This window comes from Nocardia sp. A7, from assembly GCF_046549215.1.
Lineage (GTDB): Bacteria > Actinomycetota > Actinomycetes > Mycobacteriales > Mycobacteriaceae > Nocardia.
This window is the reverse complement of sequence record NZ_JAJPWE010000001.1, coordinates 1,997,193-2,227,878: the sequence shown is the minus strand read 5'-3', so window position 1 is coordinate 2,227,878 and position 230,686 is coordinate 1,997,193. Positions and strand designations below refer to the sequence as shown.

202 protein-coding genes, 3 tRNA genes and 1 pseudogene (2 of these 206 only partly in view) are annotated in these 230,686 nt (G+C 66.8%); 106 read left to right on the top strand and 100 right to left on the bottom strand.

What is annotated here, in order from left to right:
• The 7 genes from ACLJPD_RS10115 to rraA form a co-directional block, all read left to right on the top strand.
• Positions 1-298, top strand: partial view of a hypothetical protein gene (locus ACLJPD_RS10115; RefSeq protein WP_410871630.1) — the 3' portion only. The gene continues 245 nt to the left of window position 1, outside the view; the window shows 298 of its 543 coding nt (coding positions 246-543); the start codon falls outside the window, past its left edge; its stop codon occupies positions 296-298.
• Positions 299-339: 41 nt separating this feature from the next.
• Positions 340-993 (top strand): YcnI family protein, encoded by a 654-nt coding sequence (locus ACLJPD_RS10110; protein ID WP_410871991.1) that lies wholly within the window; start codon positions 340-342, stop codon positions 991-993.
• Positions 990-1,556 carry a copper resistance protein CopC gene (locus tag ACLJPD_RS10105; protein ID WP_410871629.1) on the top strand — a complete coding sequence of 189 codons (567 nt, stop codon included), beginning with the start codon at positions 990-992 and terminating at the stop codon, positions 1,554-1,556. The genes ACLJPD_RS10110 and ACLJPD_RS10105 overlap by 4 nt, the downstream gene beginning before the upstream one ends.
• A gap of 6 nt (positions 1,557-1,562) precedes the next feature.
• Positions 1,563-2,507 carry a copper resistance D family protein gene (locus tag ACLJPD_RS10100; RefSeq protein WP_410871628.1) on the top strand — a complete coding sequence of 315 codons (945 nt, stop codon included), beginning with the start codon at positions 1,563-1,565 and terminating at the stop codon, positions 2,505-2,507.
• 65 nt (positions 2,508-2,572) lie between these two features.
• On the top strand, positions 2,573-3,028 hold the full coding sequence (locus tag ACLJPD_RS10095) for an SRPBCC family protein (RefSeq protein ID WP_410871627.1): 456 nt from the start codon (positions 2,573-2,575) through the stop codon (positions 3,026-3,028).
• A 1-nt stretch (position 3,029) separates the two neighbouring features.
• Positions 3,030-3,410, top strand: coding sequence for a DUF5313 family protein (locus tag ACLJPD_RS10090; protein ID WP_410871626.1), 381 nt, complete (start codon positions 3,030-3,032; stop codon positions 3,408-3,410).
• Positions 3,411-3,423: 13 nt separating this feature from the next.
• Positions 3,424-3,912 (top strand): ribonuclease E activity regulator RraA, encoded by a 489-nt coding sequence (rraA, locus tag ACLJPD_RS10085; RefSeq protein WP_410871625.1) that lies wholly within the window; start codon positions 3,424-3,426, stop codon positions 3,910-3,912.
• 22 nt (positions 3,913-3,934) lie between these two features.
• On the opposite strand, the gene ACLJPD_RS10080 is transcribed toward rraA, so the two are convergent.
• Positions 3,935-4,156 carry an RNA-binding S4 domain-containing protein gene (locus ACLJPD_RS10080; protein ID WP_410871624.1) on the bottom strand — a complete coding sequence of 74 codons (222 nt, stop codon included), beginning with the start codon at positions 4,154-4,156 and terminating at the stop codon, positions 3,935-3,937.
• Positions 4,157-4,320: 164 nt separating this feature from the next.
• Here ACLJPD_RS10080 and lysX point away from each other — a divergent pair, with 164 nt between their 5' ends.
• The 3 genes from lysX to ACLJPD_RS10065 all read left to right on the top strand — a co-directional run bounded on the left by lysX (position 4,321) and on the right by ACLJPD_RS10065 (position 8,793).
• Positions 4,321-7,575 (top strand): bifunctional lysylphosphatidylglycerol synthetase/lysine--tRNA ligase LysX, encoded by a 3,255-nt coding sequence (gene lysX, locus ACLJPD_RS10075; RefSeq protein WP_410871990.1) that lies wholly within the window; start codon positions 4,321-4,323, stop codon positions 7,573-7,575.
• Between the two features lie 163 nt (positions 7,576-7,738).
• Complete coding sequence (locus tag ACLJPD_RS10070) at positions 7,739-8,059, top strand: hypothetical protein (protein WP_410871623.1); 321 nt, start codon at positions 7,739-7,741, stop codon at positions 8,057-8,059.
• Positions 8,060-8,172: 113 nt separating this feature from the next.
• Positions 8,173-8,793, top strand: a complete 621-nt coding sequence (locus ACLJPD_RS10065; RefSeq protein ID WP_410871622.1) for a histidine phosphatase family protein — start codon at positions 8,173-8,175, stop codon at positions 8,791-8,793.
• A gap of 57 nt (positions 8,794-8,850) precedes the next feature.
• On the opposite strand, the gene ACLJPD_RS10060 is transcribed toward ACLJPD_RS10065, so the two are convergent.
• The 8 genes from ACLJPD_RS10060 to gltB all read right to left on the bottom strand — a co-directional run bounded on the left by ACLJPD_RS10060 (position 8,851) and on the right by gltB (position 19,401).
• Positions 8,851-9,750: a cutinase family protein gene (locus ACLJPD_RS10060; protein ID WP_410871989.1), complete on the bottom strand. Its 900-nt coding sequence runs from the start codon at positions 9,748-9,750 to the stop codon at positions 8,851-8,853.
• Between the two features lie 190 nt (positions 9,751-9,940).
• Positions 9,941-10,312: a hypothetical protein gene (locus ACLJPD_RS10055; protein ID WP_410871621.1), complete on the bottom strand. Its 372-nt coding sequence runs from the start codon at positions 10,310-10,312 to the stop codon at positions 9,941-9,943.
• Between the two features lie 10 nt (positions 10,313-10,322).
• Positions 10,323-10,781, bottom strand: coding sequence for a roadblock/LC7 domain-containing protein (locus ACLJPD_RS10050; RefSeq protein WP_410871620.1), 459 nt, complete (start codon positions 10,779-10,781; stop codon positions 10,323-10,325).
• Positions 10,778-11,710, bottom strand: coding sequence for a hypothetical protein (locus ACLJPD_RS10045; protein WP_410871619.1), 933 nt, complete (start codon positions 11,708-11,710; stop codon positions 10,778-10,780). Before ACLJPD_RS10045 ends, ACLJPD_RS10050 begins: the two co-directional genes overlap by 4 nt.
• Complete coding sequence (locus tag ACLJPD_RS10040) at positions 11,707-12,087, bottom strand: hypothetical protein (RefSeq protein ID WP_410871618.1); 381 nt, start codon at positions 12,085-12,087, stop codon at positions 11,707-11,709. Before ACLJPD_RS10040 ends, ACLJPD_RS10045 begins: the two co-directional genes overlap by 4 nt.
• A 299-nt stretch (positions 12,088-12,386) precedes the next feature.
• Complete coding sequence (locus ACLJPD_RS10035; RefSeq protein ID WP_410871617.1) at positions 12,387-13,013, bottom strand: tetratricopeptide repeat protein; 627 nt, start codon at positions 13,011-13,013, stop codon at positions 12,387-12,389.
• A 255-nt stretch (positions 13,014-13,268) separates the two neighbouring features.
• On the bottom strand, positions 13,269-14,741 hold the full coding sequence (locus tag ACLJPD_RS10030) for a glutamate synthase subunit beta (RefSeq protein WP_410871616.1): 1,473 nt from the start codon (positions 14,739-14,741) through the stop codon (positions 13,269-13,271).
• A complete protein-coding gene (gene gltB, locus ACLJPD_RS10025; protein ID WP_410871615.1) occupies positions 14,734-19,401 on the bottom strand; it encodes a glutamate synthase large subunit in 4,668 nt (1,555 codons plus the stop codon). Before gltB ends, ACLJPD_RS10030 begins: the two co-directional genes overlap by 8 nt.
• A 922-nt stretch (positions 19,402-20,323) precedes the next feature.
• Here gltB and ACLJPD_RS10020 point away from each other — a divergent pair.
• Entirely contained in the window at positions 20,324-22,117 is a 1,794-nt protein-coding gene (locus tag ACLJPD_RS10020; protein WP_410871614.1) for a DUF4407 domain-containing protein, read from the top strand.
• 38 nt (positions 22,118-22,155) lie between these two features.
• Here ACLJPD_RS10020 and ACLJPD_RS10015 read toward each other — a convergent pair whose 3' ends face one another.
• Positions 22,156-23,661: an MFS transporter gene (locus ACLJPD_RS10015; protein WP_410871612.1), complete on the bottom strand. Its 1,506-nt coding sequence runs from the start codon at positions 23,659-23,661 to the stop codon at positions 22,156-22,158.
• Positions 23,662-23,743: 82 nt separating this feature from the next.
• On the opposite strand from ACLJPD_RS10015, the gene ACLJPD_RS10010 reads away from it, so the two are divergent.
• The 6 genes from ACLJPD_RS10010 to ACLJPD_RS09985 all read left to right on the top strand — a co-directional run bounded on the left by ACLJPD_RS10010 (position 23,744) and on the right by ACLJPD_RS09985 (position 30,319).
• Positions 23,744-24,289: a TetR/AcrR family transcriptional regulator gene (locus ACLJPD_RS10010; RefSeq protein WP_410871611.1), complete on the top strand. Its 546-nt coding sequence runs from the start codon at positions 23,744-23,746 to the stop codon at positions 24,287-24,289.
• Between the two features lie 189 nt (positions 24,290-24,478).
• Complete coding sequence (locus tag ACLJPD_RS10005) at positions 24,479-26,095, top strand: adenylate/guanylate cyclase domain-containing protein (protein WP_410871610.1); 1,617 nt, start codon at positions 24,479-24,481, stop codon at positions 26,093-26,095.
• A 127-nt stretch (positions 26,096-26,222) separates the two neighbouring features.
• Positions 26,223-27,017, top strand: a complete 795-nt coding sequence (locus ACLJPD_RS10000) for a hypothetical protein (protein ID WP_410871609.1) — start codon at positions 26,223-26,225, stop codon at positions 27,015-27,017.
• On the top strand, positions 27,014-28,036 hold the full coding sequence (locus ACLJPD_RS09995; protein WP_410871608.1) for a DUF4129 domain-containing protein: 1,023 nt from the start codon (positions 27,014-27,016) through the stop codon (positions 28,034-28,036). Before ACLJPD_RS10000 ends, ACLJPD_RS09995 begins: the two co-directional genes overlap by 4 nt.
• The gene (locus tag ACLJPD_RS09990) at positions 28,033-29,028 is read left to right on the top strand and encodes an AAA family ATPase (RefSeq protein ID WP_410871607.1); all 996 of its coding nucleotides are present in this window, start codon (positions 28,033-28,035) and stop codon (positions 29,026-29,028) included. Before ACLJPD_RS09995 ends, ACLJPD_RS09990 begins: the two co-directional genes overlap by 4 nt.
• A 4-nt stretch (positions 29,029-29,032) precedes the next feature.
• Positions 29,033-30,319, top strand: coding sequence for a DUF58 domain-containing protein (locus ACLJPD_RS09985; protein ID WP_410871606.1), 1,287 nt, complete (start codon positions 29,033-29,035; stop codon positions 30,317-30,319).
• Positions 30,320-30,498: 179 nt separating this feature from the next.
• On the opposite strand, the gene ACLJPD_RS09980 is transcribed toward ACLJPD_RS09985, so the two are convergent.
• Positions 30,499-31,245, bottom strand: coding sequence for an RDD family protein (locus ACLJPD_RS09980; protein ID WP_410871605.1), 747 nt, complete (start codon positions 31,243-31,245; stop codon positions 30,499-30,501).
• 18 nt (positions 31,246-31,263) lie between these two features.
• Here ACLJPD_RS09980 and ACLJPD_RS09975 point away from each other — a divergent pair, with 18 nt between their 5' ends.
• Positions 31,264-32,298 (top strand): stage II sporulation protein M, encoded by a 1,035-nt coding sequence (locus ACLJPD_RS09975; RefSeq protein WP_410871604.1) that lies wholly within the window; start codon positions 31,264-31,266, stop codon positions 32,296-32,298.
• Between the two features lie 885 nt (positions 32,299-33,183).
• Here ACLJPD_RS09975 and ACLJPD_RS09970 read toward each other — a convergent pair.
• Positions 33,184-33,266: transfer RNA gene (locus ACLJPD_RS09970), tRNA-Leu, on the bottom strand.
• 219 nt (positions 33,267-33,485) lie between these two features.
• Here ACLJPD_RS09970 and ACLJPD_RS09965 point away from each other — a divergent pair.
• The 8 genes from ACLJPD_RS09965 (at position 33,486) to ACLJPD_RS09930 (ending at position 43,912) form a co-directional block, all read left to right on the top strand.
• Positions 33,486-34,904 carry an FhaA domain-containing protein gene (locus ACLJPD_RS09965; RefSeq protein ID WP_410871603.1) on the top strand — a complete coding sequence of 473 codons (1,419 nt, stop codon included), beginning with the start codon at positions 33,486-33,488 and terminating at the stop codon, positions 34,902-34,904.
• 168 nt (positions 34,905-35,072) lie between these two features.
• Positions 35,073-35,549, top strand: a complete 477-nt coding sequence (locus ACLJPD_RS09960) for an FHA domain-containing protein FhaB (protein ID WP_266294852.1) — start codon at positions 35,073-35,075, stop codon at positions 35,547-35,549.
• Positions 35,546-36,991, top strand: coding sequence for a PP2C family protein-serine/threonine phosphatase (locus ACLJPD_RS09955; protein WP_410871602.1), 1,446 nt, complete (start codon positions 35,546-35,548; stop codon positions 36,989-36,991). The genes ACLJPD_RS09960 and ACLJPD_RS09955 overlap by 4 nt, the downstream gene beginning before the upstream one ends.
• Positions 36,991-38,463, top strand: coding sequence for an FtsW/RodA/SpoVE family cell cycle protein (locus ACLJPD_RS09950; protein ID WP_410871601.1), 1,473 nt, complete (start codon positions 36,991-36,993; stop codon positions 38,461-38,463). Before ACLJPD_RS09955 ends, ACLJPD_RS09950 begins: the two co-directional genes overlap by 1 nt.
• Complete coding sequence (locus ACLJPD_RS09945) at positions 38,460-39,932, top strand: peptidoglycan D,D-transpeptidase FtsI family protein (protein WP_410871600.1); 1,473 nt, start codon at positions 38,460-38,462, stop codon at positions 39,930-39,932. Before ACLJPD_RS09950 ends, ACLJPD_RS09945 begins: the two co-directional genes overlap by 4 nt.
• A 37-nt stretch (positions 39,933-39,969) precedes the next feature.
• Positions 39,970-41,499 (top strand): protein kinase domain-containing protein, encoded by a 1,530-nt coding sequence (locus tag ACLJPD_RS09940; RefSeq protein WP_410871599.1) that lies wholly within the window; start codon positions 39,970-39,972, stop codon positions 41,497-41,499.
• Positions 41,496-43,391, top strand: a complete 1,896-nt coding sequence (gene pknB, locus ACLJPD_RS09935) for a Stk1 family PASTA domain-containing Ser/Thr kinase (RefSeq protein WP_410871598.1) — start codon at positions 41,496-41,498, stop codon at positions 43,389-43,391. The genes ACLJPD_RS09940 and pknB overlap by 4 nt, the downstream gene beginning before the upstream one ends.
• A gap of 101 nt (positions 43,392-43,492) precedes the next feature.
• A complete protein-coding gene (locus tag ACLJPD_RS09930) occupies positions 43,493-43,912 on the top strand; it encodes a CBS domain-containing protein (RefSeq protein ID WP_056822566.1) in 420 nt (139 codons plus the stop codon).
• A gap of 9 nt (positions 43,913-43,921) precedes the next feature.
• Here ACLJPD_RS09930 and ACLJPD_RS09925 read toward each other — a convergent pair whose 3' ends face one another.
• The 3 genes from ACLJPD_RS09925 to ACLJPD_RS09915 all read right to left on the bottom strand — a co-directional run bounded on the left by ACLJPD_RS09925 (position 43,922) and on the right by ACLJPD_RS09915 (position 45,864).
• On the bottom strand, positions 43,922-44,380 hold the full coding sequence (locus ACLJPD_RS09925) for a deaminase (protein ID WP_410871597.1): 459 nt from the start codon (positions 44,378-44,380) through the stop codon (positions 43,922-43,924).
• Between the two features lie 144 nt (positions 44,381-44,524).
• Positions 44,525-45,205: a RibD family protein gene (locus ACLJPD_RS09920; protein WP_410871596.1), complete on the bottom strand. Its 681-nt coding sequence runs from the start codon at positions 45,203-45,205 to the stop codon at positions 44,525-44,527.
• The gene (locus ACLJPD_RS09915; RefSeq protein ID WP_410871594.1) at positions 45,202-45,864 is read right to left on the bottom strand and encodes an aminodeoxychorismate/anthranilate synthase component II; all 663 of its coding nucleotides are present in this window, start codon (positions 45,862-45,864) and stop codon (positions 45,202-45,204) included. The genes ACLJPD_RS09920 and ACLJPD_RS09915 overlap by 4 nt, the downstream gene beginning before the upstream one ends.
• A gap of 94 nt (positions 45,865-45,958) precedes the next feature.
• Between ACLJPD_RS09915 and crgA the strand changes: the two genes are divergently transcribed.
• The gene (crgA, locus tag ACLJPD_RS09910; protein ID WP_410871592.1) at positions 45,959-46,222 is read left to right on the top strand and encodes a cell division protein CrgA; all 264 of its coding nucleotides are present in this window, start codon (positions 45,959-45,961) and stop codon (positions 46,220-46,222) included.
• A gap of 83 nt (positions 46,223-46,305) precedes the next feature.
• Entirely contained in the window at positions 46,306-46,755 is a 450-nt protein-coding gene (locus tag ACLJPD_RS09905; RefSeq protein ID WP_410871591.1) for a PH domain-containing protein, read from the top strand.
• Positions 46,756-46,828: 73 nt separating this feature from the next.
• Here the strand turns inward: ACLJPD_RS09905 and ACLJPD_RS09900 are convergent, their stop codons facing one another.
• Complete coding sequence (locus tag ACLJPD_RS09900) at positions 46,829-47,362, bottom strand: peptidylprolyl isomerase (RefSeq protein WP_410871590.1); 534 nt, start codon at positions 47,360-47,362, stop codon at positions 46,829-46,831.
• Positions 47,363-47,431: 69 nt separating this feature from the next.
• On the opposite strand from ACLJPD_RS09900, the gene ACLJPD_RS09895 reads away from it, so the two are divergent.
• Positions 47,432-47,581 carry a hypothetical protein gene (locus ACLJPD_RS09895; protein ID WP_410871589.1) on the top strand — a complete coding sequence of 50 codons (150 nt, stop codon included), beginning with the start codon at positions 47,432-47,434 and terminating at the stop codon, positions 47,579-47,581.
• On the opposite strand, the gene ACLJPD_RS09890 is transcribed toward ACLJPD_RS09895, so the two are convergent.
• Both ACLJPD_RS09890 and ACLJPD_RS09885 read right to left on the bottom strand, forming a co-directional pair.
• Complete coding sequence (locus ACLJPD_RS09890) at positions 47,582-48,436, bottom strand: ABC transporter permease (RefSeq protein ID WP_410871588.1); 855 nt, start codon at positions 48,434-48,436, stop codon at positions 47,582-47,584.
• Positions 48,433-49,434: an ATP-binding cassette domain-containing protein gene (locus ACLJPD_RS09885; RefSeq protein WP_410871587.1), complete on the bottom strand. Its 1,002-nt coding sequence runs from the start codon at positions 49,432-49,434 to the stop codon at positions 48,433-48,435. Before ACLJPD_RS09885 ends, ACLJPD_RS09890 begins: the two co-directional genes overlap by 4 nt.
• A gap of 606 nt (positions 49,435-50,040) precedes the next feature.
• Here ACLJPD_RS09885 and ACLJPD_RS09880 point away from each other — a divergent pair.
• Entirely contained in the window at positions 50,041-51,624 is a 1,584-nt protein-coding gene (locus tag ACLJPD_RS09880) for a serine hydrolase (protein ID WP_410871586.1), read from the top strand.
• Positions 51,625-51,649: 25 nt separating this feature from the next.
• Here ACLJPD_RS09880 and ACLJPD_RS09875 read toward each other — a convergent pair whose 3' ends face one another.
• The 11 genes from ACLJPD_RS09875 to dnaA form a co-directional block, all read right to left on the bottom strand.
• Positions 51,650-52,549: an acyl-CoA dehydrogenase gene (locus tag ACLJPD_RS09875; protein ID WP_410871584.1), complete on the bottom strand. Its 900-nt coding sequence runs from the start codon at positions 52,547-52,549 to the stop codon at positions 51,650-51,652.
• Positions 52,550-52,554: 5 nt separating this feature from the next.
• A tRNA-Ala gene (locus tag ACLJPD_RS09870) sits at positions 52,555-52,627 on the bottom strand.
• Positions 52,628-52,659: 32 nt separating this feature from the next.
• The gene (locus ACLJPD_RS09865) at positions 52,660-52,767 is read right to left on the bottom strand and encodes a DLW-39 family protein (protein ID WP_379245272.1); all 108 of its coding nucleotides are present in this window, start codon (positions 52,765-52,767) and stop codon (positions 52,660-52,662) included.
• A 29-nt stretch (positions 52,768-52,796) separates the two neighbouring features.
• Positions 52,797-52,870 (bottom strand) — tRNA-Ile (locus tag ACLJPD_RS09860).
• 134 nt (positions 52,871-53,004) lie between these two features.
• Positions 53,005-53,976 (bottom strand): DUF3566 domain-containing protein, encoded by a 972-nt coding sequence (locus ACLJPD_RS09855; protein WP_410871582.1) that lies wholly within the window; start codon positions 53,974-53,976, stop codon positions 53,005-53,007.
• 42 nt (positions 53,977-54,018) lie between these two features.
• Positions 54,019-56,526 (bottom strand): DNA gyrase subunit A, encoded by a 2,508-nt coding sequence (gene gyrA / locus ACLJPD_RS09850; RefSeq protein WP_410871580.1) that lies wholly within the window; start codon positions 56,524-56,526, stop codon positions 54,019-54,021.
• A 57-nt stretch (positions 56,527-56,583) separates the two neighbouring features.
• Entirely contained in the window at positions 56,584-58,614 is a 2,031-nt protein-coding gene (gyrB, locus tag ACLJPD_RS09845) for a DNA topoisomerase (ATP-hydrolyzing) subunit B (protein WP_410871578.1), read from the bottom strand.
• Between the two features lie 492 nt (positions 58,615-59,106).
• On the bottom strand, positions 59,107-59,643 hold the full coding sequence (locus ACLJPD_RS09840; protein ID WP_410871576.1) for a DUF721 family protein: 537 nt from the start codon (positions 59,641-59,643) through the stop codon (positions 59,107-59,109).
• A 132-nt stretch (positions 59,644-59,775) separates the two neighbouring features.
• Positions 59,776-60,978 (bottom strand): DNA replication/repair protein RecF, encoded by a 1,203-nt coding sequence (gene recF / locus ACLJPD_RS09835; RefSeq protein WP_410871574.1) that lies wholly within the window; start codon positions 60,976-60,978, stop codon positions 59,776-59,778.
• A gap of 15 nt (positions 60,979-60,993) precedes the next feature.
• Positions 60,994-62,169, bottom strand: a complete 1,176-nt coding sequence (gene dnaN / locus ACLJPD_RS09830; RefSeq protein ID WP_410871573.1) for a DNA polymerase III subunit beta — start codon at positions 62,167-62,169, stop codon at positions 60,994-60,996.
• A gap of 772 nt (positions 62,170-62,941) precedes the next feature.
• Entirely contained in the window at positions 62,942-65,197 is a 2,256-nt protein-coding gene (dnaA, locus tag ACLJPD_RS09825) for a chromosomal replication initiator protein DnaA (protein ID WP_410871572.1), read from the bottom strand.
• Between the two features lie 671 nt (positions 65,198-65,868).
• On the opposite strand from dnaA, the gene rpmH reads away from it, so the two are divergent.
• The 9 genes from rpmH (at position 65,869) to ACLJPD_RS09780 (ending at position 72,878) form a co-directional block, all read left to right on the top strand.
• Positions 65,869-66,012, top strand: a complete 144-nt coding sequence (rpmH, locus tag ACLJPD_RS09820) for a 50S ribosomal protein L34 (protein ID WP_194826147.1) — start codon at positions 65,869-65,871, stop codon at positions 66,010-66,012.
• Positions 66,013-66,034: 22 nt separating this feature from the next.
• Complete coding sequence (gene rnpA, locus ACLJPD_RS09815) at positions 66,035-66,454, top strand: ribonuclease P protein component (RefSeq protein ID WP_410871570.1); 420 nt, start codon at positions 66,035-66,037, stop codon at positions 66,452-66,454.
• Complete coding sequence (gene yidD, locus ACLJPD_RS09810; protein ID WP_410871569.1) at positions 66,451-66,750, top strand: membrane protein insertion efficiency factor YidD; 300 nt, start codon at positions 66,451-66,453, stop codon at positions 66,748-66,750. The genes rnpA and yidD overlap by 4 nt, the downstream gene beginning before the upstream one ends.
• Positions 66,751-66,754: 4 nt before the next feature.
• Positions 66,755-67,834 carry a membrane protein insertase YidC gene (gene yidC, locus ACLJPD_RS09805; RefSeq protein ID WP_410871568.1) on the top strand — a complete coding sequence of 360 codons (1,080 nt, stop codon included), beginning with the start codon at positions 66,755-66,757 and terminating at the stop codon, positions 67,832-67,834.
• Positions 67,835-67,859: 25 nt separating this feature from the next.
• Positions 67,860-68,396, top strand: coding sequence for a protein jag (locus ACLJPD_RS09800; protein WP_056822606.1), 537 nt, complete (start codon positions 67,860-67,862; stop codon positions 68,394-68,396).
• Positions 68,397-68,482: 86 nt separating this feature from the next.
• Complete coding sequence (gene rsmG / locus ACLJPD_RS09795; protein WP_410871567.1) at positions 68,483-69,229, top strand: 16S rRNA (guanine(527)-N(7))-methyltransferase RsmG; 747 nt, start codon at positions 68,483-68,485, stop codon at positions 69,227-69,229.
• Positions 69,230-70,059: 830 nt separating this feature from the next.
• A complete protein-coding gene (locus ACLJPD_RS09790; protein WP_410871564.1) occupies positions 70,060-71,001 on the top strand; it encodes a ParA family protein in 942 nt (313 codons plus the stop codon).
• Between the two features lie 33 nt (positions 71,002-71,034).
• Positions 71,035-72,072 carry a ParB/RepB/Spo0J family partition protein gene (locus ACLJPD_RS09785; RefSeq protein ID WP_410871562.1) on the top strand — a complete coding sequence of 346 codons (1,038 nt, stop codon included), beginning with the start codon at positions 71,035-71,037 and terminating at the stop codon, positions 72,070-72,072.
• A gap of 80 nt (positions 72,073-72,152) precedes the next feature.
• The gene (locus ACLJPD_RS09780) at positions 72,153-72,878 is read left to right on the top strand and encodes a GNAT family N-acetyltransferase (RefSeq protein WP_410871988.1); all 726 of its coding nucleotides are present in this window, start codon (positions 72,153-72,155) and stop codon (positions 72,876-72,878) included.
• Between the two features lie 73 nt (positions 72,879-72,951).
• Here the strand turns inward: ACLJPD_RS09780 and ACLJPD_RS09775 are convergent, their stop codons facing one another.
• The 8 genes from ACLJPD_RS09775 to ACLJPD_RS09740 all read right to left on the bottom strand — a co-directional run bounded on the left by ACLJPD_RS09775 (position 72,952) and on the right by ACLJPD_RS09740 (position 85,510).
• Positions 72,952-74,148 (bottom strand): peptidoglycan-binding protein, encoded by a 1,197-nt coding sequence (locus ACLJPD_RS09775; RefSeq protein ID WP_410871561.1) that lies wholly within the window; start codon positions 74,146-74,148, stop codon positions 72,952-72,954.
• A 132-nt stretch (positions 74,149-74,280) separates the two neighbouring features.
• Positions 74,281-74,613 carry a thioredoxin gene (trxA, locus tag ACLJPD_RS09770; RefSeq protein WP_410871560.1) on the bottom strand — a complete coding sequence of 111 codons (333 nt, stop codon included), beginning with the start codon at positions 74,611-74,613 and terminating at the stop codon, positions 74,281-74,283.
• 32 nt (positions 74,614-74,645) lie between these two features.
• A complete protein-coding gene (gene trxB, locus ACLJPD_RS09765; protein WP_410871559.1) occupies positions 74,646-75,632 on the bottom strand; it encodes a thioredoxin-disulfide reductase in 987 nt (328 codons plus the stop codon).
• 104 nt (positions 75,633-75,736) lie between these two features.
• Positions 75,737-76,522 (bottom strand): hypothetical protein, encoded by a 786-nt coding sequence (locus tag ACLJPD_RS09760; RefSeq protein ID WP_410871558.1) that lies wholly within the window; start codon positions 76,520-76,522, stop codon positions 75,737-75,739.
• Between the two features lie 95 nt (positions 76,523-76,617).
• Entirely contained in the window at positions 76,618-77,247 is a 630-nt protein-coding gene (gene sigM / locus ACLJPD_RS09755; protein ID WP_410871557.1) for an RNA polymerase sigma factor SigM, read from the bottom strand.
• Between the two features lie 263 nt (positions 77,248-77,510).
• Positions 77,511-81,128: a murein biosynthesis integral membrane protein MurJ gene (locus tag ACLJPD_RS09750; protein WP_410871987.1), complete on the bottom strand. Its 3,618-nt coding sequence runs from the start codon at positions 81,126-81,128 to the stop codon at positions 77,511-77,513.
• Between the two features lie 1,461 nt (positions 81,129-82,589).
• Positions 82,590-85,058, bottom strand: a complete 2,469-nt coding sequence (locus ACLJPD_RS09745) for a DUF6049 family protein (protein ID WP_410871555.1) — start codon at positions 85,056-85,058, stop codon at positions 82,590-82,592.
• The gene (locus ACLJPD_RS09740) at positions 85,055-85,510 is read right to left on the bottom strand and encodes an NUDIX hydrolase (RefSeq protein WP_228536794.1); all 456 of its coding nucleotides are present in this window, start codon (positions 85,508-85,510) and stop codon (positions 85,055-85,057) included. Before ACLJPD_RS09740 ends, ACLJPD_RS09745 begins: the two co-directional genes overlap by 4 nt.
• A 192-nt stretch (positions 85,511-85,702) precedes the next feature.
• On the opposite strand from ACLJPD_RS09740, the gene ACLJPD_RS09735 reads away from it, so the two are divergent.
• Complete coding sequence (locus tag ACLJPD_RS09735; protein WP_410871986.1) at positions 85,703-87,139, top strand: CCA tRNA nucleotidyltransferase; 1,437 nt, start codon at positions 85,703-85,705, stop codon at positions 87,137-87,139.
• Here ACLJPD_RS09735 and ACLJPD_RS09730 read toward each other — a convergent pair whose 3' ends face one another.
• Positions 87,140-87,955, bottom strand: a complete 816-nt coding sequence (locus ACLJPD_RS09730; RefSeq protein WP_410871554.1) for a hypothetical protein — start codon at positions 87,953-87,955, stop codon at positions 87,140-87,142. It lies immediately after the preceding gene.
• Positions 87,956-88,093: 138 nt separating this feature from the next.
• On the opposite strand from ACLJPD_RS09730, the gene ACLJPD_RS09725 reads away from it, so the two are divergent.
• The 7 genes from ACLJPD_RS09725 to ACLJPD_RS09695 all read left to right on the top strand — a co-directional run bounded on the left by ACLJPD_RS09725 (position 88,094) and on the right by ACLJPD_RS09695 (position 93,824).
• Positions 88,094-88,492 carry a TOBE domain-containing protein gene (locus tag ACLJPD_RS09725; protein WP_410871553.1) on the top strand — a complete coding sequence of 133 codons (399 nt, stop codon included), beginning with the start codon at positions 88,094-88,096 and terminating at the stop codon, positions 88,490-88,492.
• Positions 88,489-89,232: a molybdate ABC transporter substrate-binding protein gene (gene modA / locus ACLJPD_RS09720; protein WP_410871552.1), complete on the top strand. Its 744-nt coding sequence runs from the start codon at positions 88,489-88,491 to the stop codon at positions 89,230-89,232. Before ACLJPD_RS09725 ends, modA begins: the two co-directional genes overlap by 4 nt.
• Positions 89,233-89,289: 57 nt before the next feature.
• Positions 89,290-90,123 carry an ABC transporter permease gene (locus ACLJPD_RS09715; protein WP_410871550.1) on the top strand — a complete coding sequence of 278 codons (834 nt, stop codon included), beginning with the start codon at positions 89,290-89,292 and terminating at the stop codon, positions 90,121-90,123.
• Positions 90,120-91,325: a sulfate/molybdate ABC transporter ATP-binding protein gene (locus tag ACLJPD_RS09710; protein ID WP_410871549.1), complete on the top strand. Its 1,206-nt coding sequence runs from the start codon at positions 90,120-90,122 to the stop codon at positions 91,323-91,325. Before ACLJPD_RS09715 ends, ACLJPD_RS09710 begins: the two co-directional genes overlap by 4 nt.
• 98 nt (positions 91,326-91,423) lie before the next feature.
• Complete coding sequence (locus ACLJPD_RS09705; protein WP_410871548.1) at positions 91,424-92,173, top strand: LamB/YcsF family protein; 750 nt, start codon at positions 91,424-91,426, stop codon at positions 92,171-92,173.
• Positions 92,174-92,188: 15 nt separating this feature from the next.
• Positions 92,189-92,863, top strand: coding sequence for a 5-oxoprolinase subunit B family protein (locus ACLJPD_RS09700; protein ID WP_410871546.1), 675 nt, complete (start codon positions 92,189-92,191; stop codon positions 92,861-92,863).
• Positions 92,864-92,933: 70 nt separating this feature from the next.
• Complete coding sequence (locus tag ACLJPD_RS09695; protein WP_410871545.1) at positions 92,934-93,824, top strand: biotin-dependent carboxyltransferase family protein; 891 nt, start codon at positions 92,934-92,936, stop codon at positions 93,822-93,824.
• Here the strand turns inward: ACLJPD_RS09695 and ACLJPD_RS09690 are convergent.
• Entirely contained in the window at positions 93,793-95,316 is a 1,524-nt protein-coding gene (locus ACLJPD_RS09690; RefSeq protein ID WP_410871544.1) for a DUF4185 domain-containing protein, read from the bottom strand. The two genes, ACLJPD_RS09695 and ACLJPD_RS09690, sit on opposite strands and share 32 nt — an antisense overlap.
• Before the next feature lie 91 nt (positions 95,317-95,407).
• On the opposite strand from ACLJPD_RS09690, the gene ACLJPD_RS09685 reads away from it, so the two are divergent.
• On the top strand, positions 95,408-95,644 hold the full coding sequence (locus ACLJPD_RS09685; protein WP_410871543.1) for a hypothetical protein: 237 nt from the start codon (positions 95,408-95,410) through the stop codon (positions 95,642-95,644).
• Here ACLJPD_RS09685 and ACLJPD_RS09680 read toward each other — a convergent pair.
• Positions 95,613-96,926: an MFS transporter gene (locus ACLJPD_RS09680; RefSeq protein ID WP_410871542.1), complete on the bottom strand. Its 1,314-nt coding sequence runs from the start codon at positions 96,924-96,926 to the stop codon at positions 95,613-95,615. The genes ACLJPD_RS09685 and ACLJPD_RS09680 overlap by 32 nt on opposite strands.
• Positions 96,927-97,125: 199 nt before the next feature.
• Here ACLJPD_RS09680 and ACLJPD_RS09675 point away from each other — a divergent pair, with 199 nt between their 5' ends.
• Entirely contained in the window at positions 97,126-97,845 is a 720-nt protein-coding gene (locus ACLJPD_RS09675; RefSeq protein WP_410871985.1) for a pirin family protein, read from the top strand.
• A gap of 2 nt (positions 97,846-97,847) precedes the next feature.
• Here ACLJPD_RS09675 and ACLJPD_RS09670 read toward each other — a convergent pair whose 3' ends face one another.
• Positions 97,848-98,378 carry a hypothetical protein gene (locus ACLJPD_RS09670; protein WP_410871541.1) on the bottom strand — a complete coding sequence of 177 codons (531 nt, stop codon included), beginning with the start codon at positions 98,376-98,378 and terminating at the stop codon, positions 97,848-97,850.
• A gap of 220 nt (positions 98,379-98,598) precedes the next feature.
• Between ACLJPD_RS09670 and ACLJPD_RS09665 the strand changes: the two genes are divergently transcribed.
• The 5 genes from ACLJPD_RS09665 to ACLJPD_RS09645 all read left to right on the top strand — a co-directional run bounded on the left by ACLJPD_RS09665 (position 98,599) and on the right by ACLJPD_RS09645 (position 103,993).
• Positions 98,599-99,453 (top strand): helix-turn-helix domain-containing protein, encoded by an 855-nt coding sequence (locus tag ACLJPD_RS09665; RefSeq protein WP_410871540.1) that lies wholly within the window; start codon positions 98,599-98,601, stop codon positions 99,451-99,453.
• A 10-nt stretch (positions 99,454-99,463) separates the two neighbouring features.
• Positions 99,464-99,829, top strand: a complete 366-nt coding sequence (locus ACLJPD_RS09660) for a DUF397 domain-containing protein (RefSeq protein ID WP_410871539.1) — start codon at positions 99,464-99,466, stop codon at positions 99,827-99,829.
• Between the two features lie 42 nt (positions 99,830-99,871).
• Complete coding sequence (locus ACLJPD_RS09655) at positions 99,872-101,887, top strand: M13 family metallopeptidase (protein WP_410871538.1); 2,016 nt, start codon at positions 99,872-99,874, stop codon at positions 101,885-101,887.
• 71 nt (positions 101,888-101,958) lie between these two features.
• Positions 101,959-102,711 (top strand): MBL fold metallo-hydrolase, encoded by a 753-nt coding sequence (locus tag ACLJPD_RS09650; protein ID WP_410871536.1) that lies wholly within the window; start codon positions 101,959-101,961, stop codon positions 102,709-102,711.
• Positions 102,712-102,814: 103 nt separating this feature from the next.
• Entirely contained in the window at positions 102,815-103,993 is a 1,179-nt protein-coding gene (locus ACLJPD_RS09645) for a Fic family protein (protein WP_410871534.1), read from the top strand.
• Here ACLJPD_RS09645 and ACLJPD_RS09640 read toward each other — a convergent pair.
• The 7 genes from ACLJPD_RS09640 to ACLJPD_RS09610 form a co-directional block, all read right to left on the bottom strand.
• Positions 103,990-105,066 (bottom strand): ABC transporter ATP-binding protein, encoded by a 1,077-nt coding sequence (locus ACLJPD_RS09640; protein ID WP_410871533.1) that lies wholly within the window; start codon positions 105,064-105,066, stop codon positions 103,990-103,992. The two genes, ACLJPD_RS09645 and ACLJPD_RS09640, sit on opposite strands and share 4 nt — an antisense overlap.
• A gap of 71 nt (positions 105,067-105,137) precedes the next feature.
• Complete coding sequence (locus ACLJPD_RS09635; RefSeq protein ID WP_410871532.1) at positions 105,138-106,466, bottom strand: ABC transporter substrate-binding protein; 1,329 nt, start codon at positions 106,464-106,466, stop codon at positions 105,138-105,140.
• 21 nt (positions 106,467-106,487) lie between these two features.
• On the bottom strand, positions 106,488-107,354 hold the full coding sequence (locus tag ACLJPD_RS09630) for a carbohydrate ABC transporter permease (protein WP_410871531.1): 867 nt from the start codon (positions 107,352-107,354) through the stop codon (positions 106,488-106,490).
• Positions 107,351-108,262, bottom strand: a complete 912-nt coding sequence (locus ACLJPD_RS09625) for a carbohydrate ABC transporter permease (protein WP_410871529.1) — start codon at positions 108,260-108,262, stop codon at positions 107,351-107,353. Before ACLJPD_RS09625 ends, ACLJPD_RS09630 begins: the two co-directional genes overlap by 4 nt.
• A gap of 144 nt (positions 108,263-108,406) precedes the next feature.
• The gene (locus ACLJPD_RS09620; RefSeq protein ID WP_410871528.1) at positions 108,407-109,297 is read right to left on the bottom strand and encodes a L,D-transpeptidase; all 891 of its coding nucleotides are present in this window, start codon (positions 109,295-109,297) and stop codon (positions 108,407-108,409) included.
• A 319-nt stretch (positions 109,298-109,616) separates the two neighbouring features.
• The gene (locus tag ACLJPD_RS09615; protein ID WP_410871527.1) at positions 109,617-110,948 is read right to left on the bottom strand and encodes a cytochrome P450; all 1,332 of its coding nucleotides are present in this window, start codon (positions 110,946-110,948) and stop codon (positions 109,617-109,619) included.
• A 19-nt stretch (positions 110,949-110,967) separates the two neighbouring features.
• Positions 110,968-112,155 carry a serine hydrolase domain-containing protein gene (locus ACLJPD_RS09610; RefSeq protein WP_410871984.1) on the bottom strand — a complete coding sequence of 396 codons (1,188 nt, stop codon included), beginning with the start codon at positions 112,153-112,155 and terminating at the stop codon, positions 110,968-110,970.
• 184 nt (positions 112,156-112,339) lie between these two features.
• Between ACLJPD_RS09610 and ACLJPD_RS09605 the strand changes: the two genes are divergently transcribed.
• Complete coding sequence (locus ACLJPD_RS09605; RefSeq protein ID WP_410871526.1) at positions 112,340-112,972, top strand: hypothetical protein; 633 nt, start codon at positions 112,340-112,342, stop codon at positions 112,970-112,972.
• Between the two features lie 37 nt (positions 112,973-113,009).
• A complete protein-coding gene (locus tag ACLJPD_RS09600; protein ID WP_410871524.1) occupies positions 113,010-114,467 on the top strand; it encodes an MFS transporter in 1,458 nt (485 codons plus the stop codon).
• Positions 114,468-114,519: 52 nt separating this feature from the next.
• On the opposite strand, the gene ACLJPD_RS09595 is transcribed toward ACLJPD_RS09600, so the two are convergent.
• A complete protein-coding gene (locus tag ACLJPD_RS09595; protein WP_410871523.1) occupies positions 114,520-115,188 on the bottom strand; it encodes a S1 family peptidase in 669 nt (222 codons plus the stop codon).
• A 483-nt stretch (positions 115,189-115,671) separates the two neighbouring features.
• Here ACLJPD_RS09595 and ACLJPD_RS09590 point away from each other — a divergent pair, with 483 nt between their 5' ends.
• From ACLJPD_RS09590 to ACLJPD_RS09550, 9 genes are all read left to right on the top strand, one after another.
• Positions 115,672-116,532, top strand: a complete 861-nt coding sequence (locus ACLJPD_RS09590; RefSeq protein WP_410871522.1) for an MlaE family ABC transporter permease — start codon at positions 115,672-115,674, stop codon at positions 116,530-116,532.
• A 3-nt stretch (positions 116,533-116,535) separates the two neighbouring features.
• Positions 116,536-117,399, top strand: coding sequence for an MlaE family ABC transporter permease (locus ACLJPD_RS09585; protein WP_410871521.1), 864 nt, complete (start codon positions 116,536-116,538; stop codon positions 117,397-117,399).
• A 7-nt stretch (positions 117,400-117,406) separates the two neighbouring features.
• The gene (locus tag ACLJPD_RS09580; protein ID WP_410871520.1) at positions 117,407-118,906 is read left to right on the top strand and encodes an MlaD family protein; all 1,500 of its coding nucleotides are present in this window, start codon (positions 117,407-117,409) and stop codon (positions 118,904-118,906) included.
• A complete protein-coding gene (locus ACLJPD_RS09575; RefSeq protein WP_410871519.1) occupies positions 118,903-119,928 on the top strand; it encodes an MCE family protein in 1,026 nt (341 codons plus the stop codon). Before ACLJPD_RS09580 ends, ACLJPD_RS09575 begins: the two co-directional genes overlap by 4 nt.
• Positions 119,925-120,920 carry an MCE family protein gene (locus ACLJPD_RS09570; RefSeq protein ID WP_410871518.1) on the top strand — a complete coding sequence of 332 codons (996 nt, stop codon included), beginning with the start codon at positions 119,925-119,927 and terminating at the stop codon, positions 120,918-120,920. Before ACLJPD_RS09575 ends, ACLJPD_RS09570 begins: the two co-directional genes overlap by 4 nt.
• The gene (locus ACLJPD_RS09565; RefSeq protein ID WP_410871517.1) at positions 120,917-122,017 is read left to right on the top strand and encodes an MlaD family protein; all 1,101 of its coding nucleotides are present in this window, start codon (positions 120,917-120,919) and stop codon (positions 122,015-122,017) included. The genes ACLJPD_RS09570 and ACLJPD_RS09565 overlap by 4 nt, the downstream gene beginning before the upstream one ends.
• Before the next feature lie 8 nt (positions 122,018-122,025).
• Entirely contained in the window at positions 122,026-123,114 is a 1,089-nt protein-coding gene (locus tag ACLJPD_RS09560) for an MCE family protein (RefSeq protein WP_410871516.1), read from the top strand.
• Positions 123,111-124,289, top strand: coding sequence for an MlaD family protein (locus ACLJPD_RS09555; protein WP_410871514.1), 1,179 nt, complete (start codon positions 123,111-123,113; stop codon positions 124,287-124,289). The genes ACLJPD_RS09560 and ACLJPD_RS09555 overlap by 4 nt, the downstream gene beginning before the upstream one ends.
• A 126-nt stretch (positions 124,290-124,415) precedes the next feature.
• Positions 124,416-125,177 (top strand): hypothetical protein, encoded by a 762-nt coding sequence (locus ACLJPD_RS09550; RefSeq protein ID WP_410871513.1) that lies wholly within the window; start codon positions 124,416-124,418, stop codon positions 125,175-125,177.
• Between the two features lie 87 nt (positions 125,178-125,264).
• Here the strand turns inward: ACLJPD_RS09550 and ACLJPD_RS09545 are convergent, their stop codons facing one another.
• The 7 genes from ACLJPD_RS09545 to ACLJPD_RS09515 form a co-directional block, all read right to left on the bottom strand.
• Entirely contained in the window at positions 125,265-125,852 is a 588-nt protein-coding gene (locus ACLJPD_RS09545; RefSeq protein WP_410871512.1) for a ribonuclease H, read from the bottom strand.
• A gap of 10 nt (positions 125,853-125,862) precedes the next feature.
• On the bottom strand, positions 125,863-126,336 hold the full coding sequence (locus ACLJPD_RS09540) for an SRPBCC family protein (protein WP_410871510.1): 474 nt from the start codon (positions 126,334-126,336) through the stop codon (positions 125,863-125,865).
• Positions 126,337-126,385: 49 nt separating this feature from the next.
• On the bottom strand, positions 126,386-127,603 hold the full coding sequence (gene lhgO / locus ACLJPD_RS09535; RefSeq protein WP_410871508.1) for an L-2-hydroxyglutarate oxidase: 1,218 nt from the start codon (positions 127,601-127,603) through the stop codon (positions 126,386-126,388).
• Entirely contained in the window at positions 127,600-128,304 is a 705-nt protein-coding gene (locus ACLJPD_RS09530) for a hypothetical protein (protein WP_410871506.1), read from the bottom strand. The genes lhgO and ACLJPD_RS09530 overlap by 4 nt, the downstream gene beginning before the upstream one ends.
• 355 nt (positions 128,305-128,659) lie before the next feature.
• Complete coding sequence (locus tag ACLJPD_RS09525) at positions 128,660-129,451, bottom strand: TIGR03084 family metal-binding protein (RefSeq protein WP_410871504.1); 792 nt, start codon at positions 129,449-129,451, stop codon at positions 128,660-128,662.
• 108 nt (positions 129,452-129,559) lie between these two features.
• Positions 129,560-130,915 carry a hypothetical protein gene (locus ACLJPD_RS09520; protein WP_410871502.1) on the bottom strand — a complete coding sequence of 452 codons (1,356 nt, stop codon included), beginning with the start codon at positions 130,913-130,915 and terminating at the stop codon, positions 129,560-129,562.
• Positions 130,916-131,323: 408 nt separating this feature from the next.
• Entirely contained in the window at positions 131,324-131,659 is a 336-nt protein-coding gene (locus ACLJPD_RS09515) for a hypothetical protein (RefSeq protein WP_410871501.1), read from the bottom strand.
• A gap of 123 nt (positions 131,660-131,782) precedes the next feature.
• Between ACLJPD_RS09515 and ACLJPD_RS09510 the strand changes: the two genes are divergently transcribed.
• On the top strand, positions 131,783-134,572 hold the full coding sequence (locus ACLJPD_RS09510; protein WP_410871499.1) for an ATP-binding protein: 2,790 nt from the start codon (positions 131,783-131,785) through the stop codon (positions 134,570-134,572).
• A 93-nt stretch (positions 134,573-134,665) separates the two neighbouring features.
• Complete coding sequence (locus tag ACLJPD_RS09505; RefSeq protein ID WP_410871498.1) at positions 134,666-136,315, top strand: protein kinase domain-containing protein; 1,650 nt, start codon at positions 134,666-134,668, stop codon at positions 136,313-136,315.
• 315 nt (positions 136,316-136,630) lie between these two features.
• Here ACLJPD_RS09505 and ACLJPD_RS09500 read toward each other — a convergent pair whose 3' ends face one another.
• Complete coding sequence (locus ACLJPD_RS09500; protein ID WP_410871497.1) at positions 136,631-137,248, bottom strand: TetR/AcrR family transcriptional regulator; 618 nt, start codon at positions 137,246-137,248, stop codon at positions 136,631-136,633.
• Positions 137,249-137,415: 167 nt separating this feature from the next.
• On the opposite strand from ACLJPD_RS09500, the gene ACLJPD_RS09495 reads away from it, so the two are divergent.
• The 3 genes from ACLJPD_RS09495 to ACLJPD_RS09485 are packed head-to-tail and all read left to right on the top strand — an operon-like array spanning position 137,416 to position 139,379.
• Positions 137,416-138,111: a hypothetical protein gene (locus ACLJPD_RS09495; RefSeq protein WP_410871496.1), complete on the top strand. Its 696-nt coding sequence runs from the start codon at positions 137,416-137,418 to the stop codon at positions 138,109-138,111.
• Positions 138,112-138,141: 30 nt separating this feature from the next.
• Complete coding sequence (locus ACLJPD_RS09490) at positions 138,142-138,312, top strand: DUF2613 domain-containing protein (RefSeq protein WP_082844323.1); 171 nt, start codon at positions 138,142-138,144, stop codon at positions 138,310-138,312.
• On the top strand, positions 138,309-139,379 hold the full coding sequence (locus tag ACLJPD_RS09485; protein ID WP_410871495.1) for a DUF3068 domain-containing protein: 1,071 nt from the start codon (positions 138,309-138,311) through the stop codon (positions 139,377-139,379). Before ACLJPD_RS09490 ends, ACLJPD_RS09485 begins: the two co-directional genes overlap by 4 nt.
• Before the next feature lie 98 nt (positions 139,380-139,477).
• Here ACLJPD_RS09485 and ACLJPD_RS09480 read toward each other — a convergent pair whose 3' ends face one another.
• Together ACLJPD_RS09480 and ACLJPD_RS09475 are read right to left on the bottom strand one after the other, a co-directional pair.
• Positions 139,478-140,617 carry an RNA polymerase sigma factor gene (locus ACLJPD_RS09480; RefSeq protein WP_410871494.1) on the bottom strand — a complete coding sequence of 380 codons (1,140 nt, stop codon included), beginning with the start codon at positions 140,615-140,617 and terminating at the stop codon, positions 139,478-139,480.
• Positions 140,614-141,021, bottom strand: a complete 408-nt coding sequence (locus tag ACLJPD_RS09475) for a YciI family protein (RefSeq protein ID WP_410871493.1) — start codon at positions 141,019-141,021, stop codon at positions 140,614-140,616. Before ACLJPD_RS09475 ends, ACLJPD_RS09480 begins: the two co-directional genes overlap by 4 nt.
• A gap of 230 nt (positions 141,022-141,251) precedes the next feature.
• Here ACLJPD_RS09475 and lon point away from each other — a divergent pair, with 230 nt between their 5' ends.
• Positions 141,252-143,708: an endopeptidase La gene (gene lon / locus ACLJPD_RS09470; protein WP_410871492.1), complete on the top strand. Its 2,457-nt coding sequence runs from the start codon at positions 141,252-141,254 to the stop codon at positions 143,706-143,708.
• 272 nt (positions 143,709-143,980) lie between these two features.
• Here lon and ACLJPD_RS09465 read toward each other — a convergent pair.
• Positions 143,981-144,388: pseudogene (locus tag ACLJPD_RS09465) on the bottom strand (PaaI family thioesterase); the annotation flags it as partial.
• Positions 144,389-144,492: 104 nt separating this feature from the next.
• Here ACLJPD_RS09465 and ACLJPD_RS09460 point away from each other — a divergent pair.
• Both ACLJPD_RS09460 and ACLJPD_RS09455 read left to right on the top strand, forming a co-directional pair.
• Positions 144,493-145,560, top strand: coding sequence for a DNA polymerase IV (locus ACLJPD_RS09460; RefSeq protein ID WP_410871983.1), 1,068 nt, complete (start codon positions 144,493-144,495; stop codon positions 145,558-145,560).
• A gap of 143 nt (positions 145,561-145,703) precedes the next feature.
• Positions 145,704-146,699 (top strand): acryloyl-CoA reductase, encoded by a 996-nt coding sequence (locus ACLJPD_RS09455; protein ID WP_410871491.1) that lies wholly within the window; start codon positions 145,704-145,706, stop codon positions 146,697-146,699.
• An 18-nt stretch (positions 146,700-146,717) separates the two neighbouring features.
• On the opposite strand, the gene ACLJPD_RS09450 is transcribed toward ACLJPD_RS09455, so the two are convergent.
• Positions 146,718-148,601 carry an ABC transporter ATP-binding protein gene (locus tag ACLJPD_RS09450; RefSeq protein ID WP_410871490.1) on the bottom strand — a complete coding sequence of 628 codons (1,884 nt, stop codon included), beginning with the start codon at positions 148,599-148,601 and terminating at the stop codon, positions 146,718-146,720.
• Between the two features lie 127 nt (positions 148,602-148,728).
• Here ACLJPD_RS09450 and ACLJPD_RS09445 point away from each other — a divergent pair, with 127 nt between their 5' ends.
• The gene (locus ACLJPD_RS09445; protein WP_410871489.1) at positions 148,729-151,617 is read left to right on the top strand and encodes an FAD-binding and (Fe-S)-binding domain-containing protein; all 2,889 of its coding nucleotides are present in this window, start codon (positions 148,729-148,731) and stop codon (positions 151,615-151,617) included.
• Positions 151,618-151,680: 63 nt separating this feature from the next.
• Positions 151,681-152,628 carry a DNA-3-methyladenine glycosylase family protein gene (locus ACLJPD_RS09440; protein ID WP_410871488.1) on the top strand — a complete coding sequence of 316 codons (948 nt, stop codon included), beginning with the start codon at positions 151,681-151,683 and terminating at the stop codon, positions 152,626-152,628.
• Here the strand turns inward: ACLJPD_RS09440 and ACLJPD_RS09435 are convergent.
• The gene (locus ACLJPD_RS09435) at positions 152,625-152,831 is read right to left on the bottom strand and encodes a hypothetical protein (protein ID WP_410871487.1); all 207 of its coding nucleotides are present in this window, start codon (positions 152,829-152,831) and stop codon (positions 152,625-152,627) included. The two genes, ACLJPD_RS09440 and ACLJPD_RS09435, sit on opposite strands and share 4 nt — an antisense overlap.
• Before the next feature lie 159 nt (positions 152,832-152,990).
• On the opposite strand from ACLJPD_RS09435, the gene ACLJPD_RS09430 reads away from it, so the two are divergent.
• Genes ACLJPD_RS09430 through ACLJPD_RS09420 form a run of 3 tightly spaced genes read left to right on the top strand, consistent with a single transcriptional unit; the run spans position 152,991 to position 154,332 of the window.
• Positions 152,991-153,929, top strand: a complete 939-nt coding sequence (locus ACLJPD_RS09430; protein WP_410871982.1) for a helix-turn-helix domain-containing protein — start codon at positions 152,991-152,993, stop codon at positions 153,927-153,929.
• A complete protein-coding gene (locus ACLJPD_RS09425; RefSeq protein WP_410871486.1) occupies positions 153,926-154,126 on the top strand; it encodes a DUF397 domain-containing protein in 201 nt (66 codons plus the stop codon). The genes ACLJPD_RS09430 and ACLJPD_RS09425 overlap by 4 nt, the downstream gene beginning before the upstream one ends.
• Entirely contained in the window at positions 154,123-154,332 is a 210-nt protein-coding gene (locus ACLJPD_RS09420) for a DUF397 domain-containing protein (protein ID WP_410871484.1), read from the top strand. Before ACLJPD_RS09425 ends, ACLJPD_RS09420 begins: the two co-directional genes overlap by 4 nt.
• Before the next feature lie 322 nt (positions 154,333-154,654).
• Here ACLJPD_RS09420 and ACLJPD_RS09415 read toward each other — a convergent pair whose 3' ends face one another.
• The 3 genes from ACLJPD_RS09415 to ACLJPD_RS09405 are packed head-to-tail and all read right to left on the bottom strand — an operon-like array spanning position 154,655 to position 158,196.
• Positions 154,655-155,401 carry a succinate dehydrogenase/fumarate reductase iron-sulfur subunit gene (locus ACLJPD_RS09415; RefSeq protein ID WP_410871482.1) on the bottom strand — a complete coding sequence of 249 codons (747 nt, stop codon included), beginning with the start codon at positions 155,399-155,401 and terminating at the stop codon, positions 154,655-154,657.
• A 2-nt stretch (positions 155,402-155,403) separates the two neighbouring features.
• Entirely contained in the window at positions 155,404-157,326 is a 1,923-nt protein-coding gene (locus ACLJPD_RS09410) for a fumarate reductase/succinate dehydrogenase flavoprotein subunit (RefSeq protein WP_410871480.1), read from the bottom strand.
• Between the two features lie 30 nt (positions 157,327-157,356).
• A complete protein-coding gene (locus ACLJPD_RS09405; RefSeq protein ID WP_410871981.1) occupies positions 157,357-158,196 on the bottom strand; it encodes a hypothetical protein in 840 nt (279 codons plus the stop codon).
• 244 nt (positions 158,197-158,440) lie between these two features.
• Between ACLJPD_RS09405 and ACLJPD_RS09400 the strand changes: the two genes are divergently transcribed.
• Complete coding sequence (locus ACLJPD_RS09400; RefSeq protein WP_410871478.1) at positions 158,441-159,616, top strand: acetyl-CoA acetyltransferase; 1,176 nt, start codon at positions 158,441-158,443, stop codon at positions 159,614-159,616.
• Positions 159,617-159,722: 106 nt separating this feature from the next.
• Here ACLJPD_RS09400 and ACLJPD_RS09395 read toward each other — a convergent pair whose 3' ends face one another.
• From ACLJPD_RS09395 to ACLJPD_RS09385, 3 genes are all read right to left on the bottom strand, one after another.
• On the bottom strand, positions 159,723-160,013 hold the full coding sequence (locus ACLJPD_RS09395) for a hypothetical protein (RefSeq protein ID WP_410871476.1): 291 nt from the start codon (positions 160,011-160,013) through the stop codon (positions 159,723-159,725).
• Between the two features lie 192 nt (positions 160,014-160,205).
• Positions 160,206-161,156 (bottom strand): alpha/beta fold hydrolase, encoded by a 951-nt coding sequence (locus ACLJPD_RS09390; protein ID WP_410871474.1) that lies wholly within the window; start codon positions 161,154-161,156, stop codon positions 160,206-160,208.
• Between the two features lie 262 nt (positions 161,157-161,418).
• Complete coding sequence (locus ACLJPD_RS09385; protein WP_410871473.1) at positions 161,419-162,600, bottom strand: AAA family ATPase; 1,182 nt, start codon at positions 162,598-162,600, stop codon at positions 161,419-161,421.
• Between the two features lie 108 nt (positions 162,601-162,708).
• Here ACLJPD_RS09385 and ACLJPD_RS09380 point away from each other — a divergent pair, with 108 nt between their 5' ends.
• From ACLJPD_RS09380 to ACLJPD_RS09365, 4 genes are all read left to right on the top strand, one after another.
• A complete protein-coding gene (locus ACLJPD_RS09380; protein ID WP_410871471.1) occupies positions 162,709-162,981 on the top strand; it encodes a hypothetical protein in 273 nt (90 codons plus the stop codon).
• Between the two features lie 330 nt (positions 162,982-163,311).
• The gene (locus ACLJPD_RS09375) at positions 163,312-163,881 is read left to right on the top strand and encodes a C40 family peptidase (RefSeq protein ID WP_410871980.1); all 570 of its coding nucleotides are present in this window, start codon (positions 163,312-163,314) and stop codon (positions 163,879-163,881) included.
• A 3-nt stretch (positions 163,882-163,884) separates the two neighbouring features.
• Positions 163,885-164,271, top strand: coding sequence for an RNA-binding S4 domain-containing protein (locus tag ACLJPD_RS09370; protein WP_410871470.1), 387 nt, complete (start codon positions 163,885-163,887; stop codon positions 164,269-164,271).
• A gap of 109 nt (positions 164,272-164,380) precedes the next feature.
• Positions 164,381-165,304 (top strand): MBL fold metallo-hydrolase, encoded by a 924-nt coding sequence (locus ACLJPD_RS09365; RefSeq protein WP_410871469.1) that lies wholly within the window; start codon positions 164,381-164,383, stop codon positions 165,302-165,304.
• A gap of 36 nt (positions 165,305-165,340) precedes the next feature.
• Here the strand turns inward: ACLJPD_RS09365 and ACLJPD_RS09360 are convergent, their stop codons facing one another.
• Entirely contained in the window at positions 165,341-166,267 is a 927-nt protein-coding gene (locus ACLJPD_RS09360) for an NAD-dependent epimerase/dehydratase family protein (RefSeq protein WP_410871468.1), read from the bottom strand.
• Between the two features lie 162 nt (positions 166,268-166,429).
• On the opposite strand from ACLJPD_RS09360, the gene ACLJPD_RS09355 reads away from it, so the two are divergent.
• Both ACLJPD_RS09355 and ACLJPD_RS09350 read left to right on the top strand, forming a co-directional pair.
• Positions 166,430-168,802 carry a flippase-like domain-containing protein gene (locus ACLJPD_RS09355; RefSeq protein WP_410871467.1) on the top strand — a complete coding sequence of 791 codons (2,373 nt, stop codon included), beginning with the start codon at positions 166,430-166,432 and terminating at the stop codon, positions 168,800-168,802.
• A 293-nt stretch (positions 168,803-169,095) separates the two neighbouring features.
• On the top strand, positions 169,096-169,869 hold the full coding sequence (locus tag ACLJPD_RS09350) for a GntR family transcriptional regulator (RefSeq protein ID WP_410871466.1): 774 nt from the start codon (positions 169,096-169,098) through the stop codon (positions 169,867-169,869).
• Positions 169,870-169,891: 22 nt separating this feature from the next.
• On the opposite strand, the gene ACLJPD_RS09345 is transcribed toward ACLJPD_RS09350, so the two are convergent.
• The 13 genes from ACLJPD_RS09345 to rpsF all read right to left on the bottom strand — a co-directional run bounded on the left by ACLJPD_RS09345 (position 169,892) and on the right by rpsF (position 184,818).
• Positions 169,892-171,328: a threonine/serine exporter ThrE family protein gene (locus ACLJPD_RS09345; RefSeq protein ID WP_410871465.1), complete on the bottom strand. Its 1,437-nt coding sequence runs from the start codon at positions 171,326-171,328 to the stop codon at positions 169,892-169,894.
• A gap of 150 nt (positions 171,329-171,478) precedes the next feature.
• A complete protein-coding gene (locus ACLJPD_RS09340; protein ID WP_410871464.1) occupies positions 171,479-172,597 on the bottom strand; it encodes an NAD(P)H-dependent flavin oxidoreductase in 1,119 nt (372 codons plus the stop codon).
• 44 nt (positions 172,598-172,641) lie between these two features.
• The gene (locus ACLJPD_RS09335) at positions 172,642-173,994 is read right to left on the bottom strand and encodes a WS/DGAT/MGAT family O-acyltransferase (protein ID WP_410871462.1); all 1,353 of its coding nucleotides are present in this window, start codon (positions 173,992-173,994) and stop codon (positions 172,642-172,644) included.
• 237 nt (positions 173,995-174,231) lie between these two features.
• Positions 174,232-175,134 (bottom strand): hypothetical protein, encoded by a 903-nt coding sequence (locus ACLJPD_RS09330; protein ID WP_410871461.1) that lies wholly within the window; start codon positions 175,132-175,134, stop codon positions 174,232-174,234.
• A gap of 237 nt (positions 175,135-175,371) precedes the next feature.
• Positions 175,372-177,066 carry a cutinase family protein gene (locus ACLJPD_RS09325; RefSeq protein WP_410871459.1) on the bottom strand — a complete coding sequence of 565 codons (1,695 nt, stop codon included), beginning with the start codon at positions 177,064-177,066 and terminating at the stop codon, positions 175,372-175,374.
• Positions 177,067-177,208: 142 nt separating this feature from the next.
• Positions 177,209-178,369 (bottom strand): cation:proton antiporter, encoded by a 1,161-nt coding sequence (locus ACLJPD_RS09320; RefSeq protein ID WP_410871458.1) that lies wholly within the window; start codon positions 178,367-178,369, stop codon positions 177,209-177,211.
• A complete protein-coding gene (locus ACLJPD_RS09315) occupies positions 178,366-178,743 on the bottom strand; it encodes a hypothetical protein (protein WP_410871979.1) in 378 nt (125 codons plus the stop codon). The genes ACLJPD_RS09320 and ACLJPD_RS09315 overlap by 4 nt, the downstream gene beginning before the upstream one ends.
• Before the next feature lie 84 nt (positions 178,744-178,827).
• Positions 178,828-179,361 (bottom strand): hypothetical protein, encoded by a 534-nt coding sequence (locus ACLJPD_RS09310; protein WP_410871457.1) that lies wholly within the window; start codon positions 179,359-179,361, stop codon positions 178,828-178,830.
• Positions 179,362-179,436: 75 nt separating this feature from the next.
• Complete coding sequence (locus tag ACLJPD_RS09305; RefSeq protein WP_410871456.1) at positions 179,437-182,532, bottom strand: replicative DNA helicase; 3,096 nt, start codon at positions 182,530-182,532, stop codon at positions 179,437-179,439.
• 583 nt (positions 182,533-183,115) lie between these two features.
• Positions 183,116-183,568: a 50S ribosomal protein L9 gene (gene rplI, locus ACLJPD_RS09300; protein ID WP_410871455.1), complete on the bottom strand. Its 453-nt coding sequence runs from the start codon at positions 183,566-183,568 to the stop codon at positions 183,116-183,118.
• Positions 183,569-183,585: 17 nt separating this feature from the next.
• Entirely contained in the window at positions 183,586-183,837 is a 252-nt protein-coding gene (gene rpsR, locus ACLJPD_RS09295; RefSeq protein WP_056823934.1) for a 30S ribosomal protein S18, read from the bottom strand.
• 33 nt (positions 183,838-183,870) lie between these two features.
• Positions 183,871-184,443, bottom strand: coding sequence for a single-stranded DNA-binding protein (locus ACLJPD_RS09290; RefSeq protein WP_410871453.1), 573 nt, complete (start codon positions 184,441-184,443; stop codon positions 183,871-183,873).
• A gap of 87 nt (positions 184,444-184,530) precedes the next feature.
• Positions 184,531-184,818, bottom strand: coding sequence for a 30S ribosomal protein S6 (gene rpsF / locus ACLJPD_RS09285; RefSeq protein WP_056823926.1), 288 nt, complete (start codon positions 184,816-184,818; stop codon positions 184,531-184,533).
• Positions 184,819-184,988: 170 nt separating this feature from the next.
• Between rpsF and ACLJPD_RS09280 the strand changes: the two genes are divergently transcribed.
• The gene (locus ACLJPD_RS09280; RefSeq protein WP_410871452.1) at positions 184,989-186,365 is read left to right on the top strand and encodes a glycosyltransferase family 87 protein; all 1,377 of its coding nucleotides are present in this window, start codon (positions 184,989-184,991) and stop codon (positions 186,363-186,365) included.
• A 61-nt stretch (positions 186,366-186,426) separates the two neighbouring features.
• Here ACLJPD_RS09280 and ACLJPD_RS09275 read toward each other — a convergent pair whose 3' ends face one another.
• Both ACLJPD_RS09275 and ACLJPD_RS09270 read right to left on the bottom strand, forming a co-directional pair.
• Positions 186,427-187,536, bottom strand: a complete 1,110-nt coding sequence (locus ACLJPD_RS09275) for a DUF475 domain-containing protein (protein WP_410871451.1) — start codon at positions 187,534-187,536, stop codon at positions 186,427-186,429.
• Between the two features lie 69 nt (positions 187,537-187,605).
• Positions 187,606-188,181: a TerD family protein gene (locus ACLJPD_RS09270; protein ID WP_062990541.1), complete on the bottom strand. Its 576-nt coding sequence runs from the start codon at positions 188,179-188,181 to the stop codon at positions 187,606-187,608.
• 319 nt (positions 188,182-188,500) lie between these two features.
• Between ACLJPD_RS09270 and ACLJPD_RS09265 the strand changes: the two genes are divergently transcribed.
• From ACLJPD_RS09265 to ACLJPD_RS09250, 4 genes are read left to right on the top strand one after another with little or no spacing between them, the layout of a single operon-like run.
• Positions 188,501-189,586: a hypothetical protein gene (locus ACLJPD_RS09265; RefSeq protein ID WP_410871450.1), complete on the top strand. Its 1,086-nt coding sequence runs from the start codon at positions 188,501-188,503 to the stop codon at positions 189,584-189,586.
• 33 nt (positions 189,587-189,619) lie between these two features.
• On the top strand, positions 189,620-190,831 hold the full coding sequence (locus tag ACLJPD_RS09260; RefSeq protein WP_410871449.1) for an HpcH/HpaI aldolase/citrate lyase family protein: 1,212 nt from the start codon (positions 189,620-189,622) through the stop codon (positions 190,829-190,831).
• Entirely contained in the window at positions 190,828-193,314 is a 2,487-nt protein-coding gene (locus tag ACLJPD_RS09255) for a phosphoribosyltransferase (RefSeq protein WP_410871448.1), read from the top strand. Before ACLJPD_RS09260 ends, ACLJPD_RS09255 begins: the two co-directional genes overlap by 4 nt.
• A 38-nt stretch (positions 193,315-193,352) precedes the next feature.
• Positions 193,353-194,147 carry an HAD family hydrolase gene (locus ACLJPD_RS09250; protein WP_410871978.1) on the top strand — a complete coding sequence of 265 codons (795 nt, stop codon included), beginning with the start codon at positions 193,353-193,355 and terminating at the stop codon, positions 194,145-194,147.
• A 4-nt stretch (positions 194,148-194,151) separates the two neighbouring features.
• Here the strand turns inward: ACLJPD_RS09250 and ACLJPD_RS09245 are convergent, their stop codons facing one another.
• The 3 genes from ACLJPD_RS09245 to ACLJPD_RS09235 are packed head-to-tail and all read right to left on the bottom strand — an operon-like array spanning position 194,152 to position 196,251.
• On the bottom strand, positions 194,152-194,916 hold the full coding sequence (locus ACLJPD_RS09245) for an AIM24 family protein (RefSeq protein ID WP_410871447.1): 765 nt from the start codon (positions 194,914-194,916) through the stop codon (positions 194,152-194,154).
• Between the two features lie 4 nt (positions 194,917-194,920).
• On the bottom strand, positions 194,921-195,622 hold the full coding sequence (locus tag ACLJPD_RS09240) for an AIM24 family protein (protein ID WP_410871445.1): 702 nt from the start codon (positions 195,620-195,622) through the stop codon (positions 194,921-194,923).
• 5 nt (positions 195,623-195,627) lie between these two features.
• On the bottom strand, positions 195,628-196,251 hold the full coding sequence (locus ACLJPD_RS09235; protein ID WP_410871444.1) for an AIM24 family protein: 624 nt from the start codon (positions 196,249-196,251) through the stop codon (positions 195,628-195,630).
• 184 nt (positions 196,252-196,435) lie between these two features.
• On the opposite strand from ACLJPD_RS09235, the gene ACLJPD_RS09230 reads away from it, so the two are divergent.
• The 5 genes from ACLJPD_RS09230 to ACLJPD_RS09210 all read left to right on the top strand — a co-directional run bounded on the left by ACLJPD_RS09230 (position 196,436) and on the right by ACLJPD_RS09210 (position 205,535).
• A complete protein-coding gene (locus ACLJPD_RS09230) occupies positions 196,436-197,800 on the top strand; it encodes a TerD family protein (RefSeq protein ID WP_410871443.1) in 1,365 nt (454 codons plus the stop codon).
• 24 nt (positions 197,801-197,824) lie between these two features.
• Positions 197,825-199,378, top strand: coding sequence for a TerD family protein (locus ACLJPD_RS09225; RefSeq protein ID WP_410871442.1), 1,554 nt, complete (start codon positions 197,825-197,827; stop codon positions 199,376-199,378).
• 556 nt (positions 199,379-199,934) lie between these two features.
• Complete coding sequence (locus ACLJPD_RS09220; protein WP_410871441.1) at positions 199,935-202,412, top strand: hypothetical protein; 2,478 nt, start codon at positions 199,935-199,937, stop codon at positions 202,410-202,412.
• A gap of 1,176 nt (positions 202,413-203,588) precedes the next feature.
• Positions 203,589-204,242, top strand: coding sequence for a GAD-like domain-containing protein (locus tag ACLJPD_RS09215; protein ID WP_410871440.1), 654 nt, complete (start codon positions 203,589-203,591; stop codon positions 204,240-204,242).
• A 639-nt stretch (positions 204,243-204,881) separates the two neighbouring features.
• Positions 204,882-205,535, top strand: coding sequence for a GAD-like domain-containing protein (locus tag ACLJPD_RS09210; protein WP_410871439.1), 654 nt, complete (start codon positions 204,882-204,884; stop codon positions 205,533-205,535).
• A 14-nt stretch (positions 205,536-205,549) separates the two neighbouring features.
• Here ACLJPD_RS09210 and ACLJPD_RS09205 read toward each other — a convergent pair whose 3' ends face one another.
• Positions 205,550-205,834: a hypothetical protein gene (locus ACLJPD_RS09205; protein ID WP_410871437.1), complete on the bottom strand. Its 285-nt coding sequence runs from the start codon at positions 205,832-205,834 to the stop codon at positions 205,550-205,552.
• A 651-nt stretch (positions 205,835-206,485) separates the two neighbouring features.
• Here ACLJPD_RS09205 and ACLJPD_RS09200 point away from each other — a divergent pair.
• Positions 206,486-206,611 carry a hypothetical protein gene (locus ACLJPD_RS09200; protein ID WP_410871436.1) on the top strand — a complete coding sequence of 42 codons (126 nt, stop codon included), beginning with the start codon at positions 206,486-206,488 and terminating at the stop codon, positions 206,609-206,611.
• Between the two features lie 53 nt (positions 206,612-206,664).
• On the opposite strand, the gene ACLJPD_RS09195 is transcribed toward ACLJPD_RS09200, so the two are convergent.
• The 3 genes from ACLJPD_RS09195 to ACLJPD_RS09185 all read right to left on the bottom strand — a co-directional run bounded on the left by ACLJPD_RS09195 (position 206,665) and on the right by ACLJPD_RS09185 (position 211,929).
• On the bottom strand, positions 206,665-208,404 hold the full coding sequence (locus ACLJPD_RS09195; protein ID WP_410871435.1) for a glycosyltransferase family 87 protein: 1,740 nt from the start codon (positions 208,402-208,404) through the stop codon (positions 206,665-206,667).
• A 21-nt stretch (positions 208,405-208,425) separates the two neighbouring features.
• Positions 208,426-210,591 carry a transglycosylase domain-containing protein gene (locus ACLJPD_RS09190; RefSeq protein ID WP_410871977.1) on the bottom strand — a complete coding sequence of 722 codons (2,166 nt, stop codon included), beginning with the start codon at positions 210,589-210,591 and terminating at the stop codon, positions 208,426-208,428.
• A 921-nt stretch (positions 210,592-211,512) separates the two neighbouring features.
• The gene (locus ACLJPD_RS09185) at positions 211,513-211,929 is read right to left on the bottom strand and encodes a DUF5318 domain-containing protein (protein ID WP_170112103.1); all 417 of its coding nucleotides are present in this window, start codon (positions 211,927-211,929) and stop codon (positions 211,513-211,515) included.
• Positions 211,930-212,102: 173 nt separating this feature from the next.
• Between ACLJPD_RS09185 and ACLJPD_RS09180 the strand changes: the two genes are divergently transcribed.
• Both ACLJPD_RS09180 and ACLJPD_RS09175 read left to right on the top strand, forming a co-directional pair.
• Complete coding sequence (locus tag ACLJPD_RS09180; RefSeq protein WP_266295864.1) at positions 212,103-212,660, top strand: PadR family transcriptional regulator; 558 nt, start codon at positions 212,103-212,105, stop codon at positions 212,658-212,660.
• On the top strand, positions 212,653-213,762 hold the full coding sequence (locus ACLJPD_RS09175) for an inositol-3-phosphate synthase (protein WP_410871433.1): 1,110 nt from the start codon (positions 212,653-212,655) through the stop codon (positions 213,760-213,762). The genes ACLJPD_RS09180 and ACLJPD_RS09175 overlap by 8 nt, the downstream gene beginning before the upstream one ends.
• Before the next feature lie 54 nt (positions 213,763-213,816).
• Here the strand turns inward: ACLJPD_RS09175 and ACLJPD_RS09170 are convergent, their stop codons facing one another.
• The 6 genes from ACLJPD_RS09170 to ACLJPD_RS09145 form a co-directional block, all read right to left on the bottom strand.
• The gene (locus ACLJPD_RS09170; RefSeq protein ID WP_410871432.1) at positions 213,817-214,248 is read right to left on the bottom strand and encodes a GyrI-like domain-containing protein; all 432 of its coding nucleotides are present in this window, start codon (positions 214,246-214,248) and stop codon (positions 213,817-213,819) included.
• Positions 214,248-214,703, bottom strand: a complete 456-nt coding sequence (locus ACLJPD_RS09165) for a GyrI-like domain-containing protein (protein ID WP_410871431.1) — start codon at positions 214,701-214,703, stop codon at positions 214,248-214,250. Before ACLJPD_RS09165 ends, ACLJPD_RS09170 begins: the two co-directional genes overlap by 1 nt.
• A gap of 177 nt (positions 214,704-214,880) precedes the next feature.
• On the bottom strand, positions 214,881-217,199 hold the full coding sequence (locus ACLJPD_RS09160; protein WP_410871430.1) for a transglycosylase domain-containing protein: 2,319 nt from the start codon (positions 217,197-217,199) through the stop codon (positions 214,881-214,883).
• A gap of 96 nt (positions 217,200-217,295) precedes the next feature.
• Entirely contained in the window at positions 217,296-218,183 is an 888-nt protein-coding gene (locus ACLJPD_RS09155; RefSeq protein ID WP_410871429.1) for a carbohydrate ABC transporter permease, read from the bottom strand.
• Between the two features lie 11 nt (positions 218,184-218,194).
• Positions 218,195-219,172, bottom strand: a complete 978-nt coding sequence (locus ACLJPD_RS09150) for a carbohydrate ABC transporter permease (RefSeq protein WP_410871428.1) — start codon at positions 219,170-219,172, stop codon at positions 218,195-218,197.
• Between the two features lie 45 nt (positions 219,173-219,217).
• Entirely contained in the window at positions 219,218-220,495 is a 1,278-nt protein-coding gene (locus ACLJPD_RS09145) for an ABC transporter substrate-binding protein (RefSeq protein ID WP_410871426.1), read from the bottom strand.
• 271 nt (positions 220,496-220,766) lie between these two features.
• On the opposite strand from ACLJPD_RS09145, the gene ACLJPD_RS09140 reads away from it, so the two are divergent.
• Positions 220,767-221,567, top strand: coding sequence for a DUF2786 domain-containing protein (locus tag ACLJPD_RS09140; protein ID WP_410871425.1), 801 nt, complete (start codon positions 220,767-220,769; stop codon positions 221,565-221,567).
• A complete protein-coding gene (locus tag ACLJPD_RS09135; protein ID WP_410871424.1) occupies positions 221,564-222,109 on the top strand; it encodes a TIGR04338 family metallohydrolase in 546 nt (181 codons plus the stop codon). The genes ACLJPD_RS09140 and ACLJPD_RS09135 overlap by 4 nt, the downstream gene beginning before the upstream one ends.
• Here ACLJPD_RS09135 and ACLJPD_RS09130 read toward each other — a convergent pair.
• On the bottom strand, positions 222,106-223,086 hold the full coding sequence (locus ACLJPD_RS09130; RefSeq protein ID WP_410871423.1) for an o-succinylbenzoate synthase: 981 nt from the start codon (positions 223,084-223,086) through the stop codon (positions 222,106-222,108). The two genes, ACLJPD_RS09135 and ACLJPD_RS09130, sit on opposite strands and share 4 nt — an antisense overlap.
• A gap of 57 nt (positions 223,087-223,143) precedes the next feature.
• Positions 223,144-224,313, bottom strand: a complete 1,170-nt coding sequence (locus ACLJPD_RS09125) for a thiolase family protein (RefSeq protein WP_410871422.1) — start codon at positions 224,311-224,313, stop codon at positions 223,144-223,146.
• A gap of 96 nt (positions 224,314-224,409) precedes the next feature.
• On the opposite strand from ACLJPD_RS09125, the gene ACLJPD_RS09120 reads away from it, so the two are divergent.
• A complete protein-coding gene (locus ACLJPD_RS09120) occupies positions 224,410-224,925 on the top strand; it encodes a winged helix-turn-helix transcriptional regulator (protein WP_410871421.1) in 516 nt (171 codons plus the stop codon).
• An 80-nt stretch (positions 224,926-225,005) separates the two neighbouring features.
• On the opposite strand, the gene ACLJPD_RS09115 is transcribed toward ACLJPD_RS09120, so the two are convergent.
• Positions 225,006-226,085: an ABC transporter ATP-binding protein gene (locus tag ACLJPD_RS09115; protein ID WP_410871419.1), complete on the bottom strand. Its 1,080-nt coding sequence runs from the start codon at positions 226,083-226,085 to the stop codon at positions 225,006-225,008.
• Positions 226,086-226,223: 138 nt separating this feature from the next.
• On the opposite strand from ACLJPD_RS09115, the gene ACLJPD_RS09110 reads away from it, so the two are divergent.
• From ACLJPD_RS09110 to ACLJPD_RS09090, 5 genes are all read left to right on the top strand, one after another.
• Positions 226,224-227,018 (top strand): LLM class F420-dependent oxidoreductase, encoded by a 795-nt coding sequence (locus ACLJPD_RS09110; RefSeq protein WP_410871418.1) that lies wholly within the window; start codon positions 226,224-226,226, stop codon positions 227,016-227,018.
• Between the two features lie 83 nt (positions 227,019-227,101).
• Entirely contained in the window at positions 227,102-228,883 is a 1,782-nt protein-coding gene (locus tag ACLJPD_RS09105; RefSeq protein ID WP_410871416.1) for an ABC transporter substrate-binding protein/permease, read from the top strand.
• Positions 228,880-229,605 (top strand): amino acid ABC transporter ATP-binding protein, encoded by a 726-nt coding sequence (locus ACLJPD_RS09100; protein WP_410871415.1) that lies wholly within the window; start codon positions 228,880-228,882, stop codon positions 229,603-229,605. Before ACLJPD_RS09105 ends, ACLJPD_RS09100 begins: the two co-directional genes overlap by 4 nt.
• A gap of 112 nt (positions 229,606-229,717) precedes the next feature.
• Entirely contained in the window at positions 229,718-230,014 is a 297-nt protein-coding gene (locus ACLJPD_RS09095; protein ID WP_410871414.1) for a hypothetical protein, read from the top strand.
• A 117-nt stretch (positions 230,015-230,131) separates the two neighbouring features.
• Positions 230,132-230,686, top strand: the 5' portion of a protein-coding gene (locus ACLJPD_RS09090; RefSeq protein ID WP_410871413.1) for an alpha/beta hydrolase. 513 nt of this gene lie beyond the right edge of the window; only the first 555 of its 1,068 coding nucleotides appear in the window; the start codon lies at positions 230,132-230,134; the stop codon falls past the right edge of the window.

Below are 230,686 nucleotides of genomic sequence, written 5' to 3'. Positions count from 1 at the left end.
CGGTGGACAGTGGGCCGGGCACTTCGCGCTGTCGGCGACGCTCGATCATCACGGGCTGCTGCATCTGCCGAGCTGGCCGATGATCGCCGCGCACCTGATCGCGGCGTTCGCTTGTGCCGCATTGATTCTCGTTGCCGAGCGGCTGTATCTCGTCGCGTCGAGCATGGTTCGGGCTGTGCTCAGCAGTCCCGCCGCTGTGGTCCGCCGCACGGTCCGCTGGTTCGCCGCTGTCGCCGTCGCGCGCGGTGCCCGTCCGAAGGGTGCGCGATGTCCGCGCGCACCGCCGTTGTTCGCCTGATTCACGACGACATCAGAATTCTTCGGACGACAAGGCATCCCATGCACAACTTCATCACCCGCTCCACCGGAACCGCCGCTCTCGCAGCGGGTTTGGTGCTCGCCGCCTGCGGCTCCGCGGCCGCGCACGTCAGTGTCGAGGCGCCGGGCGCCGCCAAGGGCAAGTACACCGTCGCCACCTTCAAGGTGCCGACCGAATCCGACACCGCGTCCACCACCGCATTGCGCGTCACCGTGCCGAACCTGAAAAGTGTTCGGACCGAGCCGATGCCGGGCTGGACGTCGAAGGTCGAGCGCAACGACAAGGGCGAGACGGTCGCCGTGGTGTGGTCGGCTGATCCGGGTAACCCCGGCGTCGGGCCCGGCCAGTTCCAGCGGTTCGTGCTCTCGCTCGGGCCGCTGCCGACGCAGGACACCGTGAACTTCCCCGCGCAGCAGACCTACAGCGACGGCAAGGTCGTGGCCTGGGATCAGCCGAGCACCGGTGGCGCCGAGCCGGAACACCCCGCACCGGCGCTCACCCTGGCCGCCGGCGGCGGGGCCGAGGGCGGCGATCACCACGTCGCCTCGGCCGACTCCCCGGAGGCGCAGACCGATAATGTCGCCCGCTGGATGGGTGGGATCGGTCTGGCTCTCGGCCTGTTCGCCGCCGCGCTGGGGCTCGGTCTGGTCTTCCGGTCGCGGCGGTCGTCATGACACATGGCGGCGTTGGCGACCCGTCGCGTCGGCGCACGCCGCGAAGGACGCTCATCGCCCTGCTCGCTGTCCTGTTCGCCTGCGCTTTCGCGGCGGCGGGCACAGCGAGCGCGCATTCGGGTGCGGTGAGCAGCGTGCCCGAGAACGGCTCGACCGTCGAGGTCGGGCCCGCACGGGCCAGTGTCACCTTCAATGAGGAACTGCAGCAGACCTTTCCGTCACTGACCGTGGTCGGGCCGGATGGCAGGCTGTGGTCCAAAGGCAAGGCGCTGGTCGAAGGACGCAGTGTCAGTGTGGAAGTGGGTGAGCTGGGGCCGGTCGGTGAGTACACGATCGCGTTCCGGGTCACCTCGGCCGACGGTCATCCCGTCAGCGGGACAAGGACTTTCACGCTGAGCAAGGCAGGCACCGGTACCCCCGGCGCACGTCCGGGCGCGGACCAGGCCGATGACAGCGGCGACGGCGGTGTGCCCGTGTGGGTGTTCATCGCGGGCGGCGTTGTGCTGTTCGGTGCGGGTCTCGCGGTGGCGTTGCTCGGTGGCCGGTCCGGTCGCAAGAAGTAATCGACGATGACGACCGGTCGCCGGGCACCCGGTGCCGCACTGAAGCAGTGGCGTGTGCTGGTGCCGGTCGTCGTCGCCGCGCTGGCCGGGGTGGTGCTGGCCTGGATATTGCGCCACACCGGCGGGTTCGCGTGGGTGGCGTTCGCGCGGGTACTGGCCGACGGTGCGGGCGCGGTCGTGTTCGGCCTCGCCGCGCTCCCCCGGCTCAACGACCGCCTGACGACGGCCTGGCGGCCACTGGCCGCCCTCGCGGGCATGTGGTTCGCCGCCGAGTTCACCGTGCTCGTGTGCGAGGCCGCCGACATCGTCGGTGTGGCAGTGACCCAGCTCGACGTGCGCGACTTCCTCACCTTCCTCGGCCGCCTCAGCGGCGGTCAGATCGGCATCGCGATCCTGTTCTGCACCGGCGCGATCGCCTGCTACGCGGCCCTCGCGTTCCGCCGTCCCGACGCCGCGTCGGCCGATCTGGTCCTCGTCTTCGCCGCGGTCGCGCTCTCGCTGCGCCCGATCACCGGCCACATGTCCCAGCAGATGCTCGGTTCGGTCCTGGCCGCGATCCACGCACTGGCCGCCGCCTGCTGGCTAGGCCTGCTGCTCGCCATGGTCGTGACCTTGCGCACCCGCGGCGAATGGGCCGCCACTCTGCCGCGCTACTCCGCGATCGCCGCCCCCACGGTCGGCGTCGTCGCTCTCACCGGCCTGATCAACGGCTTGGTCCGCCTCGACGGCATCGCCCCGCTACTGACCACCGGCTACGGACGAATCCTGCTGGCCAAGTTCACCATCCTGTGCGCCCTTGTCACGCTGGGCTGGTGGTGGCGCCGGACCTGGGTCCGCAAGGCCGCCGATCACCGCGTCACCGCCGAGATCTCCCTGCGCAACGCCACCATCGAGGTGCTGGTGATGGCGGTGGCGTTCGGGCTGGCGGCGACGCTGGCGGTCACCGCTTAGTCACCTCGGTCACGTTCGGCGTCGAGGGCCATTTCCCGGGTTGAGCAACTATTACAGTGAGCAGCATGACCGAAGTGAGGATCGCCGAAGATTGCGCCGCGACCGCCGAAGCGGCGTTCGCGTTCATCAACGACTACCGCAATCTGCCGAAGTTCTGGTACGGCATCGAATCCTTCACCCCTGTCACCGCGCAGACCGACGGTCTCGGCGCGAAGTTCGACGGGAAGATGAAGCTCGGCCCCGCCTCGCTGACCTCCCGCATCGAGGTCGTCGGCTGGGAAGAGGGCCGGTTGATCGCCACCAAGTCGATCAAGGGCATCGAGATCGTCGCGACCTTCAAGTTCATCCCCAAGGGTGACATCGCGTGCACGGTGGACGCCGATATCAATTTCTCCGTCGGCGGTGGCATCACGGGCAAGGTGCTGAGCAAGACGATCGAGCCGTTCGTGAAGATCGCCGTCAAGCACACCACCGACTCGCTCATTCGCGAGATCGAGAAGTCACACACCGAGCAGGCCTGACATGAGCGAGCGCGGCACCCCGTCGTTCCCCCAGCGGATCGGCTACATCTGCGGCCGCACGCTGCCGCCGTCGATGCGCGACTGGGTGCTGCGCGACCTCACCGGCCCCGGCGCGACACGGCGCTATCTGCTGCGCATCCTGGTGCCGATCCTGCCGCTGCTGGCGGTGTTCCTGCTGGTACCCGGCCCGCTGTGGATAGGGCTGTCGATGATGGCCCTGCTGTATCTGCCGCTGATCTACTTCACCGTCGCGCTCACCTATGTGTTCCGCCGCAACCGGCTGCTCCGCCACGATCTCGACCCCGCCCTGGCCGACGCGGGCGCGCGGGCGAAGGAACAGGGGCAGCGCACCGCCTACGAGCAGCGCCACGGCCGGGCCTGACACAATCAGTTTCATGACCGAATCAGCGAATGTTGTGGCCACCGCCGATCTGGCCGACGAGATCGGCCCCGAGATCCGTAGCTGCGATACGCAGTTCATCCAGTTCGGCGGCCGCGCCGAATTCGCGGGCCGAATCACCACGATCCGCTGCTTCCAGGACAACCTGCTGGTCAAGCAGACCCTGAGTAGCCCCGGCGACGGCAAGGTCCTCGTCGTCGACGGTGGCGCGAGCGTGCACACCGCCCTGGTTGGCGACATCATCGCTGGCCGCGGCGTCGACAACGGCTGGGCGGGCGTGATCGTCAACGGCGCCGTCCGCGACTCCGCGATCCTGCGCACCCTCGACATCGGCGTGAAGGCCCTCGGCACCAACCCCCGCAAGAGCACCCAGACCGGCACCGGCGAACAAGACGTCCCCGTCGAATTCGGCGGCATCACCTTCGTCCCCGGCGAAATGCTCTACAGCGACTCCGACGGCGTGGTCGTGCGCGCCGAAGACTGAGGGTTACCCGGGTGTTCGAGGCTCAGCCCTCGGACACCCGTACCTTGTTGCCGGCGAGAACGACCACATCGCCGATCTCGAGCTGCCGCCCCCGCCGCAACTCCACTTCGTCGTTGACCCGCACCAAACCCTGCGCGATCACCATCTTGGCCTCGGAACCCGAATCGATCAGGTTGGCCAGTTTCAGGAATTGCCCGAGCCGGATGACAACGTCATCGATCGGCACATCAACTGGTTCCGACATGCGCTAATACTTACTCCCCCGCGAGACACCGGGCGCAACCGGCCCCGACCCGTGACGAACACGCCGCAGCCGCCCCCACCCCGATCCGGCCCGAATGGACGCACACTGGATCGGTGACTTCCACGCAGGCCGAGCAGCACCCCACCGTCGAGGACCGCACAGCGGTGCCTCATCGCGCGCACGGCAAGTTGTCCGAGGTACCGCACATCGCCGGATTGATCCTCGGTGTGTTCGCGGTGCTGTTGTTCCTGTGGAGCCTCTCGCCCAGCTTGCGGATCCTCACACACGTGCCGCGCCACTACGTCGACACGTACTACTTCGACGCACCGGACACCAGCCTCGTGTGGGCGCTGGTCGTCGGCCTGCTCGCCGGGGCGACCGCGGCACGCAAGCGGATCGCCTGGTGGCTGCTGGTCGTCTATCTGCTGCTCTACGCGGTGGCCAACGTCCTGGACTTCTTCGCCGACGACGATGTGGACGCGCTGGTCGCCTTCATCGTGCATGTCGTGGTGATCGGGATTCTGCTGGCCGCCCGCAAGGAGTTCTACACCCGGGTTCGGCCCGGCGCGGCGTGGAAAGCGCTTGGCGTGCTGGTGTCCGGGCTCGCGCTCGGCTGCCTGCTCGGCTGGGGACTGGTTGAGCTGTCCCCCGGTTCGCTGCCCGCGGGCCCACAGCGTCCGCTGTGGGCGGTGTACCGGGTCACCGCGGCTGTGCTGGTGAACAACGAGCACTTCGACGGGCATCCGCGAGCCTGGGTGAACTTCCTGCTCGGTCTGTTCGGCGCGATCGCGCTGCTGGCGGCGGTGGTCGTGTTGTTGCGCTCGCAACGCGCCGACAACGCGATGACCGGCCTGGACGAGTCGGCCATCCGCGGCCTGCTGGCGAGCAGCGATGTCGAGGACTCGCTCGGCTACTTCGCGACCCGCCGGGACAAGGCCGTGGTGTTCGCGCCGAACGGCAAGGCGGCGATCACCTATCGCGTCGAGCTGGGTGTGTGCCTGGCCAGTGGCGATCCGATCGGGCCGAAACAGGGCTGGCCGCAGGCAATCGCGGCGTGGTTGGAGCAAGCCGACCGGTTCGGCTGGCAGCCCGCGGTGATGGGCGCGAGCGAACTCGGCGCCACCGCGTATCGCAAGGCGGGACTGTCGGCGCTGCGCCTGGGCGACGAGGCGATCCTCGACACCCGCACGTTCTCGCTGGCGGGCCCGGAGATGAAACAGGTACGCCAGGCGGCAAACCGGTTGCGCAAGAACGGCTTCGGCGTGCGAGTGCGCAGGCACCACGACATCCCCGCCGCCGAGTTCACCGAGATCGTGGCCCGCGCCGACGCCTGGCGCGATACCGAGACCGAGCGCGGCTTCTCGATGGCGCTCGGCCGCCTCGGCGACCCACTCGACGGTGACTGCCTGCTGGTCGAGGCCGTCGACCACGACGACCGCGTGCACGGCATGCTCTCGCTCGTCCCGTGGGGCCGCACCGGTGTCTCCCTCGAACTGATGCGCCGCGACCCGCAGAGCCCCAACGGCGTGATGGAGCTGATGATCTCGCAGCTCGCGCTGACCTCCGACCAACACGGCATCACGAAGGTCTCGCTGAACTTCGCGGTGTTCCGTTCGGTGTTCGAGGAGGGTGGCCGGATCGGCGCCGGACCCGTCCTGCGGGCCTGGCGCGGTGTGCTGCTGTTCTTCTCACGCTGGTGGCAGCTGGAGGCGCTCTACCGATCGAATGTGAAGTACCACCCGCGCTGGGTGCCGCGGTTCTTCCTGTTCGAGGAACGCAGGCAGCTGCCGCGAGTGGCCACCGCGAGCGGTTTGGCCGAAGGGTTCCTGCCACGCCTGGGCAAGACCCCCGACGCGGGCGTGCGCACCGGCACGAATCCTGCCGTCCCCGCCACGCTCACCGGCCTGCACGCCGACGGCAGCGCGCCCGAAGTCGCCGACGGCACCGACACCGAGCAGGGTCCACGCAGGCCCGAACAGGTGCGGGTACGCCTGGACAAACTCGACCGGCTCACCGCGGCGGGCATCGACGCCTACCCCGTGGCATACCCGCCGACCCACGACATCGCCGAGGCCAGACGCTGCCCCAAGGGCACCACAGTGCGAATCGCAGGCAGGCTCTTGCGGATTCGCGACTACGGCGGCGTGATCTTCGCGCTGGTCCGCGATTGGACCGGCGAGATCCAGCTGGTGATCGACCGCGAACGGGTCGGCGCCGACCGCAGCAACGAGTTCACCGAATTCTTCGACCTCGGCGACCTCATCGAGGTGAGCGGGCAGCTCGGCACCAGCCGCAACGGCGAACTGTCGCTGCTCGCACAGGACTGGCGGATGAACGGCAAGTGCCTGCATCCTCTGCCCGACAAGTGGCGTGGGCTGGCAGACCAAGAGGCCAAGGTCCGGCAACGCTATGTGGACATGGCGATCAATCCCGAGACCCGCGAGGTGATGGCCAAGCGCAGCGCGGTGCTGCATTCGCTGCGCGACTCGCTGCACGCCTGGGGCTTCCTCGAGGTGGAGACGCCGATCCTGCAGCAGGTACACGGCGGCGCCAACGCGACCCCGTTTCGCACCCACATCAACGCCTACGACCTCGACCTGTACCTGCGCATCGCTCCCGAGCTGTATCTGAAACGGCTGTGCGTCGGCGGCATGGAGAAGGTGTTCGAGATCGGCCGGACCTTCCGCAACGAAGGCGTCGACTTCAGCCACAATCCCGAGTTCACGATCCTGGAAGCCTATGAGGCGCACAGCGATTACCTGCAGATGATGCACCTGTGCCGTCGGCTGATCCAGCACGCGGCGATGGAGGCCAACGGCGCCGAGGTGGCGTTGCGGCCCACCGACACCGGCTTCGAGACCGTCGACATCTCCGGCGAGTGGCGGGTGAAAACCGTGCACGGCGCGGTGTCAGAGGCGATCGGCACCGAGATCACCGCGCGCACCGACCTGACCCGGCTGCGCGAACTGTGTGACGAGGCGGGCGTGGCCTACCAACACGGGTGGGACGCGGGCCAAGTGGTGCTGGAAATGTATGAGCACCTGGTGGAATCGCAGACCACCTACCCCACCTTCTACCTCGACTTCCCCACCTCGGTCTCCCCACTCACCCGCTCGCACCGCAGCATCGACGGGGTGGCCGAACGGTGGGATCTGGTGGCCTGGGGCGTCGAATTGGGCACCGCCTACAGCGAACTCACCGACCCGGTCGAACAGCGGCGCAGACTCACCGAACAGTCGATGCTGGCCGCGGGCGGCGACCCGGAGGCGATGGAACTCGACGAGGACTTCCTGGCCGCACTCGAACACGCGATGCCGCCCACCGGCGGGCTCGGCATGGGCGTGGACCGGGTGGTCATGCTGATCACCGGACGCAGCATCCGTGAGACGCTACCGTTCCCCTTGGTGAAACCGCGATGAAAACGGGTACAGCTGTAAACGGGACGCGACGCGTGCGCGATCAACAACTGCTCTGTGTGGCGCCTGTGGGGCTTTCGTACCGAAAGCCCCAGTGAGGCGGCTACTCTCGGAGTTCCGGCACCGGGAGGATGTCGGGCCACCAACACATCGGGATGGGAATTCTATGTATCTGGATTTGCTGACCACCGCCGCTCTCGTCGATCCGCACCTGCTCACCAGCAGCTTCGACACGTTGGCGAGTTCGGACGCCGTCAACACCGCGATGGAGCTCGCGGCGAAGAAGAAAAAGAAGAGCAACACCGGCTTGATCATCGGCGGCATCTGCTGCCTGATCGTCGTGGTGCTGATCGTGGGCGGCATCTACCTGCTCAAGAACAAGAAGAAGAAGGACGACCAGCCGCCGTACAACGGTGGTCAGCCGCCGTTCAACGGCCCGCAGGGTGGTCAGCCGCCCTACGGTCAGCCGCCGCACGGCCAGTCCTGACCTGAGCGGAGGACTCGCGGCGATACCCCTGTCGATGACGAGGCGTCCCCGCGAGTCCTCGAACGAACGACCCGGAGCCCTGATCCCCGGTGGGTAGGGCAGAGTGTGTAGGCGTGCAGCTGATACTCGTGCGTCATGCCCAACCCGAACGCGTAGTCGGCGCCACCACCGCCGCCGACCCCGGCCTCACCGAGATCGGCCGAAGCCAAGCCGACCGCGTCCCCGCCGCGCTCGCCGCCCACGACATCACCCGCATCGTCAGCAGTCCGCAGCGCCGCGCCCGCGACACCGCACTCCCCACCGCGACCGCCCGCGACCTCCCGGTCGACATCATCGACGATCTCGCCGAGTACGACCGCGACCTGCCCGCCTACATCCCCATCGAGGACGCGAAAACCGATTTCGCCGAGGCCTACGCCCGCATCAAAGCAGGCCACCTCCCCCTCGAGATCGACGGACCAGCCTTCACCCGGCGCGTCCTGGCCGCCGTCGACGACCTCGTCGCCACGACAGCTCCCGCCGACACCGTCGTCGCCTTCGCCCACGGCGGCGTGATCAACGTCCTGCTGGCCGACATCCTCGGCCTGTCCCGCCCCCTCACCTTCCCCATCGACTACTGCTCGATAACCCGGATCCTCTACTCCCGCACCGGTACCCGCACCGCCGCCACCATCAATGAGAACGCCCACGTCTGGACCCTGCTCCCCAGGGCACTGGCGCGCACCACACCCTGAGCCGAAAACACGAGAGCCCGGCACCGCCGAAGCGACACCGGGCTCTCACGGAACAACTCAGGCCTGCTGAGCAATCCAGTTGTGCATCCAGCTGATAGCGGTCTGCCCGCCACCCACCGAGTAACTCCCGTACAGCGTGTGCGCCTGCGAGCGGTAGAACTCCTCCAGGTCCTTGGCCCGCTTCTGGTTGGCAGCGTCGGTCAGCTGCGCCCCCAGCGTGGGGATACCACCGAGCGACATCAGGTCGGTCACGATCGCACCGGCCTCGAGCTGGTAGCGCCACATGTTGGCCGGATTCGCATCCGAACTCTGCGCGAGGAAGCCCGCGAACCGCGTCACGAAATCATCGGTCGCGGTGGCGCAGTACAGGTCGTCGACCGCGCAGATCGTGCGCGTGCGGTCGCTCAGCCAACCGAAGCCACCCGGGCGAGCACCACCGGCACCGGCACCCGTGGCATGCGGGCCGACCTGGATATCGGTCGGCGAACGGCGAGGATCGGAGATGAGACCGACGGCGGCGACCCGGTCCTGTGGGATCGGGCTGATGCCGGTGCCGATCTCGGCGGCGAGATCGCCTGCGGCGTCGGCGCCCTGGCTGTAGCCGACGATCGCGGCCTTGGTGTTGCCACAGGAGGCCAGCTTGGCGCTGATCAGACCGCGGGCGGCGTCGACCGCCTGCTTCTTGGAAGCGCCGTAGACGTCACCCTCCCACGGGAACGCGGTGGCGGCGTAGGTGACGTAGTCGACGTCGGTGTTCCTCGGTAGGCCCCTGGTGACGCCGGCGAGCATGCCGGGTCCGGGTTCCTTCTCGATGCCGGTTTCCCAAGTGCCGGGAATGGCTACTACATACAGACTCGGGCAGGCGGGCGCCGCGTTCGCGCTCGTGCTGCCGACGACAATTCCGGACATCATCGCCGCGGAGGCACCCAGAACCGCGACAACCTTCTTCAACTGCATACCGCTCCAGTTCACCCTTGCTCGTCGTTGTGAGAGCAACCCCGACTACTGACGTTGTGGCCGCAGACCTCGCCGCGAATCAGAATAGGCGTACGAGCCGTTCGATGCCACACGACCTCCCGAACCGGTGACCGGTCGCGCCGGGTTGTCGGCGGCACGTCATCGCCGACACACCCCCCGTTCGCGAAACTCACACCTCCAGATCACTTTCGATGCCCTTGAGCTTGTGCCGCGCCAGCGCCAGATTGGCCCGGCCGCGATCCAGCGCCAGGTAGAGGAACAGTCCCTTGGACTTGCGCCCCGTCATCGGGCGGATCAGGTGATACTGCGAGCCGAGCGTGATGAGAATGTCCTCGATCTCCTCGTTGAGGCCGAGCTGCTCGATGGTGCGCATCTTCGCCCGCACCACCTCGGTGTTGCCCGCCGCGGCGACCTGCAGGTCCAGCCCCTTGCTGCTGCTGAGCATGCCGAGCGCCATCCCGCTGTTGTAGTCGACGATCGCGGCGCCGACCGCGCCGTCGATCACCATCATGTCCTTGAGAGCCAGATCCATATTCGACATGTGTTGCCTTTCAATCGTTGTGTGCCGCCGCCAGCTGGTCGGCGATCGCGCGAGCTACCGGTCGCGACTCCAGGTGGAGCCGACCGACATTCACTTCGGGTCCGGCGAGCACGGTCACCGAGGTGTAGCCGGCGGCGTAGATCACCACCTGCCCCTCGGTGCCGTGCACGACGACCTCGCTGAACCCGCCGCCGTGCGCGGTGTTCGCCAGCCGATACGACAGCGACAACTGCGCGGCCGACAGCGCGGCCAGGCCCGCGGGTTCGATATGTGGGGGGAGGTCGTGCTCGATGAGCAGTCCGTCGCTGGACGCCACGAGCGAGCCGATGAGCTGAGGTAGCCGTTCGCGCAGCGACTTCAGCTCGGCCAGCACCTCCGGATAGTTCTGCGCCCTGGGTTCGGGCGCGGTCATCGCCGGCTTGGTCAACCTTCCCCTCCATTCACCGAGCAGTTTCTTCCGCACGGTCACGCAAGCTCCTCCAACGCCGCCCTGAGCCGGATGAGTGTTTCGCGGTCCACCTGTTGCCAGCGTTCGGGTTCATAGGCGCCGGCATGGATTCCGCGGTAATGGGCGGTCGCGGTCGCTTCCTCGTCGATCGCGTGCCTGCCCGGTCGTTCGCCGGTTCCGCGAGGCGAACCGGCCGGTCCCGCGGCACCGGACGGGATCCGTCGCGGGAGTGCGGGCACGTGTGTGGGTGTCGCGCCGTGTTCGGTGGGTTGGGGCGCGAGGGCCAGATGTCGTCCCGGGCGCTGCGCGGGTTCTGTCTCCTGGACGGGTTCGGGCGCCTCGATCAAGCCTGCCGCGGTGAGGTCGCGGACGGCGATGAGGCAGCCGTAGGTGGTGCGGCCCAGATCGCGGGCGATGTCGGCGATGCTGCGGCGGGTGTCGGCGGCGGCGAGGACCTCGACCTGACTTCCGGTGAGTGCCACCTGGTTTCGCTTGATGCGCCGCGCCGGGACCACCGGAACCATGGTGACGAGATCGGCGGTCCACGGACCGTGATCGTTGTCGGTGCGGCGTTCGCATTCGTGAACAAGCGCGCGCGGGGCGATGTGGCACACCGGAGCCAGCCAATGTTCCGGTGTCGGAAGGAATTCCGGCTCGCCCGCCGACGCCAGCAAAAAGTAGGCGGCATCGAAAACCGACAGCAGCGCGAGGGTTTCCAGTTTCGGTTGGTCCAGCAGCGGACCCGGGTCGCCCGCGCCCGCGCGCCGCCAATCCTCCGCCGTTGCTACACCGGCCTCGACCACCAATCTGTCCAGTCCGATGGTGCGCCCACAGCCGACCGACGCGACAGCGCCGCGGACCAGGTGGAATTCGCCGTCCCCGGCACGCAATACTCCGGTCGAACCTTCTTCTCCGAGCCTGTGCAATTCATCGGCGAGCGCGACACTCATCGAACCCCACCCGTCAATTCGGCCAATGCCGACCGGAGTTGATAACTGGCCATGCCGAGATTGCCTGTCGCGCCGTCGAAGACGACGTGCATAAACAGGCGCCCGTCGAAATCGCCGTCGACCAGGTGTAAGAGGTGAAAGCTGCTGGTCCGGCACACCACGATCTCGGTGAGGTCGTCATCGGCGCTCCCCAGCGCCGGACATCCGAGCACGGCCCGCACCACATCGGTGGTCCCCGCGGCGTCCTCGTGTTCGTCGACGCCCTGATGCTCCCCGGCACCGGCGACAGCCAACCCGCTCGCCCCGTCCACCAGCGTCACACTGCGCGCACCGGGGATATCCATGATGCGTTTCAGGCACCCATCAAGAGAATTCACCGCGCCCCCGACCGCCATCGACTATTTATCGAAACGAGACGTTATACCTCTCCGCTATTCCTCGCATCTCGAACGCCGGAAAATTGCTGCGCACAATATGTTTGCTGATGGTTGCTGGAAAACCGCTCGGTATCAATACTTTTCGGTAACTTCCACCCACGTTCGCTACCCACAGCTATAACCGGTGATCACTCCCCTATTCCGGCGCCCAGCGATCTTCGCGCGAACTTCGAATTCACCGACTTCGCAGACCTCGCCGAACTGAACGCACACCCGTCCCCCCGAATTGACAGGGGTGATCAGCCTGCGGCGCGGCGGTACCAGGTTTCGGCTTCGCGGTGCGCGCCTTGGGATTCCAGGAGGGCGGCGAGGTTGGCCATGGCACGCGGGTGGCCGAGGTCGGCGGCGCGGCGGAAGCAGCGGCGGGCCTCGGTGACGGCGCCGCGGCGGCGCAGCAGGATGCCGAGATTGTTCACGGCGTCGATGTCGCCGTGGTCGCCCGCCTCGCCGTACCAGGCTTCGGCGTCGTCGAGGCGGCGCTGGTCCTCCAGGAGGCGGGCGAGGTTGTACATGGCGTCGACATGGCCCGCCATCGCGGCGTGGTGGTACCAGGTTTCGGCATCGCGACGGTCACCGCACTGGTAGAGCATCGTCGCCAGATTGAACATGGCGTTGGCATTGCCCGCGGCAGCCGCACGGCGGTACCAGGATTCGGCCTCGTCGAGTTCACCGAACTGGTCGAGCAGCACGGCGAGATTGTTCATCGAGCGCGTGTGCCCGGCGGCCGCTGCCCGGCGGAACCAATATTCGGCAGCCTCGAAATCACTGTGGTCATGGTAGAAGTGGGCGAGATTGTGCATGGCGGTACCGTCACCACGCTCTGCGGCGCGGCGAAGGTTCGCCAACGCTTCCGGCGGCAACGGCACAGCTCCCCCTCGGATCTCCCGTACACCTCGACACGGAAAGTCTATGTGCTGCAGGGAAGATCAGCCACGTCGTCAGCTGACCTGCCGAACCCCTTGCACGCCTTACTCGTTCACCCCCCTACGCACATTCTCCGCAAACCCGCAGGTATCCGGTAACGCCCGCGGATTCACCGCTACCTGGGCCTCGTGTGGGGGGAATGACAAAAAAGACGCCCGCGGGCTCGAAAGCCTGCGGGCGTCTTGTCGATTCAGCGGTCAGCGCTGGCCGACAGCTGTCGGGGGGATCGGCGCGGGAAGCGCGGTTTCGCCCTCGAGGTACTTGTCGACGGCCGACGCGGCGGCGCGGCCTTCGGCGATGGCCCAGACGATCAGCGACTGGCCACGACCCATGTCGCCGGCGACATAGACGCCGGGAATGTTGGTGGCCCAGCTCTTGTCGCGCTGGACGTTGCCGCGACCGTCGTAGCCGACGCCGAGGTCGGTGAGCAGACCCGGCTTCTGCGGGCCGACGAAGCCCATGGCCAGCAGGACCAGATCGGCTTCGAGGGTGAAGTCGGTGCCCTCGACCTTTTCGAAGCGACCGTTGGCCATCTTGACCTCGTGCGCGGCGAGACCGGTGACCTTGCCGTCCGTGCCGACGAAACGCTCGGTGTTCACCGAGAACAGCCGTTCGCCGCCCTCTTCGTGGGCCGAGGCGACCCGGTACATCAGCGGGTAGGTCGGCCACGGGGTCGAGCCCGCGCGCTCCTCGGGGGGACGCGGCATGATCTCGAACTGGTGCACCGACTCGGCGCCGTGACGGTGCGAGGTGCCGAGGCAGTCGGCGCCGGTGTCGCCACCGCCGATGATGATGACCTTCTTGCCCTTGGCGTGGATCGGCGGCAGGCCGTCCGCGTCGGCGATGTCGTCACCGAGCTGCACCCGGTTCGACAGCGGCAGGAACTCCATCGCCTGGTGGATGCCGTCGAGCTCGCGGCCCGGAATCGGCAGATCGCGGGCGATCGTGGCGCCACCGGCCAGCACGATCGCGTCGAAACGCTCACGCAGCTGCTCGGCGGTGATGTCGACACCCACGTTGACGCCGGCCTTGAAGATGGTGCCTTCGGCTTCCATCTGGGCCAGCCGACGGTCGATGACCGACTTCTCCATCTTGAATTCCGGGATGCCGTAGCGCATCAGGCCGCCGATGCGGTCGTCACGCTCGAACACGGTCACGGTGTGACCGGCGCGAGTGAGCTGCTGTGCGGCGGCGAGACCGGCCGGACCCGAACCCACGACGGCGATCTTCTTGCCGGTCAGGCGAGTCGGGTACACCGGGGTGACCCAGCCCTCGTCGAAGGCGTTCTCGATGAGCTCGACCTCGACCTGCTTGATCGTGACCGGCTCCTGGTTGATGCCGAGCACGCACGACGCCTCACACGGGGCGGGGCACAACCGACCGGTGAACTCCGGGAAGTTGTTGGTGGCGTGCAGGCGGTCGATGCCTTCGCGCCACGCGCCCTTGTAGACCAGGTCGTTCCATTCGGGAATCAGGTTCCCGAGCGGACAGCCCTGGTGGCAGAAGGGAATTCCGCAGTCCATGCAGCGGCTGGCCTGGGTCTTCAAGGTGTCCTGGGAGAACTTCTTCTCCTCGTACACCTCTTTCCAGTCCAGCAGTCGCAGCTCGACCGGGCGACGGGCCGGGGTTTCCCTGGAGGTGTGCTTCAAAAATCCCTGTGGGTCAGCCACGTGCTGCCTCCATGATCGCCGTGTCGACATCCTTGCCGGCCTTTTCGGCTTCGGAGATGGCGAGCAGAACCTTCTTGTATTCGCGGGGCATGACCTTCACGAAGTGGTTCACCTGCTGGGACCAGTCGCTCAGGATTCGTTCGGCCACAGCCGATCCCGTTTCGTCACGGTGGGTGACGATGATGTCGCGCAGCCAGGTGAAGTCGTCACCGGAGAGCTGCTCGATCGCGTCGACCTGATCCGGATTGACCCGTCCGGGCAGCTTGCCCTCCGGGTCGTAGAAGTAGGCGACACCACCCGACATACCGGCGCCGAGGTTGCGGCCGGTCTCACCGAGGATGACCACGCGGCCACCGGTCATGTACTCGAGCGCGTGGTCGCCAACACCCTCGACGACCGCGGTGGCACCGGAGTTACGCACACCGAAGCGTTCGCCCGCGACACCGTTGATCAGGATGCGACCGCTGGTGGCGCCGAACATGATCACGTTGCCCGCGATGATGTTGTCTTCGGCGACAAAGGCTTCCGGTGCGTCGGCCGACGGGCGGACCACGAGGTGGCCACCCGACAGACCCTTGCCGACATAGTCGTTGGCGTCACCGAAGACGCGCAGCGTGATGCCTGCCGGGACGAACGCGCCGAAGCTGTTGCCCGCCGAACCGGTGAAGGTGATGTCGATGGTGTCGTCGGGCAGGCCCGCGCCACCATAGAGCTTGGTCACCTCGTGGCCGAGCATGGTGCCGACCGTGCGGTTCACGTTCGTGATCTTGGATTCGATCTTGACCGCCTGGCCACGCTCGAGCGCGGGGGTGCTCTGCGCGATCAGCTCGTTGTCCAGCGCCTTGTCCAGACCGTGGTCCTGGGTGCCGGTGCAGCGGGTGTTCTGGTTCATGAACGCCGTCTCCGGCATGTCCAGAATCGGCGACAGGTCCAGCTTGGCGGCCTTGTAGTGCTGCTTGGCCTTGGCGGTGTCGAGCAGGTCGACCCGGCCGACGGCCTCGTCGAGGGTGCGGAAGCCCAGCTCGGCGAGCAGCTCACGCACCTCCTCGGCGATGAACATCATGAAGTTCTCGACGAATTCCGGCTTGCCGGTGAAACGCTCACGCAGAACGGGGTTCTGGGTCGCGATGCCGACGGGGCAGGTGTCGAGGTGGCACACGCGCATCATGACGCAACCCGAGACCACCAGGGGCGCGGTCGCGAAACCGAACTCCTCGGCGCCGAGCAGCGCGGCGATCATCACGTCGCGGCCGGTCTTCATCTGACCGTCGACCTGGACCACGATGCGGTCACGCAGGCCGTTGAGCAGCAGGGTCTGCTGGGTCTCGGCCAGGCCGAGCTCCCACGGACCACCGGCGTGCTTGAGCGAGGTGAGCGGCGAGGCACCGGTGCCGCCGTCGTGGCCCGAGATGAGCACCACGTCGGCGTGTGCCTTCGACACACCGGTGGCGACGGTGCCGACACCCGGCTCCGCGACAAGTTTCACGTGAATCCGAGCCTGCGGGTTCGCGTTCTTCAGGTCGTGGATCAGCTGGGCCAGATCCTCGATCGAGTAGATGTCGTGGTGCGGCGGCGGCGAGATCAGGCCGACACCCGGCGTGGAGTGCCGCACCTCGGCGACCCACGGGTACACCTTGTGCGCGGGCAGCTGGCCGCCCTCGCCAGGCTTGGCGCCCTGGGCCATCTTGATCTGGATGTCGGTGGCGTTGGTCAGGTAGTGCGCGGTGACGCCGAAGCGACCCGACGCGACCTGCTTGATCGCCGAACGACGCCAGTCGCCGTTCTCCTCGACCTCGAAGCGAGCGGGGCTCTCGCCGCCCTCACCGGAGTTCGAGCGGGCGCCGATGCGGTTCATCGCGATCGCGAGGGTCTCGTGCGCCTCGGCGGAGATGGAGCCGTAGCTCATCGCACCGGTCGAGAAACGCTTCACGATCTCGGTGGCTGGCTCGACCTCGTCGATGGAGATCGACGCGCGCTGGTTCGACTTGAACTTGAACAGGCCACGCAGCGCGGCCAAGCGCTCGGACTGATCGTCGACCAGCTTGGTGTACTCCTTGAAGATCGAGTACTGGCCGGTGCGGGTCGCGTGCTGCAGCTTGAACACCGTGTCCGGGTTGAACAGGTGGTACTCGCCCTCACGACGCCACTGGTACTCGCCGCCGACCTCGAGCTCGCGGTGCGCGCGCTCGTTGCGGTTCTCCAGGTAGGCGACGCGGTGGCGGATGGCCACCTCTTCGGCGATCTCGTCGAGACCGATGCCGCCCAGCGGGGAGCGCAGACCGGTGAAGTACTCGTCGACCAGGTCCTGCGCCAGGCCGATGACCTGGTACAGCTGGGCGCCGTTGTAGGAGGCGAGGGTGGAGATGCCCATCTTCGACATCACCTTGAGCACGCCGTTGCTGGCCGCGGTGCAGTAGTTCGCGACGGCCGTGCGGAAGTCGGCGGCGTGGTCACCGGTCGAGGCAGGCATCTGCAGCGAACCGCGCTCGAGCATGTCCTCGATGGTCTCGAAGGCCATGTACGGGTTGATCGCGGCGGCGCCGAAACCGATCAGCAGGGCCATGTGGTGCACCTCGCGGGCGTCACCGGCCTCCACGACCAGGCCGACCATGGTGCGGGTGCGCTCGCGCACCAGGTGGTGGTGCACCGACGAGGTGAGCAGCAGCGACGGGATCGGCGCCAGCTTCTCGTTCGACTCACGATCCGACAGCACGATGATGCGCGCGCCACCGTCGATGGCGGCCGAGACCTGGGTGTTGATGGCCGCGAGTGCCTTACGCAGACCCTCGCCACCGGCTGCCACCGGGTACAGACCGCGCACGACCACCGAGCGCAGGCCCGGCTGGCTGCCGTCGTCGTTGATGTGGACGAGCTTGGCCAGCTCGTCGTTGTCCAGAATGGGCTGCTCGAGCGCGATCATCCGACAGGAATCCGGGCCAGGGTGCAGCAGATCGGCCTCGGGGCCGAGGTTGCGCTTGAGGCTCGTGACGACCTTCTCGCGGATGGCGTCGAGCGGCGGGTTGGTGACCTGCGCGAACAGCTGCGAGAAGTAGTCGAACAGCAGCCGCGACCGGTTCGACAGCACCGCGATCGGCGTATCGGTACCCATCGAGCCCAGTGCCTCGCCGCCGGTCTTGGCCATCGGCGTGATCAGCAGGTTCAGGTCCTCGGTGGTGTAACCGAAGATCTGCTGACGGATCAGCACGCGGTCGTGCGACATGTGCACGTGCGGGCGGTCGGGCAGGTCGGCCATGCGGCTGACGCCCTCGTCGAGCCACTGCTGGTACGGCTGCGCCGCGGCCAGTTCCGACTTGACCTCTTCGTCGGTGACGATGCGGCCCTGTTCGGTGTCGACCAGGAACATCTTGCCCGGCTGCAGGCGGATCTTCTGGACCACGGTGGCGGGATCGATGTCGAGCACGCCGACCTCGGAGGCCAGCACGACGAGACCGTCCTCGGTGACCCAGATACGACCGGGGCGCAGACCGTTGCGGTCGAGCACGGCGCCGATCTTGGTGCCGTCGGAGAAGCACACCGCCGCCGGGCCGTCCCACGGCTCCATCAGCATCGAGTGGTACTCGTAGAACGCGCGCCGCTCGGGATCGAGGTTCTCGTTACGCTCCCACGCCTCGGGGATCATCATCATGATGGCGTGGTGCAGCTCGCGACCGCCCAGGTGCAGCAGTTCGAGCACCTCGTCGAAACGCGCGGTGTCCGAAGCGCCGGGGGTACACACCGGGAAGATCTTCTGCAGACGATCGCGGCCTGCTTCGTCCTTGCCGAACACTTCGCTGCGCAGCAGCGCCTCACGGGCGCGCATCCAGTTCTCGTTACCGGTGACGGTGTTGATCTCACCGTTGTGGGCCACCCGGCGGAACGGGTGCGCCAGCGGCCACGAGGGGAAGGTGTTGGTGGAGAAGCGCGAGTGCACGATGCCGATGGCCGACTCGACACGCTCGTCCTGCAGGTCCAGGTAGAACGCACGCAGCTGGGGCGTGGTGAACATGCCCTTGTAGATGAAGGTCTGGCCGGACAGGCTCGGGAAATACACCGATTCCTTGCCGACGGTGCCCTCACCGGGGCCTGCCTTACCGAGCTCGTGCTCGATCCGCTTGCGGATCACGTAGGCGCGACGCTCCAGGTCCATGCCCGACAGCTGCTCGGCCGAGTTCTTCGGCGAGCCGATGAAGATCTGCCGGAAGGTCGGCATGGCGTCACGGGCCAGCGCGCCGAGCGAGGACTCGTCGATCGGCACCTGGCGCCAGCCGAGCACGGCCAAGCCCTCTTCGGTGACGATCTTCTCGACGCCGTAGGCGGCACGCGCGGCTTCACGACGGGCCTGGGGCAGGAAGGCGATACCGGAGGCGTAGGAGCCTTCCGGCGGCAACTCGAAGGGGGCGGCACTTTCGGCGATGATCGCGCGGAAGAACTTGTCCGGGAGCTGGATCAGGACGCCCGCGCCGTCGCCGGAGTTCGGCTCGGCACCCGCAGCACCGCGGTGCTCCAGGTTCAGCAGGGCCGTGATGGCCTTGTCGACGATGTCTCGACTGCGTCGTCCATGCATGTCGGCGACGAACGCGACGCCGCAGGCGTCGTGTTCGTATGCCGGATCGTAGAGCCCGGTGACTCCGGGTGACCTGTGGCCAGGAAGTTGCGTCATGCCTCTGCCTTCAAGAAAGTCGGCTGTCGATGTCGGCCACCCAGCAAGCTGAGCGTGGACCCTTCGTCGTTTCGCCTCCGTCAAGACTGCGTCCGTACGATCCGAAACCAGCGACAGTGGTGGTTTGCGGCGTTGACGTAGTTGGGGTGCTCAGAGGTAACGGGATGCTTACTTGTCCCTTACCTCTGCGCGGGGTTTCACCCGCTACTCTTGGCCCGGTTTCACCGGGCCCAGAACAGGTGGTTGGCCGAACATGGGTGCGTTCGGCGTAAGAGCAAACGATAAGTCAGACCGCTGACCCAACCAACTAAGGTTGTGCTAAGTAACCCGTCTAGCTGGGGTTTGTAACGGCTGCTTGCATCGTCGCGCGCGTCGTCCAGTGTAAAGCAGACCGGGGCCCGGATCGATCCCGGACAACCCGCGCCCACCTGCGTGAACACCGTCGGTGAGCAGACTCGAATCGGCCGTCGGCACGGGGCCGAAAGCCGAACTCACCTGCATCGCAGCAGATTTCCCTACGGAAGGCCTGGTCAAACCTCCGACCTCCGCTAACCGGGGGTATGGGCTGTGAGATATTCCCGACACGGGCCCCCACGAGCACGCCAGTCAGCCGACCGTACGGTCTGTATTGCCGAATGTGTGTCACAGCACACTGCTGGCTAACTTCTGGCAGTGTTGTTCGACACAAATCGGGCACCGACGGCGAGGCGGCCCGGCTCGCCGAGTACGACACGCCGAGATCTGCGCGAAAACGCCACCGCCCACGCCATGCCGGCCCGGTTCGATTGTGAGGCTGACCACAAGCACCACCTCGGCACTCGGTGTGTCGGCGTCGGGCCTGTCACGCTGGCACAACGAATCCATGCCAGTTTCGCTACCAGTTTCGCCATGCCCAGTGGAGCGCACGACCCGGGGAGAACTCATGACCGGCTTACTCACCTGGCTCGGCGGAGGCCTCGCCTCACCCCGGCGACGGGATCCCGAAACGGGCGCCGACCTGGCTTTCAGCCATGAACAGGGCCGCTATCTGGTCACCGGTGCCGCGGTGTCGTTGTTCGCGGTGATCGCCGGACTCGTCACGTTGGCCGCGCTGCTCGCCGCCGACGTGAGCGTCATCGGCGCGGTGCTGTTCCCCCTGGTCGTCGCCGTCGCGTTGGCCGCGCTCGGCCGGGCACTGGTGACCACTCGGCCGGGTGCCGACGACGATCAGCTCGGCGCCACTGCCCGCATCGGAGTCGGGGTGCTGGCAGGGGTCTTCGTCGCCGAACTCGCCGCCACCGTGTTGCTCGGCGGGACCGTCGACCGAGAACTGGATGTGCGCGCCCAGGCGAACGCCGAGAACGCGCCCGGCGTCGTGGCCGCCCGCACCTCGTTCGACCTGACCAACGCCGACCGTGGCGCGCTCGACCTGAGTATCGCCAAGGCGCAGGCCGATATCGACCGCGCGCTGGTGATCGCCCGGTGCGAGTTCAACCCCACCCCGGAATGCCCGCAGACCAGGATCACCGGCGTACCGGGTCGCGGTCCGGAAACCCAGACCGCCAACGACATGCTCGACGACGCCCGCAGGCAACTCGCCACGGCGCAGGGCCGCATCGAAGGCCTTGACCAGCGGGTTCGCACCGATTCCGCCGCGTTGGCCGCCGCGCGGACCACCGCTTTCGCCGAGGGCGACCGTGGTCTCGGCGCCCGCTGGCTGGCCATGAACAGCTACACCACCTCGCACGCGGGCAGCGCGGCCTTGCGACTGCTCATTCTTCTCGCCGGAGTCGTACTGGCCCTGCTCCCGCTGCTGCTGCGCTGGTGGCGCGGGGAAACCTCGCTCGACCGCCGGGTCGACGCCGCCCACGTGGCCGACCGCGCCGAGCGCGAAGCCGATGCCGCCATCGCGGTGAAACGCGCCGAGGTACGCACCGAGACGGCCGTGTTGCGCGCCGAACACGAGCTCACCGCCGCGCAACTGGCCATCGAAGCCGATACCGTGATCGATCGAGAACGTCAGCGCACCAGGATCATCGCCGCGATCGGCGGTTTCGAGCTCGGTTTCGCCGAGCCGCATCGAAAGGACGACTCCGTGTCTCTGGAGCCGAACGTGACATCGCAGCTGCCCGCCGGTTACGTCCAGCAAGCGCTGCCCGCCGCACCCGCCGGGGCACTGGTCCCCGCCCACCAGGCCCCCACGCAGGCACCGACCAGTGGTGGCGGCTTGGAACTGCCGATCATCGGAACGGTGCCGTTCACCGACACCGCCGCCCGCTGGATCCGGCCCCTTGTCCCAGCGTTCGTCGCCAACGCCTTCGACTCGGCCACCCACCCGATGCGCACCGCGCGACAGGCCTTCGAAGAGGTCGAAGAGGTGACGTTCACCCTCCGGCGCACCCGCAAGGTCACCGTCGACACCCAGGACTCCGCGGCCCAGCAACAGCAGGTCCCCGCCGGCTACCACCTGCAAGGCCAGCCCGCCCAGGGCTTCCTCCCACCCGGCGCCTACCCGCAACAGCAGTACCAGCAGCCCTACGCCCAGCAGACCGCCTCGAACGTGGTCGACGGCCCCCGCTTCCACCCGGACCCGCGCCAGTACCAGTCGCCGACCTACCCCGCGTTGCCCGCCGGCCAGGGCAATGGCCTGCCCGAGGCGGACGGGTACGGGGAGCTCGCAGGCGGCAACGCCAACGAACTCCCCGGCAACCGGCGTCAGCTGCCGCCCGCACGGTGACGCCGGTCGGATGATGCCACCCGGCCGGTGAACCCTTATCACCTGGTTTTCGCGCGCAGCGCGCTGTACGCCGCGAACAACAGCACCGCGACGATGCCGACCACCGTCAGATGGATGCCGCTGACGAACGCTTGATTCGCCGACGACAGGAATTCCTCCGCCACCACCTCGGGCAGCTCACCGGCCACCTCGACCGCGCCGCTGAGCGAACCCGATGCCGTAGCCACCATGTCCGCGGGCAGCAAGGACAGGTCGAGTCCACGCCGGAAGATCGCCATCACCGTGCTCCCGAGCAGGGCGACGCCGAGCGCGAGACCTGTTTCGTAGGCGGTCTCCGAGATCGCCGCGGCCGCACCGGCGCGTTCCTCCGGCGCCGAGCCGACCACCAGGTCGGCGGCCACCGTCATCGCCACGCCCGCACCGAGCCCGATGCCGACGAAACCGAGCACGAACGCCTCAGCCCCGCTGACAGCGTCGACCGCGAGGAAGGCCGCCGTGCCGATCGCCGTGACAACCAGCGCACCGGCCAGCACCACCGCCGCGCGCCAGGCCCGCACCAGCCAGGCCGCCGCCAGCGAACCGAGCACGCTCGCCACGAGTCCGGGCAGCATCAACAAACCCGCCTCCAAGGCTGTGCGCCCGAGGACCAGCTGCAGATACTGCGACCCGAAGAACAGCACGCCCGCCAGTGCGAACACCGCCAGCAGGTTGGTGAACACCGCCACCCGGAACCTCGGCAATGCGAACAGCCGCAGGTCGAGCATCGGATCGGTCAGGCGACGCTGCCTGCGCACGAACAGCACGGCCGAGACCACACCGACCAGACCGACGAGCAGCGCGCCCACTGTCGGGCCGTGTGCCGCGGTCTCCTTCACCGCGTAGACCACCGGGACCAGCGCGAGCATCGACAGCATCGCGCTGAGCGCGTCGAACCGGCCGGGGTTCGGATCACGCGATTCGGTGATGAGCAGCGGCGCGAGCGCCAGCAGCACCAGCATCACCGGCAGGTTCACCAGAAACACCGAGCCCCACCAGAAGTGCTCGAGCAACCAGCCGCCGACCAGCGGACCGGCCGCGGCGCCACCACCGGCCATCGCACTCCACACACCGATCGCGATGGTGCGCTGTCGCGCGTCCTGGAACATCGAGCGGATCAGGCCGAGCGTGGCGGGCATCAGCGTGGCACCGGCGACGCCTTGCAGGACACGTGCCGCGATCAACATCTCCGGCGAGACCGCCCAGGCGGCCACCGCCGAGGCGATACCGAAGCCGACCGCACCGATCAGCAGCAGTCTGCGCCTGCCGATCCGGTCGCCGAGGTTGCCCATCACGACCAGCAGACCGGCGAGCACGAACGAGTAGACGTCGATGATCCAGAGCAGCTGCGGCGTGCTCGGGGCGAGGTCGGCGCTGATCGCGGGCACGGCCAGATCGAGCACGGTCGCGTCGACGGCGAGCAGGAGCAGGGCAAGGGCGAGTACGCCGAGTCCGGCCCACTCACGCGAGGTGGCGCGCGGCGGACTGAGTTCGGTGTGGGTGTTCATCGGTCTCTCGACTTTCCCGGTTTGGTAAACCGTCCAGACGGTACAGTAACAGAGAAACCGTCCAGACGGTACAGTGATCGCCGTGAGCCCCGGCACCCGCGATCGCATCCTCGACGCCCTGGAAACCCTGCTGCTCGAACGCGGCACCGCCCAGATGACCCTCGACAATGTCGCCGCGGCGGCCGGCGTATCCAAGGGCGGGCTGCTCTATCACTTCAAGAGCAAAGACGCGCTGCTGGTCGGACTGGTCCACCGACTCGGCGACCGCGCGCGCGACCAGCTCGACGAAGCCAGAACGAGCGGGACATCGATCGCCGAGTGGTACCTGCAGACGCCCGATCCCACCGCGCAGGAAGACGCCGTCGAACTCGCGCTCTACCGCTCGCTGCTGGCGACGATGCGCACCATCGACGCCTCGGCGGGCAACGAACCCGACGAGGTGCAGCGCGCGCTCGACGCGGTGATGGCGGCCTGGTCGGACAACCTCGAGACCGAAGTCGACGATCCTGTCCGCGCCGACACCATCCGCCTGGTCGGCGACGGGGTGTACCTGCGCGCCCTGCTCGGCCTGCCGCAGATCGAACCTGCCCGCTACCGCGCGGTCGTTGACCGACTCCTGGAACGCTGAGCACCCACCTCCGTCAACAAGACTGAGTGGACGCTTGTACACCGAACGCCGCTGCGGACAACGCCACGGACACAGCGCCGATGGCGGGTCACAAAAGATGCCGCCACCAGTTGTTATAGCGGACACATCGAGTCAGTGACGTAGGCAACTCAGTGGCCGTTCGGCGGTTCGCCGGTTTACAGTTCGTGTGTGATCAACCGCGATGGACCGACACGCGCCGCGGGATCAGCGCCGTGGGGCTCACCCCTGCTCGGACCGGCCGACGAGAAGTCGACCGTCCGGCGGGTTCGGGTGCAGTTGCTACTCACCCTTCCGCTGCTCATCGCCAACCTGATCGGCATCACGATGGTCGTGGTGCTCGCGGGCTTCGTGCTGCCGGGACCGACCGTGTTCACCCAGGAACTTCTGCTGGTCAACAGCGTCTTCACGCCGCTGTGCGCCGGCTTGGCACTGGTGATCGGCACCGTGTGGGGAACGGTGGCGGGCGTGCGGTCGATGCGCTGGGCCACCGACCCCGAGCACGTGCCGACGCCGGCCGAACAGCAGGTCACCGTGTCGGCACCGCGCTGGATGGTGCTGCAACAGGCCCTCCTGTGGACGCTGACGCTGATCGCGCTCACCGTCGCCTACGGGGTGCGCGAGCCCGCGCTGATCCCCAAGGTCGTCCTCGCGATCGGCGCGGCGGCCATCGTCGTCTGCGCCAACAGCTATCTGATCATCGAATTCGCGCTGCGCCCGGTGACCGCGCGCGTGCTGGCCGCCGACCCGCACCGCCGCCGCGGCATCGGCGTGTTCGGCCGGACCATGCTGTCGTGGTTCGTCGGCGTGGGGGTGCCGGTGGCGCTCACGATGACGGTCGCGGTGTGGGCACTCGCCGATCCCGCGGTGAGCAAGGCCAGGCTCGCGGTGTGCATGCTCAGCTTCGGCGGCTCGGCGCTGGTGTTCGGGTTGATCCTGATGGGCCAGGTCGTCGCGGCGACGGTGGCCCCGATCAAGGGTGTGCGCCAGGCGCTGCGCCGCGTCGAGAACGGTGACCTCGACGCGGAGATCGCCCTCTACGACGGCACCGAACTGGGCGAACTACAGAGCGGGTTCAACACGATGGTGCACGGGCTGCGCGAGCGGGCCATGATCAAGGACCTGTTCGGCAAGCACGTCGGCCACGATGTGGCGATGGCGGCGATCGCCTCTCAGCCGGTGCTCGGCGGCACCGAAACCGAGGCGGCGGCACTGTTCATCGACATCATCGGCTCGACCACGATGGCGGCCACGCTGCCCGCACCCGAGATCGTCGGCATTCTCAACCGGTTCTTCGACATCGTCGTCGACGAGGTGGAACGGCACGGTGGGCTGCTCAACAAGTTCGAGGGGGATGCGGCGCTGGCGGTCTTCGGGACTCCGGCGCCGCTGGACGACCTGGCTGGTGCGGCGCTGTCGTGTGGTCGGGCGATTCAGCGGCGACTGCGCGATGAATCCGATCTCGACGCGGGGATCGGTGTCGCGGCGGGGCGCGTCGTGGCGGGGAACGTGGGGGCGCACAATCGGTACGAGTTCACGGTGATCGGGGACGCGGTGAACGAGGCCGCTCGGTTGTGTGAGCTGTCCAAGCAGTACGACGAACGGTTGCTGAGCTCGGCAACGACTCTCGCGGCGGCGGCGGATTCGGAATCCGCGCAGTGGGTTCTCGCGGAGACTGTCACGCTGCGTGGGCGGTTGAAGCCGACGCACATCGCGTTGCCTCGGTTGACCGCGTTGGTTGAGGAGGGGGCGTCGGCTGGGCGCGGGGTCGGCGACAGATCAGGCTGACCGGGCAGTTCGAGTGGGATTGACTACACTCGGGCCCGTGCGTCCTGCCGGCTATACGGTTGGCGCCGTCGGGGCGGGAGTCGATCCGGCACCGGTGCCTGCGCCGGGGCCGCCAATGCCGCCTACGGTGCCGATTCGTCCCTTGCGTTTCCGTGAATTGCTCGATGAGCCGTTCGCGCTGATCCAGGCCCATATTCGGACATTCGCGATGCTCGGCGGTAGTGCGCTCGTGATCGGTGTGCTGGTCGTCTTGGGGATCACCGGCCTGATCTCGCACCTCACCGATGGCTCCGACGTGGGGACCGCGTGGGCCGCGATTCTGGCGACCGCTGCTTGTGTGTGGATGGTTCGCCTGGTCCTGCGTGGCGCGACAGTCACCATCGGGCTCGCCGATTTCCACGGGGTGCGTTACGGCGTGCTCGACGGATTGCGGGCCGCGGCCAGGCGGTCGACGCCGCTGGTACTCGCGCAGATCATGTTCACCCTGACCGGAATCGGAGTGCTGCTGCTCGGGAGCATTCTGGTGATCACCTATCCACTGGCGCTGATCTGGCTCGCACAGGTGCGAGCACGGCGATTCGTGACCGAGCCGGTGATCATCGCCGAGCACGCGGGTTTCCGTGTCGGCGTCGCTCGTTCGAAGCTGCTCATGGAGGGTGCGGTCTGGTCGACCGCGGGGCTGTGGCTCACTCAGCGGCTCATCTTCGCGGTACTGGCGGTGCCCGCGTTCGGTATTCCGTTCTTTCTCTCCGACTTCTCCGGCACCCGTCGCTGGGCCGTTATCACCCTGCTGGTCAGCGGGTTCCTACTGGTGGTGACGGTGAGTGAGATCGTCGAGGCGAGCAGCCGCGTCCTCTCCTACATCAGCCGACGCTGTGTCCGGGAAGGTATGGACATCCGAATCCCTGGTGATCGCCGGTGACCGAATTCCCCGATGACGTACCGCCGCGGCCGCGCCTCGGTGCCGCCGCCGAACACCGCGCCGCCGCCGAAAACGCCGCGGGCCGCCGCGACTACGACCGTGCGCTGCGCGAACGCTTCCGAGCTGTGCTGCGCGGCCTCGAACAGGACGGCAGCTTGCCGGTGCGCCGCTCGCGCACCGCACAGGAGACCGCCGACGACGCGACCACCGCACTGCCGCTGGAGCAGTCCACCGAATTGCACCCGGCGGCAAGAAGTTTCGACGAAGTCGTCTACGGCGGACGCACCGCCACCGAGGACGAATACCGCCGCCTCGAATACGCCGACCGGTACTCCCAATCCGCGCCACCGCCCGTGCTCGACCCGCTCGAGATCGAGGTTGTCGAGCGAGAACCCAAGCAGCGCAGGCAACTTCCTCCGCTGCCCGCGATCCTGCGCAACCCCCGATTCTGGATCACGCTCGCCGCCGGACTCGCCATCGCCCTGCTGCTCTACGCCTCCATGCAGTCCTGCGGCGCCCCCGACGCGCCCGCACCCCCCGACCTGCCCCCACCCCCGGATCCGCCCACGAATCCAGACAACAGCGACCTCGATTTCGGTAGCGGCAAGGATTCGATCTTCACCCGGCTACCCGGCTGGCTGGCGTTCGGCGGCCTACAGTTCCTGGTCGCTTTCGCCGCGCTGATCTGGTGGCGGGCACGCAGGCGCGGTGCGCTGGTCGGCGAGCCGCGCCCGGTCGAAGTTCCCGCGAACGAACTGCTCGCGGGGCAGGCCGGGCTGTACCGCCGCTCCGGCGACGTGGCCCACGTGGCCCACATCCTGCGCGCCGCGACACTGCGCCGGATCAAGCGACGGCTGGGCGGCGAGCGCACCAACGACCAACTCGTCGACCTCGTGGCGAGCAGGCTCGGCGTGCCCGCTCAACAGATCGGCACCGCCCTGTTCGGCGACGTGCCGGACGAGGCGACCCTCAATGACGTTGCCGCACACCTCGAATGGATCGAGACGGAGCTCGGATGACAAATATTTCCAAGGACGCTGTTGTGCTCGAAACCCCGAGCGCACCGGAAGCCGCGGCGGCGCTGGCCGCGCTGCGCACCGAGATCGGCAAGGCGGTGGTCGGCAACGACCAGGCCGTGCTGTACCTGGTGCTGGCACTGCTGTGCCGCGGCCACGTGCTGCTGGAAGGTGTTCCGGGCGTGGCGAAGACGCTGCTGGTGCGCGCGCTCGCCACCTCGCTCGCGCTCGAGCACGCGCGCGTGCAGTTCACGCCGGACCTGATGCCGGGCGATGTCACCGGTACGCAGATCTACGACCCGCATTCGGCCGAATTCACCTTCCGCAAGGGCCCGGTCTTCACCAATCTGCTGCTGGCCGACGAAATCAACCGCACCCCACCGAAAACCCAGTCCTCGCTGCTGGAATCGATGGAGGAGCGCCAGGTTTCGGTGGACGGTCAGCCGCGTCCGCTGCCCGATCCGTTCGTGGTGGTCGCCACGCAGAACCCGATCGAGCAGGAGGGCACCTATCCGCTGCCCGAGGCACAGCTCGACCGGTTCCTGTTCAAGGTCGACATCCGGCTGCCCGACCGCGACGACGAGTTCCGCATCCTGCAACGCCATGCGAGCGGCTTCGATCCGCGTGATCTCGGTGCTGCCGGACTGCGCCCGGTCGCCGGGCCCGAGCACATCGCGGCCGCGCGCGCCGCGGTGGGCGAGGTGGTGGTGAGCCCGGAGGTGCTGGCCTACATCGTCGACCTGTGCCGCGCCACCCGCTCCTCCCCCGCGGTCGCGCACGGCGCGTCCACCCGCGGCGCGACCGCGCTGCTGGCCGCCGCCCGTGCCTTCGCCTGGCTCAACGGCCGCCCGTACGTGACGCCCGATGACGTGAAAACTGTGGCGATGGCGGTACTTCGGCATCGCCTGCAGTTGCGTCCGGAGGCCGAGCTCGACGGGGTGAGCACCGAGGGTGTGCTCTCGTCGTTGCTGGTCTCGGTGCCGGTACCGGTCTAGCGACGTGGTGGTCACAGGCCGGTTCGCGCTGCTCGCCACGGCCGCGGCGGCGGTGGTGATGTTCGTGGTGCCCACGTGGGTCGGGGTGCTCGGCGCGTGTTCGTTGCTGGTGGCGCTGCTGCTGGTCGACATCGCGCTGACCGCGCGAGCGGATTCGCTGTCGATGACCCGCGATCCGTTGACGGTGGTGCGGCTGGGTCGCGGCACCGAGGTGGAGTTGGTGGTCACCAACACCGGCACGGCCACCGTGCGCGGAATGCTGTGGGACGCCTGGCCCGAGAGCGCGCGTCCCGAGCTCGGCGACCAGCACCTGGAGTTGGCCCCGCGCACCCGAATTCGACTGCGCACCAAGCTGACTCCCACCTATCGCGGCGATCGGGTCGCCGGTCCGGTGACGGTGCGACTGCTCGGGCCGCTGGGTCTGGCGGGTCGGCAGAGCCGGATCGATGTGCCAGCCAGGGTGCGCGCGCTGCCCGCGTTCCGCAGTGAGCGACTGCTGCGTTCGAAGGTGAAGCGGCTGCATCATCTCGAGGGTCGCAATGTCGCCAATACGCGCGGGCAGGGCACCGAGTTCGATTCGTTCCGCGAGTACGTGGCAGGCGATGACGTGCGCAGTATCGACTGGCGCGCCACCGCGCGCGCCGCTGACGTGCTGGTGCGGACGTGGCGCCCCGAACGCAACCGGCACATGCTGATGGTCCTCGACACCGGGCGGGCGAGTGCGGGTCGCGTCGGCGAGGGAACGCGACTCGACAGTTCGATCGAAGCGGCGTTGCTGCTCGGTGGACTGGCCGCGGCCGCGGGCGACACGGTCGACCTGGTGGCATACGACCGGCGAGTGCGCGCGGAAGTGACCGGTGTCGGCGGGAATCAGCTGCCTTTGAAACTTATGCACACCCTCGCGGGGGTTACTCCACAGCTTGTCGACACCGACACCACCGGCCTGGTCCGCACCGTGATCTCCCGGGTTCGCAGGCGGGCGTTGATCGTGTGGTTCACCAGTCTCGACGGGCCGACCGTCACCGAGCACCTGCTGCCCGCGCTCCCGACGCTCACCCAGCGTCATCGGGTGCTGATCGTCTCCGTCACCGATCCCGATATCGCCGCGGCGGCGGCCGACCGCTCGCAGGTCTACGCCGCGGCCGCCGCCGAAACCGTGCTGGCGGAACGCGCTCTCGTGCAGGAAACACTGCGTCGGCGCGGCGTGGCCGTGGTGGCCGCGGCCCCCGATCGACTGCCAGAGGCGCTGGCCGACGAATACCTCGAACTCAAGCAGTCCGGCTCGCTGTGAGCTGTGGGCATCGCGAATTGTGCACAACCGCACCTAGTTGTGGATAACCGGAGTTTCCACCGGTACTCACAGTCCATCCACCGACTCACCAACAGATTCATCCACAGGCTGGGTTGTGCACAAGTCGGTTCGCGCACAACCTGATTCATGCACAGGCGATTCATCCACAGCCTGGGGATCTACACCCGTGAAAGCTGCTGTCGCCGAGCGAGAATCGCGCCGAGCACGTGATACGGCGGATAGCCGACGGGCACCGGACAGCGCAGCGCCGCACACATCGCCTCGACGAGCTCGGTGCCGAGATAGTGCTGTGTGGGCTGCGTGAGCGTCGGCAGCCTGGTCAGATACCGCCGGGCCGCACCGGCCAGTTCGTCGGAGATCCCGCTCGGATCCAGCTGTGCCGACCACCCCGCCAACCACGGCGGCGCCACGGCCAGCGACGGCATCGGCATGGTCTGTCGGGTGTGGACAACTACCGTTCCGGCGAGCACGTCGCCTATTCGCTTGCCCTCGCGCGAACACAGTGACGAGACAACGGCGACCGCGCCGAACGCACCGAGCAGCCAGAAATCCACAATCGCGCCTGCGAGTCCACGGGTGAGCGCGTGCCGGAAGTCGATCGGCCCGGCATCGGCGCGCACCACGCGCAGGCCGAAGGCCAGTTTGCCCAATGACCGCCCGCGCGAGACGGTTTCGCTGACCACCGGGTAGGCGATCAGCACCGTCACCAGTGTCACAACCGATGTCACCGAGAACCAGGCGGAGTCGGCGTCGGTGGTGATCAGCACGAGCAGCAAGACGTATTCCAGCGTCGCGGCGAGGCCGAGCTGGAGCATCAGGTCGAGCAGAAAAGCGCCCGCACGGCTGGGGATGCGCGCGATCGGGAGTTCGAGCGCCACCGCTTCGCCGGTGGTGAATTCAGCCATGTGGCTAGCATTCCCGATATGGACACCGATGCCTACAGCTGGGCGAGTCAACGGTCGTGGTATCGGCTCGATCAGCTGGTTCGCCAGCGCAAGTTGTCGGGTGCGGATGCCGACGAGCTGGTCCGGCTGTACCGGTCCACCTCGCAGCAGCTGGCGAGATTGCAGGGGCACCACCCGGATCCGGAGCTCGTCGACCGGCTCAGCTCGCTGGTGGCCAGGGCCCGCGGGCGAGTCCTGGCGGCGAGGTCACAGCCGTGGCGCGAGGTCGGGCGATTCTTCACTCGGCACTTTCCCTCGGCTGTGTACAGAGCGTGGCCGTGGTGGTTGGGGACAACTGCGGTTTTTCTGGCCGTCGCGGGCGTGATCGGCGTGCTCGTCGATCGTTCGGCGGCGGCGCGCGATGCCTTGGGGATACCCGAGGGTGATCTGTCGGACATCACCGGACCTGGGGGTTCGTTCGAGACTTACTACTCCGAACACCCCAACGAGGCCTTCGCGGCGAAGGTGTGGACACACAATTCGCTGGTGTCGGCGATCGCGTTGTTCACCGGTGTGCTGATCCTCCCGGCTGTGTACGCAATGTTCATGAATGCGCTGAATCTGGGGATAACCGGTGGATTGATGGCCGATGCCGGTCGGCTGGATTCGTTCTTCGGCTTCATCCTGCCGCACGGCACGCTGGAGCTCACCGCGCTGTTCGTCGCGGGCGGAGTGGGCTTGAAGCTGGGCTGGACGCTGGTGGACCCGGGACGGCGCAGCAGGGCGGCGGCCATGGCCAGGCAGGGGCGGGCGACCGCGACGGTGGCACTCGGGCTGGTCGGTGTGCTGATGGTGTGTGGACTGTTGGAGGGCTTCGTGACGCCGAGTCCGTTGCCCACGCCCGCGCGGATCGCGCTGGGGTTCATGGCCGAGGCACTGTTCCTCTACTACGTCTTCGGAATCGGCAAGCGGGTGGCCGAGGAACAGGATGCCCAGGCAGTGCTACCGGTCACGGCGGCGGAGCCGACCGATCGGTGGCTGATGGCACCGGCAAAGACGCTCGACCGGGCGTGAGCTCGCATCTGTGCGTGCATCTGTGAGGCCGACAACTCCGAGCACACCGCCCAGGGACGGCACCGGGCAATCGGCAGCTACGGAAGGTTAAGAGACGGTGAAGAACTCCCCCATTTGAGTTCCGCTGGCCGCAGCGAGTCGGGCTCGAACTGCGGCCAGCGTTACCGTCAACTGTACACAATCGTTATGGTCACGCAACCCCCAACGCGCAGGTCCGGGGTAGGAATTGCGAACCTGCAAAGGGCCGTGGACGCATCGATTCCCACACCCACAGCAAACTCCTGGCGCCCCCTTCGTCAGGCGTACGACGGCACCGGGAATTCACCCCGAGCAAACCTTCGATAACGAGTCACGCACCGTCGACGGCACCCGGGCGCGAATGTCGAGTGGGGTTGCCCCGGATCACACCGGGGTCGCCACATAGCTGTCACCTGGGGTTTCGGCAACGGAATTACGGTTGCCGCCTACTTGAAACGTGAAAAGAAACTTCAAGTTTGTTAAATAGGCTGCAAACGAGATGCGCGCTCAGCAATCACCGTAAAACACCGAATTCATCACCCCTAACTGGGCGGATGACCGGTTGCGAACGGGCCGCCGAACGGCCAGAAATCAGCAGCAGAACATCCGGAATACAAGGTTGCACGGACACTGTGACCTTCGACTCATCCCGGCGAATCGGGACTACCTCGGTGCGGTGGCCGCAGCGGTTCGGTCGGGCGAGGTGCGTGCGGCACCGGCGGCCGGGTCGATGACGATGGAGCCGATCCGCTGAGCGCCTGCCTTATATACAGCTGCCCGGTGTCCTAGGGCAGCGCCCGCAAGTCGTCATCAGTCGCCCGAAAACGACTGAAGGCCCGATCCAGAAGGATCGAGCCTTTAGTCTTGTGGGCGAAGGGGGACTTGAACCCCCACGTCCTTACGGACACTGGCACCTGAAGCCAGCGCGTCTGCCATTCCGCCACTCGCCCGAGCGACTGGAAAAATCTAACATGCCCCGCGGGCGAAAATAAAATCGATTCTCTGACCTGCGCGGATGCCGTGAAAACGGGCAGGGGAACCGGGGGGCGGCGCCGGGAGTTACCCAGGTAGAGGATCGTGGATATCATGCAAGGAACGTGGTCGCGTCCGGACACGCCGTAAAGAGTGTGTCGAGAAGGGCGGACACGCGCACCGAAGGGAGGGCCGTGATGGGCATCGTGTCGAGATTCGAACGTCGCTTGCAGGGCGCTGTCGGTGACGTGTTCGCGAGGGTGTTCGGCGGCAGTGTGGTTCCCCAGGAGGTGGAAGCCGCGCTGCAGCAAGAAGCCGCAGATCAGATCCAGGATCTGGAGGGCGGGCATCGCCTCGCGCCGAACAGTTACGTGATCACGATCAATGAAACCGATCACGGCAAGCTCGACGCCGATCACGACCTGACCACCAAAGCGTTCGCCAAACATCTGCAGGATTACATCCGCGAGCAGGGCTGGCAGACCTACGGCGAAGTACACGTGGCGTTCGAGGCATCACCTACGCTGCACACCGGAATGTTCAGAGCGAGCGGCCGCGTCGACCCCGACGCCGGTCGTGGGACGGCCCCACCTCGCCCCGAACCGCCACAACGACCCGCACACCCGCAACCAGGAGCTGGCCCCATGACGCATAACTCAGGCTACGAGCCCGGCCGAGAGCCCGCGGAGTCCGATCCACGCAACCGCGGGTACGCACCGCCGCCCGCAGGCGCGCCAGGGGCTTCCTACCCGGCCGACGACTACGGCCGCGGCGGTTACGGCGCGCCCGAGGCGCAGCCCGGATACGGCGATGCCTACGGCCAGCAGGGTGGCGAATACCAGAACGGCTACGACCCCGCCGCACCCGCACAGCAGGGCTATGGCCAGCAAGGCGGCTACGGCGCCCCGCCCGCGTACGGCGAGCCCGGCTACGACCAGCAGGGTGGCTACGGCCAGCAGGCGTACAGCCAGCAGCCCGGCTACGGCGCACAGCCCGGCTACGCCGAGCCCGGCTACGACCAGCAGGGTGGCTACGGCCAGCAGGGCTACGCCGAACCGCAGCAGCAGGGCTACGGCCAGCAGAGTGGTTACGCACAGCCCGGTTACGCCGAGCCCGGCTACGAGCAGCAGGGTGGCTACGGCCAGCAGGGCTATGCCGAACCCCAGCAGCAGGGCTATGGCCAGCAGGCTTACGGCGCACAGCCCGGTTACGCCGAGCCGGCCTACGGCCAGGAGGAGCAGGGCGGCTACGCCCAACCCGCCGCCGCGGGCTACGGCCAGCAGGGCTACGGCCAGCCGCAGGGCGCGGGCTACGGCGCCGCCCAGTCGAGCTACTCGGCCACGCTGCAGCTCGACGACGGCAGTGGCCGCACCTACGCGCTGCGCGAGGGCTCCAACATCCTCGGCCGCGGTCAGGACGCCCACTTCCGGCTCCCCGACACGGGTGTCTCGCGTCGCCATATCGAGGTGCGTTGGGACGGCCAGACGGCCATGCTCTCCGACCTCGGTTCCACCAACGGAACCCTTGTCAACGGTTCCCCCGTGCAGGATTGGCAGCTCGCCGACGGCGACGTCATCCGGGCCGGACATTCCGAGATCCTGATCCGGATCGTCTGATCCCGTAAGCTGCGCGGTGCACGTCACGAGTCGACGCTGTCGGCTCTATGATGCTGCCATTACACGCACGGTCCCGACCTCGGGGCCCGCAAGCCAGCACGCTGGTGGGGGTGGTTCGCACCGCACCTGCCGTACCGACGTACCCGGGCGAACAGGAGGTGGAACGCCGTGCAGGGATTGATCCTGCAATTGACCCGTGCGGGGTTCCTGCTGCTGCTCTGGTTGTTCGTCTGGGCCGTTCTGCGGACCTTGCGCAGCGATATCTACGCGGCATCCGGCATACGGATACAGCCGAGGGCAACTCGCGGTAGCCGCGGGTCCATCGGTCTGCCCTCCTTCAGCCGAAGCCAGAAGGGCGCCAAGTATCTAGTGGTGACTCATGGTTCACTCGCCGGCACTCGAATCACCCTCGGCACGCAACCGGTTCTCATCGGACGCGCCGACGATTCGACGCTGGTACTCACCGACGACTACGCCTCGACCAGGCACGCGCGACTGTCTCAGCGTGGTGACGACTGGTACGTGGAAGACCTCGGTTCCACCAATGGCACTTATCTCGACCGCGCGAAAGTCACCACCGCCGTCCGTGTTCCGCTCGGCACTCCGGTGCGAGTCGGCAAAACAGTGATCGAGCTGCGATCGTGACTCTTGTTCTGCGCTACACCGCGCGAAGCGACCGCGGACTCGTCCGGGGCAACAACGAAGATTCGGTCTACGCGGGCGCACGCCTATTAGCGCTGGCCGACGGCATGGGTGGGCACGCCGCCGGAGAAGTGGCCTCCCAGTTGATGATCGCCGCGTTGGCGCATCTCGACGACGATGAGCCGGGCGAGGACATCCTCGGCAAGCTCGACCACGCCACGCATTCCGGCAATGCCGCCATCGCCGACCACGTCGAGGCCGAACCCGAACTCGACGGCATGGGCACCACGCTCACCGCCATCCTGTTCGCGGGCCGCAAGCTCGGCATGGTCCATATCGGCGACTCGCGCGCCTACCTGCTGCGCGACGGCGAACTCACCCAGATCACCCGCGACGACACGTTCGTGCAGTCGCTGGTCGACGAGGGTCGGATCACGCCGGAGCAGGCGCACACCCACCCGCAGCGTTCGCTGATCATGCGTGCCCTCACCGGCAACGAGATCGAACCGACGCTGATCATGCGCGAAGCCCGCGCCGGCGACCGTTATCTGCTGTGCTCCGACGGACTTTCGGACGTGGTGAGCGACGAGACCATCGGCAACACCATGCGCGAGGGCAATACCGACGAGTGCGCCGACCGGCTCATCGAATTGGCCTTGCGCAGTGGCGGTCCCGACAATGTGACCGTCGTCGTCGCCGATGTGATCGACCTCGACTACGGCCAGAGCCACCCGATCCTCGCCGGCGCCGCCTCCACCGAGGAGGAGGAAGACGCCCCGCCGCCGAACACCGCGGCAGGGCGCGCCGCCGCCATGCGGCCGCCGCGCGCGCAACCGCGCAGGGCAGCCGCCGCACCGCCACCGGTGGAAACCAAGTCCCACAAACTGCGCTGGCTGCTGCTGTCGCTGGCGTTGATCGCCGCGGTCTCCATCGGACTCGTGGTGGGCTACAAGATGATTCGCAGCAATTACTACGTGGGCGCCGACAACGACAAGGTGGTCGTGATGCGCGGCCTGCCCGGTTCGATCCTCGGCTACTCCATCCACGACGTGGAGCTGGCGGGTTGTGTGAACCCCAAGGGCGAGCTCACGCTGCTCGAGGTGGGCAAGTCCGCGCCGAGCGGTTGCAAGACGCTGATGGTCAGTGACCTGAAGCAGACCGGACGCGACCAGGTGAGCAAGGGTCTGCCACCGGACTCGCTGGACAAGGCGCGCGGCAGCATGAAGGTGTTGGCGCAGAACGAACTCCTGCCGGTGTGCCCGAAGAAGGAAACGGTCCCGCAGCCCGGCGTGCTGCCGCCCGAGCCGACCCCGGTGATCCCCGGTGGCGCACCGACTCCTGGCCCCGATCAGCCAGCGACACCGACCACCACCGCTGCTCCCACCACGACCGTGCCCCCGACAACCCCGCAGATCTCAGGGGAGAACTGCCGGGTGACGGACTGATGTCCGCACCGCCACCGCCGTCGGCCGGGGCGTTCCCCAGTCCCCCTGGCGGATTCGCGCCGGCGCCACCGCCGTCGACGCGACGCAACCAGGAGTTGCTGCTGCTGGCGGGCGCGGCGGGCATCACGACGGTGTCGTTGTTCATCGTCGAGGCGAGCCAGGAACAGTCGATCACCACCGACATCGCCAAGTACGGTGTGGCGTTCCTCGCGCTGTTCGGAATCGCCCATCTCGCGGTGCGCCGGTTCGCACCGTTCGCCGACCCACTGCTGCTACCGATCGTGGCGCTGCTCAACGGATTGGGCCTGGTGCTGATCCACCGGCTCGATCTCGCGGAGGCGCAGAAAGCGGCGTCCGACGCGACGGCGGTCCCCTCCCCCGACGCCAACCAGCAGATCATGTGGACCGGCCTCGGCATCGTGGTGTTCATCAGCCTGCTCATCGTCTTGCGGGACTACCGCACGCTGGCGCGCTACACCTACACACTAGGCCTGGTCGGCCTGGTCGCGCTGGCGATTCCGGCACTGTTGCCGAGCCGGTTCTCCGAAGTCAACGGCGCCAAGATCTGGATCCGGCTGCCCGGATTCAGCATGCAGCCGGGTGAATTCGCGAAGATCCTGCTGATCATCTTCTTCGCGGGCGTGCTGGTGGCCAAGCGTGACCTGTTCACCGCGGCGGGCAAGCACTTCCTCGGCATGGAGTGGCCGCGACCACGCGACATGGGCCCGGTCCTGATCGTGTGGATCGTCTGCATCGGCGTGCTCGTGCTCGAAAAGGACCTCGGCACTTCGCTGCTGATCTTCGGCACGGTGCTGGTGATGATCTACATCGCCACCGAGCGGGTGGGCTGGCTGATCATCGGCGGCGGGCTGCTCGCGCTCGGTTTCGTGTTCGCCTATCAGCTGTTCGGGCACGTGCGCGTGCGCGTCGACACCTGGCTGAACCCGTTCGACGACTACCACAACACCGGTTACCAGATCTCGCAGTCGATGTTCGGTTTCGCGACCGGCGGGCTCGCGGGCACCGGCCTCGGCAGCGGACGGCCCCAGCAGGTGCCCTTCGCCAAGACCGACTTCATCGTCACCACCATCGGCGAGGAACTTGGCCTGATCGGGCTCACCGCGGTGCTGATGCTGTTTCTGATCTTCATCGTCCGTGGGCTGCGCACCGCGCTGGCCGTGCGGGACAGCTTCGGCAAGTTGCTCGCGGCGGGCCTGTCGTTCACCATCGCGGTCCAGATCTTCGTGGTTGTCGGCGGTGTCACCAAACTGATTCCACTCACCGGCCTGACCACGCCGTTCATCTCCTATGGCGGTTCGTCGCTGCTGGCGAACTACGCGCTGCTCGGGCTGCTGATCAAGATCTCCGATGCGGCCCGCGCACCGGCTCCGGCCCGTAAGCGCGCGCCTGCCCCGATCGCCGACGCGGCCACGGAACTGGTGCGCAGGCCGGAAAGCAGGATGAGCGAATGAACACGCCTCTGCGTCGCGTCGCCGTCGCCGTCATGGTGATGGTGGTGGCGTTACTCGTGAACGCGACCTACCTGCAGGTGGTCAAGGCCGACGATCTGCGCAGCGATCCGCGCAACTCGCGGGTGCTGCTCGACGAGTACTCGCGCCAGCGCGGTCAGATCTCCGCAGGCGGCACCGTGCTCGCCGGCTCCGTCGCGACCGACGACCGGTACAAATACCTGCGCGAATACCCTTCCGACCCACCGGCTTACGCGCCGGTCACCGGCTTCTACTCGATGCAGTACGGCAAGACCGGCCTCGAGCTGGCCGAGGATCCGCTGCTGTCGGGCAACGACTCGAGCCTGTTCGGTCGACGGCTCATCGACATGTTCTCCGGGCGCGACCCACGCGGCGCGAACGTGCTCACCACGCTGAATCCGATGATGCAGCAGGTCGCCTACGAGCAGATGACGTCGAAGGGCTACACCGGCGCTGTCGTAGCGATCGAGCCGAGCACCGGCAAGATCTTGACCATGGTCTCCACGCCCAGCTACGACCCCAACGAGCTGTCGGGCCACGACGGTGCGGCGGGGCGGGCGGCCTGGGAGCGGTTGAGCACCGACCAGACCCAGCCGATGCTCAATCGCGCTGTCTCGCAGACCTATCCGCCGGGGTCGACGTTCAAGACCGTCGTGACCGCGGCCGCGCTGTCCAACGGTGTCGCCGGTCCGAACGACCAGTTCACGGCGGCGCCCAACATCACCCTGCCCGGGACCAGCACCACGCTGGAGAACTACAACGGCAGCACCTGCGGTGACCAGCCGACCGCGAGCCTCTACGAAGCGTTCCGGCGTTCGTGCAACACCGCGTTCGTCGAACTCGGCGTGAAGGTCGGCGCGGCCAAGCTCAAGGACGAGGCCGCCGCGTTCGGCATCGGAGTCGAGGATCCGCCCGGTGTGCCGATCCCGGTCGCCGAGTCGACCGTTGGCCCGATCCCGGACAACGCCGCGCTCGGCCAGTCGAGCATCGGTCAGCGCGATGTGTCGGTGACACCGCTCAATGTCGCTGTGATCGCCGCGACCATCGCCAACGGCGGGACCAGGATGCAGCCGTATCTGGTCGATCAGACCCAAGCGCCCGATCTGTCCGAGCTCAGCAAGACCAAACCGGTCAGCATCGGCCAGGCGGTGAGTCCCCAGGTAGCGTCGACCCTGACCGATCTGATGGTCGCCTCGGAGGCCAATACCGCGGGCGGTGGGCGGTCGCCGTACCAGATCGCGTCCAAGACCGGAACCGCCGAACACGGCAGTAATCCCCGTAACACCCCGCCACACGCCTGGTATATGGCCTTCGCGCCCGCGCAGAACCCGAAGATCGCCATCGCGGTGATCGTCGAGAACGGCGGCGATCGGGCGTTGGCGGCCACCGGCGGTTCGGTGGCCGCACCGATCGCCAGGTCGGTACTGGACGCTGGCCTGGCAGGGGGCTGAACGAAATGAGTGTGCGAGTGACAACACGGGGGCCCCGATGCTGAACAACGGCGCCATGATCGCCGACCGCTACCGCCTGCAGCGGCTCATCGCCACCGGCGGTATGGGTCAGGTGTGGGAGGCGATGGACACCCGGCTCGATCGCCGGGTGGCGGTCAAGGTCCTCAAGACCGAGTTCTCCGCCGACCCGACCTTCCGCGCGCGGTTCCGCGTCGAGGCGCGCACCACCGCGCAGCTCAACGCCCCCGGGATCGCGGGCATCTACGACTACGGCGAGACCACCGACCCGTCGGGCGGCGAGACCGCCTACCTGGTGATGGAGCTCGTGCAGGGCGAACCGCTCAACGCGGTGCTCAACCGGATGGGCAGGCTCTCGGTCATCCAGGGCCTCGACATGCTCGAGCAGACCGGGCGCGCGCTCGAGATCGCGCACGCGGCGGGCGTGGTGCACCGGGACGTGAAGCCGGGCAACATCCTGGTGACGCCGACCGGTCAGGTGAAGATCACCGACTTCGGCATCGCCAAGGCGGTCGACGCCTCACCGGTGACCAAGACCGGCATGGTGATGGGCACCGCCCAGTACATCGCGCCCGAACAGGCCGTCGGCGAGGACGCCACCGCGGCCTCGGACGTGTACTCCCTCGGCATCGTCGGCTACGAGGCCCTGGCCGGAGTCCGCCCGTTCACGGGTGAGGGCGCGATCACGGTCGCGATGAAGCACGTGCGCGACGCACCGCCGCCGATGCCCGACGACCTGCCGGCGAACGTGCACGAACTGATCGCCATCACGATGGCCAAGGACCCGCTGCAGCGCTACAGCAGCGGCGGCGAGTTCGCCGATGCCGTCGCCGCGGTGCGCGCCGGGCACATGCCGCCGGTCCCCGGTGGCGCCACCGGTTCGTCGATGACCGGCGCGACCAGGGTCCTTCCGCCCGGCCCGACCGTGGTGCTGCCCGCCGGGGCAGCCGCGGCGGCGGCAGCGGACTACGAAGGCGCGACGATGCGCTTCGGCCACCAGCCCGGCGGTGCCGTCGGTCCTCCCACCGGCGGTTACAGCGGTCCGGCCACCCAGGCTTCCGCGCCCGCGCCGGTTCCGGCGAGCAACGCAAAGAACAACCAGAAGTGGCTGATCGCGCTCGGTGTCGGCGCGCTGCTGCTCGGTGGCGGTGTGCTGTGGCTGTTGTTCGGCGGTGAACCGAACCGCGGTACGGGGCCGACGACCACCACGGTGCAGACCACCAGGCCGGTGCCGCCGCCGGTGACCACCACCAGGCAGTTGCCGCCGCCGGTCGTCACCGAGGAACCGCCCGCCCCGACGGAACCGCCGCGCCCGCCGACCACCACCGAGGCGCCGCCCACCACCACCGAGGCGCCGCCGACCACCACCGCGCCGCCGACCACCACCAAACCCAAGCCGACGACGCCGCCGAAGACGACCAAACCGGAGCCGACCACCACGGCGCCCGCCGCGGGAACCACCACCGTGGGTCGCCCCCGGCTGCCCACCTTCGACCTGCCGTTCCCCGATGGCGACACGGTCGTTGGCCCGACCATAGGACAACCATGACGACCCCGAAGAATCTCTCCTCGCGGTACGAGCTTGGCGAGATCATCGGGTTCGGCGGCATGTCGGAGGTGCACCGCGCCCGCGACGTGCGGCTGTCCCGCGATGTGGCGATCAAGGTGCTGCGGGCCGATCTGGCCCGCGATCCTACGTTCTACCTGCGGTTCAAGCGCGAAGCCCAGAACGCGGCCGCGCTGAACCACCCGGCGATCGTGGCCGTGTACGACACCGGCGAGGCCACCGTCGACGGCGGTCCACTGCCCTACATCGTCATGGAGTACGTGGAGGGCGACACCCTGCGCGACATCGTGCGCGGCAAGGGCCCGCTGGCGCCCCGCAAAGCGATGGAAGTCGTGGCGGATGTCTGCGCCGCGCTCGATTTCAGCCACAAGGCCGGGATCGTGCACCGCGACATGAAGCCGGCCAACATCATGATCAACCGCGCCGGTGCGGTGAAGGTGATGGACTTCGGCATCGCGCGCGCGATCGCCGACAGCGCCAACCCGATGACCCAGACCTCCGCGGTGATCGGAACCGCCCAGTACCTCTCGCCCGAGCAGGCGCGCGGCGAGACCGTCGACGCGCGGTCGGACGTGTACTCCGTCGGCTGCGTGCTGTTCGAAATACTCACCGGGCAGCCGCCGTTCACCGGCGACTCGCCGGTCGCGGTCGCCTACCAGCACGTGAAGGAAGATCCGCCGCTACCGTCGTCGGTCAATCCCGGCGTGCCGCGCGAGCTCGATTCGGTGATCCTCAAGGCGATGGCCAAGAACCCGGCCAACCGGTACCAGACGGCCGCGGAGATGCGCGCCGACCTGATCCGGGTGCTCGGCGGGCAGCGGCCGAGCGCGCCGATGGTGATGAACGATGAAGACCGCGGCGACTACGACGACGATCCCGGCCCGCACCACTTTCACGACCGCCGCGACGACACTTCCGAGCACCCCGTGGTCGGGCCCGTCGGCGAGGAACGCAACCGGACCGGGCTGATCGCGCTCGGTGTCGCGGCCGCGTTGGCCGTGGCGTTCGGGCTGTTCTGGGTGCTGGTCGGACCCGGTAGCAAGGCCGATCAGGTGGCCGTTCCCGATCTGTCGGGCAAGACCGCCCAGCAGGCGCAGAGCGCACTGCAGCAGGCCGGTTTCTATGTGGCCGTGCAGGAGAAACCGGACGGCAAGGTGGCGCCGGGCAATGTGATCGCGACCCAGCCGCTCGGCGGTTCGCGCATCGATGAGGGCAGCACCGTGACGGTGCAGATCTCGACCGGGCCGACGCAGGTGCAGTTGCCGCGGCTGATCGGCATGAGTCAGGCCGACGCCGAGCGGCAGCTGAATTCGCTCGGGCTGCAACTCGATCCGAATGTGGCACGCAGTCCGTCGAGTACCGCCGACACCGACAAGGTGATCGTGCAGGAACCGAGCGCGGGCGTGCGGGTCGACATCGACCAGCCGGTCGTCCTCACCATCGGCAGCGGACCGGAAGAGGTCCGCGTGCCGAGCGTGGTGGGCCAGGACATCTCCGTCGCCCAACCGAATCTGGTCGACTCCGCCGGTTTCACGGTCGAGATCAAGGAAATGAAATCCCCGCTGCCGAAAGGCCAGGTGCTCGCCACCAACCCGGCGGGCGGCAGCAGCGCGGAGAAGGGCTCGACCATCACGGTCCATGTCTCCGCCGGCGACCGGATCACCGTCCCCGATCTGACCGGGCTCACGCCGGTGCAGGCTCAGGAACGGCTGCGCAGTGAGGGCTGGACCGGTCAGCTCAGCCAGACCACGGTGATCACGCTCGACGGCAATGCCTCGGGCAAGGTCGTCGGGCAGAGTCCGGCGGCCGGTTCGGCGGTGACGTTCAACGGGAACATAGTGCTACACGTAGGAGCTTCGCCGATTCCGCGGTGAGGTCTCGATTGGATGGCAAACGCGCCTGCCGCAGCTGAGCGGGCGCAGAATAGGGCTGCTTTCATCCCAACCAGCATTGCTGAACGAGGAGGTAGCCCCTTATGACCACAGCCAGGGACATCATGAAGCCCGGTGCGCAGTGGATCACCCGCGGTGACACCGTCGCGACCGCGGCGACGGCGATGGCCGATCTCGGTGTCGGTTCGCTGGTCGTCGCCGATGACGACGAGCGCATGTGCGGCATCATCACCGACCGCGACATCGTGGTGAAGTGCGTCGCGCTCGGCCTGTCCCCGGATCTGACCACGGCGGCGGAACTGTGCGAGTCGACCCCGCGCTGGGTCAGCGCGGACGCCGATGTGGAAGACGTGCTCGACCAGATGGAATCGCACCGGGTGAAGCGGATGCCGGTGATCGAGAACAAGCGCCTGGTCGGGATGATCAGCGAGGCCGATCTGGCCCGCCACCTCGACGACAATCAGCTCGGCGAATTCGTGACCGCCATCTACGGGCGGCCCTGAGCCCGCGCGCTAGCTCAGATCCAGGTGGGAGTTCATCGACATGGCCTCGGCGGCCAAGTCGGTGAGTTCCACCACACGCACGCCGTGGGTGCGGAGTTTGTCCACACCCTCGCAGGCGGCGACGAACAGGCTCGGTTCGCGCCAGGCGATGACCACGGTGGGGATGCCTGCGGCCAGGATGCGATCGGTGCACGGCGGCCGGGTCACGGTGGCGCGGGTCGAGCACGGTTCGAGGGTGCTGTAGATCGTTGCCCGCCGCAGGCGTGGGTCGGCGGGGTCGAGTTTGTTCAGTGCGGACTCTTCGGCGTGCACCTTCTCGTCGGTTTCGCGGGAGAAGCCAGTCGCGATCTCCACACCGTCGACGACGATGACGGCGCCCACCGAATAGGCCGTGTCGCTGGGGGGACAGTTCCTGGCGAGTTCGATCGCCCTGTGCATGAACCGGTGGTCGGTGTCGTCATGGCTCATGGCGTTCCCCTGTGGTCAGCGAGTTATCCACAACCCCGGCGTGATGTGGAATCGGTCATGTTCAGGTGTGGAGCAAAGTTGTCCGCGAACTGTGGACAGCCGTATTTTCCCAGTTCAGTGCGGTGATTTTGTTCGCGGTACCAGTTAGTTGTCGGGGTGGGGATCGGGGCTGACCAGGTAGTTCAGCACAGCGACATCCCCAAGTTGTTCCACACCCGCCAGGTGCAGCCTGCGACCTGCGCCGCCAGGGAACTCAGCCGGTCCGACGAAGCGCGGAGCGGCCGGATCGCCGACCAGGATCGGGGCGATCGCCAAGCGGATCTCGTCGACCAGGCCTGCCGCGAGGAAGCCGGTGTGCATGCCGGTGCCGCCTTCGACCATGAGCCTGTGGATACCGCGTGCGCCGAGGTCGTCGACGAGCGCTTCGAGCGCGAGTCGCTCGCCGAGGCTGATCACCTCGGCGAGTCCGTCCAGCCGGTTGCCCAGTTTCCGGGCGCCCGCGTCGGAGGTGTAGACGAGTCTCTCGCCCCCGGTGTGCCAGAAGCGCAGCCGCGGATCGAGAGCACCGGAATCGGTGACAGTCACCTTCACCGGATACGCAGGCTTGCCCGCCGCCACCCGATCGGCCCGGCGCTCGGCACTGTTCACCAGTAGCCGGGGGTTGTCGGAACGCAGCGTTTGCGCCCCGATCAGAATGGCGTCGGATTCGGCGCGCAGCTGATCGACCCGGTCGAAGTCGGCGGTGTTCGACAGCAGCAGCCGCTGCGCACTCGCGTCATCGATATAGCCGTCGAGACTAGCGGCCACCGAGAGCAGAACTCTCATTTCGTCACCAGCGCGGCGACCTCCGCCTCGAGCGCGGAGACGAGTTCCTCCGACGGACGTTCGCCGCAGACCTCTAGCCAATTGGCGAGCATCCGGTGGCCGCCCTGGGTGAGCACGGACTCGGGGTGGAACTGCACGCCGTGGATGGGCAGGGTGTGGTGGCGCATGGCCATCACAATGCCGCTCTCGGTGTGGCCGACGACGACCAGTTCCTCGGGAACGGTTTCCGGGAGCACGGTCAGCGAGTGGTAGCGGGTGGCGGTGAAGGGGTCGGGCAGACCGGCCAGCACACCGGACCCGAGATGGAACACCTCACTGGTCTTGCCGTGCAGCAGTTCGGGCGCGCGGTCGACCGTGCCGCCGAACGCCTCACCGATCGCCTGATGCCCGAGGCACACGCCGAGCAGCGGCATGTTGTGCTTGGCGGCCGCGTGGACGAGCGGAATGCTGGCGCCGGCACGGTCGGGGCTGCCGGGGCCGGGGCTCACCAACACGCCGTCGAAGGTGCCGCCGTCGTCGCCGACGGTGAGCAGGGTGTCGAGATCGTCGAGGCGGTGGTCGTCATTGCGCCAGACCACGACGTCGGCACCAAGCTGGCCGAGGTACTGCACCAGGTTGAACACGAAGCTGTCGTAATTGTCGACGACCAGTACACGCATGCGTAGAGGGTACGTGGCGACCCAGTAGGTCGTCGCATTCATTACCTGGTGGGATAGCCTGGACCCTAACCTGTACTCCGAATTCGAGGACGTCATGCCCAAGTCCAAGGTCCGCAAGAAGGCCGACTACACCCCGAGCCCCGCCAGCCGCACGCCGGTGAAGGTGAAAGCGGGGCCGTCGCCGGCCTGGTACGTCGCGATCATGCTGGGCTTCATGCTCGCCGGCCTGGTGTGGCTGATCGTGTATTACCTGGCCGCAGAGCACATCGGCTTCATGAACGACCTGAACGCGTGGAACTTCCTGATCGGGTTCGGCCTGATGGTCGTCGGCCTGATCATGACCATGCGCTGGCGCTGATCGCACGGATTACACGCGTGTTATTCATGCACACCTGTGGATAACCCTGTGCACAACTCGAGGATAGAGGGGCGAACAGCCGCGTGAACGACGCACAACCCGTCTCGTGGTCGACCCCTGTCGCGGGCCTGGTCGCCGTCACCGGCGGCGGAATCCTGCTGGTCGTGGTCGCGATTCTCGCCAAGGACGGGCCGAGCAGGCTGCTCGTCGGCCTCGCCGCGGCCGCGGTGCTCGGCATGGCCGCGCTCGGTATCCGACAGCGTCCCCGGCTCACCATGGTCCCCGGCTCAGAGCCACGCCTGGTAGTCGGCACGCTCACCGGCCCGCAGGAATACGCACTGGACCGGATCGACCGCATCCGGATGGTCTCCTACCGCCGCATCGGCCGCAAAAGCGCGATGCTCGAGGTCGACGTCCGCCACGACGACACCGAACGCCTGCTGATCTTCGGCCGCTGGGACCTCGGCACCAACCCCCACGACGTCTACGACGCGCTGGTCGTCAACGGCTTCGCCTCGGTGAGTTCCGACTGACGTTGTTTCACGTGAAGCAAAAGAAGCTCCCCGCCGCGAAAGATCGCGACGGGGAGCTTCTTTTGGGCTGAGATCAGTCAATACTCACGGCTGAGATGATGACCGGCTCGGCCGGGCGATCGTTGCGGTCGGTTTTCACCGAGGCGATCGCGTCGACCACCTTGCGCGAATCGGGGTCGACCACCTCGCCGAAGATCGAGTGCTTGCGGTTGAGGTGCGGCTGCGCGCCGACGGTGATGAAGAACTGCGAACCATTGGTCTCGGTGCCCGCGCCCGCATTGGCCATCGCGAGCAGATAGCCGCGGTCGAAGCGCAGATCCGGGTGGAACTCGTCGGCGAACTCGAAGCCCGGCCCACCGCGACCGGTGCCCGTCGGATCGCCGCCCTGGATCATGAACCCCGGGATGATCCGGTGGAAGACGGCGCCGTCGTAGAACGGGCCACTGTCCGTACCACCGGCATTGACGGTGGAATACGGCGCGGTGCCATCGGCGAGACCCACGAAATTGCGCACCGTCTTCGGGGCGTGGTTGCCGAAAAGCGCGATCCTGATGTCGCCGTGGTTGGTGTGCAGAGTCGCCACGGCCGTCTGGTTGGGTGAGGTCACGAAGTTATGGTGCCACGCGGCACGCCGAATCCGTTTGTGCCACGTGGTCGAATCAAGCACAGTGGTCGAATGAAGCTTCGTAATCCGCTGCTCGCGTCGATCGCGCTCGCCGGGGCGGGCGCCCTGGCCTACCTGGCCCGCGCCAAGCGTCCACAACTGCCCGAACCGGCCGCCGAGCCGCCGCGTCTGGGTTATTCCCGCAACGGCTCGGCGCGGTAGTCAGCGACTCACCGACTTCTTGTACTGGATCTGGGCCAGCGGCACGAACACGATCAGGATCACCACGATCCACATCAGCGATGTCGCCACCGGATGCTGCATCGGCCACGCCTGGGAGGGCGGTGCCATCGGGTTCACGTTGCCGAACAGGTCACGTACCGCCTGGGTGAGCGCCGAGACCGGGTTCCATTCGGCGAACACGCGCAGCGGGGTCGGCATGTTGTCGAGCGGGACGAACGCGTTGGACAAGAACGTCAGCGGGAAGATCACCATGAAGCTGGCGTTGTTGAACACCTCCGGCGCGCGCACGATCAGGCCGACCACCGCCATCATCCACGACAGCGCGTAGGCGAACAGCAGCATCAGCGCGTACGCCAGCACGGCGTCGAGGAACGACCCGCGGATTCGCCAGCCGACGACGAGCCCGGTCAGCGACATCACCACCAGGCTGACGATATTGATCACCACATCGCTGATCGTGCGCCCGACCAGCACCGCCGACGGTGCCATCGGCAGAGACCGGAACCGGTCGATGATGCCCTTCTGCATGTCTTCGGCCAGGCCCGCGCCGGTGAAGGTGGCGCCGAACACCACGGTCTGGGCGAAGATGCCCGCGATCAGGAATTCGCGGTAGCCGCCCTCCAGCCCCGGGATGCTGATCGCCGAGCCGAAAACGTAGGCGAACAGCAGCACGAACATGATCGGCGACATCGTCGTGAAGATCAGCACGTCGGGCACGCGCTTGATCTTGATGACATTGCGTTTGGCGATGGTGATGCTGTCGCTCACCACCATCGACATGCGTTCGCCGAAGCTGGGATGTGCCACGACGGTCTTGTCGAGCGTGGTACTCATCGGTTCTTTCCTTCCGCGGCGCCCACAGTCTGCGACTCGGGCTCACCGTTGACGAGTTCTTCGGCCTCGTGCCCGGTGAGCGTCAGGAAGACGTCGTCGAGCGAGGGTCTGCGTAGTGCGACATCGTTGATGTCCACCTTGTGCTCGGTAAGCCTGCCGATGGCGGTGACCAGGTCCGCCGAGCCGTCCGCCACCGGCACGGTGAGCTTGCGCAGACCGGGTTCGAGGTGGATCTCGCCATCGGCGAGCCCGCCCAATACCTGCTGGGCGACGGCCAATTGGTCGACGTGGCCGACGGTGAGTTCGATCCGGTCGCCACCGACGAGGGCCTTGAGTTCGTCGGCGGTACCGCGCGCGATCACCTTGCCGTGGTCGATCACCGCGATGGCATCGGCGAGGCGGTCGGCCTCGTCCATGTACTGGGTGGTGAGCAGCAGCGTGGTGCCGCCTGCGACCAATTCCTCGATGACGTCCCACAGGTCGAGCCGGGCCCGTGGGTCGAGACCGGTGGTCGGTTCGTCGAGGAACAGCACCGGCGGGTTGGCCACCAGCGCGCCTGCCAGGTCGAGCCGCCTGCGCATACCGCCGGAGTAGCCCTTCACCGGGCGGTCGGCGGCGTCGCTGAGCCGGAAGCGGTCGAGCAGTTCCCTGGCGCGCTCTTTACTGCGCTGGGTGCCGAGGTGGTAGAGCCTGCCGACCATTTCGAGATTCTCGAAGCCGGTGAGGTACTCGTCGACCGCGGAGTACTGACCGGAGGCGCCGATGCGCGAGCGCAGGGCCTGTGGATCGTTGAGGACGTCGATGCCCGCGACGGTAGCGGTGCCTTCGTCGGGGATGAGCAGAGTGGTGAGTACGCGAACGGTCGTGGTCTTTCCCGCGCCATTGGGGCCGAGAAGCGCGGTGACGGTACCTTCCGGGACGGCGAGGTCGAGTCCGTCCAGGGCGACGAGCTGCCCATACCGTTTGACCAGTCCCTCGGCGACAATGGCGTCGGGCATGATTCTCCTGATGTCGTGGTTGCGATCTTTTGCCCAGTATTGCCGTACCCACCGACAAGTCGCATCCCCAATTTCGGCACGGACCGCCGTCAGATGTACAGATTTGTTCGACATGCCGAGGCGTTGCGACACGCGGCGAATCGGACTGATTTTCTGTCGTCCGACACGAACAAGAGCGCCTTTTCCCATGTGGGCCGACATGCGCGAGACGAGAACATGTTCGCCGCCAATTCGCTGTAAAACCTTGCGTACCAGCTGATTCCGCTCATCGTCGGACAACCGACACGGTCGGGACGCGAGGACCTGTCCTGCACCGCACCCCAGGTCAGCGCCGACACCCGCCCCAGCGGTCGAAAAATCTCGCCAACTCGCCCGGTGCGCGTACACCAATTCCGCGCGTATCGCGTAGGATCGTTCAGGTCGGCCCCTCCCCCCCGGGCCGACCCTACGCGGGCCTCGGCTAACTCCCCCCCTTCGCCGAGGCCCGCTCCCCATTTTCCGGCAAGGTCGCAGCTCGGCAGATCGCCTGACGCGCACCTCCTCGCCGAGCGTCACAGTCCGGCCACGTTCCGGCGATCACCCGGCTACCGGGGATATCGTCAGCAAATGGTGCCTGGTCGCGGTGCGATCGCCGGGGTCGTCTTATCGTTGACGATCCTGCTGGGTTGTACCAACACCACCGACGACACGCACCCCACCACATCGGCCGCCGCACAGCTTCCGCCGAATCAGGTCGCCGGTGTCGCCCTGCCCGCCGACGCGGTCGACAAGGCCATCGGCCGGCTCGACGAATTGGCAGGCTCGCTGATGGACTCCAGCCGCATCCCCGGCATGGCTGTCGCCGTCGTCCACGGCGGAAAGACCGTGTACGCCAAGGGTTTCGGTGTTCGCCAGGCAGGCGCGCCGGACAAGGTGGACGCCGACACCGTCTTCCAGCTGGCCTCGGTATCGAAGTCGCTCGCCGCGACCGTCGTCGCCAATCAGGTCGGCGCGGGCAAGGTCGAGTGGACGACCCCGGTGGCCACCCATCTCCCGTCGTTCGCGCTGGCCGATCCCGCCACCACCGCCCAGCTCACCATCGGTGACCTGTTCGCACACCGCAGCGGCCTGCCCGACCATGCAGGCGACCGCCTCGAAGACCTCGGCTACGACCAGGCCGCCATCTTCGACAAGTTGCGCCTCGAGCCCCTTGATCCGTTCCGAATCACCTACCACTACACCAATTTCGGGCTCACCGCCGGAGCCGTGGCCGTGGCCGCGGCGGCGGGCAAGGATTGGGCACGACTGTCCGACGACGCCCTCTATCAGCCACTCGGCATGCGCGACACCAGCTCTCGTTTCGACGACTTCCGCGCACATCCGAATCACGCTGTGGGACATGTGAACATCGACGGCGACTGGGTCGCCCGCTACGTGCGCGACCCCGACCCCCAGTCCCCCGCAGGCGGCGCGAGCTCATCGGTGAACGACATGGCTCGCTGGCTGACGATGCTGCTCGGCGAAGGCACAGCCGGCCCGACCACCATCGCCCCGCCCGAGGCGCTGCTGCCCGCCCTCACACCCCAGATCGTCTCGGCGCCGCCGAGCACCCCTGCCGCGCGGGCGGGCAGCTACGGGTACGGCTTCAATGCATCGGTCTCCTCGGCGGCCCGCACCGCCAACAGCCATTCCGGCGCCTTCACCCTCGGCGCGGCGACCACCTTCCTGGCGATCCCCTCCGCCGATGTCGCCATCGTCGCGCTGACGAACGCGGCACCGCTCGGCATCCCGGAGACTCTCACCGCCGAGTTCGGCGATCTCGTGCAGTTCGGCGAGGTGCGCGAGGACTGGCGCGGTCTGTATCGCGACGCGTTCGCCACCGTCGACGCGCCGGAAGGCGACCTGTCCGGCCAGTCGGCGCCGTCGAATCCGGCTCCGGCACAGGAACTGCCGACCTACGCGGGCACCTACGACAGCGCCTACTGGGGCCCGGCGGAGATCTCGGCGACCGACGCGGGCCTGGTCCTCACCATCGGCCCCGAGCGGCGCCGATACCCGCTCCGGCACTGGGACGGCGACACCTTCGCCTTCGACCCCAGTGGCGAGAACGCCCCGCCCGGCAGCGTCTCCTCGGCGCGTTTCGCCGACGGCAGGCTGACCATCGACTACTTCGACGAAAGCGGCCTCGGGACGTTCACCAGAACGAATTGATACAGCCGCCAGAAGTCGCGGTTGATCAGGCCAGCGCGCGCCATGCGGTCGCCAGTCGCGCCGCCCGAACCTTGCCCGCCACCCCGAGCAACGGCGCGTCACGCTCCCAGCGCCGCCTGACCTCCGGGTCCACCGGCGCCCACAGCGGCTCCAGTTCGGCACGCAGCGCCGTCAGCCGCGCGAAGAGCCCGCCGAGCGCGATGTGCACACCTGGCGAGCTGGGGTCCTCGGCACCCACCCCACGGACCCCCGCAAACAGCGCCAGCAGCTGCTCTACGGGCTCCGCGGGCCACTGCGCTAGTCGGGCAACCCGAACGAGCTGTCCGAGCACAGCGGCCACCACGTGCAGATCCTCGACTGTCCGGAACGGCTTCAGGAAGTCGGTGTACCCGTCGCCGGGCAGCAATGCACCGGGCGCGGCATCGAAGGTGACGGTGGCGTGCGGGATCTCGGGCGCGAACGGCAGCGCGGGTAGCGGCGTCACCGCGACGCGCGCACCGGCAGGCACGAGCACCGCGCGCAGCATCGGCCTGCCATCGGGCTGGGTACCGGACCGGGCGATCACCAGGAATCGATCTGCGAACGCGCCGAGTGTGGCGAAAGATTTGGTGCCGCTGACGACGCCGTCCGCGGTCACCGCGGTGGTCATCGTGGACGGGCGCGCTCCGGCGGCCTCGGTCGCGCACATCGAGGAGAGCTCGGCGGAATCGAGCGAAGGAACCAGCGCGTGCAGCGCTTCCTGATATCCGCCGAGAAACGCGAGACCGGTGCCCGCGCTGTCGAATCCGGCGATCGCGGCCCGGTCGAGGGAACTCGCGAAATCATGGGACCGTGCGCGGTGCCGCACCCAATCCGCCGCGAATTCAGCCGAAACGGGGTCGGCGGGTGCGGCGGTGAGGAGAAAATCGAATACCGAGGAATTCACAGATGTGGAGCCTAGGGGAATCGAACCCCTAACCCCTGCCTTGCAAAGGCAGTGCTCTGCCAATTGAGCTAAGGCCCCTTACCGGTCATCGACCGGTTGGCAACCCGAAGTCAGCGGGTGGTGACCTCACGCCAGAGGTCCGCGTCGTCGCGCTGACGGAATTTGTTGACACCGATGAGAACGGCGATCACAACACCGACCATGAGGACAATCTTCATGTTTCCCACCCTACTGTGCTGTTCGGGAGTGGGCCTAGGAGGACTTGAACCTCCGACCTCTTCGTTATCAGCGAAGCGCTCTAACCGCCTGAGCTATAGGCCCGAACTCGTTTCGATCCCCTGCCAGAGCAGTGAACCGCAACGAGAAACGAGGTTACCTTACCTGGCTACCGATAACCAAAACGGCCGGTCAGGCCCAGTTTCCTGGACTGACCGGCCGTGGCGGAAAAACTACTTCTAGTCGGGATCGGCCAGGGTTACCTGGATGCCACCGACCAGATCGCAGCACTGGTTGTAGATGAACACGCCGACCGTGGCCAGCGCGGTGAACAGCACCACGTTGATCAGTCCGATCACGCCCGCGTAGCCGAACACCGTGCCCGCGTCGATCAGGCTCGACGAGCTGCCCTCCTGGTTCAGCATCTCGCCCAGCGAGTTGTCCAGGTTGTCCCAGACGCCCATGCCGGCCAGCACGATGTAGAGCAGACCGACGGCCAGCATCCACACGAAGAACAGCGCCACACTGATCACCAGTGTGATCTTCAGGGTCGACCACGGGTCGATCCGGCGGATCTGCACTGTCGCGCGTAGCGGCTCACCCGACGCGGCGGCCGCGATGGCCACCGGCACCGCGGGCGAGACCGTGCCCACCGCGGCCGCCCGCGCACTCGGCCCCATGGGGCGCTGCGGCTGCGGCGCCATCGGCAGCCCTGGCGGGGCCATCGGTGCCTCGGGTGCCGGGTGGCGCACGTCGGACAGGTCGGGCATGTCCTTGACCAGTTCCGGACGCGCGATGGAGCGGGTCGGCCCGTCGATACCGACGGACTTCACCATCGCCGCTTCCTTGCGGGCCGCCTTGGCCGCCAGGTCCGCGGTGGTGCGGGCATTGGACGCGCCGCTGCCCTTGAGCCCGCCCGAAGACGCGCCGCCGGACGCAGGCCGACCCTGACTCGGCGCTTCGCCGGGCCGGTACAGGTTCGACTGCGGTTCACGCTGCGGCAGCTGCGCCCACCCGTCCTGGTAGGGCGAGGATTTACTGCCCTTACCGTCGTGCGACTCGGTTCCGGCCGCACCGGATTCCGGCGCCGCGCCCTCGGCCGGACCGCCCTGGCGCGGGATCGGTCGCGGCGGGATCGGAGACGTGGCGATTCGCTCGGTGACGCCGTTGGTCTGGTTCCGATCGTCGTTCGACTGATTCGGTGTGGTCAATGGAATCCTCAGATCCGTTCGTTGCCGCCGCTATTTGGTGTGTTACTCCGAAGCCACGTCGCCGAGGAGCTGATCGGGATCGGGCTCGTCGGCATTGCGCGCGATCGCTAGCAAGGTATCGCCATCCGCGAGGTTCATCAATCGCACGCCCTTTGTCTGGCGTCCGGCCTTACGAACCTGCTTGGCTGCGGTGCGGATAACGCCACCACTGGAGGTGATCGCGTACAACTCGTCCTCGTCGTCGACGATGAGCGCACCCACCAGGCTGCCACGCTTCGGATCGTATTGGATTGTCAATACGCCTTTTCCGCCACGACCCTGCGCGGTGTACTCCTCGATCGCGGTCCGCTTCGCATACCCGCCGGCCGTCGCGACCAGCAGATATGTCTCCAGACGGACCACATTGAGCGAGAGCAGCTCGTCGTCTGTATTGAAGCGCATGCCCTGCACGCCGGAGGTGGCGCGACCCATCGGACGCAGCGCCTCGTCGGTCGCGGCGAAGCGGATCGACTGACCGTGCGCCGAGACCAGGAGCAGGTCATCGTCGGACGAACACATCACCGCACCGACCAATTCGTCGTCATCGCGCAGGTTCACCGCGACGATGCCACCGGAGCGATTCGAGTCGAAATCTGTGAGTTTGGACTTCTTCACCAGGCCCGTGCGTGTCGCGAGCACCAGGTACGGGGCGTCCTCATAGGTCTTCAGCTGGATGATCTGGGCGATCTTCTCGTCCGGCTGGAAGGCGAGCAGGTTGGCCACGTGCTGACCACGCGCGGTCCGGTTGGCTTCGGGCAGCTCGTAGGCCTTGGCCCGGTAGACGCGGCCCTTGTTGGTGAAGAACAGCAGCCAATCGTGCGTCGACGACACGAAGAAGTGCTTGACGATGTCGTCCTGCTTGAGGCCCGCTCCCATCACGCCCTTGCCGCCGCGCTTCTGCGAGCGGTAGAGGTCGGTCCTGGTGCGCTTGGCGTAGCCGGTCTCGGTGATCGTCACGACCACGTCCTCGCGGGCGATCAGATCCTCGTCGTTGACGTCTCCGTCGGCGGCGATGATCCTGGTCCGGCGGTCGTCGCCGTACTTCTCGACGATCTCGGCGAGCTCGTCGCGCACGATCGCCCGCTGACGTTCCGGCTTGGCCAGAATGTCCTTGTAGTCGGCGATCTCGATCTCGATCTTGGCCAGATCGTCGACGATCTTCTGGCGCTCAAGGGCCGACAGCCGACGCAGCTGCATGTCCAGGATCGCGGTCGACTGGATCTCGTCGATGTCGAGCAGCTGCATCAGGCCGGTGCGCGCGGTGTCGGTATTGGCCGCGCGCCGGATCAGCGCGATGACCTCGTCGAGCATGTCGAGGGCCTTGACCAGGCCGCGCAGGATGTGGGCCCGCTCCTCGGCCTTGCGCAGCAGGTAGCGCGTGCGCCGCACGATGACATCGAGCTGATGATTCACGTAGTAGCGAATCATCTGGTCCAGGCGCAGGGTGCGCGGCACACCGTCGACGATCGAGAGCATGTTCGCACCGAAGCTGGTCTGCAGCTGGGTGTGCTTGTAGAGGTTGTTCAGCACCACCTTCGCCACCGCGTCACGCTTGACGGTGACCACGATGCGCATGCCGACGCGGTCCGAGGACTCGTCGTGGATATCGGAGATACCCGCGATCTTCGCGTCCTTCACCTGTTCGGCGATGGAGTTGACGAAGTTGTCGGTGTTGACCTGGTACGGCAGCTCGGTGATGACGATCGTGGTGCGACCGCGCGCGTCTTCCTCGATCTCCACCACACCGCGCATGCGGATGGAACCGCGACCGGTGGTGTAGGCGTCGTGGATGCCCTGGCCGCCGACGATCAGACCGTGCGTGGGGAAGTCGGGGCCCTTGACCCGTTCCATGCAGGCGGCGAGGGTGGATTCCTCGTCGGCCTCGTAGTTCTCCAGGGCCCAGTAGATGGCCTCGGCCAACTCGTTGAGGTTGTGCGGCGGGATGTTGGTCGCCATGCCGACCGCGATGCCGTTGGAGCCGTTCATCAGCAGGGCGGGCACGCGGGCGGGCAGCACGGTCGGCTCCTGCGAGCGACCGTCGTAGTTCGGGACGAAATCGACCGTCTCGGAGTCGATATCGCGCAGCATCTCCATCGCGAGCGGCGTCAGCCTGCACTCGGTGTAGCGCATGGCGGCCGCGCCGTCGTTGCCGCGGGAACCGAAGTTGCCCTGGCCGTCGACCAGCGGGTAGCGCAGCGACCACGGCTGGGCCATGCGCACGAGGGTGTCGTAGATCGACGAGTCGCCGTGCGGGTGGTAGTTACCCATGGTCTCGGCGACCGGACGCGCGGACTTCACGTAGCCGCGATCGGGGCGGTAGCCGTTGTCGTACATCGCGTAGAGCACGCGCCGGTGCACCGGCTTGAGGCCGTCGCGCACGTCGGGCAGCGCGCGGCCCACGATCACGCTCATGGCGTAATCGATGTAGCTGTTCTGCATTTCGGTCTGGATGTCGACCGGTTCGGTCCGGTCGCCCGCACCGCCGGACGGTGGCAGCGTGGTCTCAGTCATCAAATCTCCTTCGAGGGGCCGATATGCGAGCGGGCGCGCCCGAAAGCGCTGCGCCGCTTACACATCGAGGAAACGGACGTCCTTGGCATTGCGGGTGATGAAGCTGCGACGTGCCTCCACGTCTTCGCCCATCAGCACGGAGAACAACTCGTCGGCCGCGGCCGCGTCGTCGAGCGTCACCTGACGAAGCACCCGAACCGCGGGGTCCATGGTGGTTTCCCACAGCTCCTTGGCGTTCATCTCGCCCAGACCCTTGTAGCGCTGGATCCCGTCGTCCTTGTTGATCTTCTTGCCCGCGGCGAGCCCGGCCTCGACCAGCGCGTCGCGCTCACGGTCGGAGTAGGCGAACTCGGGTTCGGACCGCATCCACTTGAGCTTGTACAGCGGCGGCTGGGCGAGGTACACGTGACCGTGCTCGACCAGCGGACGCATGAAGCGGAACAGCAGCGTGAGCAGCAGCGTCGCGATGTGCTGACCGTCCACGTCGGCGTCGGCCATCAGGATGATCTTGTTGTAGCGCAGCTTGGCGATATCGAACTCGTCGTGGATACCGGTGCCGAACGCGGTGATGATCGACTGGACCTCGTTGTTCTTGAGGACGCGGTCGATGCGGGCCTTCTCGACGTTGATGATCTTGCCGCGCAGCGGCAGGATCGCCTGGTACATCGAGTCACGACCGGACTTCGCCGAGCCGCCGGCGGAGTCGCCCTCGACGATGTAGATCTCGCACTTGCCCGGATCCTTGGACCGGCAGTCGGCCAGCTTGCCCGGCAGCCCGCCCAGGTCGGTCGCCGACTTGCGGCGCACCAGCTCGCGCGCCTTACGGGCGGCCATCCGGGCCTGCGCCGAGGACACCGCCTTCTGCACGATGGTCTTCGCGTCGGCCGGGTTGGCCTCGAACCAGTGCTGCAGGTGCTCGTTGCAGGCACGCTGCACGAACGACTTGACCTCGGTGTTGCCCAGCTTGGTCTTGGTCTGGCCCTCGAACTGCGGCTCGCCGACCTTGACGCTCACGATGGCGGCGAGACCCTCGCGGATGTCGTCACCGGTGAGGTTGCCGTCTTTCTCCTTGAGGAGCTTCTTCTCCTTGGCGTACTTGTTGACCACCGTGGTGAGCGCCGCGCGGAAACCCTCTTCGTGGGTGCCGCCCTCGTGGGTGTTGATCGTGTTGGCGAAGGTGTGGACCGACTCGGAGTAGCCCGAGTTCCACTGCATCGCGACCTCGAGCTCGTGGCCGGTGCCCTTGACCGTGTACCCGACGACCGAGTTGTGGATGGCCGACTTGGTGCGGTTGATGTGGCGGACGAAGTCCACCAGGCCGCCCGGGTAGTGGTAGGTGCGGACCTTCACCTTGTGCTCGATCGCCTCCGCGGCGACGACCTCGGCATCCTTGGGCGCCTCGGCGGTCTCACTGACCACCTCGTCGATGACCTCGCCGTCGGCGACCCGCTCGTCGGTGAGCTTGATGGTCAGGCCCTTGTTCAGGAAGGCCATCTCCTGCAGGCGCCGCGCCACGGTCTCGAAGTTGTAGTGCGTGGTCTCGAAGATCTCCGGGTCTGCCCAGAAGCGCACCGTGGTGCCGGTGGCCTTGGTCGGCTCACCCTGCACCAACTTGCCGGGCTTGGCGTCCTTGTAGGTCTGAGTCCAGTGGTGGCCGTCGGTGTTGACCTCGACCTCGACCTTGGTCGAGAGCGCGTTCACCACCGAGATACCGACACCGTGCAGACCACCCGAGACCGCGTAGGAATCGGAGTCGAACTTGCCGCCGGCGTGCAGCTGGGTCATGACGACCTCGATCGTCGGCACGCCCTGGGAGTGCATCCCGACCGGGATGCCACGACCGTCATCGATCACCTCGACGCCGCCGTCGGCGAGCAGGGTCACCTCGACCTTGCTGGCGTGGCCCGCCATCGCCTCGTCGACCGAGTTGTCCACAACCTCCCAGATGAGGTGGTGCAGACCGCGTTCACCGGTGGAACCGATGTACATGCCAGGGCGCTTGCGCACCGCCTCGAGGCCTTCGAGGACCGTGATGGACGAGGCATCGTAGCCTGATTTGCCCGATGCGTTGGAGTCGTTGGCAGCCACTTGTCGGTAGCTCTCCTTACTTGCTGATCCCTGGCGCAGCGACCTGGGCAGCACGCGCACGGCTCCTCGGAGCCATCAGATCTCACGGACTGCACAGCACGCGCCGAAGGTTCGCCGCTGGTTACGTCACCATCCTACTGGTAAGCCCAACTTACAGTGCACCTACGACACCCCTGGCTTCGCCGGTAATGCAAGAAATCGGACTGGTCCGCCTCCCCGAGTATCTTGGCCAGATTTAGATGCGTGGAGGACCGGCAACGCGGCAGGCTCACCCGCCTCCCCGGGAACTAAGGCCAGACCCGGGTGCGGCGCGAGTTGCGTCGGCGGCCAGACCAGGTGGTGGGTCCAGCCAGCCCGTTCCCGGTGAGTTACCCATGTTCTTGCGAGACCAGCCGTAGGCATAGAGTTATCCACAGGCCCTGTGGATAACTTGATGCAATGCGGGGTGAGAGCGGCCCTCCCGCAACGAATCCGGGGCCGGTGATCGCGTGGTTATCCGTAGGTATCGCGCGGACCACGGCCCTTGACGTGGCGATCGCCCTTGCGCCAGCTCGGCGCGGCGGGGCCGGTGATCCGCAGCGAGGTGACCACGCCATGACCCACCGCGGCATTGATCTTGGCCAGGATCTGACCCTGCAACATCCGCAGCTGGGTGGCCCACGCGGTGGACTCGGCGGCGATCTTGAGCACACCGTTCTCCAGGGTCACCGGTGTGGCGTGGGAAGCGATGTCCTCGCCGACCACGCGAGGCCAGCTGCCGAACACCGTGCCCTCGGCTACCTTGCCTGACCAGCCACGACTCTTCGCCAGCGTGCCGCTGAGCGCACCGAGCAGCTGGGGATCGCGGGCATCGGGGCCCGCGCCGGACCACCCGCTGCGGCGCCTGCCACCGGCCCGCAGCTTGCGCACCGGCGAGGCCCTGCCCTGGCCGACGGACTTGCCACTCGCCTTGGCCGCGGCACGTGCGTCTTCCAGCGCGCGGCGGGCCAGATCGATGCCGCGCAGCTCCGGTGCGGGATCTTCGGGCACGGGTTTCCGCCTTCCGGTGTCGAGGGTGGCCGAGTGTGGGTGGAGTCTACGCCGGGGCGCCGACGGGCTCGTCGAGCAGCGATCTGGCAGATGTCCAGCATGTTGCGGGTTTTCCACAGGGGCTGGGGATAACTATCGCGAACTGTGCATATCTTCGGTGTTCTCGACAACCTCGGTGACAATCTGTGAGGTCCGCCGGTCCGCCTCGCCGGACGTCTGCACACGCAACGGTTCGGCGGCCAGTTCCGACGGCACGTCCTCGGCCACCGCGGCCGTGATCAACACCTGTTCGGCGCCCGCGGCCACCTCCGCGAGCGCGGCGCGTCGGCGGCGGTCGAGTTCGGCGAACACATCGTCGAGCAGCAGCACCGGTTCGGAACCCTCACCGCGCAACAACTCGAACGAGGCCAACCGCAACGCGAGCGCGAACGACCAGGACTCACCGTGACTGGCGAAGCCCTTCGCGGGTGCGCTGCCGAGCAGCAACTCCAGATCGTCGCGATGCGGGCCGACCAGACACACCCCACGATCGAGTTCCCGGTTCCTGGCCGCCGCCAGCTCGCGCAGCATGATCTCGTGCAACAGCTGTGCGTCACCGGCCTCGGGCGCCCTGGCCGGATCGAGCAGTTCCGGCGGCAGATACCCCGAGCGGTAAGTGATTGCCGCAGGACGTGATTCGGGCGCAATCGACCGATATGCCTGGGACAGATGGGGATACAGATCGTGGACCAGGCGCAGCCGTTCGGCGAGCAACACCGCCGCGTGGTCGGCGAGGTGGCCGTCCCACACGTCGAGGGTGCCCAGATCGGCACGCGAACGCGATTGGCGCCCAGCGGTTTTCAACAGGGCGGAGCGTTGCCGCAGCACCTTGTCGTAGTCCGCCCGCACGCCGGCGAGCCTGGGTAAGCGAGCTGTGGACAACTCGTCGAGGAACCGGCGCCGCTCCCCCGGGTCCCCACGCACCAGCGCCAGATCCTCCGGCGCGAACAACACGGTCTGCAGAATCCCCAGGATCTCGCGCGAGCGGCGCACCGGCGAACGATTGATCTGCGCGCGGTTGGCACTGCCCGCCTTGAGCTCCACATCCACCCGCAGTTCGCGGCCGGTGTTCACCACCGTGGCCCCGATCCTGGCCTGGGTGGCACCCATTCGGATCAGCGGTGCGTCGGCGGAGACCCGATGCGAGCCGAGCGTGGCGAGGTAACCGACCGCCTCGAGCAGATTGGTCTTACCGTTGCCGTTGGCTCCGAGAAACACGGTGCGCCCTGGGGACAACTCCAGGTCGGCGTGTTCCCACGACCGGAAATCACGGACCGACAGGTCACGGATGAACACTGGGCCCCAGCCGACTCAGCCGGGCAGCCGGACCGGCATCAACAGGTAGATGTACTGGCTCTCCAGCGCCGCGAACGCACCCGACTCGAGCACCTTGGGCTCCTCGTCGGAGGCGGGCAGCAGCACCGCGGGACGGCTGGGGGTGGTGAACCCGAAGGTGACCCGCTCGGTGTGCAGCGCGGCCAGACCCTCGGTGAGGTAACCGGGGTTGAACGCGATGGTCAGCGGTTCGCCGCGGAAATCGGCTTCCAGCCATTCCTCGGCGCGGCCCGCGTCGTCCCCACCCGCCGACAGCAGCACGCCGTCTGTGGAGAACTCGAGGCGCACCTGCGCACCGCGCTCGGCCACCAGGGCGACGCGCTTGATCGCCTCCGACAGCACGGCGACAGGGAGGGTGGCGATGGAGGTGTGCTCCTTGGGGAGCAATTGGCGGAACTTGGGGAATTCCGCGTCGAGCAGCCGGGTGGTGGTGCGCCGGCCGCCGTTGACGATGCCGAGCAGGCCGTCGGCGCCCCCACCGCTGCCCAGCGACAGCTGCACGGGCGCCTCGGCGGCACCGAGGGTCTTGGCGGCCTCCGACAGCGTGCGCGCGGGAATGAGCACCGCGGTCTCGATGTCGGAACGGGTGGGATTCCACTGCAGGTGGCGCACGGCGAGGCGGAAGCGGTCGGTGGCGGCCAGCACCACGTCGTTGCCCTCGATCTCGACCCGGATGCCGGTGAGCATCGGCAGGGTGTCATCGCGGCCCGCGGCGACGGCGACCTGGCCGACGGCCTCGGCGAACACGTCGACGGTGACCTCACCGGTCTGCTGCGGCACCTCGGGCAGCTGGGGATAGTCCTCGACCGGCATGGTCGGCAGGGAGAACTTGGCGCTGCCACAGGCGATGAGCACCCGGGTGCCGTCGACGGAGACATCGACCGGCTTGTTCGACAGCGACTTGGTGATGTCGGCGAGCAAGCGCCCCGAGACCAGCACCTGGCCGGGACCGGCGACCTCGGCCGCGACGCGCATCTGCGCGGAGACCTCGTAGTCGAACCCGGAAACCGTCAGGCCGTTCTCGTCGGCCACCAGCAACACACCACCGAGAACAGGCACCGGAGGCCGGGACGGGAGACTGCGCGCCACCCAGGCCACCGATTCGGCGAAGTCCTCTCGGGCGACCCGAAACTTCATGCTCGCAAGCTCCATCGCCCGATTTGTCCTCTCCGAGTTTCGAATCCGTGTGCGGTGTGTGTCAGCGGAGTTGAACTGCTGTGTCGGCCGCGCACTGAGTCTCGCACAACCAACCGACAAGCAAACGGTACCCGTGTGATGCGCGAACTCCGCATCGACCCTCCCGGTCGATTCCCGTCAACGATGCGCCCCGCTCCTCCTTGCCTGCCTGTGAGTGAACGCCCGACCGACTCGAGCTTCCCCAACCGAGTTTCCACACACCCTGTTTTAAAAGAATTCTCTCTAGAAGGAGAACTGAAGTAATAGTAGGCACTGTGGAATCTGTGGATTTCGACCGAATCCGCAGGTCAACAGGCTCGGTGGCCTGGGGATGGCCTTGGGGTGACTCGAGGATGAATCGGCGGTGGCTGTGGAGGCACGAAGTTGTCCCCAATCCATCCTCGAGTTGTCCTCGAGTTGTTCCACCGGATTCACCCAGTTGTTCACACGTCGGGCCTGCCTGGTGGTAACGGTGTGGATTCCTCGAGGACTCCACAGGAACTCCTCGAGGAATCCACAGGCCGGATTCGGCGATGTCGCAGGTCACCGCTAGTGCACAGGTGTTAGCGGATCGTCCTGTGGATGATGTGGACAACTGCCTGTGCATGAACGCTGCACACCCTCGCCCAACACCCTGTGCACCGACCGGTGCACAAACCTGGGGATTCCACAGGAATTCCTCGAGGAATCCACAGGACAAAAAAGAACACCGCCCCAGCTCAGGGCGGTGTTCCGGCTGTGGATGAAATCAGCGGGAGCGCTGTTTGATTCGGGCTGTGAGTTCTTGGACCTGGTCGTAGACCCGACGCCGCTCGGTCATCTCCTTGCGCACTTTTTTCTCCGCGTACATCACCGTGGTGTGGTCGCGACCGAACGCCTGCCCGATCTTGGGCAGCGACAGATCGGTCAGCTCACGGCACAGGTACATGGCGATCTGCCTTGCCTGCGCCAGCGGACGCGCCTTGCCGGGCCCGGTGAGCTCCTCGAGTGTGGTGTTGAAGTACTCCGCGGTGACGGCCATGATCGTCGCCGCGTTGATCTCCAGCGCCGCCGTGTCGGGCATCAGATCGCGCAGCACCACCTCGGCCAGCGAGAGGTCGAGCGGCTGACCGTTGAGCGAGGCGAACGCCGTCACCCGGATCAGCGCGCCCTCCAGCTCGCGGATATTGCGCTCCACCCGGCTCGCGATCAGCTCGAGCACATCGTGGGGCACGTCGAGCCGGTCCATCCGCGCCTTCTTGCGCAGGATCGCGATGCGAGTCTCCAGCTCAGGAGGCTGCACGTCGGTGATCAGGCCCCACTCGAAGCGGGTCCGCAGCCGTTCCTCCAGGGTGGCCAGCTGCTTGGGTGGGCGATCCGAAGAGACCACGATCTGCTTGTTCGCGTTGTGCAGGGTGTTGAAGGTATGGAAGAACTCCTCCTGGATACCTTCCTTGCCCTCGATGAACTGGATGTCGTCCACCAGCAGGATGTCGGTCTCGCGGTACCGACGCTTGAACGCGACCTTGCGGTCGTCGCGCAGGCTGTTGATGAAGTCGTTGGTGAATTCCTCGGTGGAGACGTACTTCACCCGCATGCCGGGGAACAGTCGCTGCGCGTAGTGGCCCGCCGCGTGCAGCAGGTGGGTTTTGCCCAATCCCGAAGCGCCCCAGACGAACAGCGGGTTGTAGGCCCGCGCGGGCGCCTCCGCGATTGCTACCGCGGCGGCATGGGCGAACCGGTTGGACGCGCCGATGACGAAGGTCTCGAACGTGTACTTGGCATTGAGGCTGGCCGACGAGGAGGACTGCGGTGGCGCCTCCTGCGACTTGTTGAAGTAGGTCGGCCAGTTGTTGCGATTGCTGACCACCGGCTCGTCGTCGACCGGCTGCGCACCAGGCTGACCGGGGAAGGGCTTGTCCTGGCCCTCGGCGCTCGACTCCTCGGCGCGCGCGGCGGCAGGCTCATCGGCGGGCCGACCACGGTTCGGTGCGCGCTGCGGCTCTGGTGTGAACAGCGACTCCTGCCCGGAGTGGTCGCGGCGCGGCGAAGGGGCTTGCTCACGGCGGGTCGAGGCGGCGGGCTCGGGGGCTCGCTGGTCCTGACGTGCGCCACGGAACTCACCGCGACCGCCGAACTCGCTGCCGGAGTAGTCGGCTACGGGGTACGCCGCGGTCGGCTCGAAATCGGTGCCGGGGAAATCGTTGCGCTCGCCCTGGTACTCGGCGGGCTGACCGTACTCCGACGGTGCCTGCTTGTATTCGGGCTGCTGACCGTATTCCGATGGCTGCTTGTACTCCGCCTGCTGGCCGTACTCGGACGGTGCCTGTTTGTACTCGCCGGGCTGATTGAATTCCGACGGGGTCTGCTGGTACTCCGGCTGCTGCTGGTACTCCGGTTCGGCCGGGTAGTCGCGATGTCCGGCGTAGTCGTTGCGCTCGCCGTACTCGCCCGCCTGGCCGGGGTACTCACGGCCGCCGTAGCTGCTCGGGTACTCACCGTTGGCCGGATAGTCGGGGCTGGACTGATACTCGTTGCCGTACTCGCCGCCCTGGACGGGATAGTCACCCGCGCCGTAACGAGGCCTGCCGTACTCACCACGCGCGGCGTAATCGGGAACGCTGAAATCGGGGCCGGGATAGCCGGCGGGCGGGCGAACCTGCTCACGCGGCCGCTCCGGCCTGCTCGTCATCCTGGCGTGCCGAGGTGAACTACCGGCGCGCTCCCCCGCGGCCGGGCTCGGCGCGGCGATGCGCACCCCGAGTCCTTCCACCTGAGGACCGAGCCGTCGGCCGAGCGATCGCAGGATCGGCTCGCGCAGATCACGCTCGATCGCCTCCTGTGCCAGCGAGGACGGAACCGACAGCAACGCGAAACCCTGCGCGACGGTGAGCGGCTTCACCAGCTTCAACCAGGCCTGCTGCGCGCGACTCACCGCGGGGATGGCGCCGTCGGCGGAGCCGGTGGTGAGCTCGGCAACCACCTCCGGCCACACTGTGGCCAGCACATTCTGCTCGTCGTCCATGCAGCGTCCTCCCCGGATGCGGTTTGTTGGCTCCCACGGCCAGGCGCGTGCCGAATCGCGCCTGTGACCAGGCGTGATTCGGTGAACCCTGCGAAATCCAGTGATCCTGCGTACAACCGAAGCCGGTTCGAACACCGTGAAGTCCGGTCGTTCCGAACTGCGGCGCGGGCACCGTCGGCCCTACGAATATGCCACTGAGGCCGTCTATCCACACAATTATCCACAGATGTGGACAAACCTGGGGATAAAGGAATTCCACCAGCGTGTGGCGGTGATCGGGGCTGGACCTGCGGTTCTTCAGCAATCCCCCGGCTACAGAGGTTAGCGGGCCGCGGCGCGCAGCGCCAGAGCTGTGGAGCAACTCACGAAAAGTCGCCGCATGCGTCATTGCGCCCCGGGCGTGTCGTGCCTGGTCGGTCCGGTTCCTGGGTCGGCGCGGGCGTCCGGTAGCCTGGACATCGTGCCGGTGACAGGTACGTGGGGGCCGAGTTTGACCCGTTCCTTCGAGGTAAGTACCCTCGTACAGTCACCCCTTGGCGCGGTTGGCGGCTGTCTGCTGCACACTGATCGCCAAGGCAATCTGTGCGTAGACCGCGGTCCGCAGCGCAGACAAATCATTTGTACAGACTTCGGGCGCCGAATGGTGCCCACCTACTACAGGAGTGTTGACCGTGGCCAAGGGCAAGCGGACGTTCCAGCCGAACAACCGTCGTCGGGCACGCGTCCACGGCTTCCGTCTCCGGATGCGTACCCGTGCGGGTCGCGCCATCGTTGGGGCGCGTCGCCGTAAGGGCCGTACCGAACTGACTGCCTGATCGCGCGTAGTCGGACGCTCGGGTGTTGCCTGAGCCGTATCGGTTGCACCACCGTGCCGAATTCTCCCGCACGGTGCGCCGCGGTCAGCGAATCGGGAGGCGAGATCTCGTCGTACACGCGCTCACGCACGGGTACGACGATCTCGCCGACGGCGATTCCCTGGTCCGCGTAGGCGGTCCTCGGTTCGGGCTGATTGTCAGCAAGGCGGTGGGTAACGCGGTGGTTCGCCACCGGGTGGCCCGCCGCCTGCGTCATATGTGCGCCCAGGTGGTCGACGAACTACCGGTCGGCACCGACGTCGTGATCCGGGCACTGCCCGGTGCCGCCACCGCCGATTCCGCCGAGTTGCTGCGCCAGCTGCGCGCCGGCCTGCGCAAGCTCGGCTTGCGCGGGGAACCGGAGCCTGCGCTCGGTCGCACCCCGGCCGGTGAACGGCGATGAGGACGCTCACCCGCTTACCCGCTAAAGGCCTGATCGCGCTGATCGAGCTCTACCGGACCTATGTCTCCCCCACTCGACTGCCGATCTGCCGGTTCACCCCCACCTGCAGTGAGTACGCGGTGACTGCCTTGCGTACCCGCGGGCTGGTCGTCGGATCGGCACTCACGGTCGTGCGGCTCGCGAAATGCGCGCCCTGGCACCCTGGAGGGTGGGATCCCGTGCCTGAGCGCGGGTCGAATGCCTGCACAAAGTCATCGCCCGCGCTGATCGGCGATACGAACGACGGGAGTACCTAGAGCCGTGCTCGACATCATCTATTGGCCGGTATCCGCAATTCTGTGGTTCTGGCACAAAGCCTTCGGGTTTGTGTTCGGAGCAGACAGTGGGCTCACGTGGAGCCTCGCCGTGGTGTTCCTGGTCTTCACGCTGCGGCTGGTGCTGTACAAGCCGTTCGTGAAGCAGGTGCGCACCACCAAGCAGATGCAAGAGCTGCAGCCCCAGATCAAGGAGCTGCAGAAGAAGTACAAGAACGACCGCGAGACCATGGCGAAGGAGATGCAGAAGCTCCAGAAGGAGCACGGCTTCAACCCGCTCATGGGTTGCCTGCCGGTCCTGGTGCAGGTGCCGGTCTTCCTCGGACTGTTCCACGTGCTGCGCTCGTTCAACCGGACCGGCCACGGTTGGGGTCAGCTGGGTATGAGCGCGTACGACAACGCGCACACCCCGAACTACATCTTCAGCGCGACCGACGTCCAGTCGTTCCTGAGCGCCCGCATCTTCGGTGCGCCGATCGCGTCCTTCATCACCGCGCCCGTCAGCGAGATGCAGGCGTTCGCCGATTGGGGCGGTACGCCGACCAAGCTGAACATCGCGATGGTCGCGGTTCCGTTGATGATCATCGCCGGTCTGGCGACCCACTTCAACGCCCGCGCCTCGGTCCAGCGGCAGACCCCCGAAGCCGCGGCCAACCCGCAGGCCGCCATCATGAACAAGCTGTCGCTGTGGGTCTTCCCGCTCGGCGTGATGGTCGGTGGCCCCTTCCTGATGATCGGCATCCTGCTCTACTGGGTCGCCAACAACATCTGGACCTACGGACAGCAGCACCTGGTGTTCGGCCGGATGGAAAAGGAAGACGAAGAGCGCAAGCAGAAGAAGCTCGAGCTGCGGGCGCAGAACGCACCCAAGCCCGGTGCCAAGCCGGTCGACATCCGCAAGCGAGGGCAGGACGCCCCGGCCGACGACGAGTCTTCGACCAACGGCACCGCCGCGACGAACGGCACCCCCAAGCAGGCGGCCAAGCAAGGTGGCGGCAAGCGCAGGCCCGGCGGACAGCAGCGGCCGGGCAACCGCGGCCGTGCGAACCAGAAGCGTAAGCGCTGAGACGCGATCGGATAGAGGGAATCCAATGACTGTTGAGACCGAGACCGACGGAGGGGACGCCACTGTGGCGACGACTGCTGTTGACGTCGTGAACGACGCCGAAGAAGCGTTGATCGAAGAGGGCGAGATCGCGGGCGACTACCTCGAGCAGCTACTCGACGTGCTCGACTTCGACGGCGATATCGACCTCGATGTCGAGGGTGACCGCGCCATCGTGAGCATCGACGGCGGCCGTGATCTGACCAAGCTGGTCGGGCGAAACGGTGAAGTTCTCGACGCGCTGCAGGAGCTCACCCGGTTGGCTGTGCAGCAGGCGACCGGGGTGCGTAGTCGGCTGATGCTCGATGTGGCCGGTTGGCGTGCGCAGCGCCGCACCGATCTGAGCGAGATCGGCGTCGCCGCCGCGAAGCGGGTGCTCGAGTCGGGAGCGCCCGAGGCGCTGTCCGCGATGACACCGTTCGAGCGCAAGATCGTGCACGATGCTGTCGCCGATATCGAGGGCGTGGCGAGCGAGAGCGAAGGCGTCGAGCCGAATCGTCACGTGGTGGTCGTCCCCGAGTAGGCTGACACCCGCCGTAACCACGAACGATGTGATTAGGCCTCCGGTCTCGGACCGGGGGCTTTTTCATTTGCCCTCAACGGAGAAGGATGTTTCACGTGGAACGAGAACTGGGTGCGCCGTCCGACGAGCTGGAACCGCCCGCCGCCGCTGCCCGAGTATTCGGCGACCGCTTGGACATCGCCCGCCGGTACTGTGCGGCACTGGCGACGGCCGGCGTGGAGCGCGGTCTCATCGGCCCGCGCGAAGTCCCCCGGCTCTGGGAACGGCACATCCTCAACTGCGCGGTGATCGGCGAGTTGATCGATGAAGGCGCTGCGGTCGTCGATATCGGTAGTGGCGCGGGTCTCCCCGGAATCCCCTTGGCGATCGCACGTCCCGACCTTCGCATCACTCTCGTGGAACCACTACTGCGCCGGACGATCTTCCTGAGTGAATTCATCGAGGAAGCCGGGCTGGACGTCACGGTGGTTCGCGGTCGAGCCGAACAGTCCGGCGTGATCAAGGAAGCCGGCGGTGCGGATGTCGTTACTTCGCGCGCGGTCGCTCCCCTCGCCAAACTCGCCCACTGGTCGCTTCCCCTTCTCCGGGACCACGGTCGGATGCTCGCGCTCAAAGGAACCAGTGCCGCCGAAGAACTCGAGCGTGATGGGGCTGCGTTGATTCATGACGGTGCTACTGATCTTCGTGTTGTTGGTTGTGGTGCGGGGATTGTGGAAATTCCGACTCTTGTTATCAGTGCCGAACTCCTCCCCCGTGGTGAGCGTCCGACTCGTCGGAGTGAGCGGAAGGCTGCTGGTGTGGAGAAGAGGGCTCGGAAGCGTCGCGAATCTTGATTGGTGTGGGGGTGTTCTGTTGGGCGGGGTTTTGTCTTTCGTAACGTGACGAATTGGGTCGAGGGGTCTTGTGTGGGGCTGGGGCGGGGTTGTTTTTGGTAGGTGTGGTGGGGTGTTGCGATTGGGGGGTGGGGGTGTTTCACGTGGAACGTGGGGTGGTCTTTTTATTGCGGGGATTGGGCGCGGTGGGATTGGGGCGCGGTGGTTGGGTTGGGTGGGGTGTGGAAGACAGGGACAGGCCGAGGTGAACTTTGTGGTGGGAGTTCGGGGGTTGGGTTGGGTGGTTGTGGAAGGCGGGGACGGGCTGGGTGCATGGTGAGGTTGGAAGTGCGGTAGGGCTGCGGGCTTTGGAGTGTGCTGTGGAGTTGGTCGGGGTGCGGGTGCGGGGTGCGTGGTGTGGTGGGGAGTGCGATCGGGTGGCGATTTCAGGGTCTGTCTGCAGTGGGGTGGGCGGGGTAATTTGGCGGTCTCGGAGCGCGTGGGGATCGCGGGGTGGGTGCGGGGTGTGGTTGGGGGTGGGTGGATTCGGGGGGCTTGTTTCCCGTGAAACATCGGTACGCGACGTTAATTCGGGAGTATTGGGTGTGTCCTTGTCGGCGTGCCGCGATTCAGCTTTCCTAAGTGACCGGGGGCTGGCAAGCTGTCAGGAGTCGGGTGGGAGTGAGACATCTCCTCGAGTCTTCGAGTTCTCCACCGACACAGTTTGTTTGTGATGACACGGCGCCGACGCTCGTCGGGGGTACGTGATCTGAAGTTTCTCGGGTTAGGAGCAATCTATGTCGAGCGGTCCGGCGAATGTTTCACGGGAAACAACGTCGCGGGTCCCGGGGATGCTGGATTCCAGCAACTTCGACGCGGAGACGTTCGGGAATACTCCTTTCGGGCACATCTCCCCGGCCGAGACCCCGATCGCGGCGGAAGCGCAACGCGCCAGCCAGATTCTGCATCCAGGAAAGGTCAATGTGCCGAAACCCCGCGAGCAACGGATCATCACTATCGCCAACCAGAAGGGCGGCGTCGGGAAGACAACCACGACGGTCAATCTCGCTGCGGCGCTAGCGCACCAGGGAATGACAGTCCTTGTGGTCGATCTGGATCCGCAGGGGAACGCGAGTACGGCGCTGGGCGTCGCGCACAACTCGGGTGTGCCGTCCAGCTATGAGCTGTTGATCGGTGAAGTGTCGGTCAAGGACGCGATCCAGGTGAGCCCGCACAGCGAGCGTCTGCTGTGCGTCCCGGCCACGATCGACCTGGCCGGCGCGGAGATCGAACTGGTCTCGATGGTCGCTCGGGAAGGGCGGTTGAAGACCGCGATCCGCGAGGCGAGCATGGTCGGTTTCGACATCGATTACGTGCTGATCGACTGCCCGCCCTCGCTGGGTCTGCTCACGGTCAACGCGCTCGTGGCGGCCAAGGAAGTACTGATTCCGATCCAGTGCGAGTACTACGCGCTGGAAGGTGTGGGTCAGCTGCTGCGCAATATCGGGCTGGTGCAGGCACACCTCAACCCGGAGCTCCACGTCTCCACCGTCCTGCTGACGATGTACGACGGCCGCACCAAGCTGGCCGACCAGGTTGCCGAGGAAGTGCGCAACCACTTCGGCGACGTGGTCCTCAAGTCGATGATCCCGCGCAGCGTGAAGGTTTCGGAGGCGCCGGGTTACGGGATGACCGTCCTCGATTACGATCCAGGCTCGCGTGGTGCGATGAGCTACATGGACGCGGGACGCGAGCTGGCCAGTCGTGCGCAGCTGAAGCAAGACGCGTCGTAGCGTGAGTTGGAACTAGGAAGGGATCGGTAGCCGATGAGTCAGGCGAAAAAGGGCGGTCTCGGTCGCGGGTTAGCCGCATTGATCCCGACGGGTCCGGCCGTGGCGCCGGGCTTGAGCAGTGCCGCGGCGAGCGTGATCGGGATCAATCCGATCGGTCCGCAACCGGCCGAGGCGTTCCTGCATCGGGTTCCGGACGCCGAGTCCGGGCCGGAGCCCGAGCCCGAAGCCGATCTGGTCTCCCCCGGCGGCGCGGTGTACCGCGAGATCCCGGCGGACCTGATCGAGCCGAACCCGAAGCAGCCGCGTCAGGTCTTCGAAGAAGACGCACTGGCCGAGCTGGTGCACTCGATTCGCGAGTTCGGTCTCATGCAGCCGATCGTCGTGCGGCGTATCGACCCGGGCGTCGACAAGTTCCAGTTGGTCATGGGCGAGCGCCGCTGGCGCGCGTGCCAGGAGGCCGGACTTGCCACCATTCCGGCGATCATCCGCGACACCGATGACGGCTCGATGCTGCGTGACGCACTGCTGGAGAACATCCACCGCGTGCAGCTGAATCCCCTGGAAGAGGCGGCGGCCTATCAGCAGCTGCTCGAGGAATTCGATGTCACCCATGAAGAATTGGCTTCGCGAATCGGTCGTTCCCGGCCGGTGGTGACGAATATGATTCGTTTGCTGAAGCTGCCGATTCCCGTGCAGCGTCGGGTGGCCGCCGGGGTGCTCTCGGCCGGACACGCCAGGGCGCTGCTCGGCTTGGATGCAGGCGCGGACGCACAGGAAGAACTGGCGGCGCGGATCGTTCGTGAGGGAATGTCGGTGCGGTCCACCGAGGAAGCGGTGCAGCTCGCGAACCGCGACCCCGCTACGTCCGCTCCCCCGACGCCGAAACGCAAGCCGATCCATATGCCGGGTCTGCAGGATGTGGCCGAACGGCTGTCGGGTTCCTACGACACCCGGGTCACGGTCAGTCTCGGTAAGAACAAAGGCAAAATCGTTGTCGAGTTCGGGTCCGTCGAAGACCTCGAGCGCATCGTGGCGCTGATGGATCAAGTCGGCCCCGAAACGTCACTGTGACTGAAAGAGGCGGCACGTACTGTGGATAGTGATGTGGCGTGAGCGTGGATGAATCCGACAGCTGGAGGCTGAACAGGGCAGTGCCGACCAGCGTCACGGCTTTGACACTCGACGGGCTGGGTCAGCTCCCGGCGCATACCCGCCGGTGTGTGTTCTGGGAACTGGACCCGGCCGTCGCCGCCGACTCGCACGCGTTCACCGATCCGGTCTTCGAAAAGGAAGCTTGGCTCTCGACAGTGATGCTCGAGTGGGGCTCGTGTGGGCAGGTGGCACACGTGGAGAACAACCTCGCGGGCTGCGCGCTGTACTCGCCGCCGAGTGAGGTGCCGCGTTCCTCGCTGTTCCCCACCTCCCCCGTGAGCCCGGACGCGGTCCTGCTGACCACGCTGCAGGCCGAATTCCCCTACGACGAGGCCGATGTAGCCCATCACCTGGTTCAGGCCGTGGTGGGCGATCTGGTGCGCCGTGGTGTGCGGGCGCTGGAAGCGTTCGGTATTCGCAACGGTCCACCGTCGAGTTCGGTCGCGGATCGGGGGTTCGGGTCGTCGATGCGGTTGATGGAACGGATCGCGGCACCGCTGCGCGACCCGTCGTCGGATACCAGGTGCAGTCCGGAAACGTGCATGATCGACGCCGACTTCCTCGCCGAGGTCGGTTTCGAAGTGGTTGCCCCGCATCACCGTTTCCCCCGCCTGCGGTTGGAGCTCAACTCTGATCACGGCTGGAAGGAAGACGTCGAGCGCGCACTCGACCAACTCCTCGCTGCCGCCTCGATGGAACCGCCACAGCGCGTCGGCGCGCACTGACCCGAGACAACAAGAACGGCCCCGCGGAAACCGCGGGGCCGTTGGTCTGTGCGTAGAACAATACGGACGGGGACTACACGTTGCCCACGTCCGCCGCCGCCAGTTCTTCGGCGAGCAGTTCGGCGAAGGTGTAGGTGCCGGTGGGCTGGTCGTCCTGGCCGAGCAGGTAGAGCCGCTTCACCGAGATGAGAATCGCTTCGGCGATCACGTCGCGCATCCGCGGGTTGGCGAGCACCGCGGCGTCGTACTCGTTGGTGAGGTAGCCGAGGTCGACCTGGACGGTCGGCATCTTGGTCAGGCGCAACAGGTCCCAGGTGCGCTGATGAGTCCGGCAGTCCTGCACCGAGGTTCGGGCCACCACTTCGCGCTGGATGAAGCCGGCGAGCACCTGCCCGATCATCGACACCGAACCGTGCGAGTTGCCCCAGTAGAAGCCGGCCACGCCCTTCGCGGACGGGTTGTCACTGGTCGCGCAGCGCAGCGAGATCATCAGATCGGCATCGAAGGCGTTGGAGGTGTCGGCGCGTTCGACATCGGTGGGGTTGGCCCCCCACGGCCGGGACAGGAAGGTCTCCATGCCGGTCGCGGCCATCCGGCCTTCGAGCCTGGAAGCCAGATCCCACAGGATCTCCGACTCGTACACGTCACCGAATTCGGTGGGCACCGCGAAACCCTTGTCGGTGCCACCGAATCCGGGATCGATCACGATCCGCTTGCCGGTGAGCTGCGGGCCCGCCCGGTGCACCACTTCTTCCTCGGCGATGCGGTGCGGGTTGCCGCCGGTGACGCGCGCGCCGAGCAGATCCAGCGAACGCAACGTGTCCGGCCCACAGATTCCGTCGGCGGACAGGCCGATCTCGCGCTGGAACGCGCTGAGCCCCTCATGGGTGTGCGGGCCGAAGTGCCCGTCCACGCGGTACACATAGAAGCCGAGGTCCTGCAGTTTGCGCTGCAGGGTGGCCACGTCGTCACCGTAGAGCGGTGCCGACAATTGGTAGATCAACGTACGAGCACCCAGCCGGTAGGAGGCTTCCTTCAGCGCGCGATAGGTGGCCGGACCGACCACCCCGTCGACGAGGAGACCGCGCTGCTGCTGGAACGCGCGGATCGCCGAATCGAGGGGCCGATCGAACACCGCCTCGATGTCTTTCCAATATTCCGGTCCGCCGTTCGATTCGGCGTGTGGGAGATGCAGGAAACCGAGGCTTGCGAGGGTGCTCCGAACCTCTGCGACGGCTGGTCCTGAATCGCCGTGACGAAGTCGGTGCATGCGTGAGAGCCCTTTCCTTCGGCCGGAGCGTCCGTCGATTGTCTCAGACCCGGGCCGCTTTACGGGAATCCCGGGTCCAGGCATCCTACGGCGCGTCGGCCGGTAGGAGGCGCTTTTGTCGGATGCGCTGTGTTAGAGAAGGCCGTCGAGCTCGCGCAGCAGCGCCGCCTTGCCCTTGGCGCCGACGATCTGCTTCACCGGCTTGCCACCCTGGAACAAGATCATCGTGGGCAGCGAGAGGATCTGGTAGTCGCGAGCGGTGCCCGGGTTGGCCTCGGTGTCGAGTTTGGCGATGGTCAGCTTGTCGGCGTGGGTGCCCGCGATCTCCTCCAGCACGGGGGCGACCATCTTGCACGGGCCGCACCAATCGGCCCAGAAGTCCACGAGCACCGGCTTTTCGCTGAGCAGGACGTCATCGGCGAAGGACTGATCGGTGACGGTGATGGTGTTGGCGCTCTCGGCCATGGGTGTCTCCTCGACAGGGGTGGAACTCGAAATCAGTTGGTGCGCACGGCGGCCGAGCCGTCGGCGTGGTCGAGCGTGTTGGCGGTGATGTCGCCCTGCTCGGCGAGCCAGCGTTCGGCGTCGATCGCGGCGCGGCAGCCGGTGCCCGCGGCGGTGATCGCCTGCCGGTAGGTGTGGTCGACGAGGTCGCCCACGGCGAAGACGCCAGCCACGTCGGTCGCGGTGCCCGGATCGGTCACCAGCACATAGCCTTCACCGTCGAGAGCGACCTGGCCCTTGACGAGTTCGCTGCGCGGGTCGTGACCGACGGCCACGAACAGCCCGGTCGCGTCGAGCTCGGACTCCTCGCCGGTGCGGGTGTCGCGCAGGGTGAGGCTGGCCACGCTCTTGTCGCCGTTGACCTTCACGACCTCGGCGTTGAGCCGGAACTTGATCTTCTCGTTGGCCTTGGCGCGCTCGAGCATGATCCGTGACGCACGGAACTCCTCGCGGCGGTGCACGATGGTGACGCTCGCGGCGAACTTGGTGAGGAAGGTCGCTTCCTCCATGGCGGAGTCGCCGCCGCCGACCACGACGATGTCCTGACCCTTGAAGAAGAAGCCGTCGCAGGTGGCGCAGGCGCTCACACCGCGGCCGAGCAGGTCCTGCTCCCCCGGCACGTTCAGGTAGCGCGCGGCCGAACCCATCGCGAGGATGACGGCATAGGCCTCGAAGGTCTCGTCACCGACGGTGACCTTCTTCACGGGGCCGGACAGGTCGATCGCGTCGACGTCCTCGGTGCGCAGCTCGGCGCCGAAACGCTTGGCCTGGTCGCGCATCTGTTCCATGAGGTCGGGGCCCATGATGCCGTCGCGGAAACCGGGGAAGTTCTCCACCTCGGTGGTGGTCATCAGGGCGCCACCGAACTGGGTGCCCTCGAAGACCAGCGGCGAAAGCTCCGCCCGGGCGGCGTAGACAGCCGCCGTGTAGCCGGCGGGTCCTGAGCCGACGATGATCAGGTCGCGAACTGGCGTGCTCATGGGGCCCTTCCGAAAAAGCAATGTGGGGACGTGTCGATCAACAACAGCCTAAACGGTGTTGTTCCCGCAGCGCGTCGGTGCTGCCCGCAAGTGGTTACCGAACATCAGCCGATATCGCGCAGCGTCAACCGCTCGGGCGCGCCAGCGCTACAGCCCGTACCCACGACGAGCGCGGTGATGGTGGGCGCCTCAACCCCCTGCACGAGGACCAGGACGGCGTCGGAGCCGCGGAAGGTGATGCTCGTCGCGCCGAGGACCGCACGGTCGATCCCGTTGGCTCGCACACAGCGGGTGAGGGCGGCGTCGTCGGCCAGCGGCCCGACCACGTCACGCTTACCCAGTGCCCGCAGCGCGGCGGCGGTGGTGAGTTCGTCGGGGGCCGCCGGTTCGGTGTACGGGGCGGCGGTGGGGGTGCCCTCGGTGGTGTCGAACGTGCTGAACACGGCACCGGCACCGGCCAGGACCGCCACCGTCGCGGCCGCCGCGGCGAGCAACCCCATTCGTCGCCGGGATCGATACCGGTCAAGGGAGATCGGCGCCTGTTCGGGTGGCTGCGGCGTGATCCGCACGGTCGGACCGTCGTTGGCGACCGGTTCGGCCGCGGGAATCGACCGCGGCGGCGTGATGCGTTCGGTGGGCACCTCCCCCGCGTCGAGTTCGGCGACGAAACGGAACATGCGGTCGGCCACGTCGTCGGGCATGCGGTGCATGACCCGCTCGTCGGCGGCGAGCGTGCGGAGGTGGATGTTCACCTCGTCGAGCTTGTTCAGGTAGTGCAGCGCGTCTACGTCGGTGCGGACCATGGGCCACAGTTGCTCGCGCAGATCGGGCGCGAGGTTGTCGGCATGGAGATCGGCCAGCAGTTCCGACGGGAACGGAGGCTGCGGCACGGATCGAGCCACCCTCGCACCTCCCAGTTCTGTCGATATCGGATCGCAGGATCTAGATCGCTGACTTGTTCGTCACTGTTAATGACGCATCCCGACTACATCCGGTTCCCTGGATCCCGGAAAAATTCCAAACGTTCTTGCAAACGTACGCGCGCTCGGGCGCATCGGCTCTTGATCGTGCCGGGCGCCACGCCGAGCGCGGCGGCGGTTTCGGCCACGCTGCGGCCCTCCATCTCGGTCATGACCAGGGCTAATCGCTGTTCGTCAGGGAGGGTGAACAACGCCTCGCTCACGACGGTCGACAGTTCGTAGTCGGCGAAGGCATCGTGCGGGTCGATCGCTTCGGGCATGTGGTCGGGCAGGACCGAGATGGCGCGGCGGGTCTTGTTGCGGCGGATCCGGTCCAAGCAGGCGTTGACCACGATCGCGTGCAGCCAGCTGCGCACCTCGGATTCGGCGCGGAACGTATCGGCGGTGCGGTGGGCCGAGAGCAGGGCGTCCTGCAGGCAGTCGGCGGCGTCCTCGCGGTTGTAGGAGGTTCGTAGCGCTGTCTGCCAGAGATGGTCGGAGTGCCTGCGCAGCAGTTCGGCGAAGGCGTGTGGTTCCCCGCGCACGTGGGCGGCCAGCAGTTGCTTGTCGCTACCGTTCTCCAGGAGCGAGCGGACGTCGGCCACGCCCTGTCGCGGTGGCACACCGCGGACTTGCTCGTTGAGTTCCGGCGACAAAACTTGACCCCTCGGACAGCGCTCGTTACGGCGACTCGAGTCGGCGAAACAAGGCCGATCCATCACCTGCCTACTACGCGGCGTCCAGGATCGACGTCGACAAACCCTGGGTAACTCTCAACCGAGAGCGCGCGGCGATCATATCGCCGATAACAATTGCGCACCAACCGGACCGCGGTTCGATGAAGGTCGGCAATGGGCCCGGAAATGATCGACCACCTGCACGGAGCGTGGCGGCGGGAGGGGTTGACGGCGCGGTGCGATTACGGGGCGGCGTCGAAGCGGACGTCGCCGATCGCGGTCTGGAACTGACCGCCCGAATTCGCCAGTCCGGTGATCCATACGAGCACGAAACGAGCGGCCTGATCGGTCTGCACGGCGATATCGGTGACCCCGTCACCGAGCTTGGCCGAACCGATCAGCTGGGTCTGGTCGAGGGTGGGCGCCTCGGTGGGCGAGGTGCGGATCTCGACGGTGCTCCCCACGCTGGGTGAGGTGATCGACACGTTGGTGAGCTTGGCCGGGGTCGGCAGCGTGGCCAGCAGCCCCACGCCCTTCTTGAGGGCGGGGAACTGCTGGAAGTACTGATCGGTGCGCCACAGCGTGGAGGCGTTGTTGTCGAGTACCGCCCCCGCTGCCGCGGCACCGTCGGGGGTGCCCTCCGGCGAGAACACCGCGGCGCCGGTGACCGGCACCGGCACACTCGTCGGCGGCGCCTCGGGTTCGGAGTTGGGCGGTGCGGACGCCGCGGGCGGCGCCACACTCGAGGTGAGCCCGATGTTGATCTGCTGATCGAGCGGCTTGTCCGACGCGCCGGGCGCGAAGATGCTCACCATCCACCAGATCAGCACGCCGACCACCAGCGCGGCCAGCACGCCGAGGGCGACCATGATCCACATCATCCGCTTGGAGCGTTCCCGCTCGGCGGCCAGCAGTTCCGGGTCGGCGAGTGAATCGGCACCGGGGGCAACGGCCCGCTGACCCAGTCGTAAGACGGGAATGAAATCGGTCTTCTGATCGACGACCGAGGCCTGCTCGAGCACGTGCTGCACGGTGGCAGCCGTGCGCACGCCCTTGTTGGATTCCAGCGAGCGAACCGCGACGGCCGAGATCTCGAACGGCACCTCCGGCCGGATCTGACGCGGTTCCACCGGCGTGCCGTCGGGCCCGAAATCGGCCAGGTGCAGACCACCGATGGTGGCCGCCGACCCGGTGACGCCGCCGACGCGAAGCGGCCAGCGCGCGGTGATCAGGGCGTAGAGCATCGCGCCGAGGCCACGGACATCGCCTTGCGCGTCGGAATCGCCGAGCGTGCCGGGGAACGCCAGGACGGCGTCACCGGAGGCACTGATCCGGATCCGATCGGGGTGATCGATCGACAGCGAGCCGCCGCCACGGTGGGCGAGTTCGGCCGCCGAGGCGAGCGCCCTGATGGCCCTGGCCGCGCCGACCGGCGACGGCACGGTCTCGGCCATCTCGCGCAGCGAACGGCCGGGAGTCCACTCGGCGACGACGATGCCGCCGGAGCTGCCGCGCACCACGTCGAGGACCCTGGCCAGGCCGGGCGCGTTGATCCGGCCCAGTCGCAGCGTGCGCGACAGCACCGCCTGCGGGCCGTCGTGGCCGGAGTTCTCGCCGGAGGTCTGATCTGCGTCGACGAAGGTCAGCGCGACCTCACGGTCGAGCTTGATATCGAGTGCCTGCCAGAACTTCAGCCCACGCGCACCGCCGTGACCGGCCAGCAGCCGGTACCGGCCACCGGCGACGGACGCGCCGGGGATGAGCTTGGGCCCGCGCTGCGCACGGTTGGCCGCGCCGCCCTGGGTCACCTGCGGCGGGATCGGCAACATGCCGGTGTCGTAGGTCGGATCGCTCGGCGGTATGACCGAACGAGCACCTTCTTCGTGCGTATCGCCTTCGTCTGGTGCGTCGGCATGCTCGGACCCACTCGAGAGCGGCGCATCGGGCCCGACCTCGGTGGACATTCCTGCTGCCGCGCGCGCCGCAGAATCAGCGGCCGGGACGCCGCCCACCGCGTCATCGCTCACCCTCGGTCCTCCTTCGGCCTGAAAACCCGTGTCGGTCTGCGGAACAGCGTACGGGAACTGTGCTTGCCCGGTGCTGTCAACAGCGCCCGGTCGAATGACGGGCAGCACCATGGTCTGGGTGTCCAGAGACTGCCCGTATGCGGGGAATCCATAGGTATCGGGACGGCGAAGAACGGTGGTCGCGTAGATGTCGTCGGACGGGGTGTCATCGAGTCCGAGATCCGGCGCGGGCGGGGTGATGCCGAGCCTGCGCGAGATGGCGACGGTGATGGCGACGACCTCGGGGATTCCGGCCAGACGCATCAGGCCGAATGCCACCGAGAACATCACCACCGCATCGACGACGACGCGCAGCAGCGAGCCCGCGCCGCCGGAGACGCGGTCGAGCCCGGTCACCGTGTCGACGATCAGCATCACCGCACCGCCCGCGATGGAGGCGAGCAACACTCTGGTCACAGTTCGGCCGACATTGACCATCCGCAAGTCGCCGAGACTGCGGTGCAGCAGCACCCCGCCGATCACCGCGCCCGCGGTGAAGCCGAGGCCGGTGGCGACACCGAGAATGATCACCACGTCGTCGCTGTCGCGGGCGATGACCGGTGCCAGTGCCGAGACAGCGATCTTGATCGTCGTGATGCCCAGGATGATCCAGGTCGGTGTCCACGCCTGCTCGCGCGCGTAGAACACCCGCAGATGGATGAGCACGAGCGAATACGGGATGAGCGAGAACGCCGACCAGCTCACGGCGTCGCCGAGTCGTTCGGCGTCCCCGGAGAACCGCGCGTAGCCGTAGAGCGCCTGGCCGATCTCCGGGCCCGCGAGGGTCATGAAGGTGACGATCGGGAGCATCGCGATCATCGTGAGCCGGGTGGCGACGGAGAGGTCGTCGACCACCGCGGGGGTGTCGTCGTCGGCGGCGCTGCGGCTCAGCCTCGGCATGATCGCGGTGAGCAGGGTTACCCCGATCACGCCGTAGGGCAGCTGTAACAGCGCCCAGGCGTTCGCGAAGATCGCGGGGCCGGCCTCGTCGGCCGAGGACGCGATGTTGTTCGCGACCACCAACCCGATCTGGCTGATCAGCACGTACAGGATGATCGCGATGCCCATCTTGCCGAACTGCTTGAGGCGCGCGTCGACTCCCCACAGCGGCCGCAGGTTGATCCCGTGTCTGCGGATCGCGGGCAGCAGACAGAGCGCCTGTGTCGCGACGCCCGCTGTGATGCCGAGGCCGAGGACCAGCAGTTTCGAATCGCTCATCCGCACCGGATCGAGGGTGATCTCGCCGGGCGTCAGTGCGTAGACCGCCAACACGGTCAAGGCGACCAGGTTGTTCATCACCGGGGCCCAGGCGCCCGGCTTGAATGCCTGCCTGGTGTTGAGGATCGCGGTGAACAGCGCCGACATGCCGTAGAAGAGCAGCGCCGGTGCCAGCAGGTACGTCAGCGCGACAGTCAGGTCCGTGTTCACCTTGCCGTCGGACGCCACGAGTACGTGACCGGCCAGGATCGGCGTGGCCGCCAACGTGAGCACTGTCGCGGCGAACAGCACCGCGAAGGCCGCTGTCACCAATCTGCGCACGAACGCGACACCGTTGTCGGCGTCCTCCTGTTCGGCGCGAATCAGGGTCGGCACGACGATGGCGGTGAGCACCGCGCCGAGGACGAGCTCGGCGATCATGTTCGGGATCAGGTTCGCCGAGATGAACGCACTCGCGATGGCCGGGCCGAGCACCGTCAGCAACAACAGCTGCTTGGCGAACCCGGTGATCCGGCTGATCAGCGTCGCGACCGCGATCGAACCCGAGTCCTTGAGCAGCTTCGCATTGGCACTCATCGGGGCGGCGCCCTTGTCGGCAGGTTCGGCCGCCACCTTCTTGGGCCGAGCGATGACCTGAGTCCGCTCCGCCGACCGATCACCAGCGGGCGAACCAGCCACCCGCTCGCCGAATCCAGCACCTGCCCGGCGCCCGTCCCGCATCGGATCCGCGGCGGGCATCCCGGGAAAACTCGCACGCGGCGGCACCGGCCGGCGGTGTTCGGGCGAACCCGGCCGGTGCCCACCGGCCTGATCGGGCCGATTCTGTCTCGGAATGGCGCCGGACTGCCCACCGCGTGGCGGGACCGGCCGCTGCTGCGGAAACTCGCCCGAGGGGTTCGGGCCGGTGCGGCGCGGGGGGAACCTGTCCGGTCCAGCGCCCGAACCGGGGCGCTGTTGGATGGGGAACTCGCCCGAAGGGTTCGGGCCGGGCCGGCGCGGAGGGAATCCGTCCGGGCCGGGGCGCTGTTGTAGCGGGAATTCGCCCGAGCGACCGGCCGAGCCAGGGGCCGGGCGCTGTTGCTGTGGAGGTCCGGGGCGCCCGTCGGGGCCCGGAGCCGCGGGACGCGGTGGTTCGGCGGGGCGGCCGACCGGACCCGGACGCTGCGGTGGGCCACCGGGCCGCTGTGGCGGCACGCCGCCGGGACGTTGCTGCTGCGGGAATTCACCCGAGCGGTTAGCCGGGCCGGGTGGCTGTTGACGCGGGTTCGGGACCGGACCGGGTCGGTCGCCGTGCGCCGGTCGTCGCGGATCCGGGGCGCGATAGTCGGCGGGAGGCGGGGGCATCACCGGGCGCCCGGGTCCTGCGCGGTGTCCAGCGGGCGGTTGCGGCGCGCCGGGCTGATCCGGTCCGGGGCGGTATCCCGGGGGCGGTGGTTCCGGCCGATAGGTCGGTTGACCCGGCGGGACGGCCGGGCGGGGAGTGCGATGAGCCGAGGGTGGCTGGGGTGCGCTCGGATCGGCGGAGCCCGGCCGGTAACCGGTCTGTTCGATGGGCCGGAAACCGGGCTGACCCGGTGTCTCGGGCCGAGGTTCGCTGCCGGGCACAGCGGGTCGCTCCCCCGGATGACGCGGCGCGGCGGGCCTGCCGAGATGCCGAGGCGGCACCGGTGGATCGAAGGCCGGTTCACCGGGCCGAGCCTGCGGCCTGCCGTCTCGGGGAGCGGGGAAGTCGGGGTCCGGGCGCTGACCGGGCGCAGCGGGGCGCCGATCCACCGGACGATCCACGGGTGGCACGGCTTCGTCGCGATCGGCGTCCTGCCCGGCCGTCATCCCGCGTTCCCACGGTGCGCTGGGGGCCCGGCGCAGGGTCGGGTCGTCGTCGGGGGTACGCCGATGAGCGGAATCATCGTCGCTCATCATGCCTCCTGTACCCGGCGTGACCCGCGAATCCCGCCGGTCCGATGAGCGTTTCGCTCACCAGTGCCACTCTCGTCCTTGTCTGCCATGGTGCCCTGACCGCGCGTCAGGCGCGGGTGTTCACTGCCGACGCAGTCGCTGACGTGCGCGTCGCAACCTGCCCGCCCGTTCGACCGTCCCCGGGGTGAACCCTTCGTCGGCCGGGTCGGGCTGGCCGCGGAACCGCCGCAGCAGTCGGCGCCCGGCCAGGAGCAACAGCAGTATCGCGGCACATCCGGTAATTATGGCCAGCGCCTGACCGTAGGCGTTCGAGCGCACCGAGACCGAGGTCGCCTCTCCTAGCGCTATCCCGTCCGGGGTGGTAAGGGCGATCGGAATCACCAGCTTACGGCTGTCGCTCACCTCGGTCGGGATCTGGAACGAGCGGGTCCCGGATGGCGGAAGCAGCTGTTCGCCGATATCGGTGATGTTCGTCTCGGCCGGTGCCTCGATCCGGAACATCACCCGGATCGCGACGGGCAGTTCATTGCGCGCGACCAGCAACAACGGGCTCTGCTCGGAGGCCAGCGTGTACACCCCGCCCGGTGGCAGCACCGAGACCGAGGAGAACATCGTGTCCAGCTCGCGGGTCGCCTGATCGATGCGGCGTTGGGCGTGCAGGTCGGCGAGTGTGTCGTTGTCGGCCCGGCGATCGGACAGGCTCAGGGCGCGCAGCAGATCCTCGCGGGCCGGGGTCAGGAACGCGAGCGGCGTGAGCTCGGATTCGGGCAGTTCCACCAGTGCGCGCATCAGCTCGGTCACCCGCGCGCCCTGTGCGTGCACCGGTCCGATGAACTGTTCCGGGGCGGCGTCGAGAGCGGCGCGCGGCAGATATTCCAGCGCGAACGGCTGCGGATCGGGTGCCTGCGCGACGAGGTCGACGAAGCTGCGTGGGCTCGCGAGATTGTTGCGCACGAGCAGTTCGACCTGCTCGAGCAGCGCGACGCCCTCCTCCCGGCTGGCACCCCACTGCTGCGGCGGCATCAGCAGTTGCGAGCGCGGCCGGTCCGGCGCCGGATTGAGCGCACTCCAGGTGATCGCGCCGAGCGCGTCCTGCAATCGGGCCGCGCGTGAGTCGTTGGTGACCTCGAACCGCACCTTCGACGGCGTGAACGACGGTGTCGGCGGATTCGAACCGACCGCGGCCAGCGCGGTCGCCGACCAGATGTCGAAGGTGGTCACGTGCAGTGCGGGATCGGTCCCCGCGGCGGCACCGGCGGGCGGTTCGACGCTCACACCCGGCACCCGGACAACATCGGGCGCCGCCTGTTCCCCACCGACAACGACATCGGGGGCGAGCGTGGTCGGCGCGGAGGTGAGCGCGTTGTCGGTATCGGCGGGCGATCCGCCGGTCGACACCGCCGAACCGGCGAGCACCGCCGTCCCGTATCCGTGCTGGCGCAACAGGTGTCCCGCCGGATCGTCGATGCTGCCCGAATCCGGCAGGCTCACCCCGCGCAACGACCGCGTGGCCAGGATGGAGTCCACCACATCGGCGGGCGCGAGCAGGGCCCGCGCCGACAGTCCCGGATCGTTCACCGCGGCCAGCGCCGACACGTCGACCTGCGCGAACGGCAAGGCCACCGTGCACATCGACCCCGCAAGCGCGCGCAACCGGTCGAGCCAAACCTGCGCGTTCGCCGCGCCGGTCCCCTCCCTGGTCGCGCCGCCGGGGTCCGACGGGCTCGCCAGCACCCGATAGCCGCGCGTCATGGTCTGCACGGTCGAGACCAGGTCAGGATCGATGGCGATACACACCGATCCGGCGACGACTGTGTCTTTCGCGTCCTTACCCGGCCCCGGCACCACCGATTCGAGCGCCGCGACGAGCTGTTCGAGGCGCCCGCCCTTGGCGACCGAGGCCGCCAGTTCGTCGTCGATCAGTTCGACCTGACCGTTCACCGCGCCGGGCTTGCCCGCGACCATGCGCGGCCGGTCGGCCAGCGGCCAGATCATCGTGGTGGCGACCGGCGTTGCCGCCGGCGGCGCGGACACCGGCGGCTCCGCGGCGTCGGTGCCGGGCAGCCCGAGGACGGGGAGCAGAAAGCGCGCGTCGTCGAGCCTGGCCTGGGTGCCGTAGGCGGGTTCGCCGTTGACGTTGAGCAGCAGCGGGTACACCCCGGGATCGGTCAGTCCGAGCGACGGCTCCGAGCCCGCGCGCAACGCGATACTCACCGAGAACTGTTTGCGCTGACCGGGACTCAACTGCGACGCCACATCCTGGAACGGACCGGTCACCTCATAGTTCACCTGGTCCAGCCGCAGCGAACTGCGCAACCCGCTCGGCGATTCCACCGCGCCCGCGCGCTGGATACGCACGCTCACATCGTCGACGACCCGGTCGCCGATGTTGGTGACAGTGCCCGACACCGTCAGCTTCGGGTCGCTGCCGGTGGTGACCGTGCCCGGCGCCACCGCGTCCAGGGTCAGCTTGAGAAACTTCGGTGTTCCCGACTCGTCCGTTTGAGCGTGCGCGACCGCGGGCAGCAGCGTCATCGAACCCAAGATGGTCAGGACCGCCGTGATCAGCCGGATCAGTCCACCCGTCATCGCTTGCCGGTCTCCATCCGGTCGATCAATCGATTCGCCACTTCGGCCAGCCGCCGTTCGTCGGCATAGGCCAAGCGGGAATCCAACTCGCTCAGCGGAACCCACGCAACCTGGGTCACTTCGACGTCGGCGTCGGACAACTCACCGCCGAGACATCGCAGCAAGAAATGGTGCACGGTCTTGTGTACCCGTCTGCCCTCGGTGACGAACCAGTAATCGATGCTGCCGAGTTCGGCGACCACTTCACCGTCGATCCCGGTCTCCTCCGCGACTTCGCGGATGGCGGTCTGCTCGGAGGTCTCGCCCTCTTCGATATGCCCTTTGGGCAGCGACCACAGGAGACGGCCTCTTCGATCGGTCCGTCCGATCAACGCGGCGGTGCGCTGTTCTTTCGGACCGTCGAGACCCTCTACGACCAGCCCGCCCGCGGAGGTTTCCCGGACGGTGCGCATGCGCGGCTTGCCGGCAGTGTTCGCCGAACCGCGCCGCCGCGGCTGGCGGCGTCGACTGTTCGCGCGATCGGCCGGAGGAGACACCAGGCCAGCTTAGCTGTGTTGTCGGCTGCTTCGGGCGCGCGGGGAATCGATTCGACGGCGCCAGTAAAGTGCTTGTTTGTGGTTTCCCCTGACGTTGTCCCTGATGCTGTGGCGGATCGTCGTGCTCGCCTGTTAGCGGGGGCGGCGGTGACATTGGGGCAGCTCAATGATGTTTTGGCGCCGTTGGGGGCGATGTTCGCCGAGCGGGGGCACAATCTTTATCTGGTCGGTGGCAGCGTGCGGGACGCGGTGCTCGGTCGGCTCGGCAACGACCTGGATTTCACGACCGACGCGCGGCCGGAGGTCGTGCAGGAGATGATGCGCGGCTGGGCCGATCAGCTGTGGGATACCGGCGGCCTTGCTTTCGGCACGGTCAGCGCGGCCAAGGATGATCAGCAGCTCGAGATCACCACCTTCCGCGCCGACACCTATGACCGGGTCTCGCGCAATCCCGAGGTCACCTTCGGTGACACGCTCGACGGTGACCTGGTTCGCCGCGATTTCACGGTGAACGCGATGGCGGTGAAGATCGCCGCCGACGGGTCGCTGGAATTCGTCGATCCGCTCAACGGCATCGAAGCGCTGCTCGACGGTGTGCTCGATACCCCTGCGGCGCCGCAGGATTCGTTCGGCGACGATCCGCTACGGATGCTGCGGGCCGCGCGCTTCGTCGCCCAGCTGGGCTTCGCGGTCGCGCCGCGGGTGCGGGCGGCGATCGTCGAGATGGCCGATCAGATCGACCGGATCACCGCCGAGCGGGTGCGTGCCGAGCTCGACAAGCTGATCGGTGCCGACCACCCGATCGACGGCATCAACCTCATGTGCGACACCGGTCTGGCGCAGCGGGTGCTGCCCGAGGTGCCCGCGATGAAGCTCGAGATCGATGAGCACCACCAGCACAAGGACGTGTATCAGCATTCCCTGACCGTGCTGCAGCAGGCGATCGATCAGGAGGACGGCGATCCCGACCTGGTGTTGCGCTGGGCGGCACTGCTGCACGACATCGGCAAGCCCGACACCAAGCGCAACGAGCCTGCGGGCGGAGTGAGCTTCCACCATCACGAGGTGGTCGGCGCGAAGATGGTGCGCAAGCGGATGCGGGCGCTGAAGTACCCGAAGGCGTTCACCGAAGAGGTTGCGCGCCTGGTGTTTCTGCACCTGCGCTTCCACGGCTACGGCAAGGGGCAGTGGACCGATTCGGCGGTGCGCCGGTATGTCACCGACGCCGACGATCTGCTCGATCGCCTGCACAAGCTCGTGCGCGCCGACTGCACCACGCGCAACAAGCGCCGTGCGGCCGCGCTGCGCTCGACCTATGACGAGCTGGAGGCTCGGATCGAGACGCTGCGCGAGCAGGAGGACCTGGCACGGGTACGGCCGGATCTGGACGGCAACGCGATCATGGAACTGCTCGGCCTGCCCCCGGGTCCGCAGGTGGGTAAGGCGTGGAAGTTCCTGAAGGATCTGCGTCTGGACCGCGGCCCGATGACGAGGGAAGAAGCCGAAGCCGCCCTCCAGGAATGGTGGGCCCAACAGCAACCCTGATCAGAAGACGATCAGTGTGGTTCCCGCGATGATGGCGTCGCGGATCTGGGTCAGGTCGAACGAGCCGGTGGTCACCGGGAGTTCGAGCCGGAATTTCACCACGTCACCGCGCCGGTGCGCGTAGGAGATGCTGGCCCGGTTGGGTAGGTCGTCGAGCAGCAGCGCGGGCGCGGGCACGACGCGTTTGGGGAGCCGGATGCCGTACCAGCTGGCCTTGCGGATGTCGATGGTGAGCAGGTTGTCGTAGACCTGCCCTTCGACGACCGCGCGCATCTTGCGCGTGCGATGCGTCGCGACGATCTGCCCGCGATCGTCGAGCTGGACCCGCCAGTCCAGGTTCTGGGCGTCGACCCAGGCCGCCATCGCGGTGATCCCGATGGTGCCCTCGATGTCGAGCTGCTGGACCCGAATCTTGGTCGGCACACCGGGGATCAGCCGCACGCCGTGCGCGATCACGGTGACCGTATCGAAGGGGTGGGAATCCCAGACCAGGTCGGAGAGCACCGTTTTGCTCTGGAAGTGAGCACCGCGTCTGCGCACCTTGAACGTGTCGAGGGTGGCGGTGAGGTCGTGTCCGAGCAGCGTGGCGTTGATCTCCCGGCCGCCGAAACGGCTGAGAATGCCCTCGCTGAGCACGGTCATCAGCACGTCGGGCATGAGCGCGGTGACGGTGCCGGAACCCAGGTCGGCGACGGGGTCGGCCCAGGACGTGGTGAAGCCGAGCCACTGGTCGATCCATGACGGGTCGAGCAGACGTTTGCCCATGTCGACAGCGCCCGCCAGTGACCAGGACTTCGGATCGAAATACGTGGCCATGATGGCTTCGAGCGTACTTGGCCGCGCCCTCGGAGACCATGAAATGTGACCTGATGATGGGACAGCACGCCGCGTTGATTCCGAAAATGCGGAGCTGTTGTCTTGTTATGTCCGAATCTGCGGACCTATGCTGATCGCGTGGCGAAACTGCGAATCAAGGAAGCGGCCGATCTGCTCGGCGTCAGCGACGACACCGTGCGTCGCTGGATCGACACGGGCGCGCTGACGGCGGCCAAGGACGCCGCGGGTCGGCTGGTTCTGGACGGCAAGGAGCTGGCCGAACACGCCGTCGACCAGGCGCGCACGCCACACACCCAGGTGGGCAGTGCCAGCTCGGCACGAAATCGGTTCCCCGGCCTGGTCACCCGCGTGGTGACCGACACGGTGATGGCCCAGGTGACGATGCAATGCGGTCCTTTCACGCTGGTCTCGCTGATGAGCAGCGAATCGGTGCGTGAGCTGGGGCTGGAGCCGGGCAGCGTCGCGCTGGCGAGCGTCAAGGCGACGACCGTGGTGGTCGAAAAGGCCGCCGAATGATCCGCCGGGTCGCGCTCGGCACCGTGCTGGTGGTGCTCAGCGTGAGTGGTTGCGGGAGCGATGATTCGGCGAAGTCCACGCTGACGGTTTTCGCCGCGGCCTCGCTGCAGAGCGTCTTCACCGGCCTGGAGCAGGACTTCGAGACCGCGAATCCTGATGTGGACGTGCAGTTCTCGTTCGCGGGCTCGTCCGACCTGGCCGCGCAACTCCAAGCGGGCGCTCCCGCGGATGTTTTCGCCGCGGCCGACCAACCGACGATGGACAAGGTCGTCCGAGATGGTCGAATCACCGGTGCACCAGCTGTTTTCGCCACCAATCTCCTCACGCTGGTCACCGCGCCGGGAAACCCGAAGGGCATCAACGGAATCAACGACCTGGCCGATGCCACCCTGGTCGTCTGCGCTCCCCAGGTTCCGTGCGGCCGGGCGACGAAGAAGGTCGCCGACGCCGCGGGCACCACCCTGCGCCCCGTGAGCGAGGAATCCTCGGTCGCCGACGTTCTCACGAAGGTGACGTCCGGCCAAGCCGACGCGGGCTTCGTGTACGTCACCGATGCGTCGAATGCCGGGGCGAAAGTGAGCGTTGTCGCGGTCCCCGAGGCATCCGTCGCGGTGAACGCGTACCCGATTGCGGTGGTGGCGGATTCGAAGCAGGCCGCGACGGCACAGAAGTTCGCCGATCTGGTGACCGGCCCCACCGGCCGAGCAGCCCTGGCGGCAGCAGGCTTCGGTGCACCGTAATCGGGCCTGTCGCATGACGTGCGCGGACAGGCAGGCCATCGGCCCGGGGAGCACCGAATGAGCGCAGCGCTGCCTCGCTGGCTGATGGTGCCCGCAGTTGTCGGGTTCGCGTTGGTGGTGCTGCCGCTGGGGGCGTTGGCTTGGGGGGTCGAGTGGAGTCGATTCGTCGAACTGGTGAGTACCGAAGCATCAAGGGAAGCACTGTGGTTGAGCTTGCGCACTGCTACCGCGAGCACGGCGCTGTGCCTGGTTTTCGGGGTTCCGATGGCGGCGGTGCTGGCGCGGGGGCGATGGGGTGGGTTGCCGGTGCTGCGCGCACTTGTGTTGCTGCCCTTGGTATTGCCGCCGGTGGTCGGCGGTATCGCGCTCCTCTACACGTTCGGCCGACGCGGACTGCTCGGCGAACACCTGGAAGCGGCGGGCATTCAGATCGCGTTCAGCACGACCGCGGTAGTGCTGGCGCAAACCTTTGTGGCGCTGCCCTTTCTGGTACTCACGCTCGAAGGGGCATTGCGCACGGCAGGTAGTCGATACGAGCAGATCGCCGCCACGCTCGGCGCGGGTCCGAACACCGTGTGGTGGCGGATCACCCTGCCACTGCTTCGCCCCGCCCTGATCTCCGGCGCGGTCCTCGCCTTCGCCCGTGCCCTCGGCGAATTCGGCGCCACCCTCACCTTCGCGGGCAGCCTCCAGGGCCGCACCCGTACCCTGCCGCTGGAGATCTACCTCCAGCGCGAGGCCGATCCCGACGCCGCCGTGGCTCTTTCGGTAGTGCTCATCATCGTCGCCGTCCTGATCGTCCTCCTCGCCTACCGCCGGACCAGCCCGATCCCCGGCACCCAGCTGCGCAGTGGTGCCGGTGTCCCCCGAGCGCTCGGCGGCGTGAAGTGACCGACAATTCTCGCCCTCCGATCGGCCTGTCGGTATCGGCGCGGATCGCTGCCCGCGATCTCGACGTGCGGATCGAAGTGGCCCCGGGCGAGGTCCTGGCTGTGCTCGGCCCCAACGGTGCGGGCAAATCCAGCCTCCTGCAGGTCATCGCCGGGCTGATCGTCCCCGACGAGGGCCACGTGCGGCTGGGCGCTCACACACTCACGGATTCCGCCAAAGGCATTGCGCTACCCCCACATCGGCGCGGGGTTTCCCTTCTCGCCCAGGATCCGCTTCTGTTCCCCCACCTCAGCGTGCGTGACAACGTCGCCTTCGGCCCACGGAGCAGAGGCGCGAGCACTCGAACCGCCCGAAAGATCGCCGAGGACTGGCTGACAGCCGTCGACGCCACGGCATTCGCCGACCGCCACCCCGGCGCGCTCTCCGGCGGCCAAGCCCAGCGCGTCGCCCTGGCCCGTGCCCTCGCCGTCGACCCCGATCTGCTGCTCCTCGACGAACCCATGTCGGCCCTGGACGTCGATGTCGCCCCGGCCATGCGCACCCTGCTCCGCCGCGTCCTGCGCGACGAACCCGGCCGCGCCCACCCCCGCTGCGCGGTCCTGGTCACCCACGACATCATCGACGCCATCACCCTCGCCGACCGCCTCGTCGTCCTGGAAGCGGGCCGTATCGTCGAATCCGGTCCGGTCGCCGAGGTGATGTCGCACCCACGCAACCCCTTCGCCGCCCGCATCGCCGGCCTCAACCTGCTGCGTGGCACCGGCGTCGAGTCAGTGCTCCTGCCAGGTTCGGTGGCGGAGGGCGGTGCCCAGCGCACCGCCGCCGACGCACCGCCGGTACCGCGGACTCACCCCGGTGATCCGGCCCCGACCTTCGGGACCGTGCTCGTCGACGATTTCGGCGTCGATGGCTGCGTCGTCGGCGATTTCGTCCCCGGAGCCAGTGCCGCCGCGGTGTTCGCACCGGCCGCGGTGTCGGTGTTCCGCACCCGCCCCGGCGGCAGTCCACGCAATGTCTTCACCGTCGACGTCGTCGACATCACCGACCGCGGCGGCATCGTCCGGGTCCGCGGTGACGCACCTGAAGCACCGGGCCTGTGCGCCGATCTGACCCCCGCCGCCGTCGCCCAACTCCAGCTCAGCATCGGCACACAGGTCTATTTCGCGGTGAAAGCCACCGAGGTTCGCGTGTACGCCTGCTGAACCACGCCCCGGTGATAACGGTATGAACCTGAGTGTTCATGCTCGAATTGCCGGGGTACATACCCGGCGAGTGACCCGCGAAAACCGGAGGGCGTCGCATGCCGCTGGACCTGAACAGTGATCTGGGCGAAGGCTTCGGCCCGTGGCGGATGGGCGACGATGCCGCCATGCTCGACATCGTGACCAGCGCGAACATCGCCTGCGGCTTCCACGCCGGCGACCCGACGATCATGCGCCGCACCTGCGAGCTCGCCGTCGCGAAGGGGGTGCGGATCGGCGCCCACGTCGGCTATCGCGATCTGGTCGGCTTCGGACGCCGCGATATCGCCATCTCCCCCGCCGATCTGCGCGACGAGGTGCTCTACCAGATCGGTGCACTGCAAGCTTTCGCCCGAGCGGCGGGCGATCGTGTGCGCTACGTGAAGCCGCACGGCGCCCTCTATCACGCGGCGGCCCGCGATCGCCTGCTCGCCGAGGCGCTCGTCGCTGCGGTGGCCGAGGCAGAATCCGGGCTGGCGCTACTCGGCCCCGCGGGCACAGAATTGGAGCGGGCCGCGCAGCGTGTGCGTTTCGTCGGTGAGGGATTCGCCGACCGGGCCTACACTGCAACAGGTTCACTTGCCCCGCGCGGAGTTGCCGGGGCGGTGCTGTCGGCCGACGACGCCGTGGCGCAGGCGAGCGCTCTTGCGCTGTCAGGGACCGCGCGTACCGTAGACGGTCCCGGTACGGTCGCCGTGTCCGTGGCCAGCGTCTGTGTCCACGGCGACTCTCCGGCGGCCGTCGAGATGGCCCGCCGGATTCGGGGAGCGCTCGACGATGCCGGGATACCGGTGGAGCCGTTCAGCTGAGGGGTGGGAGGCACGATGGACATCGATTGGAACGCGCGGATCCGACCCGCGGGTGACCGCGCCATGCTGATCACCCTCGACGACCCGCGCCCGGTCCAGCGCCTGGCCTCGGCGTTGCGCGTGCATGCGATCGCCGGTGTCGAGGATGTGCTGCCCGCGGCGGAAACCGTGCTGGTCACGATGCATTCGGTGAGCTATGGCGTGCAGGTCCGCCGCGAACTGGTCGCGCTGCTCGACCGTCTGGATCACGAGCCACCGCAAGCGGATTCGGCGGATGTTTCCCGTGGAACCTTGCCCGACGACGAGCCGGTCGTGGAGATCCCCGTTCGCTACGACGGCGCCGATCTGCCCGAGGTGGCCAGACTGCTCGACCTGTCGGTTCCGGCGGTGATCGCGGCGCACACCGGCACGATCTGGCGGTGCGCGTTCGTCGGTTTCGCGCCTGGTTTCGGCTATCTCACCTCGCCCGACGGCAGGCTCACAGTGCCGCGGCGCGCCAGTGCCCGCTCGGCCATCCCGGTGGGTTCGGTGGCGCTGGCGGGCGGTTATTCGGCTGTCTATCCGCGCGGCACACCGGGCGGATGGCAATTGATCGGCACCACCGATCTACGAATGTGGGCCGTGGACCGCGATCCACCCGCGCTGGTGCGGGCGGGTTCGGCGATCAGGTTCGTCGTGTCCGAGGAGTAGCTGCCTCGGCGCAAAATCAAGGGCTGCTCAACGATGCGCCGCCTCGACTCACAAATCGGGGAGAGATCGGATGCTGATCTTCATCGAGCGGGTGGGGCCGCTCGCGACGGTGCAGGACCTGGGTAGACAGGGCTGGTTCGATTCCGGCGTCGGCCAGGCGGGTGCGGCCGACCGCGGGTCACTGCGGCTGGCGAACCGGCTGGTCGGCAACCCGGAGAACGTCGCCGCCATCGAGGTACTGCTCGGCGGCCTCGCCCTGCGCGCCGACGGTCATCTCACCGTCGCGATCACCGGCGCCCCCGCGCCCGCCACCGTCGACGGCACCCCGGTCGGGCATGCCAGTGTGCTCGAACTCGCGGAGGGTCAGGTGCTGCGCCTCGGTCTGGCGAGCACCGGTCTGCGCAGTTATGTGGCGGTGCGCGGCGGTATCGATGTGGCCAAGGTGCTCGGCTCGCGCAGCCGCGACACACTGTCCGGAATCGGCCCCGACCCGCTGGCAGTCGGCATGCAGATCCCCGTCGGTCCCCCGCCGCGCACCCTGCCGACCGTGGAGTTCGCACCGGTTCCGCCGCCGCCGAAGGTGCTCACGGTCCGGGCGTGTCCGGGCCCGCGCGCCGACTGGTTCGCCGATCCCGATCAGCTGTTTCGCGGTTCCTGGGTCGTGTCCGCCGACACGGACCGGGTCGGCGCACGCCTCGACCGCGTCGACGGACCACCGCTTGTGCGTTCGATCACTCGCGAATTGCCCTCGGAGGGCGTGGCACTGGGGTCGGTGCAGGTGCCGCCGAGCGGTCAGCCGGTCGTGTTCCTGGCCGACCACCCGATCACGGGCGGTTACCCGGTGATCGCGGTCGTCCTCGATGCCGACGTCGACCGCGTCGCGCAGGCCCGTCCCGGCGACGAACTCCAGTTCGTGGCGGCGCCTGCGGTCAGCGTGGCGGATTCAGCCGTGCGTGCATGAGATACACGTTGTAGCTGTCCCATGCCGACATCGTGAAGTACAGATCCCGGGCGGTCGACCAGGGATGGATGAACCCGCCGTAAGCCTTCGGGTACATCTCGGTGGAGACCAGCGGAACCGTCGAGGTCCACGCACCCTGCGGTTGTCCCGCGGTCCGCAATACGATCTGGCCCGCGGCCGAGTCGAGGTAGACCATCTGCCACTGCCGACTTTCCTCGTCGAACCGCACCGACAGCTCACTGGCGGTGCCGTGCACGAGCGGTGTCGCCGAATTCGCGGCCGTGGGCGCCCAATTGCCGTCCACCCAGTACTGGTAGGCCGTCTTGTTGAGCACGTCGTCCTTGCGCACCCTGGCCAGCCCGATCATCCCGATCCGGCCGTTGGGCGTGCCGAACATGTAGACGTAGTCCCCGTGCGGCACCATCGCGGCCACCTGGAACTGCCCGAGCCCGAACATGTTCTCCCAGCGGGCATGCTGATCTTTGGTCCAGGTCTGGCCGCCGTCGTCGGAGTAGGCGAGTCCGCCGTAGTTCGTCATCCACATGCCGGGGATCTTCGACCAGTGATTCACCGACATGTAGCTCAGGAACTGCCGTTTCCCGAGCGCGAACCCCGAGGTCGGGATCGTGGTGGTCTCCCAGTTCTTGATCTTGCGGCTGCCGAGGAGTTCGGCGGCGTGACAGGCGCTGTCCTGCACCATCGAGTCGATGGTGATCCCGTCGTGCAGATCCTTGTCGGTGCTGTAGGCGAGCACATTCGATCGCCAGTCGGCGGTGTCGGCGCCGGCGCCGCCGTAGGCCCAGCCCTCGCCGAAGGTGTCACCGAAAACCATGGCGACCTTGCCCGGTTCGGTTTCCCAGAACAGTCCGAGGTCGGTGCCGTCGACCTGCCAGCGCATATCGGTCCGGTTGGCCGAGCCGTGCCCGGTCACCTGGTCGACGAGCCGCACGGACTCCACCTTCGCGGGCACGACCGGCGCCCCGAGTGGACCACGTTCGACCGGCCGGACCACCGGAGTCGGCGCCTGCTGGGCGGGCTCGCCCTCGACACCGGGTACCGGGATCGGGATGGGCTCGATCTCCGGGTTGATCCTGATCCGCGGCAGCGCGACCGCCGATCCGGTCGAGGTTGTCTCGTCGGTACTTTCGGGTTCGGGTTCCGGCGTGTCCCTGACCTCCGGACACGGATTACGGCACGGATCCGAGGGCAGCGGCACCTGTGCGACGCGGGTCTGATCGTGTGGCGGATCGGGAATCGGCACCGGCGTCAGCTGCGGTACCCAGACCGGGATATCGATGCTCGGCGGCAGGATCGGCGCGGGCGGTGCGGCCGGGTCGGGCAGACGGTTGACCGGGTCGAATCCTGTTTCCCCACAGATGTTCACCGGCGGCGGCAACCAGGGCAGCGGACCCGCTTGCGCGGGTACAGCGAGGATGGCGGACAGCACCACGCCCACGGCGGCAGTGCCGTGCGATACCGGTCTTGCGCGCATCTGGCTCCCTCGAATCGGTGTCGGCGAGGAACACCTTGATCTTGTGTGAACTTACCGGAACCGATCGCGGTTGCCGTGCGTCCAAACAGATGTGAACGAAATCGAGTACGTCTTCGGGTCCGGTGACGCGGTCGTGCACCACTGGTCGAGCCACGACGAACTGGCCGACACGACCCTGCTCGACTCGCTGTGGATCGACTACGACACCGGCATCGACAACGACGCCCTACTACCCGATATCCCCCTTGCCACCGTCGATCACCGGACGGTCCTGGCCCAGGAGCCCGCGGGCACCCTCAGCAGGCCACCTTGGCTCGACGGGAATTGAGCGCGCAGGCCGCGATGCCGAGCGCGTAGACACCGGCGCCGGCCAGCACCACCCCGATGGACCGTCCGTCGGCGGGGATCACCAGCGCGGTCACCGCGATCGCCAACACGAAACAGATGTTGAACACCGTGTCCTGCAGGGCGAATACCTGTCCGCGCCGATCGTCATCGATGTCGATCTGCATGCTCGCGTCGCCGGTCAGCTTGATCGTCTGACCGGCGAGGCCGAGCCCGAAGGCGCCGATCAGCAGCAGCCGGTGCGCGTTGTCGGCCGCCGAGCCGGTGGCCAGCGCGATCGGTGTCACGAGCGTGAGCTGCACGATCACCGCCGTCGTGAGCCCGAGTAGCACCGTGCGCGGCCTGCCGAGGCGTGGGATCAGGATCGGCGCGAGGATCGCGGCCAGCAGCATGCCCGCCGCCGCGACGCCGATCGCGACCCCGAAGCCGACCAGCCCACCGCTCATCTCGGCGCCGTCGGTCGGCTGACGCAGCACCAACACCATGATCAGCGTGTTCATCCCGAACACGATGCGATGGGTGCCGATGCCGATCATCGCCGTCGTCACCTGCGCGGAATTCCAGACCGCCTGCGCGCCCGTGCGCAGACCGGTCGCGATGGCGTGCACGGTGGACTCGGTCGCGGCGGATCCGCGATCGGGTCCGAGCACCTGCCGGTGGAATCCGTAGGCGAGCACCGCGCCGACCAGCGAACCGATCCCGGACAGTGCCACCGCGACCGCCGAGGCCGTGTCACCGGCCCCGATCAGCGCGATCACCGCCACCGACGCCGCCGCGCCGACCCCGGCACACACCGAGGCCACCGTCGCCAGCACCGAGTTCATCGGCACCAGCCAGCGCTGTTCGAGCACTCGCGGCAGCGCCGCCGACACCCCGGCCAGCACGAACCTGCTGATCCCCACCGTCGCCAAAGCCAACACCAGCAGCGGTGTCTCGCCGATGCCGACGAACAACCCGATCGCGGCGACGCCGATCAGCACCGCCCGCGCGACACTCGCGACCAGCAGCACATTGCGCCGATCCCACCGGTCAAGCAGCGCGCCCGCGTAGGGCCCGAGCACCGAGTACGGCAGCAGCAGCACCGCGAAACCGGCGGCGATGGCCAGCGGATCGGTCTCGCGTTCGGGGTTGAACAGGATGGCGCCCGACAGGGCCGCCTGGTACATGCCGTCGCCGAACTGCGCGGCCAGGCGCAGCACCGCCAGCCGCGGCATCTGTGGATTTCGGCGGAGGATCCCGCGACCGTCACCCACGAGCTGTCTCATCGAGATCGGCTGCTCATCCGCCGTATCGGAGCCGTCAGGGGGATGAGTCGACACGCCACGACCCTAGTGCCAGGCCGAACCCTCACGGACCGCGCACACCCCGTGAACGGTGCACCTTCACAATTGGTGCCAGAATTGAACTGTGACGCCCACATCGACGACACCGCCGCGGATCGAACTACACCGCGGTGGCGACCGGATGAAGACGCGGATCCCGTGGCTCGACTCCAAGCATTCGTTCTCCTTCGGTGAGCACTACGACCCAGACAACACCCATCACGGGCTGTTGCTGGTGAACAACGAGGACGTGGTGCTGCCCGGCGAGGGTTTCGACACCCACCCGCATCGGGACATGGAGATCGTCACCTGGGTGCTCGGTGGCAGCCTCGTGCATCAGGACTCGCTGGGCCACAACGGTGTCATCTACCCGGGTCTGGCCCAGCGGATGAGCGCGGGCACCGGCATCCAGCACTCGGAGAAGAACGATTCGTGGCGCCTCGACGGCAATGCCCACGACGAGCCCGTTCATTTCGTGCAGATGTGGGTGGTTCCCGACGAGCCCGGCGTCGAGCCCGGTTACCAGCAGCTCGAGATCGATGACGAACTCGCGCGCGGCGATCTGGTGACGGTCGCGTCGGGCCTACCCCGCTATCGCGACCGCACCGCCATCGCGATCAATTCCTCGCACGCCGCCATGCACGTCGCGCGGATGCCCGCCGACAGCCCAGGTGTCACCCTCCCCGACGCGCCCTACCTGCATGTTTTCGTCGCGCGCGGCGAGATCGACGTCGAGGGTCTCGGCACCATGTCCCAGGGCGACGCCGTCCGGCTGACCCGTTCCGGCGGCCAGCTGCTCCGTCCGCACGGCGACGCCGAGGTGCTCGTCTGGGAGATGCACGCGCGCCTGGGCGGCGGCTGAGATCAGGCCGAGCCGGGCTGGCGCGACAGGGTCGCCGACTTGGCGATGCTCCTGGTAGCGGCGACGATCTGCGCGAAATCGGGCCGGAAATCGCCGTCGGGGGCCTGCATCCAGGTGCGATAGCAGCTGCGCTCGTCGGCCGGCGACGGCAGCACCACGTCGCTGCCGGGTAGGGCCACCGAGGCGCACACCCGGAACAGCTCGGCGAACAGTTCGGTGTCGAGGTAGGAGTTGTCGACCGGCCCGGTGAGGAAGGTCCAGCGACCGGAGCGTGGATGGGCGATGATCGGTCCGCAGCGCAGGCCGCGCGTGACGAGCTGCCCGCGGACCCGTTCGCCCAGTGTCGATGGCATCACCACCGCACCGACCGAGCCGATCTCGAGCACGATCCGCCCCAGTGGGGCGTCGACGACGCCGTAGAGGCCATGGTTCTTGCGGTACTGGCGACAGCGCGCCAAAGCGTCCTGGGTGGCCGAGTATTCCTCGGCCGCCGTATACCCGCCCTTGTCCTCATCAGTGTGCAACGTGCTCATCACGACCTCGTCTCTGTCGACGGTGGTTCGATGTAGCTGAGAGTTCGCTCGTTCGGGGCGAATCTCGGTGAGAGGTGAAGCATCACGACCGGTTGGCGCGGGAAACTTTTTCATAACGGCAGGACGTGCGAGAAAAAGACCGTTCCCGACAGCCTATAGCCGCACAACCGCGCTGACAATAGTCAGTAGCTGGTGTGTCCATCGGCGTACGATTTCGCCCATGGCTCCCGTTTCGTCGACCGTCGCGCGGTGGGAACTCGTGCTGCGGTTGCGCGAGCTCCGCGAGCAGCGCGGACACGATTCGGCCGGTTTCGCCCGTCGCGTCGGGTTCACGCCCGCCAACTGGTCGCACGTCGAGAAGGGCAGGCGGGTGCTCACCCGCACCACCATCGAACCGGTTCTCGACGTTCTCGATGTGGCGCCCGACGAACGCGGCGAACTGCTGGCCCTGCTCGAGGCGAGTAAGCAGCGCGGCTGGTGGGCGACGGCCTCCTCGGCGCTGATCGGTCCCGAGTTGCAACGGCTGTACGGGATGGAGGCGGGCGCGCAGAGTATCCGCAGCTACGACAGCATGATCGTGCCCGGCTTGTTGCAGACCGAGGCGTACGCGCGGGCGTTGATCAGCGCCGATGTGATGATCCGGCCGGTGCAGGTTGACCAATTAGTCGCGATACGGCTGCGTCGTCAGCGACGGCTGCGCGAACCCGATCCGCTCGAACTCACCGCCGTGCTCGGCGAGGCCACGCTGCGTCAGCAGACCGGCGGTGGTGCGGTGCTGCGCGAGCAGTTGCGGCATCTGGTCACGCTGGTTCGCGAGCTCGACACCGTCGACGTGCGCGTCATCCCGTTCAGCGCCCCCGAAGGGGCCGTTCTCGGCGGTTCCAGCTTCCACCTGCTCGACTTCGCAAGCGATCAGCTACCTACCTTCGCCTGGGCCGAGAGCGCGGTGTTCGGTGGTCATGTCGACGATGCCGAACAGGTCCGCGATCTCGGCTTCGCCTACGTCCGCGCTCGCGAGCAATCCCTTTCTCGCACCGAATCTCTCACCCTGATCAGGGAGTATGCGAGCGTGTAAGATTCGAGGTATGTCCACCACCGCTCGCCGCCGCCCGGCCGAACACGGCTGGTTCACCTCGTCGCGCTCCAATAACGGCAACCAATGTGTCGAGGTTCGTTTCGCTGGAGACGCTGTCCAGATACGAGACAGCAAATTCCGCCGCAACCCGATGAACACCGGCATGGACGAGCCCATCATCACCGTCGACACCGCCCTGTGGACCGCCTTCCTGCACTGTCTCGTGTCCTCGCGCCGTCACCCCGACCTCGTCGCCCACACCTCCCCCGACGGCACAACCACCCTCCGCCACGAGGACGTCCTCCTGCATTTCACCGCCGACGAGTGGAAGGCCTTCGTAGCCGGCGCCCGAGACGACGAGTTCGCCTGCGTGTAAGACCACGTCGCCGGACCCCGGTGTTTCGGCATACTGGGGGACGTGACTTCTGATCTGAGCGCTCCCTCCGGTATTGATCTGTCCTTCCGCGATCAAGGTGTGCGGGTGCAGGACGATTTGTTCGCGCACGTCAACGGGCAGTGGTTGGCCGGGTACGAGATTCCGGCCGACCGCGCCGTGGACGGTGCCTTCCGCACGTTGTACGACCAGGCCGAGCTCGATGTGCAGGCGATCATCACCGATAGTGCGTCCGGCGCGGCCGATGACGCTGATGCCCGCAAGATCGGTGATCTCTTCTCGAGCTTCATGGCCACCGACGTGGTCGCCGCGGCCGGGTTCACTCCCGTCGCCGACGAGCTGCGCGCGATCGCCGAGGTCGCCGACCCGAGTGCGTTCGCGGCGCTGATCGGACGGTTGCAGCGAACCGGTGTCCGTGGGGCGCTCGCCTACTACGTCGATACTGACGACAAGAACTCCACTCGGTACCTCGTGCACGCCACACAGTCCGGGATCGGGCTGCCCGACGAGTCCTATTACCGCTCCGAGGAATTCGCGGCGATCCGTACGGCCTACCTCGCGCACATCACCAAGATGTTCACCATCGCCGCCGCGGACGCGTCACTGGATGGACTGCTTCCCACCGATCCGGCCGATGCCGCACAGCGCGTGTTCGAGCTGGAGCGCAAGCTCGCCGCAGGGCATTGGGATGTGGTGCGGCGTCGTGATGCCGAAAAGAGCTACAACCTCACCACGTTCGCAGACTTGGTCGCCGCGAACCCCGAATTCGATTGGGCTGCTTGGGTAGACGGCATCGCCACCGGTTTCGACCGTGCCGGCGAGGACCTGTTCGCCGAGCTCGTGGTGCGTCAGCCCGATTACCTGCGTGCCTTCGCCACCGCGTGGGCCGAGGTGCCGCAGGCGGATTGGCAGGCGTGGGCGGCGTGGCAGGTGTTGCACGCACGCGCGGGGTTCCTCACCGATGAGATCGTCGAGGAGAACTTCGACTTCTACGGCCGTACTCTCACCGGCGCCGAGGAGAACCGCGAGCGCTGGAAGCGTGGCGTGTCGCTGGTGCAGGAACTGCTCGGCGAAGCGGTCGGCAAACTGTATGTGGCCCGGCACTTTCCGCCGCAGGCCAAGGCACGGATGGTCGAACTGGTGGCCAATCTGCAGGAGGCCTACCGGCGCAATATCGCCGACCTCGAATGGATGGGCCCCGACACCCGCGCGGCCGCGCTGACCAAGCTGGAGAAGTTCACCCCCAAGATCGGCTACCCGGACACCTGGCGCGACTACTCCGCGGTCGAGATCGACCCGACCGATCTGGTCGGCAACTACCGGCGCGGCTATGCCGCCGACCACGACCGTGACCTGGGCAAACTGGGTGGCGAGGTCGATCGCGGCGAGTGGTTCATGACCCCGCAGACCGTGAACGCCTACTACAACCCCGGTATGAACGAGATCGTATTCCCCGCGGCGATTCTGCACCCGCCGTTCTTCGACATGAACGCCGACGACGCGGCCAACTACGGCGGCATCGGCGCGGTGATCGGCCACGAGATCGGCCACGGTTTCGACGACCAGGGCGCCAAGTACGACGGCGACGGCAATATGCAGGACTGGTGGACCGACGAGGACCGCGCCGAGTTCGGCAAGCGCACCAAGGCCCTGATCGACCAGTACAACGTGCTCTCCCCCGCCGACCTGGCCGACGAGCACACCGTGAACGGCGAGTTCACCATCGGCGAGAACATCGGCGACCTCGGCGGACTCTCCATTGCCCTTGCCGCCTACAAGATCTCGCTCGATGGCAAGGAACCTCCGGTCATCGACGGCCTCACCGGTCTGCAGCGCGTGTTCTACGGTTGGGCGCAGGTCTGGCGCACCAAGGCCCGCACCGAGGAGGCCATCCGCCGCCTCGCCGTCGACCCGCATTCGCCGCCGGAGTTCCGCTGCAACGCGGTGATCCGCAATATCGACAGCTTCTACGAAGCCTTCGACGTGACCCCCGCTGACGCGCTGTACCTCGATCCCGCGGAGCGCGTGACGATCTGGTGACGTGCTCGACCCTGCCGGCGGGCGAACCGCCGGTAGGGTCGAAACCCGTTACTCGAGAAGGGGTCCGATCAGTGCGGTATCAGCAGGTAGCCGACGAGGTTTTCACCATCGCGGGCACAGATGTGAACATGGTCCTGCTCCGCGAAGGCCGAGACCTGACATTGATCGACGCGGGGTGGTACGGCGACGCCGCCCTGATCGAGGCCACCATCGCGGCGCTCGGTCACCGCCCAGAGGACATCCGAGCGGTCCTGCTGACCCACGCCCACCTGGACCACGTCGGCGCCCTCAATCACCTCCAGGCGAAGTACGGCATCCCCGCCTACACCAGCGGGCTCGAGGTGGCCCACGCCAAAGGCGAGGTTCACGAGTCCGCCACGCCGCTCGACGTCATCAAACGGCTCACCGACATCTCCACCTGCGGCTGGGCCCTGCGCATCACCCGAGCGGGCGGCCTGCGCAAGAACCCGGTCCCCCACATCCAGCCCTTCCCCACCGAAGGCCCCCTGGATCTCCCCGGCCGTCCGGTCCCTGTCCCCACTCCTGGGCACACCTCGGGACACTCCGCCTTCCACGTCCCGGCCGCGGGTGCGGTGGCCACTGGCGACACCCTGGTTACCGCCCACCCCACCTCGAAATCCCGAGGCCCCCAGGTACTGCCCAGGTTCTTCAACCACTCGACCCCGGATACGGTGCTGGCTCTCGGAGCCCTCGAATCGCTCGCGGCTGATCTGGTCCTGCCCGGCCACGGCGGCCCCTATACCGAGGGCATCGGCCGAGCCGTCGCCCGAGCGCGGGCCCACGCGGCCACCAGTCTCACTTGACGACCCAGTGGGAGTAGTGAGCTGATTACTCTCGCTACCACCGAAAAACGCGAGCAATTCGCGAGTTAGTTGCGTTTCCGATAGCGAAAGTATTGCAAAACTGATGAATTGGCCGGCTCACCACATCGAACAGCGAGAGTGGACGGCGCGCGGCGGGCGTGGTTCACGGGTGGGCCCGATGCCCGAACAGGTCGCGGTGTCGATCCCCCCGCGCATCGCTCGGCTCGATTTCGCCACCAGGCGAACGACATTGGCCAGCGAGGCAGCGGCGATCGCGGTAACCCATCTCGAAGCCGGCCACGGCGACCTGGCTTCCCTGCACGAGTTCCTGCTGCGGAGCGAGGCGGTCGCGTCGTCGCGGATCGAGCACATCGACGCGGGCTGGCGAGCATTCAGCAAAGCCTTCGGCGGCGCGACGGCTCATCCCGAAGCCGCGGCGCAGGTGGCCGCGGTGCGGGCGCTGGCAGGCCTGGTCGACACCGCGGAGAAGGGGCAGATCACCGAGGCGAGTCTGCTCAGCGCTCATCGGGTGCTGATCGCCCCGGAGTGGGAGAAGGCCGGGCGTTTCCGCACGGCACAAACCTGGATCGGCGGCAGTGACTACACGCCTCTCAACGCGCTGTACGTGCCGCCCCCACCAGAACTCGTGCCCGAACTGGTGGCCGATCTGCTCGCCTTCGTCGCACGCGGCGACCTGCCGATCCTGGTGCAGGCCGCGCTGGCGCACGCGCAGTTCGTGTCGATCCACCCGTTCGACAGCGGCAACGGCCGGATCGGTCGCGCCCTGGTGACGGCCATCCTGCGCCGACGCGGCCTGACCGACCGGGTGACCGTCCCCTTCTCCTCGGTCATGCTCGCCGACACCTCGCGCTACTTCGCCCAATTGGCCGCCTACCGAACCGGCGCCGCCGAGGAATTCGTCGTGTACCTGGCGCTCGCCGCGGTGTACGCGAGCGAGGCCGCGATCGATTCGGCCCGCGCGCTCACCGCGCTCCCCGATGGCTGGCGCGACCGGGCCCGCCCCCGCGCAGGCTCCGCCGACGAGGCGCTACTGGCGAACCTGCTTGCGCATCCGATCCTCACGATCGCCGAAGCGAGCGCCATCAGCACGACCACGGACTCGGCCACCTACCGGGCCCTGGATCGACTCGTCGATGTCGGCATCCTCGAAGTCGTCTCCGATTCCAAACGAAACCGGATCTGGGCAGCCACCGACATTCTCGCCGAACTCGGCGCCCTCAACGCCGCGATCGGTCGACGCACCGCGACCGGCCTGTCCTAGCGCAAACGCAGGTCGGTGTCGGCGTCGAAGAAGAAGATCTCGTCGGTCTTCGGTCGCAGGTGCAGGGTTTCGCCGAGGGTGGTCTGGAACCGACGGTCTACGCGGACCACGATCTTGCCGGAGCGCGTTGACCAGTCGGTGCCCGCGCCGTGGGTGTAGACGAACGATTCCGCGCCGAGTTCCTCTAGCAGTTCGGCGACGACGGTGATGCCGGCGGGATCGGTGGTGACCTCCCACGATTCGGGCCGGATGCCGAGCACCACCCGCGCACCGGAGATACCGCGGGGCACCGGAATTCGCAGACCGTCGAGGACGGCTTCACCGTCGACCACGGGTGCTTCGAGCAGATTCATGCCCGGCGAACCGATGAACCCGGCGACGAAGGTGTTCAGTGGGTTGTCGTAAAGCTCTCGCGGAGAGGCGATCTGCTGCAGCGCGCCGTCCCGGAGCACGGCAACGCGGTGCCCCATCGTCATCGCCTCGACCTGGTCGTGGGTGACGTAGACCGTGGTCGTGCCGAGACGCTGCTGCAAGGCCGCGATCTGGGACCGGGTGCTCACCCGCAGTTTCGCGTCCAGGTTGGACAGCGGCTCGTCCATGCAGAACACCTGCGGGCGGCGCACGATGGCCCGACCCATGGCGACACGCTGGCGCTGTCCACCGGAAAGCTTGGCAGGCTTGCGATCGAGCAAGGGCTCCAGCTCGAGCATTGCCGCGGCTTCCTTCACCCGAACCAGCGTGTCGGACTTCGACATTCCCGCATTGCGCAGCGCGAACCCCATGTTCTCGGCGACGGTCATGTTCGGGTACAGCGCATAGCTCTGGAATACCATCGCCACGTCACGCGCCCGTGGCGGCAGCGCGGTGACGTCACGCTCGCCGATCCGGATCGTCCCGGACTCGACAGCTTCCAGGCCGGCCAGCATCCGCAGACTCGTCGACTTGCCGCAGCCGGAAGGGCCGACCAGCACGAGGAATTCACCGTCGGCGATGTCGATGTCGAGTGCGTCGACGGCGGGGGCGTCGGCGCCGGGGTAGCGGTGGGTCACACCGTCGAACTGCACTGTCGCCATGGCGAATTCTCCTAGGAGGGGAAAGCGAAACACCGCCGGTGGTCATGACGACCACCGGCGGCGCGGGTGAACTACTTGGGCAGCTTGGGCGTGATCTGCCGGTCGATGATCGCCTGCACGTCGGCGGCCACCTTCGCGAGAACCGTTGCCGGATCGGCGTTCTGGAGACCGATCTGCTCGTAGCCGGTGCCGATGATCTGGTCGGCGCCGGGCACGAACACGCGCGCGTAGTCCTGCGACTTCGTCACGGCGAGCTGGTCGATGGCGACTTTCGAGTTCGGGTTCTTCGCCAGGAAGTCGATCTCGGAAGGATCGGTCACCGCCGACTTGCGCACCGGCATGTAGCCCGTGTTCTGCGAGAAGTAGGCGGTGTTGGCGCCGTTGGTGATGAACTCGATAAACTTGAGCGCGTTCACCTTTCGCGCGTCGGAGATGCGCGAGGGTACGGCGAGACCGGCGCCGCCGGTGGTGACGCCCGGCCCGTTCGGGTGCGGCAGGAACGCGGTGCCCAGCTCGAACTTGCCGGTGGAGTTCTTCAAGATGCCCTTGAGATCACCGGTGGAGGCGATGGTCGAGGCGGCGACACCGGTGCCGAAGTCGACCGCGATCTGCGGCCGGATGGCGGCGTACTTCTTCACGTTGATCGAATCGCGCAGGTAGGTGGCCGCGGCGATCGAGCCCGGATCGGTGAACTTCAGCTTCCACTGATCGGAGTAGGCGCCGCCGAAGGTCCAGTTCGGGCCCTGGAAGGTCCAGCCGAGGTAGTTCTTTGCGTCACCCCAGGCGTGGGCGAACTTGTCGCCGCCGACCACCGACTGTACCTTCGGGCCCCACTCGTCGAATTCCTGCCAGGAGTTCGGGCCGCGATCGGGCAGGCCGGCCTTCGCCCAGACGTCCTTGTTGTAGTAGAACAGCGGCGTCGAGCGGGCATACGGCAGCGCGTAGTGCTTGCCGTCGAAGAGGTAGTCGGCGGCGAGGGAGTCGACGTAGTCGCCCAGCTGCACACCCGCGGCACCGAAGTGCCCGTCGAGCGGTTCGATGGCCTTGCTCAGCGCGTAGTTGAACCACCAGACATCCGACAGCACAACAACATCGGGCAGCTCACCACCGGTGAGTGCCGCGTTGAACTTCTGCGCCACCTCCTCGTAGTTCTTGCCCGCGTCGACCAGGTTCACCTTCAGGTCGGGGTTCTTGGCCTGGAAGCGGTTGATCAGCTCCAGCTCCAGCTCCTTGGAGGTGCCGGGGTGGTTGGACCAGAAGGTGATGGTGTTGGCGTCACCGGAATCGCCGGATCCGCCGCCCGTGCCCGCACAGGCGGTGAGAGCTGCGGCCGCGGCGACGCCGCCGGTCAGGCCGAGGAAGCCACGGCGACTCAGCGCCGGGAATCGTGAGTTGGACACTGGCGAACTCCTGTTCGAGATTTAACCCTTGACCGCACCGGAGGTGAGGCCTTTGATCATGTGACGTTGCAGGACAAGGAAGACGAGCAGAATCGGCAACATCGTGAGCACGGTGCCCGCCATCACCGGCCCCCAGTTGGTGACGCTGGGGTTCTCGGTGTTCTGCAGCAGGGTCAGGCCGACCGGCAGCGTGGCGACATCGGCGGAATCGGCCATCAGGAACGGCCAGAGGTATTCGTTCCACTCGTTGACCAGCGTCACCACCGCGAACGCCACCATGGTCGGCCCCGACATGGGCAGCACCACGCGGGTGAGCAGCCGCCACCAGTTCGCGCCGTCCATCCGCGCTGCCTCGATCACCTCGGCGGGCAGCGACAGGAAGTGGTTGCGCATCAGGAAGGTGCCGAAGGCGACGCCGCAGAGCGGAATGATGATGCCCTGGAAGGTGTTTCGCCAACCGAGCTGGGCGATGAAGGCGTAGTTGGAGATCACCGTGATCTGGTTGGGCACCATCAGCGCCGCGATGATCACCAGGAACACGATGTTCTTGCCGGGAAAGCGCAGGAACACCAGGCCGTACGCGCTGAACACGCCGAGCGCGAACTTCACCGCCGACACGATGCCGGTGACGATCAGCGAGTTACGCAGGAACGTCCAGAACGGCACCGTGGTGGTGGCGTGGCTGTAGTTCTCCGGGTGCCAGCTGTTGGGCCAGTAGACCGCGGGCTGGGTGTAGATGTCGGAGCGGTCCTTGAGCGAGGTGATCAGGATCCAGAACAGCGGGACCCCCACGATGATCAGCACGCACACCATCGCCGCGTAGCCGAGCAGGGTGACGGCGCGTTCGCGGCGCTGGTAGGAAAGCGTCTGCGGGCCTACATGTTTCATCGTTCGCCTCGATCCATCACACGCACCTGGATCAGCGTGACCACCAGCAGCACCACGAACATGATCGTGGCCACGGTGGCGCCGTACCCGGCCCGGAAATTGCGGAACGACTCCTCGTACACCTGGAACACCATGGTGGTCGTGCCGTTGCCGAGCGGTCCGCCGCGCGTCATCACATTGATGATGTCGAAGACCTGCAATGAGTTGAGCAACACGGTGATCGACAGGAAGAAGGTGGTCGGACGCAGTTGGGGCAGAAGGACTTTCGTGAACCGAGTCCAACTGCTCGCGCCGTCCATTTCGGCCGCCTCCAGCAATTCGGCGCGCACACCTTGCAGCGCGGCCAGATAGATCACGAAGGCGTAGCCGAGATTCTTCCAGATGTAGGTGAGTGTCACCATGAACAGCGCCCACTCGGGGTCCTGATAGAAATCCGGCACATTGTCGACGCCGATTCGATGCAGGATGTCTTGTACCAGACCGAAACTCGGATCGAAGATGAATTGAAAAGCCACGCCGATCGCCGCGCCCGAAATAACGAACGGGGCGAAAATGGCGGATCGAACAACATTGCGCCCGAACAGTTTTCGATCGAGCAACATGGCCAGCGCCAGCCCGAGCGCCATACTCACCACGACGGCCGCCACGGTGAAGATCACCGTATTGCTGACGACTTTCCATGAGTCGTCGCGCTGCCACCATTCGATGTAGTTGTCGAATCCCACCGAATTCGCCACCGGCTCAGCGAGATTCCAGTCGGTGAACGACAGCCGGATGTTGTCGGCAAGCGGCCGGTAAACGAACAGGCCGAGCAGCGCCAGGTTCGGCACCACGAGTACTACGAACAGCGCGTAGTCCTGCCACGGACGGCTTCTCCCGGGGAGCACCCGCTCTGGACTCTGTCGCACCGCGGCAGCTTTACGGCGCATGGCGAACCGTTGGTTAACCCTGCCCGCCGATTTTCTGAACATCGGGCACACAGTGCCGATTACAGCAAAAACCCGAACAACACGACCGGTAGTGATCGTATTGTTCGGGTTTTGTTCAGCGAATCAGTTCCAGTCGCCCAAACCGTCGCCTGCGCTGAGGGTTCCGCCCTGGGTGCCGGTGATGATCACGGCATCGCCGCGACGGGTGTTCTCCAGGAACCACTTTCCGTCCGCGGTGCTCACATTGAGGCAGCCGTGGCTGGCATTGGAGTAGCCCTGCTGGCCGACCGACCACGGGGCGGCGTGCACGAAGATGCCGCTGTTGGACAGCCGGGTCGCGTACTCGACCTCGAGCTTGTAGCCCTCGGGATCGGTGACCGGCACGCCGTAGGTGGACGAGTCCATCGTCATCTTCTCGAGCCGCTCACCCACGATGTAGGTGCCGTTGGGGGTCTCGTAGCCGGGCTTGCCGAGCGAGGTCGGCATTTCCCGGACGACCTCGCCGTTGACCGTCACGACGATCATCTTGGTGGCGTCGTCGACGGTGGCGACGAACGCGTCACCGATGTGGAACGAGCTGGTGGTGCCACCGGCGACCACGGTCACGTTGGTGTTGGCGGGCCAGAACTCGGTGGGCTTCCAGCGGACCTGCTTGCTGGAGGTCCAGTAGAAGTAGCCCGGCGCGTTGGTGCTCGAGGTGACCTTGATGGCCCGCTCGGCGGCCGCGCGGTCCTCGACCGGCTCCTTGAAGGTGATGGCGATCGGCTGCGCGACACCAACGGTCTCGCCGTCGGCGATGTTGATGTTCGGCGGCGCGAACGGCGCCGGCTGCGCGGGCTCGTTCACCGCGGGCTGGCTCGAACCGGCGCCGAAGCCCGGCAGAGTCGGCTGAGCCTGCGCGGGCACGGCGATCAGTGCCCCGGTCGCGGCGATCGCTGCCGACAGCAGCAGACCCCGGCGAAGCCAGTGCGATTGCCGCGTATTTGCCTGGAAGTGCATAAGTTTCTCGTCCATTCCATCTCTCGTTCCGCGTGCGGCGGCCCGAGATCTACTCAGTGACGCTTGTTCTCGATTGACGCAGAGGCCGCGACGGGTCTCTACGAGGTAACGACTCCCCGACCCTGACCTACCATTACTACCCGCACCTGCTGACTGAGTGCCAGCCGTGTTGCGCGGTGATAACAGACTCGCAACTCTGTGCCGTGGGTCACATAACGGACTGTGATTCTTCGGCTTTCGTCAAACACCGCGCTCACAGCGGCGAGTCGATGGCGGTGCGTGGGAACAGCGGGGAAGCACATCGGTGTGAGTCTCAAACCTCACGTGAGGCAGATCACCCCGACCGTGTGAAGTGGATCGCCCGATCCGGCGCGGTCGCGAGATTGCGCGGCACGGTGCGCGGTCGCCTGCCGAGTGCCAGCGCGGGCTCGAGCGTCAACCGGACCTCGGTCAGCAGGGTGGCCAGCACGATCCGCAGCTCGTGGTCGGCCAGCGTCGCCCCGATGCAGCGGCGGTGTCCGCCGCCGAACGGCGCGAACTCGAAGGGGCTGAATTTGCGGTCGAGGAACCGGTCGGGGTGGAACAGGTGTGGTGCCGGCCAGATCGAGGACTGACGGTGGAGTACGCCGACCGCAAGGCCGATGGTGGCGCCCGCCGCGACGTCGACCCCGCGCCAGCGCAACGGCGCGGTCACGGTGCGCAACACGATCGGCACCGGTGGGTGCAGTCGCAGGGTTTCCTGGCAGACGGCGTCGAGGAGCGGAAGGCGGACCTGTTCGGCGGGGTCGTCGCCCGCGGTGGGCAGTTCGGCGAGCAGGCGGGTGAGCAGGTCGGGTGCGCGGTGCAGGTGGTAGAGCGCCCAGGTGAGGGTGGTCGCGGTGGTTTCGTGACCGGCGACGAGCAGGGTGCGTAGTTGTTCGCAGAGTTCGGTGTCGGTGAGGGTGGTGCCGTCGTCGTAGCGGGTGGCGAGCAGGAGGTCGAGCAGATCGCCGTCGGCCGGGCCGGTGCGGCGACGGGCGGCGATGTCGGCCAGGATCAGGTTGTCCAGCCGTTCGCGTGCCGTGGTGAATCGTTTCCACGGCCCGAAACCGCCTATGTCACGGCGTAATACAGGTGCGACCATGAGCGGGGTGGTGAAGGCGCCGAGGAAATCGGCGACCACACCGCCGTATTCGGCCGCGCGATCGGAACCGGCACCGAACACCGCGGCGAGAATGCCACGGAAGGTGATGGCACGGGCGGCAGCGAGGGAATCGATCCGCGTGCCCAGCTGCCAGGGACCTGCTGTGCCGTTTCGAATTTCGTGCAACGTCGCATTGCGGATCACCTCACCCAGCGATCGCACCCTGGCACCGTGCAGCGCGGGAGCCAGCAGCGCGCGATCCGCGCGATGCCGTGTTCCGGAACTGAGAATCAGCGACGCGGCACCCACCATCGGCTCGATGGGATTGGGTCGCGGCGGCTCGAGCAACGCCGCGGGCGCCCGGAACAGTTCGCGCGCACCCTCGGCGGTACCGGTGAACAGCACCGCGGGAAACCCGGGGAACCCGACCGCGAACGGATCGCTGCGCGCGGCCCGTCGTCGCAGGTAGCCCTCGAAATCGCGCCCCGCGGCCAGTCCGTGCAACCACGACCAGCGCGGCGTGGCGGGGGTCGGCGAGGTCATGTCTGTATCTACGGCTCACCTACGCCAAAGGTTCAGGAGGCGCAGGCGCGCCGAGAACGCGGCGCACAGTGCCCTGGGCCATTGCCGCCAGCTTGGCCAGGCGGGCATCGCCGAGTGCGGTGACCGCTCCGCCCAATCGATTGGTGACGAACGCTATCGACATTCCGAGATCGGGGTCGGCGTACGCACCGGAACCACCGACGCCGTAGTGGCCGAACGCGTTTCGGGGTTGCTGTTTGGTCATCAGGACCGGGCGGTGATAGCCGAGGGTGAACCGCATGGGTAGGCCGAGGACGTAGTCGCGGCTGCTGGTCTGCTGGGTCCGGTTGATCGCCTCGATGGTCTCCGGCCGCAAAAACCGCACGTCGCCGACTTTCCCGTCGTTGGCGAGTGCTCCGTACATCTTGGCCAGCGCCCGCGCCGAGAACACGCCGTTCCAACCGGGCATCACCGCATCGTGCACCCGCGGGTCGCGGACCAGCTCGTCGAAACTCTCCGGCATGCCGGCCTCGGCCAGCCCGCGCGCGGGCCGTACCCACGACAGCACCGACGACGCGGTGTTCCAGCGGACCCCCGGTGGCGCCAAGTGCGGAAAGATCTTCGCGATCCGATGCCGCTCGCCCGGCGGCACCTGGAACCAGAATTCGTCGATTCCCAAGGGCTGCGCCACTTCTCGACGCAGTACCTCGGTGAACGGGTCGCCGGTCACCCGCTGCACGATCTCGGCGACCAGCCAGCCGAAGGTGATCGCGTGATAGCCCGAGCCGCGGATACGGCGCGGGTCGGCGGGGCTCTCGGCCAGCGCGGTCACCACCGCGTCGTAGTCGAGAATGCCCTCGCGACCGGGCACCAACCCGCGCACCCGGTGCAGGCCCGCGCGATGGGACAGCACGTCGCGCACGGTGATGTCGTCCTTACCGTGCGCCCCGAACTCCGGCCAGTAGGTGGCCACCGGCTCCTCGTAGTCGATCAGCCCGCGCTCGGCCAGCCGATGCAGCACGGTGGCGGCGACACCCTTGCCGGTGGAGAAGGTGAGCGCGATGTGCTCGCCGTTCCAGCGCTGATCCTTGGCCGCCCAGCCCGCCCAGATATCGACAACCGGGCCGCCGTTCAGGTAAATGGCCAGCGCACCACCACCGCGGCTCGGCTGGGAGAACATCCCGAAGAAATGATCGGCGAGGCGGATGAAGCGCGGATCGACCACCATCTGCCGTGGTGCCGCGAAGTCGCCGACCGGCGTTCCCGGCGATGGGGTACTGCTCACGGTCACCTCCTGATCCGCGATCGGGGGCCCCGCGCCGCGCGTGGCGACCGGAATCGCAAGCCTATCGCAGGGACCGACCCGCCGAGTGGAGTCGACGCGAGTGGCTCGAGTGGTGTATTCACAAGGGGTGTTTGCAGATTTGCCATTCGGCCGGCTCGTCGGCGCGATCGCCATCACCGTGACCGCGTTCGTCTCGACCGGTTGCGGAGGCACCATCGACGGCTACGCCCAGCCTGCGATCGACGTCGTCCCCGCGACCAGCGGCGCGACCCCGACCACCAAGCCGGGCAAGTCGACCACCGGCAAACCCACCACGAGCAAGCCCGCGCCGACCTCGAGCAAGGGCGGCAAAACCGACTTCCAGGCCAATATCGGTGACTGCGTGTCGCTCGGCGGCACCGTCGACGACGCGACCATCGAGAAGGCCGCCTGCGGTAGCCGCTCGTCGAACTACAAGGTCATCGCCAAAGCCAAGACCAGCAGCGGCTGTGTCAGCGACCGCGACAACTTCTACGCCGAGACGCTCAACGGCATCGAGACCGGCGCGCTGTGCCTCGACATCGACTGGGTCGTCGGCGGCTGCATCGACGTGGGCGGCGACGAACCCAAGCGCATCGACTGCAGCGAGGGCGGGACCGAACCGGTCAAGGTGATCACGATCAACAAGAGCTCCGACAGTGTCGACGACTGCCCCGACGTCGCCGATTCCGGTTTCAAATACGCCGAGCGCAAGGTAGTCGTCTGCGTGGAAAGCCTGTAATCAGGCGAAAGACCGACGCGGCGGCTAACTTGGAGTCGTGACCGAGACGGTTCGGCTGAAGTCGGCCGCGGGCCGGTGGATTCTGCTCGCCACCATCCTCGGCTCGTCGATGGCGTCGCTGGACGCCACCGTCGTCTCCGTCGCGCTGCCGCGCATCGGCGAATCGCTGCACACCGATGTCGCGGGGCTGCAGTGGACGGTCAACGGCTATACCCTCACGCTCGCCTCGTTCATCCTGCTCGGCGGTTCGCTCGGTGACCGGCTCGGCCGCCGTCGCGTATTCGTCTGGGGGATCGTCGGATTCGCGATCACCTCGCTGTTGTGCGCGGCCGCGGTGAACATCGAGATGCTGGTCGTCGCCCGGTTGCTGCAGGGCGTGGCGGGGGCGCTGCTCACGCCGGGGAGCCTGGCGCTGATCTCGGCGTCGATCGATCGGCGCGATCAGGGCAGTGCGATCGGACTGTGGTCCGGGCTCGGCGGGGTGGCCGGTGCGTTCGGGCCGCTGCTGGGTGGTGGGCTGATCGATCTGGTCGGGTGGCGGGCGATCTTCCTGCTCAATGTGCCGCTCGCGTTGTTGGTCGCCGTCGTCGCGATGAAACATGTGCCCGAGAGCCGTGATCCGGCGGCGCCGACCCGGATCGACGTGCCCGGCGCGGTGATCGTCGCGGTCGCGCTCGGTGCGCTCACGCTGGGACTCATCGATGGGCGGGCCACGTTGGTCGCCGTCGGGATCGGCGCGCTGGTGTGTTTCGTACTGGTGGAACTGCGCAGCCCGAATCCGCTGGTACCGCCTTCGCTGTTCCGGTCGCGGGTGTTCACGGCGGCGAACCTGGTGACCTTGCTCGTGTACGCCGCGCTCGGCGGCGTCTTCTTCCTGCTCGTCCTGCAATTGCAGCTGGTCGCCGGGTATTCGCCGATGGCATCGGGCGCCGCGGGACTGCCCGTCACACTGCTGATGCTGGTGCTCTCGGCACCCGCGGGGCGGTGGGCGCAGCGGCACGGACCACGTATTCCGATGACATTCGGTCCGCTGCTGGCCGCGGGCGGGGTGTTCGCGTTGCAGCGGATCGGGGCGGACGCGGACTATCTCACCGAGGTGTTGCCGGGTGTGTTCGTCTTCGGGCTCGGCCTGTCGGTGATGGTCGCGCCGTTGACCGGCGCGGTGCTCGGTGCGGTGCGCGACGGCGAGGCGGGTATCGCGTCCGGGGTGAACAACGCCGTCGCGCGCACGGCGCAGTTGCTCGCGGTGGCGGCGCTACCCGGACTGGCCGGGCTGTCGGGCGCGTTCAACGATCCGGTCGCCTTCGCCGCCGGGTTCGACACCGCGATGCGCTGGTGCGCGATGCTGCTTCTCCTCGGTGCGGGCATCGCCGCGGTGTTGCTGCGGGTTCCGCGCCGGGCGCCCGAGCCCGAGCGCGTCGACTGCCTGCCACACTGCGCCGGCGCCGACGGTCCGGCGCTCGCCCCCACGATCGCGCAGGTCACAGAGAAATAGCGGGCCGCGTGGACAATCACGCGACCCGCTCGATATCGCGGAGAACAGGGAACTAGATCGGGCGGAAACCCGAACCGACGCCGCCGCGGGCGTTGATGTCGTCGATGATCGAGTTCATGTTCGTGCCGACCTCGGGCCCGAAGCAGGCCACGGCCAGGTAGGCGTTCACCATGCCGACCAGCGTCGACCCGACGACGACCGGTGCGCCGGAATCGCCCTCGACCACGCACATCTGCGACCAGGTCTCGGTATTGGTCTGGAAGACGTCACCCCAGGTGATGCCGCAGGTGTTGCCGGTGGTCCGGCCTTCCTTACAGACGATCGTGGGGAACTGCGCCGGCCCGCCGACGCCGGTGATGCTGACATTGCCGATCCGGTTGACCGGGGTGATCCGGCCCGGCGTGAACTCGATGACCGCGTAGTCGAGTTCGTGATTGCTGTACGCGAATCGGCCGATCTCGCCGTACCCTCGATCCACCTCCGCGCTGACCGTCGCCCCCGCGTCGCCGCAATGGCCAGCGGTGAGCCCGACCAGCCTGCCCGCCCCGTCGTACCCCACCGTGGTGACGGTGCATTCGAACGCGTTGTCGATCACGATGCCGGAGCCGCCGCCGATCACCGGGGGGCCTGCTTGCGCGGTGGCCGCGCCGGTGCCGAGTAGGGCTGCACCGAGCGCGACGGCGAAGGCGGTGTTGGCCACCTTGGCGAGTTTGCTGAACATGTCCCTCCAGATGTCGGAAGTTCGCACGATATCAATACGGTCTGTCTATCGTGCCTGTATTCGGTCCCGGGCGCGCCACCGGACCGGTGCGTTTGCTGCTCGCTCCCACGGCGCCGACACGGACCGAAGTGATAGCGATCCCCTATTGAAATCGTGTCGCGGCGCGTCGTTCGTGTTTCGCACGTGATTTGTTCAGATAATTCGACGAGGGATTCGTTATGAATGACAAAGTTCCGCAATATTCCTTAGCCGCGAGGTCGGGTACTGGGAAACCATGGGGGAAACACCTTCCCGCCTAATCATGTGAACACGAGAATTGTTGGCTGTAGGGTCCGTGATGACGTGTCTCATAGCCGATTCGGACAGTGACCTCTATCTATGACAGCGCTCACATGTCGGTGATGTGTTCTCCGCTACTCCGTAGTAAGGTGCGTCAAGCAAACAAGTCGTCGGGGCGTTGAGGGCCCGACGTCGAGAGGGGTTATGGCAGTGCAGTCGACCGAGAGTCCGCCCACACGTTCACGAGCCAGCGAGGCTGTCGACTGGACGAAGGGCCTTTGGGACGACCACCCGAAAAAGTCGCTGGAGACCTTCGGCCGACAGATCACGATGGGTATCGAAGCGATCACGGAGTTGATCGTCGCGATCTTCCGTCGGCGCTTTCCTTTCGACGAGTTCGTTCGCCAATCCGCGTTCATGGCCAGTGTCGCCGCGGCGCCGACGCTGCTGGTCGCCATTCCGATCGCGGTGATCGTCTCGATCCAGGTCGGCGCGGTCGCGGGTCAGGTCGGTGCGACCTCGTTCATCGGTGCGGCCAACGGCCTCGGCATCATTCAGCAGGGCGCGCCACTGGTCACCGCGCTGATGATCGCGGGCGCCGTCGGTTCGGCCATCTGCGCCGACCTCGGCTCGCGCACCATCCGTGAAGAGATCGACGCGATGAAGGTCATGGGCGTCGACCCGCTGCGCCGCCTGGTGGCTCCCCGCCTCGGCGCCGCGATGCTGGTCAGCTTCCTGCTCTGCGGCTTCGTCGTGTTCGTCGGCTTTCTCACCGGCTACATGTTCAACATCTTCGCCCAGGGCGGTACCCCCGGCTCCTACATGAGCACCTTCGCCTCCTTCGCGGTCACCCGCGACCTCGCGGTGGCGCTGCTGAAGTCGGTTCTGTTCGGTCTGATCGCCTCGATCATCGCCTGTGACTGCGGGCTGAACGCTCGCGGCGGTCCCGGTGGCGTCGCCAACGCGGTGAACTCCGCGGTGGTCAGCTCCACCGTCATGCTGCTCGGTGTCAACGTGGCGATCACCCAGATCTACGCCGCCGTCTTCCCCCCACAGGTGGTCTGAGCCATGTCATCTACTTACGTACCTCCCCTACTGCGGCCGATCCGGTCGCTGCAGAAAGCCAGCAAGGCGCCCGGCGACATGCTCGCCCGCCTCGGCCACCAGGTCTTCTTCTTCCTGCGTTCGGTCGGCTCCATTCCGCTGGCCTTCAAGCAGTACCCGAAGGAGATCTGGCGTCTGCTCTCCGACGTCACCTGGGGTAACGGCAATATCGTCGTCGGTGGTGGCACCATCGGCGTCATCCTGATCATCAGCGCCTTCGGCGGGATGACGGTGGCCATTCAGGGCCACACCTCGCTGAACCTGCTCGGATTGAGCCCCATCACCGGCGCGATCTCGGCCTTCGCCACCACTCGCGAGCTCGGTCCGCTGCTGGCGGCACTGGCCTTCGCGGCCCAGGCGGGCTGTCGATTCACCGCGCAGTTGGGCGCCATGCGCATCTCCGAGGAGATCGACGCGCTCGAATCGATCGCGATCCGCCCGCTGCCCTACCTGGTCAGCACCAGGATGATGGCCGCGGTGATGGCGATCGTGCCGCTGTACGCAGTCGGTCTGACGACGGCGTACCTGGCCTGCTCGGTCACCGTGCAGTTGATCGGCGGTACGGCGGCGGGCACCTACTCGCACTACTTCTTCCAATTCCTGGTGCCGACGGACGTGCTCTACTCACTGCTCAAGGTGATCATCTTCGTCATGATCACCACGTTCATCCAGTGCTACTACGGCTTCTTCGCCTCGGGTGGTCCCGAAGGCGTCGGCGTCGCGGCCGGTCGCGCGATCAAGATGTGCATCATCCTGGTCGTGTTCGCCGACCTTGTTATGACATTGGCGATCTGGGGCATCAACCCCGGCATCAGGATCTCGGGGTAAGCGCGCGATGATCATCGATCCCAGTGGGCGCGGTCCCACCATGAAGCAGTTGTACGTGGCCGGTACCGCCGGCCTGATCGTCTTCGTCATCATCCTGGCGTTCCTGACGGCCAGGTACCAGGGCTACTTCGTACCCAAGGTCAATGTGGTCGCGAACCTGTCGACCACCGGTGACGGCCTGCCCTCGGATGCCGACGTGAAGTTCCGCGGCGTGCTCGTCGGCGTGGTGAAGAACGTCGAGATCGGCAAGAGCGCCGAGCAGAAGGTGAACATCGAGCTCAAGCCCGAGTTCGCCGACGGCATTCCGAACACCGTCACCGCCCGCGTCGTGCCGTCCAACCTGTTCGCGGTCACCTCCGTGGAGCTGGTCTACAACGGCGCGAACAGCCAGCACCTGAAAGAGGGCTCGCAGATCCCGGAGGACCGCAGCCAGGGCACGATCGCGCTGCAGGACACCCTCACCACGGTGCGCGACATCCTCAACGAGGTCGATCCGGTGCAGCTCGGTCGTGTGCTCGGCACGCTCACCCAGGCACTCGACGGCAGCGGCCGAGTCCCCGGCTCGACCATCCAGCGCCTCGATCACTGGCTCACCACGGTCGCCGACGCGGGCCCGAACGTGGGCGGCATGTTGGACAACTTCTCCAACTCCGCGCGTGCGCTCAACCAGTCGGCGCCGGAACTGCTCGACGTGCTCGGCTCCTCGGTACAGACCGCGAACACCATCGCCACCAAGCGCGAACAGCTGATCGCGCTGCTGGCCGGTGCCAGTGCCACCACGGATCGGGTGAACGACCTGTTCGCCACGAATCCCGATGTGGGCAAGGAAGTCACAGTCGGCATGAACGCCACCCTGGGTGCGCTGGCCGCCGATCCGGCCTCGATCACCGAGTTGTTCCGGGTGTTCGGTCCGTCGCTGGCCCAGCTCAACACCACCTTCCACGGTGGCCCGAGCGGCAAGCAGATGGTGTGGAACGCCGGCATCACGCTGACGCCGTACAAGCCCAACACCGTCGCCGACTGCCCGCGCTACGGCGATCTGCTCGGACCGAGCTGCTTCACCGCACCGGCCGAGGTTTCGCTGCCGCCGATGCCGGAGAACCTGCGTCCGCGCAGGCTCGACTCCGCGGCAGGCCTGCCGCCGCTGGTGTCGATCCCGGGCATGCCCGACATCCCGGGTCTGACCACGCCGGGTGTCGCGCCGATGCAGACCGCCAACGGTACCGAGATCAAGCCGTTCCAGGGCACGCCGCTCGAGGGCATCGTCCCGCCGATCCAGATTCCGGGCCTGCCCGGTGTGCTGGGTGGCGCGCCCGCTCCGGCGGCCGCACCGGCCTCGGCGCCCGCTCCGGCGACAACGCCTGCCGCGACGCCGATCTCCTACTCCGGTGACGCGGCGATGACTCAGCTGCTCGGCCGCAAGCCGAACGCGTCCGAATATCTGCTGCTCGGTCCGATTTTGAAGGGCGGAACCCTGCAAGTGTCCGAAAACGGGGGTGGCGCATGAGTATCCGCAAGCCGCTGATCGGGTTCAGTATCTTCGCGCTCGTCTCACTGCTCGTCACCGTGGTCGTGTGGAACACACTCGCCCGCACGGTCGACGGTGACACCCGCAAGTACACCGCGATCTTCACCGATGTCCTCGGGCTCCGGCCCGGCGACGATGTCCGGATGGCCGGCGTGCGCGTCGGCAAGGTCGAGAACATCGAGCTCGATGGCAAGAACGACGCCAAGGTGTCGTTCATCGTGCAGAGCGACCAGACACTGTTCAACGACACCAAGGCGCTGGTCAGGTACCAGAACCTGATCGGTCAGCGCTACGTCGCGCTGACTCCGGGTGCCACACCGAGCCCGGAGGCGCTCAAGAGCGGTGCCACCATTCCGCTCGATCGCACCGAGCCCTCGTTCGATATCTCGGCTCTGCTCAACGGTTTCCAGCCGCTGTTCCAGGCGCTCGAGCCCGCCGAGGTCAACGCGATGTCGGAGACGCTGATCCAGGCGCTGCAGGGTGACGGAGTGTCGTTGTCGGCCTTCATCATTCAGGCGGCCCAGCTGGCCACCGACTTCCAACGTCGCGACGCGATTCTGTCCGACGTGATCACCAACCTGTCCGGAGTGATGGCCGGGTTGGCGAAGCGAGGGGATGAATTGGAGACCCTGATCACCCAGACCAGGGCACTGATCGGCGGCCTCTACGACCAAGGACAGTCGCTGCAGGCTTCCACGGCCACCCTCGCCGATTCGACCACCGCGCTGGTCGGGATGATGACCAAGATCCAGCCCAAACTGGCGATGGCCCAGAACTCGTCCACCGCGGCGCTGAACCTGCTGCTGGCCAACGGCGCCAAGCTCGACCAGGTCGCGATCGACATGCCTTCGATGCTCGCCGACCTCGGCCGGATGACGTCGGAGGGTACCCACGCCAACGCCTACCTGTGTGGTCTGGACGTATCGCTGTACGGGGTTCTCTTCCCGCGCGGCCTGTTCAGCCAGATCGGTGGCAACGGCCACTCCGAGGTGTGCAGATGAGCAAGATCAAGTCGGCCTTCGCCGGTAACCGCAACTTCTGGCTGGGTGTGGTCGGTGCGCTGTGCATCGTGCTGCTGCTGGTCGGTTCGAGCATCTTCCAGTTCATCGGGCTCGGAAAACAGTCCATCGACGCGGAATTCGTGCAGGCCGCGGGCATCAAGACCGGCGACAAGGTCGCGGTCTCGGGTGTGCAGGTCGGCACGGTCTCCGGTGCCAGGATCGAGGGCGATCACGTGGTGGTCACCCTCGACGTGGACAGCTCGCTGAAGCTGGGTCCCGACGCGCACGCCGCGATCAAGATGGCGACCCTGCTCGGCGCGCGCTACGTCGACCTGCAGCCCGGCGACGGATCGGGCCTGAAGAACGACACGATCCCGCGCACCAACACTGACGTCCCGTACAACATCGCCGATGTGGTGCAGGTCGGTACGCCGAAGTTCGAGGCGCTCGACACCAAGAAGCTCGCCGCCTCGCTCAACACCATCAACTCCCAGCTCGGCGATTCGCCGGAGCTGGTCGCCCAGGCGCTCGACAGCGTCGGCGCGGTCGCCAAGGTCGTCGACCAGCGCAAGGGTGAGGTCGACAGCCTGATCAAGGACCTCAACCGGGTCACGCAGCTGCTCGCCGACAATCGCAACTCGATCCTGCTCGTCATCACCCAGGGCGAGGCCATCGCCAACCGGGTGATGGAACGGCAGAGTCTGCTGCGTCAGCTGCTCGACAATGTCGCCACGCTGACCCGTCAGCTGGAGGAGATCGGTGCCGAGAACGGTAATCAGTTCGGCGGCACCATCGGCCAGCTCAACACCATGGCCGAAGGACTGCAGAAGAACAAGGACAATCTCGACAAGCTGCTGCAGATCGGACAGCCGACGGCGCGCTACTTCAACAACGCCCTCGGCAACGGCAACTACGGCTCGGTCGCACTGCCGTGGTTGTTCCCCGACAACTGGCTGTGCTTCGTTCAGGTGATCCAGGGGTGCCAAGGATGAAACTGACCAACAAGCTCCGCGTCGCGCGGACGATGATGATCGCCGCCACCGCGCTGGCACTCGGTAGCTGCTCGCTGTTGCCGAGCCAGTTCGACGACGCGCTCGGCCGCTCGACCAAGATCACCGCCGACTTCGAGAACATCGCGGGCATGTACGAGGGCAACGAGATCATGGTCCTGGGCCTGGCGGTGGGCAAGGTCGACAAGATCGTGCCGAAGGGCACCTACGTCGAGGTCCACATGACCATCGACGCGGGCGTGAAGATCCCGAAAGACGCGATCGCGGCGATCATTTCGCCCTCGATCGTCACCGACCGCCACATCGAGGTGAGCCCGCCCTTCACCGGCGGTGAGACGCTGAAGTCCGGCGATCACCTGCCCAAGGCGCGGACCAGGACACCGGTCGAACTGGACACGATGATCAAGACCATCGATCAGTTCGCCGCCGCTTTGAAGCCGCAACCCGGCCAGGAGGGTCTCGGCCCGCTGTCGGGCCGGGTCCTCTACCCGGTGCTCAACGGCAACGGCCAGAAGATCCGCGAAACCCTCGACGCGCTCTCGGGTGCGTTGAAGGTCGGTGTCGACAACAAGGACGCCATCTCCAACATCATCATCAAGCTCAACGAGCTGACGACGATGCTGGCCGACAACGATCAGTCGGTGCGCGACTTCAGCGACCGGATGACCGCCATGACGGGGCTGCTCGCCGAGCAGGCCCCCGGCCTGCAGGCCACCCTCGACCAGCTCAACCAGTTCCTGGCCAACACCTCGACGACCTTCGCCGGGCACCAGGACGAACTGGCCGCCTCGCTGACCGGGCTGACCACGGTCACCAACCAGTTGCGCGACAACTCGGGCGCGCTGGTCGAGATCGTCGACGTGGTCCCGATGCTCATGCAGAACATCGACGGCGCGATCAACAAGGAGAAGGGCTTCGTCCGACTGCACGCGCTGATCGGTACCGCCCTCTCCGGCGAGCTCGTCAGCCTGTTCTGTGAGCGGATCCAGATGCGCTCCGATGGTTGCCGCACCGGAAACGTCCAGGATTTCGGCCCCGACTACGGGCTCACCGCCGCACTGCTCGGACTGACGAAATGAACCGACGAATGACGATGAAGGCCCGCCGCGCGCTGCTCTCCGCAGCCGCATTGGCCACGGTCGCGATCACGACCGGCTGTGGTTTCACCGTGGAGGATCTGCCGCTGCCCAAGCCGGGCACCGGCGGCGAGACCTACACCCTGCACGCGAAGTTCGAGAACGCGCTGAACCTGCCCGACCAGGCCAAGGTGAAGGTCGGCGGTTCCGATGTCGGCGTCGTGTCGTCGATCACGACGAAGAACTTCGAAGCCGTGGTCGACATGGAGATCAACACCGATTTCAAGCTGCCGAAGGGCAGTACCGCGGAGTTGCGCCAGGCCACTCCCCTCGGTGACGTCTTCATCGCGCTGAGCCAGCCGAAGAACGGCGCGGGTGCCGGCGAGATGGCCGAAGGCGACACCTTCTCCTTGGAGGCCACCTCGGCGGGTGCCACGGTGGAAGAGCTGCTGGTCTCGGTGTCGATGCTGTTCAACGGTGGCGGTGTCGCCAGCCTGAGCAGGCTCGGTACCGAACTCGGCTCGATCCTCAACGGGCACGGCGGTGAGCTGGGGCATCTGATCTACGAGATGACCGGCGTCATCGGCGAACTGAACGCCAACAGCACCAAGGTCGACTCGGTGCTGACGGAGTTCAACACTCTCGCCAACACCATCGAGGCCAACAAGGGTCAGCTCGGTCAGGTGGCGGACACGCTGCCCCAGGCTGTCGGTGCCATCGCCGAGAACAACCGGGCGATCGGTGACCTGCTCACCAAGCTGGCCACGGCCACCTACGCCCTCGGTGACTACTCCAACACCACCGGTGACCAGCTCGCGGGTCTGCTCACCAATCTCGACAACCTGATGAACGCGCTGGCCGCGACCGGCGACAACTTCGGTTACGTGATGGATCAACTGCACGCGATCCGCCCCGGTGCCAACCAGACGTTCAAGGGCAAGGGTCTGGCGCCGTACGCGACGCTGACCAACCTCGATGTGGGCCTGCTGACCGACCCGGCGAACAGCAAGCTGTGGGACATGAAAGATGTGAACGATTTCGTCGGCAGCTTCATCCAGGTGCTGCAGATCGTTCAGGGCCGAGTGGGAGGCCACCGATGAGCAGGCTGAAGAAGTTCGCGGGCAGCAAGGTCTTGCTGGCGAACTGCGCGCTCATAGTCGTGCTGTTGATCGGCGGGACGTATCTGCTGGTCAACGTGATGCGGGTCAATCCGCTGCGGTCCGAGTACGACGTCACCGTCAACCTGGACCGCTCCGGCGGTCTGCAGCCGGGCAACGACGTGACCATGCGCGGATTCCGGATCGGCAAGGTCACCTCGATCGAACTGATCAACGACGGCGAGGCGATCGCCGCCAAGACCCGGATCGACAAGGACTTCAAGATCCCGGTCGACACCCTGATCCAGGTGGCGGCGCTGTCGGCGGCGGGCGAGCAGTACATCGACTTCCGTCCGAAGAGCGATGTCGGCCCGTTCCTCGGTGACGGCGCGGTGATCAAGTTCAGCCCGGAGCAGATCCAGACGCCGGTTCCGGTGTGGGCCGTGCTCGATGACACGAGCGCGCTGATCGGCTCGGTGGATCCGAAGCAGTTCAGCATCATCCTCGACGAGCTCGACATCGCGCTCGGTGCCGGTCCCGACCAGCTGCGTGGCCTGATCAACGGCGTCAGCCTGGTGGTCGCGGGTCTGGACAACCTGCTGCCGCAGACGGTGAATCTCATCGCCAATCTGCGGGTGATCGCCGAGACCACCTCGAACGCCCAGCCGGATCTGCAGACGCTCACCAGCAATTCAGGTGCGCTGCTCACGCAGTTCAACAATGCCAACGCCGAGCTGCAGGGCGTGCTCGACAACGCGCCGGGCCAGTTCGAGACCCTGGGCGCGGTGCTGGACAAGACCGCCGATCCGATCAGCTCGCTGGCGGCCAACTTCGTGGCCATCACCAAGGCGGCGCAGTTGCGTCAGCCCGCCATGCGGCTGCTGTTCCCCTCGCTGGCGCTGGGTCTCGGGTCGATCGGCGCCCCGGCGCACGACGGCGAGTTCCACACCATCCTCGATATCTGGCCGCGTCCGACGTGTAACTACGACACCGAGTACCGGCGCAACGAAGAGGTCCAGGACGGCAGTATTCCGAAGTGGAACTACTGCACAAACCCGAGCGCCGACCTGCAGATCCGTGGTTCGGCCAACGCCCCGCGCCCGAACGTGCCCAACAATGGCGCGCAGATGCCTCCTGGTGTCGACCCGAATGAGCAGACGCCTATTCCCGCCAAGTGAGATGGTGCCCGGCCAGGCTGTTCACAGCTTGACCGGGCATACTCGCGGACAAGCGTGTGGCCCGGCTCACGGACCACATTGGAAATCGGTGCGATATGTGCGCCGGGAAAGAGCAGGATTGATTCGATGACCAGCGACGATGCCCAGAGCAAGTCCGATGCTGCCGAAGGCGACAAGCCCGATCTGGCGAAGTCCGAGCCCACTGTGAAGGGTGCGGCGGCGACTCCCGAGGTCGATCAGCCGACCGCCAAGGCGCAGACCGTGACCGAGGCGTCGGCTCCGGCCGCCGCCCCGAGCGCGACATCGAGCTCGACGGGCTGGATCGCCGCAGGTGTGGCCGGTGTGGTCGCGGTCGGCGCGATCACCGCGGGCGTGGTGTTCTTCCTGCAGAACAGCAACAAGGCCGACAAGCTCGACGCTATCGCCGAGTCGACCAAGGCCGCCTGCGATTACGGTGCCATCCTGGCCAACTACGACTACTCCAAGGATCTCGACGGCTACATCGCGTCGATGAAGGCGGGCGCCACCGGCGACTACCTCAAGGAGTTCAGCGATGCCAGCGATGCGCTCAAGGGCGCCATGGTGCAGGCCCAGGTCAAGTCGACCGGCGAAGACGTGCAGTGCGCGTACATGTCGGGCAGCACCGACGACGTCAAGGCCATGGTCACCATGACCCAGTACCGCACCAACTTCACCCAGACCCAGCCCGACCGGATGATGTTCGCGATCGAGATGAGCCTCGAGCGTTCCGGTGACAAGTGGCTGGTCAGCAAGCTGGATTCGCCGCTGCTCAAGAACGGCGGCGCCGCCACCGGCGGTACGGCGCCTGCGCCCGGTCAGGCGACTCCGGCTCCGGTCCCGGCCCCCGCGCCTGCTCCGGGGAACTGAGCCGACAACAGAGCCAACCGAAACGCCGCGGGCAGATCGATCGCCCGCGGCGTTTCATTGTGCGGTCCCACTCCGGTCGCACCGCGCCTAGAACAGGGTGAGAGTCCCTGCCGCCGGTGCAGAAGGCGCAACCGACTTCCCTGTGGAGACCGTGATCTTGGCGGCCGACGCCGCGGGTTCACGGCTCTGTGGCCGTGATTCTTCCTTCTTGGCCGACACCGCCACATCGCGGCTGAGGTCCGGATTCTCGCGGACCGCCCTCGCCGCTTCGCCGGCCAATTTGTCGGCCTGTTCGTTGAAATAGTTGCCCACATGCCCGCGTACCCAGCGGAAACGCACCGGTCCTTCGCGACCGGTGATGGCGCGGTCGATCTGCTTGATGATCTCGACGTTCTTCACCGCGCCGCCGGTGGAGGTGCGCCAGCCGTTGCGCCGCCAGCTGGTGATCCATTCCGAGGCGCATTTGATGGCGTACTGGGAGTCGCTCTCGATGAGCATCGGTTCCGCACCGGGGTGGGCGAGGATGGCTTCCAGTACCCCGCGTAGCTCGGCGATCTGGTTGGTGCCGCTGACCGCGCCACCGCTGTCGGCGGGCCCGGCGTGATTCACCCATGCCCAGCCGATGGCACCACCGGGATTGCGCAGGCAGGACCCGTCGGTGCTCACGATGATCATGACCGCCACCCTAGGCGATGCGGCCGACAAGATCGGTACCGTGGAATGCCTCTATCTCCCTTCGCAACCGCGATTCCGTTGCGCGCAGCGCCGATTTCGCGGCCGCGTCAGCGAGGCCGTGGCACAGGCGGGCGAACATGCCGCGTGGTGGTGGATAGTCGGCTTCGCAGGTCAACACCGACCGTTCGTAACCGAGTGGATCGAATCGCAGGGTAACGGTTCCGTATACCCGCCCACGCAGGGTATACCCGATCACGGCATTGCGCCGATATTCGGTGATCTCCACCGTCGAGCGCAGCGGAACCACCCCGAACAGCCGGACCTTCACCGCGAAGGCGGCGCCCAATCCCTGCGCCGGTGCGCCGAGCGGCGCGACATAGGTGACGCCGGGCATCCATTGCGGTCCGTGGCGGAAATCCTCGGCGTAGGCGAAAGCGGCGCCCACTGGCGCGCCGACGTCACTCGCAAACCTGATGTGGCCCATCGGCCCTCCCCTGATCCGGATGGGGCCAAAAGTACTACAAGTATCCTCTTTATTTAGCGGAATCGAGTTGTTCGACCAGGTATTCCGCGATCGGCATCGCCGAGGTGGCGGCCGGGGATGGTGCGTTGAGTACGTGAATCGAACGCGGCGTGCGTTCGATCAGAAAGTCGTGCACGAGCGTGCCGTCGCGCAGCACCGCTTGGGCCCTGATTCCCGCGCGGTGCCCGAGCAGATCGGCCGTGGTGAGTTCCGGGCAGTATTTCCGGCATTCGGCGAGGTAGCCGCGCTTGAACACCGAATTGCGGAGCTCGCGCACGCCGGTGGCGAGGTGGTCACGCGCCACCCGGCGCACGCCGGCGAAGCTCAGCACGTCGATGGCGTCGCGCCGGTTCACACTGCCCTTGCGGTAACCCTCCCGCGACAATCCGAGCACGGCGTTCGGGCCTACGGTGAGCAGGCCGTCGATGGTGGGACTCAGGTGGACGCCGAGGAACGGCAGCGTGGGGTCGGGCACCGGATAGATCAACGTGCGCACCAGATCCGACCGCTCGGCGGGGAGGCGGTAGTACTCACCACGGAACGGGACGATGCGAAAGTCGGTATCGATACCGGCCTTTCGTGCCATCCGGTCGGCCTGCAGACCCGCGCACACGATCAGCGTGTCGGCGGTGACGGCGCCGCGTGGACCGGAAACAGTGACAGCTGAGGCGGTTTCAGTGATCGCGTCGACCGGGGTGTCGAGCCGGATGTCCCCGCCCATGGTTCGGATCTGCGCGGCCAATTCGGCGGTGACCAAGGTGTAGTCGATGATGCCGGTGGCTGGCACGAAAAGTGCTCCGACACCGGTGATCCTGGGTTCACGTCGGTTCAGCTCGGCCGCGTCTATCGCCTCGACCTCCACCCCGTTGGCGATCGAACGCTCGTACAGCGCGAGCATCCGCTCGTGTTCGGCGGAGTCGGTGGCTACCAGTAACTTTCCGCACTCGCGGAACGGAATGTCATGGGCGGCAGCGAATTCCTTCGTCCATTGCGCACCGGCCCGGCACAGCCGTGCCTTCAAACTGTCCGGGGGGTAGTAGATCCCGGAGTGGATGACGCCGCTGTTGTGGCCGGTCTGATGCGCGCCGAGGGTGGACTCCTTCTCGATGAGCACCAAGCTCGCCCCGGGATGCTCGGTCAGCAACCTGTGTGCGGTGGCCACGCCGACGATGCCGCCACCGACCACGCAGAAGTCGTACGCACCGCTCGAGGTGCCGCTAGGTGTCACACGCCGACGGTAGTCGGCAGTTCCTCGGTCGCCGACCGCGGTGCCTCGGCTTCGGTTTCGGCCGCGGGCTCGGTACGGGAAGCCTCGGTCGGCTCGATGCCCGACGGTGCGTCGACTCGCTCCACCCGCAGTGTGTGGCTGCCGAGGCCGGGGTCCGACAGTACGATTACCAATTCCCCACGGCGTGAGTCGAATTCGGTGTGCAGCGCGGTCACCGCGGTCGGATCAGGGGCCAGGCCGAGGTATTTCGCCGCGACCGTCACCAGGTTGGTGTCAACGGTGAACGCGATGGTATCGCTGCGCGCCGGTGCCACCTGCGCGCCGACATAGGTGCTGCCGATCCCGACCCGCCCGGCCAGCCGCGAATTACCCGGTCGCGCACCGACTCCGGACTGCTGCGCGGTGATCGGCGTGCGCGTCGCGGCGGGTTCGGACCGTTCGGTGGACAGGGTCGGCGTTGCGGAGTACATGGCCAATTCGATGCCGACGCGAGGTGTCGAGTCCTCGGTCGAGTAGGGCCGGTGATGGCCGGGATTCGGCGTCACGGCCGGTCCCGCCTGCTCCTGCGCGGGTGGTGGCGCGAGTGCGGGCATGTGATTGACGATGTAGGCGCCCGCGGCCACGGTGAGGCAGAGGCTGGCGGCGCCGGAGAAGATGATCGCGGACAGGCGCACGATCTGAGCAGGTCGATGTGCGGTCACGATGCGGTTCCCTCCTGTGGCTGTGGGTATTCCCGAGCTGAGCGGGCCCGCATCGTTGAAAGCCACGTGCTGCTTTCCACGGTACGTGGTACCTCGCGCCATGACCGCTTCGCACCGCTGAGATCAGAGCCACATCCGAAACGATGTTGTATCACTCCTAGTCGGGGCGTTTTCGGCGTGCCCGGGTGTTTCTCACGCCCGGTAACGGGTACCTGGAAGAAGCAGGCGAGCGTCATTCACGACTGCCACGGCGGTCTACCCCCGGCCAATGAAGTCCGGGGCAGTCGGCACGAATGGCGCTCCGAGACTGGCGCTCGCCTGTGTCCATCTGCGCGGGTGCGGGGATGGGATTGGATCAGGCGAACTGCCCTGCGGTGCGGCCTTGGCCGGGAGGGCCTGCGAAGGCTTGGGCGATGGCCAGCCAGCGGTTGGCGTCGGGGCCTTCGGTGCGCAGGGCGGTGTCCTCGCGGTGGCGGCGTTGGGTGGCTACCAGGCAGAAGTCGATGGCGGGGCCGGTGACGCGTTGGGGGGCGTCTTCGGGGCCCCAGGTCCATTCGGTGCCGTCGGGGGCGGTGATCTCGACGCGGAATTCCTCGGTGGGGCCGGATTCGCCGTTGACCAGGTAGGCGTAGTTCCTGGCGCGGACGCTGATGTGGGCCACGGTGCGCAGGCGGGCCGTGGGGACGCGGGTCACACCGAGTGCGTCGGCGACGTCTTGGCCGTGGGCCCAGGTTTCCATGATGCGGGCCGAAATCATCGACGCGGCGCTCATCGGCGGGCCGAACCACGGCAGTTTGGCGCCTGCGGGAACGGCGGCCAGTGCGGCGATGAGCTGCTCGCGGCCTGCACGCCACCGGACCAGCAGGTCGGCGGGCGGTGTCAGGGCGATTTCCTCGGCACCCTCGTCTACGAGGGTGAATGCCCGTGACGCGGCCTCGGCGAGGAAGGCGGCGAAGCCGTCGGGATCGGTGGCGGCGATCACCGACACCTCGTCGGTCCAGGTCAGGTGGGCGATCTGGGTGGCGATGTCCCAGCGCGGCGCGGGTGTCGGTGTCTTCCACTGTGCGGGGGTCAGCGGTGCGACCAGGTTTTCCAGATCCGCGCATTCGGCGGCGAAGTCGTCGAGCAGCGCTGCGAGGTCAGCCATGGAGTCCCTTGCCGATCATGGCGCGACCCGGTGTCGGTGCGCCGTCGTCACAAGGGTCGCAGCGGTCGTCAAAAAATGCAAGCACGCGTGCTTGTTATTCGGCCGTCCCTACCAACCGAAGGTCAGCAGGTGCAGCGCGCCGACGCCGATGCCGAGGGCCCCACCGTGCAGGTACAGCAACCACGCGTCCTGTTCGACCGACGCGTAGAACATCTCCATGAACTCGCCGGGCGTCAGAGTCCGCAGCTTGCGCGCGGCGAAGTCGTCGATCTTCTTCGCCTGTTCCAGCACGAACTGTTCGTCCTCGATCATCGTGCGCGCCGACAGCAGCCCCGCGCCGGCGCCCGAGATCGCCAGATTGTCGAACTGCTTCCTGCCCATCGCGGCTCGCACCATGAACGCCGTGGCGCCGAGCTGCTTGTGGATCTCCTCCGACACCACCCGTTCGATCAGCTGACGGGTCTTGTCCCCGTTCGGCCCTTCCAGGAGCTCGTTGGACAGGTTCTCCACGGTCAACACCTGGTAGGCCAGGATGTGCGCGAGGTCGGTCGCGGCCTGGGGCTGGCGCTTGGCCAGCAGCGCCTGGCGCCACAGGTACTTGTAGCGCGGCTGCGGGTCGCCGGGTTCGAACACCATCTTGATCGCGATGACGTTCACCGTCACCCCGATCATCGCCGAGGCGAACAGCACGATCACCCAGGCCGGAATCGCTCCCCAATAGGGAATGCTCGAATGAATATGCAGGTAGAGCGCGAGAATGAGCCCGAACGGCGCACCGAGCAGACCGATCCGCGCCATGAACTTGAGCTCGGGAGCGGCGATGGTCGTTGTCAGGTCCTTGAGGATCGCAGGGTTCTGCTCCAGGTACCTGATCACGAAGTTCTTCACATCGAGCAGCTGGTCGATGGTGTCGCCAAGGCTCTCGAACGCGCGCCGGCACAGCGCGGGCAGCTGCCGGTCCACCCGCTGGTAGACGGCCTGTTTCATCGGTCGCGGCAGCGAACGCCACAGGTCGGGATTCTCCCGGTTCATGATCTCGTCGACGATCGGCTGGACCTGATCGCGCGCCCGCTCGGCGAGATAGTCGCCGATCCCGTCGAGGTCGAGTTCGTGGATGAAGTCGCGCGGACTGCCGATCCGCATCAGCGCCTTGTCCACGCAGATGCTGGCCATCTTCTCCGAGCGCGCCGGGATGAACCCCTGAAAGCCCAGCTTGCGCCCGTCCCCGGAAAACGTGGGCAGCACCTGCACCCGCCGCGGCAGATACGGGTACAGCACATGCAGCATCGGCACCCGGAAGCCCTTGAAATACAGCGGCCAGAACAACATCAGGACACCGGTCCAGTTGGTGAGCCACCCGGCGAGCGCGCTGAAAATCGGAAAACTGACCAGCTCGACCACGAACTTCGACTGCCCCGTCAGATCTTCCCAGTCGATAAACAGTCCGGAGGCCAGTGTGGTCATCGAGAAGCCCCCTAGTGCTGACGCGCGAAGAATGTGCAGAACGTGAGGATAAGGCAACCACAGACGCACCGGTCATGACGGGGTGTCCACCAACCGAGTTCTTCCCGCCGCCTGTGCAAAGGGAGTCGCCGTGAGCATTGTTCCGAAGAATGCTCAACTCGAATTGCTGAAGAAATATGTCGACGCGAGCTTCTACGACGACTACCCGAAGCCGAAGTAGGACGCATGACCGAAATAGTGGCACCGGATATCAAAGCCGGTGTGATACACGCTGTTTCGCTCGACGGCAAACAGGATTCGCCTGAGCGTCGCGGTTCTCGCGCACGGTGGGCGCAGGCCGTAGTACGGCTTGCACGGCCAGACCGACGCACCGCCCGACCGGTAGTCGGCTCCCCAACATGATCAGGTTCATGACGGTGTTCCCATCGCGTAGATGCCGTCCCGGTCGTGATGGGTGAGCACCGGGATGTTCTCCACCCGATCCGGCCCCGGCAGCAGTGCCGGGTCCTCCCCCGGCAGCAGTTCGGTGGCCAACACCGCCGCGCGCACCGCGTGCAGTGCTTCCTCGGTCTCGGCGATGCCGATCACCATGCCGGAGCCGTCGGCGCGGCGCAGTTCGTAGTAGTCGAGCAGGCCGGGCACTTCCGCGACGGCGGGGTTGATGCGGTTGGCGCGGGCGAAGTCGACGGCGGCGAGTTCGGTCGCGGTGCGTGGCTGATCGAACCAGAGAATGTTCGCGTACATGATTTCTGCTCCTGACCTGGGGGAATGTGATAGGTCAATGCTCGCTTCGATCAGTGGCGCGCGGATCAGTGCCACTACGTATTCGCAGTACTGAACTCGCGCCGCACGCGCGATACTTGTGCGGTGCAGACTCCGGCCGTCGGACGGCATGAGGAGATCGCCCGCTTGCGCGCCGCCGTGGGGGCCGCGGCCTCGGGTGCGGGCCGGTTCGTGCTGATCAGCGGCACGGCGGGGATCGGCAAATCGTGGCTGGCCGAGCGCGTCACCACGCTGGCCGCTGAGGCGGGATTACGGGTGGCCCGCGGTAATGCGCTCGACGACGCCGGGATGCCACCGCTGTGGCCGTGGCGTCGCGCCGCCCGCGAGCTACCCGAACTCGGCTCCGCCCTCGATACCGTCACCGAACCGGGTGGTGGACCGGCCGCCCAGCGTTTCCGCATGTTCACCGAGGTCGCCGATGTCCTCACCGCCGCTGCCGCGCCGTCGGGCCTGCTGCTGGTCCTCGAGGATCTGCACTGGTCCGACCCCACCTCGCTCGCCCTGCTCACCCACGTCGCCAACGAAACGCCGCGCACCAAGGTACTCATCGTGGCCACCGCCCGTGAGCCGATGGGCGAGACCCTGCTCGCCAACCAGCCCGACTGGCTGCGCCTGCCGCATTTCCAATCCCTTCCCGTGCCACGTCTTTCCGAACAGGAGGTCCGCTACTGGCTCGAACAGCGCGGCCGCACAACCGATCTCGCGCATCGCGTGCACGAGCGCACCGACGGCACTCCCCTGCTGGTTCGCCTCGTCATCGAATCCGGCACGGATCTCGGAGACGACCCCTTGCTCTCGGTTCCCGGAATCCGCCGTCTGATCCTCGCCCAGCTCGACCGCTTGACCAAGGAACAGATCGATATCCTCGGTGCCGCGAGCTGTCTCGGTGAACGGATCGATGCCGATCTGCTGGAGCGGGTGTGTGTGGCGGCGGGTGGGGTTCATCCGACGGTGCGCGATCAGGTGTCGACGGCGCTCGATGCGGCGACGCAGGCCGGAATCGTTCGCCGGTTCGCCGACAGCACAACAGGTTTCACCCACGCGCTGATCCGCGACGCGATCTACGCCGATCTGGTGCCGTCGCGCCGAGCCGCCTGCCACCGTGCGGCCGCTGAGGAGTTGAGCGCGCGGGGCGGTCCGGATTCCGCTGTCGCGGGCGCGATCGCCACGCACTGGCGACAGGCGACAGGCGGTGCGGACTCGTCGTGCGGTCGGCACTGGTCGCGTCGCGCCGCGCGTTCGGCCCGCGCGAGCGCCGCCTACGCCGAGGCGATTCGCTTCGGCCAGTGGGCAGTCGACGCCGCGGGCGGCACCGCCCCCGATGCCGAACGCGCCGAGCTGCTGATCGAACTGGCTCGTGACGAGTTCGCCGCAGGCTGGGTGGCCACCAGTCTCGACCACTGTGTCGAAGCGGGCGGGCTCGCCGAAACGGCCGACCGCCCCGATCTGCTGGCCGAAGCGGGCCTTGTCGTCCAGGGCGTCACCACACCGACCGTGATGACGCAGCTCGACCTGCTCTGCGGCAGGGCATTACGCCTGCTCGAACCCGACAGGCACCCCGACCTCATCGCCCGGATCCTCGCCCACCGCGCTCTCTCCGCCGCCGACCGCGGCGCGGGTGCGGCGGCCAGAGAACTCTCCGAGCAGGCCATGCGCGCCGCGCGGCGGTCCACCGACCCCGACGTCATCCTCGACGCGATCCACGCCCGCCACCTCTCCCTCGCCGCCCTCGACTTCCTCGATGAACGAATGCTGCTCGCGGACAGGGCAATCGAGATCGCGGTCGACGCCGAACAGCCGCTGGCCCAACTCTGGGGATACCTGTGGACAGCTGACGCGGCCCTGCAACGCGGCGACCTGGTCGGTTTCGACAATGCCCTCGATCACATCGAACTCCTCGCCGACCGCCGTCGTCTCCCGATCGCCCGCTGGCACCTGCTCCGCCTGAGCGCCACCCGCGCCGCCCTGGTCGGCGACTTCCCCGCCGCCCTCGCCTGCGACACCGCCGCCTTCGAACTGGCCGTCGGCATCGGCGACTACTCCCTCGCCGGCCTGCACCACGCCTTCCGCGGCATGTACGCGGTGATCGTCGGTCACATCGACCGCGACGAGCTCACCGCGGCGCTGGCTTCGCTCGCCTTCGCCCCGAAGATCACGATCGCCCAGCTGTTCGCCCCGATGATGCACGCCTTGGCCGGTGATCTCGACGAGGCGAGGGCCCTGTTCGAGCCGTTCCGCCTGCTGCCCGACACCCTCGAGATCGGCCCGCGCTGGTCGGGCACCGTGTATTCGGTGGGCATCGTCGCCGAACTCCTCGACGACGCCGAATCGGCCGACCGCGTCTACCGTGCCTTCGACGGCCGCGAACACCACTACGCCGCCGACGGCACCGGCGCCCTGATCTGCGTCGGCTCGATCGCCCGCATCCGCGCCGACAACGCCCGCGTCGCAGGCCACCTCGACGCCGCCGTCGACCTCTATCACCGAGGCCTGGTGATGGACACCGAGATCGGCGCCCGCCCCTTCATCGCCCTCGGCCACCTGGGCCTGGCCCGCACCCTCATCGCCCGCGGCGACCTCCCCGCTGCCCGCACCGCCGCCGAGCAGGCCGCCGCCGCCTTCCGCCGCATCGAGATGCCGCACCGCCTGAAAGCGGCCGACAAACTCCTGGCCGACATCGCCGCCGCCACCCGCTCCGCAGACCCCCTCACCCCGCGCGAACGCGAAGTCCACGCCCTCGTCGCCACCGGTATGACGAACCGCGAAATAGCCACCCGCCTGGTCCTGTCCGAACGCACGGTCGAAACCCACGTCCGCAACATCCTCGCCAAACTCGCCCTCCCCAATCGCAATGTGATCGCGCGCCCCCGCTGACCCGGATCGCGCCGAGAACGGCGGCCCCAATCGCGATGAACAGAGCTACAGTGACCCGGCAGACGTGATCGTGTTCGGAGGAACCAGCCCGCTATGCAACCGTTAGGCCCGAACGATCCACGGCGGATCGGTGACTACCGACTGCTGGGTGTGCTCGGTGCCGGGGGCATGGGCAAGGTGTATCTGGGTCGCACTTCGGGTGGCCGCACGGTCGCGGTGAAGGTGATCCGCCCTGATCTGATCGATCGTGAGTTCCGGGCGAGGTTTCGTCGCGAGGTCGCGGCCGCGCAAAGCGTCGGCGGTGCGTACACCGCACCGGTTCTCGACGCCGATGTCGATGCCGAGGCGCCGTGGCTGGCCACCGGTTATGTCGCCGGAATCTCGTTGACGGACGCGGTGAGCCAGTTCGGTCCGTTCGCCGAGCCCGCGCTCCTCGCCCTGGCACACGGCCTCGCCGAGGCGCTCGTCGCGGTGCACGCCGCGGGCATCGTGCACCGAGATCTGAAGCCGTCGAACGTGATGCTCGCGATCGACGGCCCCAAGGTGATCGATTTCGGTATCGCCAGGGTGATCGCGGATTCCGCACTCACCACCACCGGAAAGTTCCTCGGCTCACCGGGTTTCATGTGCCCCGAGCAGGTGAGCGGCGAAACCCTCGGTCCCGCAGGCGATGTCTTCGCCCTCGGTGGCGTCCTCACCTTCGCGGCCGCGGGGCACGGCCCCTTCGGTACCGCCGAGGTCATGCAGATGCTCTGGCGCATCGTCTATGAACAACCTCGCCTCGAGGCGGTCCCGCAGCGCTTGCGACCGCTGGTCGCGTCTTGCCTGACGAAGGACCCCGCCGCCAGACCCACGCCGCATCAGGTTCTTTCGGAGCTGGCCCGTATCGGTGCCCCCGAACGCGCGGGTTGGCTTCCACCACAAGTAATAGAGCACATCAGCACCAGCGCGGTCCGCCTACTCGATCTGGACTCCGGCCCCGTCGAACCACGTCCCGAGACCACCGTCACGCGCGCGCCGGGCTGGTCACCAGCGATCTCGACGCCGAACCTGCCCACCGCGAGCTCGCCGTACCACCGTGCAACTCGAGCCGGGCCCGAATCACGTTCTTCGAGCGGCGAGTTCACCCCGCCGCCATTTGTGACCGCGCACAACCACACCGGCGAAGTCACCGGCCGCCCATCAGCCGCATCTCGCCGCACTCGCACACTCCTGATCGCGACATCGGTCATCGTGGCGCTGGCCGTCGCGGGCGGTGCCTACCTGATCGGCACCCAGCTGAACGCCGAGTCCACCGGCGCAACGAGCATCACCGTCGGCCCGACCACCGACACCGTCGACCCAGCCACCACTGAACCCGCCTCCTCCGCGCCGACGTCGACCGCCACCGCCACGGGCTCGACCACCGTTCCGGCCGCGTTCGTCGGCAGCTGGACGGGCCGGGCCGCCGACGGCCTCGTCCAGTTCGACATCGAACTCACCATCTCGGAAGGTTCGGTAGGCCAGGAACTCGCCGTGTCCGCCAACACCGGCACCCTCGCCCGCGAACGGTGCGAGCGCGCGGAGACCCTCACCGCCGCTACCGCCGACCGACTGACCTTCCGCGCCAGACTCACCAGCGGCCCCAGCTGCGTCGACCAGGGCAAGCCATCGACGGCCACCCTGCGACCCGACGGCACGCTCGCCTACGAAACTCCGAGCCTGTTCGGTGGCACCATCGCCGGCACCCTGCGCAAAGGCTGAACGATGCCCGTCGAGACCGGAAAAGATTGCTACCCGATAGCCAGCCTGTGCGCTCGCGAGTGCTCTGCCGGTCATTTGTCCAGGAGCGAACCTCGACATCGATCCGCGAATGACCTACTGGCTGGTACGGGCTGTCACCGCATCGCCCCAGGTGACACCGGTCTCAGAAATTCTCACATTGCGATCTGGGTCACTAATATGCCAAACTCTCGCCCACACTGTGAAGCCAGTCGGTCTCACAATGTCTGGAAAGGGAGTCGATTGAGCAGGCGACAGGTGCGCGAAGTTGCCACCGTCCCGACGGCTGCCCTCATGTCAGTCGAAAGAGACCAGTGCCAGCGCCGCGCCGGTGAGCAGGTCGACCAGCTCGTCGACGGGCGGGCGCGACTCGCGCAGCAACCACTCGTGCGCCACGCCGGTGACCGCGCCCGTGATCAGCGCGGTGGTCAGCTCGGCATCGCCGCGCAACCGCACGCCCACATCGGCCAGCGCCCCCTCGATCAGCGCCGACCAGGAGTGCCGTCGGGTCCGGCGATGGGTCTCCATCCGATCGCTCACCCCGACCACCTCGATCAGCGCCACCTGCGCGCGATAGGGGTCAGAGCCGAGCGACTCCAGGTACGCGCCGAAACCGGCCCGCAGCGCGAGCTGCGGATCGGTCGAGCCGAGCGCGACCAGCGCGGTACCCACCGCGGCCGCCGCGTCGTCCTGGATCCGGTCGTAGGCCGCGAGCAGCACGTCTTCGCGGGTCTCGAACTCCTCGTAGAACTGCCGCTTGGACAGTCCGGCCGCCGCGCACACCTCGGCGAGCGAGCACGTGGCGTACCCGCGTTCGGCGAAAATTCGCGTCGCTGCTTCCAGGAATCGCAGTCGCCGTTCGGCTTTACGCGCGACGACCGTACGACCCCCATACCGTCTGTCCGCTGTAGTCACCTCTCCAAAGTATCTGACACCCGGGATAACACTGACCTTTCCGGGTCGCTTCATCTATCCACCGAACAAAGGACGGCCGACCAGTGCTGAGCACCCGAGCATCGCGGACCGCATTGTCCGCCCTCGTACTAGCGGCGGGTGCGGCACTCGTAGCACCCACGCCCACGATGGCTGCCCCGCAGTCCACCGCGACGCAGCCGAGCGTCCCCGCCATCGCCGAGAACGTCCCCTCGGACACGCTCGCAGCGCTGGCACCGACGATCGTAGGCGCCATTTCCGCCCCCGCCCCCATCGCCGACGGCGGACAGGCCGCGATCCTGGCCCAGGCCCGCGTGCTGCTGGCAACGCCCGGCATCCCGGCGCAGGTCAAGGCCACCCTCGAACGAGTGATCACGTTCCTCGACGGCAGCGGCGGCGGCGGTCCCGAACTGCCGCCCTCGGACGGTCCGCGCATCGCGCAGTTCCTCTACCCGACCATCGGCAAGGGCTGCATCGGCCCGACGTCGGATTCCATCGGCACCGCGCTGGCCGTTCCCGGCCCGGCCGAGCTGCCCCCGCCCGGACCGGCCGCGGGCCAGACCGGCTTCGTCTTCACCGCGCTCGGCACGAAAACCGCGACGGTCGTGCAGAATCCGCCGATGACGGTGCAGTGGGTCAACCTCGACAACCGTCGCACCGGCACCCAGCCGCTCACCACCGCGGCCGGCATCAACCCTGATGGCCCGGCCACCCTGTCCGCCATCGCCGACACCGGCCCCGGCCGGGTCGCTGCCGTGATCACCGGTTCGCTCACCACGGCCACCGCCGATGGTGACCGCACCTGCTCGTTCGCCCCCACCCTCGGGTTCTTCTCCGTCGGCTGAGTCTGCCACCACGCAATTGGAGTTCGATCTATGAAGTTTGTCGTCCCCGGCCTGGTCAGCGGCCTGGCCGGCGCGGTCATCGGGGTGATTGCCGTACTCGGCATCACCGCGGGCGCGCAACAGAATTCGATCCCGGCGCCCGAAGAGTCCGGTGACCCGGGCTCGTCGCTGCTCGGCAACGTGCAGTACGGCTCGCGATGAGCAACGTACGCAGGCTCATCGCCTGCATCCTCGTCGGTCTCGGCGCGCTGCTGCTCGCGGCCGCCGTCATGATCCCCACCTACACGGTCGGCAAGGTCGCCAAGACCCCGCTCGATCTGCGCATCACCACGATCGCCAAGAGCGTGCCCGGCGAGGAAAGCCTTGTGCTCGACTCGAAGTCGCTCACCTCGCCCGAGGGAGCGGCCAAGATCGACACCAACGTGCCGATCGTCTCGCAGCGCTTCCTGACCGTCGAGGAGCCCTCCGACGCCGACGAGATGACGGTTCAGGCCGGTCAGACGTTGCGTCGTGACGACCGCGATGCCAGCGTGGGTCTGCTCACCGCCTCGGTCGACCGCGTCACCATCGACCGTGTCACCGGCGAGCCGATCGACGCCTCGCCCAACGGTTCCATTGCCGTCAACGTCGACAAGTCGGGCGCCTCGGTGGCCGACGAGTCGCAGCGCCGTGGTCTGCAGTACCGCTTCCCGATCGGCACCGAGAAGAAGTCCTACCCGTACTTCGACCTCAACGCCCGCGCCACCTACGACATCGACTTCATCGACGAGTCGGAGATCAACGGCGTGCCGGTTCTGCACTTCCAGCAGACCATCCCGGTGACGAACATGTGGGACGTCGTCCCCGCCGCCACCAACAAGCTCACCCTGCCCGCCGCCAAGTGGGGCCTGCCGGGCGAAGAGCCGGTCACCATGACCCGCTTCTACACCAACACCCGCGACGTGTGGGTCGAGCCGAGGACCGGCGCGGTCCTCAAGGGCGGCGAGAAGATCCACCTGTACTACGGCCGCAGCGCCGAGCAGGTCGACGTCACCGCGCTGAAGTCGCACCTCGTCTTCGACGAGCCGACCATCGACGCCCAGATGGCCGTCACCCAGGAGAGCCTGGACAAGCTCGACCTGTTCGGCAAGACCCTGCCGATCATCCTTGGCATCCTCGCGGCCCTGTTCCTCATCGGCGGCGCTGTCCTCGGGTTCCTGAGCTCCGGCTCCACCGCGGGCCGCCCGTTCGATCCCCCGACCGAGCGGATTCGTTCCTCGAACCTGTAAGGCCACCACCTCGGCCTCCCGGTCCTCAACCCGGGACGCCCTTCCACCGCCTCGGCCTCCCCGGCCCTCAACCCGGGGAGGCCGAGGTCGTTTCGGATTCAGGACAGCAACTGGCGAACCCGCGCGGCTTCCCGGGTGAGGTGATCGCGCTCGGGCACGGTGGTGGCGGTGTGTGCTGCCTCGGCGTACAGCGTCGCGGCTTGTTCGAGGTCGCCTGCTCGTTCCAGCAGGTAGGCGCGAGAGGCGTTGTGGCGGGGCAGGTTCGGGTCGAGCGCTGCCAGCGCCGCCAGTCCGGCTCGTGCTCCGTCGGCCTCGCCGACCGCGACCGCGCGGTTGAGGCGCACCACCGGACTGTCGGTGAGGTGTAAGAGTTCGTCGTACCATTCCACGATCTGAACCCAGTCCGTTTCGGCGGTGCTCGGTGCGTCCGCGTGCAGGGCGGCGATCGCGGCTTGGGCTTGGTATTCGCCCAGCCGGTCGCGTGCCAACGCGGCCTGCAAGATTGTCACGCCCTCGGCGATAAGACTTGTGTCCCAGCGGGATCGGTCCTGTTCGGCGAGCGGCACCAGGCGGCCACCCTCGGTGCGCGAGGCTCGGCGGGCGTGGTGCAGCAGCATCAGGGCCAGCAGTCCCGAGGCCTCGGGTTCGTCGGTCGAGGCGGCGAGCTGGCGGGTGAGGCGGATGGCTTCGGCGGCCAGGTCGATGTCGCCGCTGTAGCCCTCGTTGAAGACGAGATAGAGCACGCGCAGCACGGTGGTCGGGTGGCTGGGGCGATCGAGCGGCAAGCCCGCGATGCTCTTCTTGGCGCGGCTGATCCGTTGCGCCATAGTCGATTCCGGCACCAGGTAGGCGGTCGCGATCTGCCGCGTCGTCAGGCCGCCGACCGCGCGCAAGGTCAACGCGACAGCTGACCCCGGGGATAGGGACGGGTGCGCGCACAGGAAGTACAGCCACAGTGAGTCGTCGGCGGCGGGCGCGGGCCCAGCCGCTGGTTCGCGATCCACCGCGAATTCCCTGCCCCGCCGCGATGTTTCGGACCGCGCCGCGTCGAGGAACTTTCGCCAAGCGACAGCGACGAGCCAGCCCTTCGCATCGCGGGGTGGATCGTCGGGCCACGACTCCAGCGCTCGGATCAGCGCGTCCTGCACGGCGTCCTCGGCCGCGGTGAACTCGGCCCCGCGGCGGACGAGGACGCCGATCACCGCGGGGACGAGTTCGCGCAACAGCGCTTCGTTCATTCGGTCACCGTGGGCAATTCTGTGTAGAACGGGCGCAGCTCGAGCCATTCCTGAACCGGCTTCCCACCCGCGCCCGGCGCCGCGGACAGCTCCCCCGCCAGCTCGAGCGCGCGCTCGTAGGTCTCGACGTCGATCACCATCCACCCGGCGATCAGGTCCTTGGTCTCCGCGAACGGCCCGTCGGTGATCGGCGGTCGCCCCTCGCCGTCCGAGCGGACGAACGTGCCCTGCGCGGACAGCGCCTGACTGTCGACATACTCGCCGGTCGTCCGGAGTCGCGCGGCGAAGTCCTCCATGTATCCGACATGCGCGGTCACCTCTTCGGGCGTCCACCGATCCATCGGTACGTCGTTGACGGACGCGGGCGCGCCACGGTAGTGCTTGAGCAGCAGGTACTTGGCCATGATGTTCTCCTCGGTTCGTTGCGGCCATTCTGGCCGGGATCGATCGTTTTCAGGCGTTCTGACGTTCGGTTGTTCGTACCCCAGGGACGGAACCACCCGGGCGTTCTCGACATCCTCGGCGAAAGAATTTCGGCGAATCTTTTTCGCCGTGAGTGAACGACGCCACCTGCAGGAACAAACACCCGGGGGGTCATGTTGAGTCAACAAAGCTCAACTCTGGAAGGGTCGACATGACTTCAGCTCAGAACCTGCCGGTGCTGTTCCTGACCGATCCGATCGTGCTGCCGGGCATGGTCGTGCCCATCGAATTGGACGAATCCGCGCAGGCCGCCATCGACGCCGCTCAGGCCGCCAAAACCGGGTCGGTGCTGGTCGCGCCGCGCCTCGACGAGGGGTACGCCTCCTACGGCGTCGTCGCCACCATCGAACAGGTCGGCCGGATGCGCGGTGGCGCGCCCGCGGCCGTGTTGAAGGCCGAGCGCCGCGCTCGGATCGGGCACGGTGTCACCGGCCCCGGTGCCGCGCTGTGGGTGGAGGCCGAACTGGTCGAGGCGGTCGAGCCCGACGAGCGGACCACCGAACTGGCCGCCGAGTACAAGAAGCTGGTCGTCGCCGTGCTGCAGCGGCGGGAGGCCTGGCAGATCATCGACGTCGTCAACCAGCTCGACGACGTGGAAGCCATCGCCGACACCGCGGGCTACGCGCCGTACCTGTCCGATGACCAGAAGCGCGAGCTGCTCGAGACCCCCGATGTCACGGTGCGGCTCACCAAGCAGATCGACTGGATCAAAGACCACATCGCCGAGGTCGAGGTCACCGACAAGATCTCCGAGGACGTCCGCGACGGCATGGAGAAGAGCCAGCGCGAATTCCTGCTGCGTCAGCAGCTCAACGCCATTCGCAAGGAGCTCGGCGAGGACGAACCCGACGGCGCCGACGACTACCGCACCCGCGTGGAGAACGCGGACCTGCCCGAGAACGTGCGCGCGGAGGCACTGCGCGAGGTCGGCCGGTTGGAGCGCGCCAGTGATCAGAGCCCGGAGTCCGGCTGGATCCGCACCTGGCTCGACACCGTGCTCGAGCTGCCGTGGTCGGTGAAAACCGAAGACAGCACCGATGTTTCGGCCGCCCGCGCGGTACTCGACGCCGACCACCATGGCCTGGAAGAGGTCAAGGACCGGATGGTCGAGTACCTGGCGGTGCGTTCGCGGCGGGCCGCGCGTGGCCTCGAGGTCGTCGGTGGGCGTGGCTCCGGTGCGGTGCTCGTGCTGGTGGGTCCGCCCGGTGTCGGTAAGACCTCGCTGGGTGAGTCGGTCGCAAAGGCATTGGGCCGCAAGTTCGTTCGTGTCGCCCTGGGTGGTGTGCGCGACGAGGCCGAGATCCGTGGCCACCGCCGCACCTACGTGGGCGCGCTGCCCGGCCGGATCGTGCGTGCGGTGAAGGAGGCGGGTTCGATGAATCCCGTTGTCCTGCTGGACGAGATCGACAAGGTGGGCTCCGACTTCCGTGGTGATCCGGCGGCGGCCCTGCTCGAGGTCCTCGACCCCGCGCAGAACCACACCTTCCGCGACCACTACCTCGACCTGGATCTCGACCTGTCGAACGTCCTGTTCATCGCCACCGCCAACGTCATGGACACCATCCCCGGTCCCCTGCTCGACCGCATGGAGCTCATCACCGTCGACGGCTACACCGAGGCCGACAAGGTCGCCATCGCCCGTGACTTCCTGGTCCCCCGCCAGCTGGAACGCAATGCCCTGACCACCGAAGAAGTGTCGATCACCGACGCGGCGTTGCGCGAGATCGCGGCGAACTACACCCGCGAGGCCGGGGTGCGCCAGATGGAGCGTCTCGTCGCCAAAGCCTTGCGCAAAGCGGCAACTCGTCTGGTCACCGGTGACGTCGCGCCCGGCAACGGCGCCGGGTCGGGCAGCGCCGCCGAGCTCGGTTACGACCCGGAACTCGGGTACGGCAATGTCATCGACATTGAATCCGGTCCGCAGCCGACCGCCGAGGTGACGAGCTTGACCGTCGACATCGACAACCTCACCGACTACCTCGGCCGCCCCCGCTTCACCCCGGACTCGATGGAACGCACCTCTGTCCCCGGCGTGGCGACGGGACTTGCGGTCACCGGTGCGGGCGGCGACGTCCTCTACATCGAGGCCAACGGCGCCGAGGGCGAACGTTCCCTCACACTCACCGGCCAACTCGGTGACGTCATGAAGGAATCCGCCCAGATCGCCCTCACCTACGTGCGCTCGCATCTGGAGGAAATCGGCATCGAACCCAAGATCCTCGACCGCAACATCCACATCCACTTCCCCGCGGGCGCAGTCCCCAAGGACGGCCCCTCCGCGGGCGTCACCATGGTCACCGCCCTGGTCTCGCTCGCCCTCGGCCGCCCGGTCCGCGGTGATGTCGGCATGACCGGCGAGGTCACCCTCAACGGCAGTGTCCTGCCGATCGGTGGCGTGAAACAGAAGCTCCTCGCCGCCCAGCGCGCCGGCCTGAAGACCGTCTTCATTCCCGCCCGCAACGAACCGGACCTCGACGAGGTCCCGGCAGAGGTCTTGGCCGCACTGGATGTTCGCCCCGTCGCCGACGTGGCAGACATCCTGGCCTACGCCATCGAACCCATCGCCGAACCCGCCGCAGACGGCAAGACCTTCGCCGTCAGCGCCTGATCCGAACCGTCGACGGGCCGTGCACTGCGCACGGCCCGTTCGCCGTAGCCGGAGCAGTCCGAGTCGCCCTTTCGAGGTCCCTCGGCGCCTCGCTAGCGGCTGACGGCCGGCGGCAGAACCGGGCCCTCGATGGTGACCACTGCCAGTTGGTCGGTGTCGTAGTCGTCCTGGTCGTCGTCGAGGTCGTCGAGGTCGTCGTCGAGATCGGCATCGTCGAATTCGTCCGCGTCCTCCTCGGTGGAGGGGGCGAGGTCCTTCTCGACGCGGCGGGTGGTGCCCTGGGCGACCGCGCAGAGAATGGGTTCCTCGCCCTCGGTCTCGGCGTAGACGTCGCAGTGGGTGACAGCCTGGCGGCGGGTGGCGCCGAGGACGGTGGCGTGCACGCGCAGGCGTTCGCCCTGGGCCGGGCGCAGGTAGGTGATGGTGAAGCCGCCGGTGAGGACGTTGGGGCCCAGGACGGTGCCCGCGGCGAAGGTGAGGGCGTTGTCGGCGGCGTAGGCGAGTACCCCGCCGTGCACGAAGCCGAATTGCTGGCCGTGTTCGGGCTGGATATCGATGACGAGAGTGGCTGCCCCATCGCCGAATTCGGTGAGCTCGGTGCCGACCAGACGGGCGAACGGCTGCGCGGCGAGCACCTGCCGCGCCAGGTCGAGGTCGAGGGTGGTGGCTTCGGTCGGCATCGGGTGTTCCGTTCTTCGAGCTCAGTCGTGATCGGTTGGCGCGGTACGGATATTGCCACGCCCGGTTACGCCGGATTGTCGGTGCCATGCGGTATGACGGAACAGTGCCCCGGTGGCTCCTGCATGTGGATCTCGACCAGTTCCAGGCGGCGGTGGAATTCCGACGTCGCCCTGAGCTGCGTGGGCAGCCGGTCATCGTCGGCGGCGAAGGCGATCCCGCGCAGCCACGCAAGGTCGTGACCTGCGCTTCCTATCCCGCCAGGGCGTACGGCGTGCGAGCGGGGATGGCGTTGAGGATGGCGCAGCGCAAGTGCCCGGAGGGCGTTTTCCTGCCGGTCGACATGGCCGCCTACGAGGTGGCCTCCGAGGAGATCATGGCGACGCTCGGTCGGGTGGCCGGTGCGGTCGAGGTGTGGGGGATGGACGAAGCCTTCGTCGCCACCGACGGCGATCCGTGGCGGCTCGCCGCCGAAATCCGCACCGCCATCATCGAACTCGGTCTCACCTGCGCGGTCGGCATCGGCGACAACAAACTCACCGCGAAACTGGCCACCGGTTTCGCCAAGTCCACCGGCAAGACCTCCGCCGAACCCGAACACGACCCCGGCGCCGCCACCGGCATCTTCGAGCTCACCGCCGCCAACTGGACCGAATTGATGGGCCACCGCCCCACCGACGCGCTCTGGGGCGTCGGCGCCCGCATCGCCCAACGCATGGCCGACCTCGACATCGCCACGGTGGCCGACCTCATGTCCGCCGACCGCGACCGCCTGGCCGCCGAATTCGGCCCCAGCACCGGCCCCTACCTGTGGGTTCTCGGCCACGGCAAAGGCGACACCGAGCTCTCGACCACCCCGCGAATCCCGTTGGGCCGCAGCAAATCCGAAACCTTCCCCCACGACCTGACCGACCCCGACGAGATCCGCCGCGAACTCGCCCGCATCGCCACGGAAGTCGCCGAGGAAATGCGCGAACACCACCGAATCAGCACCCGCGTCTCGGTCACCGTCCGCACCAAAACCTTCTACACCCGCAGCAAACAACAAAAACTCCCCTCCCCCACCGACGACATCCCCGCCATCGTCGACACCGCCCTCGCGATCATCGCCCGCTTCGACCTCGACCGCCCGGTCCGCCTCCTCGGCGTCCGCCTGGAACTCCTCCCACCCTGACCGGATAGTCACACCTGCTGGACGGTTGATCACCAGGCGCTGGTGGATTTTCCTTCTCGGCCGATGCCTCCGTGGTGGCCTGGTGATCAACTGTCCGAGAGCGAGGCCTCCACCCCGGGCCGGTGAACTCGTATGCTCGGCCCATGGAGTTCTCAGCGATGGTTGCCCGTGAATCCGACGGTCAGATTGTGCTTGCTCGCGAAACGGTGGGAGATGACTTCCTCGGTACCGGCGAGGTGACGATCAAGGTCCATTACTCGAGTGCGAATTACAAAGACCTGCTGGCGATCACGCCGCGCGGCGGGGTGGTGCGCAACTACCCGATCGTGCCCGGCATCGACCTCACCGGCGAGGTGATCGCCTCGGCGAGCGACGACTTCTCCCCCGGCGATCAGGTCATCGCCCATGGCTACGACCTCGGCGTTTCCCGCAACGGTGGCTTCGCCGAATACACCAAGGTGCCCGCTGAGTGGGTGGTGAAGCTCGACGGCCTCGACACCCGTGACGCCGCCACCATCGGCACCGCGGGCTTCACCGCCGCCATGAGCGTGCAGGCCCTGCTCGACCACGGCCTGACCCCCGACGACGGCGCGGTCCTGGTCACCGGCGCGACCGGTGGTGTCGGCACCGTCGCCATCGATATCCTCTCCGGCCTCGGCTTCGAGGTCATCGCCTCCACCGGCAAGACCGACGCGAACGACCTCCTCGCCGAACTCGGCGCCAACGAGGTCATCGGCCGCCTCCCCCTCGACCCCGATGCCAAGCCGCGCCCGCTCAACAAGGCCAACTGGGCCGCCGCGGTCGACAGTGTCGGTGGCGCCTCGCTCGCCCATGTCCTGAGCGCGATCGGCTACGGTGGCGCGGTAGCGGCCAGCGGCCTCACCGGCGGCGCCGAACTCCCCACCACCGTGCTCCCGTTCATCCTGCGCGGCGTCAGCCTGCTCGGCATCGACTCGGTCCAACTCCCGATCGAGAAGCGCCGCGCCCTGTGGACCGCCCTGGGCAAACAGCTACGCCCCCAACACCTCTCGTCGATCGAGTCCTTCACCTCGATCACCGAAGTCGGCACCGTCCTCCAGTCGATCAAGGACGGCACCCACTCCGGCCGCACCGTCATAGGCGTAGCCAACGAGTTCTGAGATATTGGCGGCTGGTGATCAGGCGATGGCCGGTGCTACCGGGTCGTCGGCGAACTGGGTTCGGTAGAGCTCGGCGTAGCGGCCGTCCGCGTTGAGGAGGGTGGCGTGGGTGCCGCGTTCGATGATGCGGCCGTCCTCGAGGACCAGGATCTGGTCGGCGGCGCGGATGGTGGACAGGCGGTGGGCGATGACCAGCGCGGTGCGTCCGGTGAGTGCTTCGGCGAGGGCTGCTTGGACGGCTGCCTCCGAGGTGGAGTCGAGGGAGGCGGTTGCCTCGTCGAGGATGACCACCCGTGGTTGCTTGAGCAGCAGGCGGGCGATGGTGAGGCGTTGGCGTTCACCGCCGGAGAGGCGGTAACCGCGCTCGCCGACCACGGTCTCCAGGCCGTCGGAGAGCGAGTCGACCAGGTCGCGGAGACGGGCGCGATCGAGGGCGTCCCACAGCTGCGCTTCGGTGGCTTCCGGGCGGGCCAGCAGGAGGTTCGCGCGGATGGTGTCGTGGAACAGGTGGCCGTCCTGGGTGACCAGGCCGACCGTGTGCTGAATGGATTCGGTGGTCAGGTCGCGCACGTCGGCACCGTTGAGCCGGACCGCGCCGGAGTCGACATCGTAGAGCCGTGAAACCAGTTGGGCGATAGTCGATTTGCCCGCGCCGGACGAACCGACGAGCGCGATGAGCTGCCCGGGTTCGGCGCGCAACGACACTTCGTGCAGCACCTCGACCCCGCCGCGGCTGTCCAGGGTCGCCACATCTTCCAGCGAAGCGAGCGAGACCTTGTCGGCCGACGGGTAGCCGAAGTTCACCGCGTCCAGTTCCACCGCGACGGGGCCGTCGGGCACCGGGGTGGCGTGCGGGGCGTCCTCGATCAGCGGCTTCAGATCCAGCACCTCGAAGACGCGCTCGAAACTCACCAGCGCCGACATGATCTCCAGGCGGGCACTGGCCAGCGCGGTGAGCGGGGTGTACAGCCGGGTGAGCAGCAGCGAGAGCGCGACGACCGAGCCCGCGTCGAGGCTGCCCTTCAGCGCGTACCAGCCGCCGAGGCCGTAGACCAAGGCGAGCGCGAGCGCGGAGACCAGGGTGAGCGAGGTGACGAAGGTGGTCTGCAGCATGGCGGTACGCACGCCGATGTCACGCACGCGGGTGGCGCGCACCGCGAACTCCGACGACTCCTGCTTCGGCCTGCCGAACAGCTTCACCAGGGTGGCGCCCGGCGCGGAGAAGCGCTCGGTCATCTGGGTGCTCATGGCGGCATTGAGCTGGGCGGCTTCGCGCTGCATGGCGGCGAGTTTGTTGCCTGCGTGCCGGGCCGGGATGACGAACACGGGCAGCAGGACCAGCGCCAGCAGGGTGATCTGCCAGGAGATGCTGAGCATCACGGCGAGCGTGAGCAGCAGCGTGACCAGGTTGGTGACCACGCCGGAGAGGGTGTCGCTGAACGCCCGCTGCGCACCGATCACATCGCTGTTGAGCCTGCTCACCAGCGCGCCGGTGCGGGTTCGGGTGAAGAACGCGACGGGCATCTTCTGCACGTGGTCGAACACGGCGGTACGCAGGTCGAGGATCAGGCCCTCCCCGATCCGGGCCGACAGCCACCGGATAGCGATGCCGAGGGCGGCGTCGAGGATGGCCAGACCCGCGATGGCGAGCGCGAGCAGCACCACGGTACGCGGCGGTGAACCGTCGACGATCCCGTTGACCACGCGCCCCGCCAGCACCGGCGTAGCCACGCCGAGCACGGCCGCGAGCACGCTGAGCAGCAGGAACCCGCTGATCCGCCGCCGGTGATGTTGCGCGAACCGCAGGATCCGCCGCGCCGTCACCATGCTGAACGGGCGCTGCTCCTGCGGCGCGTTCGCCTGCCGGTACATCTGGCTGTATGCCACTGATTCGATACTCACTGCCACTCTCCTCGAGGCTCCCCACCCATTGAACTCCTGCCCACTGACACTAGAACCTCAACAAAGGTTGACCGCAAATCCTTTCCGTGGCCCTGATCTGCCCGGCGCCGCGAATAGGCTGGTCGTCGTGGACGACGACCGGAGCGCTGAACTGCTGGCGGACGCACTACGCCCGCGGGTCGACTGCCCGGTCGACGCGTCGGTGCGCAGGCGCGTCGAGTACTCCTCCGATGCCTCCAACTACCGCGTCCGGCCCGCCATGGTGGTGTTTCCCCGCACCGAGGACGACGTCGCCGCCGTGGTGAACTTCGCGCGCGAGAACGGGCTGTCGGTCACCGCGCGCGGCGCCGGCACCTCGGTCGCGGGCAATGCCATCGGCCCGGGCATCGTGCTGGATTTCAGCAGGCACATGAACGCGGTGCGCGCGGTCGATGTCGAGGCGCGTACGGCGACCGTGCAGCCGGGGGTGGTGCTGTCGGCGCTGCAACGCAGGCTGCGGGCGGATGGGCTGCGGTTCGGGCCGGATCCGTCGACGCAGGACCGCTGCACGCTCGGCGGGATGATCGGCAACAATGCGTGCGGACCGCACGCGTTGGCCTGGGGGCGCACCGCCGATACCGTCCGTGAGCTGCGCGTTATCGACGGCACGGGGGAGCGGCGAACCCTCGGCGCCGACCTGACCTCGGTTCCCGGCCTGGCGGGATTCACCGCCGCCAATCTGGCCGTCCTGCGCACCGAACTCGGTCGCTTCGATCGGCAGGCCTCCGGCTACGGTCTGGAACACCTACTGCCGGAGCATGGTTCATCGGTGGCGAAAGCGTTCGTGGGTTCCGAAGGCACCTGTGGACTACTCGTGGAAGCAGAGGTCGCGCTCACGCCGGTGCCTGCCGCGACTGTGCTCACGGTGCTCGGCTACCCCGACATCGCTTCGGCCGCAGACGACATCGCAGCTGTTACTGGATGCGCGCCGATCGCGGTGGAGGGCATCGATGCGGGATTGGTCGATGTGGTCCGCGCGCACAGGGGGACGGTGCCCGAGTTGCCGCGAGGTCGCGGATGGCTCTTCGTCGAAACCGCGGGAGCCAACCGAGCCGAGGCACTGGCCGTGGCCCGACAGCTGTGTGCGACGAGCAATGCCGATGACCACCGGATCGTCACCGATCCGATTGCCACAGCGGCACTCTGGCGAATCCGAGCTGACGGCGCCGGGCTGGCGGGACGAACTCCGGACGGGAACCCAGCGTGGCCCGGTTGGGAGGATGCCGCTGTACCGCCCGAGAATCTCGGCACCTATCTCCGCGAATTCGCTTCGCTCACCGCCGAATACGACGTAAAAGGCCTGCTCTACGGCCACATCGGCGACGGCTGCATCCACGTCCGCCTTGACTTCCCGATCACCGACGCGCCCCAACGATTCCGCGCCTTCCTCTTCGAAGCCGCCGAACTCGTTGTCCGCCACGGCGGCTCGCTCTCCGGCGAACACGGCGACGGTCGCGCGAGATCCGAACTCCTCGAAGTCATGTACTCACTGGCCGCCCGTGCGGCCTTCGCCGGCTTCAAGACCCTGTTCGATCCCGACGACGTCCTCAACCCCGGCGTCCTCGTCGCCCCGAACTCCGTCGACGCCGACCTGCGCGTCGCCGGTCTCGCGCCGCTCCCCTCGCGTGGCTTCGCGCTGTCCACAGACTCCGGCGATTTATCCACAGCTGTGCACAGATGTGTAGGAATCGGCAAGTGCCGCGCGGACACGCACGCGGCGGGCGGCTTCATGTGCCCCTCCTACCTGGCCACCGCCGACGAGAAGGACACCACGCGCGCCCGCGCCAGAGTCCTGCAGGAAGTCGTCCGCGGTGAACTGGACTGGCGTGCACCAGCAGTCGAGGAATCCCTCGACCTCTGCCTGTCCTGCAAAGCCTGCGCCGCCGACTGCCCCGCCGGTGTCGACATGGCCACCTACAAATCCGAGGCGCTGTACCGCCGCTACGAAGGCCGCCTCCGCCCGCTGGATCACTATGTCCTGGGTCAACTTCCACGCTGGCTGGCGATCGCCCAACACTTCCCCCGCCTGGCCAACGCGGTGGCCGCCCGTCCCCGCCTCCGTCGAACCGGCATGCGACTGGCCGGAATCGACCCGAGGCGCGCGGCACCGCGGCTCGCCCCGAAACCGCTGCGCCGGATCTGGGCCGACCTCGGCGTCACTGAACGTGCCGAGGAGCCAGTGACCATGCTGGGCCGCAACGGAGTCCACGCGCCTGTCGAGACCAGGTCGGCCGACGAACCGGCAACAGCCGGCGATCCCGACACAGGTGAAGTGATGCTGTGGATCGACTCCTTCACCGACACGTTCGACCCTGAAAATGCCCTAGCCGCACAACAACTGATCGAACAACTGGGTTATCGGGTCAGCATCCCGAAAGCTCGGGTCTGCTGCGGCCTCACCTGGATCAGCACCGGCCAGCTCGACGGCGCCCGCACCCGCCTACGCGCCACCCTCGACGCACTGTCCGAGCACGTTGCGTCGGGCGGTCTGATCATCGGCCTCGAACCCTCCTGCACCGCCACCCTGCGCGCCGACCTCCCCGAACTACTCCCCGACGATCCCCGCGCGAAACCGGTAGCGGCCGCGGTCCGCACCCTGGCCGAATTCCTGCTCGAGCACCCCGACTGGCAACCACCCCGGCGCCCGCAGGACACGGTGATCGTCCAACCCCACTGCCACCAGCACGCCGTGGGCGGCTTCGAGGCCGAACGCCGAATCCTCACCGCGATGGGCGTCACAGTCCAGGAACTCGCGGGTTGCTGCGGCCTGGCAGGCAACTTCGGCATGCAGAAAGGCCACTACGAAGTCTCGGTCGCGGTAGCGGAAAACGCCCTGCTCCCGGCCCTACGGAACGTCCCACCGAATACGATCTTCCTGGCAGACGGCTTCTCCTGCCGAACCCAGGCCGCGCAGCTCGCCCACACTCCCGGCTTGCACCTGGCCAGGTACCTGCTCGACCGAACCCCAGCCTCCTGACGGCCGCGGAACGCGGTCCCCCGCGCTGTGGGTTGTCGCCGATCACAGGCGCACAATGGACGAATGCGCGATCAGACCCTGGACCCTGACCTGGCCGTGGCCGGTCTGTCCAGGACCGTCCGGTCGAGCAGACCCTTCGACGTCGGCATCACCGTCTCACCCCTGCGCCGGGGCGTCGGCGACCCCTGCCACCACGTCACCCCCGACGGCGCCCACTGGCACGCCTCGCGAATGCCCACCGGCGTGGTCACCTATCGCCTCACCCAGGACGGCCGCGACGGCGCCACCGCCCGCGCCTGGGGCCCCGGCGCCGAGGAATTCCTGGCCGACCTCGAGAGCATGCTCTGCCTCGAGGAGAACCTCGACGACTTCGCCCCCGAGCACCCCAAGCTCATCGAAGCCCACCGCACGGTCCCCGGTCTGCGCATGTTGCGAACCGGCCGGGTGATGGAGTCGCTGATCCCCGCCGTCCTCGAACAGAAAGTGCATACGCAGTCCTCGTTCGCGGCTTGGCGCACGCTGGTCCGGGAGTTCGGCACAAAGGCCCCCGGCCCAGCGCCGACCGGTCTGATGGTGGCGCCGGATGCCGATACCTGGCGACTGATCCCGTCGTGGAAGTACCACCGAGCCAATGTCGGCCCGCAGCGCGCGCAGACCATCGTGCGCGCGGCCAGGGTCGCCGACTCGATCGAACGCACGGCAGCGCTCGACCCGATCGAGGCCGCGCGACGTCTACGCAGCCTGCCCGGCATCGGCGTATGGACGGTGGCCGAGACAGCGCAACGCGCCTTCGGCGACGCCGATGCCCTCTCGGTCGGTGACTACCACCTCGCCGCCGTGGTCGGCTGGAGCCTGCTCGGCCACCCGATCGATGACGACGCGATGGTCGAGTACCTGCGACCGCTACAACCCCACCGCTACCGCGCGGTGCGACTGCTTGGGTTGAGCGGGCAGGCGCGCAAACCGAAGTTCGGCCCGCGCGACCCGATCACCGACCACCGCCACCACTAACGCGTCGCGCGCGCGTCCAACACGCAGCGGCCCGCTTCGACGAGGGTGTTGCGCGCCCGCCTGCGCACCCGACACTCCTCGACGGTGCAGTCGAGGTGCAATTGCATTGCGGCATGGGCTTGTTCGGGCTCCATCGGGCCCGGATCGGTGGAGCAACTCAGCAGTGCTGTGGCGATGCGCATGTTCACTTCGCTCAATTGCATGGGAACAGCACAGCACGCTAATGCCCGGCTAACGGTGAGTACACGCCCGTTCGTCGAGATTTCCCTCGAATTCCCAGCACAACATCCAAGGGGGAGTGCAGGATTCCCCACAGTGGACGAAATCCACCCTCGCAGCGGGGCTCGGCGCGGGTGGCGGGTATGCGACACAGAAGGAGTGGGGCTGTGGCAACGAACGCATCGAACGGCACAGACGGGCAGGCGGGTGTCTCCTCGACCCTGCCGCGTCGCCAACTCGGCCGCTATCTGCGCGATTGGCGCACCCAAGCCGGGCTCACCATCGCCGAGGCGGCCCGGCTGATGGAGTGGGGCGCCAGCACGCTCCAGCGACTGGAAAAGGGGCAGGCCGACCGCATTCGTACCATCGACATCCACGAACTGTGTCGGATCTACGGCATTCCCGACGATCTCGCCGAAGGCTTCACCGGACTCGCGCAACAGGCCGCTGTCAAGAGCTGGTGGCACGCCTACGGCGATCTGATACCTGAGAATTTCGATATCTATGTGGGTTTGGAGGCTTCGGCGCATCGGTTGCGCGCCTATCAGTCCGAGCTGGTTCCCGGTTTGCTACAAATCGCGGAATACGCACGGGCACTGAATCATCTGGGCTTTCCTCAGGATTCGGTCGACGAGCTCGATCGGCGAGTCGCGCTGCGGCTGCAACGCCAAGCCTTGATCACCCGCACGCATTCGCCCGCCGAGATCGACGTGGTTCTGCACGAATCGGTGTTGCGCAGCGTCGTCGGTGATGCAAAGGTGATGGCTGCGCAGTTGCGATACCTCGCCGATGCGAGTACCCGAAGTAATGTGGCATTGCGCATCCTGCCGTTTGCCGCCGGTGTTCCGCTCGGAGTCTCCACCGGACCTTTCACGGTTCTCGAGTTCGGCACCGACAGTAAAGGGCAACCGGTCGAACCGCCGGTGGTGTACGCCGAAGGCTTTACCGGCGACCTCTACCTGGAACGACGCGCGGATGTTCGAAGGTACGACCGGGCTCATGAATGCCTCCAGCGCCATGCGCTGGATATCCAACCGAGTAGACACCTGCTATGGCAGGTCGCGAAGGAGTATGTGGCATGAGTTTCGATCTCGTCGACGCCCACTGGTTCAAGAGCACTCGAAGTGGTGCGGGCAAGGATTGCGTCGAAGTTGCTTTTCTGTTCGGCGGACACGTCGGCGTGCGCGACAGCAAGAACCCCGCCGGTCCGACGTTGGTCTTCGACGGCGCGAGCTGGGACGCCTTCACCCGCGGCATCGACACCGGCACGTTCGCGTGAACACCAAGCGCGACATCGACACCACCGGTGCCACCTGGCAGCGCGCGGGTGCCGACGACGGCAGCGTGGAGGTCGCCATGCTGGCGCAGGGGTACGTTGCCCTGCGCGACAGCAAGAATCCCGACGGTCCGGTATTGATCTTCACCCCGAGTGAATGGACCGCCTTCACCGCGGGCGTGCACGACGGTGAGTTCGATCGTCCTTGATCACGCCAGATCACAGAACGATAGATATTCGGCATAGGCCGAGGTTTGGTGCGGGGCCCGCTGGGGTAACCCGGGTATATGGACCGAGGGTTGAAGAAGATGCCACCCCGGTACCGGAGGCTAGCGCCTGAAGACGCGGTGGAACGCCTGATCGTCATACTGCTGTTCGCGGTATCGGCGGTCGGGATCTTCGTTCTCACCGGTTCTTTGCTGTCGGCGCTGTTCATCGGAGTACTGGTCGGATCTGTCGCTATGGGGACTGTGGCTGTCTTGTAGGCAGCCGACGCTGCGGGGGTTTCGGGCCCCGCAGCGTCAACAGTTCCTATCGACGGAAAATTTTATTGCCGAGCCAGACAATCGGGTCATATTTGCGATCCACCACTCGTTCCTTCAGTGGAATCAGCGCGTTGTCGGTGATCTTGATGTGCTCGGGGCACACATCGGTGCAGCACTTGGTGATATTGCAGTAGCTCAAACCTGCTTCCTCCTGGGCCATTTCGCGCCGATCGCGCGTGTCAAGGGGGTGCATCTCCAACTCGGCGATGCGCATCAGGTAGCGCGGGCCCGCGAAAGCGGTCTTGTTCTCCTCGTGATCACGCACCACATGACAGGTGTCCTGGCAAAGGAAGCACTCGATGCACTTGCGGAACTCCTGCGAGCGCTCCACGTCGATCTGCTTCATCCGGTAATCACCCGGCGCGAGACCGGCGGGTGGCGTGAATGACGGGATCTCCCTTGCTTTCTCGTAGTTGAACGAGACATCGGTGACGAGATCCTTGATGATCGGGAAGGTCCGCATCGGGGTGACGGTGATGACCTCGTCCGGCGTGAACGTCGACATCCGCGTCATGCACAGCAACCTCGGGCGCCCGTTCACCTCCGCCGAACACGAACCGCACTTGCCCGCTTTGCAATTCCAGCGCACCGCGAGGTCGGGTGTCTGGGTGGCCTGCAGGCGGTGGATGATGTCGAGCACCACTTCGCCCTCGTTCACCGCCACCGTGTAATCGGCGAGACTGCCGCCGTCGATGTCGCCGCGCCAGACCCGGAACCGGGCGTCGTATCCCATGGTTACGCCTTTCCCTCGGCTGTCGGGTGCGCAGCCAATTCTTGCTCGGTGAAGTACTTCTCGAGCTCGCTCAGTTCGAACAGAGCGAGTAGGTCCTCGCGCATCGGCGTCTGATCGGCGGGGGTCACGGTGACATCCGGGATCTGCGCGCGCGAACCGGCGACAGCCGCACATACCAGCAACTTGTTGCGCCAGTCCGGATTCATGCCGGGGTGATCGTCGCGGGTGTGGCCGCCGCGGCTCTCGGTCCGCAACAGCGCTGCCTGCGCGACACATTCGCTGACCAGCAACATGTTGGCCAGGTCGAGAGCCAGGTGCCAGCCGGGGTTGAACGGGCGTTTGCCCTCCACGGTCACGTTGGCGTAGCGGGCGCGCAGCTCGTTCAGCTTGTCGATCGCCGCGCGTACCTCGTGCTCCTTGCGGATGATGCCGACCAGGTCGTTCATCGTCTGCTGGAGTTCGGAGTGCAGGGTGTAGGGGTTCTCGCCCGAACCGTCGGTGGTCGAATCGAAGGGTGCCAGTGCGGTTTTCACCGCGTCCTCGATATCGGTCTCGGCCGGCGTCGGCTTGGCGGTGAGCTGCTGGACATACGCCGAAGCGCCGAGCCCGGCCCTGCGGCCGAACACCAGCAGGTCCGACAGCGAGTTGCCGCCGAGCCGGTTCGAACCGTGCATACCGCCGGAACACTCACCGGCGGCGAACAATCCGGGCACCGACGCCGCGCCGGTATCGGGCTCCACCTCGATTCCGCCCATCACGTAGTGACAGGTCGGCCCGACTTCCATCGGCTCGGCGGTGATGTCGACATCGGCCAGTTCCTTGAACTGATGGTGCATCGACGGCAGCCTGCGCACGATCTCGTCGGCGGGCATGCGGGAGGCGATGTCGAGGTAGACGCCGCCGTGTTCGGTGCCGCGGCCAGCCTTCACCTCCTCGTTGATCGCCCTGGCCACTTCGTCACGGGGGAGCAGGTCAGGGGTGCGGCGCGCGGAATCGTTGTCGCGCAACCACTGATCGGCTTCTTCCTCGGTCTCGGCGTACTGACCCTTGAACACCGGCGGGATGTAATCGAACATGAACCGCTTGCCCTCGGAGTTCTTCAGCACGCCGCCGTCGCCGCGCACACCCTCGGTGACGAGGATGCCCTTCACACTCGGTGGCCAGACCATGCCGGTGGGGTGGAACTGCAGGAACTCCATATTGATCAGCGTCGCGCCGGAGCGAAGCGCCAGCGCGTGGCCGTCGCCGGTGTACTCCCAGGAATTGGATGTCACCGTGTAGGACTTGCCGATTCCGCCGGTGGCCAACACCACGGCAGGCGCATTGAACAGGACGAAGCCGCCGGATTCACGCCAATACCCGAAAGCGCCGGCGATCGCGCCCCCGTCGGTGAGCAATTCGGTGATCGTGCACTCGGCGAAGACCTTGATCCTGGCCTCGTAGTCGCCGGTTTCGGCGTAGTCCTCCTGCTGCAGCGAGACGATCTTCTGCTGCATCGTGCGGATCAGCTCCAGGCCGGTCCGATCGCCGACGTGCGCGAGGCGAGGATAGGTGTGGCCACCGAAGTTGCGCTGGCTGATCCGGCCATCGGGGGTCCGATCGAACAGCGCCCCATAGGTTTCCAGCTCCCACACCCGATCGGCGGCCTCCTGGGCATGCAGTTCGGCCATGCGCCAGTTGTTGAGGAACTTGCCGCCACGCATGGTGTCCTTGAAGTGCGTCTGCCAGTTGTCCTTCTCGTTGGCATTGCCCATCGAGGCCGCGCAACCGCCCTCGGCCATCACGGTATGTGCCTTGCCGAACAACGACTTACACACCACCGCCACCGAAAGCCCCTGTTCGCGGGCCTCGATCACGGCTCGCAGGCCCGCACCGCCCGCCCCGATCACCACGACGTCGTAGTCGTGCCGTTCCACGTCTGGCATTGAAATTCAAGCTCCTCGCGTTGTCGCGGGTCAGTTGACGAACCGCAGGTCCGAAATGGTTTCGCTCGCAACCAACATCACGTAGAAGTCGGTGAGCACGAGGGTGCCGAGAGTGGTCCAGGCCAGCGCCATGTGGCGGGTGTTGAGCTTGGAGATCTGGGTCCAGTACCAGTACCGCACCGGGTGGGCGGAGAAGTTCTTGAGCCGTCCGCCCGCGATGTGCCTGCACGAGTGACACGACAGGGTGTAGGCCCACAGCAGGATCACGTTGATCAGCAGCACGATATTGCCGAAACCGAAACCGAAACCGCCACCGCTGCCATGGAATGCGGTGATCGCGTCGTAGGTGTTGACCAGCGAGACCACCAGCGCCACGTAGAAGAAGTAGCGGTGCGCGTTCTGGATGATCAACGGCAGCCGCGACTCGCCGGTGTAGCGCGCGTGCGGCTCGGCCACCGCGCAGGCGGGCGGGGAGAACCACACCGAGCGGTAGTAGGCCTTGCGGTAGTAGTAGCAGGTCAGTCGGAAGCCGAGCAGGAACGGCAGCACCACGAAACCCAGCGGGATCCAGATCGGCAGCTCGGGGAAGGGGGTACCGAAGTGCGCCGACCCCGGTGCGCACGAGTCGCTCAGACACGGCGAATAGAACGGGGTCAGATAGTGGAACTCGGGCACCCAATAGGCCGTCCGCGCAAAGGATCTGATCGTCGCGTAGATGATGAACGCGGCGAGCCCGAGCGCGGTGAACAGTGGTGGTAGCCACCAGCGGTCGGTGCGGAGGGTGCGCGCGGAAATACGGGCACGCGTTCTGCTGAAGACGCCGGTCCCCGCCGAGTGCGATGCGGGGGAGGCGGTCGGTGCGGCACTCACGGTGGATGCCTCGCTGATCTTCGGGTCTGCGGCAGTGATCATTCCCCACCGCGATGGCTTGTGATGTGGAGCACCATACGCCTGTGTTCGCGCCGCTCGCGGTGGGTCTCACGCACTCGGTCGCCGTGCATGGCGGTGATCTCGATCACAGCCGTGACGTCCGTGGCAGGCGGTCATGCCCGTGCAACAAACCTGTGGTGCCCTGTGCAGGTATTCCCCGCCGGGGAGAGGAGCGTGACGCGCAATGAGACGAGCCGCGATCGTGGCACCCGTTCGCACGCCCAGTGGCGTCGAGGGCGGTGCGCTGTCGGGTATGCCCGCCGAATGGCTGGCGACCACGGTGTTATCGGCTGTGCTCGAACGCTCCGGGATCGACCCGCTACGCATCGACGACGTGGCCATGGCCTGTATCGACGGTGGCCTCTCCGACGTACCCGCGGTGGGTTCGCTCGCCGCCCGCGGCGCCGGATTACCCTTCGCGGTCCCCGGTTTCGTGACCGACAAACACGGCGGCAGCGGCCTGCAGGCGGTGATCACCGCGGCGATGATGGTGCAGACCGGCGCCGCGGATGTGGTGGTCGCGGGCGGGGTGGAATGCGCGTCGACCGCGGCCGGGCTGCCCGGTGGGACCGCCGGATTACACAACGCCGAACGGTTGGCGCACTACTACGGGATCGACCGCACCGCCGCCGACGAGTTCGCGGTGGCCAGCCATCGCAAGGCGGCCCGCGCCTGGCGGCAGGGTGCGTTCGCGGCCGAGGTGGTCGGGGTGGCGGCCGGGTACGGCGATCACCAGATCACCCGCGACGAGGGTGTTCGCGATGACTTGTCGACGCACACGCTGGCCGGCCTGCGTCCGCTGCTCGCAGACGGCGTGGTGACGGTAGGAAACATGAGTACGCATCGGCTCGGGGCGTCGGCGTGCCTGGTCGTGGCCGAGGATCGGCTCGGTGAGCTGGGTTTGACCCCGATGGCCTTCCTCGCGGGGTGGGCCGCGGCCGGCTGCGACAACGAGGGCCCCGGTCTCGGAGCGGCGCCCGCGGTGTCGAAACTGCTCGGCCGAACCGGGTGTTCATTGGATGAGATCGACTTGCTCGAACTCAACGAGGGCTACGCGGTGGAGGTCCTCGCGCTGGCCACCGAATGGGAACTCGACCCACTCGACCGCCTCAACGTGAACGGCTCGGACATCGCCCTCGGACACCCGGTGGGCGCCACGGGGCTGCGAATCATGACGACGATGCTGCACGAACTCGGCCGCACCGGCGGGCGCTACGGACTGGAGGCCATCGCCCTCGGTCACGACCACGGGATCGCGGCGCTGTTCGAATCCGCCGAGGTGGCTGAGCCGGTCGAAGTGCCGCGTGGGGCGCGGTTTCATGGGTCGCGTACACGCAGGCTCGGTCGACACCGGGCTTGAGTTCGGATCGGCTCGAGAGTTCGGATCGGGCTCGAGTTCGGATCGGGCTGTACCGAGGTCGGCGCGACGACCCTGTCAGCAGGGCCGTCGCGCCGGTGATCAAGCTCTACTTCGTACGCGGGCGGGAGTGGAACCCCAGCCCCTCGTCCTGCGCACCCATCCAGGCCGCTTCATCGGACTTGCTGTCGGGGACGTAGATCGGATCCGACCTGCGCGGAACGGCCAGTTCCGGTGGTGGCTCCTGCTCGAAATCCTCGGCGTCGATGACGAGCCGCTCCAAGTCGTTCTCCAGGCGACGGATGGTGGCCGCGTCGCCGTAGTTGGAGCGCAGTGCGCCGATCGATTGCCGGAGTTGGCCGACCGCGTAGCGCAGTTCCGCGATATCGCTGCGTGTCATCGTTACCTCCTGGGTATATGGCGGGCATACCGACTCGCCGGATCACGGGTACGCCCGAAAAGTCCCGGGCCGCGCTGCACCGAGTCGTGTGACTCACCACACAACGTGATCTCCACCACAATAACGGAACTTTTCGGTTTACGCCCGATGTTGTGGGGGATCACAAGGATTGCCATCAGATAACTGTTCGGCCTATCCCGCGACGGCGTAGCGGGCGCTGACGCCGATGCTCGCCCGGTCGACCAGCGCGATGATCGACTGCGCCACCTCCTCCGCGTGCTCGAGGATGACGCTGTGACCCGCGCCCTCGATCCGCACCAACTCGGCGCCCGCCAGCTGCGAGGCCAGCACCACCGAGTGCGCGAACGGCATCATGAGGTCGGCCGAACCCGCGAGGACGAGGGCAGGTAGATCGCCGAAGTGGGGGAGGGTGTGCGCCTCGTCGAAGTCGAGGAGCGAGCTCAGGAAGCCCGACATGGTGAGCAGTGCCGTCTCGTTGAGCACCGCGGTGGCGATGGCCGCCACCCGCGGATTCACCCGCCGGGTACCCGCGCTCGCCTCGCGAATCAACGGCCCGAAGATCCAGCGGGACAGCCGCTTCGACGCCTGCATCACCCGGGGTGCGTGCACGACGGCGCGTTGCAGCGAGGCCACCGCGTGCCGGTTGAGCAGCCTGCCGAGTCCGACTTCGGCGATACCGCTCGCGGCGCCGGCGATCAGGCCGATCCCGGCGATCCGCGTACCGATCGCCGCCGGATACAGGCGGGCGTAGGCCAGTACCACCATCGCGCCCATCGAGTGGCCGACCAGCACCACCGGCCCGCTCGGCGTGACCGCGCGCAGCACCGCGTCGAGATCGGTGGCGAGCTGGTCGATCGTGTAGGTGGCGTGGTGGGCGTGTCCGGATTCGCCGTGGCCGCGGTGGTCGTAGAAGACCATCCTGGTGTCGGCGTGCCAGTCCCGCAGCAGCTGTTCGCGCAGGAACGACCAGGATTCGGTGTGCAGGCAGTGACCGTGGACGAACACGACGGTCAGGGCGGCGTCGGTGGCGCCGAAGCTGCGGACCGCGATCGGTACACCGTCATCGGCGACCACGGTGCAGCGGCGACCGTCGCTGTCGGTGAAAGGGAAGGTCTTCGACACAGCGGCCTCCTCCGGTCCGGCGGGACGCACCTGACGGCGCGTTCCTGCTGGGCTTTTCGGAGAAGGTTTCCAGCGCGTTAGCCGCTCAACCCTCGCGTTATGCACCCGATGCGCAACTGATCCCGGGCAGGCTCGCACCGTTACTCATAAAGATCTTTGGCTCTCTAGCATCATCACTAGAAATCTGTAGACGGCCATCGAGGGACGGTTCTTCAGGTCTCTCTTCGGCTTTCTAGGGGTAGTTCTAGAAAGCGCGAGAAAGTCATACGCTTCGGAGATGGCGGCCGAAGTGGGGGACGGTGAAGCCGATCGTGCCGCGCTCCGCCGAGTAGATGAGGCCCTTCTTGATCAGGCCGTCCCGCGCGGGGGACACCGACGCGGGCTTTCGGCCGAGCTCGGCGGCCACCGCCGAGGTCGCGACCGGTGCATCGTCGCCTGCCAGGTCGGCCATGGCGCGCATGTACTCGCGCTCGGCGGGGGTCGCGCGCTCGTAGCGGGAGCCGAAGAAACCGACCGCCAGTTCCTCTTCCGCGGCGGGGGAAGCCACCGCCACATCCTCGGCGGTGATCGGACTGTCGGGCGCCTGATCCCAGGCCGCTTTGCCATAGGCCTGCACGAAATACGGGTAGCCATCAGCTCTTTGGTAGAGCGAGTCGAGCGCGGTCTCGGTGAACTTCACCTCCTCGCGTTCGGCGGGCGCGATCAGGGCGAGGTCGGCCGCCTGCCGATCGAGCCGATCGATGCGGTGATAGCTGAACAGTCGCTCTGAATAGCTTTTCGAGGCCGAGAGCACCGCGGGCAGATGCGGTAGACCCGCCCCGACGACGATCAGCGGGGCACCGTCCTGGCTCAGCTCATGGCAGGCGCCGCAGATCGCGGACACGTCGGCGGGCCCGAGGTCTTGCATCTCGTCGATGAAGACGGCGATGCCGACACCGATGTCGGAGGCGAGGGCCGCGGCCTCTTTGAACAGCTCGATCAGGTCGATCTCGATATCGCCGGAATCGGCACGGCCGGTCACCGCGGGTACGTCGATGCCGGGCTGCCAGCGTTCGCGCATGCCCTTGTCCGCGGTGGCGCGCAGGGCGAAGGCCTTGAGGATGCCGAGGAAATCGTCGACCTGCTCGGAATTGCGGGCGTTCATCGCGATCCCGCGCACCGCCATGTGCAGTGCCGAGGACAGTGGCCTGCGCAGATCCTGATCGGGCCTGGCCTCGATCTTGCCGGTGCCCCAGCCGCGCGAGATGGCGGCGGAGCGAAGCTGATTGAGCAGCACGGTCTTTCCGACGCCGCGCAGGCCGGTGAGCATCACGCTGCGTTCCGGGCGGCCGCGGGCGATGCGCTCGAGCACGATGTCGAACGCCGCGAGTTGTTTGTCGCGCCCGGCCAATTCGGGCGGACGCTGGCCGGCGCCGGGTGCATACGGATTGCGCACGGGGTCCATGCCGGATAACCGTAGCGCGTCCGCACGGGAGAATCTCGGTAACTCTGGGCTGTGTCCTAGATACTGCTAGCGAACACGAGACTGTCTGTGAATCCGAGATGGAGGGCGATGTCCGAGCAACCGATATCCGTTGCCGAAATGGTCGCCGCATGGCCGCTGCCGCCGGGGGCGCATCTGGCCGACTCGGTCCGGCGCAGCCTGCTGGCGACGCTCGAGGCGACCGCCGAGGGAGGCTATGGCGAACTGCCCCCGGAGGCGCTCGCCGACCTGGCGATCGGACCGTTGGTGATCATGCTCGGCAGGCTCGAGGTCGACCTGGCCGACGCCCGCACCCGTATCGACGAACTCGAGCGCGCGCTGCGCGACCGACGCGATCGGTAACGCACCACGCCGCAGTGGCGATGAGATCGTTACTCGCGCCGACACGCCGTGCCGTGGCCTCTGTTCTGGGCATTTCCCGTCGATGGAAAACAACTTGCGTGCTTCGCTGGACAGCGCTCATCACAGGCCGTAATCTTCTCGTGACTTAGTGGAGTCTGTCGGTTCGTCAGAGAAGCGGCGCCGCTGGGTTACCGTCGAATAGTCATGATCGCCAGAGCGATTCGCGACGACGCGGCGGGAGAGTAGCAAGATCGGAGACTCGTCTCGGTGGGTAAACACAGCTTGCAGCGGGATTCTCGACTGCCGAATTCCGTCAAGGGCGCCCTCGTCATGGGCGCGGTGGCCGCTACAACCGGTGCGATGCCCGCGATTTCGCAGGCTGCCACGATCAACATCCCCGGCCTCGGTAACTTCGATCTGCCGCCTGAGCTCGAGCAGCCGGCGCAGCAGATGGAGAAGCAGCTGCAGTCGATGGTCGCCCCCCAGGGCCAGGCCGCACCGCAGCTCCCGAGCGTGCATTTCGAGAACCCGTTCCAGCAGCAGCAGCAGCAGCAGTCCGCGGGCAACATCGCCCTCGACGCCGCCCGTGGCAAGCTGGGCGCCCAGTACAACTGGGGTGCCGCCGGACCGCAGAGCTTCGACTGCTCCGGTCTCGTGCAGTGGGCCTACCGCCAGGCCGGTGTCGAACTGCCGCGCACCAGCTTCGAGCAGTCGCACGTCGGCGCTCCGGTCTCGTTCGACAACCTGCAGGCCGGTGACATCGTCATCACCAACGGTGGCGGCCACGTCGGTATCTACGCGGGCAACGGTCAGCTCCTCAACGCTGTGCAGTCGGGCACCCCGGTGTCCTACACCCATCTCTCCGCCGACGACGTCGTCACGGCTCGCCGTATCGTCTAAGGGGTGACCCCCCAGCACTCCGACACCCAGGCCCGCGTAGACGCGTGGATCTGGGCGGTGCGCCTGTTCAAAACACGCTCGGCCGCGGCAGTAGCCTGTCGCGCCGGGCATGTGCGCGTCAATGGGGTGACCGCGAAACCGGCGCTGACCATCCGCCCGGGTGACGAGATCAGGGTCCGCCACGCGGGCCTCGAGCGCATCGTGATCGTTGAGCGGATCATTCACAAGCGTGTCGGCCCGCCGGTCGCTGCTCAGTGCCTGATCGACCGCAGCCCACCACCGCCGCCGAAGGAAGTCCTCGCGACGCTGCCGCAGCGCGAGCGTGGTGCCGGTCGACCCACGAAACGTGAACGGCGCGAGACAGATCGGTTGATGGGTCGCATCGACTAGGCGCCGGAAGTTGTCGGGCGCCTGCCGCGAAGAACGGCCGCTCGACCTGGTCCGGTGGTCGGGTTGTGGGCGATCGCCTACGGTGACAGATATGGGTGAGCGCACGACTATGTTATCGACTGTTCTCGCCTGCTGTGTCGCTGCCGTCACGATGGGGCCGCGGCTGCTGTGGCCGCGGGGTACCGATACCGCTTTTCTGGACGGGCTCGAGTCCGCTCCTGTTCCGCCTGCGCACAACACCGTCGGACTGACCGCGCTCGTGCAGGCGGAGCTGTCGGCGCCGACCGCGATCGTCGCCGAGGGGGTGCGGACGCTGCGGTTCACGGAGCTGACCATGTCGACGTTCCTGATCCGCCACCCCGACGCCACCTTCCTGGTCGACCCGGCGATCTGCGCGGGCGTGCACCAGCGGGTGCTGCCCGAGCTGCCGTTCCCGGTGTCGCACCTGGTCGCACCCGACCAGCCGGTGCACCCGCTGACCGAGGTGCTGGCCGCGCACGGCCTCACCGGCAACGACATCGACTTCGTGCTGCCCACACACCTGCACTGGGACCACGTCTCCGGCCTGTACGAGCTACCCGGCCTGGTCCCGATCCGCGTGCCCGCCGTCGAGTACAGCTGGGCGATGTCCGGTTCGCACGCACCGCTCGGGGTCGCCCGCGGTCCCCTGCGCGGCCGTGCCTTCGACCTCTACGAACTGGACGGCCCGCCGGTCCTCACCTTCGCCCGCAGCCACGATCTCTTCGGCGACGGCTCGGTGCTGATCGTCGACCTGGCAGGTCACACGCCCGGGAGCGTCGGCATCCTCCTCGCGGTCGACGACGGCTCCCGGGTCCTGCTCGCGGGCGACGCGGTCTGGAGCACCCTGCAAATCGATCTGCTGCGCGAAAAGGCCCCGCTGCCTGGTGAATTCGTCGACGCCGACCGTGACAAGGCCTTCGAGACCATTCACCGCCTGCACGCCCTACCCGCCGAGATCGAAGTGATCCCCGGCCACGACCGCGCCGCCGTCACCGCCCGAGCCGCACCATGATCACGGCCGATATCGGCGTGCGGTCCGGTCGGATCGTCAGCCGGCCAGTCCCGCCGCGACGCTGGAATACCGCGGGCGCCAACCCAATTCATCATGTGCGAGCTCGCTGGAGATCCGCATCGAAGTGTCCGACATGAGCGCACCGATGTAGGGAACGGCCAGTCGAACCATCCACGCGGGCAGTCGAATCGGGCGCGGCGTGTGCTGGCTGCGCGCGACCTCGGTGAAGAACTCCCGCCAGGTGATGGGGTTGTCGTCGGCGATGTTGTAGGCCCGGCCGGGAATGCCGCGTTCCAGTGCGGCGACGGTCGCGGCGGCCGCGTCATCGACGTGGACCCAGGTGTTGACTCCGCCGGAGCCGAGCGGACCGACCGGGCTGTGCTTGCGCATCATGTCCGCGAACAGATCGCTGAACGCGCCCGGCCCGTAGAACAGCCCGTACCGCAACGCGACGGCCTCCACACCGGGGGCGTCGAACGCCTGACTCTCGCCGGAAACGCACGCGCGAACCACCTCATCGGCCACCCCGCCGTCGTACACCCCGAACCGATCGCGCTCGGTGATGAGCCGGTCACCGTGATCGCGATACCCGTAGCCGAGGATCAGCGACTGCGTGACGAAGCGCCCGGCACCCACCACCTCGGCGGCCTCGAGCAGGTTGGCAGTGCCGACCGTGCGCAGCAGCCCGGTCGGATCGTCGGCCGGAATCCGGCGTCGCACCTTCGCATCGCGCAACGCGGTGGCCTGATGGATCACGGCATCGGCGCGGGTGCCATCGACCGCGCGCAACAGCCCGTCGCGGTCGAGCACATCGGCGGTGAGCGGCGCGGCGCCGAGTTCGCGCACGAGCGGGTGCGCACTCGGATTGCGCACGAGTGCCGAGACCGCGTGCCCGTTCGCGGTCAACGCGCGGATCAGAGGGCGGCCGATGGCACCGGTGGCGCCTGCGAGCAGAACCTGCATGATCGTTCCTTCCGACTGAGTGGGTGTTTCCCTACATCAAGGACGTGGTACCGCCGACGTTTGTGACGGCCTGTGATCGGCACCACCTCAGGCGGGAGCGACCGTACTGATTGCGTGATGTCACGGCGGATTTGCGGCGTGTCGGTGTGTATCGTGCGGCTCATGCGAGTCGACGGTCGGGATATCCCGGTCACGGGGAAACTCCTGCAACCGCTGATCCGGCGCACCAGTGACATCGTGCGGGTGGTGCTGGCGGGGCTTGGCGTTGCCGTGGTGGTCGCGGGCTCGCTGATCACCCGGCCGGAGTGGCTGGCGCTGGAACGCTCGGTCGCCAAGATCGTGGACTTTCTCAGCCAGGACCAGGCGACCTTGGTCTACCTGATCTACGGAATGCTCATCCTGGCGCTGCCGTTCGCCATCTTCATCGAACTCGTGGTGCGCAGGCAATGGAAACTGCTCTTCGGGTACGGGGCGGCGGGTCTGCTCGCGGTGCTCGCCCTGTCGATCACCGGCACCGGCATCTCCACCCCGAAATGGCACCTGCCTGCGCCCGACCGCTTCGACACCTTTCTGTCGCAATTCCTCGACGACCCACGCTGGATCGCGATGCTCGCGGCCATGCTCACCGTGTCGAGCCCGTGGCTGCCGACGCGGACACGGCGCTGGATGTGGTTCCTGCTGCTGATGTTCGCGCCGATTCACCTGGTGGTGAGCTCGGTGGTGCCCGCGCGGGCGATGCTCGGCCTTGTGGTCGGCTGGCTGGTCGGCGCGGTGATCGTCTGGCTGGTCGGCACGCCCGCACTCGAGGTGCCGCTCGACGCGGCGGTCCGGGTGCTCGCGCAGCGTGGCTACACCGTGCAGGCCTTCCGTGTGGACCGGCCGGCCGGGCGCGGGCCGCTGCTACTCGCCACCGAGGTCGACGGACCCGAAGACGAGATCGTCGTCGAGCTGTACGGCAAGAACCAGCGCAGCTTCGGCGCGATCCGGCAGGTATGGCGCTGGATCACATTCCGCTCCAGCGAGACCGCGCCGCTGCACGGCTCGATGCACCGGGCGGTGGAACATCGGGCGCTGCTCGGCATCGCGATCGGTGACCTCGGCATGGCCGACAGCCATCAGGTCGCGGTGGCCGGGCTGAGCCGCGGCTGGATGCTCTACGCGCACACCATGCCTCGCGGTACGCCGATCGCGACGTTGTCCGCGCAGGTGCTGCCGGGGGTGTGGCGGTCGCTGCTGCGCCTGCACGAGAACCAGATCAGCCTCGGCGATCTGCAACCCGACTTCGTGCGAGTCAGCCAGGGCGACACGCTGTTCGGTGGTTTCGCCGCCGCCGAGTTCGGCACCGCCGAGGCGCAATGTCAGACCGATATCGCCCAGCTGCTGGTGACCACGACCTCGCTCTACGGCAAACACGAGGCGGTCTCGGCCGCGATCGAGGCGCTCGGCGAGGGCAAGGTCGCCCACGCGGCCAGACGCCTGACGAAATCGGCCATCTCGGTCGGCATCCGAAAGTCGGTGCCGCAGTGGACCAAAGTGATGGCCACCGCCCGCGAGGAGGTGCGCAGGCAGACCGGTCACGACCGCATCCAGTCCGAGCAGATCACCCGCTTCTCCCGCAACCAGATCATTCAGCTCGTGTTGCTGGTCGCGCTCGTCTACGTGGCCTATCCGTTCATCAGCCAGGTGCCGACGTTCTTCAGCCAGCTGCGCACGATCAACTGGTGGTGGGCGCTGGCCGGCCTCGCGGTCTCCGGGCTGACCTACCTCGGTGCCGCCGCCGCGCTCGGTGCCTGCGCCGACGGGCTGATCAAGATTCGCTATCTGCTGGTGGAGCAGCTGGCCAACACGTTCGTGGCGACCACCACCCCCGCCGGCGTCGGTGGGTTGGCGCTGAGCGTGCGGTTCCTGCAGAAGGCGGGCATGTCGACGCTGCGCGCGACGGCCGCGGTGGCGATGCAGCAGTCGATGCAGGTGCTCACCCACCTGGTGCTGCTCGTGGTGTTCAGCGTGGTGGCGGGCACGTCGAGCAACCTGGCCCACATCGTGCCCGACGCGACCGTGCTGTATCTGATCGCGGGCGTGGGTGTCGGGCTGATCGGTGCGTTCATGTTCGTGCCGACATTGCGGCGCTGGGTGAATCATTCGGTGCGCCCGCAGGTCAAGGAAGTGTTGGGCGAACTCCTCGACCTCGCGAAGGACCCGAAGCGATTCCTGGTCATCGTCGGCGGCTGCGCTGCGATCACCCTCGGACAGGCGCTGGCGCTGTGGACGAGCGTCGAAGCCTTCGGTGGCGGAACGGATTTCGTGGCCGTCACCATCGTCACCATGATCGGCGGCACGCTGGCCTCGGCCGCGCCGACACCCGGCGGCGTCGGCGCGGTCGAAGCGGCGCTGATCGGTGGTCTCGCGGCCTTCGGCGTTCCCGCCGAGATCGCGGTCCCCGCAGTACTGCTCTACCGCGTGCTGACCTGTTGGATCCCAGTCGCTTTGGGCTGGCCGGTAATGCGCTGGCTGGACAAGAAGGACATGATCTGAATTCCCAGAATGTTTAGCTGCCCCGTTGCCCGTGTATCCAATCACGGTGTCGCACAGCTCTGTCTGATCCAGCTGAGCGGTGTCCGGCGTCATCTGTGCTGGTCGGGCGCCGTGCGCTTCGTCACCGCCTGAATAGCCGATCACTTGCCGAACGGGCTGTTCGGTCGGTTCCCGGCAATGAACGGCTGTGGAGGTGAACCGCCCCACAGCGACCGGGGGTGCGTGCGGGTGACGGTCGGACCACCTAAACTGTCTGGGACGTAGCCGGATCATGACCGAGAGGTGTTGTTTCGATGGGATCCCGGACGGTGGTTGCCGACGTCGCCGATGAGTTGGCACGTCGCGTTGCCACCGGCGAGTACCGGCCCGGCGAGCTCATGCCGTCGGTACGCCAGGTCGCCGACGAGTTCGGGATGAACCGCGCCACCGCCCAGCTCATCCTGGGCAAACTCGAGTCCTACGGTTTTGTCGAGGCCAGGCGTGGCAAGGGCTTCACCATCCGTGATGTCCGAGTCGAGGGCGGTATGGACGTGTATCGGCACCTGTTCCGGTTCTCGATCACCGCGCCCGCCGTCGCCGCCGAGATGTTCACCGACATCGTCGAGGTGGAGCGCGGCATCGTGGGCGAGGCGCTGCTCGCCTACACCGCGGGGGAGAAGGTGCTCGACGCGGCCGAGCTCGCCGCCGCCGTCGACGAATTGGAGGCGATGGTTCGCGACGCCGTGCCCGATCACGCGCGCATCATCGCCGCCGAGATCGCGCTGGTGCGCAAGCTCTTGGGCGTGCTCGAGATGAGTATGCAACGCGCGGTGCTGAATTCGATCGCCGATATGGTCGTCGAGGTGCCAGAGGCCGTCGCCGCCTACTTCGCCGTCGCCCCCGATCTGCACGTGCTCGTCTGGCGGGCGCTGCTGGCGGTGTGGGACGCCGAATCCGCGCCGAGCGAGGCGCAACTGGCGCTGTTCGGAGACCTGTTCGCGCTGTATCACGAGAAGGTGATCGCCCGCTTCGGTCAACTCGTCGGTGAGGCGCCGATCCACACCGTGCCCCTGAGCTCTGCTGTCTGAGGTGACCAGCCACCTGGGCCGACTAGCTGTCTGAGTCGGATTTGTCGGTGGCGCTTTCGGCGTGGTGCCACGGCAGATGCCGCGGCACCACCGTGTCGATGATCGTGCCGACACGCGGCGTGTGCGCGGTCGCCAGGCCCGACCCGACCATCACCCCCAGCGCGATCGACATCACCGAGAGCAGCGCCGACACCAACACCTCTAGCCCGCCGCTCGCCACCCCCGAAAGGGAGTGCGCGACCAGGTCGGAGATCCCGGTGAGGCTGATGCCACCGGGCACCAGCATCCAGAACGCGGGCAGGAAGGCCACCTGGGTCGGCGGCGCGTGTTTGCGGCCCTGGATCAGATACGCCGCGTTCACGGCGACGACGCCACCGAAGAACGCGCCCGTCAGCGGGCCGGACACGTGCTTGCCGACGAGCTGGGCCGCGAAGGTGATGTAGAGGACGAGCAGCAGCCAGCCCACCGTGTTCTGCGGCGCGCTCGACCGCCACGAATGTCCGCACCCGATCAACAGCACCCCGACTATCGGTGCCCACCACCCCAGTTGGGCATGACTCACCGGCGGATCCGACAGCGGCCCGAGCAGACTGATCCCCACATAGGAACCCAGCGCGAGCAGGAACAACATGTTGATGCCGTAGACGACCCGGCTGGCACCGGCCACCATCGATCCGGTCGCCAACTCGATCGTGCCGTTGGTGAGCATCGCGCCGGGCAGCAGCGTCGCGACCGCGGGAATCAGCAATTGCTGCGGCTGCCCGCCGGCGAGCGCGCCGGGAAAGCCGTACGCCAGTATCGCCACCACCGCCGACGCGACCACCGGCAACGCCATCGACAGCAGCTTCACCTTGTCGGCGAGCTGGGTCAGCGCGCCGACGACCAGGCCGAGTACCACATAGCCGACCAGCGCCCGCGCGCCCGGGTTGAGCATCATGCCGATGCCGACGGTCAGCACGACCTGTCCGAGCAGGATCAGCCACCGCGGGCTGCCGGGCTTCTGGGTCAGGATCGTGGCGAGGTCGTCGGATGCTCGGCTCGGCGGCGGCGCATCCTGCTCGATCCGGTCGATGAGCCGGTAGAGGCCGTCGATCTGGTCGAGCGGCAGGGTGCCGACGCGCGCGTCGAGCATGTCGAGGAAGGAGGTGTTGTCGGTGCGGACCCGGACGAACACGGCGGTGGGCAACACCATGAAATGGATATTGTCGGTGCCGTAGCGCCTCGACAGCTTGTCGAGAATGAGCTGCACCCGCGCGGAGGTCTCGCCCGCGCCCACCAGCGCCACACCGAGACGACACAGCAGATTCAGCAGATCGGCGGGCACGGGCGGGTCGACGGGGTCGTGCGCGGTGGTCCGAGGCGGTGCCTTCGTGTAGACCTCACGGACCTTGGCGAAGGCGTGGGTAACCCGGTACCTGGTAACCCGCCAGGTCCTGCTCGAGTACTCCTCCGAAGCCATGCCACCGCCGTCCGCAACCGTTGGGCAATGCCGCGGGCAGGTGCGCATCGCTGCGCACCGCCCGCATCGCTGGTGAGATGACGCGAGTCTAGGACAGAGTTGTCGGCGGCTGGTGCCGCTGGGTGCTCGGACTCGAAGGTGTGCCTTCGGCTACTTGTTGAGTTCGGTGAGGCGGTCGTAGGCGGTGACGTACTCCTCGACGAGGCGGTTGATCACGTCGGCGCTGCGTTCGACCTTGTTCATCATGCCGACCACCTGGCCGACCGGGTTGAAGTTCACGTCCTTGGCAGCCTCGGGGTAGCGGTGGCCGCGCTTGACGCCGTCGAGGGCCACCATCATCTGCAGCGGCATCGGCAGCGGGTCGGGGGTCTCGGTGGACTCCCATGCGTCGGTCCAGTCGTTGCGCAGCATGCGGCACGGCTTGCCGGTCCAGGACCGCGAGCGGATGGTGTCGTGGCTGGTCGCCTCGAGGTAGGTGTCCATCTGGGCGGGCGGCACGTTGGCCTCCTCGACGGTGAGCCACAGCGAGCCGGTCCACGCGCCCGCCGCGCCCATCGCCAGCGCCGCCGCGACCTGCGCGCCGTTGCCGATGCCACCGGCGGCCAGCACCGGCGTATCACCGATCGCGTCGATCACCTGCGGCCACAGCACCAGCGAGGACACCTCGCCGCAGTGCCCGCCGCCCTCGGTGCCCTGGCACACCACGAAGTCCAGGCCGGCCGCCTTGTGGTTCATCGCGTGCTTGACCGAACCGCACAGCGCGCCGATCAACCGGCCGGAGTCCTGGATGCGCTTGATGACGTCGTCGGGCGGGGTGCCGAGCGCGTTGGCGACGAGTTTGGCCTTGGGGTGGTTCAGGATCACGTCGACCTGTGGGCCCGCGGTGGTCGCGGTCCAGCCGAGCAGCTCGTTGTGGTGTTCGCTGTCGGGCAGCGGGGGCACGTTGTGGTCGGTGAGGATCTGCTGGGCGAAGTCGCGATGGCCCTGCGGAACCATCTGCGCCAGTTGCTTTTCCAGCTGTTCGGGGGTGAGCCCGTCGACGCCCTTGCCCTCGTATTTCGACGGGATCACCAGGTCGACGCCGTAGATGCCGGTGACGTGTTCATCGAGCCAGGCCAGCTCCACCTCGAGCTGTTCGGCGGTGAAGCCGACCGCGCCGAGCACCCCCAATCCACCCGCGTTGCTCACCGCCGCCACGACGTCGCGGCAGTGGGTGAAGGCGAAGATGGGGAACTCGATGCCGAGCTGTTCGCAGAATTCGGTACGCATACCGAACTGTAACACGTTCTAGTTTAGTCGAGAATCCCCAATTTCTACAGTGCGGCATCCTCCAGTGCGGCGAGGGAATCCTCGAGATGATCGAGAAGTCGGTGCAGGTCGGGCAGCGTGCGGCGGCAGCCGACCAGGCCGATATCGAGGTTGTCGCCACTGGAGGTGAGCGTGATGTTCACGGCCTGTCCGTCGAGCGGGATCGACAGCGGGTAGGTGGCATCAAGGCGCGAGCCGTTCCAGTACAGCGACTCCCGTGCACCCGGCACATTGGAGATGACGATATTGAACGGCGGCGTCGCCACCGAGGCGAACCCGGGCAGCAGCATCGCCGCCATCGGACTCAACATCACCCCGGCCATGGCGAGGGTCTGCGTCGGCGTGAGCGTGCGATACACCTCCTTGTTGCGGCGCGTCGAATCACTCACCACCCGAAGACGTTCCAGCGGATCGGCGACATCGGTGCCCAGATTGCACAGCAGCGCCGCGACCTTCACGCCCTGGGTGTCGACATCGTCTTCCTCGCGCAACGACATCGGCACCATCGCGATCATCGGCTTGTCCGGTAAGGCATTGCGTTCCAGCAGGTAGGCCCGCAGCGCGCCCGCCGACATCGCCAGCACCACATCGTTGACGGTGGCGCCGGTCGCCTTCTTCACCTGCTTCACCCGGTCCATCGACCAGGTGCGCACCGCACACTTGCGGGCACCACCGATCGGCACGTTGAACGGCGTGCGCGGCGCCTCGAACGGGAGGGTGAGCTGCTGCTGCAGCAGGCCGGTGCGGGCCGCCTTGAGCAGCGCGGTGGTCGACGAGCCCGCCGAGGTGACGGTGTCGATCAGCCCGCTGAGCCGGGACTTTCCGGGCCGCGCCGGGCCTACCTTGCGCGGCAGATTCCACGGCCGCACGATCTCGGTCGAGTACGGATCGGTGGTCAGCGTGCGGCGCATGATGTGCTGGGCCGAGACGCCGTCCACCAGGGCATGGTGCATCTTCGAATACAGCGCGAAGCGTCCGTCGGCCAAGCCCTCGACGAAGTGCAGCTCCCACATCGGGCGGTGCCGGTCCAGCAGGGCGCTGTGCAGGGTCGACGCGTGGTCGACCAGCTGGTCGAGATGGCCAGGTCCGGGCAGTGCGCTGCGCCGCACGTGATAGTCCAGGTCGACGTCGTCGTCCTGGGTCCACGCCATCTGCGGTGCGCCCAGCCAGGTGGCGGGCCGTTTACTGAAGGTGGGCCGAACGGTCTTGTCGGCCAACAAGGTTTCGCGGAACTCGCGCAGATATTCGGGCCCTGCGTCTTCGGGCGGTTCGAACAGCTGCAGTGAGCCGACGTGCATCGGGTGCTCACGAGATTCCGCGAGCAAGAACAGCGCATCCAACGGCGCGATGAAATCCATGACAGATCGCCCCCTGACGAGAGTGGTTTGTGCAAAAGTCTGTAGACAATCGACCACGCTGTCGGGTACGGCACCCCTGCGTGCCGTATTACCACGCTACCTGGCCGTACGGTGCCGCGTCACGAGAACGCCGAGACCATCACGAATTCTATGGTGTTCACCGAATGTTCAATCCACGGACCACCGACGAAAAGCGGGCCGCGGCAACAGCTGTCGCGACCCGGTCGTTTTCCCAGGTCAGACCTTGATGGTCTGTGCCTCGCGCGGATCGACGGCGCCGCGCGGATCGTCTTCCCGCACGGCCTCGTTCGGCTGCTGCGATTCGGCGGACTGCTGTAGCTCGGGGGACTGTTGTGGTTCGTCGGGCTGCGGTGGCTGCACCGTTTGCGCCGGCTCGGCCGACGGCTGTGGCTGGGCCGACTGCTCCGCTTCGGCGGGCACCGTCTCGGTGACTTCCTCGAATTCCGCGTCCTCGGTACCGGTTTCGGCGACCAGCGGCTGCGGCACCGGAACGGGCTCTACCCCCATGCCTTTCGAAGCGATCTCGATCCCCAGTTCGATTCGCGTCGTCTCGACCAGTGCCCGCTCCTGCTCTGCGGCATGGCGCATCGCCTTCTGCCACAGTGACGCCATCTCCTCCAGCTCCTCGACGGTGGCTTCCACGTCGATGTGCAGCTTCAGTCGCTGCATCGTGATGTGCTGGGCGGCGGTGAGGGTGCGCAGCAGGTCCTCGCACTTATTGGGAATCCGACGATGCGCCACCACCCGCAGGCGAGTCAGCATGCCGCCCGGGCGATCCCAGATGACCTTGTGGATCTGCGCGCTGAACCTGTCGATCTCGTCGGTGGTGACCATGTCCCACTCACCGCAGGTGGCCAGATCGGCGCGCACCGAGGCCGAGGTCTCCAGGATCGAGGCGACAGCGGCGAGCACCGCCTCGCGGCGCCACGCCTCGTGATCGCGCTGGTCACCCACCATGTTCGACAGCTCGACATTGCGCTGCGAGGCATCGAGAGCCTGCCTGCCGCGCTCGTCCGCGGCCGCGATTCCTGCACGGTGGGTTCGGTTGTTGGCGATGACGCCGACCAGAACTGCGCCGGCGACGGGGAGCGAGCCGAGGAGTGGTAGCCACTGAGTCACCCAGCGATCATTGCACCGGTACTCGAAACAGTCACCATGATCGGCGCGTTGGTATCGATGTCGCGTGTCAGCTCGGTGCCGGAACCCCGTGCAGGAAACCGACGAGAGGTGCCAGTTCCGGGATCTGTTCAGCGTCGGCGAGTGCCTTTTCGAGTCGATGGGCGCGGTTGTCCCCGGCAACGCGAAATCCCCGGCGCGGCAGCTGATGCTGCCCCACCGGGGATTTCGTGGTTGGTGCTAGTTGGCCGACGGGGTGGTTGTCGTGGTGGTCGTCGGCTCGACCGTGGTGGTCGGAGCGACGGTCGTGGTCGGTGCCACAGTTGTCGTCGGAGCGACCGTTGTCGTCGGGGCGGGTGCGACCGCCTGGTTGGTCGCCGGCTCCGGAGTGGTGGTCGGCGGCGTGGTTGTCGACGGTGTCGTGGTCGACGGGGTTGTCGTGGTGGAGCCGGCCTTGGACGTGGTGGTCGGCTTGGGAGTGGTTGTCGTGGACTTCGCCTTCGACGTGGTGCTCGGCGCCGTCGTAGTCGTCGCAGGCTTCGTCGGAGCTGCCAGCGCGGCAACGACCGAGTCATCGTCCGGCGCGGCCTTGGTGTCGACGGTCTCGCCCGCCTGCGCCTGCTTGGCCAGGCTGGTCAGCCAGGCCGCCGCGTACTCCGCGGAGGTCAGCGGCTTGCCGTTCGCGGCATCGGAGTCACGCCAGTAGTCGAAGTGGTGACCGGTGCCGTTCGGGCCGAGCGTGAGCTGGTACGGATCGTTCATGATCACCGGGATGGTGTTCTGGTTCGTCACGATCAGCCCGACGATCTCGTTGAAGATCTTCTGCGGCAGGTACGCCAGCGAGGAGACCTGCTCGGCGGCGATCGCGTCGGCCTTGACCGGTGTGGTGGCCTGGCCCGGCTTGTAGTCCGGGTCGGAGACCTTCAGCAGCACGTCGAGGAAGGTCTCGTCGCTGGCCATCCAGTTCGGGTTCGACCCGATATCGGCGAACGCGGCCATCGCCATCCGGCCCAGCGTGAAGGCCATGTCCTGGCCGAGCGCCGGGCTGATGCCCGCGATGCCGTTGCGCCCGATGTCGGCGCGCTCCAATTCGTCGATATTGATCTGGCGGCCCACATTCGCCGCCAGCTGCAGCAGCGAGATGTTCTCCGGCGCCGCGCAGGTGAGGTCGCCCTCGGAGCAGAACGAGGCGATCTTGCCGTTGAGAGCGCCGAAATCGTTGCCCGTGGTGATGCCCGCGCCCGAGATCGGCTTGCCGCCGTTCTGGTAGCTCTGGTCGAAGTTGTCCGGGCGGTTGGGGTCCTGCGCGCCGAGGAAGGTGCCGTCACCGGCCTTGCGACCGGGATCGGCGAACATCACCACGCCCAGTACGTCGTCCGGGTTCACGGTCGCGTACCCGTCGGCGGGGTCGTCGTTGCCGATGCCCTCGGCCACGCGACGCACCACATCGGCGCCCTCGCTGTAGCCGACGATGGAGAACTTGGTATCCGGGCAGGCCGCCGAGATCTCGCGCATCACCTGCTGGGTGTTCGCCACACCCGTGTTGACCGCGTCCTCATAGGTCCCCATATCGGCCGGGTAGGCGATGTACACCGCCGCGTACTCGCCCTCGGCGAGATCATCGCGCGGTGCGTTCACCACCGGATCCACCCACACACTGCTGTGGTCACCCGACAGCGCCGCGGGCAGCGGATTCCCGTTGGCATCGAGCAGCATCGCCGTCGTGCCTTCGACCGGGGTGTCGTTGCGCCCCGCGACCGAGATGGTCACCATCTCGCGGCACTCGGTCACCGAGGTCGTCAGGGTGTACGAGGGCGACTCGGGCTGTGACGTCACGGCGAAAGACGCGGCGACAATCGCCGCAACCCCCAACGCCGCAGGCGCGGCAACAGCCGAAGCAATGCGATGTTTCGCAAGAAACTCACGCAGATTCATATGTTGATCCCGTTCGAATGACCTACAGGTGGGCAGGCCCCCCGAAGGGCCGCATGTCACGAACAATGTCGTGACCACCAGCAAGATCGTTACTACCGCGAACAGGAATCTTCGCCCCCACTCCTGGGACCATGCGTTATCGCTATCGAGCGTCGGGTCGATCAGGCAGCTGAGCGGCGGGAGCTTTTGCCGCGAGTCGCCCAGCGGCCAGCGTCGCCACCGCGATGGTGCACAGCGTCGCCAACATGATCGCCGAGCCCTCACCGGGCACGAGCACCCCCAGCTGACTACCGACGGTCACCGCCGCGACCGGCACCCCGATCTGGGCCGCGGCCAGTGCGCCGTAGGCCACCGGCTGACCGAGCAGTCTCGCCACGCAGTGCACGCCCACCGCGCCGAAGCCGAGCGCCAGCCCGAGCAGGATGAACCGTGGATGTTCGCCGAGTTCCCGGAGATCGAGCCGGGCGCCGAGCCAGACGAAGAACAGCGGAGCGAGCAGCCCATCGCTGATCGCGAACACCTGCTTGGCCACCCGACGTGGCTCGCCGACCCCGGCCACCGCAAGTCCGGCCGCGAACCCGCCGAGCATGATCGAAACGTGCATCGAGCTGGCCACCCCGCATAGCGCGAACACCAGCACCAGGCTCACCCGCAGTTCGAGCGTGAACTTCCGCTCCTCGGACACCTCGTGTACCTGGCGCTGCGCACCTGTCTTCTGCAGGTAGCGCAGGAGTAGGAACATCAGGCCCGCGCAGAGCGCGACGACCACCGCGCCGATCGCCGCTCTGGCCGCGTTCGCCGGATCGATCACCAGCGGCAGCGCGACGATGCAGGCGGTGTCCGCGATGGCCACCTGCGCGGTGAGCGCGAGCACCGGTGGCCCGCTCAACCGCATCGAGTCGATCATCGGCAACGTCATCGCCGCGGACGACGACGCCATCAGCACCGCGTACACGGCCGCGTTCCCGAGATCGAACGCCTGCGCCACCGCCCACCCGGCCACCGCCGCGACCACCCCGACCAGCACGGCACGCGCCGCACCCCGCCCGAGCGCTGCGCGCACCCGCGGATCACGCACCGGCACATGGGTACCCGCGGCGAACATCACCAGCGCGAAACCCATATCGGCGAGGAACATGAAGATCGGATCGCTGGGGTCGAGGACACGAAAGCCGGTGGTGCCGAAGACGATTCCCGCGACGAGCTCGCCGAGCAGCACCGGCAGATACAGCTGTTTCGGCAAGGCGAGCAGCGGCCCGATCAACCCGAGCGCGACCACCAGCGCCAGGGTCGCGAACGTCATGGCATCGCGGCGATCTTGGCCGGAATCTCGACGTTCTCGTCGGCCCAGTACAGCGCGCACACGCGGTGATACCCGTCGGCGATCAGCATCGGCACGTTCGCGCGACAGTCGCCGCGCACCAACAGGATCGGCGAGAGTTTCCTGCCCTCGTTCACTTTGAGCAGGTCTTTGCGCACATGCGGGTTGTCCGGGGTGAGGGCCTCGAGCTGGGAGGCCCGCAGAATGTCCTTCGCCTTCTTCACCACCACCGGCGCGGCCCTGAGCTCGGCCACGATCGCGTCGACCACCGTCTTGTCGCCCAGCAGATCGAGATAATCGGCGGCAGCCGGATAGTCATGGTCTTCCGGCGCGGACTTCCACTTCACCTGCAGGATCTGGTCAGCCATCGACCCATCATCCGCCGCATCACCCCGGTATTCCGGGAGGTCGCTATGAGTGTCGGCCTGGTCAGCGAGCATTCACCAGAGGTCGACCCATTGCGGCCGCAACGCCAGATCGAACCCCGCAGCGCGTCCGCGCACCAACATCGGCAACTCGGCGCCTTCGGGAAATCGTTGCAACAACTCTTTCGCGGCGGACCGCCGGAACTCGGCCATCGCGTATTCCTTCTTCATCCAATATTCGACCCCGGTGCTCGGATGCGTGAACGTCACCTTCAGACGCACCCGATGAGTGGCGAATGGGTTGTTGGTCGAGTGCGTCACCCGATGCCCGGACTCGGTAACCGTCGCACGCACCGGCGTCGCGACCTTCCGCAGATACGCCCGCCGCCCCCACCACACGAACATCAGCACGAACGGCCAAGTGATCAGCACGAAAAGCAAACCACCCAGCAGGCCGAAGACATACCCCACGGATTCGTCGGACAAGGAGGGCGCCACGAAGGTAGCCGCTCGCAACGTCCACGAGACGTACAACGCGGCACCGATCACCGACACCGCCCAATACACGAACACCACCGGATTGAACAGCAGCCCCGGTCTTTTCCCCACCCTGATTTCCGATCTGTATCCGCTCCGGCCACCCAGCCGGACCCTCACCCGAGCGTATCGCCCAGAACGGACTTGTCAGCCGCGGGCCATATCCACGAACCGACTCAAATGCAGCTGGTGGGCGACGGTGATGGTCGCGGTCGGGCCGTTACGGTGTTTGCCGACGATGAGGTCGGCCTCGCCGCCGCGGGGGTCGTCGCGCTCGATCGCATCGGGTCGGTGCAACAGGATGACCATGTCGGCGTCCTGTTCAAGGGAGTTGTGCGCTGAAATTCCTTGTGCCACAAAATTATGGGTGCCTGGGACAGTGCCGTCGTAGACGTCTTGTTCACCGAGGCTGGTGATTTCGACGATCTTGTCCCAGAAGACGTCGTTGGTGGCGAGCATGTCGATGTCCGCGTCATCGAGCACCGCAGCGACACGGGCAAGGCGGGAGCGGCTGGGGGAGCGCTTCCACATGGTGCTGCCGCAGAATCGGGAACCCATGGCGGCGGAGAACTCTCGGTGCGTCATTTCCTTGTCGGTCAGCAGAGTTCGGACACGGTTCCAGACTTCGGCGGGGACGGTGTCGACGTTGGTGTTGCGGGCCATCGGGGCCAGCTCTGCGAGGGCGGCCTCGGCGGACTTGCCGCGGGCGCCGTGGACGCCGACGTCGCGCAGGAAGGTTGTCTGGTTCTCGCCACCGTCGATTGTCAGGTGGTAGCAGTCGCGGTAGTTGGCCTTACGGACGGTTTTGATGCGGCCGTGCACACCGAGACGCAATAGCAACTGGTTCACATCATCGACAAGGCGACGGCTGGTCGAGGCATAGTACACGCGTGCCTGACGGCCCTTCGCGTCCCAGCGCACGGACCCGTCGGTTGCCCATAGGTGACGTAGGAACAGTGCGATCTGATCGTTGGGCAGCGCGAAAATTGGCTCGGGGACGAACTTTTCGTAGCTGCGCAGGCCGAACAAGCCAAGGGTGTCCAACCAGGCGGCGATCGGGTTGCGCTTGCCGTGGGTAAGCCGGTACGGCGCGCGCAAGCGCAGCGTGGTGACGCGCGCGGCGGGGTACTCGTCGCGGACCGCGCTGATACCGAAGTGCTCGGCGGCGGTGGTGACGGCGGAGAGGTTCTCCTCGTCGACGCTCGCGTAGCGGATCGGCTGGCGTTTGACGCACGAGCCATCGCCGATCATGTGCGCGAGCATCACGATCTCTGCTTCGGGCAGTCGCGTGGTGTGCACGGGTTCCGGGACGAGTCGTGGTGTCGCCAGGCGGTCGCCGACAGCGAGCTTGTCGAGGGCGATCCAGCCGTCGACCGTCAGGAACGGGTGGTTACCGGTGGCTTCGACCTCGCGGCCGGAGGCGAGCTTCAGCTTGAAGACTTCCTTGTGTCCGCTCGGGAACACCTTCACCATCGGGCGGGCGACCATCCGCATCCGCTCGTCGAGCGACCATACTAGTGGTTGCTCACCACTCTCGATCAGCTCGCCCAAAGTGACCTCGGCACCGTTGTCAGCACGCAGGATCCGCGTCGACGCGGGCATGCAGCCCGATTCGCGAAGGTCGGAGACCATGGGCCGCTTGTCGGTTCGCTGTTCCGGGCCACGGTTCAGCTGTGAGATCGCGATCACGGGAACCTCGAGTTCTTTGGCGAGCAGCTTGAGGTGACGTGAGAATTCCGAAACTTCCTGCTGGCGTGATTCGACCTTCTTGCCCGAGCTCATCAGCTGGAGGTAATCCACCACAACGAGTTTCAGGTCGTGGCGCTGCTTGAGTCGTCGAGCCTTGGCGCGAATCTCCATCATCGTCAAGTTCGGCGAATCATCGACGAACAACGGCGCTTCACTGATCTCACTCATCCGGCGAGCCAACTTGGTCCAGTCGTCATCGCTCATGCGCCCGGAGCGCATATCACCGAGCTTGATCTTCGCCTCGGCCGACAACAGTCGCATGACGATCTCGGTGCGGCTCATTTCCAGCGAGAAGATGACGCTCGCCATGCCGTGTTTGATCGAGCAGCTCCGCATGAAATCCATGCCGAGGGTGGAGTTGTGCGTTGGCACCATGGTGCGACCGGCCAGGTACATGTGGTCGGCATTGTCTACCTCGACGCAGCGAACAAGCACTGGGTCGATCTTGCGCACGTCGACGATCTGACGGGCGGCTGAACGAGCCGACCTGGGCACCCTATGGGCGAAATTGTCGCGCGGGGTGCGCAGGCTGTGCGCGATCTCGCCGGTGGTGCGGACGACGGGATGCGGTGCCAGCGTGGGAGCGAGCGTGATCCACTGATGTTCTTCGTCGGCGGTGATGACGGTGCCGTCGGAGAATTCGACCTCGTAGCAAGGCCGGTCGGTCATCTCCTCGGTGGCTGCGAGCACCCTGGTCGGCCTGCCATCGGCCCCCAGCAGCTCGTCGCCGACACGAACCTCACCCATGGTGGTCCAACCGCGAGGTGTCGGCAGGGGAGTGTCGAGCGCCAGCGCCTTACCCACACCAGGGCGGGCGGCCACGATGATCATCTGACCTGGGTGAAGACCGTTGGTGAGTTCGTCGAGTTCGGTGAAACCGGTGGGGACGCCGAGGGAGATGCCGCCTCGGGAGGCGATGGAGTCGATTTCGTCCATGGTGGGCTGGAGGAGTTCTTCCAGCGGGGTGAAGTCCTCGGTGGTGCGGCGTTCGGTGACTTCGTAGATTTCGGCTTGGGCGCGGTCGACCACCTCGGCGACGTCCTGGCCGTCGGCGCCCGCGTAGCCGAACTGGACGATGCGGGTGCCCGCTTCAACGAGGCGGCGCAGGATGGCCTTCTCGGCGACGATCTCGGCGTAGAAGCCGGCGTTGGCCGCGGTGGGGACGGTCTGGGTGAGGGTGACCAGGTAGGGCGGGCCGCCGATGCGCTTGAGTTCGCCGCGGCGGTCGAGGCCAGCGGAGACGGTGACGGGGTCGGCGGGTTCGCCGCGGCTGTAGAGGTCGAGGATCGTGTCGTAGACGGCCTGGTGCGCGGGGCGGTAGAAGTCGCCGGGGCGCAGCACCTCGATCACGTCGGCGATGGCGTCCTTGCTCAGCAGCATGCCGCCGAGTACGGACTGCTCAGCGGCCATGTCGTGCGGGGGCTGACGGCCGAAGTCCTCGCCGGGGGGTTCAGGCGTGAACTCGGTTTGCGCGCGGTCACCGGTGGTTGTCACCAGGGGAGTCCTCTCTGCCCGCAGAACCGGGGTTTCACATCGATGCTCTCGTTGTACTCCCGGACACCGACACGGATGTCAGCAATCGGTTGCCTGCGTGATTCCAGAGGTCGCTCGCAGGGCGATGCGACGAACCTAGGCGACGTTTTCGGGACTCGCCAACCCGACATGTGCACACAACTGTGGATAACTTGGGGGTAGTTCACCCGTTGTTGTGCACCGCCTGTGGAAAACATGGGGAAAACCCAGGTCAGTGCGGTTAAACGCCCTGCTAGACCCGGCTTTATCAAACTTCTGCCCTGTGGATGAAAGAAGTTCCGGCGTGTCGGTCAAGGTGAACAGCCGGGCGTGTTGGGTAAACAGCGATGGTGCAGGCTATGACGGGAGTCACAAATCTGCCGGTCGGTTTTCGCAGTCATCCACAGGCTGAATAACCGGAGGTCAAACAGTTACCGACCGTGAGCCGCGTTACAGTGCGAGCGCCGACCGAAAAGTCGGCTATCGGTCAGTTATCGCAAAATGTGCCGAAAAAAGGCAAGCAGAAACCACCCCTGTGCACGCACAGGGGTGGTTTCCAGCGAACTCAGTTCGCAGCAACCTCGAGGTTGAACTTCGCAGCCACATCGGGGTGCAGGTGCACCACGATGCCGTGCTTACCGGTCGCCTTGATGTGCGACTTCGGCAGCTCGATGCTGCGCTTGTCGACCACGGGGCCACCGGCCGCCTTGATGGCCGAAGCCACGTCGGAGGTGGTGACCGAACCGAACAGCTTGCCGCTGCCTGCGGTCTTCACGGCCAGCGAGACCGCGGCGAGGCCCTCGATGGCCTGCTTCAGCTCGTTGGCGTGATCCAGGTCGCGCACCTTGCGGGCGTCCTGGGCGCGACGGATTCCGTCGACCTGCTTCTGGGCGCCACGGGTGGCCTGGATGGCCAGACCGCGGGGCAGCAGGAAGTTGCGGCCGTAGCCGTCCTTGACCTCGACAAGGTCGCCGGGGGCGCCGAGGTTGTCGACATCAGCGGTGAGGATGAGCTTCATCTGTGTGACTCCCTTTCTCAGCGAGCGGTCGACACGTAAGGAAGCAGAGCCACCTCACGCGAGTTCTTGACGGCGACAGCGATGTCACGCTGGTGCTGCACGCAGTTGCCGGTGACGCGGCGAGCGCGGATCTTGCCGCGATCGCTGACGTACTTACGCAGCAGCGTGGTGTCCTTGTAATCGATATTGACGATTCCGGACTTTGCTTCCTTGCAGAAAGCACAGGCCTTCTTCTTCAGTACCTTTTCGCGCGCGGGCGCTTTAGGCATGGTTTTTCTCTCCGTACTATGAGTGCCGTTCGATCAGAACGGCGGTTCGTCATCCATGCGGCCGCCGCCCCCGAAGGAGCCGGCCGCGGGCGCGCTACCCCACGGATCGTCGTCGCCACCGGCATTGCTGCCAGCGGCCGGACGTCCGCCGCCATTGTTGGCGTTGTAGCCGCCTGCGCTAGATCCACCACCGGCATTGCCGGAACCACCACTGAAGCCGCCACCGCCACCTCCGCCACCGCGACCGGCCTTGGAGACCTTCGCAGTCGCGTAACGCAGCGAGGGACCGACCTCGTCGACCTCGAGCTCGACCACAGTGCGCTTCTCACCCTCGCGGGTTTCGTAGGAGCGCTGCTTGAGCCGACCGCTCACGATGACGCGAGCGCCTCGGGTCAGACTCTCGGCGACGTTCTCGGCTGCCTCACGCCAGATGTTGCAGCGCAGGAACAGTGCCTCGCCGTCTTTCCATTCGTTCGAATTGCGATCGAACACACGGGGAGTGGACGCGACGGTGAAATTTGCCACCGCTGCGCCTGCGGGCGTGAAACGAAGCTCCGGGTCTGCCGTCAAATTTCCGATGACGGTAATGACCGTGTCGCCTGCCATGGGGTTCCTCCTGCTCGGGTGCAGTCCGCAATCTCGGGATTTGCGCTCGAGCCTAAAGCCAGGCTCCGACAAATTCGAGGGTGTGGACTACTTGTCGTTGCGCAGAACCTTGGTGCGCAGCACCGTCTCGTTCAGGCCCAGCTGGCGGTCGAGTTCGCTCACGGTGGCCGGGGTCGCGGTCAGGTTGACGATCGCGTAAATGCCTTCGGCCTGCTTGGCGATTTCGTAGGCGAGCCGGCGGCGGCCCCAGATGTCGACCTTGTCGACGTTGCCGCCCTCGGTCTTGACGACCGTGAGCAGAGTATCCAGGGACTGCCCGACGATGCGCTCGTCCAGGCTCGGGTCGAGGATGACCATTACTTCATATTGACGCACGGACCAATCACCTCCTGTGGACTAGGAAACGGCCATGGACTTTCCATGGCAGGAGGGTTCGTTGCGTCAGCAACCCGCCCAGGCTACATGAGCGGGCGGTGACCAGCGAAATCGATCCCGGCCGAAGGGGAGAATCGGCGATCGCGGAACCGCCGCTTAATGTGGTCGTCATGACCACCGTCGGCCCGCGACAGCGCGCAGTACAACGCGGCGCGACGCGAGCCGCGGCCATGAGCATCCTGGTGATGGTGCTGTGCGGACTCACCCTCGCGCTGGCCTACGCCAACAAGGCCAGGTGCGCGGGCGGCGCGATCGATGGGTCCGGCCGCAGCCTGGTGTTCGAGGAACGCAAGGACTCACAGGTCTGCTACTCCGACATCCAATTCCTGTGGCTCGGCCGTGATATCGACAACCACGTCTTCCCGTACGTGGACGGCGCCATCACCGCCGACGGCGCGCTGACCGGTGGCGCGGTGGAATACCCGGTGCTCAGCGGCGTACTGATGTGGGCAGGCGCCATCGGGGTGGACAACGACGCCGACTTCCTGTGGCAGTCGGCGCTGCTGCTGGCACCGTTCGCCCTGCTCACCGCCTGGATGCTGGCCAGAATCGCGGGCCCGGCGGCGTTGCTGTGGGCGATCGGTCCGCCGCTGGTGTTCTACGCCTTCCACAACTGGGAACTGCCGGTGGTGTGTACGGCGGTGGCGGCGGTCTATGTGATGACGATGCTGACCGGCCTGTCCGTGCGGACCCGGGGAATCATCGCCGCGGTGCTGCTCGCACTGGGTTTCTGTCTCAAGCTCTATCCCGGAATCTTCGTGCTCCCACTCGCGATCTACGTGCTCACCGAGGGCGCTGTGCGCGACCGGCGCCGGATCGGCGAACTCGATGTCGCGGGTGCCGCGCAGACCCTGCTCGCCGCGATGGGCACGGTCGCGGCGGTGAATCTGCCGTTCGTGTTGGCCGGGGTCGAGGGTTGGCGTGCCTCGATCACCTTCCAGCAGCTGCGCCAGGCCGACATCACCACCAACTCGATCTGGTACTGGGGTCACCAGCTGATCTTCGGCCGCGCGTCGGGAACATCGCAGACCTGGCACGACGCGGTCGCGATCATCTCGCCCGCCTTGATCTTCGGCGGGTTCGCGCTGGCCATGTGGCTGGGCTGGCGGCGCTGGACCCCGAGTTCGGCGTACCCGTGGGTGGGCGTGAGCGCGGCGATGCTGGCCGCTTTCCTGCTTTTCCACAAGGTGCATTCACCCCAGTACACCCTGTGGATAATTCCGTTCCTGGTGTTGCTGGAGGTGCCGTGGACGCTGGTCGCGGCGTATCTGGTGGCCGACGCGGCGGTGGGCGTCGGGGTGTTCCGGTACTTCGCCGCCCTTGGCGAGGGTGCTGGCGTGGACCTTACGGAAGGGATCGTCCAGTTCGGCGTGTGGTTGCGCACCGTCCTGTTGATCACCCTGTTCTTCGTCTTCCTGCGCGCGCGAATGCGCGGTCCGCGGGTCGAACCGGCCACAGCGCTCGGCCGTCAACTGCAACCCGCGTAAACGACAGCGGCGGCGAATCCCGAAAGGGGACTCGCCGCCGCTGCGACTGTTCGGCCGTGGATCAGCTGACCGGAGTGGTTTCCTTGGCGTCCGCCACAGCGTCGGGCTCGGCCTTGCGGTTACGCAAGACGCTGGAGATGAGCGCCGCGCCGATGAACGCCACGCCGACCAGACCCGTGATGAGCTCGTTGACGTGCACGCCGATCGAAACCAGCAGGATCGTCGCCAGCGCACCGATCGCCCAGTGCGCGCCGTGCTCGAGGTACACGTAGTCCGACAGCGTGCCCTGGCGAACCAGGTACACCGTGATGGACCGGACGAACATCGCACCGATCAGGCCGAGGCCCAGCGCGATGATGATCGGGTCGGAGGTGATGGCGAACGCGCCGATGACACCGTCGAAGGAGAACGACGCGTCGAGCACCTCCAGGTACAGGAACAGGAAGAACGCGGCCTTACCGGTCGCCTTGACCAGCGTGGACGGGCCGCCCTGCGGTCCTTCCTCGAATTCCTCGGTATGGAACATCGAGCCGAGTCCGTCGACCAGGATGTAGACGATCATGCCGAGCAGACCGGCGACCAGCACGGTCGAACGATCGTCGTCCTTGGCCAGGAACTCGGCGACCAGCACCAGACCGGTACCGGCGACGACCACCGACAGCATGTCGAGCTTGCCCGCCTTGGCCAGTGGCTTCTCGAGCCAGCTCAGCCAGGTGATGTCACGCTCTGCGAAGATGAAGTTCAGGAACAGCAGCGCCAGGAACATGCCACCGAACGCCGCGATCTGCGGGTGCGCGTCGGTGAGCAGGGTCTCGTAGCTCGGGCTGCCGTCGGGGAAGGTGGCGGCGTCGTTGTCCGGCGGATTGAGTGCCAGGTCGAAGGCTTCGACCGGGTTCAGTCCGGCGGTGACCCACACGATGGCCAGCGGAAACACCAGTCGCATACCGAACACGGCGATCAGTACGCCGATGGTCAGGAAGATCTTCTGCCAGAACTCGCTCATCCGTTCCAGGACGGTGGCGTTGATGACAGCGTTGTCGAATGACAGCGACACCTCGAGAATGCCGAGGATCGCGCACAGTGCGAGTGCGGTCAGGCCACCGTAGAGGTAGGCCACGACCAATGAGGCCACCGTGAGGGCGATGGACAGGCCGAAGATGCGCGTTATCACGCGGAGGGACCTTTCTGTTTCGCACAAACAGGGGGCTCGATGATCCGAGCCCCCTGTTCGCGATGATGACTAGACGTTGACGCCGTAGTCGCGAGCGATACCGGACAGGCCGGAGGCGTAGCCCTGACCGACAGCACGGAACTTCCATTCTGCACCGTTGCGGTACAGCTCGCCGAAGACCATGGCGGTCTCGGTCGAGGCGTCCTCGGACAGGTCGTAACGGGCGAGTTCGGTGCCGTTGGCCTTGTTGACCACGCGGATGTAGGCGTTGCGTACCTGACCGAACGACTGCGAGCGAGTCTCGGCATCGTAGATCGATACCGGGAAGAAGATGCTCTCGATGGTCGGCGGGGTGTTGGCGAGGTCGACGTCGATGACCTCGTCGTCGCCTTCGCCCTCACCCGTGGTGTTGTCGCCCTTGTGCTCGATGGCGCCCTCGGGGGACTTCAGGTTGTTGAAGAAGACGAAGTGCTTGTCGGAGACGACCTTCTTGTCGGCGCCGGTCGCGATGGCGCTCGCGTCGAGGTCGAAGTCAGTGCCGGTGGTAGTGCGCACGTCCCAGCCGAGGCCGACCGAGACCGCGGTCAAGCCCGGAGCCTCTTTGCTCAGCGAAACGTTGCCGCCCTTGGACAGACTGACACCCATGCGGGAATCCCTTCGGTTAGTCCGGTGTGTCGTTTCCCAGCATGTCCGAATCGCCGGGTACCGCTACGACAGTAATAGGTTTCCCGGATCTTGCGTAGGAACTGCCTGCAGCCCAGGTTAACGGGGGGAATCTCCTACCATCGAGGCAGTGAGTGGGCGGACCCCATGCATGGTTCGGAAAGGGGACGTGCAGGTGACACCTCGCAGACGCGGATGGTTCAGGTCGGGGGCGGATCATGAGTGGATCAGCGGGGCGCGGGCCGCGACGTCGACCGCCTTCCTGGATATGGATCGCAGGCAGTCGGCAGCGGAGGCGGGTGTGTTGGCGAGTGAGCAGGTCTTTCCCGACCGCCGGATCGGTGCGGTCTGGGAGCCGGTGCGGGCGCGGTGCTACGCCGCGGCGGGCGCGTATCTGAGCTTCACCGATGAGCTGGACGCCGCCGAGGCCGCGGGGACCCCGATCGCCGACGGTCCGGCCAGGGCCGACCTGCTGGTCCGTCAGCTGAACGACGCCGCACGTGGGGTCGACGATTTCTACAACGCGCATCGCAACGGCCTCGCCGAAGCCGCGACCGTGCGGGCGTCGGTGCCGCAGCTGCTGACCCACGTGCGGGCCGAAGCCGAGCAGGTGCTCACCGCCGCCGCGTCGTCCGGCTTCACGAAATACCCCTCTGTCGAGGGTGGTGTAAGGAGGCTGAATGAGGCTCTGCTCACAGCCTCCTCGGCCGATCCCGGCACGGCGGTCGCGGGGGCCCGCGAGGCCGCGGCGCAGGTGCAACAGGCGACCGCGGAACTGTCGAATGCGTTGGCGCAGGCACCTTCTCGTGCCTCGGCCGCGGCGAACGCGATCGCGTCGGTGACCACCCGGTTGGCCGCCGTCCGCAATCGCGCCGGGGCACTGGGGACAGCCTATTCCGCGTTGTTGCGAGAGTTCAGTGCTGCGAGTTCGGCGGACTTGACCAACAATGAGCGGGAAAGCCGTCGTGGCATGGACGCCGCCGACGAGGCGCTGGTCGGCGCGCGCGTCGCGGCAGCAGATCGTGATCCGGAGACCGCCCTTGATTTGACCGCCACCGCACGCGAGTACCTCGCCGAGGCCGAGCAGTTGGTCGACGCCGTCACCCGGCGCCTCGAATTGTTACGAGAGGTACGTAGCGACCCCGAAGTTCAGGCGCGCACCGTACGATTCCGGCTGCGGGACGCGCAGATGCTCGCGGTCGACCGAGGTCTGGTCGCCGAGTGGGGTTCGGTTCTCGATGCACAAGCCGAACGCCTCGACCGCATCACCGCTGGACTGACTGGTCGCCATCCAGACTACTGGGCGTATGTTACCGAGCTGGGTACCGTCGCAGAGTTCATCGCGGGTGTGGTCGAGCGGATCCGAAAACACATTGCCGAAAAGTAGAAATGACATGGGCCGACAGATGAGGTGGGGGGAATGACCGCGGGCTACGCCATCGCACCGGAAGTTTGCCTGCGCAAGCAGGCGCCGCTGCGCCATTTCCAGCAGTTGCAGGGACCCCGCAGCCGGGAGTTGTTCCTGGTCGAACCGGAGCCGATCCAGGGCCACGACGACCGGGAGCTGCTGGCGACCGCGCTCGGCGCCACCCTTTACGTGCCCGCGACCCGCCCCGACCTTGCCGCCACGATCCGCCGACGCGCCGCGCGCGGGGTGTGCTCGATGGTGATCGACCTCGAGGACGCCGTCGCCGATCACGAGGTGGAGGCCGCCAAACAGCACGCGGTGGACACCCTCGACCTACTCGCACGCAGCGAGGACGCGAACCCGATGCTGTTCATCCGGGTGCGCGACGCGGCGTCGGTCGGCGAACTGGTCTCCGCGCTCGGGCCAGGTGCCGCTGTGCTCACCGGCTTCGTGTTCCCCAAGTTCGACGCCGTCAGCGGGCCCGACTACCTGGCCGCGCTCGACGACGCGAACCGCAGGCTCGGCCGCCCCGTCTACGCGATGCCGGTGCTCGAATCGGCGAACCTGGTGCACCGCCAGAGCCGCGACGAGCAGCTCTCGCGCATCGCCGAACTGCTCGCTGAGCATCGTGAGCAGCTGCTGGCCGTGCGGATCGGCGCCACCGACATGTGCTCGACCTTCGGCATCCGTCGCGACCGCGACCTCACGATCTACGACGTGCGGGTGATCGCCGACGTGATCGCCGACATCGTCAACTACTTCGGCCGCGTCGACGGCACCGGTTTCATCATCACCGGACCGGTGTGGGAGTACTTCGCCGACCACGAGCGGATGTTCCGGCCGCAGCTGCGCAGTGCGCCGTTCGAGGAATCCGACGCGGTGAAGTTCCGCCAGTACCTGGTGAGCCGCGACCTCGACGGCCTGCTGCGCGAGATCACCCTCGACCGGGCCAACGGCATCCAGGGCAAGACGGTGATCCACCCCTCGCACGTGCCCGTCGTGCACGCGCTGCAGGTGGTGACCCACGAGGAGTACGCCGACGCGCTCGACATCATGGCGGCCGATGTCGGTGGTGTCGCGGCCTCGGAGTACCGCAACAAGATGAACGAGATGCGCCCGCATCGCAGTTGGGCCCGCCAGACGCTGGTTCGGGCCCGTGCGTTCGGGGTCGCGAACAAGGGAGTGTCCTTCGTGGATTTGCTGACAGCGATGATCGCCGAATGAGTGCGTTCGAAACACCGTGGGCGACGGTGAATCTCGGTATCGAGCTGCATCACGGTGAATCCTTCGCCGCGCGCTCGGGCGGGGACGCCCTGCCTGGTGAGCTTTCGATCGGTGCCCTGGTCCAGCCGGGTCTGCGCCGCAATCCACGCCGGGCACATCTGCTGGTGTCCACGGTGCTGGGCAAGCACCTGCCGACCGATCCGCGTATCGTGATCGGTGCGGGTAACCGCCTGGGTGATCTCGTGCGCGAGGTGCTCGGCGATCGTGAAGCTGTCGTACTCGGATTCGCCGAGACCGCTACAGGTTTGGGTCACTGTGTGGCAGCACGGATCGACGCGGGCTGCTATTTGCACTCCACCCGCAGGAACGAACCGCGAGCCACCACGCTGACCGGTTTCGAGGAGGGCCACTCGCACGCCACCTCGCACCTGCTCCAGCCCGCCCCGGCCGCGATCTTCGCCAACAATCTCCCCCTGGTACTGGTCGACGACGAGATCTCCACCGGCGACACGGCTATCGACGCCGTCCGCGCACTGCACGCCTTCGCACCGCGCTCGCACTACGTGCTCGCCTCGCTGGTGGATATGCGCACCCCGGCTGATCGGATCAAGTTCGAAGCTGCCGCAGCCGAACTCGGTGCGCGCATCGACACGGTCTGCCTGGCCTCCGGTCGCACCGAGCTGCCGTCCGGGCTGATCGACACGGTGAATTCCCTGCCCGACCCGCAGCTCAATCCGGTAGCAGCCCAACCCGGTTCGTACGGCCGCATCGAATTGACCTGGCCCGCCGACATTCCCGAGGGCGGCCGACACGGCACCCTCCGCTCGGACAACGCCGCCTTCGACGTCGCGGTGAAATCCCTGGCCGACGAGGTGAACACCCGCCTCGACGCCGAGTTCGCGCACCGCCCGGTCATCGTCATCGGCCACGAAGAACTCATGTACCTCCCCCTGCGCCTGGCCGCCGACCTCGCCGACGCGGGCACCCCCACCCGCTTCCAAACCACCACCCGCTCACCGGCATACGTCCTCGACGAACCCGGCTACCCCCTGCGCCGCGGCTTCCGTTTCACCGCCCCGGAACCTGACCCCACGGCCCAGCGCTACCTTTACAACGCCCAGTGGCCCGACGCCGATCCGGTCCTGCTGGTCGTCATCGATCCCCCGGCCGACACCCCCGAGCTGCTCGCCCCCGGCGGGCTGGTCGACGTACTCACCGCTTCCGGTGCCGACGTGCTGATCGCGGTGCTGCCGGGTGCGGATCCTCGCGCGCTGCACGCGGACCGCACCGTTGAGCCGGAGGCGGCGTTCGCCTCGCACTTGGACAAGCCGGCGATCAACAGTCGTCCGCTCGGCGGCGATCTCCCTGCGGCGTTGCGCGGACCGGAGTTCGGTTCCTATGCGCCCGAAGATGTTTCGTGGCTGCTGAAAGATCTCTCGGATGCGGATCTCGAAGCCGATGTGACCGAACGCGAACGGCGCATCCAGGCCGGTGTCGCCCACTATGCCGAGTCGCTGCCGGTGGAATTCCAGCCCGACGCCGAATACTGCGAGCTCTTCGATCGGGTGCTGGCCGACAGTGCCGAACGTCTGGCGTTGGCGGTCGCGACCGTGGCGGAACTCGTTGTCGCCGAACGCGGTGAGAATGTCGTCCTGGTCTCGCTGGCCAGGGCGGGCACCCCTGTCGGCGTGCTCATGCGCCGCTGGCTGGCCAGTGGCATCGGCCGTGCGCCGCTGGCGACCCCTCACTACGCCGTCTCGATCGTGCGCGATCGCGGCATCGACGCCGTAGCGCTGGACTACCTTGCCCACCACCACGATCCGTCCTCGATCGTCTTCGTCGACGGGTGGACCGGCAAGGGGGCGATCACCCACGAACTCACCGCCGCCCTCGACGCGTACCACGCGGCGGGTGGCGCCAGGTTCAACGACGAGCTCGTGGTCCTGGCCGACCCCGCGAACTGTGTGCGCACCTACGGCACCCGCGACGATTTCCTGATCGCCTCGGCGTGCCTGAACTCGACTGTCTCCGGCTTGGTTTCGCGAACTGTCCTCAACGCGGAGCTGATCGGCCCCGGCGAGTTCCACGGCGCCAAGTTCTACCGCGACCTGATCGACGCCGACGTCTCGAACAAGCTGATCGACACCGTCACAGCGGCTTTCGCCGCGATCAGCGACCGGGTCCCCGGCGCCGTCGCCGCGATCCAGAATTCGGACCGCACTCCCGACTGGTCCGGTTGGGCTTCGGTGGAGAAGGTGCGTGCCGAATACGACATCAGCACAGTCAATTACGTGAAGCCCGGCGTCGGCGAGACCACTCGCGTGTTGTTGCGCCGGGTACCGTGGCGGGTGCTGGTCCGCGAGGCAGACGCACCGGAGCACGCCCACATCCGCCTGCTCGCCGCGGCGCGCAATGTCCCGGTGGAAGTGGTTCCCGACCTGGCCTACTCCTGCATGGGTCTGATCAAGGAGTTACCCCGGTGACCGCCGAGTCCCTCTTCGCGACCGATCTCGATCGCACGATGATCTTCTCCCGCAACGGCTTCGGTGGTGCCGAGGCCGTGGCGAAGGAGTGCGTCGAGTACTACGAGGGCGAACCGCTCTCCTATATGACCACCACCGCGATCACCGCCCTTCGCGAACTCACCGCGATCGCCCCGGTGATTCCCACGACCACCCGCACGATCGAACAGTTCCAGCGGATCACTCTCCCCGGTGCCCCGTGGCGCTACGCGATCACCAGCAACGGCGGGAACATCCTCGTCGACGGCATCGCCGATCCGGCCTGGCGCGTCGCCATCGACGATCAGGTCAACGCGTCCGGATCCACCCTCGCTGACGTCGGCGCCGAATTGCGGTCCCGCATAGACGATTCCTGGGTCACCAAGTACCGCGAGGCCGACGGGCTGTTCTGCTACCTGGTGGTCCGCCCCGACGAGGTCCCCGTCGGCTTCCTCGCCGAGTGGGACACCTGGTGCCGCGCCAACGGCTGGTCGGCGTCTCGACAGGGGCGCAAGATCTACACCATGCCCGACGCTGTCTGTAAGAGTCTCGCCGTCGCCGAAGTCCGCACAAGGCTCATCGAATCAGGCGAATTAGCCAGCGGAGCAACATTGTTCACCGCGGGTGACGGTGGGCTCGACGCCGAAATGCTGAAGGCGGCCGACGCCGCGATCCGCCCTCGCCACGGCGAACTCGAAGAATTGAACTTCACCGCCCCGAACCTGACCATCACCACATCAACGGGAATCCTGGCAGGCGAGGAAATCCTCGAGTGGTTCCACGCCGCCGCTCAGCGAACCACGGTGTCGGCGTAAGAAATCAGTACTGCTGCTGTTGACCAGCCAGCTGCTGAGCGATCACACCTTGGATGCGCTGTAGCCCACCGACCGTGACGCCGCTCTGCAGCTGCCCCTCGATCGTGCGCACCAGCGCGTTGTCGCTCATGATCTTCTCGGTCGACTGGATCAGCACGGTGCCCGCACCGGTGAAGTCGAACTGCCGTTCCTCGCCGGAGTTGGCGCCCATCCTGGCCGCACCCGCCGCCAGGAAGCTGCCGATCCAACCCTGGTCGTAGTGGTGACTCGGCGATGGGCAATCAGCCCATCCGACCAGCGATTCGGGGTCGACGCGCAGTGGTGGTTCGGCGAACATGACCGGCCCGTTCGACGACGCCAGGAATTTTCCGGTGCCGATCAGCGTGAGAAACCCGGGCACGATCGACTGCTTCAACGCCAGGCCCGGCTCGAAGGCCAACAGGTTCGCACCACGGATGGTGAGGTTGCCTTCTTCGAGGTCATAGGAATTGATGTCGTAGCCACGGTCGCCGATGATCAGCTTGCCCTGGCCTTGGGCCACCACATAGTCACCGGCGAACAGCGGCGCCGAGAACTGACTGCTCACCATGTGCATCAGGCCGCCCTGCAGCCCGTGGGTGAGCATCTGGAACTCGATCTGGCCGTAGTAGGCGATCATCGCGCCCTTGCGCATGAACCACGGTCCGGTCAGGTCGATGCAGTAGGCGTAGCTGTTGCCCGGAAGATTGTCGCTGGCAACGAGATTCATCGGCGAGAGGATTTCGCTCATCGGTTCACAACTTCTCTTCGGAGGCCTGCACGTACACCACACCCTGTCCGTGGCAATGCAATTGCATGGCCTCGCCGGCACCGCGACCCACCGCGTCGCGCCAGCTCATCGCGGATTTCAGTTCGGTCTGCACATTGCCGTACGCGGCGACGAACGCCTGCGGGTCGACAACGATCGGATTCGGCCCGCCCACTGGCAGTTCCAGGAATCCACCGTGCGCGAGCAGCACCGCCGAACCCTGTCCGCTGAGCTGCGTGGTGAACATGCCGGTTCCGGTCGCGACACCCGCGGCGGCACCGCGCAGCGCGCCCATCAGACCGCCACCGCCACCACCACTGCCACCCGAACTGGCCACCGAAACAACGGAAGCCTGCAGGCCGGCTGACTGCGCGAGCAGCCGCGAAGCCTCGGCGCGCAACACCGCACCCTGCTGCATCTGCACCACGTGCACCTCGAGACCGGCGAATCCGTAGTGAACCTCACCGTTTCCCTGCGCCAGCATGGTCCGCTCGTGCTCACCGGCCATCATCTGCCCGGCCATCCGCATCAAGCCGCCGCCGCCCATGCCTTGACCGGCGCCGGGGATCTGATGCGGCGCGAACGCGACCTGACCCGTGTAGAACAGCATCGCGCCGGAACGAGCGACAACGCCGCCCGCCTGCCCGACATTGACCTTGACGACCTTGCTGTTGACCTTCTCGAACATCGCCTCTACCGTTCCGCCGGCTGAATCAACACGACGCCCTGACCATCGAACCGCAGCGAGAACGCCTCACCCGCGTCCTGCCCGACCATCGTCCGCCATGACACATCGGTGACGAACGACTGATTGAGATTGCCGCGCGAGGCGACGAACGCGTCGGGGTCCACGATCAGCGGATACGCGGGCGACACCTCGAGGTGGATCAGCGGCCCACCGGCCGACAGCAGCGCCACCTGGCCCTGCCCACTGACCGTGGTGGTGAACAGCCCGGCACCCGACGACATCCCGCCGACCCCGGCGAACCGCACATCGGTGCGCAGATTCCCCGCGAAGGCGAGCAGCTGCTGTGACTCCACCTGCAGGGTCTCGTTGTTCAGGTTCACCACGGTGACGTTCTGGCCGTTCACCGCCAGGAACACCCGCCCGTTGCCGTTGCACTCCATCAGTGACAGTTTCTCGCCGGTGGCGCGGCGCTTGAGGCCGTTGAGCACGCCCTCGCCGCCGCCGAACCCGGCCGATTTGAACTGCACATTGCCTTCGTAGGCCACCATCGAGCCCGAGATCGCGCGGATGCTCGTTCCCGCGAGCTGGGCCTCGATCACCTTCGTCGACTTTTCGAATAATTGCGCCATGACAGGTGTGCGCCCGTCCCCTCTGCGAAGGCGGTTCTACCGCCCGTTCCGACTGCGACGTCACCCTAACCGATCAGGCGAAAGTATGCCCGGCCCACAGAGCACGGACGCATACGCCCGGTTTCTCGTAGAGTGGCAAGCACTGCCGTGGAACCCCCACCAAACGACAAGCGAAGGGTCGAACTTGTCTGCAACACTCGCCAAGGGCCAGAACGGCCCGCTGGCCGTCAGCGACGTGGTGATCTCGCTCCAACTCACCGCTCCGGCCGACCTGTCCGCACTGCTCGTGACCGAGCAGGGCAAGGTCCGCACCGACGCTGATTTCGTCTTCTACAACCAGCCGAGCGGGCCGGGCGTCGATCTACGCCCCGGACCCGCGGGTCAGCCTGCCTCCCTTGCTGTTTCGCTGCCCGCGGTGCCCGCCGACATCGATCAGATTCGCGCGGTGATCACCCTCGACGACGCGACAAGCAACTTCGGCCGCTCCGCGCCGCCCACCGCGATCGTCTCCGACGCCTCGGGCAACCAGCTGTTCAGCTACACGATCGAGGGTCTCAACGCCGAGTCCATCGTGATCGCGCTCGAGTTGTACCGCCGTCAGGGCAGCTGGAAGGTGCGCGCGGTCGGCCAGGGTTACGCCGGTGGGTTCGCCGCGCTGGTCACCGATCACGGTGTGCAGGTGGATGATTCGCCCGCCCCCGCCGCCCCGCAGCAGGCCGCGCCCCAGCAGGCGCCCCCGCCGCCCCCGCCGCAGCAGGCACCGCCCGCGTACCCGGCGCAGTCCGCGCCGAGCTACCCGCAGCAGCCCGCACCCGCCTACGCCCCGCCCGGTGGCGGCTATCCGCCCCCGCCCGGCCCGGCCCAGTCCCCGCCCGGTGGTGGCTTCCCGCCGCCGCCGGGACAGGGCTACCCGCCGCCCGCGCAGGGCGCGCCGCAGCAGCCCGGCGAGATCAGTTTGAGCAAGGATCGCCCGGTCAGCCTGCAGAAGGGCCAGCGGGTCACGCTGCGCAAGGAGGGCGGCGCCGCGCTGACCTTCGTGAAGATGGGCCTGGGCTGGGACCCGGTGCGCACGCGCGGAATGTTCGGCAACCGCACCGTCGACATCGACCTCGACGCCTCGGTCTGCCTGTTCGCCGACCAGAACCTCGTCGACGTGGCCTACTACGGCCAGCTGTCGTCGAAGGACGGTTCGGTGCGCCACCAGGGTGACAACCTCACCGGTGAGGGCGACGGCGACGACGAGATGATCCTCGTCGACCTGACCAGGATCCCCGCGCACATCACCACGCTGCTGTTCATCGTCACCTCGTACAAGGGCCACTCCTTCGAGCAGGTGCAGAACGCGTTCAGCCGCCTCATCGACGGCACCACCAACGGCGAGATGGCGCGCTACACCCTCACCGGTGGCATGCCGTTCACCGCGATGGCGATGGCGAAGGTGTACCGGGTCGGCGGCGACTGGAAGATGCAGGCGCTCGGCGAGGGCTTCAACGCCAAACACCCCGGCGAAGCGGTGCCGCAACTGGGCCGATTCCTCGGCGGCAACTGACCCGAGACAGAGCAGGCAGACACCGTGATTCACCTGAAGGCGGGGCAGAACACTGCTCTGACCGCTGATTCCGTGCGCTTCACCGCGCAGACCACCGGCACCGTAGAACTCGGGGCGCTGGTGGTCGGCGAGGATCTACGGGTTCGCGACGCGCACGATCACGTGTGCGCGTCGCGGCCCGCGGCCCCTGGCGTGAGCTTCGCGGGGGCGGCGGTGGAGCTGACGCTGTCGCAGCTCAGGTCCGACGCGCATGCGGTGCTGCTGTTCGTCGCGGGTGGGCAAACGCTCGGCGCGGTCACCGCGTCGTTGTATGAAAACGGCAGTCCCGCTGCCGAATTCGTCATCGCGCCGACCGCCGGTGAGAGTGCGCTGATCTGCCTCGAGGTGTACCGGCGCGGTGGTGGCTGGAAGTTGCGGGCGCTCGGTCAGGGCTACGCGGGTGGCGCGGCGCAGTTGCTCACCGCGCACGGCGTGACCGCCCCCGAGCCCGCCGCGGCGCAGGCATGGCAGCCCGCACCACTGGCACCGCCGAGCGCCCCCACCGAGACGATCGCCAGACCCGTTCCCGCATCCGGCATTCCGCTCGAAGTCGACCACGGCCTGCAACGCATGTGGATGATCTTCGAAGACGCCGCCCGCTCGGCCGCCGCCCTGGTCTCGGCCCGCGACTACGCGGCCAAACGCCTGGACCAGGAACTCTCCGAAGCGGTGTCGAACCCGGCGACTCGCAATACCCCCGCGGCCGACGCGGCTCGCACCGCCGCCCAGCGCCGTCACGACGACCTCGTCGCCGTCGCCGACGCCAATCACCGTCGCGACAGCGACCAGCTCGGCCACGAGATCGCCGAAGCCGACGCGTCCATGCCCGCCGCGCTGGCCTCCTGGCTGGCTCCCGCCTGGACCACCCGCGCCGCCCGCAGCGACGGCATCCGGCTCGGCGAACTCCACGCTCTCGACCGCGGCGGCCTACGCGTGCCGTATTGCGTTCCGGTGCCGCTGAACCGGCCACTCTGGGTCGACACCGAATCCAGCGCCGCCGCCGCACGAGTGGTCGGCGCACTGCTGGCACGCCTGGTCGCCGCGATCCCCGACAAGCCGACCAAGGTCGACCTGATCGACCTCACCGGCGGCCTGCGCGCCCTCGCCACCCCCCTCGCGCCACTGCTGGCAGGCCCGGTGATCACCGACCACGGCGACATCTCCGCCCGCCTCGCCGAACTGGCCCACGCCGCCGAGCTGGCCGACATCGCTTACAACAGTGGACAAGCCGTCCCCCCGACCGAACACCGCATCCTCGTCGCCGCCGACTTCCCCCACGGCTACCAGTCCAGCGACGTGATACGCCTCGGCCAACTGATGGTCCGCGGCGACCTGATAGGCCTGTCCCTGGTCATCGTCGGCAGCGGCAGCGGCGAATCCGGCGACGGCCCGGTAGATCTGCTGGCCCAGTCCTGCAGGCACCTACCCACCATGCCGGGCACCCCCCTGTTCGACCCATGGACAGGCAACGCCTGGGAACTCGACCTCGACATGCTCCCCGCCGAACCCGAACTCCAAGCCCGCTACCTGCGAACGTAGAGCCGGTGTGCCAGTTCGCGAAGGCGCGACGGAGAGTCGGCGTGAACGACAGAGCTTACGCCGCAGCGATATTCAGCCGACAACGCCCTGAACCTCGGTAGTGATTCATGCTGTGACCAGGGCTGATCAACCTGCCATTGACGGATGCCATCTGCTGATCGACAATTGATCGGTCGGGCCGCGCTGTGGCCAATTCGTTTCTACCCCCATCTTTCTCGAAGTTGTTCGGGTACCCGTCTGCCCTCGGTCGCAGACACTCGACTCCTGGCGCGAGCGGTTCGACCCCGCAGAGACCTCCCCCTTGATCGGCAATCGACACGATGCCGTCGGCGTAGTTGGTCCTGCTCATCCCGTGCGGCGTCGGATTGACCACGCCTCACCGGACTACCGCAACTACTCACATCACGTTTTGAAGCCCCGGCTGATCAGTCGGGGCTTTTTCGTGCCTGCACTCAGGAGTTCCCGTGCTCAAAACGGACTGCCTCGCCCTCGGTCCCTATCCCCGGGCGATCGCTCAACGGCTCAGTCGATACCGTCGTCCCGCTGGGGCGATGCGATGACGGCCCCGCCGGACTGGGTAGCCCAAGGTATCGCATGGCGCAACTCGTTGACGCCGGCGACAGCCGTCAGTCCCGCCGAAAGTAACACGAAGCCAAGAGTATTCAACATCTCCGTGTCGTCACCAGCCGATGCCGCGCGGCAGTTGAATCGGATCTGGAACAGCCGAAAACTACTCGATGATGCGCGGCAATCGCCTGTGCAGGCCGACGCCATCGACGCTCCGTTCGACCTACCCGTGCGGAAGGAGGCGGATGCGGAGTCGGACCCGAATGCGAAGGCGAATCTATCCGAGAAGAGGGAAGATCGCCCGACTGGAACCGAGGCTACTGTGCCATCGGCCCCGGGGACCGTCCCCCAGGCTCCGGCGCCGACTTCGCCTCCTGCCACGAGTGCCCCGACGACCACTCCCTCGACTCCGACGACATCACCCCTGCAAGAGCTGGGCATCCTCCCTGGTGGAACGAATCCCGTTGCAGTACCCGACTATCCGGAGATTGATCCGAAATCATCGGTTCCTTTGGTGGTTGCCATGGTGCTTCCTGAAGGAAGTTCGATTCAGCAGACATCTAGCTCTGCCAACGGAATTCGCATCACCGAGACGACCGCGAGCGTCCCTGGCCTGGCTCCGATAACCACGACGAAGATCACCGATGACTCTGCGATCGAGGCAGTCGTCGAATGCGCGGTGCCCGTTCCCCTGGCTGAACCAGGGGTTGTCCCTCGGGCTATCACGAATCCGGAGACGATATTCCGAACTGGCTCGGGCTATTCGCAGCAGCAGCTCGAGGAGGACCTGAGGGCCTTCGATGCCGGGCGCGTCGTCTGGGCAGGCCCAGGTCGTCCAGCTGACTACGACGTGGCGCAAGCGCGGCTGACGGCGGCTATGTACACGCCCGGGGAACAGTTCAACGATCTGGTCTGGGCTCAGCACCAACCCCGCAACCAGACGGAGCTCGAGGAACGGTTCGCCGCTGTGCAGCGGCTCAACCAAGCCGGGATCCCGTGGCTCGATCCCACAATCACGGCGTGGGTTGCCGACCAGCAAAAGATTCCGGTCGCCGCGAGCCCCTACAGCACCGTCGACAACACGCGCCCGCCGATGTACAGCCCCGCTGAGCTGCGTCAGCAAGCGCTCGAGGCAAGCCGCACCGCGCTCACGGCCAATGATCTGAAACAAGGAGTCAACGACTTCCTCGTGGCTTCGACAGTCGGACCGGCGATAATTCTTTGGGACGCGGCTCATGACCGAGGCGACTACAGCGGAGCGGAGATCGCCTGGGCGGCCACTGAACTCGGAATCAACACTGCACTGCTTATCCCCGGTCTCGGGACTCTCACAGGCGCGGCAGCGAAAGCCGGCATCCGCAGGATCGCACCGAAAATGTGGGAGGCCATGTCGTCGGCCGACAATGCTGTCGACGCGGCCCGCATCGGTAGAGCCGCACAAGAGCGGCAACTCACAGACGCTGTCGACAACTACCGTCAGCGCCCCGTCGCTGGGGCGGCGCCCCCGAGCACGACCAGCCCCTCGTTGGCGCCTCGACTTGACGACCCAGTTGCGACTGTGCGTGCGCCACGAACATCAGGTGCGCCAGGCTCACCTCCGACCAGACCGTTGCCTGCCGAGGCCCAGTACACCCGTTTTCCGGACCGAACTGGCCAAACATCGCTCTTGGACGCTACTCGCCCTGCAAGCACCCCACCCTTCTCGACTCGGCAGAATTCCCCGAATCTATACCCTGCTGCCGCCAACACGTCGGGCCAAACCACACATACAGCCTCGATCCTGTCCAACCAGTCTCAACTGACATTTGGCCCTCCGCGAAATGGATGGGTTCAACGCCAGGGCGGAACATTGGGTCCCCGGGGAAGCGCTGCTGGGCCAGCCCGGGCATCCGGGCCTCCGCAAACGCAAACTCCTGCGCACAGCCTTCCGGGCAACGGTGCGTCAGCTGCGGCCCCGCTCAATTCGTCGGGGAATACACCGCTGAGACTTCCGATCATCCCGTTCGCTGGCAATCGTCCTGGATTTACAATGTTCCACGTAAGTGACGTGCTAGCCAAGTACTCACCCAAAATTAAGCCCATCGACGGCGTCTTCGATGTCGGCGTGCATGGACACACACATAGTGTCGGACTACAGATACAGGACGGTGCGGCGTACCTCTCGCAGAATCATCGATTGTTTAATCACCGCGAAATCTCTAAACTTATCCGATTGAAAGGCTGGATTCCAGGTCAGCCAATTCGGTTGATTTCATGTTCGACCGGCAAAGAAGCAAAAGGATTTGCGCAGAATCTATCGAACAAACTAGGCGTCCGCGTTCTCGCGCCGACTGATGTACTGTGGGTGTACCCAAGTGGAGCGACAAGAGTCGCCCCGTTTGCTTCGGACGGGGTATCGATGAATTCTAAGATCGCTGGCAAGTTCAAATGGTTCTACCCGCACGGCTCTACTCAAACAACAAAGTGACAGGGGTAATGCAAATGGTAAAATGGCCGGCTCCGCGAAAGATTGGCGATTCAGCGGAAATCGTCGAACTGGTCCCAGAAATGCTGGTTGAAGAGGAAGCCGATCGGGTCGCTTCGTTCCTAGAAAATTGCGAGCCATTGCTGATGTCTCCAGGGTTGGCTGGCGATGCCCTTCTAGCCGAGGGTGGCGGTTTTGTTCGGATAGGCGAAATGACGGATGGGGTGTGGGTTTGGCCGTTGTCATGGTCGGATTATGTCCGCGCGCATCATGTCGCACCACCACTGACGTTCTTGGAGCATATTAGGAGCCTCAGCTACCAGCCGTGCGGAGTTGATCCAAATGAGGTAGACCGTCTCATCGATCTACTGTATCCCCCGGGAGGCGCCGGAGAAGAGGGTGAAGAGTAAGGGATAGCCAGCGTAATAGAGAAGACGGCAACCCGCGTGGCATGCTAGATTCGTCGCACGAGCGGATTGAAGGCACAGGGCGGCGGATATGAAACATGAATAACTCGCAGGCAAACCTAGATAGGAGTTCGGGTGCTTTGTTCGACGCGCTCAAGGAGCCTGTGCATGATCTCGCTATCACGTTGCGGAGTCCAAATAAGTCGTCGTATCCCGAGGGACGGATAATTCCGTATCTGGAGGGCCAGCGATGATCGATAAATGGCGCAGCGTGCCGAACACAATCGAAAGGGACTGGCGCCGACTGTTCAATACCGCCACACACGGGATGAAGGTACCAGGCGCTTGCCCCTCTTGCACGTACCATTCACTCCATCAATGGTACGCGCTTGATGTAGCCAGGCCATGCCGGATTCGGGGATCTGAATTCACTGGCACAGGACGGCTATGGGAATGGTGCTCGTCTTGTTTTGTGTATGAGTACCTGCCAGACGGTTACGTTCCGGCATGGTGGAGGCCTCCATTTCATATAGAACTTCCTCGGGTCTTCATGACACCAGATGTGATCGAAAGTGCACGTCTCAACTCCACCTCGGCCCCCTAAATGCTGCGCTAGCGAACTGGCGAAGCGCTCTTGGGCTTCCAAGGCTCGCAACGCAAGCGTCAACAAGTCAATCGGTGAGCAGTGGAAGGGTAAGAAGAATAAGGGCCTTCACGACTACGTGCAACAGATGGTAAACGAAGGAAGAGGGCATCAACTGGTGAATGTCAGATGGGAGTTGAAGCCTTGAGCAAAATTGGGGTAAAGCAGGTGCTTGCCAGGCTGGGTGCACCGTATTCTGTTGTCCCGGCAGATGATCATATTGTCGATCGGTATTCGGGTGTTGTGCCCGATATTCTGCTTGATGTCTGGCGTTCGGCTGGGTTCTCTGGGTATTCGGATGGTGCGTTTTGGCTGTGCAATCCGGATGAGTGGCAGCCCGCGGTCGATGATTGGCTCCACGGGCTCGAACTGCCGTTTGATGATGAATGGGTGCCTTTTACGCGTACCGCGCTCGGCTCGGTCTCCCTGTGGGGTAGACGAACCGGGAGGAGTCTGTCATTTTATCCGCACAATGGGTTTGTGATTCCGAACGATCGGTCAGAAATGATGGATACCGAGTACAGCAGGTGTGCGCAGATCCTGGTCGGCGCCAACCCGGATCCCGCCAAAACGGATTTCGATGGGGATGACGGCAAGCGAATGTTCCGCCGGTTGTGTAAGCGGTTGGGTAAGGTCGATTCATCTACGATGTATGGGTGCGTTCCCGCCGTTGGATTGGGCGGCTCGTTCACGCCGAAAGGAATGCAGATCGTAAAAGCGGTGGATCACGTGCGTTTTCTGAGCACGGTGACACCACGCCATGTGATGAACTGGAAATTCTGAATCGGGAGCGCTGTCTGAGCGCGTGCGTCCGACTGCGATGTGGTGACGGCCTTCGGCGCCTAGCGGACAGGTCATCGTACTAGCCAATTATTTGTTATGGCGGTTGAATCCTCGCAAGGTATAGGCGTAGATCAGGCAGTTTCAAAGCTCGGCACTCCGTATTTGGCAGTGGCGGCCGAAGATCGAATTGTAGATGGATACATCGGGCCCCGTCCCCGATCTTCTTTTGGATATTTGGCGATCGGTGGGGTTTTCCGGAAGCGACTGGGCGGGCTCGATGCGTCCACGATATACGGATGTGTTCCGGCAGTCGGCTTGGGTGGTTCGTTCACGCCCCGTGGAATGGGGATCGTGAACGCGGTTGATCACGTGCGGTTCCTGAATACCGTGACGCAGCGTCAGGTGATGAACTGGAAGTTCTGATAGACAGTGGACAACTGTGTTGGCGCGTGGCAAGCGGTGGGCGGGGTAGCAACTGCGCACGGTTCATAATGGATCGGGAAATGCATAGGGCTTCTGCGGATCTACGTGACAACAGGCATAATCGAAAATTCCTCAAGGTTTTTTCATCGACTCTTTAAGTGGTGCGTCAACGAACTGACTAAGCGGTCGACAGGCATGCGAATTGACGAATGTTGAATGGAGCTTGAATCCTTGAGTGATATTGGACTCGCGCAGGCGCTAGATAAGCTGGGTAAGGCTTACATGACTGCGGAACCCGCTGGTCGCGCAGCTGAAATGCTTTCGGGGGTTGTGCCCGATCTGCTGCTTGATGTTTGGCGCGCGGTGGGGTTTTCCGGCTACGCAGATGGGCTGTTCTGGTTGTGCGATCCGGAAGAGTGGATGCCTGCGGTCGACGATTGGATATCCGGCGTGGACCTGCCGTTTCGCGATGAATGGATCCCATTTACGCGTACGGCTTTTGGGCGAATGACATTGTGGGGAAAGAATACAGGAAGGAGTCTGACAATTGTCCCGCAAGATGGATTCATCATTCCCGTTGACCAGTCGTCAAATATGGTCGACAACTTGGATGTTGTAATACAACTGTTGGTAGCTCTCAGGTCTGACAACGAGATGCTGGACGAGGACGGAGACGACGACAAACCGTTGTTTCGGCGGCTGAATAAGCGACTGGGCGGCCTTAATTCATCTACGATGTATGGCTGTGTTCCTGCAGTCAGCTTGGGAGGATCGTTCACTCCCCGCGGTATGGGTGTGGTCAACGCGGTCGATCACGTGCGGTTCCTGAGTACAGTGACGCAGCGTCAGGTGATGAACTGGAAGTTCTGAGCCGAGCGAAGGGTCTATGCCGGTGGCCGCTGGTAGGCCTCGATTGTCGCCTTGCTGGTACTCGGGTTCTGTAACACTAATTCCCATGGGCCAGAATTGATCTCGAAGTCCTGACCGAACCCGAGCCACTTACCGGCCAGCCGGTTGCCGGTCGGATCGGCGAGTAGCTGGAGTGCGCCGTGGTAGCGGGTGCCGTGGTAGTAACCCTCCACAGCGGTGCGCTCGGCCCAGGTGCCGGTGGCTACATTACCGTCGAGGGTGAGGTCGAGTTCGATCGTCGAGGGCGACGAGCCGGGCAAGCTCCGGACGGTGATGTGGCTCCCGTGCTGTAGTACGACGGCGTAATGCGCGACGGTGAACGATGATTCCCGCCCGCTCGAGTAGTACTCGTAACGTGACAGCCACACTCCGGAGAAATCGCCGACTGTCCGGGCCGGTGTCGACTCGGCAGGACTTGCCGATATCGCGCTGATTGGCGACTCGACCTCGTGGCTGCGGCGAGCGCCCCGCTGACGTCGTGCCCGGCACGAACCGTGCCGAAGCCGAGCGTTTCGATGGGAAGTCCCATCACCCGCTCGAGCGCACGCGCGTGGCTCGGTCGCGGTTGGGTGGTCTCGCCGGATTCCCATCGTTGAACAAGGCGCTTCGTCGCGCTGGTGCACCCGACTTCGCGCAGGGGCGGGCGAGGTCGTCTTGACTCATGATCCGGGCCGTACGTGCGGCGCGGAGTGCCGTATTCGGAGTTGTCCGCATGAGTGCAACGGTAACCCGAATGACGCCGAAATGTCGCCCTTGATATGTGCCGATTGACGCCCCCGTTGTCGTCGCGCGTACACATCGGCGAGCGGCAGTGTTGACGTTGCTCCCCGGCGCCGGGCGCCGCGAGACTTCGGCGCCGGGTGGAGCATCCAACCCGAACAGAAGGGTGAATTATGCGGGGGCAGAAGGCAATGGCACCGCAACTTACGGTGTGGGATATCGCCGCACAGTGGTTGTGTCGGCGCAAGGCGGCGGCATGGGACTCGCTCGTCGAGGCGGGCCGAATCGTCCCGCGGCCCGAGAACGGGTCGATGTGACCGGTCGCCAGGTCTTGAGGGAGATGGAAGAGAACAAGGCTGGCCCCGTGGGGTCAGTTCAGCACTGACACCGGTCGAGCGCTGATCGTGGCCTGCTTCGGGCGGAGGAATTCGGGGAGCCAGGGGAGGAGGGGATCGAGGGCGCGGTCGAGGATGCCGCCTGCGGGGTCGTCGACGAAGTCGCGGCGGACTATGTCGTTCTGGGGGCGCAGGATTTCGTAGACGATCAGGGCGCACAAGCCCAGGACCGCCAGGTCGCGCAGGATGACGGTGCCGGTGAACCACTGTTCGGGCAGGCCCTTGCTGTCCTCGCCGAGGTAGTAGTACATCCGTGGAGCCCAGACGAGGGCGTCGATTGTCATCCACGCCAACAGAATTCGCCGGTGCGGTAGCGCCAGTACCGCCAGCGGCACCAGCCACAGCGAATACTGCGGGCTCCACACCTTGTTCGTCAGCAGGAAGGCCGCGACGACGAGGAAACACAGTTGGGTCAGGCGCGGACGGCGGGCTGCGGTGAGGGCCAGGTAGGCGATGCCCGCGCAGGCGGCGACGAAGGCCAGCAGCGAGACCGTGTTCAGAATGGTCGGCGGCTGCCCGTGACCGATCGGCCCGTCGAAACCTTCCCAGCCGGTGAACGAGGTGATCACGTTGTAGATCGAATCGGGATCCGCGTGCCGGGCGGTGTTGAGCCGGAAGAATTCTCGCCACCCTTGCGGATACAGCGCCCCGATCGGCAGGTTCACCGCCGCCCAGGTGCCCGCCGCGGCGAGCACGGTGAGGGTGGCCGCGCCGAGCGGGCGCAAGGCGAAAAGGTGTGTCCTGGCGGGTGTTTCACGCAACCAGGTGCGCGCGGCGTCGAGACTGTCGACATCACGCAACCGCGAGCCTGCCAGCGCGGCAGGCTGACGCAGCATCGGATCGATCCGCAAGCACAGCACCACGATCGGCCCGAGCAGCAACAGTGGATACAGCTTCGCCGCCCCGCCGAGCCCGAGGAGTACACCCGCGAGCACAGGTTTACGCCGCGCCCACGCCAACAGCCCGGTAGCCGCGAATGCCGTTGCGAGAGCGTCGAAATTGGTGAAGATGTGCACGATCACCAAGGGTGACAGCGCGATCAGCGCCGCATCCCACACCCGCCGCCCGGCTAATCGCGACGACGCCCACACGGTGATCAGCCAGCCGAGCGAGAGGCCGAGTGCGACAACGTTGAAGTACACCACCACCGACATCGCACCGGGCACCGGCAGGTGGTCCCAGACATTGCCGATCTGCATCGCCGCGTACTGGTACAGCCCCGAAAGCACCGGATACTCCATGTATCTGGTCTCGGTGCCACCGTCGGGCGTCGATTCGGTCCAGGACTTCTTGTACGGGAACGCGCCCTCGTTGAGCCGTTCGGCGCCGTAGAGCGGGACGGTGTCGGAGTAGCACATGGCCACGTACTGGCGCCCGTCGTTCCAGTCGAGCATCAGCCCGCCGTTGCCGTCGCTGGTCTGCTGGATGCAGCCTGCCTTGGCCGTCCAGCCCAGTGCGAGGAAGATCACCGTGAAAGCGAACATCACCCGCAGCGGCGTCCAGAACCGCACCCGGCCGATCAGCGCGTGATCGCCGACCGGGCCGCCGACCACGGTGGACAGCTGCGCGGTCAGCGAGTCGTTGCGGCTCGGCCGGTCGCGCGCGTCGATCGAGCGCAGGTCGGGTGCGAGCCGGGCGGGCGCCACATACCGCGCCTCGCGGTCCGGCCGGGTACCACTCGACGCCGGCTGGTCCGCGAGTTGCTGATCGGTCACGACATCCGAGGCTACCGGTGACTACCGGGATCGGGTCGGTGTGGCTCCCGCGCCGCTGCTCTCTTCGTCATTGCCACCGCCCTGACCGGTGCTGTTGCCCGGCCGGGTCGCCTGAGTCGGCGCGCCCTCCGGCCCCGCCGTCGGCTGGCCGGGCAGCGGGCCCGGACCGGTCTCCGGCGTCGCCTGCGACTGCGGCACCGCGGGCTGCTGCACCCCGGGCACCGGAATCCGGATGCCGGGCAGGATCTCGACCTGCGAGGGCACGATCACCGGCGGCACGATCGCCGGAACGGTGGTGGACGGCGCGGTGTAGGGCGCCGACCATTCCGGCACACCGGCCTGGCCCTTGATCGGGGCGGGCTTGGGGAACGACTCGTTCGACGTGCCCGACAGCGCGCCGTCCATCGTCGCCTTCCAGATATCGGAAGGCAGCCCGGAACCGTAGATGCTGCCGCCGCCGTAGTTCTTGAGCGGTTCGCCCTGCTCGGTGCCGACCCAGACCGCGGTCGACAGCGACGGGGTGTAACCGACCATCCAGGCGTCGCGGTTGTTGCCGGTGTCGCCGAGCTGGTGGGTACCGGTCTTGGCGGCGGAGTCCCGGCCACCGGCCAGGTTGTGGTTGCGCGAGTAGGCCGCGATCGGCTTCATCGCCGCGGTGACGTTGTCGGCCACGGCGGCGCTCACCCGCTGCTCGCCGGCGGGCTCGCCGCGATCGAGCAGCACCTGCCCGTCGGCGGTCACGACCCGCTGCACGAAGTGCGGCGCGTGATAGATACCCGACGCCGCCAGCGTGGCGTAGGCCGAGGCCATGTCGAGCGGGCGCGACTGGTACTGGCCGAGCACGATGCCGTTGTTGGGGCCGACGCCGCCGGGCTCGGTCAGCGTCTCGCCGATGCCGGGCAGTTCCTTGGCGATACCGAGCTTGTGGCCCATATCGGCGATCTTCTGCGGACCGTTCTGCATATCCAGCTGCATGCGGTAGAAGCTGGTGTTCAGCGAACGCTTGAGCGCCTCGGCGATGGTGCACATGCCGCAGCCCTCACCCTCGACATTGCCGATCTCGATGCCGTTGACGGTGATCGGCGAGCTGTCGTACAGCTGCGAAAGCGGAACGCCCTGTTCGAGATTCGCGGCCAGGCCGATCGCCTTGAACGAAGAACCGGTCGGCAGACCGGCATTGGCGAAGTCGTAGCCCTGGCCGTCGCTGCCGCCGTAGTAGGCGCGCACGGCACCGGTGCGCGGGTCGATCGAAACCACCGCGGTGCGCAGGTTCTCCGGCTCACCTTCGAGCTTGCCCTGGGCGGCCTTGATCGCGGCGTCCTGGGCCTTCTGGTCGATCGTGGTGGTGATCTGCAGGCCTTCGGTGTTCAGCTGCTGCTCGCTGATGCCCGCGGTCGAGAGCTCCTGGAGCACCTGGTTCTTCACCAGGCCGGACGGGCCCTCGTCGTTGTTCTTGTCGCCGAGCGATTCCAGCGTCACCACCTGCGGGTACTGCATCGATTGGCGTTCGGCGGCGGGCAGGTTGCTCTCCTCGACCATGCCGTCGAGCACGTAGTTCCAGCGTGTGCGCGCGCCTTCGGGGTTCTTCTCCGGATCGAGCATCGACGGCAGCTGGATCGTCGCGGCGAGCACAGCGCCCTCGGCCACGGTCAGTTCCTGCACCGGCTTGCCGAAGTAGGACTTCGCGGCGGCGTCGATGCCGTACGCGCCACGACCGAAGTAGATCGTGTTCAGGTAGGCGGCAAGGATGTCTTCCTTGCTCCACTGCCGCGCCATCTTGGCCGAGATCACCAGTTCGTGCATCTTGCGCGTCATCGACCGCTCGTCACCGACCAGCGCGTTCTTCACGTACTGCTGGGTGATCGTGGAACCACCACCGGCGCTTTCCTTGCCGAGGATGTTGTCGCGGGCGGCGCGGGCGAAGCCCGAGACCGAGAAGCCGGGGTTGGTGTAGAAGTCGCGGTCCTCGGCGGCGATCACGGCATTGCGCACATGCGGCGGGATCTGATCGATCGAGACCTCGGTGCGGTTGCCCTGCGGCGGGACCACCTTGCTGATCTCGGTGGTGCCGTCGGCGGCGAAGATCGTGGCGACCTGGTTGGTCTCCAGATCGCCCGGCTTGGGTACCGACACCGCGGTGTAGGCGACAAGGAACACCGCGCTGGGTACGACGATGGCCAGGGCCATCAGTACATAGAGCGTCCGGCGGACGATCAGCCACGGAAATTTCTTTACCGCGTCGTCGTCATCGCCCCCGCTGCCGTCGCGGCGGTTGCGCGGTCCGGTGGGCGGGGGTGCGCCGCCGGGGCGACGCTCACCCGCGAGAGCGCGACGTTCGCCCGACACCGGGCCGCCCGCGGTGACGCGTCGTTCACCACTGGTCGGTCCGCCGGGGCGGTGACCCGCACCGGCACGCGTGGCGGCGCCACCCGCACGGGTCGTCCGTGCGATGTCGTCGCCCGCGCCGCGCACGGTCCGGTCGGAACCCGGACGCACCGTCGGATCGTCGAGGCCGCCGGGATGCGGAAGTCTCTGGGTGGCGTTGGGCGGGACGGGACGACCGGGCTGCCCGGGCCTACCCTGCGGCGGCCTGCCCTGGCCGGGACCACCTTGCGGCACCGGTCCGCCCTGCGGTCCACCCGGACGCTGCGGCGGCTGACCCGGCCGACGCGGCGGCATCCCACCCGGCGGCGGGCCCGGCTGACGACCGGGCGGCGGCCCCTGCGGACCACGTCCACCAGGCACCGGACCACCCTGCGGTCGCCCGCCCTGCGCGGGACCACCGGGCGCACCCTGCGGGCGTGGCCCTGTGGGTGGCACCGGTCGACGCGGCGGCGGACCGCCGGGCCGATCACTCGACTGTGGGGGGAGACCCGGCTGCGCACCACGAGCCGGGCGGCCGCCGCGCGGATCATCACCGTGGGGGGAGGGTTCGTAGGGCGAACTCACTGACCAGATCTCCATAACTTGTAAGGTTCGGGCACACGACATCCGCGCCGGAGTACCGGCGCGGCGAAGGTGCACCCCGAACATTGGCGCATCACGCGGTGGCCACCATCACTTGGGCGGGCCGCGCGTCACCCAGCAGCCTCATCACCAGGCGGCCCATCACTCGGCAGCAGAGCGCCGAGCTCGCGAACTTGTTCGCCGCCGAGCCGGCGCGGGGGCCGTGCCGAGTACATACGACTGCACCAGATGGTTCCAGCTGCACGAGCGACATACCTCGACGACGTGCACCGAGAATTCTTCGTTCGACTCTGCCATGCGTATCAGCTCCTCGGGTGTGCGCGCCGACCCGGCCGCTTGGCCGAGCCCATCGCCGAACACCCAGGAAACCAACGTCAGCTGCTCTTTTCGACAGATCGGGCAGGTCGCCTCACTGCCCCGGCCGTGAAATTTCGCGGCCCGGAGCAGATACGGATTCGCGTCGCACACCTCCGCGACGCCGACCCGCCCCGCGTAGACATCGGCCAGCAGCGACCTGCGCCGGAGCGCATAGTCCACCACCTGCCGCTGAATTCGCACGATCACCAGAGTAGCGGGTTCGGATAGGCACGCCCATGGCTCGAGAGATGACGCAGTGATCTACGTCATCGGATTGTGTGTTGTTATATCGGCCCGATATAGTTGGAACTCGCATCCATCGGTTAGGTTCGTTCGACGGCTTCGGTCGTCATAGTCAGGGAGTGAGGTCGGCCGTGCTCGAATTGGCGATTCTCGGCCTGCTCCTCGACGCGCCCATGCACGGTTACGAGCTGCGCAAGCGGTTGACGGGCCTGCTCGGAGCGTTCCGGGCCTTCTCCTACGGTTCGCTCTACCCGACGCTGCGCCGAATGCAGGCCGACGGGTTGATCGCCGAGGAGCTTCCGGAGGGCGCGATCGCGCGCCGTGCGCGCCGCGTCTACCGGCTCACGCCGGTCGGGCGGGAACGGTTCTCCGAACTCCTCGCCGACACCGGTCCGCAGAACTACACCGATGACGGTTTCGGCGTTCACCTCGCCTTCTTCAGCCGCACTCCCGCCGAGGCGAGAATGCGGATCCTGGAGGGCAGGCGACGCCAGGTCGAGGAGCGACGAGAGGGTCTGCGGGAAGCGATCAAGAAGGCCAGCGGCTCGCTGGATCGCTACACCCGCCAGCTCCACCAGCTCGGATTGGAATCAAGCGAGCGCGAAGTGCGCTGGCTCAACGAGTTGATTGCGGCGGAGCAATCAACGAAGGCGGCACCACAGAAAGAGGGAAAGAGCGGCCATGAGTGATGTCAACAAGGTTGGATCCGGCGAAGTCCGCGTAGCGATCGTCGGTGTGGGCAACTGCGCATCGTCGCTCGTGCAGGGCGTGCAGTACTACCAGGATGCCGACGAGAATCAGGTCGTTCCCGGCCTGATGCACGTCAGGTTCGGTAGCTACCACGTCCGTGACGTGAAGTTCGTGGCCGCGTTCGATGTCGACGCGAAGAAGGTCGGCTTCGACCTGGCCGAGGCCATCTTCGCCAGCGAGAACAACACCATCAAGATCTCCGATGTGCCGCCGACCGACGTGACGGTCCTGCGTGGCCCCACTCTCGACGGCATCGGCAAGTACTACGCCGAGACCATCGAGCAGTCCGAGGCGCCCGCGGTCGACGTGGTCAAGGCGCTCAAGGACGCGAAGGTCGACGTGCTGGTCTCGTACCTGCCCGTCGGTTCCGAAGAGGCCGACAAGTTCTACGCGCAGTGCGCGATCGACGCGAACGTCGCCTTCGTCAACGCGCTGCCGGTCTTCATCGCCTCCGACCCGGTCTGGGCGCAGAAGTTCGTCGACGCCGGTGTCCCGATCGTCGGCGACGACATCAAGTCGCAGGTCGGCGCGACCATCACCCACCGCGTGATGGCCAAGCTGTTCGAAGACCGCGGCGTGGTGCTCGACCGCACCTACCAGCTCAATGTCGGCGGCAACATGGACTTCAAGAACATGCTCGAGCGTGAGCGTCTGGAGTCGAAGAAGGTCTCCAAGACCCAGGCCGTCACCTCGAACCTCACCGGTGCGCTCGCGGGCAAGGTCCACGACCGCAACGTCCACATCGGTCCCTCGGACTATGTGGAGTGGCTCGACGACCGCAAGTGGGCCTACGTCCGCCTCGAGGGTCGTGCGTTCGGTGACGCACCGCTGAACCTGGAGTACAAGCTCGAGGTGTGGGACTCGCCGAACTCGGCGGGCATCATCATCGACGCGGTTCGCGCGGCGAAGATCGCCAAGGACCGCGGCATCGGCGGACCGGTCATCCCGGCCTCGGCCTACCTGATGAAGTCCCCGCCCGTGCAGATCGCCGACGATGTGGCGCGCACTCAGCTCGAGGCGTTCATCATCGGTGCCGATTAATCACTGAACGAAAAAGCCGGTGTCGCACGAACTTTCGTGCGACACCGGCTTTTTTCAATCCAGGGAGACGTACACCTCGACCGAAGTCGGACCGGTGTAGCGCTCCAGCTCCGCCGTGTGCGAGCGGGTGATGGTGCCCGCGTTCTCGGCCTTGATCACCTGCGCCCACGCGGTGCGCAGCAGATCGTAGGGCTTGTCCGAGACCACGAACTTGGCGTAGCGGCCCGCGGGAATGCGGGTGAGTACGTCGCCTTCGTCGATGTCGTCCAGTCCGGCGACCTCGTAGCCGAGCACGGCCACCGCGTGATCGTTCTGGCCGATATAGGCCGCCGAGCGTGGCACGGCCTTCTCGCGCGAAAGGTACCGATCCCAGGTGAAATTCACCAGGTCGAGATCGCGCGCGGTCACCTCACGCCCGGCCAACGGCACGGTGAGACCCGCGATCAGCCCGTCGGCGAGAGTGACGATTTCGAAATCAACGGCCATCAGCTGTCCTTCTCCTCGGTCAGCGAAACGAAGATCTCGACCGTGCGCTCGTCGGGATACTGCTCGCAGTCGCCGGTATACGCGCGCACGAATTCACCCGCGGCCTCCGCGTCCCACACCTGGCGCCACAGCGCGACGATGGTGTCGCCGAGGTTGTCGCCGCTGGACACGAAGCGCGCGTAGCGCCCCGCCGGAATCCGGCCGAGCACATCGCCCACCTGCAGGTCGGCCAGAGTTTTGCACTCGTAGCCGACGATGTGGGTGAGGTAGGAATTGATCTCCGGCGCGAAATCGACATAGCCCGTCGCGACCGGCCCCGGTAACGTCCTCGCCCGCAGGTGCGCCCACGCCTCGACCACTTTGGCGCGGCGCGGCCCCTCGACGGCGAGCGCCGGGCTGCGAAGCACCGTGCCCGCGATCAACGTCTCGGGACGGTCAACGACATTGAAATCCACCTGCGTAGCCCCTATGTCTAGTGTCGTCGCATGTCGGTACCGACCGCACATCCTCTCGTATCGGTCCGACAGGTTCCGCGCCGGGATCATTCGACCCCTGGTCGGGCGGTTCGCGCTCTGGGCAACGATGTTGCCATGCCGCCGGGCCAGTCGGGTGCGGCTGCGCCAACTCGTGATCTACGGCGGCCCGGCGCCGCCGAGCCCGGGGAACAATTCGCCGGGCACCCCGGGAGTCGGCGCGGGCGGAATGATGATCAACGGTGGCGGCGCGGGGCGCGGCGAACTCGTCGGCGGGCCGAAGATGTCGAAGCCGCCGCCCGGCGGCGGCGCGGTCCCGGTACCCGGCGACGGCACCAGCTGGGGGCTCGACAGCGGCGGCACCTCGAACTGTTCGACCGGTGTCCCCGCCAGCGCGGAGTCCATCGTCTGCTTCCAGATGTCGGCGGGCAGTCCCGAACCCCAGATCGCCCCACCGCGCCCGTTACGTAGCGGCTGCGGGTTCTCGGTGCCCACCCACACCGCGGTCGACAGCGAGGGCGTGTACCCGACCATCCACGCGTCCTTGTTGTGCTTGGTCTCGCCGAACTGGGTGGTGCCCGTCTTGCTCGCCGACTGCCTGCCGTCGGCGAGGCCGTGGCCGTTGGAGTAGTTGGCGATCGGCAGCATCGTGGAGGTGGTGGTATCGGCGACGGCGGCGGTGATGCGCTGCTCGGGCTCGGCGAGTTGCCTGCCCACACGGCTTTCCGGCCCGCCACGGTCGAGCAGTACCCGGCCGTCGCCGGTGCTCACCTTCTGCACGAAGTACGGCTGGTGATAGACCCCCGAGGCGGCCAGCGTCGCGTACGCCGACGCCATATCGATCGGCCGCACCAGATACTGCCCGAGCACGATCCCGTTGAGCGGGTACCCGTCCGGTTCGGTGAGGCTCACGCCGTCGACGCCGGGAATGTGCTCGGGGATGCCCGCCAGGTGCGCGGCCTCGGCGACCGAGCGCGGACCGTCGGCCATCGTCATGGTGAGCCGGTAGAAGCTGGTGTTGAGCGAGCGCTTGAGCGCCTCGGCGAGCGAACAGCGCCCGCACGAGTCGCCCTCGACATTGGTGATCTCGGTACCGCGGTCGGTGATCGGCGAACTGTCCATCGCCCGGGTCACCGGAATGCCTTGCAGTTGGGCGGCGACGAGCGCGAAAACCTTGAACGCGGAACCTGTCTGGAGCGGTGCCTGCGCGAAATCGAACCCGGTGCCGTCCTCGCCGCCGTAATAGGCGCGCACCGCCCCGCTGCGCGGATCGATCGACACCACCGCCGAGCGCAGTTCCGGTGGCTGCCACGACAACCGCGCACGCACCGAATCGACCGCGCCCGCCTGCGCCGCGGGATCGATGGTGGTGGTGATCTGCAGTGCGCCCGTATTGATGTCGGCGTCGTCGAGGCCGGCGGCCCGAAGTTCGCGCAGCACCTGGGTGCGGATGTGGCCTTCCGGTCCGAGCGCGACCACTTCCGCCGGCACATCGTCGAGCGCGATGATCGGCGGAAACGGCGTCGCGTCACGGTCGCCGGGCGCGAGCACGTTCATCTCGACCATCCCGTTGAGCACGTACTGCCAGCGCGCCCGCAACTGGTCGAGATGGTTCTCCGGATCCAGCGCCGAGGGCGAGCGGATCACCGCCGCGAGCACCGCGCCCTCGGCGAGGGTCAGTTCGGGCACCGGCTTGTCGAAATAGGCCTTCGCCGCGGCCGCGATTCCGTAGGCGCCGCGTCCGTAGTAGATGGTGTTGAGGTAGGCGGACAGGATCTCGTCCTTGCTCCACTGCCGCGCCATCTTGGCCGCGATGATCAGCTCTCGCATCTTGCGGGTGACGGTGCGTTCGGAGCTGAGGAAGGCGTTCTTCACGTACTGCTGGGTGATCGTCGAGCCGCCGCCCGCGTTGTCCTGACCGGACAGATTGTCGCGGGCGGCGCGCACGAAGCCGCTGGTCGAGTAGCCGGCGTTGGTATAGAAGGTGCGGTCCTCGGCGGCCAGCACGGCGTCGCGCACCGGATACGGCACCTCGGTCAGCGGGATGGGAATCCGATTGCCCTGTGGCGGAATGAACTTCGTCAACACGGTGGTGCCGTCGGCGGCCAGCACGGTGGCGGGCTGTTCCACCGCGACCTCGGCCGGTTCGGGGATCTCCGAACTCCAGTACACCGCCGCGAACAGCAGCGCGGGCACACACACGAAGATCAGGAACAGCGCGAGCAGCAGCCGCCGGATGCGCTGGCCTCTGGTGCGCGGTGGGCGTTCGAAGTTCTCGGTGCCGAGGCGCGCCGCTTGTTCCCGCCGCGCCGCGCCCTTGTCAGCGGGCCCGTCGGTGGCGGCGAGTCGCGCGGCCTGAGCGCGTCGAGCGGCACCCTTGCGCGGCTGCTGCTCGCTCGCCAGCGGATCGCGGAACCCGGCTATCGAGGTGTACGGCACGTCCCCATCGGAACGCCCGCGCCCGCGCTGGGAGGCCACGCCATCTCCTTTCGGAGCAAGGGAGAAACTCGCCTGCACCGATGTCGATATCGGTGCAGGCGACTCTACCCGGCAGTAGCGCCAGAACCCGGCAGGTCAGCTCTTGACGCCGCCCGCGGTGAGACCGGAGATGATGCGACGCTGGAAGATCAGCACCATGATCACCAGCGGCACGGTGACGATCACGCCCGCCGCCATGATCGCCGCGTACGGCTGCACCAGCGGATCGTTGCCGGAGAAGCTCGCGATGGCGACCGTCACCGGCTTGGTGTCATCACCCGAAAGCAGCCGGGCCAGCAGGTACTCGTTGATCGCGGCGATGAACGCCAGGATCGCGGTGGTGAACACCGCGGGTGCCGCCAGCGGCAGCATGATCAGCCGGAACGCCTGGAACTTGCTCGCCCCGTCGATGCGCGCGGCCTCTTCGAGCTCCCACGGCAATTCGGCGAAGAACGAGGCCAGGATGTAGACCGTCATCGGCAGCACGAAGGAGATGTTCGGGATGATCATCGCCTGGTACTGGCCGATCCAGCCCAGATCGGTGAACAGCTGGAACAGCGGCGTCACCAGCACCACGGCCGGGAACATCGACGCCGACAGGATCAGCCCCGAGATCAGGTACTTGCCCGCGAACGTCATCCGGGCCAGCGCGTAGGCCGCCAGCACGCCGAGCAGCAGCGCGATGGCGGTGGTCGCCGAACCGATGATCACGCTGTTGAGCAGCGCCTTGCCGAAGTCGTTGCCGCGGCTGGTGTCGAAGGCGTTGCGGAAGTTCTCCAGCGTCACGTGGGTGGGCCACGGGGTGCTGTCGAAGGTGTGGGCCGGATCGCGGAACGCCACCACGGCCATCCAGTAGAACGGTCCGAGGCCCCACACCAGCACGATGGCCACACCGAGGTAGAGGCGCACCGTGCCGAACCGCTTGCGCCACGACACCGGCTGCACCGGCAGCGGATTCGACTCGGCGGCAGGTTCTTTCGTCATCGAGATGCTCATCAGTTCGCCTTCCGCTGTTCTTCCTGCGTGCGAACAGCGTTGGCGCCGAGCACCTTCACCAGGACGAACGCGATACCGAAGACGAGTGCGAACGTGATCACCGACAGCGCCGCGGCGCTGTTGGGACCTTGGCGCACCTGCTCGACCACCAGGATCGACAGCGTGTTGGTCGACGGGTTACCCAGCGTCATGATCGCGGGCAGGTCGTACATGCGCAGCGCGTCCATCGTGCGGAACAGCACCGCCACCAGCAGTGCCGGCTTGAGCAGCGGCAGCGTGATGTTCACGAACCGCTGCCAGGCCGACGCGCCGTCGACCTTGGCGGCCTCGTACACATCGGTCGGGATCACTTGCAGCCCGGCCAGAATCAGCAGCGCCATGAACGGTGTGGTCTTCCACACGTCGGCCGCGATCACCGCGAACCGCGAGGCCCACACATCCGAGGTCCACAGAATGTGCGTGCCGAGCACCCGGTTCACCACACCGTCGTACTGGAACATGAACTCCCACAACCGCGCTGTGACCGCGGTCGGAATCGCCCACGGAATCAGCACGGCGGCGCGAAGCATCGCCCGGCCGCGGAAGGTCTTGCCCATCACCATGGCCATGCCGAGACCGAGCAGGGCCTCCAGCGACACCGTGATCACGGTGAAGAACAGGGTGATCCCGACCGCAGACCAGAACTGCGATCCGAGCGTGCCGGTGGGGCACGAGACCGTGCCCATCAGCGACCCGCACTGCTGCATCAGCCAGTGCGTGTAGTTGCTGAAGCCGGCGCCGCCGCCCTCGACGAACATCCCGGTGGCCGGGTCGATGCCGGAGTCCTTCTGCAAGGACATCCAGATCGCCTCGACCACCGGATAGCCGATGACCACGGCCAGTGCGACGAGCACAGGTGCGACGAAAAGCCACGCCTTGCCAGATTGTCGCAGGTCCAGCGCTAGCCCGCGCTGTTTGGCTCCCGAAGGATCCGACACCGTTTCTACTCTCCTACGGTCTGGTCGGGTCCGCTGCGCGTACCGCTACGAACCGGCGGTCTCGATGCCCTTTTGCATGCCCGCGACTGCGTCGTCGACGGACTTGGCACCGGTCAGTGCAGCATAAGCGTTGTCCTGGATGGCCTTCGACACCGCGGGATAGAACGGGGTCACCGGACGCGGCACGGCGCCTGCGATGGATTCCTTCAGCGCGGGCAGGTACGGCATCTTCGCGATCAGAGCCGGGTCGTCGTAGAGCGAGGTGCGCACCGAGGGCAGCGAACCCGAGGCGATGATCTGCTGCGCCTCTTCGCTGATCAGGTAGCGGACGAAGTCGGCGGCAGTGGCCTTGTTCTTGGAGAACGCGCTGATCGCGGCGTTGTAGCCGCCGAGCGCGGAGGCGCCGACGCCGGTGTTGCCCGGCAGCGGGGCGACGCCGAACTTGTCCTTCACCACGGAGCCGTCGGCGGAGGCCTGGGCGTAGAGGTAGGGCCAGTTGCGCAGGAACAGCAGCTTGCCCGACTCGAACGCGCTCGCGCTCTCACCTTCCTTGAAGGTGATGGCTTCCTTGGGGATGTCACCGTTCTTGTAGGCGTCGACGAGGACCTTCAGGCCCGCCTTCGACTCCGGGCTGTTCACGGTGGGGGTCTTGCCGTCGGCGCCGACGAAGCTGCCACCGAAGGCGTTGATGACCTCGGCGGTGTTCACGGTCAGGCCCTCGTAGGGGGCGAGCTGACCGGCGTAGCAGCCGATGTTGTTCTCGCGGGCCACCTGGCACTGGCCGAGCATCTCGGTCCAGGTCTTCGGCGGGTTGGGCACCAGGTCCTTGCGGTAGTACAGCAGGCCGCCGTTGGTGTTCTTCGGGGCCGCGTACAGCTTGCCGTTGTAGGTGGCGCTGGCCACGGTGGGCGCGAGCAGCGGCGCGGTGTCGATCGCGAAATTGCCCTCGAGCGGCTGGACCCAGCCCTTCGCGGCGAACTCGGGGGTGTCCTTCACGTCGAGGGCGACGACGTCGTAGCCGTCCTGCTTGGCGCGGAAGTGCTCGGCGAGGTCGTCGTGCTGCTGGGTGCCGTCGGCCGACTGCTCCTTGAACGTCACCTGCTCGTTCGGGTGCGCGGCGTTCCACCGGTCGATGAGCTGCTTGACCACACCGGTTTCGGTGGTGTCCTTACCTTCGACGTAGGTGATCGGGCCGCGGCCCGTCAGGTTCTGGTCGAGCGCGTTGCCACCGTCGTCACTGGAGCAACCACTGGCGAACGTTGCGGTGAGCAACGCGATCGAGGCAGCAGCCATCGTCGCTCTGGGGACAAACTTCAAGGCCATCGCAGACACTCCAGGGTCAAGACGTGAGCAGCAGCACACCGTGCGGTGCAACAGGCAACATACAGTATTTGTGGCGGGCCGGGGCCCGCGTGTTCTCGGCCCTGTGGGCCTCGATCTTCCCTCCCTACGGGCACTCCTTCGTCGCACCCTTCGGTCAGTCCAGATCGAGGCGGCCGAGAACGGGCATAGACTTACACAGATTTGGTGTCAGGGGGGTGGCTTAGGGTCAATGGTTGTGACAAGTCCCTCGACAGCCTCTACACCCGATCGGATGCTCACCCGCATCGGTGGTTTGCTGCGCAAGGCCGAGTCCACCGACAACGCGCACGAGGCCGAAGCGTTCCTCGCCGCGGCCCAGCGGCTGGCGACGAAATCGTCGATCGATCTCGCGGTGGCGCGCTCGCATGTCGCCTCGCGTGAGCGCAGGTCGGCGCCGGTGCAGCGGATCATCCCGATCGGCGAACCCGGCCGAAAAGGGCTGCGTACCTATGTTCAGTTGTTCGTGGCGATCGCTACGGCCAACGACGTTCGCTGCGATGTCGCCCGCACGTCCGCTCAGGTCTACGCCTACGGCTTCGCCGCCGACATCGACACCTGCGAAGCCCTGTACGCGAGCCTGCTCATCCAGATGGTCCGAGCGTCCGATCACTACATCAAATCCGGCGCCTATCGCGAGGCCACGGTCGTGAAGGTCGTCACCGAGAAGCGCTTCGGACGTGCTGTTCGTCGCAAGGTGGAGGTCCCGGTGGCAGGGGTTACCGCGCGGCTGAACTTTCAGATGGCCTTCGCCGCTCGGATCGGTGCTCGATTGGCGGAGGTGAAAGCCGAAGTCGTCGCCGAGGAATCCGTCGTCGAATCGACCGGAACAGCCGTGGCTCTGCGCGACAAAGAAGTAGCCCTCACCGACTTCTATACGGCCACCTCCGAAGCTCGCGGAACCTGGCGTGGCCCCCAGACCTCCACCGGGCATTCCGCCGCGGCCCGCCGAGCGGGGGACCGAGCAGGCAGAACCGCGCGCTTGGGTGCCTCGCCTGAGCTTCCCGCGGCTCGCGGAAAGATCACCGGCAGATGAAGACCGCACGCCTTGTGTCCGAGGCTGAGTCGGGTCGACGGCGCGACGGTCAGCGGGCCAAGGTCTATGACGGGGAACAGTTGGTGCGCGGGGTGTTCGATCGTGCTGATGAGTTCGGGCATCGAACGGTCGACGTCTACGGTTCGCAGCTGACCTTGCCGGTGGAGCGGCGCTTCGCCTCCGTCGAGTCGGTGCAGTCCTATGTCGACAAGGTCTTGGTACTGAATTGGGTTCGTGCGCAATGGGAGCGGGCTGCGGTTTCGGTTCGGGTCCGCGCTCGTGGTGGATCCGCGGCGGCTCACTACGAGCCCGCGACTGCTGTTCTGGCCGTCCCGCTCCACACTGGCTCGACCGCTTGGGCGCTTCGTGAACTCGTTGTTCTGCACGAACTCGCCCATCATCTGTCGCCGGATCCGGGGGAAGCGGCTCATGGGCCTGAGTTCTGTACTCGGTACGTCGAATTGGCCGATGGGGTCATCGGGGCGGAGGCAGCGTTGTTGATTCGGGCGACGTTTGCTGGGTGCGGTGTTCGGTTCGGTTAGTCGTTGGAGTGAGCGTCCAACTCGAGCAGGGCGCTGACTCGCTCGTATCGGCGCAGCCACCAGTCGACTCGGTCGGGATCGGGGTGGCGGTACTTGTCGAGCAGGGCGGGGTCTGGCTGCGGTGGGGCTGTCGGTACCGGCAGCCAGCCGTTCACCGGCAGCAGCGATTCCGCCACGAGATCCCCGTCGAACAGCGCGAGAGTGCCCAGCCCACAGGCGAATTCGAGCTCGGGCAGCGCACCCGCCAATGCCAGCTGCGCGGCCAAGCCAACGCTGGTCTCGAGCGCTGACGAGACAACCGTCGGCAGCCCCGCTGCTTCGGCGACGGCCAGAGCCCGCCGTACCCCGCCCAGCGGGGTGCACTTGAGCACCGCCACATCAGCGGCACCCGCCACCGCCACCCGCATCGGATCCTCAGCCCGTCGAATCGACTCGTCCGCCGCGATCGGCACCGAAACCCGACGGCGCACCCGCGCCAACTCCTCGACGGTTCGGCACGGCTGTTCTACGTATTCCAAACCCCCAGCGGCGTGGTCGAGCTCCTCGATATGTCGAACGGCTGTCTCCACGTCCCACACCGCGTTCGCGTCGACCCGAACAGCGCCTGATTCGCCGATCGCGTCCCGCACCGCCGCTACCCGCGCCACATCCTCGGCCAACGAGTCGGGGTGATCGGCCACCTTCACTTTCGCTGTCGCACAACCGGATTCTCGAACAATTCGCCCGGCGTGCGCCGCATCAACGGCGGGCACAGTGCAATTCACCGGAATCCGATCGCGCACCGGCGCCGGCCACCCCGCCGTCACCTGTTCGACAGCGGTGGCCAGCCACCCGGCCGCTTCTCGATCGTCATATTCGGGAAACGCGCAGAACTCTCCCCACCCCAACTCTCCCCGAATCAACATCCCCTCGCGAACGGTGATCCCCCGAAACCGCGTCCGCAACGGAATCGCATAGACAAACAGGTCGGCGCTCACCTGACCGATCGTAGCTACGACCACCGGCGGCGCTCGCGGGGAGCGCCGCCGTCGGGTTCACAGGCGTTCGATGATGGTGGCGTTGGCGAGGCCGCCCGCTTCGCACATGGTCTGCAATCCGTAGCGCGCCCCGCGCTGCCGCATGGCGTGCACCAGCGTCGTCATCAACCGCGCACCGGACGCACCGAGCGGATGCCCGAGCGCGATGGCCCCGCCGTTGACGTTGACCCGGCTCATGTCCGCCCCGGTCTCCTTCGCCCATGCGAGCACGACCGGCGAAAACGCCTCGTTGATCTCGAACAGGTCGATGTCGGCGATCTCGAGACCCGCCCGGCGCAGCACCTTCTCGGTGGCGGGAATGACCGCGGTGAGCATCAGCAACGGGTCGTCGCCCGCGACGGAGAAGCTGTGCAGCCGGGCCAAGGGCCGCAGCCCCAGTTGCTCGGCACGCTCGCCGGACATGATCAGCACCGCCGAACTCCCGTCGCTGACCTGGCTGGCCGAGGCGGCGGTGATCTCCCAGCCGATCTGCGGGAACCGAGCCGCCATCGCGGGGTCGTAATAGGCAGGCTTCAGTGTCGCGAGCGTGTCGAGGGTGCTGCCGACCCTGATTCCCTCATCCGTGCGCAACCCGTTGATCGGCGCGAGTTCCTCCGCGAAGAGCCCGTCTTTGGTTGCCCGAGCGGCCTTTTCGTGACTTCCGAGTGCGAACTCGTCGAGCTGGGTGCGAGTCAATCCCCACTTGGCGGCGATGAGCTCAGCACTGATCCCCTGCGGGACGAGATCATCGGGATAGCGCTCGGCGAAGGCGACGCCCGATAGATCGGTGGCACCGACCAGATTGGCGCCCATGGGAACTCGCCCCATCGACTCCACACCTGCGGCGACCACGATGTCGTAGGCCCCGGCGATAACCCCTTGCGCCGCGAAGTGAATCGCCTGCTGACTACTACCGCACTGCCGATCCACCGTCGTGGCTGGCACGGATTCCGGATACCCGGCGGCCAAGGCGGCCCGCCGAGTCATATTCGCCGCCTGCTCGCCGACCTGGGTGACGACCCCGCCGATCACATCATCGATCAGCACCGGATCGATCCCGCTGCGCTCGACCACCGCCCGCAGGCTGTGCGCCAGCAGATCAACAGGATGAATGTCGTGAAGTGCGCCGTTCGGCTTACCCCGCCCGATCGGGGTGCGTACCGCTTCGACGATGACCGCGTCTCGCATGGAAGTCCTCTTTCGACAACGCTGACTCTAGCTGACAATAGTCAGCGTAACCCCTAACTATCATCAACTCAAGTCAGATTGGCTATGATGTCCCTCATGGCAGCAGTGATGGAAGGACCCCTGGCCGATCTCGGCAACTGGAAAACGGAAGGCTGCTCCATCGCCAGGGCCATGGACCTCATCGGCACCCGCTCGGCGGTGCTCATCCTGCGCGAGGCCTACTACGGCACCCGCCGCTTCGACGGCTTCGCCCGCCGAGTCGGCATCACCGACGCCGCCGCGGCAGCCCAACTCCGCAAACTGACTACCGCCGGACTCCTGGAAAAACGCCCCTACCAGGAAGAAGGAAAGCGCACCCGCCACGAGTACACCCTCACTCGGATGGGCCGAGACCTACTCCCCGCGGTAGTGGCCCTCTGGCAATGGGGCGACACCTACCTCCAGCCTGGCCCTCCGCCGCTACTCCGGGTAGACGCCGAAACCGGTGAACCGGTCCGCGCGGACATTCGAACCCCCGACGGCACCGAAATCCCCCTCGAACGCCTAGCTGTCCGAGTCAACGACGACTACCTCCGCGACCGCGCCGAGCGTCGAAAGAAATTGGACAGCTGATCACCAGGCTGTGGTGGTTTTTTTCCCTCTCGGCCGATGCCTCCCTGAGTGCCTGGTGATCGGCTGTCCAACAAGCTGACTCAGCGCAAGCGCCGCCCGTCGACGCTGAAGAAGTACACGTGCTCGGGGTCGGTGGTCAGGCGGAGGCGTTCGCCCTTGCGGGGCGGGTTGCGCCAATCCACGCGCGCCACAATGGTTTCCCCGGTCTGGCCGCCGGCGCCCGCGGTCAGGGTGCGGCCGTAGACGTAGGCGTCGGAGCCCAGTTCCTCCACGACGTCGACCTCCATTTCGAGCCCGCCGTCGCCCACCTCGAGATGTTCGGGGCGGATGCCGAGAACCACGGAACCCTCACCTGCCTCGGCCACCGCGCGGGGCACCCGCACCGGGTATCCGCCGATGGTGACGACACCGTCGTTGACGGGCAGCGTGAACAGGTTCATCGCGGGCGAACCCATGAACCCGGCGACGAACATGTTCGCCGGATCGCGGTAGAGGTCGCGCGGTGAGGCGCACTGCTGGAGCAGGCCGTCCTTGAGAACCGCGACCCGATCGCCCATCGTCATCGCCTCGACCTGGTCGTGCGTGACGTAGACCGTGGTGGTTCCGAGTCGTCGCTGCAACTGTGCGATCTGGGTGCGGGTCTGCACGCGCAGCTTGGCGTCGAGGTTCGACAGCGGTTCGTCCATCAGGAAGACCCGAGGCTGCCGCACGATCGCGCGCCCCATCGCCACCCGCTGACGCTGGCCGCCGGAGAGCGCCTTCGGCTTACGATCCAGGTACTGCTCGAGGTCGAGCAGCTTGGCCGCCTCGAGCACCCGCTCGTCGCGCTCGGCCTTGGACACCTTGGCCAGCTTCAGCGCGAAACCCATGTTCTCCGCGACCGACATGTGCGGATACAGCGCGTAGTTCTGGAAAACCATCGCGATATCGCGATCCTTGGGCTCGGCGTTGGTCACATCCTTCTCGCCGATCCGGATGCACCCCCCGTTGACCTCCTCGAGCCCGGCCAGCATCCGCAGCGAGGTCGATTTGCCACACCCCGACGGCCCGACGAGTACCAGGAATTCGCCATCGGCGATCTCGAGATCCAATGCGTCGACCGCGGGCTTGGTAGCCCCGGGATAGAGCCGGGTAGCGCGGTCGAAGGTAACGGTAGCCATGCGTAGATCAACATCCCATCCCGGCAGGAACGTGCCGGACGATCCGAGTAGTGGGTCGCCTGGGATCGTAGCGGCCCCCGAGTGCTGCGGGTAGCCTCGATCGCGGAGCAATCGGCGAGCCCTCGAGGAGCTAACGGTATGAGTCGTCCGGTGCGTATCGGAGTCCAGCTTCAGCCTCAGCACGCCCCTGATTACGGGCTTATCCGCGATGCGGTGTTGCGGGCCGAGGAAGCCGGTGTCGACATTGTCTTCAATTGGGATCACTTCTTTCCGCTGACCGGCGATCCCGACGGCGCGCATTTCGAATGCTGGACGATGCTCGGGGCGTGGGCGGAGCAGACCGAGCGGGTCGAACTGGGCGCGTTGGTGACCGGTGGCGGCTACCGCAATCCGGACCTGCTGGCCGATATGGCGCGCACGGTCGACAACATCAGTGGCGGCAGGCTGATTCTCGGCATCGGTGCGGGCTGGTTCGAGCGTGATTACGACGAGTACGGCTACGAGTTCGGCACGCCGGGTAGCAGGCTGAAGTTGTTGAAGGAGAGCATGTCTCGCCTCACGGCGCGGTTGGCGAAGCTGAATCCGCCGCCGGTGCGCGAGATCCCGATCCTGATCGGCGGTGGTGGTGAGCGCAAGACGCTGCGCCTGGTCGCCGAGTACGCCGACATCTGGCACTCGTTCGCCGATCTGTCGACGCTGGCGCACAAGAACAAGGTGCTGGCCGAGCACGCGGCGGAGGTCGGTACCGACGAGTCGCGGATCGAGCGCTCGGTGCAGTGGCAGGGCCGCGACGACGCGACGGCACTGCACGACGCGGGCGTCACCCTGTTCACGGTCGGTGTCTCCGGCCCCGACTACGACCTCACCGAGGTGCACCGAGCCATCGAATGGCGCGATGACGTGAATCCCGCACTGCTAGAGGGCCTCGCATAACCCCTGCATAGCATGGGCGCGCCACCCGCGAGCGCGTGGCGCGCAACCTTCGCTTCGCAAGGTTGCGGCTAGGGTCTATCGGCATGGCAGGTGTACGAACCAAGGCGCGGATCGCCGCCCTCTTGCTCCTCGTCGGCGTCGCGGCGACCGGTTGCGGTGGTGGCTCCGACAGCGGTACCGCGCGCGATCTCTGCTCCCCACCGGGGCCGTCCGCCGCTGCCGCGGCGCCGACCAACTTGGCCGCGGGCGAGACCGCGGGCCCCGACCGCTACACCACCGCCACGACGGCACCGGTCGGCTCGATCGACACCGCGAAACTCGGCCTGCTCAACCCGGGCACCCTGAGCGTCGGCACCCTCTCCGACGCCCCGCCGAGCATCTGCGTCAACGGCCAGGGTGCCTTCACCGGCTTCGACAACGAACTGCTCGCCGCGATCGGTGCGAAACTCGGCCTGCGCGTGGAGTTCTCGGGCACCGAGTTCGCCGGCCTGCTCGCCCAGGTGTCGGGTAAGCGCTTCGATGTCGGCTCGTCCAACATCACCACCACCGACGCCCGCCGCGAACTCGTCGGCTTCACCAACGGCTACGACTTCGGCTACTTCTCCCTGGTCGTCCCGCAGGGCAGCGCGGTGAAGGGCTTCGGTGACCTGAACCAGGGCTCGCGCATCGCGGTGGTGCAGGGCACCGTGCAGGACGAATTCGTGGTGAACCAGCTGAAGCTGGATCCGGTGAAGTTCCCCGACTACAACACCGCCTATGCGAACTTGAAGTCGGGCCAGGTCGACGCCTGGGTCGCGCCATCGGCCCAAGCCGAGGGCGCGATCAAGCCCGGTGACGGAATCGTGGTCTCGCAGAACACCTTCAGCCTCGACAACTTCGTCGGCTACGCGGTGGCCAAGAGCAATCAGCCCCTGATCGACGCGCTCAACTCCGGCCTCGACGCGGTGATCGCCGACGGCACCTACGCCCGTCTCTACGCCGACTGGGTGCCACGCGAACTCCCGCCCGGTTGGAAGCCCGGCTCCAAAGCCGCACCCACACCGCAACTTCCGGACTTCGCGGCGATGGCCGCGGAGAAGACACCGGAGACCGAACAGGTCGCGCAGAAGTCGACCATGCAGCAGTTGAAGGACACGTTCTTCGACTGGTCGTTGTACAGCAAGGCTTTTCCCGATCTGATCAAGACCGGCCTGCCGAACACCCTGATCCTGGCGTTGGTTTCGGGCGTGCTCGGCACCCTGATCGGCATGTTGCTCGCGGTGATGGGCATTTCCCGCACCCGCTGGCTGCGCTGGCCAGCCCGCGTCTACACCGATATCTTCCGCGGTCTGCCCGCCGTCGTGATCATCCTGCTCATCGGCCTCGGCATCGGCCCGGTCGTGCGCAACCTCACCGGCGGCAACCCGTACTGGCTCGGCGCGGTGGCGCTGGCTCTGCTCTCGTCGGCCTATATCGGCGAGATCTTCCGCTCCGGTATCCAGTCGGTGGAGCCCGGTCAACTCGAGGCCGCGCGCGCTATCGGTTTCGGGTATCGCCAGGCGATGACGCTGGTGGTGATCCCGCAGGGTGTGCGCCGGGTGCTGCCCGCGTTGATGAACCAGTTCATCGCGCTGATCAAGGACTCGTCGCTGATCTATTTCCTCGGCTTGCTCGCCTCCCAGCGTGAGCTGTTCGCGGTCGGCCGCGACCTCAACGCCCAGACCGGCAACCTGTCCCCGCTGGTCGCCGCCGGCCTGATGTATCTGGTGCTCACCGTCCCGCTCACCCACCTGGTCAACTACATCGACCAGCGCATGCGCACCGGCAAACCCACCCCCGCCGACCCGATCGAGCAGGCAGTCATCACAGAAGGGCGAGGTGCATGAGCGCATCGTTGACCGGCACCGGGCTCAACCTGACGCTCGGCAACAACCACATCCTGCGCGGCGTCGACATCCACGTCGAGGCGGGCCACGCCACCACCGTCATCGGTCCGTCCGGCTCGGGCAAATCGACGCTGCTGCGCGTGCTCAACCGCCTGCACGAACCCGACTCCGGCGACGTGCTCCTCGACGGCAAATCGGTGCTGAAGGACAACCCCGACAAGCTGCGCCAGCGCATCGGCATGGTCTTCCAGCAGTTCAACCTGTTCCCGCACAAGACCGTCGCCGACAACATCGTCCTCGGCCCGCGCAAACTGCGCGGCCTGTCCGCCGACGAAGCCCGCGCGCTGGCGATCGAACAGCTCGAGATCGTCGGCCTGGCCGACAAGGCCGACGCCAGGCCCGCCGCGCTGTCGGGCGGCCAGCAGCAACGCGTCGCCATCGCCCGCGCGCTGGCCATGAAACCGGAGCTGATGTTCTTCGACGAGGCCACCTCGGCGCTGGATCCTGAGCTGGTCAAGGGCGTGCTCGCGCTGATGGCCGACCTCGCCTCGGGCGGCATGTCGATGGTCGTGGTGACCCACGAGATGGGTTTCGCCCGCGAGGTCTCCGACAGTGTCGTGTTCATGGATCAGGGCCTCGTCGTGGAGACCGGCACCCCCGACGCCCTGTTCGACGACGCCAAGACCCCGCGCCTGCGCCGCTTCCTCGACCAGGTCCTCTGACCAGGTAAGGGGGCCTCGCAGCAACGCATGCGCAACTGCTAATGTCGGAAGTGCTTCAGCTCCATTCGATCAGTACCGGACCGAGTTCCGGGAAACCGGAAAGAGAGAGCCGATGACCACAACGCACGCCGAACACCCGCAGCACACGCATGTCCACGGTCCCACCTGCGGCCACGTCGCCGTTCCGCACGACGACCACGTCGACTACGTCCACGACGGTCACCTGCACCGCGAACACGAGGGCCACTTCGACGAGTGCGAGAGCTCAGCACACGTCGAGCACACCGCCCACACGCACGAACACGGCCCCGGCTGCGGCCACGTCTCCGTCCCGCACGGTGACCACGTCGACTACATCCACGACGGGCACCGCCACGCCGCCCACGCGGATCACTACGACGATCACTGATCCTACGGGCTTGCCCGTAGGACCACTGGCTCGACGATCGATCAGGCCGCCGGATACTGTCTGTGTCCTGGCGGCCTGCGTTATGCCTGCCGATTGATGGATGGGAAATTTCGGTCGATGGGCAAAACGATCAGGCGCGCACTGGCTTTCGGTGTCGCGGGCAGTGTGCTGGCCGCGTGCGTCGCCACCTTCGGCGCAGGCAACGGCCTGGCCGACGGGCACGACCCGATCCTCGCGTCCAAGAAGCTGCTCGCGACGCCGACCACGGCGAACGGCTCGAACATCATCTCGAGCCGGGTCGACGATCGAGATCTGACCATGCTGGTCTTCTCCGCCGCGATGAACAAGCCCGTCACGGTGAAGGTGCAGCGCCCCAGGGACGCATCCGTTCCGCGTCCGGCGCTGTACCTGCTCAACGGTGCCGGTGGCGGTGAGGACAGGGCCACCTGGTGGCAGAACACCGATGTCGGCGAGTTCCTCGCCACCAAGGACGTCAATGTGGTGATGCCGATCGGCGGCGCCTGGGCGTACTACACCGACTGGCAGCACGACGACCCCGCGCTGGGCCGCAACAAATGGCGCACCTTCCTCCTCGACGAACTCCCGCCCCTGGTCGACGCGGCACTGGGCACCAACGGCGTCAATGCCATCGCCGCCAACTCGATGACGGCG

Coding starts and splice junctions, on each gene's coding strand:
- ACLJPD_RS09565 (WP_410871517.1), top strand. CDS start 120,917: ATGAAACTGACCAACAAGCTCCGCGTCGCGCGGACGATGATGATCGCC.
- pknB (WP_410871598.1), top strand. CDS start 41,496: ATGACGACCCCGAAGAATCTCTCCTCGCGGTACGAGCTTGGCGAGATC.
- ACLJPD_RS09190 (WP_410871977.1), bottom strand. CDS start 210,591: ATGGCCCTGGCCATCGTCGTACCCAGCGCGGTGTTCCTTGTCGCCTAC.
- ACLJPD_RS09690 (WP_410871544.1), bottom strand. CDS start 95,316: ATGCGCGCAAGACCGGTATCGCACGGCACTGCCGCCGTGGGCGTGGTG.
- rplI (WP_410871455.1), bottom strand. CDS start 183,568: ATGAAGCTCATCCTCACCGCTGATGTCGACAACCTCGGCGCCCCCGGC.
- ACLJPD_RS09410 (WP_410871480.1), bottom strand. CDS start 157,326: ATGCCAGACGTGGAACGGCACGACTACGACGTCGTGGTGATCGGGGCG.
- ACLJPD_RS10060 (WP_410871989.1), bottom strand. CDS start 9,750: ATGCAGTTGAAGAAGGTTGTCGCGGTTCTGGGTGCCTCCGCGGCGATG.
- ACLJPD_RS10090 (WP_410871626.1), top strand. CDS start 3,030: ATGAGCGAGCGCGGCACCCCGTCGTTCCCCCAGCGGATCGGCTACATC.
- trxA (WP_410871560.1), bottom strand. CDS start 74,613: ATGGCCGAGAGCGCCAACACCATCACCGTCACCGATCAGTCCTTCGCC.
- ACLJPD_RS09880 (WP_410871586.1), top strand. CDS start 50,041: ATGGTGCCTGGTCGCGGTGCGATCGCCGGGGTCGTCTTATCGTTGACG.
- ACLJPD_RS09135 (WP_410871424.1), top strand. CDS start 221,564: ATGAAGACCGCACGCCTTGTGTCCGAGGCTGAGTCGGGTCGACGGCGC.
- ACLJPD_RS10055 (WP_410871621.1), bottom strand. CDS start 10,312: ATGTCGAATATGGATCTGGCTCTCAAGGACATGATGGTGATCGACGGC.
- ACLJPD_RS09540 (WP_410871510.1), bottom strand. CDS start 126,336: ATGGGCCACATCAGGTTTGCGAGTGACGTCGGCGCGCCAGTGGGCGCC.
- ACLJPD_RS09125 (WP_410871422.1), bottom strand. CDS start 224,313: ATGCGAGACGCGGTCATCGTCGAAGCGGTACGCACCCCGATCGGGCGG.
- ACLJPD_RS09485 (WP_410871495.1), top strand. CDS start 138,309: ATGAGCAACGTACGCAGGCTCATCGCCTGCATCCTCGTCGGTCTCGGC.
- ACLJPD_RS09800 (WP_056822606.1), top strand. CDS start 67,860: ATGACTGTTGAGACCGAGACCGACGGAGGGGACGCCACTGTGGCGACG.
- ACLJPD_RS09475 (WP_410871493.1), bottom strand. CDS start 141,021: ATGGCCAAGTACCTGCTGCTCAAGCACTACCGTGGCGCGCCCGCGTCC.
- rpsR (WP_056823934.1), bottom strand. CDS start 183,837: ATGCCTAAAGCGCCCGCGCGCGAAAAGGTACTGAAGAAGAAGGCCTGT.
- ACLJPD_RS09885 (WP_410871587.1), bottom strand. CDS start 49,434: ATGCCCGACGCCATTGTCGCCGAGGGACTGGTCAAACGGTATGGGCAG.
- ACLJPD_RS09890 (WP_410871588.1), bottom strand. CDS start 48,436: ATGAGTACCACGCTCGACAAGACCGTCGTGGCACATCCCAGCTTCGGC.
- ACLJPD_RS09395 (WP_410871476.1), bottom strand. CDS start 160,013: ATGACACGCAGCGATATCGCGGAACTGCGCTACGCGGTCGGCCAACTC.
- ACLJPD_RS09520 (WP_410871502.1), bottom strand. CDS start 130,915: ATGACCACACTGGCCTCCGGACTGTTTATCGACTGGGAAGATCTGACG.
- ACLJPD_RS09365 (WP_410871469.1), top strand. CDS start 164,381: ATGTTATCGACTGTTCTCGCCTGCTGTGTCGCTGCCGTCACGATGGGG.
- ACLJPD_RS09320 (WP_410871458.1), bottom strand. CDS start 178,369: ATGACGTTCGCGACCCTGGCGCTGGTGGTCGCGCTCGGGTTGATCGGG.
- ACLJPD_RS09495 (WP_410871496.1), top strand. CDS start 137,416: ATGGCTGCCCCGCAGTCCACCGCGACGCAGCCGAGCGTCCCCGCCATC.
- ACLJPD_RS09945 (WP_410871600.1), top strand. CDS start 38,460: ATGAACACGCCTCTGCGTCGCGTCGCCGTCGCCGTCATGGTGATGGTG.
- ACLJPD_RS09980 (WP_410871605.1), bottom strand. CDS start 31,245: ATGGCTGAATTCACCACCGGCGAAGCGGTGGCGCTCGAACTCCCGATC.
- yidD (WP_410871569.1), top strand. CDS start 66,451: ATGAGGACGCTCACCCGCTTACCCGCTAAAGGCCTGATCGCGCTGATC.
- ACLJPD_RS09965 (WP_410871603.1), top strand. CDS start 33,486: ATGGGCATCGTGTCGAGATTCGAACGTCGCTTGCAGGGCGCTGTCGGT.
- ACLJPD_RS10105 (WP_410871629.1), top strand. CDS start 990: ATGACACATGGCGGCGTTGGCGACCCGTCGCGTCGGCGCACGCCGCGA.
- ACLJPD_RS09140 (WP_410871425.1), top strand. CDS start 220,767: ATGCTCACCCGCATCGGTGGTTTGCTGCGCAAGGCCGAGTCCACCGAC.
- ACLJPD_RS09715 (WP_410871550.1), top strand. CDS start 89,290: ATGAGCGCAGCGCTGCCTCGCTGGCTGATGGTGCCCGCAGTTGTCGGG.
- ACLJPD_RS09740 (WP_228536794.1), bottom strand. CDS start 85,510: ATGCGCACCGTCCGGGAAACCTCCGCGGGCGGGCTGGTCGTAGAGGGT.
- ACLJPD_RS09775 (WP_410871561.1), bottom strand. CDS start 74,148: ATGCACCGACTTCGTCACGGCGATTCAGGACCAGCCGTCGCAGAGGTT.
- rraA (WP_410871625.1), top strand. CDS start 3,424: ATGACCGAATCAGCGAATGTTGTGGCCACCGCCGATCTGGCCGACGAG.
- ACLJPD_RS09930 (WP_056822566.1), top strand. CDS start 43,493: ATGACCACAGCCAGGGACATCATGAAGCCCGGTGCGCAGTGGATCACC.
- ACLJPD_RS09235 (WP_410871444.1), bottom strand. CDS start 196,251: ATGGCGCAATTATTCGAAAAGTCGACGAAGGTGATCGAGGCCCAGCTC.
- ACLJPD_RS09105 (WP_410871416.1), top strand. CDS start 227,102: ATGGCAGGTGTACGAACCAAGGCGCGGATCGCCGCCCTCTTGCTCCTC.
- ACLJPD_RS09110 (WP_410871418.1), top strand. CDS start 226,224: ATGAGTCGTCCGGTGCGTATCGGAGTCCAGCTTCAGCCTCAGCACGCC.
- ACLJPD_RS09430 (WP_410871982.1), top strand. CDS start 152,991: ATGCGACACAGAAGGAGTGGGGCTGTGGCAACGAACGCATCGAACGGC.
- ACLJPD_RS09415 (WP_410871482.1), bottom strand. CDS start 155,401: ATGGGATACGACGCCCGGTTCCGGGTCTGGCGCGGCGACATCGACGGC.
- ACLJPD_RS09380 (WP_410871471.1), top strand. CDS start 162,709: ATGTCCGAGCAACCGATATCCGTTGCCGAAATGGTCGCCGCATGGCCG.
- ACLJPD_RS09545 (WP_410871512.1), bottom strand. CDS start 125,852: ATGATCATCGTGAGCACCGACGGGTCCTGCCTGCGCAATCCCGGTGGT.
- ACLJPD_RS09490 (WP_082844323.1), top strand. CDS start 138,142: ATGAAGTTTGTCGTCCCCGGCCTGGTCAGCGGCCTGGCCGGCGCGGTC.
- lon (WP_410871492.1), top strand. CDS start 141,252: ATGACTTCAGCTCAGAACCTGCCGGTGCTGTTCCTGACCGATCCGATC.
- rsmG (WP_410871567.1), top strand. CDS start 68,483: ATGTTTCACGTGGAACGAGAACTGGGTGCGCCGTCCGACGAGCTGGAA.
- ACLJPD_RS09940 (WP_410871599.1), top strand. CDS start 39,970: ATGCTGAACAACGGCGCCATGATCGCCGACCGCTACCGCCTGCAGCGG.
- ACLJPD_RS09480 (WP_410871494.1), bottom strand. CDS start 140,617: ATGAACGAAGCGCTGTTGCGCGAACTCGTCCCCGCGGTGATCGGCGTC.
- gyrA (WP_410871580.1), bottom strand. CDS start 56,526: ATGACTGAGACCACGCTGCCACCGTCCGGCGGTGCGGGCGACCGGACC.
- ACLJPD_RS09790 (WP_410871564.1), top strand. CDS start 70,060: ATGCTGGATTCCAGCAACTTCGACGCGGAGACGTTCGGGAATACTCCT.
- ACLJPD_RS09675 (WP_410871985.1), top strand. CDS start 97,126: ATGAAGACGCGGATCCCGTGGCTCGACTCCAAGCATTCGTTCTCCTTC.
- ACLJPD_RS09670 (WP_410871541.1), bottom strand. CDS start 98,378: ATGAGCACGTTGCACACTGATGAGGACAAGGGCGGGTATACGGCGGCC.
- ACLJPD_RS09170 (WP_410871432.1), bottom strand. CDS start 214,248: ATGGCCGTTGATTTCGAAATCGTCACTCTCGCCGACGGGCTGATCGCG.
- trxB (WP_410871559.1), bottom strand. CDS start 75,632: ATGAGCACGCCAGTTCGCGACCTGATCATCGTCGGCTCAGGACCCGCC.
- ACLJPD_RS09260 (WP_410871449.1), top strand. CDS start 189,620: ATGACCGCGGGCTACGCCATCGCACCGGAAGTTTGCCTGCGCAAGCAG.
- ACLJPD_RS09385 (WP_410871473.1), bottom strand. CDS start 162,600: ATGGACCCCGTGCGCAATCCGTATGCACCCGGCGCCGGCCAGCGTCCG.
- ACLJPD_RS09360 (WP_410871468.1), bottom strand. CDS start 166,267: ATGCAGGTTCTGCTCGCAGGCGCCACCGGTGCCATCGGCCGCCCTCTG.
- ACLJPD_RS09620 (WP_410871528.1), bottom strand. CDS start 109,297: ATGGACGAGAAACTTATGCACTTCCAGGCAAATACGCGGCAATCGCAC.
- ACLJPD_RS09120 (WP_410871421.1), top strand. CDS start 224,410: ATGGCAGCAGTGATGGAAGGACCCCTGGCCGATCTCGGCAACTGGAAA.
- ACLJPD_RS09240 (WP_410871445.1), bottom strand. CDS start 195,622: ATGTTCGAGAAGGTCAACAGCAAGGTCGTCAAGGTCAATGTCGGGCAG.
- ACLJPD_RS09925 (WP_410871597.1), bottom strand. CDS start 44,380: ATGAGCCATGACGACACCGACCACCGGTTCATGCACAGGGCGATCGAA.
- ACLJPD_RS09210 (WP_410871439.1), top strand. CDS start 204,882: ATGGAGCTTGAATCCTTGAGTGATATTGGACTCGCGCAGGCGCTAGAT.
- ACLJPD_RS09730 (WP_410871554.1), bottom strand. CDS start 87,955: ATGGCCACGTATTTCGATCCGAAGTCCTGGTCACTGGCGGGCGCTGTC.
- ACLJPD_RS09425 (WP_410871486.1), top strand. CDS start 153,926: ATGAGTTTCGATCTCGTCGACGCCCACTGGTTCAAGAGCACTCGAAGT.
- ACLJPD_RS09145 (WP_410871426.1), bottom strand. CDS start 220,495: ATGGCCTTGAAGTTTGTCCCCAGAGCGACGATGGCTGCTGCCTCGATC.
- ACLJPD_RS09550 (WP_410871513.1), top strand. CDS start 124,416: ATGACCAGCGACGATGCCCAGAGCAAGTCCGATGCTGCCGAAGGCGAC.
- ACLJPD_RS09580 (WP_410871520.1), top strand. CDS start 117,407: ATGATCATCGATCCCAGTGGGCGCGGTCCCACCATGAAGCAGTTGTAC.
- dnaN (WP_410871573.1), bottom strand. CDS start 62,169: ATGGAGCTTGCGAGCATGAAGTTTCGGGTCGCCCGAGAGGACTTCGCC.
- ACLJPD_RS09505 (WP_410871498.1), top strand. CDS start 134,666: ATGCAACCGTTAGGCCCGAACGATCCACGGCGGATCGGTGACTACCGA.
- ACLJPD_RS09560 (WP_410871516.1), top strand. CDS start 122,026: ATGACGATGAAGGCCCGCCGCGCGCTGCTCTCCGCAGCCGCATTGGCC.
- dnaA (WP_410871572.1), bottom strand. CDS start 65,197: ATGGACGACGAGCAGAATGTGCTGGCCACAGTGTGGCCGGAGGTGGTT.
- gltB (WP_410871615.1), bottom strand. CDS start 19,401: ATGACGCAACTTCCTGGCCACAGGTCACCCGGAGTCACCGGGCTCTAC.
- ACLJPD_RS09115 (WP_410871419.1), bottom strand. CDS start 226,085: ATGGCTACCGTTACCTTCGACCGCGCTACCCGGCTCTATCCCGGGGCT.
- ACLJPD_RS09220 (WP_410871441.1), top strand. CDS start 199,935: ATGACGGCCCCGCCGGACTGGGTAGCCCAAGGTATCGCATGGCGCAAC.
- ACLJPD_RS09525 (WP_410871504.1), bottom strand. CDS start 129,451: ATGGCTGACCTCGCAGCGCTGCTCGACGACTTCGCCGCCGAATGCGCG.
- ACLJPD_RS09255 (WP_410871448.1), top strand. CDS start 190,828: ATGAGTGCGTTCGAAACACCGTGGGCGACGGTGAATCTCGGTATCGAG.
- ACLJPD_RS09595 (WP_410871523.1), bottom strand. CDS start 115,188: ATGTTCAGCAAACTCGCCAAGGTGGCCAACACCGCCTTCGCCGTCGCG.
- ACLJPD_RS09615 (WP_410871527.1), bottom strand. CDS start 110,948: ATGACCTCGCCGACCCCCGCCACGCCGCGCTGGTCGTGGTTGCACGGA.
- ACLJPD_RS09555 (WP_410871514.1), top strand. CDS start 123,111: ATGAGCAGGCTGAAGAAGTTCGCGGGCAGCAAGGTCTTGCTGGCGAAC.
- crgA (WP_410871592.1), top strand. CDS start 45,959: ATGCCCAAGTCCAAGGTCCGCAAGAAGGCCGACTACACCCCGAGCCCC.
- ACLJPD_RS09280 (WP_410871452.1), top strand. CDS start 184,989: ATGACCACCGTCGGCCCGCGACAGCGCGCAGTACAACGCGGCGCGACG.
- ACLJPD_RS09950 (WP_410871601.1), top strand. CDS start 36,991: ATGTCCGCACCGCCACCGCCGTCGGCCGGGGCGTTCCCCAGTCCCCCT.
- ACLJPD_RS09175 (WP_410871433.1), top strand. CDS start 212,653: ATGAGTGATGTCAACAAGGTTGGATCCGGCGAAGTCCGCGTAGCGATC.
- ACLJPD_RS09680 (WP_410871542.1), bottom strand. CDS start 96,926: ATGAGACAGCTCGTGGGTGACGGTCGCGGGATCCTCCGCCGAAATCCA.
- modA (WP_410871552.1), top strand. CDS start 88,489: ATGATCCGCCGGGTCGCGCTCGGCACCGTGCTGGTGGTGCTCAGCGTG.
- ACLJPD_RS09745 (WP_410871555.1), bottom strand. CDS start 85,058: ATGACGGGTGGACTGATCCGGCTGATCACGGCGGTCCTGACCATCTTG.
- ACLJPD_RS09705 (WP_410871548.1), top strand. CDS start 91,424: ATGCCGCTGGACCTGAACAGTGATCTGGGCGAAGGCTTCGGCCCGTGG.
- ACLJPD_RS10100 (WP_410871628.1), top strand. CDS start 1,563: ATGACGACCGGTCGCCGGGCACCCGGTGCCGCACTGAAGCAGTGGCGT.
- ACLJPD_RS09750 (WP_410871987.1), bottom strand. CDS start 81,128: ATGAGTGCCAATGCGAAGCTGCTCAAGGACTCGGGTTCGATCGCGGTC.
- ACLJPD_RS09455 (WP_410871491.1), top strand. CDS start 145,704: ATGGAGTTCTCAGCGATGGTTGCCCGTGAATCCGACGGTCAGATTGTG.
- ACLJPD_RS09975 (WP_410871604.1), top strand. CDS start 31,264: ATGGACACCGATGCCTACAGCTGGGCGAGTCAACGGTCGTGGTATCGG.
- ACLJPD_RS09215 (WP_410871440.1), top strand. CDS start 203,589: ATGGGAGTTGAAGCCTTGAGCAAAATTGGGGTAAAGCAGGTGCTTGCC.
- ACLJPD_RS10045 (WP_410871619.1), bottom strand. CDS start 11,710: ATGAGTGTCGCGCTCGCCGATGAATTGCACAGGCTCGGAGAAGAAGGT.
- ACLJPD_RS09270 (WP_062990541.1), bottom strand. CDS start 188,181: ATGGGTGTCAGTCTGTCCAAGGGCGGCAACGTTTCGCTGAGCAAAGAG.
- ACLJPD_RS09345 (WP_410871465.1), bottom strand. CDS start 171,328: ATGGCTTCGGAGGAGTACTCGAGCAGGACCTGGCGGGTTACCAGGTAC.
- ACLJPD_RS09250 (WP_410871978.1), top strand. CDS start 193,353: ATGATCTTCTCCCGCAACGGCTTCGGTGGTGCCGAGGCCGTGGCGAAG.
- ACLJPD_RS10015 (WP_410871612.1), bottom strand. CDS start 23,661: ATGAACACCCACACCGAACTCAGTCCGCCGCGCGCCACCTCGCGTGAG.
- ACLJPD_RS09290 (WP_410871453.1), bottom strand. CDS start 184,443: ATGGCAGGCGACACGGTCATTACCGTCATCGGAAATTTGACGGCAGAC.
- ACLJPD_RS10095 (WP_410871627.1), top strand. CDS start 2,573: ATGACCGAAGTGAGGATCGCCGAAGATTGCGCCGCGACCGCCGAAGCG.
- ACLJPD_RS09100 (WP_410871415.1), top strand. CDS start 228,880: ATGAGCGCATCGTTGACCGGCACCGGGCTCAACCTGACGCTCGGCAAC.
- ACLJPD_RS09665 (WP_410871540.1), top strand. CDS start 98,599: ATGGCTCCCGTTTCGTCGACCGTCGCGCGGTGGGAACTCGTGCTGCGG.
- ACLJPD_RS09335 (WP_410871462.1), bottom strand. CDS start 173,994: ATGGATTTCATCGCGCCGTTGGATGCGCTGTTCTTGCTCGCGGAATCT.
- ACLJPD_RS10070 (WP_410871623.1), top strand. CDS start 7,739: ATGTATCTGGATTTGCTGACCACCGCCGCTCTCGTCGATCCGCACCTG.
- ACLJPD_RS10020 (WP_410871614.1), top strand. CDS start 20,324: ATGACCGGCTTACTCACCTGGCTCGGCGGAGGCCTCGCCTCACCCCGG.
- ACLJPD_RS09400 (WP_410871478.1), top strand. CDS start 158,441: ATGAGACGAGCCGCGATCGTGGCACCCGTTCGCACGCCCAGTGGCGTC.
- ACLJPD_RS09350 (WP_410871466.1), top strand. CDS start 169,096: ATGGGATCCCGGACGGTGGTTGCCGACGTCGCCGATGAGTTGGCACGT.
- ACLJPD_RS09325 (WP_410871459.1), bottom strand. CDS start 177,066: ATGAATCTGCGTGAGTTTCTTGCGAAACATCGCATTGCTTCGGCTGTT.
- ACLJPD_RS09155 (WP_410871429.1), bottom strand. CDS start 218,183: ATGACGAAAGAACCTGCCGCCGAGTCGAATCCGCTGCCGGTGCAGCCG.
- ACLJPD_RS09340 (WP_410871464.1), bottom strand. CDS start 172,597: ATGCGTACCGAATTCTGCGAACAGCTCGGCATCGAGTTCCCCATCTTC.
- ACLJPD_RS09990 (WP_410871607.1), top strand. CDS start 28,033: ATGACAAATATTTCCAAGGACGCTGTTGTGCTCGAAACCCCGAGCGCA.
- ACLJPD_RS09095 (WP_410871414.1), top strand. CDS start 229,718: ATGACCACAACGCACGCCGAACACCCGCAGCACACGCATGTCCACGGT.
- ACLJPD_RS09895 (WP_410871589.1), top strand. CDS start 47,432: ATGAAGCTTCGTAATCCGCTGCTCGCGTCGATCGCGCTCGCCGGGGCG.
- ACLJPD_RS09610 (WP_410871984.1), bottom strand. CDS start 112,155: ATGGTGGTCGATCCGCGCTTCATCCGCCTCGCCGATCATTTCTTCGGG.
- ACLJPD_RS09645 (WP_410871534.1), top strand. CDS start 102,815: ATGAATTGGCCGGCTCACCACATCGAACAGCGAGAGTGGACGGCGCGC.
- ACLJPD_RS09435 (WP_410871487.1), bottom strand. CDS start 152,831: ATGCAATTGAGCGAAGTGAACATGCGCATCGCCACAGCACTGCTGAGT.
- ACLJPD_RS09355 (WP_410871467.1), top strand. CDS start 166,430: ATGCGAGTCGACGGTCGGGATATCCCGGTCACGGGGAAACTCCTGCAA.
- ACLJPD_RS09570 (WP_410871518.1), top strand. CDS start 119,925: ATGAGCAAGATCAAGTCGGCCTTCGCCGGTAACCGCAACTTCTGGCTG.
- ACLJPD_RS09865 (WP_379245272.1), bottom strand. CDS start 52,767: ATGAAGATTGTCCTCATGGTCGGTGTTGTGATCGCCGTTCTCATCGGT.
- ACLJPD_RS09245 (WP_410871447.1), bottom strand. CDS start 194,916: ATGAGCGAAATCCTCTCGCCGATGAATCTCGTTGCCAGCGACAATCTT.
- ACLJPD_RS09630 (WP_410871531.1), bottom strand. CDS start 107,354: ATGAAACATGTAGGCCCGCAGACGCTTTCCTACCAGCGCCGCGAACGC.
- ACLJPD_RS10110 (WP_410871991.1), top strand. CDS start 340: ATGCACAACTTCATCACCCGCTCCACCGGAACCGCCGCTCTCGCAGCG.
- ACLJPD_RS09695 (WP_410871545.1), top strand. CDS start 92,934: ATGCTGATCTTCATCGAGCGGGTGGGGCCGCTCGCGACGGTGCAGGAC.
- ACLJPD_RS09515 (WP_410871501.1), bottom strand. CDS start 131,659: ATGTACGCGAACATTCTCTGGTTCGATCAGCCACGCACCGCGACCGAA.
- ACLJPD_RS09915 (WP_410871594.1), bottom strand. CDS start 45,864: ATGCGTGTACTGGTCGTCGACAATTACGACAGCTTCGTGTTCAACCTG.
- ACLJPD_RS09200 (WP_410871436.1), top strand. CDS start 206,486: ATGGCACCGCAACTTACGGTGTGGGATATCGCCGCACAGTGGTTGTGT.
- ACLJPD_RS09590 (WP_410871522.1), top strand. CDS start 115,672: ATGGCAGTGCAGTCGACCGAGAGTCCGCCCACACGTTCACGAGCCAGC.
- ACLJPD_RS09920 (WP_410871596.1), bottom strand. CDS start 45,205: ATGAGAGTTCTGCTCTCGGTGGCCGCTAGTCTCGACGGCTATATCGAT.
- ACLJPD_RS09440 (WP_410871488.1), top strand. CDS start 151,681: ATGCGCGATCAGACCCTGGACCCTGACCTGGCCGTGGCCGGTCTGTCC.
- ACLJPD_RS09700 (WP_410871546.1), top strand. CDS start 92,189: ATGGACATCGATTGGAACGCGCGGATCCGACCCGCGGGTGACCGCGCC.
- ACLJPD_RS09785 (WP_410871562.1), top strand. CDS start 71,035: ATGAGTCAGGCGAAAAAGGGCGGTCTCGGTCGCGGGTTAGCCGCATTG.
- ACLJPD_RS09640 (WP_410871533.1), bottom strand. CDS start 105,066: ATGGCGACAGTGCAGTTCGACGGTGTGACCCACCGCTACCCCGGCGCC.
- ACLJPD_RS09575 (WP_410871519.1), top strand. CDS start 118,903: ATGAGTATCCGCAAGCCGCTGATCGGGTTCAGTATCTTCGCGCTCGTC.
- ACLJPD_RS09585 (WP_410871521.1), top strand. CDS start 116,536: ATGTCATCTACTTACGTACCTCCCCTACTGCGGCCGATCCGGTCGCTG.
- ACLJPD_RS09375 (WP_410871980.1), top strand. CDS start 163,312: ATGGGCGCGGTGGCCGCTACAACCGGTGCGATGCCCGCGATTTCGCAG.
- ACLJPD_RS09660 (WP_410871539.1), top strand. CDS start 99,464: ATGTCCACCACCGCTCGCCGCCGCCCGGCCGAACACGGCTGGTTCACC.
- ACLJPD_RS10080 (WP_410871624.1), bottom strand. CDS start 4,156: ATGTCGGAACCAGTTGATGTGCCGATCGATGACGTTGTCATCCGGCTC.